Origin of the sequence: Streptosporangium sandarakinum (genome assembly GCF_013409935.1) — a bacterium.
Classification (GTDB): domain Bacteria; phylum Actinomycetota; class Actinomycetes; order Streptosporangiales; family Streptosporangiaceae; genus Streptosporangium; species Streptosporangium nondiastaticum.
The window spans coordinates 459587-690272 of record NZ_JACCCO010000003.1 but is presented as its reverse complement, the minus strand read 5'-3'; the positions used below and the strand labels follow the sequence as shown (position 1 = coordinate 690272).

The 230686-nt window shown below is 73.5% G+C and carries 192 protein-coding genes and 1 pseudogene (2 of these 193 cut by a window edge); 91 read left to right on the top strand and 102 right to left on the bottom strand.

Features of this window, described 5'->3' with window-relative positions; translation table 11 throughout:
• From HDA43_RS36145 to HDA43_RS29435, 3 genes are all read right to left on the bottom strand, one after another.
• On the bottom strand, nt 1-25 hold the start of the coding sequence (locus HDA43_RS36145) for a DUF3618 domain-containing protein (protein ID WP_179827442.1). The gene continues 704 nt to the left of window position 1, outside the view; 25 of the gene's 729 nt are visible here — the first part of the coding sequence; its start codon is at nt 23-25; its stop codon lies off the left edge, out of view.
• The gene (locus HDA43_RS29440; protein WP_179827441.1) at nt 22-423 is read right to left on the bottom strand and encodes a phage holin family protein; all 402 of its coding nucleotides are present in this window, start codon (nt 421-423) and stop codon (nt 22-24) included. The genes HDA43_RS36145 and HDA43_RS29440 overlap by 4 nt, the downstream gene beginning before the upstream one ends.
• Before the next feature lie 430 nt (nt 424-853).
• A complete protein-coding gene (locus tag HDA43_RS29435; protein ID WP_179827439.1) occupies nt 854-1375 on the bottom strand; it encodes a winged helix-turn-helix transcriptional regulator in 522 nt (173 codons plus the stop codon).
• 120 nt (nt 1376-1495) lie between these two features.
• Between HDA43_RS29435 and HDA43_RS29430 the strand changes: the two genes are divergently transcribed.
• Entirely contained in the window at nt 1496-2908 is a 1413-nt protein-coding gene (locus HDA43_RS29430) for an MFS transporter (protein ID WP_179827437.1), read from the top strand.
• Here the strand turns inward: HDA43_RS29430 and HDA43_RS29425 are convergent.
• Nucleotides 2853-4793, bottom strand: a complete 1941-nt coding sequence (locus HDA43_RS29425) for an ABC1 kinase family protein (RefSeq protein WP_179827435.1) — start codon at nt 4791-4793, stop codon at nt 2853-2855. The genes HDA43_RS29430 and HDA43_RS29425 overlap by 56 nt on opposite strands.
• Before the next feature lie 290 nt (nt 4794-5083).
• Between HDA43_RS29425 and mads6 the strand changes: the two genes are divergently transcribed.
• Entirely contained in the window at nt 5084-6517 is a 1434-nt protein-coding gene (gene mads6 / locus HDA43_RS29420; RefSeq protein WP_179827433.1) for a methylation-associated defense system protein kinase MAD6, read from the top strand.
• A 60-nt stretch (nt 6518-6577) separates the two neighbouring features.
• Here mads6 and HDA43_RS29415 read toward each other — a convergent pair whose 3' ends face one another.
• The 4 genes from HDA43_RS29415 to ctaD form a co-directional block, all read right to left on the bottom strand.
• On the bottom strand, nt 6578-6733 hold the full coding sequence (locus HDA43_RS29415; protein WP_179827431.1) for a hypothetical protein: 156 nt from the start codon (nt 6731-6733) through the stop codon (nt 6578-6580).
• 209 nt (nt 6734-6942) lie between these two features.
• Entirely contained in the window at nt 6943-7881 is a 939-nt protein-coding gene (locus tag HDA43_RS29410; RefSeq protein ID WP_179827429.1) for a diacylglycerol/lipid kinase family protein, read from the bottom strand.
• 160 nt (nt 7882-8041) lie between these two features.
• Nucleotides 8042-10813 (bottom strand): immune inhibitor A domain-containing protein, encoded by a 2772-nt coding sequence (locus HDA43_RS29405; RefSeq protein ID WP_246424748.1) that lies wholly within the window; start codon nt 10811-10813, stop codon nt 8042-8044.
• Nucleotides 10814-11268: 455 nt separating this feature from the next.
• A complete protein-coding gene (gene ctaD, locus HDA43_RS29400; protein WP_179827418.1) occupies nt 11269-12942 on the bottom strand; it encodes an aa3-type cytochrome oxidase subunit I in 1674 nt (557 codons plus the stop codon).
• A 395-nt stretch (nt 12943-13337) separates the two neighbouring features.
• Here ctaD and HDA43_RS29395 point away from each other — a divergent pair, with 395 nt between their 5' ends.
• From HDA43_RS29395 to HDA43_RS29355, 10 genes are all read left to right on the top strand, one after another.
• Nucleotides 13338-14699: an FAD-binding oxidoreductase gene (locus tag HDA43_RS29395; RefSeq protein ID WP_179827417.1), complete on the top strand. Its 1362-nt coding sequence runs from the start codon at nt 13338-13340 to the stop codon at nt 14697-14699.
• A 205-nt stretch (nt 14700-14904) separates the two neighbouring features.
• The gene (locus HDA43_RS36140) at nt 14905-16821 is read left to right on the top strand and encodes a serine/threonine-protein kinase (protein WP_312873603.1); all 1917 of its coding nucleotides are present in this window, start codon (nt 14905-14907) and stop codon (nt 16819-16821) included.
• A 163-nt stretch (nt 16822-16984) separates the two neighbouring features.
• Nucleotides 16985-17110, top strand: a complete 126-nt coding sequence (locus HDA43_RS36135; RefSeq protein ID WP_281395631.1) for a hypothetical protein — start codon at nt 16985-16987, stop codon at nt 17108-17110.
• Nucleotides 17111-17157: 47 nt separating this feature from the next.
• A complete protein-coding gene (locus HDA43_RS29385; RefSeq protein WP_179828784.1) occupies nt 17158-18690 on the top strand; it encodes an acyl-CoA carboxylase subunit beta in 1533 nt (510 codons plus the stop codon).
• A 22-nt stretch (nt 18691-18712) separates the two neighbouring features.
• Nucleotides 18713-20731 (top strand): acetyl/propionyl/methylcrotonyl-CoA carboxylase subunit alpha, encoded by a 2019-nt coding sequence (locus HDA43_RS29380; RefSeq protein ID WP_179828783.1) that lies wholly within the window; start codon nt 18713-18715, stop codon nt 20729-20731.
• Complete coding sequence (locus HDA43_RS29375; RefSeq protein ID WP_179827415.1) at nt 20728-21534, top strand: enoyl-CoA hydratase family protein; 807 nt, start codon at nt 20728-20730, stop codon at nt 21532-21534. The genes HDA43_RS29380 and HDA43_RS29375 overlap by 4 nt, the downstream gene beginning before the upstream one ends.
• 87 nt (nt 21535-21621) lie before the next feature.
• Nucleotides 21622-23394 (top strand): acyclic terpene utilization AtuA family protein, encoded by a 1773-nt coding sequence (locus HDA43_RS29370; RefSeq protein ID WP_179827413.1) that lies wholly within the window; start codon nt 21622-21624, stop codon nt 23392-23394.
• 175 nt (nt 23395-23569) lie between these two features.
• Entirely contained in the window at nt 23570-23782 is a 213-nt protein-coding gene (locus HDA43_RS29365; RefSeq protein ID WP_179827411.1) for a hypothetical protein, read from the top strand.
• A gap of 145 nt (nt 23783-23927) precedes the next feature.
• Nucleotides 23928-24779 (top strand): Scr1 family TA system antitoxin-like transcriptional regulator, encoded by an 852-nt coding sequence (locus HDA43_RS29360; RefSeq protein WP_179827409.1) that lies wholly within the window; start codon nt 23928-23930, stop codon nt 24777-24779.
• Between the two features lie 69 nt (nt 24780-24848).
• On the top strand, nt 24849-25109 hold the full coding sequence (locus tag HDA43_RS29355; RefSeq protein ID WP_179827407.1) for a hypothetical protein: 261 nt from the start codon (nt 24849-24851) through the stop codon (nt 25107-25109).
• Between the two features lie 128 nt (nt 25110-25237).
• On the opposite strand, the gene HDA43_RS29350 is transcribed toward HDA43_RS29355, so the two are convergent.
• The 10 genes from HDA43_RS29350 to HDA43_RS29305 form a co-directional block, all read right to left on the bottom strand.
• Entirely contained in the window at nt 25238-25930 is a 693-nt protein-coding gene (locus HDA43_RS29350) for a TetR/AcrR family transcriptional regulator (RefSeq protein ID WP_179827404.1), read from the bottom strand.
• 111 nt (nt 25931-26041) lie between these two features.
• Entirely contained in the window at nt 26042-28270 is a 2229-nt protein-coding gene (locus HDA43_RS29345; protein ID WP_179827402.1) for a mannosyltransferase YkcB-related protein, read from the bottom strand.
• Nucleotides 28267-29454 (bottom strand): bifunctional glycosyltransferase family 2/GtrA family protein, encoded by a 1188-nt coding sequence (locus HDA43_RS29340; protein WP_179827400.1) that lies wholly within the window; start codon nt 29452-29454, stop codon nt 28267-28269. Before HDA43_RS29340 ends, HDA43_RS29345 begins: the two co-directional genes overlap by 4 nt.
• Nucleotides 29455-29677: 223 nt before the next feature.
• The gene (locus HDA43_RS29335) at nt 29678-30514 is read right to left on the bottom strand and encodes a PIG-L deacetylase family protein (protein WP_179827398.1); all 837 of its coding nucleotides are present in this window, start codon (nt 30512-30514) and stop codon (nt 29678-29680) included.
• A 31-nt stretch (nt 30515-30545) separates the two neighbouring features.
• Nucleotides 30546-31586: a sugar phosphate isomerase/epimerase family protein gene (locus HDA43_RS29330; protein ID WP_179827396.1), complete on the bottom strand. Its 1041-nt coding sequence runs from the start codon at nt 31584-31586 to the stop codon at nt 30546-30548.
• A complete protein-coding gene (locus HDA43_RS29325) occupies nt 31583-32545 on the bottom strand; it encodes an oligopeptide/dipeptide ABC transporter ATP-binding protein (RefSeq protein ID WP_179827394.1) in 963 nt (320 codons plus the stop codon). The genes HDA43_RS29330 and HDA43_RS29325 overlap by 4 nt, the downstream gene beginning before the upstream one ends.
• Nucleotides 32542-33564, bottom strand: coding sequence for an ABC transporter ATP-binding protein (locus tag HDA43_RS29320; RefSeq protein ID WP_312873602.1), 1023 nt, complete (start codon nt 33562-33564; stop codon nt 32542-32544). The genes HDA43_RS29325 and HDA43_RS29320 overlap by 4 nt, the downstream gene beginning before the upstream one ends.
• Nucleotides 33557-34453 (bottom strand): ABC transporter permease, encoded by an 897-nt coding sequence (locus tag HDA43_RS29315; RefSeq protein ID WP_179827392.1) that lies wholly within the window; start codon nt 34451-34453, stop codon nt 33557-33559. The genes HDA43_RS29320 and HDA43_RS29315 overlap by 8 nt, the downstream gene beginning before the upstream one ends.
• A 13-nt stretch (nt 34454-34466) precedes the next feature.
• Nucleotides 34467-35459 (bottom strand): ABC transporter permease, encoded by a 993-nt coding sequence (locus HDA43_RS29310; RefSeq protein ID WP_179827390.1) that lies wholly within the window; start codon nt 35457-35459, stop codon nt 34467-34469.
• A complete protein-coding gene (locus tag HDA43_RS29305) occupies nt 35456-37165 on the bottom strand; it encodes an ABC transporter substrate-binding protein (protein WP_179827388.1) in 1710 nt (569 codons plus the stop codon). Before HDA43_RS29305 ends, HDA43_RS29310 begins: the two co-directional genes overlap by 4 nt.
• A gap of 143 nt (nt 37166-37308) precedes the next feature.
• Here HDA43_RS29305 and HDA43_RS29300 point away from each other — a divergent pair, with 143 nt between their 5' ends.
• Nucleotides 37309-38523 carry an ROK family transcriptional regulator gene (locus HDA43_RS29300; protein ID WP_179827386.1) on the top strand — a complete coding sequence of 405 codons (1215 nt, stop codon included), beginning with the start codon at nt 37309-37311 and terminating at the stop codon, nt 38521-38523.
• Between the two features lie 81 nt (nt 38524-38604).
• Here the strand turns inward: HDA43_RS29300 and HDA43_RS29295 are convergent, their stop codons facing one another.
• The 3 genes from HDA43_RS29295 to HDA43_RS29285 form a co-directional block, all read right to left on the bottom strand.
• Nucleotides 38605-40032: a sensor histidine kinase gene (locus tag HDA43_RS29295; RefSeq protein WP_179827384.1), complete on the bottom strand. Its 1428-nt coding sequence runs from the start codon at nt 40030-40032 to the stop codon at nt 38605-38607.
• Nucleotides 40029-40778 (bottom strand): response regulator transcription factor, encoded by a 750-nt coding sequence (locus HDA43_RS29290; protein ID WP_179827381.1) that lies wholly within the window; start codon nt 40776-40778, stop codon nt 40029-40031. Before HDA43_RS29290 ends, HDA43_RS29295 begins: the two co-directional genes overlap by 4 nt.
• Before the next feature lie 161 nt (nt 40779-40939).
• Nucleotides 40940-42457, bottom strand: a complete 1518-nt coding sequence (locus HDA43_RS29285; protein WP_179827379.1) for a phytoene desaturase family protein — start codon at nt 42455-42457, stop codon at nt 40940-40942.
• A 464-nt stretch (nt 42458-42921) separates the two neighbouring features.
• Here HDA43_RS29285 and HDA43_RS29280 point away from each other — a divergent pair, with 464 nt between their 5' ends.
• The 3 genes from HDA43_RS29280 to HDA43_RS29270 all read left to right on the top strand — a co-directional run bounded on the left by HDA43_RS29280 (nt 42922) and on the right by HDA43_RS29270 (nt 46649).
• Nucleotides 42922-43860 (top strand): pseudouridine-5'-phosphate glycosidase, encoded by a 939-nt coding sequence (locus HDA43_RS29280; protein ID WP_179827378.1) that lies wholly within the window; start codon nt 42922-42924, stop codon nt 43858-43860.
• A 7-nt stretch (nt 43861-43867) separates the two neighbouring features.
• Complete coding sequence (locus HDA43_RS29275; RefSeq protein WP_179827376.1) at nt 43868-44818, top strand: carbohydrate kinase family protein; 951 nt, start codon at nt 43868-43870, stop codon at nt 44816-44818.
• Nucleotides 44819-44882: 64 nt separating this feature from the next.
• Nucleotides 44883-46649 carry a hypothetical protein gene (locus HDA43_RS29270; protein ID WP_179827374.1) on the top strand — a complete coding sequence of 589 codons (1767 nt, stop codon included), beginning with the start codon at nt 44883-44885 and terminating at the stop codon, nt 46647-46649.
• Nucleotides 46650-46912: 263 nt separating this feature from the next.
• Here the strand turns inward: HDA43_RS29270 and HDA43_RS29265 are convergent, their stop codons facing one another.
• A complete protein-coding gene (locus HDA43_RS29265; RefSeq protein ID WP_179827372.1) occupies nt 46913-47341 on the bottom strand; it encodes a DoxX family protein in 429 nt (142 codons plus the stop codon).
• A 77-nt stretch (nt 47342-47418) separates the two neighbouring features.
• Here HDA43_RS29265 and HDA43_RS29260 point away from each other — a divergent pair, with 77 nt between their 5' ends.
• Nucleotides 47419-47979 carry a MarR family winged helix-turn-helix transcriptional regulator gene (locus tag HDA43_RS29260; RefSeq protein WP_312873601.1) on the top strand — a complete coding sequence of 187 codons (561 nt, stop codon included), beginning with the start codon at nt 47419-47421 and terminating at the stop codon, nt 47977-47979.
• Between the two features lie 157 nt (nt 47980-48136).
• On the opposite strand, the gene HDA43_RS29255 is transcribed toward HDA43_RS29260, so the two are convergent.
• On the bottom strand, nt 48137-49528 hold the full coding sequence (locus HDA43_RS29255; RefSeq protein ID WP_179827370.1) for a glycoside hydrolase family 6 protein: 1392 nt from the start codon (nt 49526-49528) through the stop codon (nt 48137-48139).
• Between the two features lie 297 nt (nt 49529-49825).
• Between HDA43_RS29255 and HDA43_RS29250 the strand changes: the two genes are divergently transcribed.
• The gene (locus HDA43_RS29250; RefSeq protein ID WP_179827368.1) at nt 49826-50965 is read left to right on the top strand and encodes a DUF5685 family protein; all 1140 of its coding nucleotides are present in this window, start codon (nt 49826-49828) and stop codon (nt 50963-50965) included.
• Nucleotides 50966-51076: 111 nt separating this feature from the next.
• Here the strand turns inward: HDA43_RS29250 and HDA43_RS29245 are convergent, their stop codons facing one another.
• The 4 genes from HDA43_RS29245 to HDA43_RS29230 all read right to left on the bottom strand — a co-directional run bounded on the left by HDA43_RS29245 (nt 51077) and on the right by HDA43_RS29230 (nt 56930).
• Entirely contained in the window at nt 51077-52234 is a 1158-nt protein-coding gene (locus tag HDA43_RS29245; RefSeq protein ID WP_218912677.1) for an acyl-CoA dehydrogenase family protein, read from the bottom strand.
• 5 nt (nt 52235-52239) lie between these two features.
• Nucleotides 52240-53193, bottom strand: a complete 954-nt coding sequence (locus HDA43_RS29240; RefSeq protein ID WP_179827362.1) for a hydroxymethylglutaryl-CoA lyase — start codon at nt 53191-53193, stop codon at nt 52240-52242.
• Between the two features lie 79 nt (nt 53194-53272).
• Nucleotides 53273-55354: an acetyl/propionyl/methylcrotonyl-CoA carboxylase subunit alpha gene (locus HDA43_RS29235; RefSeq protein ID WP_376770529.1), complete on the bottom strand. Its 2082-nt coding sequence runs from the start codon at nt 55352-55354 to the stop codon at nt 53273-53275.
• Nucleotides 55355-55361: 7 nt separating this feature from the next.
• A complete protein-coding gene (locus tag HDA43_RS29230; protein WP_179827360.1) occupies nt 55362-56930 on the bottom strand; it encodes a carboxyl transferase domain-containing protein in 1569 nt (522 codons plus the stop codon).
• Nucleotides 56931-57031: 101 nt separating this feature from the next.
• On the opposite strand from HDA43_RS29230, the gene HDA43_RS29225 reads away from it, so the two are divergent.
• The gene (locus HDA43_RS29225) at nt 57032-57670 is read left to right on the top strand and encodes an SACE_7040 family transcriptional regulator (protein ID WP_179827358.1); all 639 of its coding nucleotides are present in this window, start codon (nt 57032-57034) and stop codon (nt 57668-57670) included.
• Between the two features lie 1026 nt (nt 57671-58696).
• On the opposite strand, the gene HDA43_RS29220 is transcribed toward HDA43_RS29225, so the two are convergent.
• Nucleotides 58697-59782 (bottom strand): hypothetical protein, encoded by a 1086-nt coding sequence (locus tag HDA43_RS29220; RefSeq protein ID WP_179827356.1) that lies wholly within the window; start codon nt 59780-59782, stop codon nt 58697-58699.
• A 197-nt stretch (nt 59783-59979) separates the two neighbouring features.
• Here HDA43_RS29220 and HDA43_RS29215 point away from each other — a divergent pair, with 197 nt between their 5' ends.
• Complete coding sequence (locus HDA43_RS29215; protein ID WP_179827353.1) at nt 59980-62199, top strand: thiamine pyrophosphate-dependent enzyme; 2220 nt, start codon at nt 59980-59982, stop codon at nt 62197-62199.
• 177 nt (nt 62200-62376) lie between these two features.
• Nucleotides 62377-62970 (top strand): hypothetical protein, encoded by a 594-nt coding sequence (locus HDA43_RS29210; protein WP_179827351.1) that lies wholly within the window; start codon nt 62377-62379, stop codon nt 62968-62970.
• Between the two features lie 51 nt (nt 62971-63021).
• Here HDA43_RS29210 and HDA43_RS29205 read toward each other — a convergent pair whose 3' ends face one another.
• Nucleotides 63022-64164 carry a magnesium and cobalt transport protein CorA gene (locus tag HDA43_RS29205; protein ID WP_312873599.1) on the bottom strand — a complete coding sequence of 381 codons (1143 nt, stop codon included), beginning with the start codon at nt 64162-64164 and terminating at the stop codon, nt 63022-63024.
• 224 nt (nt 64165-64388) lie between these two features.
• On the opposite strand from HDA43_RS29205, the gene HDA43_RS29200 reads away from it, so the two are divergent.
• From HDA43_RS29200 to HDA43_RS29165, 8 genes are all read left to right on the top strand, one after another.
• Nucleotides 64389-65099, top strand: coding sequence for a M50 family metallopeptidase (locus HDA43_RS29200; RefSeq protein ID WP_179827350.1), 711 nt, complete (start codon nt 64389-64391; stop codon nt 65097-65099).
• 485 nt (nt 65100-65584) lie between these two features.
• Complete coding sequence (lanKC, locus tag HDA43_RS29195) at nt 65585-68257, top strand: class III lanthionine synthetase LanKC (RefSeq protein ID WP_179827347.1); 2673 nt, start codon at nt 65585-65587, stop codon at nt 68255-68257.
• A 7-nt stretch (nt 68258-68264) separates the two neighbouring features.
• The gene (locus HDA43_RS29190; RefSeq protein ID WP_179827346.1) at nt 68265-68396 is read left to right on the top strand and encodes a SapB/AmfS family lanthipeptide; all 132 of its coding nucleotides are present in this window, start codon (nt 68265-68267) and stop codon (nt 68394-68396) included.
• Nucleotides 68397-68430: 34 nt separating this feature from the next.
• Nucleotides 68431-68562, top strand: a complete 132-nt coding sequence (locus HDA43_RS29185; protein WP_179827342.1) for a SapB/AmfS family lanthipeptide — start codon at nt 68431-68433, stop codon at nt 68560-68562.
• 32 nt (nt 68563-68594) lie between these two features.
• Nucleotides 68595-68726 (top strand): SapB/AmfS family lanthipeptide, encoded by a 132-nt coding sequence (locus HDA43_RS29180; protein WP_179827333.1) that lies wholly within the window; start codon nt 68595-68597, stop codon nt 68724-68726.
• A gap of 125 nt (nt 68727-68851) precedes the next feature.
• Nucleotides 68852-70636: an ABC transporter ATP-binding protein gene (locus tag HDA43_RS29175; protein ID WP_218912802.1), complete on the top strand. Its 1785-nt coding sequence runs from the start codon at nt 68852-68854 to the stop codon at nt 70634-70636.
• The gene (locus HDA43_RS29170) at nt 70633-72420 is read left to right on the top strand and encodes an ATP-binding cassette domain-containing protein (protein ID WP_179827324.1); all 1788 of its coding nucleotides are present in this window, start codon (nt 70633-70635) and stop codon (nt 72418-72420) included. The genes HDA43_RS29175 and HDA43_RS29170 overlap by 4 nt, the downstream gene beginning before the upstream one ends.
• Nucleotides 72417-74480, top strand: a complete 2064-nt coding sequence (locus HDA43_RS29165; protein ID WP_179827323.1) for a prolyl oligopeptidase family serine peptidase — start codon at nt 72417-72419, stop codon at nt 74478-74480. Before HDA43_RS29170 ends, HDA43_RS29165 begins: the two co-directional genes overlap by 4 nt.
• On the opposite strand, the gene HDA43_RS29160 is transcribed toward HDA43_RS29165, so the two are convergent.
• From HDA43_RS29160 to HDA43_RS29140, 5 genes are all read right to left on the bottom strand, one after another.
• On the bottom strand, nt 74468-75151 hold the full coding sequence (locus tag HDA43_RS29160; RefSeq protein ID WP_179827322.1) for a response regulator: 684 nt from the start codon (nt 75149-75151) through the stop codon (nt 74468-74470). The genes HDA43_RS29165 and HDA43_RS29160 overlap by 13 nt on opposite strands.
• Complete coding sequence (locus tag HDA43_RS29155; RefSeq protein ID WP_179827321.1) at nt 75148-75318, bottom strand: hypothetical protein; 171 nt, start codon at nt 75316-75318, stop codon at nt 75148-75150. Before HDA43_RS29155 ends, HDA43_RS29160 begins: the two co-directional genes overlap by 4 nt.
• Before the next feature lie 78 nt (nt 75319-75396).
• A complete protein-coding gene (locus tag HDA43_RS29150; RefSeq protein ID WP_218912676.1) occupies nt 75397-76296 on the bottom strand; it encodes an alpha/beta hydrolase in 900 nt (299 codons plus the stop codon).
• A 48-nt stretch (nt 76297-76344) separates the two neighbouring features.
• Nucleotides 76345-76737, bottom strand: a complete 393-nt coding sequence (locus HDA43_RS29145; RefSeq protein WP_179827320.1) for a cupin — start codon at nt 76735-76737, stop codon at nt 76345-76347.
• Nucleotides 76734-77279, bottom strand: a complete 546-nt coding sequence (locus HDA43_RS29140; RefSeq protein WP_312873598.1) for an MFS transporter — start codon at nt 77277-77279, stop codon at nt 76734-76736. The genes HDA43_RS29145 and HDA43_RS29140 overlap by 4 nt, the downstream gene beginning before the upstream one ends.
• A gap of 293 nt (nt 77280-77572) precedes the next feature.
• Here HDA43_RS29140 and HDA43_RS29135 point away from each other — a divergent pair, with 293 nt between their 5' ends.
• From HDA43_RS29135 to HDA43_RS29110, 6 genes are all read left to right on the top strand, one after another.
• On the top strand, nt 77573-78799 hold the full coding sequence (locus HDA43_RS29135) for a sensor histidine kinase (protein WP_179827319.1): 1227 nt from the start codon (nt 77573-77575) through the stop codon (nt 78797-78799).
• Nucleotides 78800-78998: 199 nt separating this feature from the next.
• Entirely contained in the window at nt 78999-79844 is an 846-nt protein-coding gene (locus HDA43_RS29130) for an SDR family oxidoreductase (RefSeq protein ID WP_218912675.1), read from the top strand.
• Nucleotides 79845-79933: 89 nt separating this feature from the next.
• A complete protein-coding gene (locus tag HDA43_RS29125; protein WP_312873597.1) occupies nt 79934-81271 on the top strand; it encodes a hypothetical protein in 1338 nt (445 codons plus the stop codon).
• Entirely contained in the window at nt 81261-82517 is a 1257-nt protein-coding gene (locus HDA43_RS34525; protein WP_218912674.1) for a helix-turn-helix domain-containing protein, read from the top strand. Before HDA43_RS29125 ends, HDA43_RS34525 begins: the two co-directional genes overlap by 11 nt.
• Nucleotides 82514-85651, top strand: coding sequence for a coiled-coil domain-containing protein (locus HDA43_RS29115; RefSeq protein WP_312873596.1), 3138 nt, complete (start codon nt 82514-82516; stop codon nt 85649-85651). Before HDA43_RS34525 ends, HDA43_RS29115 begins: the two co-directional genes overlap by 4 nt.
• Nucleotides 85652-85691: 40 nt before the next feature.
• Nucleotides 85692-87041: a threonine/serine exporter family protein gene (locus HDA43_RS29110; RefSeq protein WP_179827318.1), complete on the top strand. Its 1350-nt coding sequence runs from the start codon at nt 85692-85694 to the stop codon at nt 87039-87041.
• A 17-nt stretch (nt 87042-87058) separates the two neighbouring features.
• On the opposite strand, the gene HDA43_RS29105 is transcribed toward HDA43_RS29110, so the two are convergent.
• Genes HDA43_RS29105 through HDA43_RS29095 form a run of 3 tightly spaced genes read right to left on the bottom strand, consistent with a single transcriptional unit; the run spans nt 87059 to nt 92516 of the window.
• Nucleotides 87059-87307: a hypothetical protein gene (locus HDA43_RS29105; protein WP_179827316.1), complete on the bottom strand. Its 249-nt coding sequence runs from the start codon at nt 87305-87307 to the stop codon at nt 87059-87061.
• Nucleotides 87308-87344: 37 nt separating this feature from the next.
• Nucleotides 87345-91388: an AAA family ATPase gene (locus HDA43_RS29100; protein WP_179827315.1), complete on the bottom strand. Its 4044-nt coding sequence runs from the start codon at nt 91386-91388 to the stop codon at nt 87345-87347.
• Nucleotides 91389-92516 carry an exonuclease SbcCD subunit D gene (locus tag HDA43_RS29095; protein WP_179827314.1) on the bottom strand — a complete coding sequence of 376 codons (1128 nt, stop codon included), beginning with the start codon at nt 92514-92516 and terminating at the stop codon, nt 91389-91391.
• Nucleotides 92517-92669: 153 nt separating this feature from the next.
• On the opposite strand from HDA43_RS29095, the gene HDA43_RS29090 reads away from it, so the two are divergent.
• Nucleotides 92670-94184: an alpha/beta hydrolase family protein gene (locus HDA43_RS29090; RefSeq protein WP_312873595.1), complete on the top strand. Its 1515-nt coding sequence runs from the start codon at nt 92670-92672 to the stop codon at nt 94182-94184.
• A gap of 76 nt (nt 94185-94260) precedes the next feature.
• Here the strand turns inward: HDA43_RS29090 and HDA43_RS29085 are convergent, their stop codons facing one another.
• Nucleotides 94261-95280 carry an alpha/beta hydrolase gene (locus HDA43_RS29085; protein ID WP_179827313.1) on the bottom strand — a complete coding sequence of 340 codons (1020 nt, stop codon included), beginning with the start codon at nt 95278-95280 and terminating at the stop codon, nt 94261-94263.
• Between the two features lie 262 nt (nt 95281-95542).
• Between HDA43_RS29085 and HDA43_RS29080 the strand changes: the two genes are divergently transcribed.
• A complete protein-coding gene (locus HDA43_RS29080; RefSeq protein ID WP_179827312.1) occupies nt 95543-96142 on the top strand; it encodes an ElyC/SanA/YdcF family protein in 600 nt (199 codons plus the stop codon).
• A gap of 138 nt (nt 96143-96280) precedes the next feature.
• Here HDA43_RS29080 and HDA43_RS29075 read toward each other — a convergent pair whose 3' ends face one another.
• Nucleotides 96281-97294, bottom strand: a complete 1014-nt coding sequence (locus HDA43_RS29075; protein ID WP_179827311.1) for an enolase C-terminal domain-like protein — start codon at nt 97292-97294, stop codon at nt 96281-96283.
• Between the two features lie 898 nt (nt 97295-98192).
• On the opposite strand from HDA43_RS29075, the gene HDA43_RS35525 reads away from it, so the two are divergent.
• The gene (locus HDA43_RS35525; RefSeq protein ID WP_312873594.1) at nt 98193-98858 is read left to right on the top strand and encodes an RNA-guided endonuclease TnpB family protein; all 666 of its coding nucleotides are present in this window, start codon (nt 98193-98195) and stop codon (nt 98856-98858) included.
• A gap of 34 nt (nt 98859-98892) precedes the next feature.
• Here the strand turns inward: HDA43_RS35525 and HDA43_RS29065 are convergent, their stop codons facing one another.
• The 6 genes from HDA43_RS29065 to HDA43_RS29040 form a co-directional block, all read right to left on the bottom strand.
• Complete coding sequence (locus HDA43_RS29065) at nt 98893-100245, bottom strand: MFS transporter (protein ID WP_312873593.1); 1353 nt, start codon at nt 100243-100245, stop codon at nt 98893-98895.
• Nucleotides 100246-100425: 180 nt separating this feature from the next.
• Nucleotides 100426-101613, bottom strand: a complete 1188-nt coding sequence (locus HDA43_RS29060; RefSeq protein WP_179827309.1) for a VWA domain-containing protein — start codon at nt 101611-101613, stop codon at nt 100426-100428.
• Nucleotides 101610-103910 (bottom strand): DUF5682 family protein, encoded by a 2301-nt coding sequence (locus HDA43_RS29055; protein ID WP_179827307.1) that lies wholly within the window; start codon nt 103908-103910, stop codon nt 101610-101612. The genes HDA43_RS29060 and HDA43_RS29055 overlap by 4 nt, the downstream gene beginning before the upstream one ends.
• 33 nt (nt 103911-103943) lie before the next feature.
• Nucleotides 103944-105011, bottom strand: a complete 1068-nt coding sequence (locus HDA43_RS29050) for an ATP-binding protein (protein ID WP_179827306.1) — start codon at nt 105009-105011, stop codon at nt 103944-103946.
• Nucleotides 105008-106447, bottom strand: coding sequence for a DUF5691 domain-containing protein (locus HDA43_RS29045; protein WP_179827303.1), 1440 nt, complete (start codon nt 106445-106447; stop codon nt 105008-105010). Before HDA43_RS29045 ends, HDA43_RS29050 begins: the two co-directional genes overlap by 4 nt.
• A 91-nt stretch (nt 106448-106538) precedes the next feature.
• Complete coding sequence (locus tag HDA43_RS29040) at nt 106539-108038, bottom strand: SWIM zinc finger family protein (RefSeq protein WP_179827301.1); 1500 nt, start codon at nt 108036-108038, stop codon at nt 106539-106541.
• 194 nt (nt 108039-108232) lie between these two features.
• Here HDA43_RS29040 and HDA43_RS29035 point away from each other — a divergent pair, with 194 nt between their 5' ends.
• Nucleotides 108233-109768 carry an aldehyde dehydrogenase family protein gene (locus HDA43_RS29035; protein WP_179827300.1) on the top strand — a complete coding sequence of 512 codons (1536 nt, stop codon included), beginning with the start codon at nt 108233-108235 and terminating at the stop codon, nt 109766-109768.
• Nucleotides 109769-110081: 313 nt separating this feature from the next.
• Nucleotides 110082-110891 carry a class I SAM-dependent methyltransferase gene (locus HDA43_RS29030; RefSeq protein WP_218912673.1) on the top strand — a complete coding sequence of 270 codons (810 nt, stop codon included), beginning with the start codon at nt 110082-110084 and terminating at the stop codon, nt 110889-110891.
• 42 nt (nt 110892-110933) lie between these two features.
• Here HDA43_RS29030 and HDA43_RS29025 read toward each other — a convergent pair whose 3' ends face one another.
• Nucleotides 110934-111920: a M14 family metallopeptidase gene (locus HDA43_RS29025; RefSeq protein ID WP_312873592.1), complete on the bottom strand. Its 987-nt coding sequence runs from the start codon at nt 111918-111920 to the stop codon at nt 110934-110936.
• Nucleotides 111921-112412: 492 nt separating this feature from the next.
• Nucleotides 112413-112820, bottom strand: coding sequence for an ATP-binding protein (locus HDA43_RS29020; RefSeq protein WP_179827297.1), 408 nt, complete (start codon nt 112818-112820; stop codon nt 112413-112415).
• A 190-nt stretch (nt 112821-113010) separates the two neighbouring features.
• Here HDA43_RS29020 and HDA43_RS29015 point away from each other — a divergent pair, with 190 nt between their 5' ends.
• The 3 genes from HDA43_RS29015 (at nt 113011) to HDA43_RS29005 (ending at nt 114811) form a co-directional block, all read left to right on the top strand.
• Nucleotides 113011-113838, top strand: coding sequence for a helix-turn-helix domain-containing protein (locus HDA43_RS29015; RefSeq protein ID WP_229810954.1), 828 nt, complete (start codon nt 113011-113013; stop codon nt 113836-113838).
• A gap of 24 nt (nt 113839-113862) precedes the next feature.
• Nucleotides 113863-114090, top strand: a complete 228-nt coding sequence (locus tag HDA43_RS29010; protein WP_179828771.1) for a DUF397 domain-containing protein — start codon at nt 113863-113865, stop codon at nt 114088-114090.
• A 304-nt stretch (nt 114091-114394) separates the two neighbouring features.
• A complete protein-coding gene (locus HDA43_RS29005) occupies nt 114395-114811 on the top strand; it encodes a carboxymuconolactone decarboxylase family protein (protein ID WP_179827294.1) in 417 nt (138 codons plus the stop codon).
• A 100-nt stretch (nt 114812-114911) separates the two neighbouring features.
• On the opposite strand, the gene HDA43_RS29000 is transcribed toward HDA43_RS29005, so the two are convergent.
• The gene (locus HDA43_RS29000) at nt 114912-116171 is read right to left on the bottom strand and encodes a nucleotide sugar dehydrogenase (protein ID WP_179827293.1); all 1260 of its coding nucleotides are present in this window, start codon (nt 116169-116171) and stop codon (nt 114912-114914) included.
• 708 nt (nt 116172-116879) lie between these two features.
• On the opposite strand from HDA43_RS29000, the gene HDA43_RS28995 reads away from it, so the two are divergent.
• The 6 genes from HDA43_RS28995 to HDA43_RS28970 all read left to right on the top strand — a co-directional run bounded on the left by HDA43_RS28995 (nt 116880) and on the right by HDA43_RS28970 (nt 123773).
• Nucleotides 116880-118820, top strand: coding sequence for a DUF4082 domain-containing protein (locus HDA43_RS28995; RefSeq protein ID WP_179827288.1), 1941 nt, complete (start codon nt 116880-116882; stop codon nt 118818-118820).
• Nucleotides 118821-119075: 255 nt separating this feature from the next.
• Complete coding sequence (gene rffA / locus HDA43_RS28990; RefSeq protein ID WP_179827286.1) at nt 119076-120212, top strand: dTDP-4-amino-4,6-dideoxygalactose transaminase; 1137 nt, start codon at nt 119076-119078, stop codon at nt 120210-120212.
• A 43-nt stretch (nt 120213-120255) separates the two neighbouring features.
• A complete protein-coding gene (locus tag HDA43_RS28985; RefSeq protein WP_281395614.1) occupies nt 120256-120855 on the top strand; it encodes a GtrA family protein in 600 nt (199 codons plus the stop codon).
• Nucleotides 120852-121919 carry a glucose-1-phosphate thymidylyltransferase gene (locus tag HDA43_RS28980; protein WP_179827282.1) on the top strand — a complete coding sequence of 356 codons (1068 nt, stop codon included), beginning with the start codon at nt 120852-120854 and terminating at the stop codon, nt 121917-121919. The genes HDA43_RS28985 and HDA43_RS28980 overlap by 4 nt, the downstream gene beginning before the upstream one ends.
• On the top strand, nt 121916-122890 hold the full coding sequence (gene rfbB, locus HDA43_RS28975) for a dTDP-glucose 4,6-dehydratase (RefSeq protein ID WP_179827280.1): 975 nt from the start codon (nt 121916-121918) through the stop codon (nt 122888-122890). The genes HDA43_RS28980 and rfbB overlap by 4 nt, the downstream gene beginning before the upstream one ends.
• A gap of 151 nt (nt 122891-123041) precedes the next feature.
• A complete protein-coding gene (locus HDA43_RS28970; RefSeq protein ID WP_179827278.1) occupies nt 123042-123773 on the top strand; it encodes a class I SAM-dependent methyltransferase in 732 nt (243 codons plus the stop codon).
• A 72-nt stretch (nt 123774-123845) separates the two neighbouring features.
• Here the strand turns inward: HDA43_RS28970 and HDA43_RS28965 are convergent, their stop codons facing one another.
• The 3 genes from HDA43_RS28965 to HDA43_RS28955 are packed head-to-tail and all read right to left on the bottom strand — an operon-like array spanning nt 123846 to nt 126158.
• On the bottom strand, nt 123846-124358 hold the full coding sequence (locus HDA43_RS28965) for a GNAT family N-acetyltransferase (protein WP_179827276.1): 513 nt from the start codon (nt 124356-124358) through the stop codon (nt 123846-123848).
• A 10-nt stretch (nt 124359-124368) separates the two neighbouring features.
• Nucleotides 124369-125091, bottom strand: coding sequence for a WbqC family protein (locus HDA43_RS28960; RefSeq protein ID WP_179827274.1), 723 nt, complete (start codon nt 125089-125091; stop codon nt 124369-124371).
• 50 nt (nt 125092-125141) lie between these two features.
• A complete protein-coding gene (locus tag HDA43_RS28955) occupies nt 125142-126158 on the bottom strand; it encodes a glycosyltransferase family 2 protein (RefSeq protein WP_179827272.1) in 1017 nt (338 codons plus the stop codon).
• Between the two features lie 300 nt (nt 126159-126458).
• Between HDA43_RS28955 and HDA43_RS28950 the strand changes: the two genes are divergently transcribed.
• The gene (locus HDA43_RS28950; RefSeq protein WP_179827271.1) at nt 126459-129557 is read left to right on the top strand and encodes a DUF4082 domain-containing protein; all 3099 of its coding nucleotides are present in this window, start codon (nt 126459-126461) and stop codon (nt 129555-129557) included.
• Nucleotides 129558-129575: 18 nt separating this feature from the next.
• Complete coding sequence (locus tag HDA43_RS28945) at nt 129576-130688, top strand: glycosyltransferase family 4 protein (RefSeq protein ID WP_179827269.1); 1113 nt, start codon at nt 129576-129578, stop codon at nt 130686-130688.
• Between the two features lie 10 nt (nt 130689-130698).
• On the opposite strand, the gene HDA43_RS28940 is transcribed toward HDA43_RS28945, so the two are convergent.
• From HDA43_RS28940 to HDA43_RS28920, 5 genes are all read right to left on the bottom strand, one after another.
• The gene (locus HDA43_RS28940) at nt 130699-132003 is read right to left on the bottom strand and encodes a lipopolysaccharide biosynthesis protein (RefSeq protein WP_179827267.1); all 1305 of its coding nucleotides are present in this window, start codon (nt 132001-132003) and stop codon (nt 130699-130701) included.
• A 43-nt stretch (nt 132004-132046) separates the two neighbouring features.
• On the bottom strand, nt 132047-133186 hold the full coding sequence (locus HDA43_RS28935) for a glycosyltransferase (protein WP_179827265.1): 1140 nt from the start codon (nt 133184-133186) through the stop codon (nt 132047-132049).
• 86 nt (nt 133187-133272) lie between these two features.
• Nucleotides 133273-134526 (bottom strand): hypothetical protein, encoded by a 1254-nt coding sequence (locus tag HDA43_RS28930; protein ID WP_179827263.1) that lies wholly within the window; start codon nt 134524-134526, stop codon nt 133273-133275.
• A 149-nt stretch (nt 134527-134675) separates the two neighbouring features.
• Nucleotides 134676-135806 (bottom strand): glycosyltransferase, encoded by a 1131-nt coding sequence (locus HDA43_RS28925; protein ID WP_179827260.1) that lies wholly within the window; start codon nt 135804-135806, stop codon nt 134676-134678.
• 148 nt (nt 135807-135954) lie between these two features.
• Nucleotides 135955-138159 carry a hypothetical protein gene (locus tag HDA43_RS28920; RefSeq protein WP_179827258.1) on the bottom strand — a complete coding sequence of 735 codons (2205 nt, stop codon included), beginning with the start codon at nt 138157-138159 and terminating at the stop codon, nt 135955-135957.
• Between the two features lie 598 nt (nt 138160-138757).
• Here HDA43_RS28920 and HDA43_RS28915 point away from each other — a divergent pair.
• From HDA43_RS28915 to HDA43_RS28895, 5 genes are all read left to right on the top strand, one after another.
• Nucleotides 138758-139912 carry a glycosyltransferase family 4 protein gene (locus HDA43_RS28915; protein ID WP_246424746.1) on the top strand — a complete coding sequence of 385 codons (1155 nt, stop codon included), beginning with the start codon at nt 138758-138760 and terminating at the stop codon, nt 139910-139912.
• A complete protein-coding gene (locus tag HDA43_RS28910) occupies nt 139909-140856 on the top strand; it encodes an NAD-dependent epimerase/dehydratase family protein (protein ID WP_179827254.1) in 948 nt (315 codons plus the stop codon). The genes HDA43_RS28915 and HDA43_RS28910 overlap by 4 nt, the downstream gene beginning before the upstream one ends.
• Nucleotides 140857-140929: 73 nt before the next feature.
• A complete protein-coding gene (locus HDA43_RS28905; RefSeq protein WP_179827245.1) occupies nt 140930-141919 on the top strand; it encodes an NAD-dependent epimerase/dehydratase family protein in 990 nt (329 codons plus the stop codon).
• A complete protein-coding gene (locus tag HDA43_RS28900; RefSeq protein ID WP_179827244.1) occupies nt 141916-142956 on the top strand; it encodes a glycosyltransferase family 4 protein in 1041 nt (346 codons plus the stop codon). Before HDA43_RS28905 ends, HDA43_RS28900 begins: the two co-directional genes overlap by 4 nt.
• A 4-nt stretch (nt 142957-142960) precedes the next feature.
• The gene (locus tag HDA43_RS28895; protein WP_179827242.1) at nt 142961-144343 is read left to right on the top strand and encodes a tyrosine-protein kinase domain-containing protein; all 1383 of its coding nucleotides are present in this window, start codon (nt 142961-142963) and stop codon (nt 144341-144343) included.
• Here the strand turns inward: HDA43_RS28895 and HDA43_RS28890 are convergent.
• The 3 genes from HDA43_RS28890 to HDA43_RS28880 are packed head-to-tail and all read right to left on the bottom strand — an operon-like array spanning nt 144321 to nt 147249.
• The gene (locus tag HDA43_RS28890) at nt 144321-144917 is read right to left on the bottom strand and encodes an arsenate reductase/protein-tyrosine-phosphatase family protein (RefSeq protein ID WP_179827240.1); all 597 of its coding nucleotides are present in this window, start codon (nt 144915-144917) and stop codon (nt 144321-144323) included. The genes HDA43_RS28895 and HDA43_RS28890 overlap by 23 nt on opposite strands.
• 12 nt (nt 144918-144929) lie before the next feature.
• Nucleotides 144930-146663, bottom strand: a complete 1734-nt coding sequence (locus HDA43_RS28885; protein ID WP_179827238.1) for a DUF4012 domain-containing protein — start codon at nt 146661-146663, stop codon at nt 144930-144932.
• Nucleotides 146664-146685: 22 nt separating this feature from the next.
• Nucleotides 146686-147249, bottom strand: a complete 564-nt coding sequence (locus HDA43_RS28880) for an LPXTG cell wall anchor domain-containing protein (protein ID WP_179827236.1) — start codon at nt 147247-147249, stop codon at nt 146686-146688.
• A gap of 242 nt (nt 147250-147491) precedes the next feature.
• Between HDA43_RS28880 and HDA43_RS28875 the strand changes: the two genes are divergently transcribed.
• Nucleotides 147492-148244 (top strand): SDR family NAD(P)-dependent oxidoreductase, encoded by a 753-nt coding sequence (locus HDA43_RS28875; protein ID WP_179827234.1) that lies wholly within the window; start codon nt 147492-147494, stop codon nt 148242-148244.
• Nucleotides 148245-148436: 192 nt separating this feature from the next.
• On the opposite strand, the gene HDA43_RS28870 is transcribed toward HDA43_RS28875, so the two are convergent.
• Complete coding sequence (locus HDA43_RS28870; protein WP_179827231.1) at nt 148437-149657, bottom strand: ABC transporter ATP-binding protein; 1221 nt, start codon at nt 149655-149657, stop codon at nt 148437-148439.
• A 177-nt stretch (nt 149658-149834) separates the two neighbouring features.
• On the opposite strand from HDA43_RS28870, the gene HDA43_RS28865 reads away from it, so the two are divergent.
• Nucleotides 149835-150833: a LacI family DNA-binding transcriptional regulator gene (locus tag HDA43_RS28865; RefSeq protein ID WP_179827229.1), complete on the top strand. Its 999-nt coding sequence runs from the start codon at nt 149835-149837 to the stop codon at nt 150831-150833.
• On the opposite strand, the gene HDA43_RS28860 is transcribed toward HDA43_RS28865, so the two are convergent.
• Complete coding sequence (locus HDA43_RS28860; RefSeq protein WP_179827228.1) at nt 150805-151290, bottom strand: glutathione peroxidase; 486 nt, start codon at nt 151288-151290, stop codon at nt 150805-150807. The genes HDA43_RS28865 and HDA43_RS28860 overlap by 29 nt on opposite strands.
• A gap of 229 nt (nt 151291-151519) precedes the next feature.
• On the opposite strand from HDA43_RS28860, the gene HDA43_RS28855 reads away from it, so the two are divergent.
• Nucleotides 151520-151933 carry an aggregation-promoting factor C-terminal-like domain-containing protein gene (locus HDA43_RS28855; protein WP_376770528.1) on the top strand — a complete coding sequence of 138 codons (414 nt, stop codon included), beginning with the start codon at nt 151520-151522 and terminating at the stop codon, nt 151931-151933.
• A gap of 322 nt (nt 151934-152255) precedes the next feature.
• Nucleotides 152256-152750 (top strand): aggregation-promoting factor C-terminal-like domain-containing protein, encoded by a 495-nt coding sequence (locus HDA43_RS28850; protein ID WP_179827224.1) that lies wholly within the window; start codon nt 152256-152258, stop codon nt 152748-152750.
• A gap of 216 nt (nt 152751-152966) precedes the next feature.
• Here HDA43_RS28850 and HDA43_RS28845 read toward each other — a convergent pair whose 3' ends face one another.
• Nucleotides 152967-153611 (bottom strand): TetR/AcrR family transcriptional regulator C-terminal domain-containing protein, encoded by a 645-nt coding sequence (locus tag HDA43_RS28845; protein ID WP_179827222.1) that lies wholly within the window; start codon nt 153609-153611, stop codon nt 152967-152969.
• A gap of 123 nt (nt 153612-153734) precedes the next feature.
• On the opposite strand from HDA43_RS28845, the gene HDA43_RS28840 reads away from it, so the two are divergent.
• From HDA43_RS28840 to cydC, 6 genes and pseudogenes are all read left to right on the top strand, one after another.
• Nucleotides 153735-154847 carry a ferritin-like domain-containing protein gene (locus HDA43_RS28840; protein WP_179827220.1) on the top strand — a complete coding sequence of 371 codons (1113 nt, stop codon included), beginning with the start codon at nt 153735-153737 and terminating at the stop codon, nt 154845-154847.
• 560 nt (nt 154848-155407) lie between these two features.
• Nucleotides 155408-156427 (top strand): ABC transporter substrate-binding protein, encoded by a 1020-nt coding sequence (locus HDA43_RS28835; RefSeq protein ID WP_179827218.1) that lies wholly within the window; start codon nt 155408-155410, stop codon nt 156425-156427.
• On the top strand, nt 156424-157533 hold the full coding sequence (locus HDA43_RS28830) for a FecCD family ABC transporter permease (RefSeq protein WP_312873591.1): 1110 nt from the start codon (nt 156424-156426) through the stop codon (nt 157531-157533). Before HDA43_RS28835 ends, HDA43_RS28830 begins: the two co-directional genes overlap by 4 nt.
• Nucleotides 157530-158273, top strand: coding sequence for an ABC transporter ATP-binding protein (locus HDA43_RS28825; RefSeq protein WP_179827216.1), 744 nt, complete (start codon nt 157530-157532; stop codon nt 158271-158273). The genes HDA43_RS28830 and HDA43_RS28825 overlap by 4 nt, the downstream gene beginning before the upstream one ends.
• Nucleotides 158270-159748 (top strand): annotated as a pseudogene (locus tag HDA43_RS28820) (ABC transporter ATP-binding protein/permease); the annotation flags it as partial. The gene HDA43_RS28825 and the pseudogene HDA43_RS28820, both read left to right, overlap by 4 nt.
• A 236-nt stretch (nt 159749-159984) precedes the next feature.
• Nucleotides 159985-161745 carry a thiol reductant ABC exporter subunit CydC gene (gene cydC / locus HDA43_RS28815; RefSeq protein WP_179827212.1) on the top strand — a complete coding sequence of 587 codons (1761 nt, stop codon included), beginning with the start codon at nt 159985-159987 and terminating at the stop codon, nt 161743-161745.
• A 107-nt stretch (nt 161746-161852) separates the two neighbouring features.
• Here the strand turns inward: cydC and HDA43_RS28810 are convergent, their stop codons facing one another.
• The 3 genes from HDA43_RS28810 to HDA43_RS28800 all read right to left on the bottom strand — a co-directional run bounded on the left by HDA43_RS28810 (nt 161853) and on the right by HDA43_RS28800 (nt 163194).
• Nucleotides 161853-162176: a DUF202 domain-containing protein gene (locus HDA43_RS28810; protein ID WP_179827210.1), complete on the bottom strand. Its 324-nt coding sequence runs from the start codon at nt 162174-162176 to the stop codon at nt 161853-161855.
• A gap of 47 nt (nt 162177-162223) precedes the next feature.
• Nucleotides 162224-162565: a YidH family protein gene (locus HDA43_RS28805; protein ID WP_179827208.1), complete on the bottom strand. Its 342-nt coding sequence runs from the start codon at nt 162563-162565 to the stop codon at nt 162224-162226.
• A 227-nt stretch (nt 162566-162792) separates the two neighbouring features.
• A complete protein-coding gene (locus HDA43_RS28800; RefSeq protein ID WP_179827207.1) occupies nt 162793-163194 on the bottom strand; it encodes a DUF8711 family protein in 402 nt (133 codons plus the stop codon).
• A gap of 262 nt (nt 163195-163456) precedes the next feature.
• Here HDA43_RS28800 and HDA43_RS28795 point away from each other — a divergent pair, with 262 nt between their 5' ends.
• Nucleotides 163457-163714, top strand: a complete 258-nt coding sequence (locus tag HDA43_RS28795) for a ubiquitin carboxyl-terminal hydrolase 14 (protein WP_179827206.1) — start codon at nt 163457-163459, stop codon at nt 163712-163714.
• A gap of 109 nt (nt 163715-163823) precedes the next feature.
• On the opposite strand, the gene HDA43_RS28790 is transcribed toward HDA43_RS28795, so the two are convergent.
• From HDA43_RS28790 to HDA43_RS28780, 3 genes are all read right to left on the bottom strand, one after another.
• On the bottom strand, nt 163824-165461 hold the full coding sequence (locus HDA43_RS28790) for an ABC-F family ATP-binding cassette domain-containing protein (RefSeq protein ID WP_179827205.1): 1638 nt from the start codon (nt 165459-165461) through the stop codon (nt 163824-163826).
• 336 nt (nt 165462-165797) lie between these two features.
• On the bottom strand, nt 165798-167381 hold the full coding sequence (locus HDA43_RS28785) for a Na+/H+ antiporter (protein WP_179827204.1): 1584 nt from the start codon (nt 167379-167381) through the stop codon (nt 165798-165800).
• A gap of 42 nt (nt 167382-167423) precedes the next feature.
• Complete coding sequence (locus tag HDA43_RS28780; RefSeq protein ID WP_179827203.1) at nt 167424-168770, bottom strand: hypothetical protein; 1347 nt, start codon at nt 168768-168770, stop codon at nt 167424-167426.
• 264 nt (nt 168771-169034) lie between these two features.
• On the opposite strand from HDA43_RS28780, the gene HDA43_RS28775 reads away from it, so the two are divergent.
• Complete coding sequence (locus HDA43_RS28775; protein ID WP_312873590.1) at nt 169035-171146, top strand: ATP-dependent DNA helicase; 2112 nt, start codon at nt 169035-169037, stop codon at nt 171144-171146.
• Nucleotides 171147-171255: 109 nt separating this feature from the next.
• Here HDA43_RS28775 and HDA43_RS28770 read toward each other — a convergent pair whose 3' ends face one another.
• The 8 genes from HDA43_RS28770 to HDA43_RS28735 form a co-directional block, all read right to left on the bottom strand.
• A complete protein-coding gene (locus HDA43_RS28770) occupies nt 171256-172014 on the bottom strand; it encodes an SGNH/GDSL hydrolase family protein (RefSeq protein WP_179827201.1) in 759 nt (252 codons plus the stop codon).
• Nucleotides 172014-172445: a type II 3-dehydroquinate dehydratase gene (gene aroQ, locus HDA43_RS28765; protein WP_179827199.1), complete on the bottom strand. Its 432-nt coding sequence runs from the start codon at nt 172443-172445 to the stop codon at nt 172014-172016. Before aroQ ends, HDA43_RS28770 begins: the two co-directional genes overlap by 1 nt.
• A 91-nt stretch (nt 172446-172536) precedes the next feature.
• Nucleotides 172537-173613 carry a 3-dehydroquinate synthase gene (gene aroB / locus HDA43_RS28760; RefSeq protein ID WP_179827197.1) on the bottom strand — a complete coding sequence of 359 codons (1077 nt, stop codon included), beginning with the start codon at nt 173611-173613 and terminating at the stop codon, nt 172537-172539.
• The gene (locus tag HDA43_RS28755) at nt 173610-174113 is read right to left on the bottom strand and encodes a shikimate kinase (protein WP_179827195.1); all 504 of its coding nucleotides are present in this window, start codon (nt 174111-174113) and stop codon (nt 173610-173612) included. The genes aroB and HDA43_RS28755 overlap by 4 nt, the downstream gene beginning before the upstream one ends.
• Before the next feature lie 67 nt (nt 174114-174180).
• Nucleotides 174181-175359 (bottom strand): chorismate synthase, encoded by a 1179-nt coding sequence (aroC, locus tag HDA43_RS28750; protein ID WP_179827193.1) that lies wholly within the window; start codon nt 175357-175359, stop codon nt 174181-174183.
• A gap of 91 nt (nt 175360-175450) precedes the next feature.
• Nucleotides 175451-176146 (bottom strand): prepilin peptidase, encoded by a 696-nt coding sequence (locus tag HDA43_RS36550; RefSeq protein WP_179827191.1) that lies wholly within the window; start codon nt 176144-176146, stop codon nt 175451-175453.
• 129 nt (nt 176147-176275) lie between these two features.
• Nucleotides 176276-176875, bottom strand: a complete 600-nt coding sequence (locus HDA43_RS28740) for an SseB family protein (RefSeq protein WP_179827190.1) — start codon at nt 176873-176875, stop codon at nt 176276-176278.
• Between the two features lie 176 nt (nt 176876-177051).
• The gene (locus HDA43_RS28735; RefSeq protein WP_179827188.1) at nt 177052-177354 is read right to left on the bottom strand and encodes a hypothetical protein; all 303 of its coding nucleotides are present in this window, start codon (nt 177352-177354) and stop codon (nt 177052-177054) included.
• 352 nt (nt 177355-177706) lie between these two features.
• Between HDA43_RS28735 and HDA43_RS28730 the strand changes: the two genes are divergently transcribed.
• Complete coding sequence (locus HDA43_RS28730; RefSeq protein WP_179827186.1) at nt 177707-178585, top strand: helix-turn-helix transcriptional regulator; 879 nt, start codon at nt 177707-177709, stop codon at nt 178583-178585.
• Between the two features lie 44 nt (nt 178586-178629).
• Here HDA43_RS28730 and bar read toward each other — a convergent pair whose 3' ends face one another.
• The gene (bar, locus tag HDA43_RS28725; protein ID WP_179827184.1) at nt 178630-179721 is read right to left on the bottom strand and encodes a barbiturase; all 1092 of its coding nucleotides are present in this window, start codon (nt 179719-179721) and stop codon (nt 178630-178632) included.
• 441 nt (nt 179722-180162) lie between these two features.
• Between bar and HDA43_RS28720 the strand changes: the two genes are divergently transcribed.
• Nucleotides 180163-181146, top strand: coding sequence for a glucosyl-3-phosphoglycerate synthase (locus HDA43_RS28720; protein ID WP_179827182.1), 984 nt, complete (start codon nt 180163-180165; stop codon nt 181144-181146).
• A gap of 90 nt (nt 181147-181236) precedes the next feature.
• Here the strand turns inward: HDA43_RS28720 and HDA43_RS28715 are convergent, their stop codons facing one another.
• Nucleotides 181237-181797 carry a TetR/AcrR family transcriptional regulator gene (locus HDA43_RS28715; protein ID WP_179827180.1) on the bottom strand — a complete coding sequence of 187 codons (561 nt, stop codon included), beginning with the start codon at nt 181795-181797 and terminating at the stop codon, nt 181237-181239.
• Nucleotides 181798-181877: 80 nt separating this feature from the next.
• Between HDA43_RS28715 and HDA43_RS28710 the strand changes: the two genes are divergently transcribed.
• Nucleotides 181878-183458 carry an MDR family MFS transporter gene (locus HDA43_RS28710; RefSeq protein ID WP_179827178.1) on the top strand — a complete coding sequence of 527 codons (1581 nt, stop codon included), beginning with the start codon at nt 181878-181880 and terminating at the stop codon, nt 183456-183458.
• Between the two features lie 148 nt (nt 183459-183606).
• On the opposite strand, the gene ahpD is transcribed toward HDA43_RS28710, so the two are convergent.
• Together ahpD and HDA43_RS28700 are read right to left on the bottom strand one after the other, a co-directional pair.
• Nucleotides 183607-184143: an alkylhydroperoxidase, AhpD family gene (ahpD, locus tag HDA43_RS28705; RefSeq protein ID WP_179827176.1), complete on the bottom strand. Its 537-nt coding sequence runs from the start codon at nt 184141-184143 to the stop codon at nt 183607-183609.
• Nucleotides 184143-184697: a peroxiredoxin gene (locus HDA43_RS28700; protein WP_179827174.1), complete on the bottom strand. Its 555-nt coding sequence runs from the start codon at nt 184695-184697 to the stop codon at nt 184143-184145. Before HDA43_RS28700 ends, ahpD begins: the two co-directional genes overlap by 1 nt.
• 97 nt (nt 184698-184794) lie before the next feature.
• On the opposite strand from HDA43_RS28700, the gene HDA43_RS28695 reads away from it, so the two are divergent.
• Nucleotides 184795-185739, top strand: coding sequence for a hydrogen peroxide-inducible genes activator (locus HDA43_RS28695; RefSeq protein ID WP_179827172.1), 945 nt, complete (start codon nt 184795-184797; stop codon nt 185737-185739).
• An 18-nt stretch (nt 185740-185757) separates the two neighbouring features.
• Here the strand turns inward: HDA43_RS28695 and HDA43_RS28690 are convergent, their stop codons facing one another.
• The 3 genes from HDA43_RS28690 to HDA43_RS28680 all read right to left on the bottom strand — a co-directional run bounded on the left by HDA43_RS28690 (nt 185758) and on the right by HDA43_RS28680 (nt 187582).
• Nucleotides 185758-186135: a type II toxin-antitoxin system death-on-curing family toxin gene (locus HDA43_RS28690; RefSeq protein ID WP_179827170.1), complete on the bottom strand. Its 378-nt coding sequence runs from the start codon at nt 186133-186135 to the stop codon at nt 185758-185760.
• Complete coding sequence (locus HDA43_RS28685) at nt 186132-186335, bottom strand: YlcI/YnfO family protein (protein WP_179827168.1); 204 nt, start codon at nt 186333-186335, stop codon at nt 186132-186134. The genes HDA43_RS28690 and HDA43_RS28685 overlap by 4 nt, the downstream gene beginning before the upstream one ends.
• 62 nt (nt 186336-186397) lie before the next feature.
• The gene (locus tag HDA43_RS28680) at nt 186398-187582 is read right to left on the bottom strand and encodes a pyridoxal phosphate-dependent aminotransferase (protein ID WP_179827166.1); all 1185 of its coding nucleotides are present in this window, start codon (nt 187580-187582) and stop codon (nt 186398-186400) included.
• 72 nt (nt 187583-187654) lie between these two features.
• Between HDA43_RS28680 and HDA43_RS28675 the strand changes: the two genes are divergently transcribed.
• Nucleotides 187655-188176, top strand: a complete 522-nt coding sequence (locus HDA43_RS28675) for an AAA family ATPase (RefSeq protein WP_179827165.1) — start codon at nt 187655-187657, stop codon at nt 188174-188176.
• A 142-nt stretch (nt 188177-188318) separates the two neighbouring features.
• Here HDA43_RS28675 and HDA43_RS28670 read toward each other — a convergent pair whose 3' ends face one another.
• Entirely contained in the window at nt 188319-189695 is a 1377-nt protein-coding gene (locus tag HDA43_RS28670) for a GH1 family beta-glucosidase (protein ID WP_179827164.1), read from the bottom strand.
• Nucleotides 189696-190063: 368 nt separating this feature from the next.
• Between HDA43_RS28670 and HDA43_RS28665 the strand changes: the two genes are divergently transcribed.
• The 7 genes from HDA43_RS28665 (at nt 190064) to HDA43_RS28635 (ending at nt 195873) form a co-directional block, all read left to right on the top strand.
• Entirely contained in the window at nt 190064-191083 is a 1020-nt protein-coding gene (locus HDA43_RS28665) for a LacI family DNA-binding transcriptional regulator (protein WP_179827163.1), read from the top strand.
• A 192-nt stretch (nt 191084-191275) separates the two neighbouring features.
• On the top strand, nt 191276-192280 hold the full coding sequence (locus HDA43_RS28660) for a DUF418 domain-containing protein (RefSeq protein WP_312873589.1): 1005 nt from the start codon (nt 191276-191278) through the stop codon (nt 192278-192280).
• A gap of 70 nt (nt 192281-192350) precedes the next feature.
• Nucleotides 192351-193166, top strand: coding sequence for a carbon-nitrogen hydrolase family protein (locus HDA43_RS28655; RefSeq protein WP_179827162.1), 816 nt, complete (start codon nt 192351-192353; stop codon nt 193164-193166).
• A 9-nt stretch (nt 193167-193175) separates the two neighbouring features.
• Nucleotides 193176-193637 carry a hypothetical protein gene (locus HDA43_RS28650; RefSeq protein WP_312873588.1) on the top strand — a complete coding sequence of 154 codons (462 nt, stop codon included), beginning with the start codon at nt 193176-193178 and terminating at the stop codon, nt 193635-193637.
• Nucleotides 193634-194065 carry a hypothetical protein gene (locus HDA43_RS28645; RefSeq protein ID WP_179827161.1) on the top strand — a complete coding sequence of 144 codons (432 nt, stop codon included), beginning with the start codon at nt 193634-193636 and terminating at the stop codon, nt 194063-194065. Before HDA43_RS28650 ends, HDA43_RS28645 begins: the two co-directional genes overlap by 4 nt.
• Before the next feature lie 48 nt (nt 194066-194113).
• Entirely contained in the window at nt 194114-194632 is a 519-nt protein-coding gene (locus tag HDA43_RS28640) for a SigE family RNA polymerase sigma factor (protein WP_312873587.1), read from the top strand.
• Entirely contained in the window at nt 194629-195873 is a 1245-nt protein-coding gene (locus HDA43_RS28635) for a hypothetical protein (RefSeq protein WP_179827160.1), read from the top strand. The genes HDA43_RS28640 and HDA43_RS28635 overlap by 4 nt, the downstream gene beginning before the upstream one ends.
• Here the strand turns inward: HDA43_RS28635 and HDA43_RS28630 are convergent.
• Both HDA43_RS28630 and HDA43_RS28625 read right to left on the bottom strand, forming a co-directional pair.
• Nucleotides 195849-197345: a carboxyl transferase domain-containing protein gene (locus tag HDA43_RS28630; RefSeq protein ID WP_179827158.1), complete on the bottom strand. Its 1497-nt coding sequence runs from the start codon at nt 197343-197345 to the stop codon at nt 195849-195851. The genes HDA43_RS28635 and HDA43_RS28630 overlap by 25 nt on opposite strands.
• A gap of 33 nt (nt 197346-197378) precedes the next feature.
• Nucleotides 197379-198533, bottom strand: a complete 1155-nt coding sequence (locus tag HDA43_RS28625; protein WP_179827156.1) for a CaiB/BaiF CoA transferase family protein — start codon at nt 198531-198533, stop codon at nt 197379-197381.
• A gap of 204 nt (nt 198534-198737) precedes the next feature.
• Between HDA43_RS28625 and HDA43_RS28620 the strand changes: the two genes are divergently transcribed.
• Nucleotides 198738-199334, top strand: a complete 597-nt coding sequence (locus HDA43_RS28620) for a uridine kinase family protein (RefSeq protein ID WP_312873586.1) — start codon at nt 198738-198740, stop codon at nt 199332-199334.
• An 8-nt stretch (nt 199335-199342) separates the two neighbouring features.
• Here the strand turns inward: HDA43_RS28620 and HDA43_RS28615 are convergent, their stop codons facing one another.
• Complete coding sequence (locus HDA43_RS28615; RefSeq protein WP_218912671.1) at nt 199343-201541, bottom strand: hypothetical protein; 2199 nt, start codon at nt 201539-201541, stop codon at nt 199343-199345.
• Between the two features lie 220 nt (nt 201542-201761).
• On the opposite strand from HDA43_RS28615, the gene HDA43_RS28610 reads away from it, so the two are divergent.
• The 3 genes from HDA43_RS28610 to HDA43_RS28600 all read left to right on the top strand — a co-directional run bounded on the left by HDA43_RS28610 (nt 201762) and on the right by HDA43_RS28600 (nt 204129).
• On the top strand, nt 201762-202154 hold the full coding sequence (locus tag HDA43_RS28610) for a GntR family transcriptional regulator (RefSeq protein WP_179827152.1): 393 nt from the start codon (nt 201762-201764) through the stop codon (nt 202152-202154).
• Nucleotides 202155-202191: 37 nt separating this feature from the next.
• Nucleotides 202192-203073, top strand: a complete 882-nt coding sequence (locus tag HDA43_RS28605; protein ID WP_179827150.1) for an ABC transporter ATP-binding protein — start codon at nt 202192-202194, stop codon at nt 203071-203073.
• Nucleotides 203074-203160: 87 nt separating this feature from the next.
• Nucleotides 203161-204129: an ABC-2 membrane transporter-related protein gene (locus HDA43_RS28600; RefSeq protein ID WP_179827148.1), complete on the top strand. Its 969-nt coding sequence runs from the start codon at nt 203161-203163 to the stop codon at nt 204127-204129.
• 36 nt (nt 204130-204165) lie between these two features.
• On the opposite strand, the gene HDA43_RS28595 is transcribed toward HDA43_RS28600, so the two are convergent.
• Entirely contained in the window at nt 204166-206070 is a 1905-nt protein-coding gene (locus HDA43_RS28595) for a hydantoinase B/oxoprolinase family protein (protein WP_179827147.1), read from the bottom strand.
• Between the two features lie 60 nt (nt 206071-206130).
• Nucleotides 206131-208212 (bottom strand): hydantoinase/oxoprolinase family protein, encoded by a 2082-nt coding sequence (locus HDA43_RS28590; RefSeq protein ID WP_179827146.1) that lies wholly within the window; start codon nt 208210-208212, stop codon nt 206131-206133.
• A 152-nt stretch (nt 208213-208364) separates the two neighbouring features.
• Between HDA43_RS28590 and HDA43_RS28585 the strand changes: the two genes are divergently transcribed.
• Nucleotides 208365-209060, top strand: coding sequence for a class I SAM-dependent methyltransferase (locus HDA43_RS28585; protein WP_179827145.1), 696 nt, complete (start codon nt 208365-208367; stop codon nt 209058-209060).
• A gap of 202 nt (nt 209061-209262) precedes the next feature.
• Here the strand turns inward: HDA43_RS28585 and HDA43_RS28580 are convergent, their stop codons facing one another.
• The gene (locus tag HDA43_RS28580) at nt 209263-209871 is read right to left on the bottom strand and encodes a hypothetical protein (RefSeq protein ID WP_179827144.1); all 609 of its coding nucleotides are present in this window, start codon (nt 209869-209871) and stop codon (nt 209263-209265) included.
• Between the two features lie 144 nt (nt 209872-210015).
• Between HDA43_RS28580 and HDA43_RS28575 the strand changes: the two genes are divergently transcribed.
• The gene (locus HDA43_RS28575; protein WP_179827143.1) at nt 210016-210681 is read left to right on the top strand and encodes an AIM24 family protein; all 666 of its coding nucleotides are present in this window, start codon (nt 210016-210018) and stop codon (nt 210679-210681) included.
• Nucleotides 210682-210862: 181 nt separating this feature from the next.
• Here HDA43_RS28575 and HDA43_RS28570 read toward each other — a convergent pair whose 3' ends face one another.
• Nucleotides 210863-211351, bottom strand: a complete 489-nt coding sequence (locus HDA43_RS28570) for a hypothetical protein (RefSeq protein ID WP_179827142.1) — start codon at nt 211349-211351, stop codon at nt 210863-210865.
• 159 nt (nt 211352-211510) lie between these two features.
• Here HDA43_RS28570 and HDA43_RS28565 point away from each other — a divergent pair, with 159 nt between their 5' ends.
• Complete coding sequence (locus HDA43_RS28565) at nt 211511-212140, top strand: thymidine kinase (RefSeq protein WP_312873585.1); 630 nt, start codon at nt 211511-211513, stop codon at nt 212138-212140.
• A gap of 103 nt (nt 212141-212243) precedes the next feature.
• Here the strand turns inward: HDA43_RS28565 and HDA43_RS28560 are convergent, their stop codons facing one another.
• From HDA43_RS28560 to HDA43_RS28510, 10 genes are all read right to left on the bottom strand, one after another.
• Nucleotides 212244-213146, bottom strand: coding sequence for a hypothetical protein (locus HDA43_RS28560; protein WP_179827141.1), 903 nt, complete (start codon nt 213144-213146; stop codon nt 212244-212246).
• A gap of 26 nt (nt 213147-213172) precedes the next feature.
• Nucleotides 213173-213499: a monovalent cation/H(+) antiporter subunit G gene (gene mnhG / locus HDA43_RS28555; RefSeq protein WP_179827139.1), complete on the bottom strand. Its 327-nt coding sequence runs from the start codon at nt 213497-213499 to the stop codon at nt 213173-213175.
• Nucleotides 213496-213759 (bottom strand): MrpF/PhaF family protein, encoded by a 264-nt coding sequence (locus tag HDA43_RS28550; protein WP_179827137.1) that lies wholly within the window; start codon nt 213757-213759, stop codon nt 213496-213498. The genes mnhG and HDA43_RS28550 overlap by 4 nt, the downstream gene beginning before the upstream one ends.
• Nucleotides 213756-214304 carry a Na+/H+ antiporter subunit E gene (locus tag HDA43_RS28545; RefSeq protein ID WP_179827136.1) on the bottom strand — a complete coding sequence of 183 codons (549 nt, stop codon included), beginning with the start codon at nt 214302-214304 and terminating at the stop codon, nt 213756-213758. Before HDA43_RS28545 ends, HDA43_RS28550 begins: the two co-directional genes overlap by 4 nt.
• Nucleotides 214301-216061: a Na+/H+ antiporter subunit D gene (locus HDA43_RS28535; RefSeq protein ID WP_218912669.1), complete on the bottom strand. Its 1761-nt coding sequence runs from the start codon at nt 216059-216061 to the stop codon at nt 214301-214303. Before HDA43_RS28535 ends, HDA43_RS28545 begins: the two co-directional genes overlap by 4 nt.
• A complete protein-coding gene (locus tag HDA43_RS28530; protein ID WP_179827134.1) occupies nt 216061-216876 on the bottom strand; it encodes a Na(+)/H(+) antiporter subunit C in 816 nt (271 codons plus the stop codon). The genes HDA43_RS28535 and HDA43_RS28530 overlap by 1 nt, the downstream gene beginning before the upstream one ends.
• A complete protein-coding gene (locus HDA43_RS28525) occupies nt 216873-219665 on the bottom strand; it encodes a Na+/H+ antiporter subunit A (protein ID WP_179827133.1) in 2793 nt (930 codons plus the stop codon). The genes HDA43_RS28530 and HDA43_RS28525 overlap by 4 nt, the downstream gene beginning before the upstream one ends.
• 134 nt (nt 219666-219799) lie before the next feature.
• Entirely contained in the window at nt 219800-220534 is a 735-nt protein-coding gene (locus tag HDA43_RS28520; protein ID WP_179827132.1) for an SRPBCC family protein, read from the bottom strand.
• A gap of 233 nt (nt 220535-220767) precedes the next feature.
• The gene (locus tag HDA43_RS28515; RefSeq protein WP_179827131.1) at nt 220768-221937 is read right to left on the bottom strand and encodes a zinc-dependent alcohol dehydrogenase; all 1170 of its coding nucleotides are present in this window, start codon (nt 221935-221937) and stop codon (nt 220768-220770) included.
• A 9-nt stretch (nt 221938-221946) separates the two neighbouring features.
• A complete protein-coding gene (locus HDA43_RS28510; RefSeq protein ID WP_246424745.1) occupies nt 221947-223224 on the bottom strand; it encodes an SRPBCC family protein in 1278 nt (425 codons plus the stop codon).
• 367 nt (nt 223225-223591) lie between these two features.
• On the opposite strand from HDA43_RS28510, the gene HDA43_RS28505 reads away from it, so the two are divergent.
• The 4 genes from HDA43_RS28505 to HDA43_RS28490 all read left to right on the top strand — a co-directional run bounded on the left by HDA43_RS28505 (nt 223592) and on the right by HDA43_RS28490 (nt 228926).
• The gene (locus tag HDA43_RS28505; protein ID WP_179827129.1) at nt 223592-224449 is read left to right on the top strand and encodes a polysaccharide deacetylase family protein; all 858 of its coding nucleotides are present in this window, start codon (nt 223592-223594) and stop codon (nt 224447-224449) included.
• 368 nt (nt 224450-224817) lie between these two features.
• Nucleotides 224818-226254, top strand: a complete 1437-nt coding sequence (locus HDA43_RS28500) for a cytochrome ubiquinol oxidase subunit I (protein WP_179827127.1) — start codon at nt 224818-224820, stop codon at nt 226252-226254.
• A gap of 13 nt (nt 226255-226267) precedes the next feature.
• Entirely contained in the window at nt 226268-227224 is a 957-nt protein-coding gene (cydB, locus tag HDA43_RS28495; protein ID WP_179827125.1) for a cytochrome d ubiquinol oxidase subunit II, read from the top strand.
• Between the two features lie 253 nt (nt 227225-227477).
• Nucleotides 227478-228926, top strand: a complete 1449-nt coding sequence (locus tag HDA43_RS28490; RefSeq protein ID WP_312873584.1) for an MFS transporter — start codon at nt 227478-227480, stop codon at nt 228924-228926.
• A gap of 106 nt (nt 228927-229032) precedes the next feature.
• On the opposite strand, the gene cutA is transcribed toward HDA43_RS28490, so the two are convergent.
• Nucleotides 229033-230686 carry the 3' portion of an aerobic carbon-monoxide dehydrogenase large subunit gene (cutA, locus tag HDA43_RS28485; RefSeq protein WP_179827123.1) on the bottom strand. 734 nt of this gene lie beyond the right edge of the window, so the window shows 1654 of its 2388 coding nt (coding positions 735-2388); the start codon falls outside the window, past its right edge; it ends in the stop codon at nt 229033-229035.

Genomic DNA, 230686 nt, shown 5'->3' with positions numbered 1-230686 from the left:
CCCTGCCCGGATCGGTTTCGGTCATCGGTGCGCCCTCTCCCTCACCGTGTCGATGTCGTTCCTGACGCTCTCGATGGTGTGCCGCGGGGCCGGCGGGCCGGCCTCGGACACATGATGCTTGCCCAGCAGGCCGAAGATCGCGGCCATCACCAGCAGCACCACACCGATGATCAGCGCGGACAGCCAGCCCGGCAGGACCAGCGTGAGTGCCAGGATCGCCGCGGCGACCAGGGCTCCGCCCCCGTACAGCGCCATGACGCCCGCTCCGCCGAACAACCCGGCACCGAGCCCGGCGTGTTTGCCCTTCTCCGCCAGCTCGAGCTTGGCCAGGCGTAACTCGTCCCGGACCAGGCGTGAGACGTCCTGTGAGAGCCGACGGACCAGCTCCGCCGTGGACAGGGTCTCCCTCTGAGTGTCGGTCATGGCATGCCTCTCCTCCCTGCAGGAGAAGCGCCTACCCCCTCCTGCCATGGCAAACATCCCCGGCGGCGGCCGGTCGCGAGCCGCCGCGCGGCCTCGCGCCCGGCGCTCGCGGCGGTCGTGCCGTCACCGCGGGGAGGAGCGCGCCTGCGCCGGTGACGGTTCGTGCGCCGCCGGGAAGGGAGCGGCGGACCGCCCCTCCCCACCCGTCCACGCGTCCCGTGGACCGGGACCACGCGGATTCGTGATCGATGTACCGGCGTGAATACCGGTTCGATTCTGGCCATACCCACCTGCCGTTCGACGGCAACCGGTTACCCGCCGTCATTCGGCGGAGCGGCCCGGGGCACGTCCGGCCCGAGGTGGGGCCGGTCCGGGCCCGCTCGACGGCCACGCCCGCCGGCGGCGGGAATGGCGAGGGCGGCGGGGCCGGTCAGCCCGGCAGCGGGCCGAGCATCCGGTGGGGGCGGCGCAGGGCCACGCTGACCGGGTCGTCGCGGAAGGGGTCGGCGCCGGGGCCGGGCCGTACCTCGGTCTCCTCCAGCGGGGGACGCCCGCCGCACGAGGGGCAGAGCCCGTGGGGGTCGATGCGGGCGCCGCAGGTGACGTGGTGGAAGACCCGGCGGGGGCCGGCCTTCGAGAGGTTCCGCTCGCCCCACTGGGCGAGCAGGTACACCGGGCCCCACAGCTCGCGGCCCATCGCGGTCAGGACGTACTCGTCGCGCGGGGGTGACTGCGAGTAGCGCACCCGCTCCAGCACCCCGGCGTCCACCAGCGTCTGGAGTCGCTGCGACAGGACGGCCCGCGGGATGCCGAGGTGGGCGAGGAAGTCGCCGTAGCGGCGCACGCCGTACAGCGCGTCGCGGACCACCAGCAGCGTCCAGCGCTCCCCGACGAGCTCCAGGGCACGGGCGAGGGAGCAGTCCTGCCCTTCGTAGTTCTTGCCGAGCGCCATGACCCCATGCTAGTTCGCTCACCGAACCCACGCGCCGCGCGACCGATGCAGGTTCATTCACCGAACCGACGCGTGCTACGGTCTCCATCAGTTCATTGAATGAACCTTGGAGGCTTCCCCATGACGATCGCCGCGCCCGGGCGCGCCCCGGACACCGCCCCGGCCCCCGGTCCGACCCTCGCGCTCGCCTGCGCCGCGCCACTGCTGGCGCTGGTCAACTACACCGTCCCGGCGGCGACGCTGCCCCAGATGGTCCGGGACCTCGACTCGGGTCCCACGGGACCGGCCTGGCTGCTGAACGGCATCTCGCTGGGCCTGGCGGCGGCGCTGCTGGTCACCGGGGACGCGGCCGACGCCTACGGACGGCGGCGCGTCTACCTCGCCGGGCTGTGGACGCTGGCCGCCACCGCCGTGGCGGCGGCCCTGGCGCCCGGGACCGGGATGTTCGTCGCCGCCCGGGTGGCGCAGGGAGCCGCCAGCGCGGCGGTGCTCACCGCCGGCCTGGGCGTCCTCGGGCACGCCTTCCCCGGCGGTCCCGGGCGCCTGCGCGCCACCGGCCGCTACGGGGCCATGATCGGCCTGGGCATCGCCGTCGGGCCGCTGCTCTCCGGCGCGCTGGCCACCGCGGTGAGCTGGCGGGCGGTCCACTGGGTGGTCGCCGCGGCCTCGGCGGCTCTGGCGCTGACGGCGGCCGGCCGGCTGCCGGAGTCGCGGGCCGCGACGCGCCGGCCGCCGGACGTGCCGGGTGCGCTCCTGCTGGCCTCGGGCCTCGCCGCACTGGTCACCGCCGTCACCGAGGGACGCGCCGGCTGGGACCGGCCGGTCGTGGCCGTCGCCTTCGCCGCCGCGGCGCTGCTGCTGGGCTTCTTCGTCGCGGTCGAACGGCGCCGCCGGCTCCCCCTGCTCGACCCGGGGCTGTTCCGGCATCCCCTGTTCGTCGTCTCCACCGGCGGGGCGCTCGTCGTCGGGACGGTCGTGGTCGGGCTGATGAGCTTCCTGCCGGCGGTGCTGCAGCTCTCCCGGGGCCTGACCTCACTGGGCGGCGCCGTGCTGCTGGCCGCCTGGTCGGGGGTCTCGTTCCTGACCGCCCTGCAGGCCCGCCGCCTGCCGCTGACCGGCGGCGGCGGCCTGGCGCTGGGGCTGCTGCTGTCGGCCGCGGGCACGCTCGCGATGCTGGGCGCCGCCGCCCACGCCCCCTGGGCCCGGGTGGCGGTCGGGCTGGTCGTCGCCGGGACGGGCAGCGGCCTGATCAACGCGGCGCTCACCCGGCTGGCCATCGAGAGCGTGCCCGCCCACCGGGCCGGGATGGGGTCGGGGGCGGGCAACACCGCCCGCTACGTCGGCTCGACGCTGGGCGTGGCGCTGGTGGCCGCGGTGGTCGGCGCGGCGGGCCCGCGGGCGGGCACCGACGTCGCCCTGCTGGCCTGCGCCCTGGTGGCGGCCGCGGCCGGCGCCGGGATCGCGGCCGCCGCGCGGCTCACCGGTCGCGGCGGAACACGACCACCAGCACCCGCAGCGCGAGGATCGCGCTGATCACCAGCAGGTTGTAGCCGATGAGCTGGTGGAGCCCGACGCCGGCGGTGACCGGCGGGCCCGGGTCGGCGCCGAGCAGCAGCGCCGCCATCAGGCCCGTGGTGGCCGCCAGCACGGTGACCAGCACCTGGTGGAGCAGACCGGTGACGTGCCTCCGGTCGCGCTCGTCGGCGAACAGCCGCACGTTCAGGCTGAAGCGGCCGTTCTCGGCCGCGCCGACGATCCGCTCCACCCGGCGGGGCAGGCGCCGCAGCATGGGCAGCAGGTCGAGCGCCTCCGCGGCGACGGCCTGCCGCACCCGCCCGGGATCCGCCTGCTCGGCCAGGTGGCGGGCGGAGAACGCGCGGGCCTCGGCGACGACGTCGAAGCCCGGCGCGAGCCTGGCCAGCGTGCCCTCGATCGTCGCCAGCGCCCGGAACACCGCGGCCACCTCCGGTGGGACGGACAGTCCGTGGGCGAAGGCGATCCGGAACAGCTCGCCGAACATCCGCGCGTCCGGCACGACGCCGCCGGACAGGTGGCGGGCCATGAACCGGCCCAGCTCGCGTTCCAGCTCCCGTTCGTCGATCTCGTCGGGCCGCGGCACGACCTCCAGCAGCGCGTCGCTCACCCCGAGCGGGTCACCCCGGTCCAGCGCGCCGAGCAGCCGCTGCAGGGCACCGCGCAGCGAGGCGTCGAGCCGTCCCACCGAGCCGAAGTCCAGCAGCGCCAGCCGCCCGTCGTCGAGCAGCATGAGGTTGCCCGGGTGCGGGTCGGCGTGGAAGACGCCGTGCAGCATCACCTGGCGCAGCAGCGTCTCGAAGAGGATCCTGGCCAGCTCCTCGCCCCGCTCCGGGGCGGCCGAGCCGAGCGGCACGCCCTCCAGCCGCTCCATGACGAGCACCCGCCGTCCCGACAGCGCCGGGTACGGCACGGGCACCCGTACCGGCTCCCCGGCGGAGGCGGCGGCCACCGCGGCCATGTTCGCCGTCTCGATGCGGAAGTCCAGCTCCTCCCGGAGCGCCTCGGCGAATCCGCGGGACAGGTCGCCGACGCCGAAGGCGCGGCCCCACCGGGTGCGCCGCTCCAGTGTCCGGGCCAGGCGGTCGACGATGTCGAGGTCCTGCTCGACCACGGCGGCGATTCCCGGGCGCTGGACCTTGACCACCACCTCCTCGCCGGTGCGCAGCCGGGCGCGGTGGACCTGCGCGATCGAGGCCGCGGCCAGCGGTTCGCGGTCGAAGTGGGCGAAGGTCTCCTCCACCGGCCCGCCCAGCTCGGCGGTCAGCACCGGCTCGATCTCCGCCCAGGGCGTCCGGGCCGCCCGGTCCTGCAGCAGCCGCAGCTCCTCGACGAACTCCTCCGGCAGCAGGTCGGCGCGGGTGGACAGGATCTGCCCGAGCTTGACGAAGGTGACCCCGGCGTCGTCCAGAGCCTCGCGCAGCGACCGGGCCAGGCCCGCCCGGCTGGAGGGCGCGCCGAGGTCGGGGTCCCTGCCGCGCAGGTAGGGGCCGAGGCCGTGCCGCATCAGGATCCGGGTGATCCGCAGGTAGCGGCGCGAGCGGGCGGCGCGGCGGCGCAGCCCCCGGACGAGCTCCAGCGGCCCGGGCAGCGCCCCCCGCGGCACCAGCGCCTCGGCGACCACCAGGAACACCATCCCGGCCAGCAGCGCGCAGACCACGCCGAGCAGCAGGAACCACAGCGGCGTGACGCCCTGGTCGTTCATGTCCACCGCGCCGGAGAACGTCTTCATCAGCGGCCCGAGGACCAGGGCCACCAGTCCCCCGGCCAGGAGCGTGCGGACGACCCCGAACCGCAGGTCGAGCAGCCGCCGGGTGACCACTGCGAACCCGCCCACCAGCAGCAGGGCGGTGACCGCGAAGGCCGCCGCCGTCAGAACACCCATGACCGCCCGCCGTTCCGATCACCGTAAGAGCAACGGCCGACAGACTAGGTCATTCCCGGGCGAGGGTATGAAAGTGGAGTTCGACGCCGCTCTCCGCGGCTCTCCGCGCCGGCCCGTTCCCACCCCGGTGGAACCGGCGGCGGAACCGGTGGCCGGTCCTCGGCTCTCGGGACACGGGACACGGGACACGGGACACGGGGCGTGTCGGGTCGCGTGGAAAGTCTGTTACGCCAGATCATGAGACCCTTGCTCTACTTGCCTAACGCGATGGGAAGGGCGGCACGCTAGAAATGGCACAGATCGTCGGCGGCGGACGCCCGGTCAACGACGCCGAGCGACGGGTGATCGCCCATCTGCGGGACAACGCCCCCGACGACTGGCTGCTACTGCACAACATCGAGGTGCCGCGCGACGGCGACGTCTTCGAGGTGGACCTGGTGGTCCTGACCGGCCACTCCCTGTGCGTGATCGACGTCAAGGGGACGCGCGGGCGGATCGAGGTCGCCGGCTCGCGGTGGTTCCCGGCGCGGCGGGAGGCGTTCGGCTCCCCCGTGACCAAGCTGCGCGGCACCGGGCGGGCGCTGAAGGGCCTGCTGGTCCGGCAGCGGCGGGAACTGGAGCGGGTGTACGTCGACAGCCTCGTCGTGCTGACCGGGCCCGACGCCGAACTGGTCGACCCGGCCGGCCGCGACCTGCGGCACGTCACCGACCTCGACGGGCTGATCCCCACGTTGCGCGACGTCTCCCGGATCAGGCGGGGCTGCACCCCCGACGCCGTGCCGTACCGGACCGCGATCCTGGAGGCGCTGAACGGCTCCGTGCGGCGGTCCACCGCGCCGCCGCGGTTCGGCAACTGGGAGGTGGAGGAGGAGCTCGGCGGGGACGCCCGGGTCACCGAGTACCGCGCGTTCAACGCCACGGTCCCGGGCAGCGAGACGGTGCTGCTGCGGGTGTACCGGGCCGACCCGCTGGCCGAGGAGGAGCCGCGCGCGGCCGAGCGGCGGCTGATCACCAACGCCTACCAGGCCCTCACCAGGATCCCGCCGCACCCGTGCGTCGTCCGCGCGCGGGACTTCTTCGCCGTCGACGACGAGAGCCGGTTCGTGCTGGTCCTCGACGACGTGCACGGCCAGGCCCTGCACCTGCGCCTGAGCGCGTCCCGGCGGGCGCTGCCCACCGCCGCCCGGCTCGACGTGCTGGAGGACATGCTGGCGGGCCTGGCCCACGTCCACGCCAACAACGTCATCCACCGGGCGCTCAGCCCCGCGTGGGTGCTGGTGACCGAGGAGGGCCGGGCGATGCTGACCGGGTTCGACTACGCCAAGCCCGGCCCCCGGCCGTACACGGTGGCCAGCGAACTGCCCAACGTCCTCGACACCCCCTACGTCGCCCCCGAGTGCCACGCCGGGCCCGAGCGGATGACGGCCGCCTCCGACGTGTACGCGGCGGGGGTCATCGGCTTCCACCTGCTCGCCGGACGGCTGCCGTCGGGGAGCCCGGACGCCGAGGCCCCGCTGGACGACGTCCCGCCGCAGGTGACGGACCTGCTGCGGCGGATGCGCGACCACTCCCCGGACAAGCGGCCGGGCGCCGCCGAGGCCCTTGAGGACCTGCGGCGGGCACGGGCGGGGCTGCCGCCCGGGGAGCGGGCGACGGAACGCGACACCGTGCTGCTCGACCGGATCCGCGGCAGGTTCCGCCGCCTGTCCGGCCGCCGCGCGTAACGGCGGCCGGGTTCCGCTCGGTGGACCGCCTCGCCACGGCGGCGATCCACGGAACGGAACCTAACGCCGGGGCCCTGCGGCCCGGTTCCCCCGGATGCGGGCCATCAGCTCGCGTGCCCGCTGCTGGTTGCGCGGGTCCCGGGCCATCACCTTGACCCGCTCGACGGTCCTGCGGCCCTGCGGGCTGGCCAGGTATCGCCGGATACGGTCGATCATGGTCGCCATCGTGTCCTCCCATCGCTTTCCGAAGGGAGCTTCCCCGGCGATCCCCGTCCAATCCGGAGTGCCCGTCCCGGGAGCCCGGAACGGGGCGCGGGAGCGGCGCGGAAAGGGTACGGAGAACGGCGCGGGGAGCGGCGGAGCGGGCGGCTCGGCGCTCCCGGGCCACCTGGAGCCGGGCCACCGGGCGGCCCGGGAGCGGACGCTCAGGAGTCGACGAACTCCTCGGGGACCATCACCCGCAGGCCGTTCGGGATGGTCCGGATGGTGATCGGCGTCATCAGACGGACCTCGCCGTCGACGTCGGCGGCCATCGGCGGGTCGGTCTCCAGGAGCATCTCCCGGCCGACGACGAAGGGGCCGCCCGCGAGGCTGCGCCAGCGGCCGGTGGCGGCGCGGATCAGGGTCTCCACGACCAGCCGGAGGCGCTTGCCCGAGCCGAGCTGGTAGGCGACGAGCAGGCCGTTGTCGATGCTGATGTCCCTGGCCACCTGCCAGCCGCCGTGGAAGCGGCCGTTGGCGATGTTGAGCTGGTGGGTGAGCAGCTCGTGGCGGTGGCCGTCCACCGTGATGGCGGCGCGGAAGGGCCGGTGCCCGGGGAGGATCGTCAGGGCGGTCAGGGGATAGGCCGGGCGCCCGAGGACGCGCTTGAGCCAGGGCCGCACCTTGCCGGCCACCTCGACGGAGACGCCGAAGCTGGCGAGGTTGGCGAACTCCCGGTCACCCGCGACGCCCAGGTCGATGTCGGCGACCTTGCCGGTGCGGAACACCCGGACCGCCCCGGGCAGGTCCAGCGGGAGGCCGAGGCTGCGGGCGAAGTTGTTGGTGGTGCCCAGCGGCAGCAGGCCGAGGGCGACGTCGCGGTGGGCGACGTGCTTGACCGCGGCGCTGAGCGTGCCGTCGCCGCCACCGACGGCCAGCAGGTCGGGGCGTTCGTCCAGCGCCGCGTCCAGCGTGGCCCGCAGGGCGCGGGGATCGTCGACGGTGAAGGTGCGGACCGGTTTGAAACCCTCCGCGTGCAGCGCGCGGACGACCTCGGGGAAGAGGCGGCGGCCGCGGCGCGAACGCGTGTTGACGACCAGGCAGACCCTGCCCTTCGTCCGGATGGCCTCGGTGTGCTCGGCCTTGCTTCGGAGCTCTGCCACGTGTCCCTCTCCGCCTCGGCGTTCCTGCCGCTCAAATGGTATGGCCCCGCCGTCGGTGACGGCGGGGCCATACACGGTTCTCCGGCCGGTGATCCGGGCCGTCCGGGTGGTCCGGACGGCCCGGGACCGGGCGGTCAGGCGGTCAGGCGGATCTTCCGGGTCACTTGGACGGCGGGGTCACCTGGATGATCGCCCCGAGGTTGCCGGGCAGCGGGGTGATCAGCTTGAGCTTCACACCCAGCGCCTTGCCCTCGTCGCCGGGGTTGCCGGAGCCGAGGACGTGGCCGTCGCCCAGGTCACTGCCGTACAGGTCGGTGGCCGGGGTGCCGTCGGGGTTGACGACCCGGGTGCTGTAGCGCTGGTCGCCCTTGGACGGGACGACCACCGAGGCGTCGAAGTCGCGGTAGTAGAGGCCACCGTCACGGAACTCGAAGCCCGGGTACCAGGTCTTGGCGTCGGTGAACTCGCTCACCCCGTTCTGGGCCGGCAGCTTGCTGCAGTAGGCGCTGAACGGCTCGTTCGCACCCTCGATGCACTCGGTGAAGGGGTAGGTCTTACCGAAGGAGAACGCCGCGTTCGAGGTCTGCATACGGCCGGGCAGGTTCTTCAGCACGGTCGGGTCCTTCTGCGCCCCCTCGCCGTTCCGGCGGAGCGGGTCGAAGTGGGAGTCGACCAGGAGGAGGCTGCCCTTGGAGCCGATGCTCGGCGCCAGGTCCAGGTTGTTGACGATGGAGTTGTTGGTGTAGGTCGAGTCGCGGTACCACACCAGCATGCCGGGCGCGTTGTACTTGACCTTCTCCACCTTCCACGCGCCGTCACGGGAGTAGTTGGTGGTGTAGGTGTACTGCAGGCCCTTGTCGAAGCCGTCGAAGTTGCGCCACTCCGCGAGGTAGAAGCGGGAGATCTCGCGGTAGCCGTCGTTGACGATCCAGCCCTGGCCGTGGGTGTTGGTGAAGGTGCCGCCGCTGGTGGTCCAGCCGTTGTTGCCGCCCTCGACGTCGTCGCTCCAGACGGTCTGGCCGCCGTTGGTGAGCGCGAAGTCGTCCACGTGCCAGCTGCGCGGGGTGAAGGCCGCGTCGGTGTTGTAGACCAGGCGCAGCTTGATGTTCTTGCCCGCGAACGGAGCCAGGTCGACGTAGTCGTGCCGCCAGCCGTCGGTGTTGCCGGTGAGGCCGTACTTGCGGTTGTTGAACTTGGCGAGGTTCTTGTTCGGGTCGGGGTAGTCGTCGCCGGTCGAGACCAGGGCGCCGCCCTCGGTGTAGACCTTCAGCTGGCTCCAGGTGGAGCCGCCGTCGGTGGACGCCTCGACGAAGCCGAAGTCCCAGTCCTGCTCGATCTCGTAGTTGTTCCAGAGCCAGAACTTCACGTCGGAGCCGGCCGGGACCTGGACGTCGCGGGCGAGCTTGACGTCGCCCCACTCCTGGTCGAGGTTGGACCACCACATCTTGGTGCCGCTGTGCGGCTCGATCATCTTCAGCGGCGCGCTGGGCACGTTCACCCGGACGCCGTCCTGGGTGAGCTTGGGCGTGCGCGAGGCCTGGCCGATCGTCACGAGACGGGAGGAGTCACCGGCGTTGAAAACCTTGGGGTTGGCCCAGCCGAGTACCCACTTGTCCCAGATGCCCATGTGGGTGGGCATGGACTGGAAGATCGGGCCGCTGTGCGAGCCGCTGGACATCAGGTCCCAGAAGTCGACCGCGGAGGATCCCTGACCGGTGGTGTCGTACAGGTCCGGCAGGCCCAGGTCGTGGCCGTACTCGTGGGCGAAGACGCCGACTCCGGAGTCCTCCGGCTGGACGATGTAGTTGGAGATCTTCACGTCCTTGCCGGGCACCTTGTAGCCGCCGGCCACCGCGCTGGAGTGCGCCCAGATCGCGTAGGGACCCTCGGCGCCGCCGTCGGAGGACTTGTCCTTGCCGGCGTGGACCAGCACCAGGTGGTCCACCACGCCGTCGGGCTCGGCGAAGTTGCCGTCACCGTCGGCGTCGGCGACGTCCTCGACGTCGTAGTCGGCCCAGGGGAAGTTCGGGTCGGCGGCGGCGAGGGAGTTGACCGCGTCGATGGCGAGCTGGCCCGGGCCGAGCGGGTTGCTCGGGTGACCGCTCATGTCCTGGGGCTCCTGGCCGCAGGCGCGGGCGCCGTAGTAGGCCTCCGAGTGCGGAACCTTGATCCACGGGCTCGCCTGACCGCTGACGGTGTAGGCGCCCTTGGACATCTCCTCGTACATGTTCTTCATGGTGTAGCCGGAGATGTCGATGCCCTTGCGGCCGTCCCGGGGGTCGGTCAGGTCGGGGCGGACCCGCTCGGTGATGCCCTTGGAGCTGTAAAGCATCTTGTTGAAGTGCTCGGGGCTGAAGTCCGGCACCCAGAAGCTGTTGTTGTCCTTGTTCGCCAGCTTCGCCGGGTCGGGGATCTTGTTGTGCAGCGGGCCGTTGAGCAGGGTGCCCGGCGGCTCGGTCACGCACGTGTCGTCGGTCACGCTCTTGGGACGGCTGAAGCCCGAGAAGTCGTCGTTGGCCTTGTCGTCGAACTCCACCAGAAGGGTGAGGAGTTTCGCCTCCTTGGCGACCTTCGACTTCTTGAACAGGAACTCGGCCGGGTTGAGCCCGGTCTTGATCGCCTGGGCCTCGCGGGCGGCCAGCACCCGGGCCGCGGCGGGGTTGCCCTCGGAATACTTGCGGTTGACCTTCTTCGCCGCGGTGGCCTGACGCGCCTTGGCGCGCGAGCCGGGAACGGCCGGGTCGGCCACCTCCGGCTCTTCCCTGGGCGGCGCGTAGTTGATGTAGTAATCGGCCGCGGTCGGCTGGTACCGGGCGACCGAAGTGTCGGCCTGCGCCGACTGGCCGCCGACGGCCAGTCCCGCGGCGGCCAGGCCGACGACAGGCACCAGCGCGAGAACGCGCCTGCGGATGCCTCTGCCTCTGCTGGACAACGCATACCCTCCCTGCCCGGGTTCGCCGGGCGCGGACATCCCTGCGTGCCGTGTGCACGCGCCGACGGGGACGTTAGACGAGAAGGTAAAGCAGGAGTAAAGACGTCGGCTTTATGTTGCGAAACTGTAATTGAGAGCCTTTTGTCGCGTAAATACGTTATGTCGGTCCTTGATCTTTTATCGAAGACCAATCGGCAGGTCGAAGACGGTGAACCGTACGGCGGGCGGGGCACGGGGCGGGCCGTACGGGGGACGGACCGGGCCCCGGACACGGCGATGCCCCGGCACCGGAGTGCCGGGGCATCGGGGCGTCGGGACGGCGTCAGCGCGACGTCATGACAGGAGGGGCGAGAGGGGCGCGAGAGGCGGAAGGGACGGGAGGGACCGGGCGGTCCCGGGTCTCCCCGTGCGGGACGGCCGGGACCGGCCCTCCGGGCACCCGGCCGCGCGGACGGTCAGATCTCCTCCTGCGGGGCCGTCGGGTCGAGCTGGCGCGGCTGGGTCTTCGCCCTGGGATGGCTCAGGTCGAAGGCCGGACGCTCGGAGCGGATGCGCGGCAGCGAGGTGAAGTTGTGCCGCGGCGGCGGGCAGGAGGTCGCCCACTCCAGGGAGTTGCCGTACCCCCACGGGTCGTTCACGGTGACCCGCTCCCCGTGGCGGTAGGACCACCAGATGTTGTAGAAGAACGGCAGCGTGGAGGCGCCGAGGATGAACGCGCCGATCGAGGAGATCATGTTCAGGCCGGTGAAGCCGTCGACCGCGCTGTAGTCGGCGTAGCGGCGCGGGAAACCGGCCACGCCCAGCAGGTGCTGGACGAAGAAGGTGGTGTGGAAGCCGATGAACAGCAGCCAGAACTGGATCTTGCCGATCGTCTCGTTCATCATCCGCCCGGTCAGCTTGGGCCACCAGAAGTAGAAGCCGGAGAACATCGCGAACACCACGGTGCCGAAGACGACGTAGTGGAAGTGCGCCACCACGAAGTAGGAGTCGGTCACGTGGAAGTCCAGCGGCGGGGAGGCGAGGATGACGCCGGTCAGGCCGCCGAGCAGGAAGGTAACCAGGAACCCCACGGCGTACAGCATGGGTGTGGCGAAGACCAGGTGGCCGCGCCACATGGTGCCGGTCCAGTTGAAGAACTTCACCCCGGTCGGGACCGCGATCAGGAAGGACATGAACGAGAAGAACGGCAGCAGCACCTGGCCGGTCGGGAACATGTGGTGCGCCCACACGGTCATCGACAGCCCCGCGATGGCCATGGTCGCGCCGACCAGGCCGATGTAGCCGAAGATGGGCTTGCGGCTGAAGACCGGGATGACCTCGGTGATGATGCCGAAGAACGGCAGCGCGATGATGTAGACCTCGGGATGGCCGAAGAACCAGAACAGGTGCTGCCACAGGATCGGCCCGCCGGTGGCCGGGGCGTAGACCTGGGCGCCGAACTTCCGCTCGGCCAGCAGGGCCAGCAGGGCGGCGGCGAGCACCGGGAAGGCCATCAGCACCATCATCGAGGTGAGCAGCGTGTTCCAGGTGAACAGCGGCATCCGGAACATGGTCATGCCGGGGGCGCGCATGCAGATGATCGTGGTGATGAAGTTGACCGCGCCGAGGATCGTGCCCAGACCGCTGGTGACCAGGCCGACGATCCACAGGTCGCCGCCGACGCCGGGTGAGCTGATCGCGCTCGACAGCGGGGTGTAGGCGAACCAGCCGAAGCTGGCCGCGCCGCCCGGGGTGAGGAACCCCGAGACGGCGATGATCCCGCCGAAGGCGAACAGCCAGTAGCTCACCATGTTCAGCCGGGGGAAGGCCACGTCCGGCGCGCCGATCTGCAGCGGCATGATCGCGTTGGCGAAGCCGGCGAACAGCGGCGTGGCGAACAGCAGCAGCATCACCGCGCCGTGCATGGTGAACATCTGGTTGTACTGCTCCTGGGTGACGAACTGCATGCCGGGCTGGAGCAGCTCCGCGCGGATGACCATCGCCATGATCCCGGCGAGCACGAAGAACACGAACGACGTGATCAGGTAGAGGTTCCCGATGATCTTGTGGTCGGTCGTGGTCAGCCACGACACGATCAGCGACCCCCTGGCGGTGGGCGCGAGCGCGGGCCGCTGCTGCACAGATGTCACAGCCGGCTCCTTCCGGTTGGCGACAGCCGGATACGGCGGAACTCCCCGTTCGTTCACCAGCCATCTGCCCGGTCCGGACAATCAGAACACGCGACACGAGGAGCTACATAGTCAACTAATCCTCTTAGTAAGGCAATCAATTCCGAAAATGGCATTTATGGGGATAATTCACCCTTGTTTCTGGAATTCTCGCACCGGGCCGGACCGCGTCCGCACCCGGGTCGCCCGCTCCCGCTCCCCGCCCTCTCCCCGCCCTCTCCCCGCCCTCTCTGGGCCTCTCCCCGCCTCCGCGCCCGGCGCCTCTCCCCGTCCCCGCGCCCGCTCCGCGCCCCTCCCCCGCCGCCGTGCCCGGCACCCGGTCCGGGCGGCCCGGTCCGAGGGCTTAAAGTCCCCTTGTGACTGCTATCACCGAACTCGCCGCCGCGCTCGCACCCGGAAAGATCCTGACCGACCCCGACGTGACCGATTCCTACGCCCGGGACCGGACCTTCCTGGAGCCGGGCAAGCCCCTGGCCGTCGTGCTCGCCGAGACCCGCGACGACGTGGTGGCCGTCATGCGCTGGGCGACCCGGCACCGGGTGCCGGTGGTGCCGAGGGGCGCCGGGACCGGCCTGGCGGGCGGAGCCACCTCGGTGGACGGCGGCGTGGTGCTGGCGCTGCACAAGATGACCGCGATCCGGGAGCTTTCCCCGGCCGACGAGATCGCCGTGGTGGAGCCCGGCGTCATCACCGCCGACCTGGACAGGGCGGCCCGCGAGCACGGGCTGATGTACGCGCCCGACCCCTCCTCCTACGAGATCTCCACGATCGGCGGCAATCTCGCCACCAACGCGGGCGGGCTGCGGTGCGTGAAGTACGGCGTGACCCGTGACTCGGCGCTGGGCCTGGAGGTCGTCCTGGCCGACGGGCGGGTCATCGACACCGGCAGGCGCACGGTCAAGGGCGTGACGGGCTACGACCTGACCGGCCTGTTCATCGGCTCGGAGGGGACGCTCGGGGTCATCACGGCGGCCACCGTACGGCTGCGCCGCGCCCCGGCCTCCTACCCGGCGACGATCGCCGCCGAGTTCACCTCCCTGCGGGACGCCGCCGCCGCGGTCTCGGCGATCATCGCGGCCGGGTGCCAGCCGTCGCTACTGGAGATGCTCGACCGGACCACACTGGAGGCCGTCGAGGCCTGGCGGAGCATCGGGCTGGAGCCCGCCACCAAGGCGATGCTGATCGGGCAGGCGGACTCCGCCGACGCCGACGCCGTCTCCGCGCGGATGGTGGAGCTGTGCGAGGCCAACGGGGCGTCCTTCGTGGCGGCCTCCTCCAGCCCCGAGGAGGCCCAGGAGCTGATCTGGGTCCGCCGGATGGCCTACCAGGCCAAGGAAAAGCTGGGGAAGTGCCTGGTGGAGGACGTGTGCGTGCCGCGCTCGGCGCTGCCGTTCATGATCGAGAAGATCGAGGCCATCGCGGCGCGGCATGACGCCCTGATCGCCACGGTCGCCCACGCCGGCGACGGCAACCTGCACCCGGTCTTCATCTTCGACCACGCCCTGCCCGAGCCGCCGCCGAACGTGTGGGCCGCGGCCGACGAGGTCTTCCGGGAGGCGCTGGCCATGGGCGGCACGCTCACCGGCGAGCACGGCGTCGGGCTGCTGAAGCGGCGCTGGCTGGCGTTGGAGACCGGGCCGGTCACCGAGGAGCTGCACCACGGGATCAAGGGGCTCTTCGACCCGCTCGGCATCCTCAACCCCGGCAAGGCCATCTGAGCCGCGCTCCCGGCGGCCCTCCCGCTGGTCCGGGCGGGTCGCCGGGAGGGTCCCGGTACGGCGGAGCGCCCGCTCACCGAGGTCGCGGAATTTCCGGCGGTCCGCCCGAATTTGCGGTGTCCGGCGGAAAACATCCGCCCCGGCGCTCACGCTGGTAGCGTGCTGCCCCACATAAACCTGTTTTTCGTTTTTGTCGGGGGTCGTCGTGGTAGAGCCGCTCTCAGCGGGGGATCCCCCGCGGCTGGGCCAGTACGAGCTGACCGGCCGCCTGGGGGAGGGCGGTCAGGGGGTCGTCTTCCTCGGGCGCGGGCCGGCGGGCGAGCAGGTCGCCGTCAAGCTCCTGCACCACGGCCTGGCGTCCGACCCCGAGGCCCGGTCGCGGTTCCTGCGGGAGGTCTCGGTCGCCCAGCGGGTCGCCCGGTTCTGCACCGCCTCGGTGCTCCACGCCGACCTGGCGGGCAGCCAGCCGTACGTCGTCAGCGAGTACGTGCCGGGGCCGTCGCTGCGGCAGCTGGTCCTCACCGAGGGCCCGCGCCGGGGCGCCGCGCTCGACCGCCTCGCGATGAGCACGGCCACCGCGCTGTCGGCGATCCACCGGGCCGGGATCCTGCACCGGGACTTCAAGCCCGCCAACGTGCTGATGGGGCCGGAGGGTCCCGTCGTGATCGACTTCGGCATCGCCAGGGCGCTGGACTCCCCCGGCCTGACCTCCACCGGGACGGCCGTGGGCACGCCGTCCTACCTCGCCCCCGAGCAGCTCGGCGACGGCGAGGTGACGGCCGCGGCCGACGTGTTCGCCTGGGGCGTCACGATGGTCTTCGCCGCGACCGGCAAGCCCGCGTTCGGCGCGGACTCCATCCCGGTGGTGATGAACCGGATCCTCACCGCCGCACCCGACCTCGGCGCGCTGGAGGGGCAGCTGCGCTCCCTGGTGACCGCGTGCCTGTCCAAGGACCCGGCGGCCCGGCCCACCGCCGAGGAGCTGGTGGGCCACCTGATGGGCGCGACGATCCCCTCCCCCGCCCACCTGGGGGACCAGCCCCCGCGGGCACGGCCCGCATCGCCGCCTCCGGCGGGTCCCGCCCCGGCCGCCGCCGGTCCCCCGCGCCCCGGCGCCGTTCCCGGCCCCCCGTACTCCGGGGGCGGCCCCGGCCCGGTCCCCCCCGGCGGCTCGCACCCCGGCGGCGCTCCCGCCCCGGCCGTCCCCGGCGATCCGGCCCGGCCGGGCAGGCCCGCGCCGAAACCACGCCGGCCGAGCGGCCTCCTGCTCGCGAGCGTGGCGGGCGTGGCCGCGCTGGCGGTCGCCACGGGCACCGTGGTGATCCTCAACGGCGACGAGCGGACCTCGGCCGCCGAGGCCGCCAGGACCGCGGAGCCGCCGAACCCCACGCGGCAGACCGGAGAGCCCGAGGAGCCCGAGGCGGAGCTCACCCCCGACGAGCCGCCCGCGCCGTGGGAGTCGCCCCTGCCGAAGGCGAGCCCCTCACCCACCGCCCAGGCCGGCCGGGGACGGACGGTCACGCCCCAGCCGCCCGGGCCGGCCGAGCCGACGGCCACCAGGGCGGGCGGCGGCTCCGGTGACCGCGAGCGTCCGCGGAAGACCGCGGCCCCGGACACGGACGCGGACACGGACGCGGACACGGACACGGACACGGTGGAGCCGGGCGACCCGCCGTCCGATTCCACCGAGAAGCCGGCCACCGCGCCGCCGCGGGCCACCGCCAAGCCGACGACCGGCTCCCCCCCGAAGCCGGCGCCCACGACCGCGAAGCCGACGGCCAAGCCCTCGCCGAAGCCGAACCCCTACACCGCGACCGGCGTCTGCGGCTCCGGCTACAAGGTGATCGACTCCCACGCCCTGTCGTCCTCGGCGACCGTCTACCTGCTCTACAGCTCCGGCGCGGGCCGCAACTGCGTGGTGACCATGTCGAAGTACGTGGTCCCGGGGAAGATCTCCATGAACGCGATCCTCCAGGTGAAGGGCGGCTCCTCCGGCGGCAATCCGGGAAGTTTCACCGCCTACGCCGGGCCGGTGCGGCTCCCCGGCGCCGGCAAGTGCGTCATCTGGGGCGGCACGTACGGCTCGGCGACGTGGAAGAGCGGCTGGAGCCACTGCGGCTGAGCCCCGAAGAAACCGGACCGGGCCCGCGGCGGCATGCCGCGGGCCGGGCCGGCGGGAGGTCCGGTCGATCCCTTCCGCCGTCCCACGTGCGCCTTCTCCGCTTTCGCGTCGACACGCGTCATCGCCCCTGTCGGAGCGCCCGAGCGTCGGCTACCTTGCTGGGGTGATCGTCAACTCTGGGACGGCGGCCGGGCGGGACCACCCGGCGCGCGGCGGGCGGGGCAGGCGGGGCGGGCGGACGGACGCCGTACGGCGCGGGCGGACGGACGCCGGGCGGGGCACCCGGTGAGCCGGCTGGACACCTCCGGGGACGACTACCGGGCGCGGCGCGCGGCGATGCTCGCCAAACTGGCCGAACTCGACGCCGAGCACGCCAGGGCGGTCGCCGGGGGCGGCCCGAAGTACGTCGAACGGCACCGCGCGCGGGGCGGGCTGCTCGCCCGGGAGCGGATCGAGCTGCTCGTCGACCCAGACTCGGCCTTCCTGGAGCTCTCGCCGCTGGCGGGCTGGGGCACCGAGTTCCCCGTCGGGGCGAGCGTGGTCACCGGGATCGGCGTGGTCGAGGGCGTCGAGTGCGTGATCGTCGCCAACGACCCCACCGTGCGGGGCGGCTCCACCAACCCCTGGACGCTGCGCAAGACGCTGCGCGCCGCCGACATCGCCCTGGCCAACCGGCTGCCGCTGATCAACCTGGTGGAGTCGGGCGGGGCCGACCTGCCCACCCAGAAGGAGATCTTCATCCCCGGCGGGCGGGTCTTCCGGAACCTGACCCGGCTGTCGGCCGCCGGGATCCCGACCGTCGCCCTGGTGTTCGGCAGCTCGACCGCCGGCGGCGCCTACGTCCCCGGGCTGAGCGACCACGTGGTGATGGTCCGCGAGCGGGCGAAGGTCTTCCTGGGCGGGCCGCCGCTGGTGAAGATGGCCACCGGGGAGGAGGCCGAGGAGGAGGCGCTGGGCGGCGCCGAGATGCACGCCCGGGTCAGCGGCCTCGCCGACCACCTCGCCGCCGACGAGCACGACGCGCTGCGCATCGGGCGGCGGATCGTGCGCAACCTCAACCACCGCAGGGCGGGCCCGGCTCCCGGGCCGGTGCGCGAGCCCCGTCACGACGCCGACGAGCTGCTCGGCATCGTTCCCGAGGACCTGCGGGTCCCCTTCGACCCGCGCGAGGTGATCGTGCGGATCGTGGACGGCGGCGAGTTCGACGAGTTCAAGCCGCTGTACGGCACGAGCCTGGTGACCGGCTGGGCGCGGCTGCACGGCCACCCGATCGGGATCCTGGCCAACGCCCGGGGCGTGCTGTTCAGCGAGGAGTCCCAGAAGGCCGCCCAGTTCATCCAGCTCGCGAACCAGGCCCGCACGCCGCTGGTCTTCCTGCAGAACACCACGGGCTACATGGTCGGCACGGACTACGAGCAGGGCGGGATCATCAAGCACGGCTCCATGATGATCAACGCGGTGGCCAACTCGACGGTCCCGCACCTCACGGTCGTCATGGGCGCCTCCTACGGCGCCGGCAACTACGGCATGTGCGGCCGGGCCTACGACCCCCGGTTCCTGTTCACCTGGCCGAGCGCGAAGTCGGCCGTCATGGGACCGGCGCAGCTCGCCGGGGTGCTGTCCATCGTGGGCCGCGCCGCGGCGCGGGCCCGGGGACAGGACTACGACGAGGCGGGCGACGCGGCCATGCGCGAGATGGTCGAGCGGCAGATCGAGGCCGAGTCGCTGCCGTTCTTCCTGTCCGGCCGCCTGTACGACGACGGGGTCATCGACCCCCGCGACACCCGCACCGTCCTCGGCCTGTGCCTGTCGGCCGTCGGCAACGCCCCCGTCCCGGAGCCCGCGGGCTTCGGCGTCTTCCGGATGTGAGCCCGTGACCCTGACCCCTCCGGTGATCGGACGCCTCCTCGTCGCCAACCGCGGTGAGATCGCCCGCCGTGTCCTCCGTACCTGCCGTGACCTCGGCATCGAGACCGTCGCGGTGTTCTCCGACGCCGACGCCGACGCCCCCCACGCCGCCGAGGCCGACCACGCCGTGCGGCTGCCGGGCGCCGAGCCCGCCGCCACGTACCTGTCCGCGGCGAAGATCGTCGAGGCGGCCCTGCGGGCCGGGGCCGACGCGGTCCACCCCGGCTACGGCTTCCTGTCGGAGAACGCCGCGTTCGCGCGGGCCGTGCTGGACGCCGGCCTGACGTGGATCGGCCCGCCCCCGGAGGCCGTGGCCGCCATGGGCTCCAAGATCCGGGCCAAGGCGCTGATGGCCGCGGCCGGGGTCCCCGTGCTCCCCGGCTTCACCGCCGGGCCGGACCGCTCCGCCGACGACCTCGAACGCGACGTGCGGGCCCTCATCGAGCGCGGACCGGCCCCCGCCGGCCGAAGGGCGCTGCTGGTGAAGGCGTCGGCCGGGGGCGGCGGGCGCGGAATGCGGGTCGTGGAGCCGGGCGGCGACCTCGCCGCCGCGATCGAGTCGGCCCGGAGGGAGGCCGAGGCGGCGTTCGGGGACGGGACGGTCTTCGTCGAGCCCCTCCTGGAGCGGGCCCGGCACGTCGAGGTCCAGATCATGGCCGACCGCCACGGGACGGTGTGGGCGCTGGGCGAGCGGGAGTGCTCGATCCAGCGGCGGCACCAGAAGGTGATCGAGGAGGCCCCGTCCCCGGCGATCTCCCCCGCGGCGCGGGTGCGGCTGTGCCACGCGGCGGTCACCGCGGCCAGGGCCGTCGGGTACGTCGGGGCGGGCACGGTGGAGTTCCTCGTCGCGGACGACACCGTCGCGTTCCTGGAGATGAACACCCGCCTGCAGGTCGAGCACCCCGTCACCGAGTGCGTGCACGGCGTCGACCTGGTGGAGCTGCAGATCCGGGTGGCCGAGGGCGCGCGGCTGCCCGAGACGCCCCCGCGGGCGACGGGCCACGCCGTCGAGGCGCGGCTGTACGCCGAGGACCCCGGGCGCGACTGGCTGCCGCAGGCCGGCGTCCTGCATCTCCTGGACGTCCCCGGGGTGGACGTCCGCTTCGCCCCGCCGCCGCCCGGCGCGTCCCGCTGCCTGCGCCTGGACTCCGGCGTCGGGAACGGCTGCGAGATCGGCGTCCACTACGACCCGATGCTCGCCAAGGTCGTCTCCTACGCCCCCGACCGGGACGAGGCCGTACGCCGGCTCGCCGCGGCCCTGGCGGGCGCGCGGATCCACGGCCTCGTCACCAATCGCGACCTGCTGGTGCGGGTCCTGCGGCACGAGGCGTTCCGCGCCGGGAACACCCACACCGGCTTCCTCACCGAGCACGACCTGGCCGCCGCACCCGCCGCACCCGCCGGGTCCGCCGGGTCCGCCGTTCCCCTGTCGGCCCTGGCCGCGGCCCTGGCGCAGGCGGCGGCCAACCGGGCCGCCGCCCCCGTGCAGGCCGGGCTGCCCGCCGGGTGGCGCAACGTGGTCTCCCAGCCCCGCCGTACGGACTTCGCCGAGGCGCGGGTCTCCTACCTGCTCACCCGGGACGGGCTGCGGGCCGAGGGCCTGCCGGACACGAGCCTGGTCTCCGCCGCCCCGGACCTGGTGGTCCTGGAGACCTCCGGCGTACGGCACCGCTTCGCCGTCGCCCGCTACGACGGCGTGACGCACGTGGACTCCCCCCTCGGCCCGGTACGGCTCACACCGCTGCCCCGGCTCCCCGAGCCTGCCGGGCACACGGCCCCGGGCTCCCTGCTCGCGCCCATGCCCGGTACGGTGCTGCGCGTCGAGGTCAAGCCCGCCGGCCTCGTCACCGCGGGACAGACGGTCCTGGTGCTGGAGGCGATGAAGATGGAGCACCGGATCGCCGCCCCGGCGACCGGCACGGTCTCCGCGGTGAACGTCGCCCCGGGCGACCGGGTCGAGGCGGGCGCCGTGCTGGCAGTGATCGAGGAGAGTGACGGATGAACGCCGTTGACGAGCCGCCGGTGGAGCGTCTGGTGCGAGGGGAGGTGTCCGGCGGGATCGCGACGATCACGCTCGACTCGCCGCGCAACCGCAACGCGCTGTCGGTGCGGCTGCTGGGCGAGCTGCGGGACCACCTCGACCGGGCGCTCGCCGACGACGGCGTGCGGGTGATCGTGCTGACCGGGACCGGCCCGGTGTTCTGCGCGGGCGCGGACCTCAAGGAGCAGCGGCTCGGGCCGGGGGCGGCCAAGGACGCCCCGGTGACCGCGTCCTTCCCGGAGATCATGCGGGTGATCTGGGAGAGCCCCAAGCCGGTGATCTGCCGGCTGAACGGCACCGCCCGCGCCGGCGGGCTGGGCCTGGTGGCCGCCTGCGACTTCGCGGTCGCGCCGGACACGGCGTCGTTCGCGTTCACCGAGGTGCGGCTCGGCGTGGTCCCGGCGATGATCTCGGTGACCGTGCTGCGGCGGCTGGACCCGCGGGCCGCGGCCGAGTACCTCATGACCGGGGAGACCTTCGACGCCGCCCGCGCCCAGGAGATCGGCCTGCTCACCCGCGCCGTGCCCGAGGCCGATCTGGACCGCACGGTCGCCCACTACGCCGGCATGCTGCTGCGCGGCGGCCCCGAGGCGCTCGCGCTGACCAAGCGGCTGGTGCGGACCGTGCCGGCGATGCCGCTGGAGGAGGGCATGCGCCGCATGGCCGAGCTGTCGGCCGAACGGTTCACCTCCGCCGAGGGCCAGGAGGGCATCGCCGCGTTCATGGAGAAGCGCCCGGCGTCCTGGGTGCCGCGGGAGGCCTGACGGCCTTCCGCCCGCCGTACGGTGCCCCGCCAGCGTCCCGTTCCGTCCCGTCCCGTCCCGTCCGCCGCGGTCTTCGCAGGAGGTCCGATGCTGCGCGTCGCGAACTGCTCCGGTTTCTACGGCGACCGCCTGTCGGCCGCCCGGGAGATGGTGGAGGGCGGCCCGATCGACGTCCTCACCGGCGACTGGCTCGCCGAGCTGACCATGCTGATCCTGGCCGGGAACCGCGCGAAGGGCCGCCCCGGGTACGCGACCACCTTCCTGCGGCAGCTGGAGGAGGTCCTCGGCACGTGCGTGGAGCGGGGCGTCAGGATCGTCTCCAACGCGGGCGGCCTCGACCCGGCCGGGTGCGCCGGGGCGGTGGCCGGGCTGGCGGACCGGCTCGGGCTGCGGGTGCGGGTCGCCCATGTCACCGGGGACGACCTGTCCGGCCGTGACCTGCGCGGCGCGCGTGACCCGGACACCGGGGAGCGGCCGGCCGCGACCCCGCTGACCGCCAACGCCTACCTGGGCGGCCGGCCGATCGCGGCCGCCCTGTCGGCCGGCGCGGACGTGGTGGTGACCGGCCGCGTCACCGACGCCGCGCTGGTCACCGGCCCGGGGATCTGGCGGTACGGCTGGCGCCCCGACGACCACGACGCACTCGCCGGGTCGGTGGTCGCCGGGCACGTCATCGAGTGCGGCTGCCAGGCGACCGGCGGGAACTACGCCTTCTTCCGGGAGGTGCCCGACCCGGCGCGCTGCGGGTTCCCGCTGGTGGAGCTCGCGGCCGACGGCTCCTGCGTGGTCACCAAGCACCCCGGGACCGGGGGCCTGGTGTCGGTCGGGACCGTCACGGCGCAGCTGCTGTACGAGATCGGCTCCCCGCGCTACCTCGGCCCCGACGCGGTGGCGCGGTTCGACACGATCGAGCTGGAGCAGCAGGGGCCGGACCGGGTCCGGATCTCCGGGGTGCGCGGCGAGGCCCCGCCGCCGGACCTGAAGGTGGCGCTCACCTACCCGGCCGGATACCGCAACACCATGACCCTGGTCCTGACCGGCCTGGACATCGAGGCCAAGGCCCGGCTCGCCGAGGAGGCCGTCTGGGCCCGCGTGCCGAGGGAGACCTTCGACGAGGTCCACGTCGAACTCGTCCCGCTCGGCGCCGGCCTCTCCCCCGCCGGGGGAACGGCCCTGCTCCGTATCACGGTGCTGGACGCCGACCCCGGGAAGGCCGGGCGCGTCTTCTCCTCGGCCGTCGTGGAGACGGCCCTGGCGGGCTACCCGGGTTGCTACGCCCTGACCCCGCCGGGGAACGCCACGCCGTACGGCGTCTACCGGCCCGCCCTGATCCCGGCGGAGACCGTACGGCCCCGGGTCTGGCTCGACGGCGAGGAGGTGGGCGGGGACGGCGCCGGGCCGTACGGCCCCGGCGCACCGGGACGGCCGGACGGCCCGGAGACGCCCGAGCGGCCCGAACCGGCCCCTCCGGGCGTGGGAGACGACCTCGTGACGGAACGGGTCCCGCCGGGCGTGGGAGACGGTCTGGAGACGGTGCGGATGCCGCTGGGGACGATCGTGGGCGCCCGGTCGGGTGACAAGGGCGGTGACGCCAACCTGGGGGTGTGGGTGAGCACGCCCGAGCGGTTCGGGTGGCTGACCGTCCACCTGACGGCGGAGCGCCTGGCCCGGCTCCTCCCGGCCGTCGCGGGTCTGCGGATCGAGCGATTCGAGCTGCCGAACCTCCTGGCGCTCAACTTCGTCGTCCACGGCCTGCTGGGCCGGGGCGTCTCGGCCGGCACCCGCCTGGACGCCCAGGCCAAGGCGCTCGGCGAGGAGTTGCGCGCCGCGCTCACGGACGTCCCCCGAGCCCTGCTGTGAGGTCCCCGCGGAGCCGTGTCACGCGCGGACCCGCCCCTGTCCGGTCCCGGTCCGTCACCGGATACGGACCGACAACAATTCGGCTTTTCGGCATTCAGAACCCCGAAAGGCGCGCTCGCAACCCTAGGATTGCTCGCAATTGCGACATGGTCGTTGCCTAGGGAAGGATCGAGTCATGCGTTTGCGGTTCCTCGGCTCCACGTCGGAGGCGGGCGCCTGCCCCTCCCTCTACGAGACCGACCGCGGCACCATCGTCGTCCAGGGCCTCCATGTCACCGACCCCGTGACGCTGGCCGACCTTCGGCACGTCCTCGACGGCGAGACCGCGGTCGAGGTGCCGAGGGAGCTGCTCGTGGACATCGCCCGCCGGGTGCTCCCCTCGGATTGATCACGATTGCGGCACGCGCTATGGCATGATCGGTTCTTTCGGGTCTAACCTCGTGCGGTCATGTGACGGCCGCGCCCGAAACGAGGGACCGGCCCCGGTGCGAGCGGTGGTGTCCGGCCCGTACGGCCGACGGAGGAGACGACGGGTGAACGGGTTCCAGGAGGGCCGGACCGAGCTCGGCATGCAGCTGCGGCGGCTTCGCGAGTCGGCCGGACTGTCCGGCAAGGATCTCGCCGAGCGGCTCAGGTGGCAGGCGTCGAAGGTCTCCCGCCTGGAGAACGCCCGCCAGACCCCCACCGAGGAGGACGTCACCCAGTGGGGGTGCGCCCTCCAGGTCGCCCCCGGCACGGTCGAGGAGCTGGTCGAGCAGGTCAAGGCGCTGCTGGAGCGGCAGGATTCCTGGCGGCAGCGGCACCGCAGCGGCCTGGCCACGTTCCAGGAGGACATCCGCGACCGGGAGATGCGGACCTCGCTGTTCCGGGTGTTCGAGCCGGGCATCGTCATCGGCCTGCTGCAGACCACCGAGTACGCCCGGGGTGTCTTCACCCGGCTCAAGCGCATCTACCGGGCGCCTGACGAGATCGACGCCGCCATCCGGGTGCGGATGAAGCGCCAGGAGATCCTCTACGACCAGAGCAAGACGTTCCGTTTCGTCATGCCCGAGGCCGCCCTGCGCTACCGGCTGGCGTCGCCGGAGGTGATGCGGGGCCAGATCGACCGGCTGCTGGCGGTGACCACGCTGCCCAACGTGGAGTTCGGCGTCATCCCCTTCGAGGCGCCCCTGCCCTCGGCGCTGCTCAACGGCTTCTGGATCTACGACAGGGAGCTGGCTGCGGTGCCGACGAGGACCCGCGAGCTCCTCCTGCGTGACCCCGAGGACGTCGAGTTCTACGAGACGACGTTCGACGAGCTCCACGAGGTCGCGGCCTTCGGGGAGCAGGCCAGGGCGGTGATGGCCCGGGTGCTGGATGATTTGTCCGGGCAATCAGCGGATTAATCCCCGCAATTGCTTGATCAGAGTGCCAAGATCGTGCAATTCTCTGTTCGACGACGGAGGTGACGCACGATGCTCGACACGCTGTCCTGCCTGGAGCAGTTCGCCACGGCCACCCGGCGACACGCCGACCTGTCGGTACAGAAGATGTCATTCGGAGACCCGGCGTACGTATGCGTGCGCAACCGCTTCAGCGCCACCCTCTCCGAGACCGTGACGTGCTCGTCCGACGGGGGTTTCATCACCTCGTGGGGATACCGGCTCGGCGACACCGGCAACGTCGAGGGCGCCGCCGCCCGCCTGGCCTTCCTGCTCGCGGCAATGCCCGCCTGATCCGCGCGGCCGGGCCGTCCGAACCGTACGGCCCGGTTCCGCCCGGCCCTCCGTACGGGCCCGGGCCGGCGTCGCCCGCCCGGCTCACGTACCCGGGCGGCCCGGGTCCGGGCCCAGGCCGTCCGGACTCAGAGCGGTACGGGCCCGGCGGTCGCCTCGGGGCCGTCGGGGCCCTCCGGGACGTCGGAGGCGGGGAAGACCGAGGGGTCCAGCCCGACCTCGCGGGCCGCGGCGACCCGGGCGTGGTGCAGGAGCCGGCCGCGCGACATGTTCCCGGTGTGCAGGGTGTAGCGGACCACCAGGCCGTCGAGCATGCCGTCGAGCCGCTCCGCCGCCCCCTGGGGGTCGTCGCAGACGAACTCGCCCCGCTCCACCCCTTCGGCGATCACCTGGGCGAGGGTCTCGATCCAGCCGCTCTCCAGCTCCAGCAGGATGTCGCGGACGTGCGGCTCTCGCACCCCGACGGCCCAGGCGTCGAGCCAGAGGATCCAGCTCTGGTCGGACCGGGAGGCGGGGATGTAGAAGCGCAGGATCCGGTCGAGCTTCTCGACGGAGCCGCCGGGCCCGGCGCCGATCTCCCTCAGCCGCTGGACCTCCGCCTCGCTGGTGCTGCGGAGCATCTCGGTGATGAGGTCGTTCTTGGTGGCGAAGTGATAGTGGATCAGGCCGCCGCTCACGTTCGTCGCCCGGGCGATGTCGGCGACCCGGGTGCTGGCCAGGCCCCGTTCGAGCACGACCCGCCGGGCGGCTTCGAGCAGCTCCGCCCTCCGCTGGTCGGCCTGGTCGGCGCGGCTGCCCCGCGCTCCCTCTCCGCTCTGCACTGCGCAAGAGTAACAGGAGCGCGGGACACCGGTCCGAACGCTGTTGACTGAGTGTTCAGTCAATGATATCCGGACCGGTTCCGCGCGGAATTCCGGCTCGTCCCCGGCGGTTCAGCCGCAGCGGTAGAGGGGCCGGTCGTCTCCGGTCCCGCCGTACTCGGCCGCGGGGACGACGGCGCAGTTCGCCTGGACCCAGGCGAACGCCTCGGAGTTCCCCCGCCCGCCTGGGCCGCCGAAACCGCCGGGACCGCCGGGACCGCCGGGACCGCCGCCGGGCAGCACGTACCGGAGCCGCCCCGTGGAGACGAGTTCCTTGATCCTGGTCACGCTCATGGCCGGGTCCGAGCCGCTGAAGCCGCCCATCGCGATGACGGGCCGGCCGGTGGACAGGATGGCCGACGCGGCGCTCTGCGCGCTGTCCACGGCCACCAGCCAGGTCGCGCTTCCCTGGTTCCGTTCCAGGTAGTCGAGCAGCTTCCGGTCGATCCCTCCGCCGGGGCCGCCCATGATCAGGCGCGGCCGGGGCTCGCCGGAGCCGTCGCCGGTCCCCTCGCCGGAGGAGCGCTCCCCCGTCTCGCCGGGCGGGGCGTTCCCGGAGCCGTCCGCGCCGGTCCCCTCAAGGAAGCGGCCGGGCATGCCCCGTCCGCCGCCCCCCGGCATGCCGGGCATGCCGCTTCCGGCCGGGCCGGCCGTGGGGTTGGTGCCCATGACGGGTGAGCCCAGCGGGGTCAGCGCGTACGCGGCGGGACCGGCGAGGCCGGCGAACAGGCCGGTGACCAGTACGGTCGCCGCGACCAGCCGCCGGGCGCGCGCGCCGAGGCGGGCCAGGAGCAGCGCCGCCGCCGCGACCGCCGCCGCCGCGATGACCGCCCACGCCAGCCACGGCGCGAAGTCCGGGCTGCGGCGCAGCACCGCGAAGGACCACGCCCCGGTGACCACGATGCCGCCCGCGAGCACCACGGTCCAGGCCCGCGAGCGCCGGGCCGCCCGCCACATCAGCACCCCGCCGATGCCGGTCAGCGCGGCGACCGCCGGGGCCATCGCGGTGGTGTAGTACGGGTGGAAGATGCCCTCGGCGAAGCTGAAGACCACGTAGTGGACGGCCAGCCAGCCGCCCCACAGCGGCAGGGCCGCGCGGGCGTCGCGCAGGGAGCCGCGGAAGGCCAGGACGAGCCCGGCGACCAGGGCGAGCGCGGCGAACGGCAGGAGCCAGGAGATCTGCCCGGCCAGGATGTCGTTGAACAGGCGCCCGGCGCCCGGCGCGCCGCCGAACCCGCCACCCCCGCCCAGCACATACCGGGGAAGGTCCTCCGGCAGGTCCGCGGGCACGCCCGTGGGCGGGTTCCCCGCCGCGCCGCGTCCCGGCGGCCCTCCCTCGCCGCCGAAGATCCGGCCCAGGCCGTTGTAGCCGACGACCAGGTCCCGGACGGAGTTGTCGGAGCTGCCGCCGACGTAGGGGCGGCTTCCGGCCGGCCACAGGTCCACGATCGCCATCCACCACGCGCTGGAGGCGACCAGCGCCGCCCCGGCGGCCGGCAGCCGGCCCAGGCGGCGGGCCACCGTACCGGGGGCCAGGAACAGATGGACCGCGGCGAAGGCCGGGACCGCCAGGTACGCCTGGAGCATCTTGGTGTTGAAGGCCAGGCCGACGGCGACGGCGGACAGCACGAGGGTGCGCGTCCGGCCGGTGCGGACCGACTCCTGGCAGAGCCACGCGGCGGCCACCAGCAGCAGGACGAGGACGGTGTCGGGGTTGTTGTCCCGGTTGATCGCCACCGTGATCGGGGTCAGCGTCATCACCAGGGCGGCGAGCAGGGCGGCCGCGTGGCCCTCCTTACCGGGCAGCGCGCGCCGCACCGCGGAGTGCAGGATCCCCACGGCCGCGACGCCGGCCAGCGCCTGGGGCAGGAGCATGCTCCACGTCCCGAACCCGAAGATCCTCGCCGGCAGCCCCATCACCCACAGCGCGAGGGGCGGCTTGTCCACGGTGATGAACGACCCGGCGTCCAGCGCGCCGAAGAAGAACGCCTTCCAGCTCCGGGTGCCCGACAGGATCGCGGCGGCGTAGTAGTCGTTGGCGTACCCGTTGCGGCCGAGCGCCCAGGTGTACAGGACGGCGGCCAGCGCGAGCACCGCCCACAGGCCGGGCCGCGCCCAGCGGGGGTCGCCGGGGGCGCCGAAGGCCGCCCGCCGTACGGCGACGCGGAATCGCCCGCCGCCCGGACCGGCGGGACCCGGCGGTGCGGCAGGCCCGGAGGGAGGGGCGGCCGGGACGCCGGGGGGCGCGGCACCGGGACGTGGGGGCCCGGCGGGGCCCCCCGGGGCGGCGGGGCGGCTCATCGAACGGTCTCCTTCGCACGGCGGGGATTGAAGACCCAGGCCCGCAGCAGCAGGAACCGGACGAGGGTGGCGAGGGCGTTGGTCACGACGACCGCGGTGACCTCCGCCGCGGTGGAGGCGTCCGGGACGAGTCGGCCGAGCAGGGCCAGGCCGCCGGTGCTCAGCAGGAGGCCGACGGCCAGCGCGAGTCCGCCTTCGAGCTGGTGGCGCAGGGCCCCGGCGCGGCCGGTGACGCCGAAGGTGAAGCGGCGGTTGGCCGCGGTGTTGGCGACGGCGGTGACGACCAGGGCCACCGCGTTGGCGACGACGGCGGGCGTCACCAGCCGCAGGGCGACGAACAGCGCCAGGTGCGCCGCGGTGCTGATCGCGCCGATGACGGCGAAGCGGGGAAGCTGGCGGGCCATGCCGCCCGGGAGCCGTGCCGCGCGGACACGGGACGGCACCGGGGTCCGGACCGGGCCGGACAGGGCCCTGCGGGCCACCCGGGCCATCCCGCGCAGGTCCTCCAGGGTGGTGCGCAGGATGTCCACCCGGCTGTCGGGGTCGTCGACCCAGTCGACCGGCACCTCGTGGATGCGCAGGCCGTGCCCCTCGGCCAGGAGCAGCAGTTCGGTGTCGAAGAACCACTCCTCGTCCTCGACCGCCGGCAGCAGCGCCTGGACGACCTCCGTACGGCCCGCCTTGAACCCGCACTGGGCGTCGGAGAAGCCGGCCCCCATCGCCGAGCGCAGCAGCAGGTTGTAGGCGCGGGAGATCAGCTCCCGCTTCGGGCCGCGGACCACGTTGGCGTTCCTGGCGAGGCGGGTGCCGATGGCCAGGTCGCTGTGGCCCGACAGCAGCGGGGCCACCAGCGGCAGGAAGGCGTCCAGGCCGGTGGACAGGTCGACGTCCATGTAGGCGACGACGTCGGCGTCGCTGGCCGCCCACACCCGCCGCAGCGCCCGGCCGCGGCCCTTGGCCTCCAGGCGGACGGCCCGCACGTGGGGCAGCTCGCGCTCCAGGCGCTCGGCGATCTCCCAGGTGGCGTCGGTGCTGGCGTTGTCGGCGATCGTGATGCGGAAGCCGTAGGGGAAGGTGTCGGTCAGGTACGCGTGCAGCCGCCTGATGCTCACCGGCAGGGCGCGCTGCTCGTTGTACACCGGGACGACCACCTCGACCAGGCGCGTCTTGAGTGCTGTCTGCATGCGCCCACCATCGTGGCCTGGGCTTGGAACCGGCTGAGCCACCGATGAACGCCGGATGAGAAGCCCGCCGCCCGCCCCGGGGGGAGTGCGGAGGGCCGGTACTCCAGCGCGCCGACCACGCCGGTCACCACGGCATCGCCCTCGTCGCCCGACGCGTTGACGCGCATCGCCTCCGTCACCCCCCGTTCTCCCCCGTCTCCGTCCCGGGCGGCGCCCCGGACCGCTACGCGGATTCCCGGCCGCCCGGCAGGGGCAACAGGGCGCGCAGCTCGTCGTCGGAGTGGGGCCGGTTGTACGGGGAGACGGTGAACGTCTCGGCGTACTCGACGCCCTCGGCGTGCTTGTCGCCGTACCAGCGGGCCAGGGCGGGGCGCATGTCCTCGGCGGCGTGCAGGTACGCCGACCAGTGCTCCAGCAGGAACGCCCGGCGCCCGGCCCAGTCGGTCGGAACGGTGTCGAGCAGCCCGTTGCAGTGGGGGGTGAACTCGTAGAACTGCGAGACGTGCGCGTCGCAGCCGAGCAGCTTCTCCTCGATCACGGGCGTGGTGTCGATCGCGATGTCGTGGCGGTGCTGCGGGTGCGTGCCGTAGTCGACCGTCAGCAGGTAGAGCGGACGGCGGGCGAGCGGCGGCACGGCCGGCAGGATGTTCCGCAGCCCGACGAACGGCATGGCGTCGCGAACGATCTGGCCGGCTGCGCGGTTGTCGGGGTGGCCCGCGCCGTCGGGGTGGAAGGAGATGACGACGTCGGCCCGCCACTCACGGATCGCGCGGATGACGGCCTGCCGCGCCTCCAGGGTCGGGATGAGGGAGCCGTCGTCGATCGGCAGGATCTCGTACTGCAGCACCCCGAGCCGCTCGGCCGCCTCGGCCCCCTCGGCGGCGCGGCGGGCGACGAGCGGGCCCGCGTCGACCTGCCAGTGGCCCGCGGACCCGTTGGTGAGGGTCATGAACTTCACGGCGTGCCCGGCTTTCGCGTAGAGCGCGGCGGTGCCGCCGACGTACTCCTCCGGCTCGTCGGGGTGGGCCAGGATGACGATGACGCGGAGCTTGCGGTGCATGTGATGCCTTTCGGACGGGCTTCGGTGAGCCTCAGGTGAGCCGGGACAGCAGGGTGGTCAGGTGGTCGGCGCTGCGGCGCAGGAACGCGCGTTCCCACTCCGCCCCCAGGGGAGGCGCGTAGTAGGAGTCGACGGGGGTCAGTTCGCCCGCCGCCATGCGGCGCTCGGCGACGCTCGCCAGGCGGACGAGCCCGGCCAGGTCGGCCAGTGGCAGGTCGGGGTGGAGGTCCTGCCAGCGCCGGTCGAAGATCTGGATGCCGTTGCGGTCGCGCCCCTTGGTGTTCTCTATGGTGAGGTTGACCTGGGGCGCGTGTTCGAGCAGCAGGGACAGGACGGCGGCGAGGTCGACGACGCCGTCGCCGCAGGCGCGGTTCTGGCGTTCGAGCCCGTCGCCGGTGAAGGTCACCACGAGGTCGCGCATGTGCGTCTGGCGCGTGTACGGCGCGACGCGGCGGGTGGCCTCGACGGGGTCCTCGCCGCGGACGACCACGTTGGCCAGGTCCAGGGTCACGCCGACGGCGTCGGGTCCGACGTCCTCGACGAGCCTGACCAGCTCGAACGTGGTGATCTCCTCGTGGGTCTCCAGGTTGATCCGGGCGCCGTGGCCGCGCAGCACCGGGGCGAGCCGGTGCAGGAGGCGGCGGGTGGCCTCCAGTTGCTCCTCCCAGGTGACGTCGGTGCGGAAGCGGTCGATGGCGTGCAGGCCCCAGCGGAAGTGCTGGTAGTTGGCCGTGTCACCCCACAGGTCGGCGCAACCGATCGCGGCCGCCGCCTCGATCACGCGGCGCGCGCCGAGCAGGTAGTCGCCGTCGCCGAGCTCGCGGATCGACGGGTCCTCGGCCGTGTTGAACGGGTTGACCTTGCCGAGCCCCGTCTCCAGGTAGAGGTCCAGGTCGTCGGCCTGCTGCCGCAGGGCCGCCAGCCGTCCGGGATCGAGTTCGGGGCTCATGTGCAGGATCGTGCGGAAGAAGACGCCGTGGTGGCCCAGTTCGGCCGCCGCCGACAGCACGCCCTCGGGGCCGAGTTCGGCCGCCTCGGGGAACTTCAGCCCGCACACGCCGATACGCGTCATCCGGTCCTTCCTTCCTCGGTCGCGTGACAGCGCGCCCAGTGGCCGCCGCCGAGGTCGGTCCTGGCGGGCCGTTCGGCGGCGCAGCGGGCGGCGGCGAGCGGGCAGCGGGCGGTGAACGGGCAGCCCGCCGGCGCCGGAGCGGCCGCCGCGCCCGCCGGAGCGGCCGGGGGCGCCGCGCCGCGGCGCTCGCGGCGCGGGTCGGGCACGGCCGACAGCAGCAGGCGCGTGTACGGGTGGGCGGGCCGTTCCACCAGGGTGGCGGCGTCGGCGCCCTCGACGGCGTGCCCGGCGTACATGACGAGGATCCGGCCACCGAGGTAGCGGGCGGAGGCGAGGTCGTGGGTGATGTACAGGTAGGCCGTGCCCCGGGTGGCGCGCAGCCGTTCCATGAGGTTGAGCACGCCGGCGCGCACGCTGACGTCGAGCATCGACACCGGTTCGTCGGCCACGATGAGCCGGGGGCGGACGGCGAGCGCCCTGGCGATCGCCACCCGCTGCCGCTGCCCGCCGGACAGCTCGTGCGGGTGGCGTCGCGCCAGGGAGGGGTCCAGTCCGACGGTGGTGAGCAGATCGGCGACGTCGCCGGGGTCGTGGCCGTGCAGGATGAGGGGCCGCCGCAGGTGGTGTCCGACGGTGTGGACAGGGTTGAGCGAGCCGAACGGGTCCTGGAAGACCATCTGCACGGCGCGGCGGTAGGCCGGGGAGGCCCGGCGTGGCTCTCCGGTCAGGCCATCGGCGCCGTCGAGCCGGATCGTGCCGCCGGTCGGCCGGTCCAGGCGGGCGACGAGCCGCGCCGTCGTGGACTTGCCGCTGCCGGACTCGCCGACCAGCGCGACGATCTCGCCGGCGCCGACCTCGAACGACACGTCGTGCACCGCCCGCAGCACTCGGGCACGCCGGCCCCGGCCGATGGTGAAGTGCCTGGTCAGGCCCTCGACCTGGAGGAGTGGGGATGTCACGGGGTCACCTCCGCCGGGCCGTACAGGTGGCAGGCCACGTCGCGGTCGCCCACGGTGACCCGGACGGGGCGCTCGGCGCGGCAGCGGTCGTGCGCCGAGGGGCAGCGCGGCGCGAACCGGCAGCCCGGGGGCGGGTCGACGAGGTCGGGCGGGGCGCCGGGGATGCCGGTGAGCCGCGTGTCGTCGCCGTGCAGCGTCGGGAACGATGCGAGCAGGCCCCGGGTGTAGGGGTGGGCGGGGTCGTCGAGGATCGTCCGGGCGTCGGCCAGCTCGACCACCTCACCCGCGTACATGATCGCGATGCGGTCGCTGATCTCGACGAGCAGGGAGATGTCGTGCGTGATGAACAGGACGGCGAAGCCGAGCCGCTCCTGCAGCCTGCGCACCTCGGCGATGATCTCCCGCTGGACGACGACGTCGAGGGCCGTCGTCGGCTCGTCCATGATGAGGAGTCTGGGCCGCAGGGCCAGGGCGATCGCGATGGCGATCCGCTGCCGCATGCCGCCGGACAGTTCGTGCGGGTAGGCGCGCAGCCGGTCGGCGCCGATGCCGACGAGCCCGCACAGCCGGGCGGCGCGCTCGCGGGCCTCGCGCCGGCCGGTCCGCTCGTGGGTGCGGATGACGTCGACGAGCTGGGCCTCGACGCGGAGGACCGGGTTGAGGGCGTTCATCGCGTTCTGGAACACGACGGCGATGTCGCGCCAGCGGACGCGCCGCAGTTCCTCGTCGGACAGGCCGAGCAGATCGACGCCGTCGCCGTCACCGTCGCCGAGGCGGACGCGGCCGCCGGTGATGACGGCGGGGTCGCGCAGCAGCCTCGGTACGGCCATGGCCAGCGTCGACTTGCCGCAGCCCGATTCCCCGGCCAGCCCGAGGATCTCGCCGGGGAACAGGCCGAGGCTCACCCCGTCGACGGCGCGGGCGGTGCCGCGCGGGGTGTGGAAGTCGACGGTCAGATTCTCGATGGACAGCAGGCCGGTCGGCGGCGCGGTCGTCCCGGCGGTCAGCGGTTCAGCCACGCCGCACCGCCGTGGCTCGGCGGAAGCCGCGGGGGCGGCGGGCGGCCGCGCCGCGCGCGACCCGCAGCCGGGGGTTGGTGGCGGCGTCGATGGCGAAGTTGACCAGCGCGAGCGCCGAGGCGGTCAGCGCGATGCCGAGACCGGGGGCGACGAACGTCCACCAGGCGCCCTGCAGCAGCGCGGAGTCGTTCTGCGCCCAGAACAGCATCGTCCCCCACGACGGCTGGTCGGCGTCGCCGAGGCCGAGGAACTCCAGCGCCGAGCCGGCGGTCAGCGCGAAGACGACCTGGCCGCAGAAGTAGGCGGCGATGACGGAGGCCATGTTCGGCATGATCTCCACGAAGATGGTCCGCCGGCGGTGTTCGCCCGCGACCGTGGCGGCGGCGACGAAGTCGCGCCGGCGCAGGGTCAGCGCCTGCGAGCGGACCACCCGGGCGCCGAACGCCCAGCCGGTCGCCACGAGGACGAGGACGATGGTGCCCGTGCCGGGTGGCAGGAACGCCGCCAGGACGATGATCAGCGGCAGGCTCGGGATCGTCAGGACCACGTTGACCACCAGCGAGATCGCCTCGTCGGCCACGCCGCCGAGGAAGGCCGTGACGAGGCCCGCGACGACGCTGATCACCGTGGTGCCGGTGCCGACGACGAGGGCCATGCCGAGAGAGGTGCGGCCGCCGTACAGGACGTGGCTGAGGACGTCCTGACCCTGGCCGTTGGTGCCGAGCGGGTGGTCGGCCGACGGCGGGCTGAACGGCCCGCCGTCGGACCAGGTGGTGGTGTGGGGTGCCAGTACGGGTGCCAGGAGCACGGCGCAGGCGATGAGGGTGAAGACGGCGGCGCCGGCGACGGCACGGCGGTCGCCGCGCAGGAACGCTGTCACCTTCCGCATGGGGAACACCTCCTTAGGAGCTCGCGGTGGCCGCGCCGCGCACCCGCGGGTCGAGCGCCGCGTAGAGCGCGTCGACCGCGAAGTTCACGGCGAGGACGGAAATGGTGATCATGAGGAAGAGGGCCTGCATCAGCGGGTAGTCGTGGGTGGTGACCGCCGCGTAGAGCTGGTTGCCGAGGCCGGGGTAGGTGAAGACGACCTCGGTGAGCAGCTGCCCGGAGAAGACGTGGCCGACGGCCAGGCCGAGAGAGGTGACGGTGGGCAGGATCGCGTTGCGTGCGGCGTAGTGGCCCATCACCCGCCAGGTCCGCAGGCCCTTGGCCTCGGCCATGGTCAGGTAGTCCTCGTCGAGGACGCCGATCATCGTGTTGCGGATCGACAGCACCCACGCGCCGACGGAGACCAGCGCGACCGTGGTGGCGGGCAGCAGCAGGTGGGTCGCGACGCTGCCGAGGAACTCCGGGGTGAGGCCGGGTGCGACGTCCATGCCGTAGGCGTGGCCCTGCGGGAGCGCCTGCCAGCGGACCGCGAACAGGTAGAGCACGAGCAGCGCCAGGAAGAAGTAGGGGAACGAGCCGACGAACATCGTCAGCGGCGGCACGAGGGTGTCGAACCGGCTCCCCCGCCGCCAGGCCGCGAAGGAGCCGAGCAGCGTGCCGGCGGTGAAGCCGATCAGCACGCTGACGGTGCCGAGCAGCAGCGACCAGCCGAGGCCGTCCCGGATGAGGTCGGTGACGGGGGTGGGGAACTGCGACAGGGAGGTGCCGAGGTCTCCGCCGAGGAGGCTGCGCAGGTAGTCGGCGTACTGCGCGAGGAGCGGCGCGTCCGACAGGCCGTACGCCTCCTTGAGCGAGGCCAGGTCGTCGGGGCCGAGCTGGTCGGCGTAGCCGGCGAACAGCGTCGTCGCCGGGTCGCCCGGCATCAGGCGGGGCAGCAGGAAGTTGAGGGTGACGGCGACGAACCCCGCGACCGCGTAGAACGCCGCCCTGCGCAGCAGGAAGCTCATGCGACGGGCTTCAGCTTCGGGTAGACGAGGAGCGGCGTCGGGAAGCGCGGGGAGTTGCGCAGCGGCGCGTAGGGGGCGCCGGCGTCGGGCCAGCCGGTGAAGCGCCGGGAGCTGTAGGCCCCCCACTCGGGTTGCTCGTACAGGGGGACGGCGGGGAAGACCTCGACGAACAGCTTCTGCAGCCCGCGTCCGATCTTCCGCTGCTCAGCGGCGTCGGAGACGGTGGCGAACCTCTCCAGCAGCTCGTCTGCCTCGGGTACGGCCAGGCGGTGGAAGTTGAGGTTGCTGGTCTCCCCGACGGGCCGCCGGGTGAAGCTCGACATCATCGCGCGGAAGTAGCCGAAGGGGGACGCGCCGCGCTCGCCGGGTCCGAGGGTGATGTCGAAGCGCCCGTTGTAGACGGCCGAGGTCCACTGGTCGAACCCGATCGTGCGCAGCTTGACCGTGACGCCCACCTCAGCGAGGTTCTGGGTGACGATCTGGGCCACGGCGACGAAGTCGGTCCAGCCGCTCGGGACGACCAGGTCGAAGGAGGCGGGCTCGCCGTCCTTGCCGGTGCGCCTGCCGCCGGCGCCCCTGGCGAGCCCGGCGGTGTCGAGCGCGGCGTTGGCCGCGGCGACGTCGCGGGTGACGAGCCCGGCGTGGGCGCTCGTCAGGGACTCGTCGATCCAGCCGGGGTAGGCGTCGCGGGCGATGCCGACCGCGTTGGCGGGCTCGCTCTTGCCCCACACGGCGATGTCGACCATCTTGCGCCGGTCGAGGGCCATGCTGAGGGCCTTGCGGACCGCGGGGTCGTCGAACGGCGCCTTGGTGGTGTTGACGAACAGGAAGATGTCGGAGATCCGCGGCCACCAGTAGTGGTTGTTGCGCCTGTCCTTCGCGACGAACGTCCGGTCGGGGTCGGGCACCAGGCCGCCCCAGTCGACCTGCCCGCTCACCAGCGCGGAGTTGATCTGGTCGTTGCCGGCGTAGGTCGGCACCCGCAGGCCGGGGATCGCGATCGGCTGCCAGTAGCCGTCGCGTCTGCGCAGCTCGTACATCTGCGGGCGGAAGGCGGTGAGCGTGAACGGGCCGGTGCCCACGGGGTCGGGGTTGGTGTGGGTGACGGGGTCGGCGACGGCCGACCAGATGTGCCGGGGAACGAGGAGTTGCTGCGCGATGTCGTGCAGCGCGGGGGTGTAGGCCTTCTTGAAAGTGAACTCCACGGTCCCGGCGTCGGGGGCCCGGACGGCTTCGACGTAGTTCGCGACGGCTCCCGTGGCGTACCCGATGAGTCCCTTGTGCCGCTTCAGCAGGTCGAAGGTGAACGTGACGTCCTCGGCCGTGAACGGCCTGCCGTCGGACCAGGTGACCTTGTCGCGGAGCTTCATGGTGAGCACCGTGTTCTCCTGCGACCAGGTGAAGCCGGTGGCGAGCCAGGGCTCCAGCGCGCCCGTCACGTGGTTGAAGATCATGAGTGGCTCGTAGACGCAGAACCGCGCCGCCCAGCGCGAGCTGGCGGCGAACGGGTTGAAGTTCCTGGCGAGCGTCGATCCCTGCTCGGAGGCGACGGTGAGCAGTGGCGCGGTGCCCGCGCCGGACTTCGCGCCCTGGCCCGCACCGGTTTCGGTGCAGCCGGTGAGCGAGGCGGTGAACGCGGCGGCGCCCAGGGCGCCCGCGCCGCGCAGGAGAGTCCGGCGGCCGAACCGCCGAGGATCGACGACCATGTCGCACCTCCGTTGAGGGCTCCCGCCCTTACTAGAACACACTGTTCGTATTAGTTGGTGGACGCTAATGTCCCTATCCCTGTGAGGTCAATGGTTTTCCGCAGAAAGTGCTAACAGTATGTTCGAGATATATGATCGTGGTCATGTCCCGTCAACCACAGGCGGCGGCGCTGCCGTCGGGGGCGTCCACCGTGCTGCGCAACCTCAACGAGCGCTCCGTCGTCGTACAGCTCCTGCACGACACCCCGCTGACCCGTGTCGACCTGGCCGAGCGCACCGGCCTGGCACTGCCGACGATCAGCCGTGCCGTGGCGAACCTCGAACGGTCGGGGATCGTGCGCGCCACCGGCCGCGACACCTCCCGCAAGGGGCCCGCCGCCGCGCTCTACGAGGTCCGCCCGGTCGGCGGCGGCCTCGCGGCGGCCGTGTCCGTCACCTCGGTCGGTCTCGCGGTGTCGCTGCTCGGCCTGCGCGGCGAGCGGGTGGCCCTGGCGGAGGCCCCCGCCGAGCGGGTGCCCGGCGGCGCCCCGCTCCACCTCCAGGTGCGGGGGCTGCTGGAGCGCGCCCTCGCCCACGCGGGGGCGTCCCGCCCGGAGGTCTGGCACGGTGTCGTCTCGGTGCCGACCGTCGTCGACGCGGGCGGCGTCCTGCACCGCGACCTCCCCTCGGCGCTGCCCGCCTTCGACCAGGTGTCCATCGACGCGATCGTCGAGCTGTTCGGGGGCGCCGCCACCGTGGAGAACGACGTCAACCTCTCCGCCCTGGGCGAGCGGGCCGCGGGCGTCGCCCGCGACGTCGACGACTTCGTCTACGTCTCCGTGGGGCGCGGACTCGGCATGGGCGTCGTCATGCACGGCGAGATCCACCGGGGGGCCACCGGAGCGGCCGGGGAGATCTCCCGCATGCCGCTCGGACACCGCTCCCTCGACGATCCCGGCATCCGCGACTCCGGACGGCTGCACCACTCGGTCACCGAACAGGCCCTCGCCGAGTACGCCACGGCGGAGGGGCTGCCGGAGACCGGCCCCGACGCGGTGTTCGGCGCCGCCGCGCGCGGCGACGAGCGGGCCGTCCGGGCCGTCCGCCAGGTCGCGCGGCACCTCGCCGGCGCCGTCGCGGTGACCGCCGCCGTCCTCGACCCGGCCCTGGTCGTGCTGGGCGGGACCGTCGGAGGCAGGCACGCCCTGCTCGACCCGGTCCGCGCCGAACTCGCCCGGCTCGTCAAGACCGCGACACCGGTGATGTCGTCCGCGCTGGGGGCGGACGCGGCGCTGCGCGGCGCCGAGGCGGTCGCGTCGGGCCGGGTGCGCGACGAGCTGCTGCGCCGGGTCAGCCCGGCGGGCGCCGCGGAGCGGTGATCCCCGCCGGTGACGCACCGGCGCCGGGTCCGGCGGGCGCCGCGCGACGATCCCCGCGCACGGCGGCTCCGCCGGTCCGGATCAGCGCGGCGACGCCGGAGCGGGGCTCCGGGGACGAGCGGTGCCCGGCAGGCTGAGAGCCGCCACCACGCCCCCGTCCCGGGCGTTGCCGAGCCGTACCGTCCCGCCCGCCTCCGCGACCGCCTGGGCCACGATCGCCAGCCCGAGGCCGGAGCCCGGCAGGCCGCGCGCCGCCGGCGAGCGCCAGAAGCGCTCGAACACGTGCGGCAGCTCGTCGGCGGGGATGCCGGGACCGTGGTCGCGCACGGTCAGCTCGCCGCCGCGCAGGCGAACCTCGACCCGGCCGGGACCGAACTTGGCGGCGTTGTCCAGGAGGTTGAGCACGGCCCGCTCCATCAGGGCCGCGTTGCCCTCGGCGTACCACGGGCCGAGCTCGGCGATGATCTCCGCACCGCGCAGCCCGGCCCGCTCGACGGCGGTCCGGACGACCTCGTGGAAGGCGAACTCCACGTGCGGCTCGTGGTCCCCCTCCCCCCGGGAGAGCTGGAGCAGGTCCCCCACCAGGGTCGACATCTCCTCGAACTGGGCCTTGAGACCGGCCAGCAATCTGCGCTTCGGCTCGGCCTCCAGCGGCCGGCCGATGTTCTCGCTGCGCAGCAGCAGGTCGATGTTGGCGCGCAGGCTGGTGAGGGGGGTGCGCAGCTCGTGCCCGGCGTCGGCGACCAGCCGCCGCTGCCGCTCGCGGGAACCGGCCAGCGCCGCGGTCATCGCGTTGAACGAGGCGCCGAGACGGGCGATCTCGTCGGTGCCCTCCACGGGGATGCGGGTGCCGAGGTCCTCGGTCCTGGCGACGTGCTCGACGGCCTCGGCCAGCCGGCCGACCGGACGCAGCGCCGTACGGGAGACCAGCAGCCCGGCCCAGGCGGCGCCGACCACGCCGAGGGCGGCCACCCCGGCGAGGACCCAGGCGAGCGTGGTCAGCGTGGACTGGAACTCGGCCAGCGACCGCGACTCCATCACCGCCAGGCCCGATCCGGCGCTCGTGGTGAGCACCCGCACCGGGGTGCCGTCCTCGGCGGCGCCGTCCCGCAGCGCCCACGTTCCCACGGGGGCCGCGGCCAGGGCGCGGTCGGCCGGGGTCGCCGTGACGGCGAGCCCGCCGACGACGCACCTGCCTCCCTGCGCGTCGATCACCTGCACCGGGAGGACCCGCGGCGGCCTGGGCCGGTCCGGGAACGTGCGCTGGGGGGACCCGGGCAGATCGGGCAGCGGGGGGAGGGCGGGCAGGTGGCCCGCGCAGTAGTCCTGCATCCACTGGGCGCCGGCCGACGTTCCCTTGGGCTTCTCCAGCAGGGAACGGTCCACCTGGTTCAGCAGCGCGCCGCGGACGATGAACCAGCAGGCGCCCGCGCACACCGCGATCGCCAGCGCGACGGCCGCCGCGACCAGCAGGGTCAGTCGCGAGCGCAGAGAGCGGCGGCGTCTCACGGCGCGGCCCGCAGGACGTAGCCGACGCCGCGGACGGTGTGGATCAGGCGGGGACGGCCGCCCGCCTCGGTCTTGCGGCGCAGGTACATGATGTAGACGTCGAGGGAGTTGGACGACGGCTCGAAGTCGAAGCCCCACACCTCGCCGAGGATCTGCTCGCGGGTGAGCACCTGGCGCGGGTGCAGCATGAACAGCTCCAGCAGCAGATACTCGGTGCGGGTCAGCTCCAGCCGCTCGCCCGCCCGGGTGACCTCCCGGCCCGCGGTGTCCATCCGCAGGTCGCCGCATGCCAGCACGGCGTCGCCGAAACCACCGGGGCCGCCCGGGCCGCCGGGACCGCCGCCACCGGGCGCGGCGGAGGCGGCGAGGGCGCCGCGGCGCAGCAGCGCCCTGACCCGGGCCAGCAGCTCGTCCAGCTCGAACGGTTTCACCAGGTAGTCGTCGGCCCCGGCGTCCAGCCCGGACACCCGGTCGCCGACCGCGTCGCGGGCGGTGAGCATGAGCACCGGCACGTGGTTGCCGGCCGCCCGGAGCCGCCGGCACGCGGTCAGGCCGTCCAGGCGGGGCATCATCACGTCCAGCAGCACCAGCTCGTACGGTTCCCGGGCGAGGACGGCCAGGGCCTCCTGCCCGTCGGGGGCGACGCCGACCCGGTAGCCCTCGAACTCCAGGCTGCTCTGCAGCGCCTCCCTGAGCGCGGGCTCGTCGTCCACGACCAGCACCCGCGCCGCACCACCGTCACCCATGGCCCCCACGCTAGACGCCCGACATGAGAGCCCGATGAACGCCCGCTCCCCCTCCCCGTTCCGCCCCCGCAGGCCCGGACCGCCGGTCATCGGGGCAGGCGGGGCCGCACGGCCGCGCTCAGGACGGGACGGCGCTCGGGGGGCAGGGCTCAGGACAGAGCTCAGGACAGGACGGCCATGGCGGCGTTGTGGCCGGGGATGCCGCTGACGCCGCCGCCGCGCCGGGCGCCCGCGCCGCAGAGCAGGACGCGCTCGAAGGCGGTCTCCACCCCCCACTTGCCCGGCTCGCCGTACGGCCACGACAGGTCCCGGTGGAAGATGTGCCCGCCGGGCAGTCCCGCCTCGTCCTCCAGGTCCACCGGGGTCTTGACCTCCAGGCACGGGCTCCCGTCGGGGGCCCTCAGCAGGCAGTCCCCGATCGGCTCGGCGAGCACGGAGTCGACGGAGGCGAGGGTGGCCCGCAGCGCGGCCTCGCGCGCCCCGGCCGGGTCCTCGCGGAACAGCCGGGCCGGCATGTGCAGGCCGAACAGGGTCATCGTCTGCGCCCCGGCGGCGCGCAGGTCCGCGCCGAGGATGGACGGGTCGGTCAGCGAGTGGCAGTAGACCTCGGCCGGGGGCAGGGCGGGGATCCGCCCGGCGGACGCCTCGGCGTACGCGCGGGCGAGCTGCTCGCGGCCCTCGTTGATGTGGAAGGTGCCGCTGAAGGCCGCCACCGGGTCGACCTCGGCGTCCCTGAGCCGCGGCAGCCGGGAGAGCACCATGTTGACCTTCAGCTGCGACCCCTCCGGCGCGGACCCGTCGCCGCCGAGCAGCCGGGCGAGCACGGCGGGCGGCACGTTCGCCAGGACCCGCGCGCCGCGCACCGCGTGCTCGCCGCCGGCGTCGCGGAAGGTCACCTCGCCCGAGGAGGGGTCGACGGCGAGCGCCTCGGCGCCGGTCAGGATCTCGGCGCCGGCCGAGCGCGCGGCGTCGGCGAGACCTCCGGAGACCGCGCCCATGCCGCCGACCGGGACGTTCCAGTCGCCGGTGCCGTCGCCGATCACGTGGTAGAGCAGGCAGCGGTTGGCCAGCAGGCCGTCGTCGCCGGGGTCGGCGAAGGTGCCGATCAGGGCGTCGGTGAGCACCACCCCCCGTACGGTGTCGTCGGCGAAGCGCTCGTCCACGACCTCGCCGATCGGCCGCTCGAACAGCTCCCGCCACGCCTCCTCGCCGACGAGGTCGCGCATGGCCCGGCGGTCCATGAGGGGGTGCAGCAGGGTCGGCGCGACGCGTCCGGCGACGTGCCCGGTCAGCGCGTAGAAGCGCCGCCAGGCCGCGAGGTCGGCCTCTCCCCCGGTCACCCGGGCGAATGAGGCCGCGGTGCGGGCCTCGTCGCCGTGGTCGACCAGCAGGCCGGTGTCCCCGGCGGGGGTGTAGGAGGCGTAGCGGCGGCGGCGCAGCTCCAGCCGGAGCCCGAGGTCGGAGACGATCTTCGAGGGCAGCAGGCTGACAAGGTAGGAGTAGCGCGACAGGCGGGCGTCCACGCCGGGGAAGGCCCGCGCCGAGACCGCGAGGCCGCCCACGTGGTCCAGGCGTTCCAGCACCAGGACCCGGCGGCCCGCGCGGGCGAGGTAGGCGGCGGCGACCAGGCCGTTGTGGCCGCCTCCCACGATCACTGTGTCGTAGCGGGAACGGAACACGCGTCACCCCTTGGGAGGTTCCGGGACCGGGTTGGGACCGGTGGATCGGGCCGGGTGTGGCCGCGGGTCAGAGGCCCGTCTGCCGGTGCGGTTCCGGACGGAGCGCGTTCGCCACCTCGATGAGCGCCATGCCCGGCACCATATAGCGAAGGCGACAAAACGGTCTATAGGTCATTCCTCTTTACCGCTCAGGCGGTAAGGCGGGTACTCCTCCGGAGAGAGGGAGGTGTCACCGGCCGCCGCGCTCCCGCCGCCGGTGGGAGGCGTCAACCCCGGGAAGGGGCCGGGACCCCGCCGCGCCCCGCGCCGCGCGACCGGCGCGCGGGCGCGGCGTTCCCGGCGGCTCTACGGGTGGACGTCCCCCCGGGACGGCCGTAACGTGATCACCCCGGAAGCAGCAATCCCGGTTACACCGTTCCAAAAGGGCGACGAGCCGGCCCGCACAGGGAGACAAGAGACCGCTCATGCGTACCACCCACCAGCCCATCGAAAGCGTGCTCCGACCGTCCGGCGAGGTGGCCGAGGCACTGGATCGGGGCGCCCCGGTCGTGGCCCTGGAGTCCACGATCATCTCCCACGGCCTGCCCCAGCCCCGCAACCTCGAGGTCGCGGCCGAGCTGGAGCGGATCGTCCGGGACGCCGGGGCGGTGCCCGCGACGATCGCGGTGCTGGACGGGGTGGCGCGCATCGGCCTGGACGAGGGCGAGCTGGAGCGGATCGCCACCGAGCCGGGGCTGCGCAAGCTCGGCTTCCGCGACCTGCCCGCCGCCGCCGCGCTGCGGGCCAGCGGCGCGACGACGGTGTCGGCGACCTCGTTCCTGGCCGCCCGCGCGGGCATCCGGGTCTTCGCCACCGGCGGCCTGGGCGGCGTGCACCGCGGCTGGGTCGAGACCCAGGACGAGTCGGCCGACATCGACATGCTGAGCCGTACCCGCATCACCGTCGTCTGCGCGGGGGTGAAGTCGATCCTGGACGTCCCGGCGACCCTGCAGCGGCTGGAGACGCGCGGGGTCACCGTCGCCGGTTTCGGCACCGACGAGTTCCCCGGCTTCTACCTGCACACCTCCGGCGAGCGCGTGGACTGGCGGATCGAGACCCCGGAGGAGGCGGCGGGCGCCATGCGGGCCCAGGACGCGCTCGGCGGGCCGGAGACCGCGCTGATCGTCGCCAACCCGGTGCCGCGCGACCGGCAGCTCGACCCGGCCCTGCACGACCGGGTGCTCGCCGAGGCGCTGGAGGCGGCCGAACGGCAGGGCGTCAGCGGTCAGGCCATCACCCCGTTCCTGCTGGCCTACCTGGTCAAGGGCACCGACGGCGCCTCCCTGGAGGCCAACCTGGCGGCCGTGCGGGGCAACGCCCGCGTCGCCGGGCTGATCGCGGCGGCGTGGAGCAGGGGAAACTGAGGAAACCGTGAGCACAGCCGGTCTGCTGGTCATCGGTGACGTGGTCACCGACGTCGTCGCGCTCCACGGCGGCACCGCCCTGGCCCACCTGGCCGTCGGGACCGACACGGCCGCCGACATCGTGCTGCGCCCGGGCGGCTCGGGGGCCAACACGGCCTCCTGGGCCGCCCACCTGGGCGCCGACGCGCGGATCCTGACCCGGGTCGGCTTCGACACGGGCGAGTGGCACGCCGCCGAGCTGCGGCGCCGGGGGGTGCGCCCGCACCTGCGGGTGGACCCCGAGCGGCCGACCGCGGTGGTGATCGCCATGGTCGACGTGACCGGCGAGCGCTCCATGCTCACCAACCGGGGCGCGGGCGGGCACATCGGCGTCGACGACTGGGACGAGAGCCTGCTCGACGGGGTCGGCCACCTGCACCTCTCGGGCTACACCCTGTTCGCCGAGCCGGGGCTCCAGCTCTCCCGGGTGGCCCTGGCGGAGGCTGCCCGGCGCGGCGTCACGGCCAGCGTCGATCCGGCCTCGACGGGGTTCCTGCGGTCCTTCGGCGCCGGGCGGTTCGTCGAGGAGACCCTGTCCGCCCGGCTGATCGTCCCGAACCTCGACGAGGCGCGCCTGCTCACCGGTGAATCCTCCCCCGAGCGCGCCGCCGAGCGGCTGAGCCTGCGGTACGGCGCGGCCGCCGTGAAGCTCGGCTCCCGGGGGGCGCTGATGGCCCGCGGCGGAAAGTTGACCGCCCGGGTTCCCGGACTGCCCGCGGAAGTGGTTGACTCGACCGGGGCCGGTGACGCGTTCGCCGCGGGCCTGTTGACCGCCCTGCTGAGAGGGGCGGACGACGAGGCCGCACTGGACGCGGGGCGCCGCGCCGGGGCCGAGGCGGTGGCCGCCGTCGGCGGTCGGCCGCGCGTCGCCGGGTCCGAAGTGGGTACCAACCAGCTTTATCCTCTTATCACCAATTGATAGCTTGCGGCGTAAGCTGCACCATCAGCCACATGCGTCACTTTGGGGAGGTTGCGGTCCACCGATGGATGCCGATTCATCGATCTGCCTGAGTGATCTGGTACCGGCCCTGCGCTGGAGCAGGCCCCAGCAGGTCGCCGAAGCCCTCTCCGATCCCCGCCTGCCCGCCGGGTGGTGGTCCTCGGTCACCCTCACCAAGGCCCTCGGCACCGCCGGGCTCGACTGGATCTGCGACCGGCTCGCCCGGCTCTCCGTGTCGCGCTGGGATCACCTGCCGCTGAGCGACGTGCTGCCCGCCCTGCACGTCCACACCGTCGACCCCACCCTGCCCGGATGGCCGGAGCCGGCCCGCGCGGCCATCTCCGCGCTGGGCGGCTGGGCCCGGCTGCGCCGGCTGACCTCCGCCGACCTGGGCGGCGCGCCCGGTCAGGCCGCCCCCGAGGTCGTGGTGACGGCCGTGTTCCAGGAGGTGCTGGGCCGGGTTCCCGGGATCTCCGGGGTCGCCGAGCAGGCCGGGACGGCCGCCGGAACGGCCGTGGAGAACCGCCCGGCCACCGGACAGGCGCCCGCCCCGGCGACGGCTCCGGCGGCCCCGGAACGGCAGGCCCCGGCCGCGCCGCCCGCGCCGCCCGCGGTCTCGGTGCCCGCGCAGTCCCCCGCGCCCGCCGCGCCGCAGCCCGCCACGCCGGCCGTACCGCAGGCCGCGCCCGCCGCGGCGCAGGCGCCGGCGCGGCCGCAGGTGGATCTCGGCGACTACCCGCTGGTCCGCCTGGTGGACAACATGTTCCGCGGCTGGAATCGGCTGGAGCTCGCGGTCGCCGTGGAGCGGCTGTTCGCCGTCGATCCGATCAGCCTGCGCGCGCTCGCCCACAGGCTCGACGCCGGCCGCGACGCCCTGTCGGCGGCCCAGCGCACCGCCGAGGAGCGCATCCTGCTGTGGCTGCGCTCACCGGAGTCGGCCCCGCTCACCGGCCACATGTTCGGGCTCACCGAGTGGCTGGGCGCGGCGGCGACCGAGGAGCAGCTCATCGCGGCCGACCCGGCGCACCCGGTCGAGGTCCCCACGCTCCGCACGCCGCTGTGGCGGGTGCTGGTCACGCTCATGCCCGACCGGCGGCTCCAGGACGGCTGGCTGGTCGTCGGCGACCTCGGCGGCCTGCGCGACCGGACCCGCAAGTTGCTGGCCGGGCAGCCGTCCGACGCCGACGTGGTCGCGCTCATGGAGCGCCAGCTCGGCATCCGCGCCCACTCCGCCCCGGCGTGGCTGGTCGCCCTCAACAACTCCCCGGCCGGGAGCGAGGGCGTCCCGCAGGGCGGCGCCGGCTCCCCCGGCCAGGGCGGGCAGCTCCCGCGCCGCACCCCGGGCGCCAACGCCCACCACCACCATCGCGGCGGCCAGCCGATCCCGCAGGTCAGCCCCGACTCCATCGACCCGCGTGCCGCGCTGGCGACCCTGTCGGCCCTGTCCGGCAACGGCCGCCCGCATCTGGTCTCCAGCCGGCGGGCCCCGCTGCACCCGCCGGCCGGTCCGCCGAGCTCCTCCGGTCCGGTCACCGATCCGAGCCGCTGGCAGCGGATCGAGGTGACCAGCGAGCATCTGCGGGGCGGCCCGGTGGCGGTTCCCGAGGGGTACGCCACCAGGCTCGGCATGCGCCCGGGCACGCTCCTGTCGGTGACCGGCCCCGGCGACAACGCGGTGGTGCTGGTCTGGCGCGACCAGCCGGTCTTCGACTCGCTCCAGCCGGTGCTCATGCGCCTGAACGCCCGGCCGGGCGACCAGGTGTACGTCACCGTGGACGGCTACCGCCTGGAGGCCCAGCTTCCCGGCTGAGCCGCCCGGCCGTCCCCTGCGGCCCCGCCCGGAGGGCGGGGCCGTTCCCTTCGTCCCGTGGGCCCGCCGCGGTGCGGCATCGCACCGCGGCGGTCCCGTGCGGCGTCCGCCCCCCGTGGCACGGGCTCTCCCGTGCCGGGCGTTCTCCGTCCGCGCCCCGCGCCGGGCGCTCCCCGCCCGCGTTCCCGCACCGGGAGTTCCCCGCCCGCGCCTCACACGTCCGGTGTCCGGCCGCCCACGCTCCCGTGCCGGGCGGGTCCGTCTCAGACGGCCACGGCCTCGGTCCGGCGGCCACGCCGCCACAGGCCGTCCGCGGCCAGCGCCCCGCCGCCGCTGAAGCCGATGGCCAGGGCCGCCGCGGCGAGGGCCAGGACGAACTCGTAGCCCCCCTTGTCGACCGCGAACCCGTTGGCCCCGTGGACGAAGACGATCGCGCCGACCATGTCCAGGGCGAGCAGGACGCCGAACACCGGCAGCGCCGCGCCGACGATGAACGCGATCCCGCCGACGACCTCCAGCACGGCCACCGCCGGGGCCGCCAGGCCCGGCAGCGGAATCCCGATCTGCTCGAAGAACGCCGTCGTCCCGGAGATCCCCATGGTGGTGAACTTCTGCCACCCGTGGACGAGGAAGATCACTCCGATGCCGATCCGCCCCAGCAGCAGGGCGAAGGGCCGAATCCGGTCGAGCATTGCCGCTCCTTTGTTAGTTCGAATTTGAATCAAACCTAGCCGGTAGTTCAAATTCGAACAACCCATACACTGGATCCGTGACGGACACCCCATGGCTGAGCGAGGCCGAGATGAGCGCCTGGATGGCCTATCTCACCGCCTCCCACCTGCTTGAACGGCGCATCGAGGAGCAGCTGAAGGCCGACTCGGGGCTGACCCACGCCCAGTACGAGATCCTCGCCAAGCTCTCGGCCGCCCCCGGGCGCCGCATGCGCATGACCGAGCTCGCACGCAGCGCCGTGGTCTCCAAGAGCGGGCTCACCTACCAGATCGGCCGGCTGGAGAAACGCGGCCTCGTCGCGCGGGTGGCCTGCCCCTCCGACGAGCGGGGCGTCCTCGCCGTGCTGACCGACCGGGGCATGAGCTGCCTGGAGAAGACCGCCCCCGGCCACGTGGCCGTCGTCCGGGCGTTCCTGATCGACCAGCTCACCCCCGAGGAGCTGGCCGGCATGACGCGGATCATGTCCAAGGCCGCGGCGGTGATGGCGTCCCCCTACGGGGACGACCCCACGGGCATGACGGGCACGAGGGGCACGAGGGGCACGACGAACACGACCGGCATGACGAGTACGGCCGGCACCGGCGTGGCCGGCGTCTGAACGCCGCCGGCGTCCGGGCGGCGGGAACGGGGCGGGCACCCACGAGACCGCCCCGCGGCGCCGTGAGGGCCGCGGGGCGGGACGAGAGCCGGTACGGCCCGCGCGCGGGGGCGCTCGGTCCGCGCGAGCCGTACCGTGCCGGGACCGCGCCGCCGGGTCAGGCGGCGGCGCAGCCGACCGAGGCCGGCACGCCGGATGCTCCGGGCGCGTTGCCGGTGAAGCCGAAGGACGTGGTGGTCCCGGACGAGAGGGCGCCGTTGTAGTCGGTGTTCCGCACCGTGACGGCGGCGCCGCTCTGGGTGTACTTCCCGTTCCAGAGCTGGGTGACGGTCTGGCCGCCGGAGAAGGTCCAGCTCACCGTCCAGCCGCTGATGCCCTGGGCGCCGGTGTTCCGTACCGTCACCTCGGCCTGGAAGCCGCCCTGCCAGGAGTTGACGATCTTGTAGTCGGCCGCGCAGGACCGGTCGCCGGGCGGGGGCGTGGAGGTGTGGGTCGGGGTGGAGCTGGGCGACACCGTGGGGGTCGCCGTCGGGGTCGCCGTGGGCGTGACGGTCGGGGTCGGCGAGGAGGTGGGCTGCGGTGCCGCCATGGCCAGGTCGTAGGCCCGCTGCGGCACGAACTGCCCGGCCGGGCCGATGCAGCCGTCCGACTCGCCGGGAAGCTTGATCCAGAGGAACGCGTCGATCATCGGGTCGCCGGTGCCGGTCGTGCTCGGCGTGCCGATCGCCCGGCCCGCCGGGTCACACCACTCGCTGCCCTGTGGTCCGTTGCCGTTGCGGCTGGTGTCGATCACGGCGCGCAGCCGGGAGACGCCGGTGGCGGAGATGATGTTCTTCGCATACGCGACCTCGGTGGAGGTCCAGCGGTAGTTGGAAACGTTGAGGGAGAAGCCGTCACCGCTGTCTGCGATGCCGGCCGCCTTCAGCCGGGCCGCGGCGTCGGAGGCGGACAGCCAGGCCGAGTGGCCGATGTCGAAGTAGACCTTCGCCGCCGACGAGGCGGCCTTGAGCTTCTTCCCGGCGTACGCCATGGAGGCGTTGGTCTCCTGCTGCTGGGCCGAGCTCATGCAGCTCGTCATGATCGGCAGGACGTCGGGCTCCAGGATGATCGACGCCGGGCGTCCCTGCAGGCCCGCCGCGAGCTCGTCGATCCACTGCCGGTAGGCCGTGTGGTTCGGCGCACCGCCGGTGCTGGCGCCGCTGCAGTCGCGGTTGGGGATGTTGTAGACCACCAGGATGGGCGTCTTGCCGGCGCTCGCGGCGGCGCCGACGAACTCCGACACCTGGCCTCGCACGGTGGAGGTGTTGGTCGTGGTGAACCACCGGGCCTGCGGGACGGCGGCGATCCGGTCGCGGATGACCGGCGCGCGGTAGTCGCCGAGGTTGGCCGCGACCCACTTGGCCGCGCCGGTGGCCGGGTCGACGTAGAAGGAGGAGTCGGCCGCGGCGGCGCCGGAGGCCACTGAGGCCATGGAGGCCACGGACGCCGCGACGCCGGTCGCCACGGCGAGGGCCGCGCCGAGCGCGGCCAGGATCGGCCTTCTTCGCATGGGGGGACTCCTTGGGCGGGGGAAGTGGGAGCGCTCCCAAACTAACGAGTCCACCTCCCCCGCCTCCAGCGAAGGCCGCCCGTCCCTGCCGCTCCACATCCGCGACCTGCGACTACGTCTCCCGGAACCGGTGAAAGTTTCACCTCGCGCAGGGGACGGAGATCATGGGTCGACGGCCGGCGGCCGAGGCCGGGCACGGCCCGGTGCCCGGGGAGGAGATCCGGGCCAAGCGCGATCTTTGCAGGCGGTGCGACCGATAGATGGCACCATTTATCCCACTCGCACCAAGGAGCTCATGTGTTTGGGATCGTTCGGCCGTGCCGGCACGGGATGTGCGGCGGGCTGTTCAAGGAGTGGATGGCCCACCTGTGCGGGCTCTGCCTGGCCCTGCGGGACGAGCACGGCCAGGCCGCCCGGTTGGTGACCAACTACGACGGCCTGCTCGTCTCGGTCCTCACGGAGGCGCAGACGACCACCCCCGCCGCGCGCCGCCGGGCCGGGGCGTGCGCCCTGCGCGGCTTCAGGGGCGCCGACGTCGCCGAGGCCGAAGGGGTCCGGCTGGCCGCGGCGGTCTCGCTGATCCTGGCGGCCGGCAAGGTCGCCGACCACGTCGCCGACGGCGACGGCGCCTACGCCCGCCGCCCCGTGGCCCTCGTCGCCGGGAAGGTCGCCGCCCGCTGGTCCGCCGCGGGCACCCGTACGGCCGGCGACCTGGGATTCGTCCCCGAGCCGCTGCTGCGCGCGGCCGAGGCGCAGGCACGGCTGGAGGGCACCCCGGGCCTGGGGCTGCCGGCGCTCACCGCGCCCACCGAGGAGGCGGTCGCCGCCGCCTTCGGGCACACGGCGCTCCTCGCCGGCAAACCGCACAACCGCGAGACGCTCATGGAGGCGGGACGCCACTTCGGCCGCCTGGCCCACCTGCTCGACGCGGTGGAGGACCTGGCCGCCGACCGGGCGACGGGCGCCTACAACCCGCTGACGGCCTCCGGCACCGACCTCGCCGCCGCCCGGCGGCACGCCGACGACGCGCTGCTCGGCCTGGAGCTGGCCGTGGCCGACCTCGACCTGGAGCGGCGCACGCTGGTGCGGGCGCTGCTGGTGAAGGAGACCCGGCGCTCGGCCGACCGCGTCTTCGCCCTGGCGGGCCGGGAACGGCGGGAGGCCCCCGGGGTGCCGGGACCTCCCGAGGCACCGCCGCGCGACCCGCGCCTCAAGCCCGACCCGGGGGGCCTGCTGTCGATGGCGTGCGCCGCGATGGCCTGCTGCACCTGCGGGCTGTACCGGCCGCCGTGGGACGAGGAGCGCTACAGGTCGTGCTGGGACCGCTGCGACTGCAGCGGCTGCGACGCGTGCTCGAACTGCGGGGACTGCTGTAACTGCTGTAGCTGCTGCGGCGAGGACGGATGCGGCTGCGACGGCTGCGGCTGCGACTGCTAGCCGTACGGAAAGGCCGCCGTCGCCTCAAGCGCCCGGCCGCGTCCGTCAAGGGCCGGGCCGAGGTCCTTCCCGCGGTGGCCGGGCCGGCGCTCCGGCCACCGTACCGGCGGGTCAGAGGTCGGCGAGGCCGAGTTCGCGGGCGATGAGCATGCGCTGGACCTCGCTCGTGCCCTCGCCGATCTCCAGGATCTTGGCGTCGCGGTAGAAGCGGCCGACCGGGTACTCGTTCATGAAGCCGTACCCGCCGAAGATCTGCGTGGCGTCGCGGGCGTTGTCCATCGCGGCGTTGCTGGAGACGAGCTTGGCGATGGCCGCCTCCTTCTTGAAGGGCTCCCCGGCCAGCATCCGCTCGGCGGCGTGGTAGTAGGCCAGGCGGGCGGTGTGGGTCCGGGTCTCCATGTCGGCGATCTTGAACTGGATGGCCTGGTAGTGGCCGATCGGGTGGCCGAACGCCTGGCGCTCGCGGACGTAGCGCAGGCACTCGTCCACGCAGCCCTGGGCCAGGCCGACCGAGAGGGCGGCGATGGCGACGCGGCCCTCGTCGAGGGTCTGCAGGAACTGGGCGTAGCCCCTGCCCCGCTCGCCGAGCAGGTTGGCCGACGGGACCCGGCAGTCGGAGAAGGACAGCTCGCGGGTGTCGGAGGCGTTCCAGCCGACCTTGGAGTACTTCTTGGAGACGGTGAAGCCGGGCGTGCCCGACGGCACCAGGATCGTGGAGATCTCCGGCCTGCCGTCCGCGCGGCTGCCGGTGATGGCGGCCACCCCGACGACGCCGGTGATGTCGGTGCCGGAGTTGGTGATGAACGCCTTGGAACCGTTGATCACCCACTCGTCGCCGTCCAGCACGGCGGTGGTGCGCATGCCGCCGGGCACGTCGGAGCCACCGCCCGGCTCGGTGAGGCCGAAGGCGCCGAGCGCCTCGCCCGCCGCCAGCCGGGGCAGCCACTCGGCGCGCTGGGCGTCGGTGCCGAACCGGTAGATCGGCATCGCGCCCAGCGACACCGCGGCCTCCAGGGTGATGGCCACGCTGGAGTCGACCCGGGCCAGCTCCTCCAGGGCGAGGCACAGGGCGAAGTAGTCGCCGCCCATGCCGCCGTGCTCCTCGGGGATCGGCAGGCCGAACAGGCCCATCGCGCCCATCTGCCGCACGATGTCGTAGGGGAACTCCTCGCGCTCGTAGAAGTCCCCGATCACCGGGGCGACCACGTCGCGGGCGAACGCCTCGACGGTCTTGCGCAGGTCCTCGTACTCGTCACCGAGCTTGGGCATCGTCACTACTCCTTGACGTCGTGGTCGGCCGTACCGCCGGTGGGGGTCTCCCCCAGCGCCTGGACGACCCGGGAGGGGCTGGGACGGCCGAGCCTCGCGGCCAGCCAGGTACTGGTCTCCACCAGCGAGGCGAGGTCGAGACCCGTCTCGACGCCGAGGCCGTGCAGCATCCACACCAGGTCCTCGGTGGCGAGGTTGCCGGTGGCGCTGTCGGCGTAGGGGCAGCCGCCGATGCCGCCGGTGGAGGCGTCGACCACGGTCACGCCCGCCCGCAGCGCGGCCAGGGTGTTGGCCAGGGCCTGACCGTAGGTGTCGTGGAAGTGCACCGCCAGCCGCGAGGGCCCGCCGAACGCGCCGATCAGCGCGGTGACGTGCCCGGGGGTGCCGACGCCGATCGTGTCGCCGAGCGACAGCTCGAAGCAGCCCATGTCGAGCAGCCTGCGGCCTACCTCGACCACCTGACCGACCGGGGTGGGGCCCTCCCAGGGGTCGCCGAAGCACATCGACACGTACGCCCTGACCCGCAGGCCGTTCTCCAGCGCCCGCGCCACGACCGGCTCGAACATCTCGAACTGCGAGGCGAGCGTGCGGTTGAGGTTGCGGCGGGCGAAGGTCTCGGTGGCGCTGGCGAAGACCGCGATCTCCTCGACGCCGTGCTCCAGCGCCCGGTCCAGGCCGCGCTCGTTGGGGACGAGCACCGGGTAGCGCACGCCGGGGACCTTCTCGACGAGGCCCAGCAGTTCGGCGGCGTCGGCGAGCTGGGGCACCCACTTGGGGTGCACGAAGCTGGTCGTCTCGATCACGCGGTGCCCGGCCGCGGCCAGCCGGGCGACGAACTCGGCCTTGACCTCGACGGGAACGACCGCCTTCTCGTTCTGCAGCCCGTCGCGCGGCCCGACCTCGTAGACCGTGACCCGGTCGGGCAGCCCGGCCTCCCGGACCGCGTACGGCTCGCGCATCACGCCTCCCGTCCCGGCGCGGCGGCGATGTGCCGTCCGCGCGCCGTGTCCCGTCCCGCGACCGTGTACGGCTCGCGCGTCACCGCTCCCCCTCGTCGTGCGGCCGGACGACCGCCAGGACGGCGTCCATGTCGACCGCCTGGCCGGCCCGCGCCGGCAGCTCGGTGACGACTCCGGCGATCGGCGCGGTCACGGTGTGCTCCATCTTCATCGCCTCGACGATGACCAGCGGCTGGCCCTCCGCGACGCCCTCCCCGATCCCGGCCTTGACCACCAGGACCGTGCCGGGCATGGGGCTGCGGACCACGCCGTCGGCGGCGCCGGCCGCGCCCGCGCGGTCCCCGGGGTCGCCCAGGTGGTGGCGGGTCAGGGCCCAGGCGGCGCCGTCGCGGCCCAGCCAGACGGTGTCGCCGTCGCGGGCGACGGCGTAGCGCCTGCGGACGCCGTCCAGGGTGACGAGCAGGTCGTCGCCGTCCAGGGCCAGCGTCGCCCGTACGGCACCGGCCGTCCCCGCGGCCTCTGTGTCCCCGGCGTCCCCGGCGCCCCGGTCCTCACCGGCCCCGCCGGCGGCCGGACGCACCTCGGCTCCGGCGGGAGACCCGGGGAGCCCGCGCACCCGCACCTCGGACACGCCGTCGCGGCTCTCCAGCCGCCACGCGGTCCACGCCGCGTCCCCGAGCCGCCAGCCGTCGGGCACGTCCCACGGGTCGGCCGGCGCGGCGGGCACCCGCTCGTGGTGCAGGAGCAGGGCGGCGGCGACCGGCACGTCGGCGGGGACGGCCCCGCCCGCGGCGAGCTCGCCGAGGTGGCGCTCGACCAGGCCGGTGTCGAGGGCTCCGGAGACCACCTCGGGATGGGTGAGCAGGGCGCGCAGGAAGGAGACGTTGGTCGGCACGCCGAGCACGACCGTCCCGGCGAGCGCCCCGTCCAGCCGCCGCAGCGCGCTCACCCGGTCGGGGCCCCAGGCGATCACCTTGGACAGCATCGGGTCGTAGTCGCTGCCGACGGTCCCGCCGATCATCAGGCCGGAGTCGACCCGGACGCCCTCGGGCTCGCGCAGCGCCAGGACCCGGCCGCCGGTCGGCAGGAAGCCCCGGGAGGGGTCCTCGGCGTAGACGCGGGCCTCCACGGCGTGGCCGCGCAGCCGTACCTCCTCCTGGGTGAGCGGCAGCGGCTCGCCGGCGGCGGCCCGCAGCTGCAGCTCGACCAGGTCCAGGCCGGTGACCAGCTCGGTGACCGGGTGCTCGACCTGCAGGCGGGTGTTCATCTCCATGAAGTAGTAGTCGCCGGTGGCGCCCTGGACGATGAACTCGACGGTGCCGGCGCCGACGTAGCCGACGGCCCTGGCCGCCTCGACCGCCGCCGCGCCCATGCGGGCCCGGGCGGCGTCGTCGAGCAGCGGGGACGGCGCCTCCTCGATGATCTTCTGGTGGCGGCGCTGGAGGCTGCACTCGCGCTCGCCGAGGTGGACGACGTTGCCGTGCGCGTCGGCCATCACCTGGATCTCGATGTGGCGGGGGTTGTCCACGAACCGCTCGATCAGCAGGGTCGCGTCGCCGAACGCGGCGGCGGCCGTACGGCGGGCCGACGCCAGCGCCTCGGGCAGTTCCCCGGCGGAGCGCACCAGCACCATGCCCTTGCCGCCGCCGCCCGCGGACGGCTTGATCAGCGCGGGGAAGCCGACCCGCTCGGCCGCCGCGACGAGGTCGTCGCCGGGTTCGGCGCCGCCGGGCACGACGGGGACCCCGGCGGCGGCCACGGTCTCCTTGGCCCGGATCTTGTCGCCCATGGCCTCGATGGCCTCGGGCGGCGGGCCGACGAACACCAGGCCGGCCTCGGCGCAGCGCCGGGCGAAGGCGGCGTTCTCCGCCAGGAAGCCGTATCCGGGGTGCACGGCCTGGGCGCCGGTCGCCGCGGCGGCGGCCAGGATCCGGTCGATGTCGAGGTAGCCGCCACCGAGCCGGACCGCGACGTCGGCCTCGCGGACGTGCCGGGCGCCGGCGTCGGCGTCGCTGTACACGGCGACGGAGCGGATTCCGAGCCTCCGGAGCGTCCGGATGACGCGCAGGGCGATCTCGCCGCGGTTGGCGATCAGGACGGTGTCGAACATCCCGGACCGGGCGGGGGCCGGGGCCGGGTCGTTCGCTGTGGGGTTCGTCATGGGGCACTCACATCCGGAAGACGCCGTAGCCGACGGGGTCGAGGGGGGCGTTGGCCGCGGCGGACAGGGCCAGGCCCAGGACGGTGCGGGTGTCGAGGGGGTCGATGACGCCGTCGTCCCAGAGGCGGGCGGTGGAGTAGTAGGGGTTGCCCTGGTCCTCGTACTGCCTGCGGATGGCGTCGGGGTCGGCGTCGCCGACCGTGGACAGCACGTTGGCGGCCTGCTCGCCGCCCATCACGGAGATGCGGGCGTTCGGCCACATCCACAGGAACCGGGGCGAGTAGGCCCGCCCGGCCATGGCGTAGTTGCCCGCGCCGAACGAGCCGCCGACGACCACGGTGAGCTTGGGCACCCGGGCGCAGGCGACCGCGGTGACCATCTTGGCGCCGTGCTTGGCGATGCCGCCGGCCTCGTAGGCCCGGCCGACCATGAACCCGCTGATGTTCTGCAGGAAGACCAGGGGGATGGCGCGGCGGTCGCACAGCTCGATGAAGTGCGCGCCCTTGAGGGCGGACTCGGCGAACAGGATGCCGTTGTTGGCGATGATCCCCACCGGGTGGCCGTGGATGCGGGCGAAGCCGGTGACGAGGGTGGCGCCGTACTCGGCCTTGAACTCGCCGAACCGGCTGCCGTCCACGATCCGGGCGATGACCTCGCGCACGTCGTAGGGGACGCGGGTGTCGGCCGGGACGATCCCGTACAGGTCGCGGGGGTCGTGCGCGGGCTCCTCCGAGGCGGCGCGCTCCCACGGCGGGGGGGTGCGCGGGGCGAGGGTGGAGATGATGTCGCGGACGATCCGCAGCGCGTGGGAGTCGTCCTCGGCCAGGTGGTCGGTGACGCCGCTGACCCGCGAGTGCAGGTCGCCGCCGCCGAGCTCCTCGGCGGTGACCTCCTCGCCGGTGGCGGCCTTCACCAGCGGCGGCCCGCCCAGGAAGATCGTGCCCTGGTCGCGCACGATGACCGCCTCGTCGCTCATCGCCGGGACGTAGGCGCCGCCGGCCGTGCAGGAGCCGAGGACGGCGGCGATCTGCGGGATGCCGCGCGCCGACATGGTGGCCTGGTTGTAGAAGATCCGGCCGAAGTGCTCGCGGTCGGGGAAGACCTCGTCCTGGCGGGGCAGGAACGCGCCGCCGGAGTCGACGAGGTAGACGCACGGCAGGTGGTTGTGGAGGGCGACCTCCTGTGCCCGCAGGTGCTTCTTGACCGTCATCGGGTAGTAGGTGCCGCCCTTGACGGTGGCGTCGTTGGCGACGACCACGCACTCGCGGCCGGAGACGCGGCCGACGCCGGTGATGATCCCGGCCGCCGGGGCGTCGTCGCCGTACATCCCGTTCGCGGCGAGCTGGGACAGCTCCAGGAAGCGCGAGCCCGGGTCCAGGAGGGCGTCGACCCGGTCGCGGGGCAGCAGTTTGCCGCGCGAGACGTGCCTGGCCCGCGACCGCTCCGGGCCGCCCAGGGCGGCGACGGCGACACGTTCGCGCAGCTCGGCCACCAGCCGCTCGTTGACCTCGGCGTTGGCCTTGAAGGCGTCGCCGCCCGGATCGCAGGTGCTTCGCAGCACCGGCCAGCCACTCATGCGCTCTCCTCTTCGGCGCGGCGGCCCGGCCGTCACGACCGCGACCGCCGCCCGGCCGCGTCGCCGCGGACCGGTGGGTGACAACGTCGTCTTCACCGCAGATGTTAGTCATCGTTAACGTCAGCGTCTACCATGCGGGGGTGACGACCGCTCCGGCCTCCGCTCGCGCCCGCGGCTCGCGACGCGTGGAGATACTCGACGCCGCCGCCGCGCTGTTCGCCGCGCGCGGCTTCCACGGCGTGTCCATCGAGGACATCGGCGGCGCGGTCGGCGTCTCGGGCCCCGCCCTCTACCGGCACTTCAGCGGCAAGGAGGCCCTGCTGGCCGAGATGCTGCTGGACGTCAGCGAGCGCCTGCACGCCTCGGCGGGAAGGTGCGTCACCGAGGCCCCGGACGCCGAACACGCCCTGGACGCCCTGCTCAACGGGCAGATCGAATTCGCGCTCAGCCATCCGGCGCTGATCACCGTGCACGACCGCGAGCTCGGCAACGTCCCCGAGCCCGCCCGGCGCCGGATCAGGCGCCTGCAGCGGCTGTACGTGGAGGAGTGGGTGACCGTGCTGAGCGAGATCTACCCCTCGTGCCCCGCGGCGCGGCTGCGCGCCGCCACCCACGCCGTCTTCGGACTGCTCAACTCCACGCCGCACAGCGCGGGCGACCTCGCGCCCGAGCTGATGGCCGGCCTGCTGCGCGGGATGGCCCGCGCGGCGCTCGCCACGGTCGTGGTTAAGGAACGCTAACGGCGGCGGACCCATGGGTCCGCCGCCGTCAACGACTCAGGCGGGGCCGCCGAGCCGGAAGAGGTGTCAGGCGCCCGGAGCCTCCATCGGACGCGGCAGCGGGTGCGGGGGCGGGTACGGAGGCGGATACGAGGGCGGGTACGGCGGCCGCGGGTACGGAGGACGCACCACCGGCGGGTACGGCGGCCTCGGGTAGGGCGGGTAGTACACCGGCGGCCGTGGATACGGGTACGGCGGGTAGTAGACCGGCGGCCTCGGGTACGGGTACGGCGGGTAGTAGACCGGCGGCCTCGGGTAGCTCGCGGGCACGCAGTCGTACTGCGGGCACGGCATCGTAAAGCACTGCCTGGGATGGGGCACGCAGACCTGGCCGGGACCGCAGTTGGCGTACGCGCACGGCGACCCCGGCTGGCAGGCGGCCTCCTTGGCCGCCCCCCGCGCCGCGGCCGCCCCCTCGGCCCCGGCGACCGCCGCGTGATCGGCGGGCGCCGACGCGGCCTCGGCCGCCACCGCCGAGGTGGCCGCCATCGATCCGGCCACGGTGATCGCGGCCAGAAGCGGAATAAGTTTTCGGAGCATTCCTCCCCCTTGTCATGATCGGTGCTGCTCTGAATAGATGCTCGCACCGGCCGCGTTTGCTGACGGCAAAACGACCTTCAGAAAGGCGGATGGCTTCCCCGATAAATGTGGCCGATCATCTCGATCCGCGCATGAGCGATGGGGGGAGGAATATCTCATTATTCACCTATAAGGCCAGGCCATCGCGGCTGTAGGGGTGAGTTCTGATATATGGATATTTAGATCGCGAAAATACCGGGCCGATGGCCGGGGGCGCCCCCGAAAACCTGCCATCGCGTGGGATTCACCCGGGGATCATGAAAAACGGCCCGGACGCGTCCTCCCGGACCGCGGCCCGTACCGGATACGCATGGAACCGGACACGAGGACGGCCCGGGCGCCGAAACGCCCGGGCCGCTTCCCCATCGGCCGGCGCCGCCCCTCCGGGGGACGGCGCCGGAGCGGGCGTCAGCGCCTGATCACCTTGACGTAGTCGCTGCCGCTGGAGTCGGAGCGGAAGTCGTCGTCACCGGCGAAGACGAACTTCCAGTGACCCGACCGGTACGCCTTGGCCTTGGTGTAGAGGTGGCCTGCCCCGTTGGACCACGCGTTCTTGACGCGCTGCCACTTGCTCGACCCCGCGGGCTTGAAGTACAGGCCCACCTTGGCGCGGTAGCCCTCCCAGCCGGAGTCGTCGACCTGGAGCCTGCCGGTGAAGGTCAGGTACCGGCCGTGGCGGACGGGCTCCGGCGAGGCGTTGAACCGGATGACACGGCTGGCGCCGCGCTCCGGCTCCGGCTCCGGCTCCGGCTCCAGGACCCGCACGTGGTCGGTGCCGCTGGAGGCCCCGTCGACGTAACGGCCGCCGTCGAACACGGCCCGCCAGGTCCCGGACCGCTCGGCGGTCCCGCTCTCGGAGAACCTGCCGAACCGGTCGGTCCGGTCGGAGCCGACCTTCTCCCACCGCGAGGAGCCGTCGGCGCGGAACAGGATGTCGACCGTACGGCCCGCGTAGCCGTCCCAGCCGTGCCGGCCGTAGGCGAGCAGGCGCCCGTTGACGCTGAGCCTGGCGCCCTTGCGCACCGGCTCGGGCCAGGCGTTGAACTCGGCGATCCTGGTGTCGAGGACCCGCCTCACGACGTCGACGGTGAACCGGCCGCTCTCGGTGTCCTCCTTGCCGTCCTCACCGTGGGCGACGGCGATGTAGCTCCACCGTCCCTCCCTGTCCTTGGTGTCGAAGGTCTTGGTCGCGGTCCACTTCGACTCCAGGCCGTGCGGAGCGGGCTTGACCTCCAGGGGCGTCCAGTCCCCGCCGGGCGCCTTGATCTTGAAGTCGACCTTGCCGGCCCCCGAGGTGGTGAAGGTGAACTCCGCCCCGACCGGCGATCCGGTGACCAGGATCGGGTTGGGGTCGATCTTCACGCTGGAGACGACGGGGTCCGCCGCGGTCGCCGCGACCGCCGAGACCGTTGTGGCCGCCACGGCGGAGGGGGCCAGGGCGAGTGCCCCGACGCCCACGGTCAGCGCGACGGCGGCTCTGGTGCGTTGCAACATTCGGGTTTCCTCCCGTTGGTTGAACGCGGCATGAGGGTGCCACGTCGTACTTCAAGTAGACGTACTAGACAGGTCATGCGTTGTTAAACATGACAAACTGTTAAGAATCGCCGTCAGTTACACCGTTCCACCGTTGTCCGGCAGGTCAAAGAGGCCAAGGACGGGACGGCGACCGGCGCGAAGGACATAATCGAACTGTGGCGCGCGACACTGTTGAGACACACTTCGCCGAGGCCGTGACCGCTCTCACCGCGGGGACGCCGCGGGATCCCCTGCTTCCCGTACGGGAGGGCACCACCCTGACCGGTGCCCGCTGCCGGGAGCTGTTCGAGTTCCAGCTCGGCAGCAGGCTCCTCGACGTCACCGCACGCCGGCTCCGCGAGCAGGGCGAGGGCTTCTACACCATCGGCTCCGCCGGACACGAGGGCAACGCCGCGGTCGCCGCGGCGCTGCGCCCCACCGACCCCGCGCTGCTGCACTACCGCTCCGGGGCCTTCTACCTCGCCAGGTCGGCGATGGCCGGGCGCCTGCCCGAGGAGGGGCTGCGCGACGTGCTGCTCGGCCTGACCGCCGCCGCCGAGGAGCCGATCGCGGGGGGCCGCCACAAGGTCTTCGGCCACCCCGAACTGGCCGTGATCCCGCAGACCTCCACGATCGCCAGCCACCTGCCGCGCGCGGTCGGCGTGGCGTTCGCCATCGAGCGCGCCCGGGCGCTCGGCGTACCGGGCGCCTGGCCGCAGGACGCCGTCGCGGTGTGCAGCCTCGGTGACGCCTCGGTCAACCACGCCAGCGCCCTGTCCGGCCTGAACACCGCCGCCTACGCCGCCTACCAGCGGCTGGGACTGCCCCTGCTGTTCGTCTGCGAGGACAACGGCCTGGGCATCAGCGTGCGCACCCCCGCGGGGTGGGTGGAGGCCGCCCACCACCCGCTGCTGCCGTACTTCGCGGCCGACGGCTGCGACCTGGCCGACGTCCATGACGTCGCCGCCGCGGCCGCCGAGCACGTCCGGACCCGCCGCTCCCCGGCCCTGCTGCACCTGCGCACCGTGCGGCTGATGGGCCACGCCGGGTCCGACGTGGAGATGTCCTACCGGACCAAGCGCGAGATCGACGCCGACCTGGGGCGCGACCCGCTCGTCGCCACGGCCCGGCTGCTGGTCGAGGCGGGCCTGACCACGCCCGACGAGATCCTGGCGCACTACGAGACGATGCGCGAGCACCTGCTCAAGATGGCCCTGGAGAGCTCGCGGCGGCCCAGGCTCGCCTCCGCCGCCGAGGTCGTCGAACCGCTGGCCCCCCGCTCACCCGAGCGGGTCGCCGCGGCCGTCTCGGCCGCCTCGGCGGCCGCGTCCTCCCGGGAGAAGGCGTTCGGCGGCCGGCTCCCGGAGCGGGAGGGAGGGCTGACCCTCTCCCAGGCGATCAACCGGACCCTGGCCGACGCCCTGGCCGCCGACCCCGGCATGCTGGTGTTCGGCGAGGACGTCGCCCGCAAGGGCGGCGTCTACGGCGTCACCCGGGGGCTTCAGCGGCGCTTCGGCGCCGGCCAGGTGTTCGACACCCTCCTCGACGAGCAGACCGTCCTCGGCCTCGCGCTCGGCGCGGGCGTCTCCGGGCTGCTGCCGGTGCCCGAGATCCAGTATCTCGCCTACCTGCACAACGCCCTCGACCAGATCAGGGGCGAGGCGGCGACGCTGTCGTTCTTCTCCCGCGGCGCCTTCCGCAACCCGATGGTGGTCCGCGTCGCCTCCTACGCCTACCAGAAGGGCTTCGGCGGCCACTTCCACAACGACAACTCCGTCGCCGCGCTGCGCGACATCCCCGGCCTGGTCGTGGCCTCCCCCGCCCGGCCCGACGACGCGGCCTCGATGCTGCGCACCTGCCTGGCCGCCGCCCGCGCCGACGGCGGCGTCTGCGTCTTCCTGGAGCCGATCGCCCTGTACAACACCCGCGACCTGTTCGACGACGGCGACAACGGCTGGCTCTCGCCGTACGCCCCGCCGTCGCGCTGGGCCGAGACGCACGTCCCGATCGGGCGGGCCCGCAGCTACGGCGAGGGCCGCGACCTGACCATCGTGACGTTCGGCAACGGCGTGCGGATGAGCCTGCGCGCCGCGGTACGGCTCACCGCCGAGGGCTACGGCTGCCGGGTCGTGGACCTGCGCTGGCTGTCCCCGCTCCCGGTGGACGACCTGATGCGCGCGGCCGAGCTGACCGGCAACGTGCTGATCGCAGACGAGACCCGCCGCACCGGCGGGGTCTCCGAGGGCGTCGTCACCGAACTGCTCGACGCGGGCTTCACCGGCAGGATCGCCCGGGTGACCTCCTCCGACAGCTTCGTCCCGCTGGGGGACGCCTCGCGGCACGTGCTGCTGTCGGAGGACGACATCGAGGCCGCCGCCCGCAAACTGCTCGGCTGATCCCCCGCCGCGACCCGCGCGAGAATCGGTCACCCGGCCGCACCCCGGAAATCACCGAACACACCCGCGGGCCACTCCGGAGCGTGTTCAATTAGCTCCACACCGTTTCGGATTTTCGGCCCGCCCCCCGGTCAGGCGGCCCTCCGCTGAGGAAAACCAGGAGGTACCATGCCCGACGTGGCACTGAAGAGCACCCGCAGGCGCGTCTCGGACCTCGAGGCCTGGGCGTTCAGGACGAGCTCGGATCTGGCCGACATCAAGGAGACGCTGAACGATCTCCCCAAGGTCATCCGGGAGGAGGTCATGACGTACACCGTCCCGATGTTCGAGGAAGTCCTCAACAGGATGGCCACCAAGGAGGACCTCTCCGCGCTCTCGACGAAGGTCGACGGCCTGGAGAAGAGGTTCGACGGGCTGGAGCAGAAGGTCGACGGGCTGGAGCAGAGGTTCGACGGGCTGGAGCAGAAGGTCGACGGCCTGGAGCAGAGGTTCGACGGCCTGGAGAAGAGGTTCGACGGGCTGGAGCAGAAGGTCGACGGCCTGGAGCAGAGGTTCGACGGCCTGGAGAAGAGGTTCGACGGGCTGGAGCAGAAGGTCGACGGCCTGGACAAGAAGACCGACGAGCTGGCCGACCGGGTGGGTTCCATGGAGAGCCGCATGGACTCCCTCGAAAACCATATGACCGCCCTCAACGGCCGCATGGGTGCCATGGAGAACCGCATGGACTCCATGGACGGCAAGCTGGAGTTGATCCTCGCCAAGCTGAACTGATGTCTCGTGGCGGGGGTACGGGACCACGGTCCGGGCCCCCGCCGAGCGGTTCTACAGCCAGTCGCGGCGTTTGAAGACAAGGTAGAGCGTGACGCAGACGGCCGCCATCAGCAGCACGGCGAACGGGTAGCCGAAGGCCCAGTGCAGCTCCGGTATGTGGTCGAAGTTCATGCCGTAGATGGTGCCGACGAGGGTGGGGGCGAACAGGATCGCGGCCCAGGCGGAGATCTTCTTGACCTCCTCGTTCTGCGCGTTGCTGGCCTCGGTGAGCCGGGTCATGTGCTCGTTCTGGGCCTGGGCGACCATGGTGGAGTTGACCACGAGGATGTCGTGGAGCATCTGGCGGAAGCCGCTGACCCGCTCCGACACGGTGATGGCGTGGTCGGCGACGTCGCGCAGGTAGCGCTGCAGCTCCTGGTCCATTCCGTACTTGTCGGCGCCCGCGATGAACCCCTCGATCATGCCGAGCAACGGCCGGGTGGCCCGCTGGAACTCGATGACCTCCCGGGACAGCTCGTAGATGCGGCGGGAGACGCCGGGTTCGTTGCCGAAGACCTGCACCTCTATCTCGTCGATGTCGTTCTGCAGGCCGGCCACCACCGGCGCGTAGCCGTCCACGACCGCGTCCACGACGGCGTAGAGCACCGCCTGGGGTCCCTGGCGGAGCAGGTCGGGGTCGGCCTCCATGCGCCTGCGGACCTGGGACAGGTCGGGGGCCTCGCTGTGCCGTACGGTGATCACGAAATTGCGGCCGACGAACAGGTGCAGCTCGCCGAAGTCGACCTCCTCGGTCTCGTCGACGTAGCGGGCCGGGCGCAGCACCACGAAGAGGGTCTCCTCGTAGCGGTCGGCCTTGGGACGCTGGTGGGCGACGATGGCGTCCTCGACGGCCAGCTCGTGCAGGTCGAACTCCTCGGCGACGTTGTAGATCACCCCGTCCTCGGGGCGGTAGAAGCCGATCCAGGCCATGCTGCCGGGGGTGTTCTTCAGGCACTCGAACGCCTCGGGCAGCGATCCCGGCGTGGCGGCCCGTCGCCCGTCGACGTAGATCGCGTTGTCGATGACGTGCGACCGGGTCGAGGCCGGCTCGGCCTCGGCGGAACGGGGGTCCATCGACCGTTCGGGGGAGTCGCGCTCGACGCCGGGGCGGCCGCGCATCCGGCTCCGCATGCCCAGTATCCGCCGGTCAGCCACTTGCTCCTCCTCGTCCGCCCCGCCGGGCACCCCGATCCTGTGCGTGCCCGCGCCGTCTACCCGGGCGGTCACCGGGAAACCCACGGGGCGCGGTCCGCCCCGTCGGCCGGATTCCGTCTCCCCCGCGGCGCCCCGGACCCCGCTTCGTCTCCTTACGACCTTATCGCCGGTAGACCAAGCGTCATGGGACGCTTTGCTCCGGCGACGTTGAGGAGAGGCGAACGTTGAACGAGGTCTGGGAGTCCTTGACCGCGGCCCAGGCGGGGCCGCCCCCGTGGGCCGTGCTGCTGTCGGCGGCGGTCGCGCTGGCGACGGTGGCGTGGTCCGGGTCGTGGCACCTGTCCAGGGGGCTGATCACCATCGCGCACGAGGGCGGCCACGCGCTGGCGGCGCTGCTCACCCGGCGCAAGCTGCAGGGCATCCGGCTGCACTCGGACACTTCGGGGGTCACCCTGACCCGGGGCAGGCCGCGCGGACCGGGGATGATCCTGACCGCCGCCGCCGGCTACGTCACCCCATCGCTGCTGGGCGTGGGCGGGGCCTGGCTGACCGCCACCGGCCACGTGGCGATCCTGATCGCGGTGGTGATCGGGCTGCTCGCCGCCATGCTGCTGCTGATCCGCAACCTGTTCGGCGCGGTGAGCCTGCTGGCGACCGGCGGGGCGGTCTTCGCCGTCACGTGGTACTCCCCACCCGACGTGGACGCGGTCCTCGCCTGCCTGGCCGTGTGGTTCCTGCTGTTCGGCGGCGTCCGGCCGATCCTGGAGCTGCGCCGCAAGCGGAGCCGCGGCCACGCCCCCGACTCCGACGCCGACCAGCTCGCCCGGCTGACCTTCCTGCCCGGCGGGTTCTGGGTGCTGCTGTTCCTGCTGGTGGCCTGCGCCTGCCTGGCGGGCGGGGCCTGGCTGCTGAACCCGCTGCCCTGGCCCGCCTAGGTTCTGCCGACCGTCCCGCCCGCCACGGAGATCCACGGAGCAGAGCCGGGCCTTTGGCGAGCCTCTCCGCGACCGCCTCCCGGCCGGCTCCGGCCCTGTGGGCCGTCCCCGGTTCGCAGGCCGCCGCGGGTCCGTCCCCGCGAGCCCCGCCGCGCCGCCGCGCCGGGGGCGGCCGGACCGGTTCCGTGACCCGTCACGCTCGGTGACGACCCGAGAAGGCAAACCAACCCTGTTACCCGATATATACCTACATACTCGCATTGAACGTGTTAATTTCGGTCGAGAAGAGAAACCTCTTCGGTCCTCGACAGAGCGGCGCAGAGAATTTCTCCGAACAACTTTCATATATCTCACATAAGCGCAGGTCAAACCAAATATCATGACTTGACTTGTGAGATTTACACGTGTTGGTCGTGCAACTTGTAACTGGTGATTTCTCGGGTTATCCGGAATTCTCTCCCCTGGAAGACAGCAGGGAGATTGCCGTGAATGACCACTATGAGCTTTATTGCCTAGCGGACCCGACCTTCTACGACACTCTCGACAGTGACCGGAGCGAGCACCCGGACTTCCCGCTCGCCGGCCGGGAGGTGCCGGGCGGTTGGGCGCACCAGGCGACGGACACGTGGATGCACTACGCGCCCCTCGACGCCAGGACGCCGAGGCAGGGCTGGAAGATCCACGTGTCGGCGTGCCTGGACGACGCCGAGCGGGCGATGGAGCTGGTTTGGGACTACTGCGTGCCCCGCGGGATCGCGTTCAAGTTCCTGCGCAGCCGGCCGGTCGTGACGATGCTGAACTCCAAGGCGGCCCCCCGCGGGTCCAGCGGCAAGCTGGTGACGATCTATCCCGTGGACGAGGCGCAGCTGGAGCTCACGCTGAAGGAGCTGCACGAGCTGCTCCACGGCGTCCACGGCCCCTACATCCTCAGTGACCTGCGCTACGGCGAGGGCCCGCTCTTCGTGCGCTACGGCGGTTTCGCCTCCCGGCACTGCCTGGACGCCAAGGGCGAGGCGGTGCTCGCGATCGAGGACGCCGACGGCCGGCTGGTGCCCGACGTGCGCGGGCCGTCCTTCTCCGTGCCGTCCTGGGTGACGCTGCCGGAGTTCCTGGAGCCGCACCTCGCGGCCCGCAACGCGGTCACCACCGGCGGCCTGCCGTACGAGGTCGAGAGCGTCATGCACTTCTCCAACGGCGGAGGGGTCTACCTCGGGCGGGAGCGACGCGGCGGCAGGCCCGTGGTGCTGAAGGAGGCCCGCCCGCACGCCGGCCTCGACGCCGCGGGCCGCGACGCGGTGGCGCGCCTGGGACACGAACGCGACATGCTGGAGCGCCTGTCCGGGCTGGACTGCGTGCCCGAGCTGATCGACTACTTCGTCCTCGGCGAGCACCACTTCCTGGTGCAGGAGTTCGTCGACGGCAATCCCCTGCAGCGGCAGCTGGTGCAGCGCTACCCCCTCACCCGGGCCGGCTGCGACGCCGGGACCCTCGCCGAGTACACCGCGTGGGTCATGGAGACGCTCCCCAAGGTCCGGCGGGCCGTCGAGGCGCTGCACGAGCGCGGCGTGGTCTTCGGCGACCTGCATCCCAACAACATCCTCATCACCGCCGAGGGCCGCCTGGTCATGATCGACTACGAGGTGGCGACCCTCGCCGAGGACCGCGGCCGCGCCGCCCTGGGCCATCCCGCCTTCAACGCGCCGCCCGGCCGCCAGGGCGTCGAGATCGACGACTACGCGCTGGCCTGCCTGTGCTTCGGCCTGTTCGCGCCGCAGCTCACCGTCACCCAGTCACTCGACCGGGCCAAGGTGTTCCAGCTCGCCGAGCTCGTCACCGAGACCTTCCCGGTGCCGCCGGAGGTGGTTCAGGAGGCGGTCCGCACCATCGTCGGCGACGACCCGGTGACGGCGCGGCCCCTCCCCCGGCTCGCCCCGGACGACTGGCCCGCGCTGCGGGACGCCATGTGCCGGGCGATCCTGGCGAGCGCCACCCCCGGGCGTGACGACCGTCTCTTCCCCGGCGACGTGGCCCAGTTCAGGCCCGGCGGCGGCCTGAACCTCGCGTACGGCGCGGCCGGCGTGCTCTACGCGCTGGACGCCGCCGGCACCGAGGTCCGCCCCGAGCACGTGGAGTGGCTGCGCCGCCGCGCCGCGTCCCCCGCCCCCGGGACCGGCGTCGGGTTCTACGACGGGCTGCACGGCGTCGCCTACGTCCTCGACCGGCTCGGGCACCGCCAGGACGCGCTCGACGCGGTCGAGGTGGCCATGCGGGAGAAGTGGGAGGGGCTGGAACCCGGCCTGTTCGGGGGCCTCGCGGGTGTCGGGCTGAACCTCCTGCACCTGGCCGGCACGACCGGTGAGCAGACGCTCGCCGACCTGGCGCTGCGCGCCGTCGGCGTCTGCGCCGACCGGCTCGGCGGGGTGGAGGACGTGCCGGAGACCAGCGGCGGCGGCAACCCGCGGGCCGGGCTGATGTACGGCTCGTCCGGGCCCGCCCTCCTCTTCCTGCACGCCTACGAGCGGACCGGCGACGCCGGGCTGCTCGACCTGGCGGCCGTGGCGCTCCGGCAGGACCTGCGGCGCTGCGTCACCGTCCAGGACGACTCGCTGCAGGTCACACAGGGGTGGCGCACGCTGCCCTACCTGGACGAGGGATCGGCCGGCATCGGCCTGGTCCTCGCCCGCTATCTGGCCCACCGCGACGACGACGGCTTCCGGACCGCGCTGCGGGGCTGCATGCGCGCCGCCCGGAGCCGCTACTACGTCCAGCCGGGGCTGTTCACCGGCCGGGCGGGCATGATCGCGGCCCTGGCCGCGGTCCCGGAGCCCGCGCCGGGCGACCCCGCCCGCACCGGCGCGAGCTCCGCCGGCTCCGGGGCCGCCACCGACCTCGCCGAGCAGATCCGGGGACTGGGCTGGCACGCGCTGTCATACGGCGACGGCCTGGCCTTCCCCGGCGACCAGCTGCTCAGGCTTTCGATGGACTTCGCGACCGGCACGGCCGGAGTCCTGTTCGCGATGAGCTCCGCGCTGGGCGACCGGCGGGTGCTCCTCCCCTTTGTCGAGCCGCCCGGCGGCGCGGGTGCCCTGTCCACGGCACTACCCGCGCATGGATCCGCCGAGCGGCTTTCCCCCCGCGAGCCTTCGAAGGAGGTGTGACAACAGCATGGTACTTCTCGACCTCCAGAGCCTGGAAGCCCCCAACGGGGGTGGCGGTGGCGGCGGCGGCAGCTCGCTGACCGTTCTCGGTTGCGAGTCCTGCACGCCGAGCAACCTGAGCCTGCTCCTGTGCCACTGATCCTCTTCCCGATCGCCAGAAACGGAGTAACACCATGGTTCTTCTCGACCTCCAGGCTCTCGAGGCTCCCGGCGGCGGCCACGGCGGTGGCGGCGGCAGCACGCTGACCGTCCTGGGCTGCGAGTCCCAGACGCCGAGCAACCTGAGCGCCCTGCTCTGCCACTAGTCGTCTCCGATCACAAGGAAGAGGTAAGGAAAATGGTTCTTCTCGACCTCCAGGCTCTTGAGGCTCCCGGCGGCGGCCACGGCGGTGGCGGCGGCAGCTCGCTGACCGTCCTGGGCTGCGAGTCCTACACGCCGAGCAACCTGAGCCTGCTGCTCTGCCACTAGTGACACCCCGTGCCCGGGGCGGCCGATGACGGCGGCCGTCCCGGGCACGGCCTGTTCCGGGGACTTCTTCCGAGCCCCGTCGAGCGGGCCCCAGAACCTTTCGAGCGAAGGAGGGACCGGTGCGGATGGCGGACCGGCTGCTCGCCCAGACCGTACGGCGCGGCGGCCCCTGGCTGGGCGTCCTCGCCGTCTCCTCCGTCGCCGGGGCGCTGGCCGAACTGGCGCTCCCCTACGCGCTGGGCCGGGCCGTCGACGCCCTGGTCGCGGCCGGCCCGGCGGGCGGGGCCTGGACCTGGGCGGGCGTCTGCGCGGCGCTCGTGGCCGGGGCGGTCGCCTGCGACGCCCTGGGCGTCTGGGGCGCCGGGGTGAGCGGCGCCCAGGCCACGGCGTGGCTCCGCCTGCGGGCCCTGCGGCACGTCCTCGGCGCCGGGCCCGCGCTGACCCGCCGCCTCCCCGAAGGGGACCTCGTCACCCGGATGGGGGTGAACGCCGAGGAGGCCGGTCGGGCGCCGGAGGCGCTCGTCACCGCGGCGGCGCTGGTGATCCCCTCGGCGGGCGGCATCGTGGCGCTCACCCTCATCGACGTCCGGCTGGCCCTGACCCTGGTCTGCGGCCTCGTCCTGATCACCTTCGTGCTGCGGGCGTTCCTGCGGGCCGGCACCTCGATCGCCGGCGGCTACCAGGAGGCCCAGGGCGACATCGCCGCCCGCCTGGTCGACGCCCTCGCCGGGGCCCGGACGATCGCCGCCGCGGGCACCGGGGCGGCGGAGAAGGCCCGGGTGCTGGCCGCGCTGCCCCGGCTGCGCGGGCACGCCATGGACATGTGGCGGGCCAACGCGAGCGCCGGCGTGCGGGCGGGCGCCGTGGTGCCGCTGCTGGAGGTGGCCGTGCTGGCGGTGGGCGGGCTGCGACTGGCGGACGGCGGGCTGACCGCGGGCGAGCTGTACTCCGCCGCCCGCTACGTCGTGCTCGGCGCGGGCATCGGCTCGGCGCTCGGCCAGGTCGCCCGGCTGGCCCGGGCGCGCGCCGCGGCCGTCCGGATCACCGAGCTGACCGCCGGGACTCCGCGGGCCTACGGCGAGAGCCCGCTGCCGGCCGGCCCCGGAACGCTGGAGCTGCGCGGCGTGCGCGCCGAAGGGCTCGGCGAGATCGACCTGGTCGTCCCGGGCGGCTGCTCGGTGGCGGTGGTCGGGCGCTCCGGCAGCGGCAAGTCGGCCCTGGCCGCGCTCGCCGGGCGGCTGGCCGACCCCGCCGCCGGGACGGTCCTGCTGGACGGGGTGCCGCTGCCCCGGCTGTCGCCCGGGGCGCTGCGCCGGGCGGTGGGCTACGCCTTCGAACGTCCGGTGCTGGTCGGCGACACCGTCGAGGAGGCCGTCGGCCTGGGGCTGGACGAGCCGGACCCGCGGGCCGTGCGCCGGGCCGCCCGGGAGGCGTGCGCCGACGCGTTCGTCCGGCGGCTCCCCCTGGGGTACGGCACGCGCCTGGACGACGCCCCGATGTCGGGCGGGGAGCGGCAGCGCCTGGGGCTGGCGCGGGCGTTCGCGCACGGGCGGCGGCTGCTCGTCCTGGACGACGCCACCTCCAGCCTCGACACCGTCACCGAGCGGCAGGTCGCCGCGGCGCTGGCCGGGCGGCTGGGCGGCCGTACCCGGCTGGTCGTGACGCACCGCGCCGCGACCGCGGCGGCGGCGGACCGGGTGATCTGGCTGGACGGCGGGCGGGTGCGCGGCTACGGCACGCACCGGGCGCTGTGGAGGGACCCGGCGTACCGCGCCGTCTTCCAGGCGGACGGCCCGCCTCCCGGGCCTCCCGGATCCGCCTCCGGCCCGCCCGGCCCGCCCGGTCCCGTCGTGGCCACTGCGTCGCCGGCCGCGTCACCGCGGACGCCGTCCGCGCAGGGGACGCCGTGAACCGCCCGGTCCGCCGGGCGCTCCGCCGCGACCCGCGCCTGCTGGTCAGGCTCGCCGCGTGGTCGGTGGCGGAGACGGCGCCCGCCCTCGTCGTGGGCCTGGCCGTGGCGCGGGCGATCGACGACGGTTTCGCCGCGGGCCGGCCCGGCACCGGTTTCGCCTGGCTGGCGGTCCTCGCCGCCGCCTGGCTGGTGGGCGCGGCGGGCGCGCGGCAGGTCGTGCTGGCCGTCGCCGCGATCGTGGAGCCGTTCCGGGAGGACCTGCTCGGCCACGTCGTGGAGAGCGCGCTGGACCGCGCGTCCGCCGCCGGGCACGGGCCGGGCTCCGCGGCCGTGGCCCGGTCCAACCTCCAGGTGGAGCTGGCCCGTGACGCCTTCGCCTCGGTCATCACGGTGGTCAGGTCGTTCGCCTTCACCGTGGTGAGCGTGGTGCTGGGGCTGGGCGCGCTGGTCCCCGAGGTGCTGGTGCTGGTGCTGCCGCCGTTCGCGGCCGGCGTCGGGCTGTTCCTGCTGTCGCTGCCGGCCATGGCCCGGCGGCAGCGGGAGTTCCTGCTGGCCGACGAGCGCACCGCCGGGTCGCTGGCCGCCGCGGTGGGCGCCCTGCGGGACGTCACCGCCTGCGCGGCGGAGGACAGGGTGGCCGCCTCCGTCGGCGCGCGGGTGGCGGAGCAGGCCGCCGCGGGGCGGTCGCTGGCCCGGGTGACCGCCCTGCGCACGCTGTCGCTGGCGGTGGGCGGCCGGCTTCCGGTCCTGCTGATACTGGCCGGCACCCCCTGGCTGCTGTCGCGGGGGGCCGGGGCCGGGGTGGTCCTCGGCGCCCTGGCGTACGTGACGCAGTCGCTGGCCCCGGCGCTGGGCAACCTCGTGCAGGGGCTGGGGATCAGCGGTGTGCGGCTGCGGGTGTCGCTGGACCGCATCCTGCGGCCGGACGTCCCGCCCGGTCCCGCCTCCCCCGCCCTCCCGGCCGCCGCCGAGCGCCCTACGCTCTCCCCCGAGGGCCATGCCCCCTCCCCCGGTCCCGTGGCTCCGCCGTACGGTCCGGCCGCCGGGCGGGTCGCGGCCCGGAACGTGCGCGCCGAGCTGCGCGGGGTCGTCTTCGCGTACGGCCCGCACGCCGAGCCGGTGATCTCCGGCCTGGACCTGTCGATCCCCGAGGGCGACCACCTCGCCGTGGTGGGGCCCAGCGGCATCGGCAAATCGACGCTGGGCGCGCTGCTGGCCGGGGTGCTGCGGCCCGGCGCGGGCCGCGTCGAGGTCGGCGGCGTCCCCGCCGACCGGCTCGATCCGGCCTGCCGGGTGCTGATCCCCCAGGAGGCGTACGTCTTCCGGGGCACGCTGTGGGACAACCTCACCTACCTGGCGCCGGCGTCGCGCGAGGAGGTGGACGCCGCCGCCCGCGAGGTGGGCCTGACCGCGCTGGCGGAGCGGCTGGGCGGCTACGACGCCGAGGTGTCCTCCGGCGCGCTGTCCCCGGCCGAGCGGCAGCTCGTCGCCCTGACCCGCGCCCATCTCTCCCCGGCCCGCCTGGTGATCCTCGACGAGGCGACGTGCCACCTGGACCCGGCGGCCGAGGCCCGCGCGGAGGGGGCGTTCGCCCGCCGCGGCGGCACCCTCGTCGTCATCGCGCACCGGCTGACGTCGGCGACGCGGGCGCGGCGGATCCTCGTCATGGACGGCACCAGCGTCCGGCTCGGCGGGCACTCGGAGCTGCTCGCCGCCTCTCCCCTCTACGCCGACCTGGTCGGCCACTGGAACCCCGCGACCCCACAGGAGCCGGTGCTGTGATCCGTCCCCCCGCCGAACGGCAGCCGATCGTCGACCACCTGCACGGGCACGCGGTGGCCGACCCCTACCGGTGGCTGGAGGACGCCGATGATCCCCGGACGCGGGAGTGGCTGGCCGCGCAGGAGAGGCTGTGGCGCGGCCACGCGGACGCGCTCGCCGGGCGCGCGGCGTGGCACGGGCGGGTGGCCCGGCTCATGTCCGCCGGGATGGCGGGGCCGCCGCTGTGGCGGGGCGGTCGCCGGTTCTTCCTGCGCCGCGAGGCCGGCCAGGAGCACGCCGTGCTGTACACCGCCGGACCGGACGGGGCCGAGCGGGCGCTGGTCGACCCGGCGGAGCTCGACCCGTCGGGGCTGACCACCCTCGACTCCTGGCAGCCCGACCTGGACGGCCGGCTGCTGGCCTACCAGGTCTCCAGGAACGGCGACGAGCGTTCGGAGCTGCGGGTCCTCGACGTCGCCACCGGGCGGCAGGTGGACGGCCCGATCGACCGCTGCCGCTACGCACCCGTGGTCTGGCTGCCCGGCGGGAAGGCGTTCTTCTACGTGCGCGCGCGGCGGGTGTGCCTGCACCGGCTGGGCGTCCCCGCCGGCGACGACGCGGTGATCCGCGGCGACGAGCGGTCCTACGGCCTGGGGATGAGCGCCGACGGCCGCTGGCTGACGGTCTCGGCGGCCTCCGGCGGCGGCAACGACCTGTGGCTGGCCGACCTGTCGTCCGGGCCGCCGGAACGCCCCGGGCTGCGGGTGGTCCAGGAGGGGACGGCCGCGGCGACGGTGCCCGCGGTGGGCCCGGACGGGCGGCTGTACCTGCTGACCACCCTGGACGCCCCTCGGGGGCGGCTGTGCGTCGCCGACCCGGCTCGGCCCGGCGTGGCGGGCTGGCGGGAGCTGGTCGGCCCCGATCCGGAGGCGGTGACCGGCGACTTCGCGTTCGCCGGGGAGCCCGGCGCGCCGGTGCTGCTCGTCGGCCGTACCCGGCACGCGATCAGCGAGATCGCCGTGCACGACCCGGCCACCGGCGAAGGGCTGGGCGAGGTGCCGCTGCCCGGCCTCGGCGCGGCCGGGCGGATGTTCACCCGTCCCGAGGGCGGCCCCGAGGTGTGGTTCACCTACACCGACGGCGTCACGCCGACGAGCGTGCACCGCTACGACACCCGCACCGGGCGGACCACGCCGTGGGCCGCCGCGCCCGGCGCCGTCGAGGTGCCCGGGATCGTCTCCCGCCGGCTCGTCTGCGCCTCCCGGGACGGCACGCCCGTGCGGATGGTGGTGCTCGCCCGGCCCGGCTCCGGTCCGCGGCCGGCGGTCCTGTACGGCTACGGCGGGTTCGGCCGGCCGATGACGCCTTCGTACTCGGCCTACATCCTGCCCTGGGTCGAGGCCGGGGGCGTGTTCGTCCTGGCCCAGCTGCGCGGCGGCGGCGAGGAGGGCGCGGGGTGGCACCGCGACGGGGCGCTCGACCGCAAGCAGAACGCCGTCGACGACCTGGTGGCGGTGGCCGGGCATCTCGTCGCCGAGGGCTGGACCGTCCCGGACCGGCTGGGCCTGTGCGGTGAGTCCAACGGCGGGCTGGTGGCCGCGGCGGCGCTGACGCAGCGTCCCGACCTGTTCGCCGCCGCGGTCTGCTCGGCCCCGCTGACGGACATGGTCCGCTACGAGCGGTCCGGCCTGGGCCCGGCCTGGCGGGCGGAGTACGGCTCGGCCGACGACCCCGAGCAGCTCGGATGGCTGCTGGGCTACTCCCCCTACCACCGGGTGCGCGAGGGCGTGGACTACCCGGCGACGCTGCTGGCCGCCTTCGGCGGCGACTCCCGCGTGGACCCCATGCACGCGCGCAAGCTGTGCGCGGCGCTGCAGTGGGCGACCTCGGGGACACGACCGGTCCTGCTGCGCCACGAGGAGGGCGTCGGGCACGCGGCGCGGTCGGCGAGCCGGTCGGTGGGGCTGGCGGGCGACCTGCTGGCCTTCCTCGCCGAGCACACCGGCCTGCGACTCGCCCAGGACCCGGGTCCGCCGCCGTACGGGCCACCGGTCCTGGACGGGGCCGGTCAGGCGCCCTGACCGGGGAGCGTGCCCGGCCGTCCCGGTGTGACCAGGCCGCACTGGTAGGCGAGGACGACGAGCTGGGCGCGGTCGCGGGCCCCCAGCTTGGTCATCGCCCGGCTGACGTGGGTCTTGGCGGTGGCCGGGCTGATCACCATGTGCGCGGCGATCTCGTCGTTGGACAGGCCGTGCGCCACCAGGGCCATCACCTCGCGTTCCCGGTTGGTCAGGACGTCCAGCCCGGTGGCGGAGAGCAGCGGGCGGCGGGCGACGAACTCGCCGATCAGGCGGCGGGTGACGGCCGGGGCGAGCAGCGCGTCGCCCCGCGCCGCGACGCGGACGCCGTGCAGCAGGTCGGCCGGCTCGGTGTCCTTGACCAGGAACCCGGTGGCGCCGGCGCGCAGCGCGTCGAAGACGTACTCGTCGAGGCCGTAGTTGGTGAGGATCACCACGTGCACCCCGGCCAGGGCGGGGTCGGCGGCGATCCGCCGGGTCGCCTCGATGCCGTCCATCACCGGCATCTGCACGTCGACGAGCGCGACGTCGGGCAGGTGCTCGCGGACCAGGGCGAGGCCCCTCGCCCCGTCCCCCGCCTCGCCGACCACCTGGAGGTCGTCCTCGGCCTCCAGCAGGGCGCGGAACCCCGCGCGGATGAGCGGCTGGTCGTCGACCAGGAGCACCCGGATCACGACGCGCCTCCCGCGGTGGCGGCGTCCCCGCCGATCTGTACGGCCTGCCCGCCGGGGCGGCGGGCGACGCGCGTCCCCGCCTGCCCGCCGGGACGGCGGGTGACGCTCACCCTCGCCGCGGGAGCCGCGTCCGTCACCGCCGGGCGGCGCTCGGGCATGATCCTCATACCGTCACAGTAGAGCCCGGCCGGACGCCTTTCGTCCGCTCCCGGTCGCGGTCCCGCCGTCGTGGACGGCCGCATCGTTCACCGGGTCCAGCGCGCAGCAGGCGGACGTCCTGGAAGACGAAGGAGACCAGCCGGTGCAGCTCCCGGCCGTCGATCTCGCGCAGATCGGCGCCGCCCAGGGTGACCGAGCCGCGGCCCAGCTCGACGACCGCCGGCAGCGGCGCCAGACCCGCGACGGCGCCGATCACCTGCCGGATCACCACGGCGGCGAAACCCCACCCGTAGGGGCGCAACAGCTCCGCCGTACTCCGTCCCGCCGCGCCACTCGGACAGCGAGAACCCGGGGTTGCCGGCGTTCGCGGCGATCGAGGGGTAGTCGGCCATGGTGTCGGGCCAGTCCGTGCCCGGGTAGGCCAGCACCTGGGCGTGCAGCGGCGGGCCGTCCTCGCGGGCGCGCAACGCGACGAGCGCGGCGAGTGTTCCGCCGGCGCTCTCGCCGAGGACCGCGACGGCCGCCGGGTCGACGCCCCAGCCGGCGGGGTCCTCGAGAATCCGGGCGAGCGTGTCGTAGCCGTCCTCGATCGGCTCCGGCAGCGGGTGCTCGGGGGCGAGGCGGTAGTCCACCGACACGACCACCGCCGGGCAGTGGGCCGCGAGGTGACTGTTGAGCCAGTCGTTCTGCGCGGGGACTCCCACGATGAAGCCACCGCCGTGGAACGAGAGGATCAACGGCAGCCTCGGACCGGCGTTCTTCGGACGATGCACCCGCAGCTTCAGGCGACGGCCCGGAAGGGCGATCGTGCGCTCCTCGATGCCGGCACGGCGGTCGGGCAGGCCGGTGATGATCCGTGCCGCCCGGGACGATCGGATGCGGTTGACCTTCCGCCTCGCGGCGATCACCTGGTCGTCGGTGAGCGACTCCCAGTCCAGGGTGTCCCTGAGCATGATGCGGGCGCCCAGTGGGGCCTTTTCTTTCAAGATCGTCCTTCCGGATGAAGACGTCAGGGGGTGGGCCCGGGGTCCCGCCTAGGGTTCGATCCGCTTCTCCAGCCGGCTGCCGTGGGGCAGGGTGACGGTCATGATGTTGCTGGGGATGTCCAGCTCGATGCGGTGCCACCGCCCGCGCGGGACGATGGCGGCGGTTCCGGCCAGGAGCCTGATCTCTTCCTCCTCCTGATCCGGCCGCTCCGGGCGGAGGTAGAGGCGCATCTTCCCGATGAGGCAGGACACGATCTCCTCGGCCTCGGGGTGCACCTCCCAGTGGTCGGCGTGGACGTCGGCGCCGGTCTTCGCGTGGAAGGCCGTCAGCCGCCAGCCGTCCCGGCCGGGGTCCGCCGCTCTCCTCCCGGCGTGGATCTCACCGCCCCGGTGAAGGTGGACGACGGACGCGAAGAGGTCGATCGGGGCGGTGGTGGTCATACGAGGATTTCCTTCCGGTGACCGTCGGCCTGTCCGGTCCGTGACGGCGGGCCGGTCCGGGGCAGGACGACGAGGGCGCCCCCGGCGGCGTTCGTCGCGCTCCACACCCCGAAGGCCCGGACGCGGGCCCTGCCCGCGGGGAACGTCGCGGTCAGCAGCGCCAGCGCGGCCGGGGCCAGCGCGGCGGCCCCGATGCCCTGCGCGGCGCGGGCGGCGACCAGATGGCCGGGTTCCTGGGCGAAGCCGCCGGCGAGCGAGGCGAGGCCGAACAGGCCGAGTCCGAACAGCAGGACGCGCCTGCGGCCGTACCGGTCGGCGGCCTTGCCGCCCAGGAGGAGCAGCCCGCCGAAGGTGAGCGCGTAGGCGTGGATCACCCAGGTCAGGCCCGCCGCGCTGAAGCCGAGGCCGGCGGCGATCCGCGGAAGTCCGACGTTCACCACCGACAGGTCCAGTGACACCATGAACTGCACGACGGCCACCGCGGCGAGGGTGGCCCCCGGCCGGGTGGCCCGTCCCGCCGCCGCTTCCCCGCCTCTCAGCACGGCTCGGTCCTCCGCGCCGTTCCCGTGGCCGCGGACCCGCCCGTACGGGGTCCGGGTGCGAGGGGTGACGGCCGGCGGCTCCCCGGGCTCACGTGGCGGAGCCCGCTCTTTGCTCGGATCGTGTGCATGCCGGACATCGTGCTGTCCGGGCCGGTCTGCGGTCGTCATGCCCGGGAAGGCTCCTCCGCCTGACACCGGGGAAGCAGGGCCGGCCCCACTACATCCCGGGGAGTAGGGATTCGTTACGACGTACCGGGGACGACCTCCGGCGGGAAAGATCGTAATCTGCACGGATGAGGTCTGTGGAGGGATGGCGGCCGCTCGCCCAGGACGGCCTGCTCGCCGCGGTGATGGCCGCCCTGCTGTCGGTCGTCGTGCTCGGCACGCCGGGCACGGGCGCGGCGGATCTCGCGGCCGCCCTCGCCGGCTCGCTCGCGCTCGTCGCCTGGCGGCGGGCGCCCCTGGTGGCGCTGCTCGTCGGCACGGCCTGCATGCTCGTCGTCACGGCGCGCGTCCAGCCGGGCCCGCCGGCATCCTTCCCCGTCCTGGTGTCGGTGTTCGCCACGGTACGGGCCGGCCACCGGCTGGCTCCGGCGCTGGCGAGCGTGGTCTTCCTGGGCGTGAACCTCGCGGCGAACCTCCCCGGGTCCGACGGGCCCGTGCAGGTTCTCCAGGACGCCTCGCTGCTGGTCGGCTGGTTCGTGGCGGCCGGGGTGGCGGCGACGGTGACCCGGCACCGGCAGGCGTACCTGGAGGAGGCCGAGCGGCGGGCCGCCGAGGCCGAGCGCACCCGCGAGGAGGCGGCCCTGCGCCGTGCGGGTGAGGAGCGGCTGCGCATCGCCAGGGAACTGCACGACTCGCTCACCCACAGCATCTCGATCATCAAGGTCCAGGCCGGGGTGGCCGTCCACCTGGCGCGCAAGCGCAGCGAGGACGTGCCGCCCGCGCTGCTGGCCATCCAGGAGGCCGGCGGTGACGCCATGCGCGAGCTGCGCGCCACCCTGGAGGTGCTGCGCGACCCCGGCCACTCGGGCGACCCCGACCATCCCGGCGGCTCCGGCGGCTCCGAAGGCTCCGGCGGCTCCGGCGGCGAGGTCGCGGCCAGCGGTCTCGACCGGCTCGGCGGCCTGGTGGAGCGGGCCCGCTCGGCCGGGCTGCCGGTCACGGTGACGATCTCCGGCACGCGGCGGGAACTGCCGCCCGAGGTGGACCGGGCCGCGTACCGGATCGTCCAGGAGGCGCTCACCAACGTCTCCAGGCACGCCGGCGGGGCGGCCGCGGCGGTACGCGTCGGCTACGCCGACGAGGAGCTGGTCGTGCAGATCGACGACGACGGCGGGGCCGACCCGGCCGCGCCGCCCGTGCCCGGCACGGGCCTGCTCGGCATGCGCGAGCGCGTCGCGGCGCTCGGCGGCCGGCTGCGGGCCGCGCCCCGCCCCGGGGGCGGCTTCACCGTACGCGCCGAGCTTCCCCTCGGGGAGCCCGTACGCGCCGGGCTCCCCCTGGGAGGGGCGTCGTGATCCACGAGCGGCCCCGGCCCCGGGGGTGCACCGGTTCGCCCCGGACGACCGGATCCGGCGGGCCGATTCGATCACCCGGATGATTCCGCAGAGGTGGAGACGTCACCGGCCGGTGTCCCGCCGTCAACGGATGGACGTTTTCGTGATCTTGATGTGATGATGGGCCGCCATGCCGTTCGCAGCGAAAGACGAGAGAACGATGACCTCTGCTCCGATGAGGACCGCGATCGTCACGGGGGTGAGCCGGCGCGTCGGCATCGGCTACGCCATCGCCCGCGAGCTGGCCTCCGTGCCGATGAACGTCCTCGCCTGCTCGTGGTCGCCGCACGACGCCGGCCAGCCCTGGGGCGCCGACCCGCTGGGCGCGGAGGGGGTCGTCGCGGCGCTGCGGGAGGAACTGCCCGAGGGCGCCGGGACGGTGGGGCACCTGGCGATCGACCTGGCCGACCCGGCGGCGCCCGGTGAGATCGTCGCCGCCGCCCGCGAGCGGTTCGGCCGGGTGGACGTCCTGGTCGCCAACCACGCCCGCAGCTCCGAGGCCGGGATCGGCGCGCTGACCGCCGAGGAGCTCGACCTGTGCTGGGCGGTCAACGTCCGGGCGACCCTGCTGCTGGTGCAGGAGTTCGCCGCCCAGCCCGACCTGGACGGCGGGCGGATCATCACGTTCACCTCCGGACAGCATCTGGAGCCGATGCCCACCGAGCTGCCCTACATCGCCACCAAGGGCGCGGTGCAGCAGTTGACGATGAGCCTCGCCGCCCCGCTGAGCGCCCGCGGCGTCACCGTCAACTGTGTCAACCCGGGGCCCGTCGACACGGGATACGCCTCGCCCGAGGACCGGGAGTGGCTGTCCGGCCGGCATCCGCGGGGCCGGTGGGGCACGGCGGAGGAGACCGCCGGGCTGGTGCGGTGGCTGGCCGGCGACGAAGGTTCCTGGATCACCGGCCAGACGATCGTCAGCGACGGCGGCTGGTCGCTCCGCAACGGGGTGCCGCCCCGCGCCGGTGCCCCCGTCCAGCCGCCGGATCCGTCCGGCGGCCGGTGAACGGGCGGTCGCCGGACCACTGAACCGGGAAGGCGCCCGCCCCGCCCGGCGGGACGGGGATGTCGGGGGAAGGCCCTACGGTATTGGGCGTGCCAGAGACCGACCAGGAGATCACTCTCGACGCGGCCCTCACCGAGGAGGCCGTGCTGTCGACCTACCGGCGGATGTTCGCCGCGCTCGCCCGCGACAGCGGCGCGGTGGTGGACGACCCCGTGCTGGTCGACATCGCCGAGACGCTGTTCGCGGCGTTCGCCGAGGCCGGCGAGGAGTGGCTCACCCACGAGCAGATGCGCCACGTCTGCCGGGCCTACCCGCTGGAGATGTTCGAGAACCGCCTGCGGGTGCTCAGGGGCCTCGGCGCGATCCGCGAGGTGTTCCCCAAGCCCAACCAGCTCCGCTACCGGGCGTCGTTCACCAGCGTGGTGGGGCTGATGTTCGTCCGGCGGATGATGGCCGACGGCGGCCAGTCGGAGATGCACCGGCTGCTGGCACTGGAGGACCTCAACGTCGCCGACCCCCGTACGACCATGGAGGAGGCGCGCCTCAGCGCGCGGAACCTGTCACGGGCCTTCCGGCTGTGGGCGCTGGAGCTGATCACGCTGGTCGGCGGCACCATCGAGGAGCTGCGCGAGCAGGCGCCCAAGCTGTGGGGCACCGAGGAGATCGCCCGCCGGGCGCAGAGCCTGCACGCGACCATCCTGACCCGCTGGCCCGAGCTCGACCGCACCTGCACCGAGCTGCGCGCGGCGATCTACGCCTACAGTGACGCCTCCCGCCGCGCCGCCGGCCGCCTGGCCGACTCGGCCGGCACGACGCGGAACCTCACGCTGCTGCCCGCCGAGACCTGGCGGACGTTCGCGCAGACCGCCGACAAGGAGCGGCTCGCGGCCGTGCTGGACGACTTCGCCTTCGACGCCCCGGCGCCCTGGCACGACCCGGCGGCGATCGTCCGGGCGGTGGACGAGAGCCCCCGCCCGGCTCCGGCGCAGCCCACTCCCCCGCGTTCGATCGTGCCCGACCCCGGCCCGGCCGGCTCCCACGACGCCGAGGCCGGCGACGGCGTCCTCGGCCGCCTGGCCGCCGTCTCCGAGTCGGTCCTCGCCGGGCGGCCGTCCGCCCCGCTGGAGGAGGCGCTCGCCGCGGGCGGCGAGTGGGTCTCGGCGCGCCGCCTGCTGGCCGACCTCGTCTCGGCCGACCTGCGCCCGGAGTCGCCCTACCGGCTGCGCTGGTCCGACGGCCTGACGGCGGTCCCGGGCGCGGAGCCCGCGTGGCTGTCGCACGGCCACCTGGAGCGGACGGACGCGGGGGCGGAGAGGGCACCCGAGCCGGCGCGCGGCCATCCGGGGAGAACGGCCGGGGCGCCCGAGCCGGGGCGTGGCCGTCCGGAGGGTTCGGAAGGTCCGGGAAGGACGGATGATGACGCCTGAGCTGATGCACGCGCGTGCCCGGTCCGCCGGGCCGCTACCGCTGGGCCCCGGCGAGCCCGCCCCGGCCGGCATGCTCCGGGCGGGCCTCGGCGACGGCACGGGTACGGCGCTGCCGGCCTGGCCCGACGGCGCGACGCCGTCGCTGCTGGAGGAGTACCAGGTCGCGCCGGTGGCGGTGGAACGCTCCGGGGAGACCCGGCGGGTGCTGGCGGCGGCGCTGAAGTGCTGCTGGACCGACCTCGCCGCCGACCCGTGGCCGGGCTCGCCCGCGCCGGTGGACGAGGTGCTGGCGGCCTACCGCGCCCTCATCGGGCGCGGCGACGACCTGATGCGCAACTGGGCCGTCGGCGCGCTGCGCCGCCTGCACGACTCGGCCTGGCTGACGGTGGAGGCCGGCGTGGTACGGCTCGGCCCGCGCTGCGCGTCCTGGCCCGCCGAGTCGCACGCGCAGCTCCGGGAGCTGCTGCGCCGCCTGCCCTCCGGCGCGGAGGGCGCCGTCCGGCCCGCCGTGCTCCCGGTCCTCGCCGAGGACGGCGAGGGGGCCCGGGAGACGGCGGCCGGCCCGGACGGGGACGCCGGGGAGCCCGGGGAGGTCACGGCGGCCTCGGAGGTCACCGCCGCCGCGGATCTGGACGCCGACCTGCTGGAGGCGTTCGACGAGCGGCGCCGGGCCGAGATCGTCGCGGCGTTCATGGCGGTCGAGCACGCCGCCGAGCCGGTCCACGAGGCCCGCTTCCCGGCGCTGCGCGACCCGGCGCCGCGCCGTACGGTCGCCGAGATGCTGCGGCGGCGCGGCCGGGTGCTCGTCCAGGGCCGCGAGACGTGGATCTCGGGATACGCCGACGAGGTGGGCGCCGCGGTGAGCGGGACGGTCGGCGAGGCCGAGCGGGCGGTGCTGACGCTGGTGCTGGTCCACTCGGTGGCGATCCCCCGGGCCGAGGGCGTGCTGCCCGCCGACAGCTGGCTGTCGCCGTTCCCCGCCCCGGTGGAGGAGCTGCGGCGGCACACCCGGCTGCCGGTCGGCGCGCTGGACGCGGCGCTGCGGACGCTGCGTCACGCGGGCCTGGTGACGCAGGTCAAGGCCGGGGAGGAGGCGGGCGGCTATGTTCCCGGCCCGCAGTTCCACCGGCTGACCCCGGCGGCCAGGCGCCGCCTGCAGGAGGAGCTCATCCTGGCCGCGGGGCCGCACACCCCGCTGGCCACCGCCATTCGGGCGAACCGTCGAGGAAGGGAAACACAGGGGTGACCACCGGACAGCCGGATCGGGCCGCGCGGGCGGGACGGGGCGCGAGGGGCCGCCGCGCGGCCGGCGCCGCCGAGGACGCCGCGGGAAGCACCGCCGGAAGCACGGCCGCGGAACCGTCCAGAACGGCGGAGGAGGCGGAGGCCGCGGCGGCGCGGGCGCGCGGCAGCCAGATCGGCCTGGTGCCGGTGGAGGTCAGGCCCGCCGCGCCCGACCACGACGTGGTCGGCGACCGCGTGCTGATCGCCGTGCAGGCGGTCAACATCTCGCGGCTGTCGACCCACCCGGTGCCGATCGTGCCCGGCACGCTGATCGTGGTGGCCGGGGCCGGCCCGAAGGACTCCAACGGCGCGGGCAAGTCGTCGTTCATCGCGATGATCACCGCGTTGCTCGGCGACGAGCAGTGGCGCTTCGCCTCCGGCGCCAAGGCGGTGGCGGAGCTGCTGTTCAACGCCGAGCTGGCGGCGGGCGGCGGCGCCGGGACGTGGGCCAGCGCCGACCACGGCTACATCGTGGGCGTCTTCGCCCCGCCCGGCTCGGTGGACGACGCGGTCACGGTGTGGCTGCGGGTCAACCAGGAGGCCCCGCACCTGGAGATCCGGGTGGTCCCGGGCATCAGGCCGGCCTCGGCGCCCTCGGAGGCGGAGCGGGTGGCATTGGCCGACGAGGTGTGGGCGTCGCTGCCGCGCTCGGCGGGCCGCCGCGACGTGGTGGCGCGCGACCTGACGAGGTTCCTGTACGGCGACCGCGTCAGGTGCGTGTCGTTCCTGTCCACCTCGGTGCGCAGCAAGGTCGCCACGAACCTGCTGTCCCAGCCGTTGAACGAGATCTCCCCGGAGCGGGTGTTCGAGGCGATCGCCGCGCTGACCGGCCTGGACGCCGAGCTGGACCAGGAGCGGGAGGCCCGGCGCGACGAGCACGCCAGGCGGGTGCGGGCGACGCGGGCCGCGGAGCTGCTGACGGACTTCGAGGAGGAGTCCCGGGAGCTGCTTTCGACCTTCGACCGGCGCGACCGGGCCCGGGTGCGGCTGGCCGGGGCGATGCGTTCCTGGCGGGGTCGGCTGGCGCGCAGGCTCGCCGACGCGGCCCGCCGGGACGAGGCGCTCGCCGCCGAGCTGGAGCGGCTGCGCGAGACGGGCGGCCGCGCGGCCGAGGCGATCGAGACGGTGAAGGCGGAGATCGCCACGCTCCGGGACGACTCGCTGGAGCGCTCCCTGGCCGGGGCCCGCCGGGAGCTGGCCGCGTTGCAGGCCCGCGCGGCCAAGCTGGACGCCGACCGGGCGGTGGCGGAGAACGCGGCCGACGAGCTGCGCGCCCGCGTCCCCGGGCTGGAGGAGCAGCGGCGGCTGGCCGACGGCCGCGACGTGGCGACGGCCGAGGCCGAGCTGGAGCGGGCCAGGGTCGTTCTCAACGAGGCGCTGAAGGCGCTGGGCGTGGCCGACCGCGAGGTGGACGAGGCGAAGGCCGCGCTGGACGACGCCGAGGGCGGTCCGGCGGCGGCGCAGCTCGACGCGCTCGCCGCGGCCGGGGTCCGGGCGACCGGCCTGCTCGACGCGATCGACGTCGCCGAGCAGGCCCGCGACGACGAGGCCGCGGCGGACCACGTGGGACGGGCGCTCCTGGCCGCCCGGGGCTGGCCGCAGGAGCACGCCGTGATCGTGGACGCCGCCGATCTTCCCGAGGCGGCGCGGACGCTGACCGCGCTGCCCGGGTCGGTGCTGGTCAGCGCGGCGGGCATCACGGTCGTGGGGTCGTTCGAGGCGGTCGCCACCGGCCGCGAGGCCCGGATCAAGGCCGCCGAGCAGCGGCTGCACCGGGCGCGGGACGTGCAGGAGGCCGCCGCCGAGGCCGTACGGACCGCCGAGGACGGCATGGCGGAGGCGGCCCGGCGGCTGGAGGGGGCGCGCGCCGCGGTGCGGCTGGCCGACGTCGAGCGGCGGCTCACCGAGCGGCGCGAGGTCCTCACCGGCCTCGTCGCGGCCCTGGCCGAGGCCGCGCCGCGGGTGGCCGAGGCCGAGCGGGAGGTCGCCGCGCTCGATTTCCGCGCCCGCACCAGGAGCATGGAGATCGAGCGCCTGGAGGGCCGCCGGGCGCGGCACGAGTCCGAACGCGACCAGGCCGCCGAGCAGGCGGCGAAGGTGCAGTCCGACCGTGACGCGCTCGCGCTGGACGCGATGGCCGCCGACTGGGGCGGCACGGTCGCCGGGGCCGGCGAGTGGCTGGAGGCGCTGGGCGAGGACGAGCGCCCGCTGACGGCCGAGGAGTGGTGGCGGGCGGCCGAGCGCCACCTCGACGAGGCGCTGCGCGACACCTTCCCCGGCGAGGACGAGGAGATGCCCGAGGAGCTGCGGTTCCTGATCAGGGAGCGGACCGAGCCGGGGGCCGGGCGCACCGCGCGCGAGCAGGCCACGTTCCCCGGCGTCTGCGCGGCGCTGGCGTCCTACCTGCGCGGCCAGGAGGAGTACGAGCGCCACCAGCGCCGCCAGATCGAGACCCAGCTGGAGACCCGCCGCCGCGACCTGTCCGCCGCCGCCAAGGGGGCGGAGGAGGCGGCGCAGTCCACCGCCGTGCACCGGGCCGCGCTGACCGCGGCGGTCAAGGCGCGGCTGGCGCGGGTCGCCGAGGAGTTCGAACGGCTCGACCTGGCCTACGGCGGCTACGGCGCGACGCTGGACTTCCCGGTGCCGCCCGCGCCCGCCGACCCCGAGCAGCGCTGGGCGTGGCGGGTGACGCCCCGCTGGCGGCGCGGCGAGGGGCAGGGCTACGTGCCGTACAACCGGCGGGCCAACACCGCGCTGATGGACGAGAAGGCGGTGAAGCTGGTCTGCGCGGCGGCGATCGCCTCCTCCGGCGGCGGCCACCTGTGCCTGGTCCTGGACGAGCTGGGCCGCAACCTCGGCAAGGAGCACCGCAGGGAGGCCGTGGCGCTGTTCCGCCGGATCGGCGAGACGTACGGGATCACGGTGATCGGCGCGCTGCAGGACGACATGGAGCCCTACGCGGTCGACGCCTGCGGCCAGTACGTCAAGCTGCGCCGGTCCTCCGACGCGATGCCGTACAACGAGCCGCCGGTGATCATCGGTCATGATCGCCACGCCGAGCGGGTGCGTGCCCTGGCGGCTGCGGTGAGCAGATAACCTCTGCGCAGGTTCTATTTCGGAAGTATCGGGGGAAACGGTGTCGGCGACACCGCTGGAACAGGCACCTCCGCGGCGTGACCTGTATCTGACCATGGCGCTGGCGCTGCGCGTGGGCGAGTTGCTGCTCGGCAGCGGCGAGTCCAACGAGACGGTCTCCGGCGCCATGCGCCGCATCACCGACGCGTACGGCGTGCCGCACAGCGAGGCCGACGTCAACCTGTCGGCCATCACTCTGTCGCACGTCCCGGCGGACGGCGGCGTGCCGGTCACCGTCGAGCGGCGGGTCCGCCGCCGGCTGCCCGACTACGACCGGCTGATCGCGGTGCACGCCCTGGTCGCCGAGGCCGCCGCGGGGGCGCTGCCGCTGGAGGAGGCGCAGGCGCGGCTGCGGCGGATCACCCGGCGGGTGCGGGTGTACCCCGCCTGGTTCCTGGTGACGGCGGTCGCGACGGTGGCCGCCTCGGCGAGCATCCTGGTCGGCGGCGGCCTGCGGGTCGCGCTCGCCGCGTTCGCCGCCACCGTGCTGGGCGATCGGGCCAGCGCGTGGCTGGCGGGCCGGGGCGTGGCCGAGTTCTTCCAGATCGCGGTGGCGGCCATGCTGGGCTCGCTGGCGGCGGTGCTGCTGATCGCGCTCGGCGTGCAGGTGCGGGCCGAGGCGGTGGTGGTCGGCGCGGTCGTCGCGCTGCTGCCGGGACGGCTGATGGTGGCCTGCGTGCAGGACGGCATCGCCGGCGAGTACGTCACGGCGACGGGCCGGCTGTTCGAGGTCTTCTTCGTCCTCGCCGCGGTCGTCTCCGGGATCGGCGTCACCCTGTACACCGCGGTCCGCCTGGGCGTGCCGCTGAGCGTGGAGAACGTGCCGGCCGCGCCGCTGCTGCTGGAGCCGGCGCAGCTTCTGGGGTCGGCCGGGGTGACGCTGTCGTTCGCGGTGGCGCTGCTCGTGCCGCCCCGGCACCTGGTGGCCGCGGTGATCGGCGGCACGCTGGCGTGGGTGGTCTTCGTGCTGCTGTGCGGCGGGGACGTGCCGGTCGTGCTGGCCACGGCCGTCGCCGCGGCGGCCGTGGGCCTGTTCGGCTCGGCGTACGCCAGGGCGGCCAAGGTTCCGTCGCTGGTGATCACGATCCCGGCGATCGGCACACTGCTGCCGGGAACGGCCCTGTACCGCGGCATGCTGGAGACCAACCTCGGCCACCCCGACGCGGGCATGTCCAGCCTGCTGCAGGCCCTGTCGACCGCCCTCGCCCTGGGCGCCGGGGTCATGCTCGGCGCGGAGATCATGCGGGCGGTCACCGGGTCCGACCTGGCCCGGCGGGTACGGCCGGCCGCCCGGCGGGCGCGCAGGCCGTTCATCCCGCGCCCGGCGGCCCGCCGCACCCGCGGCTCCTGACCGCCCGCGGCGGGCGGTCAGGAGAGCTCGTACACCGTCACGGTCACCGCGCCGTCCGGCGGGCCGGCGGGATCGTCGCGACGCCTGGTCTGGACCCACACCCGCTTCGTGCCCGGCACCGGCTCGACGCCCGTGATGTACGCCCCCGGACCGCCCTGCCGCAAGGTGATCCTGGTCCACCTGCCGTCGCGCAGGTTGAGCACGTAAGGGGAACCGGAGGCGGGGACGGCGACGGTCCACGGGCCGCCCGCCGGGACGGCGCGCACCGCGAGGCGGCCGGCCGTACCCCCTGACCGGCGGGGATCAGACGCCGGTCACGGAGAGGGTGGAGCCGCGGCGTTCCTTACGGACCCGCAGCTGCGCCGGGACGCGGGTGCGCAGCTCGGCGACGTGGCTGACGATGCCCACGGCCCGGCCGCCGTCGCGCAGGCCGTCGAGGATGTCGAGGACGCCGTCGAGGGTGTCCTCGTCGAGCGTGCCGAAGCCCTCGTCGACGAAGAGCGTGCCGATCTCCACTCCGCCGGCCTCGGCGGTCACCACGTCGGCCAGGCCCAGCGCGAGCGCCAGCGAGGTGATGAAGCTCTCCCCGCCGGACAGCGTCGCCGGGTCGCGGTCCACGCCGGTCCAGCCGTCCAGGATCCGCAGGCCCAGCCCGCCGCCGGATCTGCTGCGGTCCCCGGCGGAGCGGCCGAGGTTGTGCTCCAGCAGGTAACGCCCGCCGGACATGTGGTCGAGCCGTTCGTTGGCCGCCGCGACCACCTGGCGCAGCCGCTCGCCGAGGACGTAGGACGACAGCCGCATGTTCCACCGGTTGTCGGTGGAGTTGCCGCCGGTGAGGGCGGCCATCCGCTCGGTCAGGCGGTGCCGTTCGGCGGCGGGCAGCCAGCGGTCCAGGCACCCCTCCAGCTCGGCGCGGAGCACGGCCAGCCGCTCCCGGCGGGCCTCGGCGCCGTGCAGGGCGGACCGCAGGCCGGCGTGGGCCTCGTCGGCGGTGTCGTGGTCCCGCCGCAACCCGTCGAGGTCGGGCTCGGGCTCCGCGGCGGCGGCGACCAGCTCCGGGTCGGCCAGCATCGCGGTGACGGCGGCGCGCTCCTCGTCGAGTTCGCGCAGCCGCGCGGCCTTCTCCTCCTGTTCGGCGGGCGGGCGGACCGCCGAACGGGCGTCGTCGGCGGATCGGAAGCCCGCCTCGGCGACGGCGGCCAGGGCGCGGGTCCGCGCCGCCTCCAGCTCGGCGGCGGTGACCCGCTCCTCCCTGGCGGCCTCGGCCGCCTCCCTGAGCAGCTCCGCCTCGTCGGCCAGCCGGTCCAGCCGGTGGGTCAGGCTCGGGTCGTCACCGCGGGCCTCGTCGAGGCGCGCGGCCAGCCGCTCCGCCTCGGCGGCGAGCTTGTCGGCGTGCGTACGGCGGGCGGCCAGGGTGACCGCCAGCTCGCGCGAACGCTCCCGCGCCGCCTCCAGCTCGGCCGCGGCCCGGCCGGCCTCCCCGGCCACCGCAGGTTCGGCCGCCGCGGACTCCCGTAGCCGGGCCAGGGCCCGCTCGGCCTCCTCCAGCCCGGCCACGGCGTCCGCCACGGTCAGGTCGGCGGCGGCGCACGCGTCGCGGTGGGCGGCCTCGACGTCGGCGGCGCGGACGGCGGCGGCGAGCGCGGCGGCCAGCAGCGCGGCCTCCCCGGCGAGCCGGTCGCGGCGGTCCTGGACCGTGGGGTCGGCGCCGCGGGCGTCGTCCAGCCGGGTGGTCAGCCGGTCGTGCTCGGCCCGCCAGCCGGACCGGCGGGCGCCGCCCTCGGCCAGCGCGCGGGCGGCCTCGGCGGCCCGCCGCCGCGTGTCGTCCAGCTCCGCCGTGAGGCGGCCGGCCTCCGCGGTGAGCGCGGCCTCGGTCCCGGCCGCGGCGGACAGGTCCGCCAGCTCGCGGCGGGCCTCACCGAGGGCCTCCTCGGCGGCGGCCACCGTGAGGTCCCCGGCGACCGTGAGGGCCTCGCCGAGCCGGGAGTCCAGGGCGGTGACGGCGACCTCGGCGGCCCGCCGCCGTTCGGCCGCGGCGTCGTAGGCGCCCTGGGCGGCGCGTTCGTCCTCGGCGGTGGGGGCCTCGGCGGCGGGCGCGGCCGGGGCGGGGTGGTCGGGCGAGCCGCAGACGGCGCAGGGCTCGCCGGGCAGGAGCTTGGCCGCCAGTTCGGCCGCCATGCCGTCGATCCGGGCCTGGCGGAGGTCGAGGTGGCGGTCGCGGAGCCGCTGCGCGTGGTCGGTGGCCCCGGCCAGGGCCGTACGGGCCTCGGCCAGCTCCGCGTGGAGCCCGTCGCGGCGGCGGGCGGCGTCGAGCCGGGCGGTGGCGGCGTCGACGACGGCCCGCGCGGCGGGCATCCGGGCCGCCCGCGATCTGACCTCGGTCAGCTGGGCGGTCACGTCGTCCAGCGCGGCGGGGAGGTCCCGCTGGGCCTCCTGGAGCGCGGCCTCCCGCGCCCCGGCGTCGGCCAGCTCGGCGTCCAGGGCGGCCAGCAGGCCCTCCAGCTCGGCGAGGCGCTCCTCGTCGGCCCGCAGGCCCTCCAGGGCGGCCAGTTCCTCGCCGCGTTCGCGCTCGCGGGCGGCGAGCGCCTCGCGCGGCCCGGCGGGGTCCGCGGCCGGGCGGAGGGCGCCCGGGAGGGCGGCGAGCCGGGCGGCGACGTCCCGGCGGGCCTCCGCCAGCTCGGCGGCGAGGCGGTCGCGGTGCTCGGCCGCCGCCAGGCGGGCGACGGCGGTCTGCCGGACGGCCTCGGCGGCCGGGACGCGCGCCGCGTCGAGGCGGACCGCGGCCAGGCGGGCCTCGGCGTCCTCGCGCAGGCCGGGCAGGACCGCGAGGCGGGCGTCGGTCTCGGCCTGGGCCGCGCCCAGGGCGGTGATCTCGGCGTCGGCGCGCTCGCGCTCCTCGCGGATCCGCGCCAGGCGCGCCTCCTCGGCGCGCAGCTCCGCCAGCCGGCTGATCTCGGCGCGGCGGTCGCCTTCCAGGCCGGCCAGGCGGTCGGGGGTGACGTCCGCGGCGATCGCGACGTCCACGGCGTCCGCACCGTCGGCGGCGATCGCACCGGCCGCGGTGATCGCAGCGTTCACGGCGTCGCCGGAGACGCCGAGCAGGGGCAGGGCGCGGGCGAGGGCGTCGGCGGCCATGTCATGGGCCTTGCCGGCGGCCTCGGCGCGCTGCTCGACGGCCTGCAGGAGGGGCAGCACCCGGTCGGCGCGGGCCGCCTCCGCGAGGATGATCTCCAGGTCGGCCCGCTCCTCGGCGGTCTCCTCCAGGGCGTGGCCGCGCGCCAGCGCGTCGGCGTGGCGCCGCCGCCGGTCGGCCAGGGCCATGCCCCGCTCCAGGTCCGCGCGGGCCCGCCGTACCGCCGCCTCGCTGTCGGCGCGGGCCAGGCCCGCCCGGGCGGCCTCCCGCGCGGCGAGCGTCTCCAGGGCCGCGGCCCAGCCCCGCGGGTCGTCCTCGGGGTCCGGCGCCGGGGCGGGGACGGCGGTGGTGCGCCCGGCGTCCCCGGCACCCTGTGCGTCGGCGGTGGCGTCTCCGTTCGCCGTATCCCCGGTGTTCCCGGTGTCTCCAGCGTCCCCGGTGTCCCGTGCGTGCCCGGCGGTGGCGTCTCCGTTCGCCGCGTCCCCGGCGGCGCCGGGCGTCCCGGACGCCTCGGAGCCGGCGGCCAGGGCGGCGAGGAGGGCCGGGCCCGCGGCCTCCTCCAGGCGCTGGACGGCGAAGTCGACCTCCCTGCGCATCGTCTGCTGCTCGCGGTGGGCCTCGGTCCGCCGTTCGGCCAGCCAGGTCTCGGCGGCGGCGTAGAGCCGTACGGAGAACAGGCGCTCCAGGACCCGGCGGCGGTCCTCCCCGTCGGCGCGCAGGAACCGGGCGAAGTCGCCCTGGGGCAGCATCGCCACCTGGAAGAACTGGTCGGCGTTCATGCCCAGCAGGTTGCCGATCAGCTCCCCGGCCTCGTCGACCCGGGTGGTCAGCCCGAGCCACTCCCCCGAGGGGAGGAGCTCCTGCAGCACGGCCTTCTCGTTCTCGCGCGTGGTGCCGGTCCCCCTGAGCTTGGGGCGCTGCCAGGCGGGCGAGCGGGTGATCCGCAGCCGCCGCCCCCGGACGGTGACCTCCAGGGCGACGCTCGGCCCCCGGCCGGGCGGGGCGTGGTCGCAGCGCAGGCTCTTGGCGCTGTCGCGCCTGCCCGGCACCCTGCCGTACAGGGCGTAGCAGAGCGCGTCCAGCACCGTGGTCTTGCCCGCGCCGGTGGGGCCCTGGATCAGGAACAGCCCGGCCTCGGTGAGGGCGTCGAAGTCGATCTCCTCCTCACCCGGGAAGGAGCCGAAGGCGCTGATCCACAGACGGTGCGGGCGCATCTACGCCATCGCCTCCTTGGCGCGGCAGGCCTCGACGGCCTCCTGGAGCAACCGGGTCTCGTCGTCGTCGGCGGCCTCGCCGCGCACCTCGCGGACGAAGTCGAGCGCCACCTCGATCTCGGGGCGGCCGGCCAGCCGCGGCCGCGCCACGGTCTCGCGGACGCCGCCCTCCGGTTCGAAGGAGAGCGCCAGGGTGTGCTCGAAGCGGGCCCGGAGCCGTTCCATGGCACCCTTCGGCCGGATCGGGTCGGTCAGCGTCACGTGGAGCCAGTGGTCCTCGTGGCGGGCGTGCTCGGCCGCGGTGAGCAGGTCGTCGAGGCGGCCCCTGAGCGTGGCGACCGGGCGGGGCACCGGCGCCTCGGCGAACTCGGCGCTCACCTCGCCGCCGGGCGCCAGGTCCACCAGCCAGGAGCCCTTGACCTGGCCCTCCTCGGAGAAGGAGTAGGCGATCGGGGAGCCGGAGTAGCGCACGGTCTCACTCATCCGCTGGCGGCCGTGCAGGTGGCCCAGCGCGACGTAGTCGACGCCGTCGAAGGCCGAGACCGGGACGTGGGCGACGCCGCCGACGCTGATGTCGCGCTCGCTGTCGCTGGCCCGGCCGCCGGTCACGAAGGCGTGGGCCAGGACGACCGACCGGCCACCCCGGCGCGCCAGGTCGGCGCGGACCAGGGACATGGCGTGCCCGAGCGCCGCGGTGTGGGTGCGCTCGGGCAGCTCCCACGGGCCGCGCACCAGCTCCGGCTCCAGGTACGGGATGCCGTAGAACGCCACGTCGTCGATCACCACGGGCTCGCCGGCCCGGTCGGGGTCGGTGCGCAGGTGGACCCCGGCGGCGTCCATCAGGCCGGCGCCGAACCCGAGGCGGCGCGCGGAGTCGTGGTTGCCGCTGATCAGCACCGTGCGGACGCCCTCGGCGGCCAGCCGCCGCAGCGCCTCGTCGCACAGCCGCACCGCGTCGACCGAGGGCAGCGCACGGTCGTAGACGTCACCGGAGACCACGACCACGTCCACTTTTTCGGACCGGACCGTCTCGACCAGGTGGTCGACGAAGACCCCCTGGGCTGCCAGGAGGCTCTCGCGGTGGAACGAACGGCCCAGGTGCCAGTCCGAGGTGTGCAGCAGGCGCATGTCACCTCAAGCTAACAGGCCACGGCGGCAAATGTGGCTACTTGCGTCACATGGGAAACGCCCCATGTCCTGTGGGCACTGGGCTGGGTACTCTGGATGATCAGGGGGACCGTACCGGTCGCGTACCGGTGGTGGGGTCCTACCGCGAGGCGGGTGACGATCGGGAAGCGGGTCGGCATGCGGGTTGGCCGGGGCGCGGTGGGTGCCGCCGCGGGCGTATCCATGATCATTCTCGCGCTGGTGGGCCACGTCCTGCCACCGCCGTTCGACCCCGCGCCGCTGAGCGCCGGGCCCGTCTTCCGGTCGCTGCCCGCCCAGCCCACGGCCGAGCTGCGGCCGGTGTCCGCGACCGCCCCGATCACCACGCGGGACATCGTCGTCGACGTCGGGGACGTGACCCTGGAGGCCACCGTACGGGCGCCCCTGACACCCGGCCGGCACCCGGCCATGGTGTTCGTCCAGGGGGCCGGTCCCGGCCTGCGCGAGGAGTTCGCCACCCAGGCCGAGTGGCTGGCCAGGGCGGGGATCGTCACGCTGACCTACGACAAGCGCACGGCCGGCTACGACTTCCGCGACCGCGACTTCGGCCTGCTCGCCGGCGACGCGCTGCGCATGCTGTCCCGGCTGCGCGAGCGCCCCGACGTCGATCCGGCCCGGACGGGCCTGTGGGGGGTGAGCGAGGGCAGCTGGGTGGTCCCGATCGCGGCGGCCGGGAGCGACGACGTCTCCTTCGCCGTGCTGGTGTCGGCGCCCAACGTCTCACCATTGCGGCAGGTCACGTGGGCGATGGGCGAGCAGCTCGACCGGCTGCACGCGCCCGGCGGGGTACGCGACCTCATCATCAGGGCGATGAGCGCGGTCCACATGAACTTCCTGCGCTACGACGGGACGCCCGTGCTGCGCCGGGTCCGTCAGCCGGTCCTCGCCCTGTACGGCACGCGCGACCCGTCGATACCGTTCGTGGAGAGCAGCCGGGCGCTCACCGACGCGCTCACCGCGGGCGGCAACGCCGACTACACGATCCGCTACCTGGACGGCGCCGACCACGGGATGCGGATCCACGGCGGCCCGTTCGTCCGGGCCTACCTGCCGACCCTGGCGAACTGGGTCAACGGCCTGCCCGGCACCGCGCGGCCGGGCGTGCGCGTCGCCGGAGCCACCCCCGTCCAGCGGTTCGAGGCCAGCGACCCGCCCAGCGCCCCCTGGTACGCCGGAGGCGCGGTCCTGACGTTCGCGCTCTGCCTGACCCTCGCCGGATACGTCGCCGGGCCGGTGGCGGAGATGGTGGTGCGGCGGCGCGGCCGGCGGCCGCACGCCGAGACCTGCGCGCTGGTGTGGCCGCCGATCCGCCGACGGCTGCGCCGGATGGCGTGGACCGGCGCGGGGCTGCTGGCCGCGGTGGCGGCGTTCCTCACGCTGCTGGTGCTGTTCTCGGTCAACCAGGCGGGGGCGTGGCCGGCGGTGCTCTCCGGCTGGCTCGTCATCCGGATCCTCGCGGTGCTCATGCTGGTGCAGGAGATCACCGCCGTCGCGGCGGTCGCCTCCGGGATCGGGCAGGGCTGGCGGCCGAGCCGCGCGCAGCGTGTGGCGATGGCGGGGGTGCTGGGCGGCACCGGCGTGCTGCTGGTGGCCGGCGCCTACTACAGCCTTTACGCCTTCCCCTGGTAGCGGCCGGCCGGGGCGGCGCGCCGTACGGCCGGGCGGGTCCGGCGAACTCGTGAGAGCGGCCGGACGTGCGGGCCGGTCAAACGTAGCAGGAGAGCCAGCGGTCCATCTCGGCGAACACCTGCTTGCGGACCGGCTCGGCCGACAGCGCCAGGTCGTGCACGCCGCCGGCCATCCGCACGCACGTCACGTGGGGCCCGATCCGGGTCGCCCAGCGGGCGATCTGCTCCGGGTCGAGCACGACGTCGGCGGCCTGGGCCTCCGGCGCGAAGTCGCGCAACCGCAGCCCCCGGGCGGCGCAGAGCACCAGGACCGGGACGTCCACCCGCAGGCCGGCGTGCAGGCGCCGCTGGGCCCGGCGGATCGCGGCCAGCCAGGCCGCGTGCACCGGGAAGCCGCCGATCGGCTTCCACTCCAGGTCGAAGTCCCACTCGCCGTGATGGTCGCGGTGCAGGCTGGCGCCGTAGGCGGTGGCGATGCCGAGGGGCAGTACGGCGCGCCGCGGCATCCTCGCCATCGGCCCCTTCAACAGATCGGCCGCGATCCGCAGCGGGGCGGGGACGTTGAGGTCGAGGAAGGGGCTGTTCAGCATCAGCCCCTGGACGAGGCCGCGGCCGCGGACCCGGTCGGCCCACAGCGCGGTCACCAGGCCGCCGGTGGAGTGGGCGTTGAGGACGACCGTGCGGTGACCGTCCCGCTCGCGGACGATCCGGACCGCCTCGTCGATCTCCGGGAAGTACTCGGTGACGCTGCGCACGAACCCGCGGGTCTGGTGCGGCAGCAGCGAGCGGCCGTACTTGCGCAGGTCGAGGGCGTAGAAGTCGAGTCCTCTGGCGGCGAAGTGCTCGGCCAGGTGGGTCTGGAAGAAATAGTCGGTGAACCCGTGGACGTACAGCACGGCGCCGCGCGCCGATGCGGCGGCGCGGCGGCGCACCAGCGTGGCGACGACCTTCCCCTCCTCGTCGTCGGCCATGGGCAGGACGGTGAGCTCGTAGCCGGGGCCGAGGACGTCGGTCGCGGGGCCGGCGTCCCCGCCGGCCTGGTCTCCGGCGAGGGGGTCGGGGGCGGCGGTGCCGTGCTCGGTCTCGGGGGAGGACATGGGCGGCATCCTATTTCAGGACGATCCGCTTCAGGACGATCGGCGGGACGACCGCCCACGGATCATGAGCCGATCTCCTGCCATCGCCCGGCGAGTACCAGAGGCTCACACGGCGATGCGTCTGTCCTGTGCCGTGCCGTGGAGGCGTCCCGGCGGGGGTTTCCGGCCGCGGGCGACCGGCAGGAGGTCCTGACAGGATGCGTCGTTCGCGGCGCGGCTCGTACCTCCGCTGCCCGAAGCCGGGGTGCCCTAGAGTCGCCGCATGCGACGAAGGACAGGACTGGCGATGGCCGGGGCCGCGGCCCTGGTCTGGGGCGAGTGGTTGAACTGGCGCTGGTCTCGGGCTCTTGTGGGAAGCGGTGAGGGCGATTCCGAGGCCGTGGTCGTGCTGGGCTACCGGAACCCCCAGGCGACGGCGAACTTCGTCAACCGCTGGCGGGTTCGTGCCGGCATTCGCTCCATCGCCGCCGACCGCCCGCATGGCACTCGTGTGATCTTCAGCGGCGGTGCGGCCGGCGGCGCCGCCGCGGAGGCCCGGCTGATGGCCGACTACGCGAAGTCGGTGCTCAGGTTCGACGGCACAGTGCTCCTTGAGGACCGAAGCGCGACGACATGGGAGAACATCGCGAACGTGATCCCACTGCTTGAGGACGTCGACCGCATCAAGATCGCCTCTCAGCCGGCTCACGCGCTCAAGGCCCGCGCGTACTTACGGCGACGGCGCCCTGATCTGGCCAGGAGGCTCGTGCGTGCGGATGACTACCGCCCTGGCGAGTGGATGGTCGTCAAGCCGCTGCTGGCTCTGTACGGACTCTGGACGCTTCGGGGTCTCAAGGCCGACGAACGGAAGGTCTCGCCGTAGGCGGCCGCTGTCGCGCCGGCGCACTAATGGTGGTTCTTGAGGGCCGCTGTCGCGTCGGCGTCACGAACGGTGGTTCTTGAGCCCACGTTCGATCGGCCCACGGATCATGGGTCCGCTCGCTCCTCCCCCGGTCGTCCGTCAGGCCGCGTACGACTCCTTGGCCAGGCGGCGGACGCGGGACTCGTCGACGTTGTGGCCGAGGCCCGGCTGGGTGAGCGGCACCGCCACCACCCCACCGGAGGCGCCGACCGGCGGCGTCACGATCTGGGCGCTGCGCGGCGGCTCGGCCACGTCGCACGGCAGGCCGCAGCCCGGCAGGCTGGCCGCGGCGACCGTGGCCGCCCGCGCGAGCCCGCCGCCCTGCCCGCCGGCGCAGGAGATCTCCCAGCCCGCGGCGACGGCGTGGTCGTGGGCCTGGCGCACCTCACGCAGCGACCCCATCGCCGCGGGGCGCAGCAGCAGCGCCCGCCCGGCCCCGGCGGCGATCGCCTCGCACAGCCCGGCCACCGAGGGGACCTCCAGCAGGACCGGCGCGGCGACGCGCTCCTGCAGGTCGGCGTGGTCGGCGAAGCCGGCGGGCCCGGTGAAGGGGCGCTCGATGGCGGAGAGCGTGTAGCCGTCCAGCGCCTCCAGCGCGCCGACGTCGGTGTAGGCGCCGTGGGCGTCGACGCCGATGCCCAGCGCCGGGTACGCCTGGCGGACGGCGCGCAGCGGCTCGATGTCCCAGCCGGGATGGACGTCCAGGGTGACGTGGGTGTACCCCGCGCAGACGTGGCGGTTCACCCGGGCGACCAGGCTGTCCAGGTCGCGTTCGGCGGCGATCCGGACGGTCGCGGTCAGGTAGGTGCGGTTGCCGCCCAGCGCGTGGGCCAGCGGCACGCCGCGCATCCGGGCCCACAGGTCCCAGCAGGCCATGTCGGAGGCGGAGCCCCCGGGGACCACGCCCAGCTCGTCGGGGTGCTCCCAGTCGACGCCGATCAGCGCCCTGCTGAGCCCCTCCTCCATCGCCGCCCACGTCTTGGCGTCGGGATCGACGACCTCGCCCCATCCGGTCATGCCCCCGTAGTCGGTGAGCCGGACCATGAGGCTCTCGGGCCGCCTGCCGTACGGCAGGACCACCCGGAACACTTCGAGCTCACGTACCCGCGGCATGCACTCCCCCTGATCTCCCCGAGGCGCTGAGACACGAATCCCGCCCGAAGGCGGGACTCCGTCTCAACACGGAGGAGAGCGGCGTTCTTCCCACGCTTCAACGGTAGTCGCCGAGAAATCGGATTCCTCCCCGGCCTTCAGGCCGGGGAGGAATCCGGCCTCCCGTGTAGCGGGGCAGAGAAAGACGATTCGCCGTCAGGCGGATCGTCGTCTGCCCCGGGACCACCCGGGCGTGGTCTCGGGGCAGGCAGACGGTCTCAGCGTCGGTTGAGGGCCCCGCGCTCCGCCGCGGCCCGCGTGGCCATGCGTTCACCAAGGTGGGAAAACAGGTCCGCCTGCCAGGCGTCCCTCTAGAAATGGGCCATGACGACGCTCGGTGCTCCGGGGGCCGGGTACGCCCGGTACACCTACCGGCTGCGTCTGTCGTCTGCGGCGCCGGCCGCGTCGATGGCCGAGTGGGATCGGTGCCGGTGGGTGTGGAATGCGTGCGCGGCCGCCTCCCGCGCCGCGCACACGGCCAAGGAGCCCTGCGGCCCGGCCATGCTGGACAAGATGCTCACCGGCTGGCGCGCTGAGTACGCATGGCTGTGTGAGGGCGGATCGGTGCCGCAGCAGCAGATCATCCGCGACTTCGCCAGGTCGCGCGCCAAGGCGCTCAAGGACATCGCAGACCGGCTGCCGATGCGGCGGCGGGCGGGCATGCCGCGGTTCAAGAAGAAGCACCTCGCGGCCCCGACGCTGAACTACACCCGCCGGGGCTTTCGCCTGAAGGAGGGCCGCCTGCACCTGGCCGGAGGCATCGCGGTGACGGTGGTGTGGTCGCGGGACCTGCCCGCCGAGCCGTCCAGCGTGCGGATCCACCGCGACCCCCCTCGGCCACTGGTACGCCTCCTTCGTCGTGCCCGCGCAGACCGGGGAGCTGCCTGCCACCGGCCGGGCGATCGGCATCGACTGGGGCATCAGGGAGATCGCCACCACCACCAGCGACGCCCACGACCTGCCGCACCCCCAGCACGGGCGGACGGCGGCGGCGAAGCTGGCGCGCTATCAGAAGGTGATGGCCCGCCGCAGGCCGCCGAAGGGAAGACCCGCCTCCACCGGCTACCGCAAGGCTGCCCGCCAAGCCGCCAAGGCCCACAGGAAGGTCGCCCGGCAGCGGCAGGACACCGCCCGCAAGTGGGCCAGGAAGGTCGTGCGCGACCACGACGTGCTGGCGGTGGAGGACTTCACCCCGAGGTTCCTGGCGCGCTCCACCATGGCCCGCAAGGCCGCCGACGGCGCGATCGGCGCCACCAGGAAAGCCCTGATCGAGATGGCCCGCAAACACGGCCGGGCCGTTCATCTGATCGACCCCGCGCACACCACCATGGACTGCGCAGGCTGCGGAGCGGGAACCAAGCACGCCCTGCCGCTGTCGGAACGCACCTGCACCTGTACCGCGTGCGGAGCCGTTTCTCCGAGGGACAAGGACTCCGCCCGCGCGATGCTTCTCCGGGCTGGTCTGGACCCGGCCGGCGTCGAGGGCGTAAGACCTGACGGGCCGCCGGCCCGTCAGGCGGCCTGAGCCGGGAATCCCCTCCCTTCAGGGAGGGGAGCAGTCAAGTTCTGACCCTGCCCGCGACGAGTGCCCCGGCCGCCGCCATCAGGGCCACGAGGGCGAAGCAGAGCACGTAGGTGAGGGCCGCGGCGCCGAGGACGGCCTGCACCGCGCCGGCGACCGCGATCGAGACGACGGTGTAGACCGACTCCGCCACGCCCATCGACGCGCTGTTCTCCCCCTCCTCCCCCGGCCGCGACAGCTCCAGGACCAGCACCGACAGCGTCGGGTACACGATCCCGATGCCGAGGCCCGCGATGATCTCGGCGAGGAACGCGAGGGCGACCGGGACCGCCGTGAAGACGGTGACGGCCATCAGCGCGAGGCCCACGGTGATGAGCACCATGCCGGACCGCAGGACGAGCACCCGGTCCATCCGCTTGCGTCCCACCAGCCACGATCCGAACGACCAGCTCAGCGCGCCGCCGGTCAGCGTGAGACCGGCCATGGTGAGCGTCAGGCCGCGCTGCTGGTTGAGCATCAGCGGCAGGAACGCCTCGCCGCCCATGACCGCGCCCGCCGCGATCCCGCGCAACCCGACCACCGCGGGCAGGCCGCGGGCGGCGCGCACCGCGCCGGCGGGCAGCAGCCGGGGCAGCGATCCGGCCAGCAGCGCAAGGCCGGCGAGGAGCAGGAGCAGGCCGGCGCCGCGGGCCGCGCCGCCGTACTGCATGAGCGCCGCACCGGTCGCCGCCAGCATCGCCCAGCCCAGCCGCCGCCCGATCGGGGTCCGCTCCCCCTGCGGCGGCTGCTCCGACATCGGCATGGTGGTCAGGCCCCGCAGGAGCAGCAGCGCGGCCGGGAGGACGAGCACGGCCACGCCGGCGAAGATCCAGCGCCAGCCGGCGCTCTCCACGACGAATCCGGCGACGGCCGGGCCGACCATGGACGGCACCACCCAGGCGGTGGCGAAGACGGAGAACACCCGGGGGTGCAGCTCGGCCGGGTAGACCCGGGAGACCAGCACGTACATCGAGACCTGGAAGACGCCGCCGCCGAACCCCTGGACGAACCGGCCGGCGATGAACACGTCCATCGTCGGTGCGGCCCCCGCCACCACCAGCCCCACGACGAAGGTCGCCACGCCGGTCCACAGCGGCGCGACCGGCCCGGAGACGTCGCTCCACCGCCCGCCCAGCACCGTGGCGACCACCCCGGCCGCCAGCGCCCCGCTGAACGCCAGCGCGTACAGCCCCTGCCCGTGCAGTTCGTCCGCCACGACCGGCATGGCGGTCGCCACCGCCAGGTACTCGAACGCGACAAGGGTGATGATCGCCACCATGCCCACGGTCAGGGCTCGGTGGCGTCTGGCGAAGATCCCCTCCGCCGGAACGGTGGTCGTTACAGAAGTCACAAAAGGGAGATTACGGCGGGCATTCCCGCGCGGCATCGGCCGTACGACCGGACCTTGGTCCTAGGTCCGGTCCTGTCCGCGGGCCGGGACCGGCCGTGGCCTGAGACCGGATTCCGCGGCGCGAAGGCGGTGCGAGGCGCCCGGCGGGGACGGGGCCGCCGTGCCCGTCCCCGCCGGTGGTCAGGTGGCCGCGCGGCCCAGCTCCCGCTCGGCCCACCCGCCGATGTCGCGCCGCTCGATCGCGGCGGCCATCAGGCCGGGGAAGGCGTCGGGGGTGCAGGCGAACGCGGGAACGCCCAGCGCGGCCAGCGCGGCGGCGTTGTCACGGTCGTAGAAGGGCGCGCCCTCGTCCGACAGCGCGAGCAGCACGATCACCTGGACCCCGGCCGCCGTCATCTGCGCGACCCGGCGCAGCATCTCCTCCCGCACGCCGCCCTCGTACAGGTCGCTGATCAGGATGAAGATGGAGTCGGTGGGCCGGGTGATGAGACTCTGGCCGTAGGCGATGGCGCGGTTGATGTCGGTGCCGCCGCCGAGCTGGGTGCCGAACAGCAGCTCCACCGGGTCGTGGAGCTGGTCGGTGAGGTCGACGACCGAGGTGTCGAAGACCACCAGCGACGTCCGCAGCGAGCGCATCGAGGCGAGGACCGCGCCGAAGACGCTGGAATAGACGACGGAGGCCGCCATCGACCCGCTCTGGTCGATGCACAGCACGACCTCGCGCTGGACGGCGCGCTGCCGCCTGCCGTACCCGACCAGCCTGGAGGGCACCACGGTGCCGCGCTCGGGCAGGTAGTTCTTGAGGTTCGCCCGGATCGTACGGTCCCAGTCGATGTCGGCGACCCGCCTGGGGCGGTGGGTCCGCGCCGAGCGGTCCAGCGCCCCGGTGACGGCCGCCCTGGTCTTCTGGGTGAGCCGCCGTTCCAGCTCCGCGACGACCTTGCGGACCACCGCCCGGGCCGACTCGCGCGCCCGCTCCGGCATCACCCGGTTCAGCGACAGGAGGGTGCCGACCAGGTGCACGTCCGGCTCGACGGCCTCCAGCATCTCCGGCTCCAGCAGCAGCCGGGTGAGGTTCAGCCGCTCGACGGCGTCCTTCTGCATGACCTGGACGACGGTCGAGGGGAAGTAGGAGCGGATGTCGCCCAGCCAGCGCGCCACCTTGGGCGCCGAGGCGCCCAGACCGCCGCTCCGCTCCCCCTGGCCCTCGCCGCCGTCGTGGTTGTAAAGAGCGGCCAGGGCGCCGTCCATCCGGGCGTCGGCGCCGGACAGCGCGCACCCGGTGCCGTCGGCGTCCCCGCCGAGCACGAGCCGCCAGCGGCGCAGCCTCTCGTCGGCCGCCGGATCGACGTCTCCGCGGGCGGTCATGGGGTCTCCGTTCTTCCCAGCAGCGCCAGCACGGTCCGCACCGCGGCGGCCGCGCGTGCCTCGTCGATCTCGTCGGCCGCGGCGGCGGCCGTCTCCCGGGTGCCGAGCGCTCGGACCCGGGAGCCGATCGAGCGCCGTTCCGGCGCGGCGAAAGCGCCGAACGTCCTGCGCAGCAGCGGCAGTACGTCCACGAACGTCTCCGGGGCGAGGCCGGCCAGCCACCCGTCGACCAGCCCGAGCAACCGGGCGTCGTGGACGAGCAGCAGGCCGCCGCCGGACAGGAAGCCCTCGATCCAGGCCGCCGCGCGGGCCGGCGGGTGCCCCGCCGACATGGACAGCGCCATCCGCCGGCCCGCCTCCGCGTCGTCGAGGTCGCCGGCGTCCAGCAGGATCCTGGTGAGCCGTCCCTCGATCAGCCCGTGCAGGCCGGAACGGCCGGACAGGCCGCGCAGCGCGGCCGTCCACCGGCCGCGCGGCGTCTCGTCACCGGAGACGCCGCCGGCGGGGCCGTCGTCGAGGAGGGCGACGGCCGCGTGCACCTCGTCGATGTGGCGCAGCAGGTCACGGGCGGCGTCGTCGTCCAGGCCGGTGACCGCCGCGCCCAGCCCGACGCAGATCCGGGTGAGCAGGGCGTCGACGATCGCGGTCAGGCCCTCGGCGGGCGTGCCGCGCACGTCGCCGTAGCGCCGGGCGCGCACCATCGCCGGGAGCGCGGCCATCAGGTGCGTGACGTCGTTGTCGAGCGCCGCCCGCGCCGCCAGCGCGTCGAGGACGTACGGCAGCGCGTCCGGCAGGTCGGCCAGCAGGCACCGCTCGACGAGCCCGGTGAGGTCGGCCAGCGACCCCCGGCCGGACCCCGGCCCGCCGTCCGCCAGGTCGCGGGCCCGCGCGGAGGCCGCGGCCGGGACGGTGGTGCCCCAGGCGCCCGCCCCGATCAGGTCGACGTCGAACTCCGGCCGCCAGGCGAGCGTCCACGACTCGCGGAAGGTGCCCTTGCCGCGGCTGCGCGCCGGGACGCCCCAGTCGACGCCGAGCAGCCGCAGCCGGTGCAGCAGTCCGCTGCGGTCGAGGTCGAGGGGTTTGCGCAGGTCGAGGTCCAGCTCACGGTCCAGGGCCTCCGGCTTGAGCCGGAGACGCCGCTGCTCCTCGCGCAGGTGGCGCTGGAGCGGCACCATCGGCGTCGAGTCGGGGACGTGGCCGAGCCGCTCCCCCACGGCCATGCGCCGCCGGATCAGCTCCACCGGCAGGTCGTCGCCCTCGCACAGCACGGCCCGGGCCGCCTCGGTGACCTCCGCGAGCCCGGCCAGGGGCCGGCCGCGCAGCACGGCCAGGCTCCCGGCCAGCCGTACCGCCTCGATGACGTGCGCCGAGGAGACCGGCAGGCCCTCGTCGCGCAGCACGCCCGCGGCGGCGGCCAGCCACCGCTCCACCGGGCGGTCGGCGGAGGCGAACAGGTGGTGGTACCAGCCCGGTGACGTCACCCCGGCGCCGTAGCCGCTCCAGGAGGCCAGCCTGCCGTACGTCCACGGCACCCAGGTGATCTCGGCCTTGACCTTGGGCAGCCCCCGCAACAGGGCGTCGTCGGCCTTGACCGGGGGCAGCCCGGCGCCCCAGGCGCCGCCCCCGCCGGGGACGCCGGTCAGGGCGGGGACGTGCCAGGCGCCGCAGACGACGGCGATCCGCTCGAACCCCTCCTTGACGGCCCTGCGGATCGTGCGCCGCATGTACGCCTCACGGCGGGCCTCGCGGGCGTCGGGGACGTGCCCGTCGCGGACCGCCGCCATCGCCTCGGCGATCACCTCGAACGGCGTGTCGCCCCGGTGCTCGACCGCGTCCTCCCACCAGCGTTCCGGATCGTCGTATCCGGCGGCGCGGGCGAGGGCCGCGATCGGGTCGACCGGTACGGCCGGCGCGACCGCTCCGGGCCCGCCCTCGCCGGGGTCTCCGTCGGCGGGGCCGTCCGGTGAGCCGTCCCGGTCGAGGGCGAGGCCGTGGGCGGCGGGCAGGTCGCAGAAGCGGACCGGGACGCCCGTCCGCACGGCGTGCCGGATCGCCTGCCATTCGGGGGAGAACTCCGCGAACGGCCAGAACGCCGCCCTGGCCGGCTCTCCGGGCACGTGGGCCAGCAGCGCGACCGGGGGCCGGAGGTCCGGGTCGGCGGCCAGCCCGGCCAGCGCGTCCGCCTCGGGCGGCCCCTCGATGAGCACGATGTCCGGCTTGAGGCGTTCGAGCTCGTCTCTCAGGGATCGCGCGGACCCCGGCCCGTGATGCCGGATCCCCAGCACCGAAACGCTCATCGGCCGCCCCCGGCCCCGGCGGGCGGCGCCGCCTCAGTCCGCATCGCGGCAGGCCCGGTAGAAGTCGCGCCAGTCCTCGCGTTCACGGACGACGGTCTCGAGGTATTCGCGCCAGACGACGCGGTCGGAGACCGGGTCCTGGACGACGGCGCCGACGATCCCGGCGGCGACGTCGGAGGGGCGCAGCACCCCGTCGCCGAAGTGCGCGGCCAGGGCGATGCCGTTGGTGAGGACGGAGATCGCCTCGGCGGTGCTGAGCGTGCCGCTGGGCGACTTGACCTTGGTGCGGCCGTCCTCGGTGACGCCGGCGCGCAGCTCGCGGAAGACCGTGACGACGCGGCGGATCTCGGCGAGGCCGGTCAGGGTCTCGGGCAGCTCCAGGGAGCGGCCGAGCTGCTCGACGCGGCGCGAGACGATGTCCACCTCCTCCTCGGCGGTGGCCGGGACCGGCAGCACGACGGTGTTGAACCTGCGGCGCAGCGCGCTGGACAGCTCGTTGACGCCCCGGTCGCGGTCGTTGGCGGTGGCGATGACGTTGAAACCGCGCGCGGCCTGCACCTCCTCGTTGAGCTCGGGGATCGGCAGCGTCTTCTCCGACAGCACGGTGATCAGCGCGTCCTGGACGTCGGAGGGCATGCGGGTCAGCTCCTCCACCCGGGCGATACGGCCCTCGGCCATCGCACGCATCACCGGGCTCGGGGTGATCGCCTCGCGGGACGGCCCCTCGGCGAGCAGCCGGGCGTAGTTCCAGCCGTAGCGGACGGCCTCCTCGGCGGTGCCGGCCGTGCCCTGCACCAGGAGCGTCGAGTCGCCGCTGATCGCGGCGGCCAGGTGCTCCGACAGCCAGGTCTTGGCGGTGCCGGGCACGCCGAGCAGCAGCAGCGCGCGGTCGGTGGCGAGGGTGGCCACGGCGACCTCCACGATGCGCCGGGGGCCGATGTACTTGGGGGTGACCGCCTCGCCGTCGCCCATGACGTACGTCGTCACCGCCCACGGCGACAGCTTCCAGCCCGGCGGCCGGGGCCGGTCGTCGTCCTTCGCGAGGATCTCCAGCTCGTCCGCGAACTGGTCTTCGGCGTGGGCCCGCAGAACCGTTGTCAAGAAAGCTCCTTCACCATGTCGTAGCGGAAACGCAGGAGGGCGGCGACCTCCTGGACGGGCGGTTCGGGCGAGAGCCGCTCGGCCTCGCCGTACAGGGCCGGGTCGACGCGCTCGCCGGCGAGCCTGGTCAGCTCGCCGAGGTTCCAGGGCTGCGTGCCGGAGACCTCGATGATCTTCTCCAGCACGGCGGACGCCAGCTCGGGCCCCCAGGGCGCGGCGGCGCCCCCGAGGACCATGATCAGCTGCCCGTCGAGGCCGTGCCGCCGGACGAAGCCGGCGGCGACGCGCTCCCGCTCGGCGGCGGGCAGTACGGCCAGCAGGTCGGCGAGCGGGTCGTGGGCGAACAGCTCCCGCGCCCACTCGGGGTCGCCCTGCAGGACGGCGGCCCGCACCCATCCCGCCATGACCTCGCGCCCCCAGTCGGTGATCCTCATGCGGACGAGCTCGCCGGGCGGGCGGCCGAGCAGCCGCGGCCACACCCCGAGCGGGGTGCGCGCCACCGCCTGCTGGAGCCACCAGCTCCGCTCGCCGGTGCCGTGCGGCGGCCTGGCGCGGATGCCGTCGCGTTCCGTCGCGGCGTCGCAGGCGGTGGGCGGGGTGACGCGGATCCGGCCGTCCTCGACGGCGAACCACCCCGTGACCCGCTCGGCCATCCGCGCGGCCAGCCGCGAGCCGGGCAACCGGGTGAGCAGGTCGGCGGCCAGCTGGCGGACCTCCCGGCGGCGGTCGTCGAGGGCGGCCTCCAGGAACGGCTCGTCGTCCGGCGAGAGCCGGTCGGCGAGGATCTCCAGGAACGCCGCGCGGTCGTCGGGGGTCTCCTTCGCCCACCCCCGGGCGAGCAGGCTCCTGGCCGCCGCCGGGTCGGCCGCCCGCAGCGCGGCCAGGAAGGCGCGGCGGTCGCCGGGGGCGCCCAGCTCCCAGACGTCCGGCGCGCCGCCGGAGCCGCCGGGGACGACGCCGGCCCCGGCCGGGACGGTGGGGACGGGGGCGGTGGGCTCATTCAGCAGGAAGCCCCAGGCGGGGTTGAGACCGGCCAGCCACCGGCCCCGGTTTCCGGCGAGGACGCCGAGATGGGGCCGGATCGACCGGTCGCGGGCGGCCTGGTCGAGGAGCTCGGGCAGCAGGTGCGGCGGGACACGGCGGCCGTGCCCGGCCGCGACGCGCAGCCACTCGGGAAGCAGCCTCGGCTGCTCGCCGCCGAGGATCCGGGCGAGCCGGTCGGCCGCCGGGCGGGAGACCACCGGCCGGTCCTCGGGCGGGGCGGCGGCCACCGGCTCGGCGGCCAGGGGGCGGCGGCCCGCCCGCATCCGCACGGTCTGCACGGCGGCGCGTTCGAGCAGTTCGGCCTCCGGGGCAGCCGTACCGGCCAGGGGACGGCGGTCGGTGCCGACCAGCGCGGTGGAGACCAGCTCCTCCCATTCGGGCGGGGCGTTCACCAGGACCTCCCGGGGATCGTCCCGGCCCGCGAGCCGGGACGGGCGGAACGGACAGGACGGACGGAACAAACAGAATGGGCGGGGCGGGCGGTCACAGGACGATCACCCGTCCTTCCTCGTCCCAGGCGGTGAGGGGGCGCAGTCCCTCCGGGGTCCATTCGGCGGCGACGGTCAGCGGGTGGCCGCCGGAGGCGGCGATCAGCCGCCAGGGCGTGCCGCAGGCGGGGTGCAGCGCCAGCGCGCCGTCCGGGCCGGTCAGCGCCCGCAGGCCGCTCCCGGCGGGGACCACCGCGTCGAGCACCACGGGCCAGGAGTCGGTCCAGGGGTCCGCGGCGAGGGCGCGGGCCACCTCGTCCAGCGCCCCGTCCACCGTGGAGCCCGGCGGGGGGCCGGCGGAGACACCGGGGGCATGGTCGTGGCGGGCGGCGACCAGGGCGCGCAGCGGGCACGAGCCGGGGTAGAACGCCAGGTCGGCGTCCAGGGTCGTGCCGGTGACGAGGGAGGCGTCGAGGGCCTGGCCGACCGGGGCGAACGACAGGACGAGCGCGGCCCGGCCGGTGGACCGGCCGCGCAGCCAGACCCGGCGGGCGGTGATCCGGTCGTGCTCGGTGTCGCGGCGCCCGAGGACGTCCCACCGGTCGCGGACCGGCTCGCCGGCCAGGACCTCCTCCTTGGCGACGGGGAAGCCGACCCGCTCGCGGACCGTCCGCAGCAGCGCGGCGTCGAGCCCGCCCCCCGCGTCCGCCGGACCGACAGCCGTGCCCGCCGGGCCGACGGACGGGTCCACCGAACCGACGGTCGCGTCCGCCGGACCGACAGCCGTGCCCGCCGGATCGGCGGCCGGGGTGAGGCGCCGGTGGGCCACGGCCAGCAGGTGCAGCAGGGCGTACTCGCCGAGGAGGCGGGCGGGCCAGTCGTCGCCGGTCAGCACCGCGCCCAGGCGGGAGACGGCTCCGGCGACGGCCGGGGCCTGGGCGTCGACGAGGCGTTTGGCGAGGTCGTCCCACTGGTCGTGCCGCCGGGAGGTGGCGAGACCCTGCCTGACCCGGTCGGCGAGCCAGCGCTCCAGCTCCGCGAGGCCCGCCGCCACGCGCCGCTCGCGCTGCGCGGCCCGCCGGGCGTCGGCGGGGCCCGGCCCGGCCGCCACGGCCGCGCCGCCCGCCCGGCCCGCGCCGGCCTCGCCGCCCGTCACCGCCTCGCCGTCGCCCGCGTCATCGCCGCCCGCCGGGGCGGACGCCCGGACCGCCGTCCTGGCCGCGCGGTCGCGCCGCCGGTCGAGCCACTCCGCGGCCCAGTCGGCGGGCTCGGCGGCGTCCGGGACGCCGCCGGCCGACCACAGCAGGAGCAGGCCGAGGGCGTGCTTGCAGGGGAACTTCCGGCTCGGGCAGCTGCAGCGGTAGGCGGGCTCGGACAGGTCCACGCACGCCAGGTAGGGCTTGGAGCCGCTGCCCCTGCACTCTCCCCACAGCGCGTCCGCCGTGACCCCGGCGCCCGACCACTTGCCAGGGGAGGAGACCCCCTGGGCCGCCTTCTGAGACGACGCGTCGGGCGCGAGGGCCAGCACCTGGTCCCGGTTCCACCGTTCGGTCACGTCCCGAACGCTAGCCAGCCCCACCGACAAATCCCCACCCCGCCGGCGCCGTCCCTCCCCCGCGCATCCGGTTCCCCTGGAGCGTCGTCCTCCCCCGTCCCTCCCACCCCCGGCACGGCGCGTCGGCCGGGGTGTGACGGCGCGGCCCGCTACGGGGACAATGCCGTCAGAGAACCCACACGAGGAGGTCGACGGTGACCGGCGAGATCAGCTCCGTGATCGGTGGCAAGCAGGCGGCGGGCGGCACGGACTACGACTCGATCAACCCCTCCCGCGTCGACGAGGTGGTCGCGCGGATCCGGCTGGCCGACGCGGAGACGTTCTCCTCCGCCTGCCGTACGGCGGCCGCGGCGCAGCGGGAGTGGGCGCGCGTCCCCGCGCCCGTCCGGGGGCGGGTGATCGCGTCGATCGGGCGGCTGGTGGAGGCCAACGCCGAGTCCCTGGCCCGGCTGGTGACGCGCGAGATCGGCAAGCCGTACGCCGAGGCGCTGGGCGAGGTCCGCGAGATCGTCGACACCTGCGACTTCTTCCTCGGCGAGGGGCGGCGCCTCTACGGGCAGACGGTGCCCTCGGAGATGCCGGACAAGAACCTGTTCACCTTCCGGGTCCCGGTCGGGGTGGCCGCGGTGATCACGGCGGGCAACTTCCCGGTCGCGGTGCCGTCGTGGTACCTGGTGCCCGCGCTGCTGGCCGGGAACGCGGTCGTGTGGAAACCGGCCGAGTACGCCGCGGCGTCCGCCGAGGCGCTGTACCGGCTGTTCGCCGCCTCGGGGCTGCCCGACGGCGTGCTGAACCTGGTGTTCGCCGACGGCGCCGCGACGTTCGAGGGCCTTGAGGCGGCGCTGGACGAGGGCACGGTGCACAAGGTCGGGTTCACCGGCTCCACCGAGGTGGGCCGGAGGATCGGCGAGCTGTGCGGACGCCACCTGCAGTCGCCCTGCCTCGAACTCGGCGGCAAGAACCCGATGGTGGTGGCGGCCGACGCCGACCTCGACCTGGCGGTGGAGGGGGCGCTGTTCTCCGGGTTCGGCACGGCCGGGCAGCGCTGCACCTCCCTGGGCACGGCCATCGTGCACGAGAGCGTCCACGACGAGTTCCTCGGCCGCCTCACGCGCGCGCTGGCCGCCGCCGGGATCGGCGACCCGGCGGGCGACGTGCTGTGCGGGCCGCTCCTCGACCACAGGTTCGCCTCCCGCTACGAGGAGTATCTCGGCTGGATCCAGCCGCACCACAGGGTCGTCTCCGGCCCGACCGGGCGGATCACCGCCGGCAACCCGCGCGGGGACTTCACCGGTGAGGGCGGCCTGTACTACCACCCGGTGATCGTGGACGGCGTGCGCCCCGGCGATCGGCTGTTCCTGGAGGAGACCTTCGGTCCGATCATCGGCGTGACCTCCTTCTCGACCCTGGGGGAGGCGCTGGAGCTGGCCAACCGTCCCGGGTACGGGCTCTCCTCCTCCGTCTACACCACCGACCCCGCGACGGCCTTCCGGTTCCGCGAGGGCATCGGGGCGGGCATGGTCAGCGTGAACAACTCCACCTCCGGGGCCGAGGCGCACCTGCCCTTCGGCGGGAACGGCAGGTCCGGCAACGGCAGCCGTCAGTCGGGGATGTGGGTGCTGGACCAGTTCACCCGCTGGCAGGCGATGAACTGGGACCACTCCGGCAGGTTGCAGAAGGCCCAGATGGACGTGGTGGAGATCGTGCCGGACGTGAACTTCCGCCTTTGAATTTGCCGTTCCGGGGGGTTCTCCCCATCGGAAGCGCGGCATCCCCTTTGCGAGGGGCACGACGGCCCGCGCCGTACTCCGGGAGCTCCGGGGAACGGCCGGGCCGTCGCGCGCCCGGCGGCCGTCAGGCGTGCCGGGGCACGTGGGAGGCCGTGAGCTGCGGCGCGGCCTCTCACGGTCTGCACGGCGCGGCCTGCGGGCCCGCCCGGATCAGTCATGGGTTTCACCATTCGAGACGTTCTCTCTTGGTATATGAGATTGCTGTTACGGTCGATCCGTCCGGCACCCGGCCGACCGAGGAAGTGATCTCCCCATGACAGCTGAGCACGCGGTGTACACCCACGGCCATCACGAGTCCGTGCTGCGGTCCCACAGGTGGCGGACCGCGGAGAACTCCGCCGCCCATCTCCTGCCGCACCTGAGGCCGGGGATGTCCCTGCTGGACGTCGGCTGCGGCCCCGGGACCATCACCGTGGACCTGGCCGGGCGGGTCGCGCCGGGGACGACCACCGCGGTGGAGGTCACCGCGGAGGCGCTGGCGCTGGGCCGCGCGGAGGCCGGGCGGCGGGGCGCCTCCGGTGTCGAGTTCGCCGTCTCCGACGTGCACGCGCTGGACTTCCCCGACGACACCTTCGACGTCGTCCACGCCCATCAGGTCCTGCAGCACGTCGGCGACCCCGTACGGGCGCTGCGGGAGATGCGCAGGGTGTGCCGGCCGGGCGGGATCGTGGCGGTGCGCGACAGTGACTACGCCGCGTTCGCCTGGTTCCCCCGGCTGCCCGAGCTGGACGAGTGGATGGACCTCTACCGGCGGGTGGCCAGGGCGTGCGGCGGCGAGCCGGACGCGGGGCGGCGGCTGCTGTCGTGGGCGCGCGCGGCCGGTTTCACCGACATCACCGCCACCTCCTCGACCTGGTGCTTCGCCACGCCCGAGGACCGCGCCTGGTGGGGCGGGATGTGGGCCGAACGGGTCCTGCGTTCGGACATGGCCCGTCATGCCCTGTCCTCGGGAGCCGCCACCGAGGACGACCTGCGCCGCCTGTCCGAGGGCTGGCTGAGGTGGGCGGGCGACGAGGACGGCTGGCTGTCGCTGCTCCACGGCGAGCTGGTCTGCCGCGCCTGAGCGCCGGCCCCCCGCCGGCCGGCGGGGGGCCGGCCGGGGACGTCAGGCGGGAGCGGGGCGCCGGCCCGGGGCGGCGGCCGGGCCCTCCCCCGCGCCGCAGTACCGCGCCGCCCGGCCGATGATCCGGTAGACGCAGCCGGAGTACTCCAGGAAGCGGAGCACGGCCTCCCGGTTGCGGGCGGTCTGCGCGGCGATCCGCCGGCCGGGCGGGTAGAAGCCGGGGGCGCCGCGGGCCGGGTACATCTCGAAGGTGTAGCTGAAGATCTTGAAGGTGCCCCACATCCAGTCGCCGAGCGTGCCGTCCATGACGTAGCGGTCGCCGGCCTGGCGGGGGGTGTAGCCGTTGACGGCGGCCATGCTCCGGCCGAGCGCGGCGTACGCCGCGCGGTCGTCCCGGGTCAGACCCGGGGCGGTGTCGGCGCGGGTGTGGCCGTACGGCCACATGATCATCTCGCCGTAGGAGTGCCAGTCGATGTGCGCCCTGATCTGCTGGACGCCGTCCACCACGCGGCCGCGCACCCAGTCGGCGACCGCCCTGACCTCGGGGGCCGACTCGCTCGCCGGACCCCGGTAGGTCTGGGCGGCGGGCGAGCCCGAGGAGCCGCCGCAGCAGCCCCACCGGTAGGGCCAGTTGCGGTTCAGGTCGGTGCCCACGGCGGAGGAGCCCGGGGCGGGCTGGCGGTTCTTGCGCCAGCCGCGGCGGGAGCCGCCCGCGAGGTCGTACTCGCCGCCGTCGGGGTTGAGGTCCGGCATGATCCAGATCTCGTGCCCGTCGACCAGTCCGGTGATCCGCTCGTCCCGGCCGTAGCCCTCGGTGAGCAGGTGGAGGAGGTGGAGCGCCATCTCGACGGTGAGGTGCTCCCGGGCGTGCTGGTGGTGGGTGAACAGGACCTCGGGCTCGTCCTCGTCCACGGCGACGTTGTCACTGATCTTGACGACGATCAGGTCGCGGCCCTCGTAGGAGGTGCCGTAGACGGCGCTGCGGGCGATGCCGGGGTGCGCCGCGACGATCCGGCCCGCCTCCGCCACCGTCTCGGCGTAGGAGTGGTACCCGGAGCCGCCCGCCGGGGAGCCGGGGAGCGAGGCGCGGGAGACCGGGGCCCGGGAGGCCTGGGCGCGGGGAGCCGGGGCATGAAGGACCGGGGCATGGAGGGCAGGGACACGGAGCGCCGGACCAGGGAGGGCCGGGACATGAAGGACCGGAGTATGAAGGGCAGGGTCACGGAGCGCCGGGCCAGGGAGGGCCAGGGCATGGAGGGCCGGGGCGTGGAGGGCGGTCCCGCCCAGGCACGTCAGGGCCAGGAGTGTGCGCGCCACGGTCGGCCGGCGTCTCATCGGTGTCCTCCGGACACCGATCCAAGCGGCCGCCGCGCGTCCGCGCCGGGAGACGGGCGGAGCCGTTGACGGATGATGACCCGCATTTCGGCTCCGGCGCACCCGGCCCGGGGGGAGCGGTCCCGATCCGCCCGGCGCCGGCCGGGAGGGCCGGGGCACGGGCCGGTCGCGGAACCGTGGCCGTCGTCAGAAGTCGACCTCGAACCAGAGGGTACGGGGGCCGCCGTGGCAGCCGTCGTCGACGCCCCAGCGGCCGGCGAGCAGGTCGACCAGGAACATCCCGCGGCCGCTCTCCGCGTCGGGGTCGTTGCGCACGTGCGGCGCCGAGGCGCCCGAGCCGGCGTCGGAGACCTCGACGAGGACGACCCCGGCCCCGAGCTCCACGGTCATCGTGACCGCGCCGCCGCCGCCCGACCCGGAGTGCACGACCGAGTTGGTGACCACCTCGCTGACGAGGAGGACGACGTCCTCGTACGCGGGGTGGCACTCCCCCAGGAGCTCCCGGACCCGGCGCCGGGCCACCGACACCGATTCCGGGACGCCCCGCAGGGTGAGTGCTAATCGAGGTTGAACCGTCTGCTGCCGCGTTGTCATGATCGGCCTCGCTCCCCGGACCCGCACATTCCCATGCGCGTCGCGCTCTGAGATGGCACACTCACTCACGGTGAACTGTTCTACCAGGGACTTCAATAGCTCATATTGAAATTCCACAGTTTTCTTGTCCAAGGACGGAGATACGTGCATGGCTACCCGGCGCAGCCCGACAGCTCGGCATCGCCGTCTCATGGCCGAGTTGACGCGGTTGAGGGAGGACAGCGGGCTGTCACGGGCGGAGGTGGCGGAGCGGATCGGCTCCACCGACACCACCGTCTGGAGATACGAGACGGGTCTCACCCGTCCCAAACCCTCCGACGTGGCGGCCCTCACCGATGTGTACGGCGTGACGGGCGCGGCCCGGGAGACCCTGGTGCAGATGGCCAGGGAGGCCCGGCAGCGTGGCTGGTGGCATCGCCACCGGCAGACTCTGAAACCCGGCTTCGACTCGTACATCGGGCTGGAGGCGGAGGCGTCGGTGGTGCGCTCCTACGAGCCACTGGTCGTCCCCGGCCTGATGCAGACCGAGGCCTACGCGCGTGCCGTCATCGAGGTGACCACCGTGACCCACGCCCCTCCTGAAGTCGATGAGAAGGTCACCGTACGCATCTCGCGCCAGCAGTTGCTGCACGGCCCCGGCGAGCCGATCCAGCTCGTCTCCGTGCTCGACGAGGCGGTGCTCCGCCGCCAGGTCGGCGGGCCGAAGGTGATGCGCGAGCAACTGGAGCACCTCGTCGATCTCGGCAAACTGCCCAACGTGGAGATCCGGGTCATCCCGTTCTCCGCGGGGGCGCACGCCGCGATGGACGGCCCGTTCTGCCTGCTGGGCTTTCCCGAGCCCGGCGATCTCGACCTGGTCTATCTGGAGCAGGCGGCGAGCGGGCTCGTCCTGGAGGATCCGGACGAGGTGCGCCGGTACACGCTCATGTTCGGGAGCCTCACCGCGATGGCTCTCAGGGCGGACGCCTCGGCCGCCTTCATCGCGGAGCTGGCGAAGAAATGTTCCAACCAGCGATAGGAAGAAAGAGTGCAGAGGTCCACCATGGATCTGTCCAGCGTCGCGTGGCGCAAGAGCAGCCGCAGTACCGGAGGGAACTGCGTCGAAGTGGCGATCGTGCCCGGTGACCCGGCTGTGGCGGCCCACAAGGCCCAGGCGGACGAGCTCTACCTCGTCCGTGACTCCAAGGATCCGGACGGCCCGGCCCTGGCCTTCACCCAGGGCGAGTGGGACGCCTTCGTCGGCGGGGTCAAGGACGGCGAGTTCGGCTGACAGATCTCCCCCCGGGGGGCCGGTCCGCCGGCTCCCCGGTCCGGCCGGAGGCTCCCGCCTCCGGCACCGACAACAGGGCCGGGAGCCCCCTCGGGGGCTCCCGGCCCTTCCCGTTCCTCCCCCGCCGGCACCCGACCGTCGTGTAACGTCAGCCGCCCATTCATACGACATAGTGATAAATATCCGGGCCGAAGGTCGGCTGTGGCTTTCCCCGAAGCGGGAAATGACCAACGATGGACGGGGTGAGACGCCACCCATCGTGCTCGTCCCCGGCCGACCGGCCGGCGACGAACCTGGAGTTCCCATGAACCAGCGTTCGGACGACAGCACCCGCGACCGCCAGGCGCGCGGATTGGAGATCATGAGACGGGTCCACGGCGGGGACGACGCCGGAGACGGTTCCGCGGCGGCCGGCGTGGGGCGGGGCGAGGGCTCCGGCGACTTCTTCGGCATGACCGTGGAGCACCTGTTCGGCGAGGTGTGGTCCCGGGAGGGGCTGAGCATGCGCGACCGCAGGCTCCTCCTGCTCGGTCTCCTCGTCGGCCAGGGCATGGACGACCTGGTGGAGATCCAGCTCGACGCGGCGCTGCGGACCGGCGAGCTCACCCCGGACGAGCTCCGCGAGATCGTCATCTTCCTCACCCACTACGCCGGGTGGCCCCGCGGCTCCCGGCTCAACACCCAGGTCGAGGAGCTGATCGCCCGCGTCATGCGCGCGTAGCGGACCGCGCGGCGGCCTGCCGTACGGCCGGCCGCGCGAGACGGCGGAGCCGGGCCGCCCGTGCCCGCGCCGGCCGTACGGGGGGGACGGCCGGGACGGCTCAGAGGTGCTCGACGTTGGACCCCCGGCAGCGGCGGCGCGTGTCGAAGACGAACGGGCTCACCCGCTGGACCTGCTCGTAGTCGAAGCGGTCGTGGTCGGTGAGGACGACCACCGCGTCCGCCTCCGACAGCTCCCGTTCGGTCGCCTCGACCAACTCGATCCCGGGCGGCGCGAGGTGGGCGTCCACGTGGGGGTCGGCGGCCCGCACGTCCGCGCCCAGCTTGACCAGGGACCTGGCCACCTCGATCGCGGGCGACTCGCGGCAGTCCCCGGCGTTGGCCTTGTAGGCCAGGCCGAGCAGGAGCACCCGGCTGCCCCGCAGCGGCCGGCCCTGCCGGTTCAGCGCGAGGATGAGCCGGTGCACGACATGGTCGGGCATGTGGTCGTTGATGTCGTTGGCCAGCTCCACGAATCGGAAGTTGTGCCCCAGGGCGCGCTTGACCTTCCACGACAGGTAGGAGGGGTCGATCGGCAGGCAGTGCCCGCCGACGCCGGGGCCGGGGGTGAAGCGCAGGTAGCCGAACGGCTTGGTGGAGGCGGCGTCGATGGCCTCCCAGACGTCGATCCCGAGTTGCTGCGCGAAGATGGAGAGCTCGTTCACCAGGGCGATGTTGACGTGCCTGAAGGTGTTCTCCAGGAGCTTGCACAGCTCGGCCACCTGGAGCGAGGAGACGCAGACGACGTCCCGCACGATGCGCCCGTAGAACTCGGCGACCTTCCGCAGGGACGCCTGGTCGATCCCGGACACGACCTTCGGGGTGTTCTCCAGGTGCCAGTGCGGGTTGCCGGGATCGATGCGCTCGGGGCTGTAGCCGAGGAAGAAGTCCTCCGGCGTGCACAGTCCCGACCCCTCCTCCAGCAGCGGCCTCAGGTACTCCTCCGTGGTCCCGGGGTAGGTGGTGGACTCCAGGATCACCGTGGCGCCGGGCCGCAGGAGCGGGGCGATCGACTCGCCGGCCGAGCCGATGTGCGCGAGGTCTGGAACTCCCTCGCGCAGGGGCGTCGGCACGGTGATCACACAGACGTCGAAGCCCTCGGCGTCGGCGTAGTCCGTGCTGGCGAGGTAGCGGCCTGAGCGATGGGCCGCCGACAGCGTCTCCTCACTGACGTCCTCGACGTACGACTCGGCGGCGTTCAGTCGCTTGACCCGCCATTCGTCGACGTCGACGCCCACCACGTCGAACCCCGCTTCGACGGCCCGCATCGCCAGCGGCAGCCCTACGTATCCCTGGCCGACAACGACCAGCTTCTCCCCCATATCCGCACCCCCGTCACTTAGAGCGATATACCCCCGACTGTAAGAGTCCGGTGCGCTTGCGATGCCGTTTCGGCCGCGGACTGGGCGTGTCGTTCCCCGGCGGGGTCGTCACGGCGCCGGAGACGCGACGGAAAGACCACCACTCATAACGCATAAGTCGAATAATGAGCGAAATAGCAGGTGAGTAAATTATATTTCATCGACGCGCTAAAAGACGTCTTTTGTGCTTTTCCGAAGACCCGGACGCACCCGCACCGAGGCACAGTCGTCAGCGTACGGCGCGGCGCCCTCCGCCGGCACGGCGTATCCGCGCGTTCTCCCGCACCGCCTGCCGTGGGCGCACCGGACCGCGGACGCGGCGAACGGCACACGAGCCGGGCGGGCGCCGCGAGATCTCACAGCCGGTCTCAGGCCACGGGGCACACCGGACGCCTGACCCGGCACGAAGCCAGCGAGGAGTTGTGTCGTATGTCCGATCCCTATCGCGATGCCGTCGGCCCGCGGACCGAGATGACCCCCGTGCCACAGGATCCGAGGCGCGGGAGGACCCGCCGATGGCTTCCGGCGCGCCCAGGCCGGACGGCCGGCCGCGCCGCGCGGCCCGCGCGGCGGGTCGCCACCGCGCCCGGAGGGAGAGCCGGCCGGTCGAGGGTCCTGCCGCGGAACGGTCCCCGTGCCTGGCTGAGGACGTCCGTCACCGCCGCTCTCGTGCTGGGCGTGGTCGCCGGGACGCAGTGCGACGCGGCGGCGACACCGCCCCTGAGCATCGGCAGCGCCATGCCCTTCGCGGCGCTGGCCGGAACCGCGGTCGTCAACACCAACCTCACCTCGATCACCGGGGACCTCGGGGTGAGCCCGGGTTCGTCGGTGGTCGGCTTCCCCCCGGGCACCGTGTCGGGCACCGTCCACGGCGCCGACGCCGTCGCGGCCCAGGCCAAGGCCGATCTGGTCGCCGCCTACAACAACGCGGCCGGGCGGACGCCCGACGCCACCCTGGCCCCGCAGCTGGGCGGGACGACCGTGAACCCGGGCGTCTACAACTCCACCGACGGGACCTTCGCGATCAACGGCACGCTCACCCTCGACGCGCAGGGCGACCCGGACGCCGTCTTCATCTTCCAGGCGTCCAGCCTCACCACGGCGAACGTCAGCAACGTCAGCCTCCTTCGCGGCGCGCAGGCGAACAACCTCTTCTGGCAGGTCAGCGGCAACGCGACCCTGGGCACGTACTCCACCTTCCGGGGGAACCTCCTGGACCGGAACTCGGTCACGGTGACCGGTGGCGCGGCCGTCTTCGGCCGCGTCTTCGCCCTCAACGGCACGATCAGCACCCAGGGCACCACCAGCCTGCCGGCCACCCGCATCACCGTGCCGAACGACCCGCCGACCACCACGACCCTGTCCTCGTCCCCCAACCCCGTCTGGGTGGACCGGCCGGTCACCTTCACCGCCACGGTGGCGGCGACCAGCGGCACGGTCGTCCCCGCCGGCGAGGTGGTCTTCAAGGACGGCCCGACCATCATCGGCTCGGCCTACCACAGCAGTCTGGCGCCGGCCACGTTCACGACCTCGGGCCTCTCGGCGGGAGACCATCACATCACCGCCGTCTACCTGGGCGGGGACACCTTCGACCACGAGGCCGTGATCCACTTCGCCCCGAGCACGTCGCCCGAACTGATCCAGTCCGTGTCGGACAGCCTGTGGGACAAGAAGGCCACACCGGCGGTCCCGGCCCAGCCCGACTCCCAGGACGTCACGATCGGGGTGAAGTTCAAGCCCGCCACGGACGGCGTCATCACCGGCGTGCGCTTCTACAAGGCGCCGCAGAACAACGGAACCCACTTCGGAAGCCTGTGGACCAGCGGCGGCACCCTGCTCGCGAACGCGACCTTCACCAACGAGACCGCCTCCGGCTGGCAGCAGGTGAACTTCGCCGCACCGGTCCCGGTCACCGCGGGCACCACCTACGTCGCCTCCTACTACACCGGCGGCCGCTACTCGGTGACCAGGCCCTACTTCACCGCGCCGTACACCAACGGCCCGCTCACCGCGCTGGCGGACGGCGCCGAGGGCGGCAACGGCGTGTACACCTACAGTTCGACGAACACCTTCCCGACGAGCACCTTCCAGGCCTCCAACTACTGGGTCGACGTGGTGTTCAGACCGTCGAACAGCCTGTGGGACGCCACGGCCACACCGGCGGTCGCGGCCCAGCCCGACTCCCAGGACGTCTCGGTCGGGGTGAAGTTCAAGCCCGCCACGAACGGCGTCATCACCGGCATCCGCTTCTACAAGGCGCCGCAGAACAACGGAACCCACATCGGGGGCCTGTGGACCAGCGGCGGCACCCTGCTCTCCAGCGCGACCTTCACCAACGAGACCGCCTCCGGCTGGCAGCAGGTGAACCTCCCGGCACCGGTCCCGGTCACCGCCGGCACCACCTACGTCGCCTCCTACCACACCGGCGGCCGCTACTCGCTGAACAGGCCCTACTTCACCGCGCCGTACACCAACGGCCCGCTCACCGCGCTGGCGGACGGCACCGAGGGCGGCAACGGCGTGTACACCTACAGCCCGGCCAACGCCTTCCCGACGAGCACCGTCCAGGCCTCCAACTACTGGGTCGACGTGGTGTTCGAAAGCACCTGACGCCGCACCCGCCGCGGCCGGTCGCGGCGCGGGAGGCGCCTTCCGGCGTCCCCGCGACGCGGCCCCGGGCCTTCCGGCTCCTCACGAAAGTGGAATCCCAAAAGCCATGGAATATCGCTGATACCGGTATAGGCGGCTTGGAGAGCACCGAACGGCAAAAGTAAAAACTGTGTGATCCTTCCCCAGGAAATGGGGTGTGATGTGTGGCGACAGCCCGGTTTGTTGTTCACTGCGGCAGTGAGCCCAACCCAAGTGATGACAGTCCCCTTCAACCGGACGCATATCTCAGAAAACGAGTTCGGCTATCTCGCGGAGGCCGTGCGCGGGGGATCGACCTCCGGAGACGGGCCGTTCACCCGCCGGGCCGCCGACCTCCTGGAGAAGCTGACCGGGTCGGGCCGTGCGCTGCTGACCACCTCCTGCACTCACGCGCTGGAGCTGTCGGCGCTCCTGCTGGACCTGCGGCCCGGTGACGAGGTGATCATGCCGTCGTTCACCTTCGTCTCGACGGCCAACGCCTACGCCCTGCGCGGGGCCGTACCGGTGTTCGTCGACTGCAGGCCCGACACCCTGAACCTCGACGAACGCCTGGTCGAGGCCGCGATCACCGATCGCACGCGGGCCGTGGTGGCCGTCCACTACGCGGGTGTCGGCTGCGCGATGGACGTCATCTGCGGACTCGCGGAACGCCACGGCCTGGCTCTCATCGAGGACAACGCCCACGGGCTGGGCGGGTCCTACCGGGGCCGGCCCCTCGGGTCGTTCGGAAGCATGTCGGCGCAGAGCTTCCACGAGACGAAGAACGTCCAGTGCGGGGAGGGCGGCGCGCTGCTCCTGAACGACGCCGGCCTCGTCGCGCGGGCCGAGATCGTCCGGGAGAAGGGGACGGATCGCAGCCGGTTCTTCCGCGGCCAGGTGGACAGGTACCGGTGGGTCGACATCGGTTCGAGCTATCTGTCGTCCGACGTCCTCGCCGCGCTGCTGACCTCCCAGCTGGAGTCCTTCGAGGAGATCCAGGCCCGGCGGCACTCCGTGTGGCGGAGGTACCACGAGGAGCTGGCGGACTGGGCGGCGGAGAACGGGGTCTCCCAGCCGATGGTCCCGGACGGCTGCGCGCATCCCGCGCACCTGTACTACCTGCTGCTGCCGGGCCTGGACGACCGCCAGGCGTTCATCGCCCACCTTTCGGGCAGGGGGGTGCAGGCGGCGTTCCACTACCAGCCGCTGCACACCGCCCCCGCGGGCGTGCGGTACGGGCGGGTGGCGCCGGGCGGCTGCCCGGTCACCGAGGACGTCGCGGACCGCCTGGTACGGCTGCCGCTGTTCGCCGACCTGGACGAGGCCGGCGTGACCTACGTGATCGACGCCGTCCGGGCCCACCGGGTGGGCTGATCCCCGCTCCCGTCTCCCGACCACCGTTCGGAGTGACCGCCGTATGGTCGAAACCGCAAGTCAGCAAGCCCGCGACGGGACCGCGCGTCCCGGACGGCGGGTTCCGGTCCCCGTGCTCGGGGGACGTCGCGCCGGATACCTGGCGGCCGGCGCGATGACGGCCGTGATCTATCACGTCCTCCTCGGCCTGGGGCTGCTCGCCACCGACGGCGCGGTTCCCTACGTGGTCCTGCTCGTGGCCGGTCACCTGGCCACCTCGTTGATCGTCTATCCCTGGTACAGGCTGGTGGTCTTCCGGACCTCCGGAGGCTCGTGGGTCATCGGTTACCTGCGGTTCTACACGGTGGGGCTGGGTTTCCTGGCGACATCCGTCGCCGGCGTCCTGCTCCTGGTCGAGCTCACCGGCGCACCGGTCCTGGTGGCGCAGGGCCTGATCGTGGTCGTGAGCCCGCCGCTGGGCTACGTCGTCCACCGGACCTGGACCTTCTCCGGCGGCGGGGAGACCCGGCTCTGGAAACGCATCCCGTGCTCTTCGACGGAACGCAGGGCGTCGTCGAGCCGTCTGCCGGAACCGCACGGACATCCGGACGGGCGGACCGTCCTGCGCCCAGGAATCCCTCACGGAAGGACCCAAGGATCATGAAGGCGCTCGTTCTGGCGGGCGGCAAGGGATCGAGGCTGCGTCCGCTGACCTACACCTCGGCGAAGCAGCTGGTCCCCGTCGCCAACAAACCGGTGCTCTACTACGGGCTCGAAGCGATACGGGACGCGGGCATCCACAGCGTCGGCATCGTCGTCGGCGACACGGCTCACGAGATCCGGGAGGCGGTCGGGGACGGCTCGCGGTTCGGCCTCGACGTGACCTACATCCCCCAGGAGGCCCCCCTGGGTCTCGCCCACTGCGTCCTGATCGCCCGGGAGTTCCTCGGCGACGAGCCGTTCGTGATGTATCTGGGGGACAATTTCCTGGTGGACGGCATCGCCGGTCTGGTGGAAGCCTTCCGCGGGTCCGGCAACGACGCCCAGATCCTGCTCACCAGGGTCGCCGAACCGCAGTTCTACGGGGTCGCGGAGCTCGGGCCGGACGGTGAGATCATCGGACTGGAGGAGAAGCCGGAGCACCCGCGCAGCGACCTCGCGATCGTGGGGGTCTACACCTTCTCCCCCGCCGTCCACGAGGCGGTCCGGGCGATCACGCCCTCCGCCCGCGGCGAGCTGGAGATCACGGACGCGATCAAGTGGCTCATGGACAACGGCGGCCGCGTCCGCTCGCACTTCGTCAGCGGATACTGGAAGGACATCGGGCGTCTGCAGGACATGCTGGAGTGCAACCGCATCGTCCTGGAGGCGATCGAGCCGAACGTCCGGGGAACCGTGGACGGGTTCTCGGAGATATCGGGACGCGTCCTCATCGAGCCGGGGGCGCTGGTGGAGAACTCGGTGATCCGGGGGCCCGCGGTCGTCGGGGCCGACAGCAAGATCAGCAGCTCGTACATCGGCCCCTACACCTCGATCGGCGCGAGGTGCGTGCTGGAGAACGCCGACGTGCAGTACAGCATAGTTCTGGAGGACTCCGCCATCAGAGGCGTCCCGGGGCTCACCTACTCCCTGATCGGCCGGAACGTCGAGGTCAGCCGGGCCAGGGGGGTTCCCAACACACATCAGCTCATGGTCGGCGACCACAGCAGAATCCAGGTGCGGGCATGAAGATCCTCGTTACGGGCGGCGCCGGGTTCATCGGCTCCCACTACGTGCGCTCGCTGCTGTCCGGTGAATACCCCGGCTACGAGAACGTCCAGGTGACGGTACTGGACAAGCTCACGTACGCGGGCAACCCGGCGAATCTGCGCCCGGTCGCCGAACATCCGCGCTTCACGTTCGTCAGGGGGGACATCACCGACGTCGGGCTGCTCGCCGACGTGGTGCCCGGCCACCACGTGATCGTCAACTTCGCGGCCGAGACGCACGTCGACCGCTCGATAACCGGCCCCGAGGACTTCGTGGTCACCAACGTCCACGGCACGCAGCGGCTCCTGCAGGCGGCGCTCGACACCGGCGTGCGCACGGTCGTCCAGGTCTCCACCGACGAGGTGTACGGGTCCATCGCCGAGGGGTCCTGGACCGAGTCCGAGCCCGTGCTGCCCAACTCCCCCTACGCGGCCTCGAAGGCGGGAGCCGACCTGCTGTGCCGCGCCTACCACCGGACCTACGGGCTCGACGTACGGGTGACCCGCTGTTGCAACAACTACGGCCCCCACCAGTACCCGGAGAAGCTCATCCCGCTCTTCGTCACCAACCTGATCGACGGGCGGCGGGTGCCCCTGTACGGCGACGGCCGGAACGTCCGTGAATGGCTGCACGTCGACGACCACTGCCGGGGCATCCAGCTCGTGCTGGACAAGGGTTCGGGCGGCGAGATCTACAACATCGGCGGCGGCGCCGAGCTGACCAACCGCGAGCTCACGGAGCGCCTGCTGACCGCCTTCGGCGTGGGCTGGGAGATGGTCGAGCCGGTGCCGGACAGGCTCGGGCACGACCGGCGCTACGCCCTGGACAGCGGCAAGATCGAGCAGATCGGCTACGCGCCCCTCGTCGGCTTCGACGAGGGACTCGCCCGGACCGTGCGGTGGTACCGCGACCACCAGGAGTGGTGGCGCCCGCTGAAGAGGGCCGGCTGACGGCCGCCGGGCGCCGTGGCCCGCCGGGCACCCCCGGCGGCCCCGGCGCCCCGGCCACGCCTCCCGGGTCCGCCGCGCCCCGGGTACCCAGGCTCGCCTGACAAGGCCGCGGCTACCTGTCGTGTGTACGGTTCCCGGAAAGGTGTGGGCCATGGAGGCCACTCAGATTCGCCGCACGGTCGAGGTGGAGGACCGGCACTGGTGGTATCGTGAGCGACGCGCCATCCTCGCGCGCGAGCTCCGTGAACTCCGCCGGTTCGGCGTGCCCGGCAGGGCGCTCGACATCGGCGCGGCCGGGGGCGGCAACACCCGCGTGCTCGTCGGGCACGGGTGGGACGCGCTGGCCGCGGACTACTCGGAGACCGCGGTGGAGCTGGCCCGCGCGCGCGGCCTGCAGGCGGTCCACGCCGACGCCCGGGATCTGCCGCTGCCCGACACGCGGTTCGATCTCGTCCTGGCGTTCGACGTGCTGGAGCACATCAGGGAGGACCGTGAGGCCGTCCGCGAGATCGTGCGCGTGCTCCGGCCGGGAGGGACCGCGCTGGTCACGGTTCCGTGCGACATGGCCCTGTGGTCGGCGCACGACGTCGCCTCCTCCCACGTCCGCCGGTACACCCGGGAGGGCCTGAACGCCCTGCTGACCGGGGAGGGCCTGGTCATCGACCGTCTGTGGAGCTGGAACGTCCTGCTGAGACCGGTCGTCGCCTGGCGCAGGAAGCGCCTCACCGGATCCGACGTCACGGAGATGCCGCACCTGGTCAACATGGGTCTCGGCGCCATCGTCATGGCCGAGAGGTACCTGCCGGTCAAGTCGCTTCCCGGGGTCTCCCTCATCGCGAGGGCGCACCGTCCCGGGCCGGCCGCGGGGCACCCGTCCCGCTGACGTCTCCCCGGCCGGCTCCGCGTCACCGGGTGCCGCCGCGCGGCGGCACCCGGTGACGCGGAGCCCCCGGGCTCACCGGGCCGGGCGCAGCACCGAGTAGAGGGCCTGGTCGTGCCAGCGGCCGTCCCGCCACTGGGCGCGGCGCAGGATTCCCTCGCACTCGAAGCCCGCCTTCTCCAGAGCGCGCCGCTCGCCGTGGTTGGCGACGTCGGTGAACGCCTGGACGCGCTCGGCCCGGGTGTGGGCGAACAGGTAGTCCACGAGCTGGCCCTGGGCCCGGGTGCCGACCCCCTTGCCGCGGAAGCCGGAGAAGACGCAGATGCCCAGCGCCCAGCACCAGCAGGTGGCGTCGGGCCCCCAGCTCGTCATCCACCACACCACCCAGCCGGCCGGGTCGCCGTTGACGTCGATGGTGAGGCGCCCGGAGCCGGGGGCGAGGAATCCGTTCTCGGCGAACTCCCGGCGCAGCGCGTGCGGGGAACGGTGCCCGTACCACTGGAACTCGCCCCTGAGCTCCGGGGTGGCCCGTTCCGTTTCGAAGGCGTCCAGGTCCTCCTCGCGGACCGGCCGCAACATGATCTCCATGACCTTCCTCTCAGGGATGAGCCGGTGCCCGCCGTGGCGCGCCCGGCGGAGTGGTCTTCAGGTGCTCGGCGGCCTTCGGCCCGGTGTTGAGGATGAGGTCGAGGACGCTCACCCGGTGGTCGAACGGCGGATGGAGCTGCGGGTACTCGGGATAGCCCGAGTAGTCGAACCACCGGACGCCGATTCCCGCTCTCCGGAAGAGGTCCTCGTCGAGGTAGGCCCGCGCGGCCGGGCCGGTGACGTACTCGGTGGCGCCCGCCTTGCGGCACAGGTCGACGAGGCGCTCCGTCTTCGTCCCCGCCGCGCGGTAGTCGGCGGAGGGGCGCAGTTCGGTCCCGATGCCGAGGATCGAGCAGATCCCCTCGAGGAAGTGCCGGTTCACCTCGGACAACCGGTCGCTTCCGCATTCGAGGTAGAGCCTTTCCAGGGCCGGTGCGGACTCGTCGAAGCAGGGGGCCCTCCGGTAGGTCTGCGTGAGGATCCGCCAGTGCGCGATGTTCCAGCCCGGGTCGGCGACCGTCATCTCGCTGATCAGCCGGCTGCGGGGGCCGCTCCGGAGCGGGATCGAGAGCCACCTGGGGCCCGTCGCCGTCTTTATGCGGTTACGGTTGCGCCAGTCCCTGTCGGTGTACTGCACATCGTCGAGAAGGATGAACTCGTCGACGCCGGCGATCAGATCGAAGTACCCCTTCCACGGGATGTAGTTCGACTGCACTATCGCGACGCGTTTCACGCGCTCCACTCCTCCTGCCGGTTCGGGTGCCGCGTTCGTCCCCGCCGGGGTCACCGGGCGGGTCCCAGCGTCCGTGAATGCCGGCCCCCGGGCGGACTGAGGTGCCCCCCGTCGGCGTCGGAGGTCATCGACAGGCCGGGGCCGTGACTTTCGGACCGTTCGCGGATGATGTACGTCGGGCGTCCCATCCGCTCCGCGTGGATCCGGCCGAGGTACTCCCCGATCACGCCGAGGGCGACCATCTGGGCGGAGGCGAACAGCGAGATCATGGTCGCCGTCGAGGTGAACCCCTTGACCGTGGTGTCCCCGCACCAGTAGCTCCAGAGGAAGACCGCGAGGAGGACGGTGCCGAGCGCCCCCGTCAGCAGCCCGCAGTAGGTGACCAGGCGGAGCGGGATGCTGCTGTAGGCGACCAGGACACCGATCGCGTGCCGGACGAGCATCGGGACGGTGTAGTTGGAGTGTCCGACGGACCGGTGCTCCATGTTCACCCGGACGGTCCCGATCCGGGTGGTCGCCCACGAGAACGCGATGTCGATCTGGGTGTACGGTCCCGTGACCCCGTCCAGCGCCTCCCGGAGAAAGCTGCGGAAGGCGCGGAAGGAGCAGATGTCCCCGCTGTTCTCCCCGCCGAACCGCCCGGAGAGCCCGATCTTGAGGGATCTGGAGGCGAGGTCGCGCAGTAGTCCGTGGGTCCCGGAGCGCGGGACCGCGTAGACGAGGTCGAGGTCGGGCCGGAGGGCCGCCAGGAGCCGGGGAACCTCCTCCGGCGGATGCTGGAGATCGTCGTCCATGGTCACCACGACGTCGTAACGGACGCAGCGGATACCGGCGACAAGGGCGTTGTGCTGCCCGTAATTCCGGGCCAGCAGCAGCGCACGGACCGTTTCGTGCCGGTCGGCGAGCTCTTGGGCCGCTTCCCACGTGTCGTCCGGCGAGCCGTCGACGACGAGCACCACCTCGAACGCGGAGGCCACGTCCGGCAGAACGGCGAGGAGGCGGCCGACCAGTGCCGGAAGCGTCTGCGCCGATCGATAACACGGGATCACGACGGATACGCGGGTCATGGCAGCAGTCTCACGAATAACGGACCCATTCACCGGGAGCGCAGGTTCGGATTTACCCTATATTGGCGAAGCCCGGGACGAATCCGAGTTGTTTCACATCACCGGAAAGACGAGCCGGGGGCCACGGCGAACCGTGCTCTTCCGCTGATCGCCGCTCCAGAGGAATTTCACGTCAGATGTCCGTCGAATATGGGAATCGCCGCTTCTACCAGTAATACCGGTCAGAGGGTGATCTCGTTATTTTTCGCTTACCGGCCTCACCGGTGAAGGCCCATCCAGGTACGCGAGCGGGGGTTGCACATGCGGGACGACGAGAAGAGACGCGGTGCGAGACGGCGGCGAGCGGTTCCGATCGCCGTACTGATCCTCGGCGTCTGCGTCGCGGTCGCGGTCGGCCTGCCCCAGGCCGTCTGGGCGCAGTCCCGCACCCCGGGCGCCGACCGGAGCGCCGACCGGTTCGCGGCGCGGGCCGACTGCCCCCCGACCTCCGAGATCTGCCTGGAGAACAGCCTCCCCGGCAACCCCTACAGCGAGTGGAACGTGCCCGGGGCCGGCAGCAGCCACATCCAGGGCTACCCGGTCCAGATGAGCGTCAACAAGGGGGAGACCGCGCAGTTCAAGGTGAGCACCCCCGCGACCGCCTACCGCATGGACATCTACCGCGTCGGATACTACGGCGGCATGGGGGCGCGGAAGATCACCACGATCAGGCCGTCCGTGCCGCTGCCCCAGCAGCAGCCGGCCTGCCTGAGCGACGCGGCGACCGGACTGATCGACTGCGGCAACTGGAGCGTGTCCGCCTCCTGGGCGGTGCCGGGTGACGCCGTCTCCGGGGTCTACCTCGCCAACATGGTCAGGGAGGACGGGGTGAGCGGCGTCAGCCAGCTCATATTCGTCGTCCGGGACGACTCGGGCGGCTCGGACCTGCTGGTCCAGACCGCCGACGCGACCTGGCAGGCGTACAACACCTACGGCGGGAACAGCCTGTACGTGGGCAGTCCCGCCGGACGCGCCTTCAAGGTCAGCTACAACCGCCCGGTCATCACCCGCGCGAAGTGGCCGGAGACCTACTTCTTCGACTCCGAGTACCCGATGGTGCGGTGGCTTGAGGCCAACGGCTACGACGTGAGCTACACCTCCAGCATCGACACCGCCTCACGGGGCGCGGAGCTGCTGGAGCACAAGGTGTTCTTCGCCATGGGCCACGCCGAGTACTGGTCCAACGAGATGCGGGACAACGTGCAGAACGCCCGGGACGCGGGCGTCAACCTCGCCTTCTTCACCGGAAACGACATCTTCTGGAAGACGAGGTGGGAGAACAGCATCGACAGCGCCGGCGTCCCGTTCCGCACGCTCGTCTGCTACAAGGAGACGCTGGCCAACGCCAAGATCGACCCGAGCCCCCAGTGGACCGGCACGTGGCGGGACCCCCGTTTCTCCCCGCCCTCGAACGGCGGCAGACCGGAGAACGCCGTCACCGGCACCCTGTACCGGGTCAACGGCAACGTCAGCGACTCGATAGTCGTCCCGGCGGAGTACGGCCCCATGCGCCTCTGGCGCAACACGTCGATCGCGACCCTCCAGCCCGGCGAGCAGGCGGTCTTCCCCGCCGGAACGCTGGGGTACGAGTGGAACGAGACACCGGAGGACGCGTTCACCCCGCAGGGGCCGGTGAAGCTCTCCGAGACGACGCTGGCCTACCCCACCCAGATACTGCTCGACTTCGGCGGCACGTACGGCGCCGGAGTGGCCACGCACCACCTGACGCTCTACAGGGTCACGAGCGGCGCGCTCGTCTTCGGCGCGGGGACCGTCCAGTGGTCGTGGGGCCTGGACGCCAACCACGACCGGGGGGCCGGAACCCCCACGGACATCCGGATGCAGCAGGCGACGGTCAACCTCCTCGCCGACATGCGGGTCCAGCCGGCGTCCCTCCAGGCGGGCCTGGTCCCGGCGACCCCGTCGACGGACGTCACCCCCCCGACGTCGGTCATCACCTCCCCGTCGAGCGGCGCCTCGGTGGCGGGGCAGACGCCCGTCTCGATCCAGGGGACCGCGGTCGACGCCGGAGGCGGCGTCGTGGCGGGCGTCGAGGTCTCGGTCGACGGCGGCGGCACGTGGCAGCAGGCGACGGGCCGCGCGAACTGGAGGTTCGACTGGACGGCCGGCGCCCCCGGCCCGGTGACGATCCTGTCCCGGGCGGTCGACGACATCGGCAACGTGCAGAAGACCCCGACCGTCCTGAACGTCACCGTCAACGCGGGGTGCCCCTGCACCATCTGGCCGCCGGACGCCACGCCCGCCGAAGCCTCGAAGAACGACCCCAGCGGAATCGAGGTCGGGGTCAGGTTCCGCTCGGCGAGCGAGGGCTTCATCACGGGGATCAGGTTCTACAAGGGCCCGGCCAACACCGGAACGCACATCGGCAACCTCTGGACCAATACGGGGACGCTCCTGGCGACCGCGACGTTCACCGACGAGACGGCGGGCGGCTGGCAGCAGGTGACCTTCTCGACGCCCGTCCCGGTGCGCGCCGACACCACCTACGTCGCCTCCTACTTCGCGCCCGCGGGGAACTACGCGGTGACGAGGGACTACTTCAACAAGGCCTACTCGAACGGCCTGCTCACCGCGCTCGCGAACGGCACGGACGGCGGTAACGGCCTGTACACCTACAGCAAGGTGAGCACCTTCCCGACCAGCACCTACAGGGCGACCAACGCGTGGGTCGACGTGGTGTTCACGGCGTCGAGCAGCCTCTGGGACGACACGGCTCTGCCGGCCGTCCCGACCCAGCCCGACTCCAAGGCGGTCGCCCTCGGCCTGAAATTCCAGGCGTCGGTGCCGGGCTTCATCAGGGGGATCAGGTTCTACAAGGGCCCGCAGAACACCGGGGCCCACACCGGAAGCCTGTGGACCCTCGACGGCCAGCTGCTCGGGAGCGTCACCTTCACCGGCGAGACCGCGTCCGGATGGCAGCGGGCGATCTTCCCCACGCCCATCCCGATCAACGCGAGCACCACCTATGTGATCTCCTACCACACGACGTCGGGGTACTACTCGGTCACGAGACCGTACTTCACCGCGCAGTACTCGCGCGGCCGGCTCACCGCCCTCGCCGACGGCGCGGCCGGAGGAAACGGCGTGTACACCTACAGCGGGACGAACGTCTTCCCGACCAGCACCTACAAGGCCGCCAACTACTGGGTCGACGTGCTCTTCGACGGCACCCAGACCCCGGCCGCCGCCGCGGCGGCGGCCGCGGCCCCGCGCCGGGGTTCCGCCCCGGACGCCGCGGGGCCGTCCGCGGCGGGCGCCGACGGCTCCCGTGACGCCGCGCCGGACAGAAGCCGGCCCTCTCCGCGGGAGGCCGGCGGACCGGCCGCCCGCCTCGCGTGACCGGATCGGGGTGCGCGCATGAGAATAGTCCGAGTGAGCTACCGGGTGCCGCCCGAGCGGGGCGGCAAGGAGCGGCACGTCGACTGCCTCACCCGGGAGCAGCTGGGCCGCGGCCACGAGGTGGCGCTCGCCTTCCGGCGCGGGAGCACCGTGCCGGAGGGGGCGGCCGTGCTGCCGCTCCGGCCGACCGTGCCGTCCCGGATGCTCGCGGCGAGGTCCGACGTCCTCGCGTTCGCGGCGGAGGTGGCGCACACGCTGCGGCACACGAGCCGGGCGGATCTGGTGCACCTGCACGGGGACCACGTCGAGGCGGCCGTCCTGGGACCGTTCTGCCGGCGACGCGGCGTGCCGCTGGTGCTCACCGTGCACGGCGCCCTCTCCCGGCGCCATCACCGGGTGGCGCGCAGGGCGCTGGGCGCGGTCGACGCGTTCATCGCCCTGGGGTCCCGGCCGGCGCGCGACCTGGTGGAGCTCGGCGCCGACCCGCGCCGCGTCCTGACCATGTCGAGCGGGCTGGACCTCGCCGGCATGCCGTGTCCCGGGCCCCCGGCGGACCGGGAGCCGGGCTTGGTCGTCAGCGTCGGTTCCCTGGACCCGGTGAAGAACCACGATCTCGTGATCGAGGCGGTGCGCCTCGTCCGCCGCACCAGGCCGGAGGTCCGCCTGGTCATCGCCGGTGACGGCCCGGAGCGGAGCCGGCTGTCGCGGCTCCCGGAGGCGGGCGGCCCGATCGAGCTGGCCGGCCCGCTCTCCCGGGACGAGGTGTACGGGCTGCTCCGGCGGGCGCAGGTCTTCGTCCTCGCCTCGCGCCGCCTTCCCGGCAAGGGAGAGGGGGTGCCGACCGCGGCGCTGGAGGCGCTGGCCCTCGGCACCCCTGTGGTCCTCTCCTCCGAGGCCTCCCTCGACCCGGTCGTCCGGGACGGCGGGGCCTACCGCACGTTCGAATCCGGCTCGCTGGACGGGCTGGTCTCGGCCCTCGGCGCGGTGCTCGACGACGAGGAGGCACGCGACCGGATGAGCGCGCGCGGGCCGCGGGCGGTGGCGGACCTGGGCTGGCCGGCGGTCGCGGGCCGGGTCGAGGAGTGGTACCGCGTCGCCCTGGACGCGGCACGGCCCGGCGGCGGGCGGTGAGACCCGCCGGTCACGGCCGCCGTGCGAGCACCGTCCGGGCGCCGCGCCCGGCGCAGGAGAGCAACGAGACCACGGAACGCAGGTCGGAGTGCCGGGGCAGCAGGTCCCGCGCACCGACTCCGGCCGTCCGGGCGAACCACAGCACCTCGACCACCGCCATGGCGGTGTAGCTCACGCTGGAGGCCAGCGCGGCCCCGGCGGCGCCGTACCGCGGTATCAGCACGGCGTTCATGCCGAGGTTCGCCGCGAGGGCGCCCACGGCGACGGAGGCCATCGTCATGGGGCGGCGCAGCCGTACCAGGTACTGCTCGACCGGCCGGAGAAGCGACCACGCGACCATCCCGGGGGCGAGGAGGAGCAGCGGCGTCACGCTCCCCGCGAAGGGGGCGCCGTACAGCAGGGGGATCAGCGTCGGCGAGGCGACCGCCAGCGCGCCGACGCTGATCGAGGAGAGCAGCAGGTTGAGGCGGACCGTGCGCAGGGTGGCCCCCTGGGCGGACGACTCGTCCTCGACCGCCTGGTGGGGCAGCGTGACCTGTGCCATCGCGTCCGTCGGGATCCTCGCGAGGGACAGGAACGCCATCGCGGTGGTGTACAGGCCCACCTCGGCCGGTGACACGAAGGCGTTCAGCAGCAGGACGTCGACGGTCAGCAGCAGGTGGAAGGCGACCGGCCCTATGTGGTAGCGGCCGGACAGCGAGAGCTGCTCGCGGGCGAGCGCCGCCTCCCCGCGTACGGCGGAGCGGCCGAGCGACCGGACGAACAGCGCGAAGGGCACGACCGTGGAAATCGACCAGCAGACGACCACGATCGGAAGGGTGAGCCGCCCGAGGACCGCGAGCGTCAGGATCGGGAGGTACAGGACGAGCGCCGCCATTACCACCGATCGGTTGACCAGCCCGTTCTGGGACCGGAGGAGCAGGATCCCCTTGAGGTTGACCGCCGCGACCCCGAACGGCACCGTGGCGAGGGCCATGATCATGAGATGCGGCGCCGGGAGGGGGATGAGGGCGAGCACGGCCCCGAGGGCGATCAGGCCGGCCGCGAGGCCGAGGGCCAGCCCGAGGATCAGGGCGTTGCCCGCGAGGAACCGGCGGCGTTCGCGGACCGGCCAGAACACCATCTGCGACCTTCCCACCGAGAGGTGGCCCAGGGCGATCGCCATCCCGGCGGTGGTCGTGATCGTCGCGTAGACGCCCCGGCCCTCGGGCTGCAGGGCGCGTGCCAGGAAGACCCCCGCCATCGCCGCCAGGGCGAGCGGCAGCGCCTGGCTGACCATGGTCTGGACGACCCTCGCGAGGTGGTCCTCGTTCATGACCGGGGCGGGGAGGACGGGCCGCCCGGGGTCGCGTGTCCGGCTACCGCGCACGGCGGGCCCTCAGGAGCCTGCGGTACAGGACGAGGTGCTCCTCGGCGACGACGTCCATGTCGAGGTTCTTCCGCGCCCAGGCGCGTGCCGCGTTCCCCAGCGACAGGGCGAGGCCGGGGTCGTCGAGCAGCCGGACGACGCCCTCGGCCAGGGCCGCCGGGTCCGCGGGGGGCACGAGGACACCGCGGCCCTCCAGCAGTTCGGGGGTGCCGCCCACCGCGGTGGCGACGATCGGCCGGCCCGCGGCCATCGCCTCCATGACCGCGTTGCTCAGCCCCTCGGAGATCGACGGGAGGACCACCAGGTCGGCGCGGGCCAGGAGTCCCCCGGTGTCCACGCGGAATCCCAGGAACCGGACGTCCACCCCGAGCGCGCTCGCCTGCTCCTCAAGACGCGGGCGCTCGGCGCCGTCCCCGACGAGCACGAACGTGCACGGGCGGCCGCTCCGGGAGAGCAGCGCGGCGGCCTCGATGAGGAACCGGTGGCCCTTGTTCTCGCTGAGACGCGCCACGCACACGATCAGGGGCAGCGCCGTGTCGACGTGTTCCGGCTCGACCGGGTCGAACGCCGGGGCCGGAAGCCCGTTGTAGATCACGCTCACCTTGCGGGCCGGTACGCCCTCGACCTCCCGGGTGCCCTTCGCGATGGCCACCGCGTTGGCGACGACCTGGTCGGTGATGGCCGTCACGGCTCTTTCGAGGGCGACGTACCCCGGGTTCCGCGGCTTGAGGTAACCCTGCGTGCGCCGTCCCGTGACCACGACCGGAACCCGCGCCAGCCGCGCGGCGACGGCCCCCAGGACGTAACCCTCGTAGAGGAACCCGTGCAGGACGTCGGGCCGGAGCCGTCTCAGCAGCCCGACGAGACGGAGGAACGCCCGCAGGTTCCGGGCGAGAGCCACCGGGCCGGGCGACCGGCGGGAGAAGCCGAGACGGTGCACCGCGATCCCCTCGGCGAGGAGGTCCGCCTCACGCGGCCCGCCCTTCGACAGGACGAACACGTGCGTCTCGACGCCCCTGCGGTGCAGCTCCCCCGCGAGCAGGACCAGCTGCTTCTCCGCGCCTCCCAGCCCCAGGTGCCCCGTGACGAGTACGACACGCTGGACATCGGCTTCGTCTTCCACCGCCATGACAGGCCCTTCGCTCGGAACGACATCGATCTTCACTTCTTTCACGGGGGGCGCCGTCGCACCCCGCGACGGGCCCCGGGAGGAGCTCATGTCCGTGAACCCGGGACGGCGGACGCCGCCGCGTCCGCGGCCGGGGCGGGAGGACCGTCCTCCCGGGACGGCGTCCTGGTCCACGCGATCGCGGACAGCAGGCTCGTGACCATCACGATGGGCATGCGCTGGCGGAAGATGAGGCCGATGTTCGACATGGTGGTCGCGTACGCGACCGTGCCCGGAACGACGAAGAGCATGATGATCAGCAGCATTCTCCGGTCGTAGCGCCACAGCCGGCGGAATCCCTCGGCCGCGCAGTAGAGGAGGTAGTACCAGAGCACGGTGTCCGCCTTCCCGAGCTGCAGCGCCAGGCTGCCGGACATCCAGGGGAACGGGGCCAGGACCGTGTAGACGATCTTCGGGCCGAGCGCGTTCCAGGCGTTGCCGTCGTCTTCGAAGACCACCCCCGAGCCGCCCTCCGCGTTGGCGAACCGGACCTGTGCCGACTGGCCGCGCTCCAGTTGCTCCTGCAGGATCCCGGCGGGGGTGAACTCGGCGGCGCTCTGGACGACGACCAGGGCGGGTATGGCGAGTGCGGCCACGACGAGAAGGGTCCGCGGGGAGACGGCGCGCCTGATCCGGGTGACGCCGAAGAGCAGCGGCAGGACGCACATGAACACCATGTACGGGCGCACATGCCAGAGCGCCCACAGCAGCGGGGCGAGCAGCAGCAGCTTGCGCATGCCGAAACGCTGCATGTTCGAGGCGGCGAGGGCGAGGCAGGCCAGGACGAGGAACGCGTTGAGACCGTCCTTGAACGTGTCGGACGTGTGCAGCAGGAATCCCGGGACGAAGGCCATGATGACGAGCAGCCGGAACGCCGCGCGCTCGTCGGCGCCGACGAGCCGCGCGAACCTGTACATGACGACGCACAGCCCGCAGGCGATGAGCGCGACGACGGCCGTGCACGCCAGCGGTGCCCGCCCGCCGCACAGGTACACGACGATCGCGAAGAGGTGGCAGGGCACCGAGATGGAATAGATGGGGCCGACCTGCTCGGAACTGACGAACTGCACCCCGTGGTGTCTCCAGTACTCGGCGATCTCCACGGCCTTGGCCTCGTAGTAGAGGTTGTCCCCGCCGTAGTCGATGAAGCCGGACCGCGTCACCAGGACGTTGACGGCCAGCCGGACGACGAAGGCGGCCATCAGCACGGAGAGGATCCTCCCTGCCAGCCGCGCCTCGAAGCTCGCGTGGACCATGAGAATGAGCGTCACCGCGACGACGGCGACGACGATGTACTCCATGACGGATCACCTGGTATTCGTCGGCTCGCTGCGCGCGGTCCCGGCCGGGGACGTCCGGCTCCGGGACCCGAAGCGATTCGGGTGGCGGACCGGGAGGGTCGCGGAAGGCTCACGACGGGCGCCGCGGCGTCCCGGCGCGTGGCCGGCGGTCATGAGCAGACCTCGTCGTACAGCCTGTCGAACCATTCCGCTGCCCGGCCGATGTCCATGAGGCCGGCGCTGTCGCGGGCGCCCTCGCGAAGACGCGCGTGGACTTCGGGGCGCATCGCCCGCAGGATGCCCGCGGCGAGGGCGTCCGGGTCCCCGGGCCGGGTGAGCAGGCCGTTCCGCTCGTGCTCCACCAGGTCGGGCACTCCGCCGACGGCGGTGGACACCACGGGCACCCCCGCGGCGAGGGCCTCCATGACGACGACCGGGAGGCCCTCGTAGTCGGAGCTGAGCACGAGGAGGTCGGCGGCGGCGACCAGGTGACCGGCCTCCGCCACGTGTCCCACGAGTCGCACGCCGTCCAGCCCGAGCTCGGCGACGCGCCGGGCCACCGGCGCGTGCAGCGGGCCGGACCCGGCGAGCAGGAACATCGCGCGCGGCTCCCGGGCGATCACCTTCGCCGCGGCCTCGACGAGCAGCGCGTGGTTCTTCTGCGGGCGGAGATTGGCCGCGTGCACGATGAGGAAGGCCCCCTCGGGAACGTCCCACTCCCTCCTGGTCCGTTCCGCCTGCAGCGCCCGGCGGCGCTGTTCCTCGACCCGGACGCCGTGCACGCGGACGGACAGGTTCCGCGCGCGGGCGCTGGTGCGCGCCGCGGCGACCTGCGGGGAGACCGCCACGGTCCGGCTGTCCAGCCAGGCGGTCGCCTGGTCGAGCGCCATCGTCAGGGGCCGGTACCGGACGTTGTGGACGGTCGAGATCAGAACCGGGCGGGTCCTCCACAGCCGGGACGCCGGCCGGAGCAGCGACGCCGGAAGGGGGGAGTGGATGTTGAGCACGTCGGGCTCCAGCCGTCTGATCTCCCGTACGAGGTGAACGGGGCGGAGCGGGCGGGGGCGGGAGGTGAGGTCGACGACGCGGATGCCCGCCGCCCGCAGCCGCCCGGTCAGCTCCGCGGTGGCCGCCGTCATGCACACGACGGTGTAGCGCCTGCCCGAGGGAGGCGTGGCGAGCAGCCGCTCCACGAGCAGGACCTCGGCGCCGCCCACATCGAGTGTTTTGATCACCTCGCAGACGTGTGCGCCGCTCACCGCGCCGCCCCGGGCAGGCGGGTCCTCTCTCTGCTCTTTCATGTCTCGAAAAACCTCTCCGTGTGGCCGCGGTCTCGGGCCGAAGGTCTCCTGGTCAGGTTTCACGCCGTCCCGCGGCCGCGGAGGGGTGGCGCACCGCCCCGGGCGCCGTCCATGTCCCCCGCCGAGTCCCCCGCGGACGCCGGGACGGTCACGCGCCGGAGCCGTCCGGCAGCGAGTAGACGGCGTAGCCGCCGGAACGGAACCGGAGCCGCGCGAAGTCCCCGATCCGGGACCCCGGGTCCAGGCGGCTCTCGTCCGCGAAGAGCCAGCGCACTCCGTAACGGTCGCGCAGTGACCGGATCGCGGCCTCCGACGGGGTCCGGAAGGCCGCGTCGTTCGACCGGATCCGGTCGGCGTCCCAGAACGGGAGGTTCTGGAAGCGCTGCCCCGGGTGCCAGCGGCTCAGGTTCGTCGTCGTGTACGCCCATCCCTCGACCAGCACGCGCCGTTCGGTCAGCGCGCTCACCCAGAAGTGGCGGCTGTCGCACGGACTCTCGTACCCCCAGCGGCAGTGCGCGTTGGTGGCGACCAGGTCGTCCGGGTCCGAGTGGTCGCGCAGCCACCGCCCCGCGGTCAGGGCGCCCGGCGGGACCGCGCTGACCGGCACCCAGCGGCCCGCCTGCCGGTCGACGCCCTCCGCGCCGCCGGCGGTGGAGAGCGCGCGGGTGCCCCAGGCGGCGGGCATGCCCGCGGCGGAGACCGCGAAGATCACGAAAGCCCAGATGTGGACTCCGCGCCGTCCCATGGCGAACAGGACCGCCACCGCGAGGGCGGCGGCGACCAGCAGCGCGAGGTAGGGCCGGTACAGGGCGGTGTCCGGCTGGCCGGAGGCCAGGGGAACCCGGACGCCGCAGAGGACGCGGATCAGCCAGGCGGCCGACAGCCCGGCGGCGACCGCGACGGCCACCCGCCAGGGGGACGTCCGCGCCCGTCTCCCGATCACGACGAGACCGTAGGCGGCGACGGCCGTCAGGTAGGGGTAGGCCCCGCCGAGGAAGTAGACCTGGCTCATGGAGCAGTGCCCGAACACGAACAGCACGCCGAGCCCGGCGGCGCCCATGCCGAGCATGAGGGCCACTCCCGGCTCGGCGAGCGTGCGCCGCCTGCCCAGCAGCCCCAGGACCCCGCACCAGATGACGGCCCAGCACATCAGGTACAGGAGCGCGACGCCCAGCACCGAGGTCCACGCCGGCTCGGCGGTCTCCTCCATGCCGGTCAGCTCGCGCCAGGTGACGCGCATCAGGGCGAAGGGGTCGACCACCATTCCCTGCCGTGCCTGGCCGAACAGCACGAAGCCGGCGTAGAGGGAGCACACCGCGGTCATCCCCAGCGCGGCGAGCGTGGGCCAGGGCGGCCGGCGCCGCCTGATCGCCTCGACCGTGCCCGCCGCCACCAGTCCCGCGGCGAGCAGGGGAAGGTATACGGCCTTGGCCCCCATGACGGCCACGAGGAAGAGGCCCAGCAGCAGCCACCTGCCGGCGCCCCGCCGCCGACGTCCCAGGAGGTCGAGCAGGAGAAGGACGACCGGGGCGAACAGCAGCGCCCCGAACGTCTGGGACGGGCTCGTCCACGACTGGACCTTCCAGGTGAACACCCCGACGCTCGGGCCGAGGTAGAGGTCGGGGGCCGTCACGAAGAACGTTCCCGTGACGGTCAGCAGGGCCCCGGCCCACGACCCCGTGACACGCCTGCCGATCATCCCCAGGATGACCGCGAGCGCGGCCAGCATGGGCAGCATGGCCAGCCGGAACAGCAGCACCAGCGGCTCCGTCCCGGTCACCCAGCTCGCCGCCGCCAGGTGGGCGTAGACGAACCAGTGGTAGAGGAGGGGTTCCCCGGCGACCATCGGCGCCGTGGGCGGCATGTGGTGCTTCGCCTCGCCGACGAGGGCCAGGTGGAACGGCAGGTCGGTGTTGGACCCGCCGATCCGCGGCCAGGTGAGGCCGTACTTGAAGAAGGTGAGGGCGCTCCAGGCGAGCAGGGACGCGAGGATCAGCGAGAGGGACCACGACCACCAGAGCGGCGTACGGATCCGGGGCGCGCCGGTCCAGTGCCTCCGCAGCCGGGGGACCGCGAGGAAGACCGCGTAGGTGGCGATCGGCCACGCCAGGACGAGCAGCGGCACGCCCAGGGAGCGGGCGGCGATGTAGGCGGGCACCTCCACGGCGTAGCCGAGCGTCACGCCCAGGGCGATCTCCTCCGCCGCCGTACGGCGGCCTCTGTACAGCGCCCGGAGCAGCAGCACCCCGGGAAGCGCGAGACACAGCGCGATATAGATCCCGAAAAACACGATGTCCCGTACGGAGACTCCGTAAATCCACAGCACGGCCACCGTGCAGGCGGTCAGCGGCACGACCGGCAGAAACGCCGGAACCCGCCCCGGCGTCCGGCGCCATGGAGAACGCCGCTTTTCCGGAGGAGTCCCGCTCGTTCGGGCCTCTTCCAGCGGTTCGCGCGGCGCGGACGTGAAACCCTGAGGCGGCGAAGCGTTGACCATGGGGGCAATCCTCGCGGTCCGCCCTTGTCCGGAGCGTCGGGAACACTCGCGCACGGAATGTCCTTGCCACTCCTTTATGCGGAGCCGCCGGTCCGGCCCTCGCCAGGGGCGGGGCCGTCGAACCGGCCGGCCACCTGCCGGAAAGACCGGGGTGCGGCCTCCGCGGCGGGCCCGTGCCCGATCGGCCGGGACGGACAGGGCAATGCACATGAAGCGCAAGAAAGACCCGGAAAGAATCAATAAATAGCCATGCCCCTTTTTTCGCCCTTCGCATGCTTTGCAGGGAAAGGCTAAGAGCTAACCGTCCTGATCATGCACAGGTAGGGAATGTGGAAACTTTTCGTCGCCAGCGCGACACGAGCGGCGAACGGATCAAACATCGAGCTAGCTTCTTCGGGTGACCCAGGTCCATCACCGAGGAGCCCGCATGAAGCCGGACGCTCGAATTCGTGTCATGGAAATCATCGCGCGCATGAATGTCGGCGGCCCGGCCACCCAGGTCGTGGGACTTTGCGAGCGGCTGAACTCCGAGGAGTTCGACCACCGCCTCTACACCGGCCACACCGACGGCGGCGAGAGCGACCATCTCCGGCTGCGGGACGTGGCGGTGCCGGTACACCAGGTTCCGGGCCTGGGCCGGTCCATCAGGCCGTCCGACGACTACCATGCGCTCGTTCACCTGGTCAGGGCCATGCGGGAGTTCCGCCCGCACATCGTGCACACCCGGACGGCCAAGGCCGGCGCCCTCGGGCGCGCCGCCGCCGGCCTGGCACGCGTCGGCTCGGCCCGGGTGCACGTGTTCCACGGTCACCTCCTGCACGGCTACTTCTCCCCCGCCCGGCGCCGCCTCTACGTGCAGGCGGAACGGTTCCTGGCGCCCATGTCCGACCGGCTGGTGACCGTCGGGGACCGGGTCCGCGACGACCTGCTCGCCGCCGGGATCGGCCGGCCGGAGCAGTACACCGTGATCCCGCCGGGAGTACGGCTGGGGCCGGTCCCCACCCGCGAGGCCGCCCGCGACGCCCTGGGGCTCCCGCCGGACGCGCCCGTCGTCGCGTACGTGGGCCGGCTCACCCGGGTGAAACGGCCCGACCGCTTCCTCGCCGTGGCCGGCGAGGTGCTCCGGAGCCTCCCCGACTGCCGGTTCGTCGTCTGCGGGGGCGGTGAGCTCAGGAAGGACGTCGAGCAGGACATCGGGCCCATGCGGGACTCCGTCCGCCTCCTGGGATGGAGGAGGGACGTGGAGACGGTCTACGCCGCGGCCGACGTGGTCCTGCTGACCTCCGACAACGAGGGCACACCGCTGAGCCTCATCGAGGCGGGGATGGCGGCGACCCCCGTCGTCTCCACCCGCGTGGGGAGCGTCGACGAGGTCGTCCGGGACGGGCACACCGGCCTGCTGGCCACGACCGACACCGGCGAACTGGCCTCGCACACCGTCCGGCTGCTCTCCGACCAGGCGCTCGCGCACCGGATGGGCGAGTCGGCCCGCCGGTGGACGACGGCCTCGTTCGGGGTGGAACGCCTGGTCGCGGACACCGAAGCCCTTTACCGGTCGCTGCGCGGCGCGTCCCGGTACCGCCACACCTCGAAGGGGACGAACAGATGAGAATCCTGGTCACGGGCGGCGCCGGCTTCATCGGCGCGAACACATGCCGGGCGTTCACCGCCCGGCCGGAGGTCGAACGCGTCACGGTGCTGGACGACCTGAGCAGCGGAGACCTCGCCAACCTGGACGGCGTCGGGGTGGAGTTCGTGAAGGGCAGCATCCTGGACCGGGACCTCCTGGCCGACCTCGCCGCCGACGCCACCACGGTGATCCATCTGGCCGCGCGGCCCTCGGTGCCCCGGTCCCTGACCGATCCCGTGGCCTCGCACACCGTCAACGCCACGGGCACCCTCAACGTCCTGGAGGCGTGCCGGGAGACGGCGCCGCAGGTGATCCTCGCCTCGTCGTCCTCGGTCTACGGGAACCGGCCGGAGCCGTACAAGCACGAGGACCTCCCCACCCGGCCGCTCAGCCCGTACGGCGCGAGCAAGCTCGCCGCCGAGGCCTACGCCCTGGCGTACGCGGAAAGCTACGGCCTGCCGGTCCTGCCGTTCCGGTTCTTCAACGTCTACGGCCCCATGCAGGCCGCGGACCACGCCTACGCGGCCGTCATCCCGGCGTTCGTCTCCGCGGCCCTGCGCGGCCGTCCGGTGCCGATCCACGGTGACGGGAACCAGGCGCGGGACTTCACCTACGTGGGGTCGGTGACCGACGTCCTCGTCGACGCGGCAGTCCGCCGGGTCACGAGCCGGAGGCCGGTGAACCTCGCCTTCGGGACCCGGGTCTCCCTGCTGTACCTGAGGCGGCTCCTCTCCGAGGTCCTGGACAGGCCGATCGAGGCGGACTTCCTGCCGCCCAGGACGGGCGACATCCGGGAGTCCCAGGCCTCCCCCGACCTGCTGCGCGACCTGTTCCCCGAGGTGCGGCCGGTGCCGCTCGAAGACGGGCTCCGCATGACGGCGGCCTGGTTCGATCCGGCGGCGGTCCCGCCCACCGGGGCATGACCCGGCGCACGCACCCGATCCACCCTTCTCCCCCCGCCCATAGAAACATCTCCAGCGCGTAATAGGGGAAGCCGTGAGCAAGCTAACAGGGAGCACCTATCTGATAACGGGCGGCAGCGGGTTCGTGGGATCGCATCTCACCGACGCGCTGCTCGCCCGCGGTGACTCCGTCATGATCCTGGACAACCTGTCGACCGGACGGCTGGACAACCTCCGGGCGCATCCCCGCCTGCACTTCGTGCAGGGGTCGGTGCTGGACGAACTCGTGGTCGACGAGCTGGTCCACCGCTGCGACGTCGTGGTCCACCTGGCGGCCGCGGTCGGCGTCAAGCTGATCGTCGAGCAGCCGCTGAGATGCCTGACGACGAACATCCGCGGCTCGGAGAACGTCATCGAGGCCGCGCACCGGTACCGGAAAAAGATCATGATCACCAGCACGAGCGAGATCTACGGCAAGAACTCCGGCGGGCCGCTCCACGAGCTCTCCGACCGCATCCTGGGCAGCCCGGCGGTGGTCAGATGGGCCTACAGCACGGCCAAGGCCGTCGACGAGATCCTGGCCAACGCCTACCACAGGGAGCGCGACCTCCCGACGGTCGTCGTCAGGCTGTTCAACACGGTGGGGCCGCGGCAGAGCCCGGCCTACGGCATGGTCATCCCCCGCCTCGTCAGGCAGGCGCTCAGCGGCGCGCCGCTCACGGTCTTCGGCGACGGCACCCAGACCAGGTGCTTCGCCCACGTCAAGGACGTGGTCGACGCGCTGCTCCGGCTCCTCGACCACGAGGACGCGATCGGCCAGACCTTCAACGTCGGCGCCAGCGACGAGGTGAGCATCCTGGAACTCGCCAAGCTGATCATCGAGCTCACCGGGACCACGTCCGGGATCGACCTCATCCCGTACGCCGAGGCGTACGAGGCGGGCTTCGAGGACATGGCACGCCGGGTCCCCGACACCACGAAGCTCCGCGCGCTCACCGGGTGGGTGCCCCGGCTGTCGCTGGACGACATCCTCGCGGACACCGTCGCCGAGGCCCGCGCCGATCTGGCGACGTCGCCGCGGTGAACGGCGTCACCGTCCTCGGCGCCGGGGTTGCGGCCCTCCTGCTGACCGCCGTGTCCACCCGGCCGCTGGGGCGTCTCGCACTGCGCTGGGGCATCACCGACCACCCGGGGGGCTACAAGACGCACGAGCGGCCGATCCCCTACCTGGGCGGCGTGGCGATCATGCTGGGCACGATCGTCCCGTTCGCCGCCGTGGTGGGCCTGGACGACGTCCGGGTCACCGCTATCGTGCTCGCGGCCGCCGCCGTGGCGTTCCTGGGCCTGGTCGACGACTTCTCGCCGCTCTCCCTGCTCATCCGGCTGGCCGTCGAGGTGGTGGCCGCCACCGGGGTCGTGGTGGGCGGGGTCCAGGCGTCGCTGACCGAGTCGTGGGCGGACGGGCCGCTCACCGTGCTGTGGATCGTCGTGATCACCAACTCGTTCAACCTGCTCGACAACATGGACGGCGCCCTCGGCGCCATCTCGGCGGCCGGTGCGGCCTGCCTGGCGGGGACGGCCTTCGTGTGCGCCCAACCGGCGGCCGGGGTGCTGCTGGTGACCCTGGCCCTGGCCAGCCTGGGATTCCTGCCGCACAACTGGGCGCCGGCGAAGGTGTTCATGGGGGACTCCGGATCGTTGTTCATCGGATTCGTCTTCGCCTGCTCATCCACCCTGCTGGTCACCGGGAAGGGGACGGGCGCGGTGATAGCGGGCCTGCTGCTGTCGACCTTCGTCGCGACCGTCGACACCGGGGTCGTGCTCCTGTCACGCCAGCTGGCCGGCCGCCCGCTACTCCAGGGCGGCAACGACCACATGTCCCACCGCCTGCGCCGGATCGGCCTCGGCACGAGGGCGACGGCCGCCGTCCTCGCCCTCATGGCGGCTCTCACCGGCGTGCTCGGCCTGGCGACGGCCCTGAACTGGATCTCGCCGCTCACCGTGGCCGTCGCCGCCGTCGGGGCCGTCCTCATCCTCATCGGCCTGCCGCAACGAGTGCGGGTCTACTCCTCCGACCGGGCGCGCAGCCGCCCGGCGACCATCCTGGAAAGGCGGCGATAGACCGGTGGAACTGCTCTACTACGTACGGCTCGCACGCAGGAACTGGCTGCTCATCCTGCTGGCACTGGTCATCGCGGTCCCCGCGGCGCTCGCCGTGACCGCGAACACCCCGCCCAAGTACACGGCGACGATCTCCATGATGGTCTACAGCGAGGACCGGGAGGGCAGCCTCTCCACCGCCTACCAGGCGGGGATGCTGTCCCAGCAGCGGGTGCAGTCGTACGCCCGGTTGCTGACCAGCCGCCGCATGCTCGACAGGATCGCCGAAGGCGGTGACGTCCGGCGCCTCCAGGAGAACATCACCGCGGAGGCCATCCCCGCCACGGTGCTCATCCGGGCCACGGTCGCCGACACCGACCCCGTGCGCGCCGCGCGGCTGGCCAACGCCCTGGGAACCGGCTTCCCCAAGCTGATCAGCGAGATCGAGCGGCCGATCTCCCCCGGGCGTTCCGTCGTCAGGGTGACCATGGTGGACCCGGCGGACGTCCCCACGGAGCCGGTCAGCCCCAGGCCGCTGGTCAACCTGGCGCTCGCCCTGGTGGCCGCGCTGTTCCTCTCCGTCGGCTCGATCATCCTGCGTGACCGCCTGGACACGACCGTCAAGACACACGAGGTGCTGCGGCTGACGTCGAAGAGCTCGATCCTCGGGACCATCGGCTACGAGCGGAACGCGCGGCGCCAGCCGCTCATCGTCCGCGACCGCGGCCGCTCGTCCAGGGCCGAGGCGTTCCGCTCGTTGCGCACCAACCTGCAGTTCATCGGCGTCGACCGGCAGCCCCGGTCACTGGTGGTCACCAGTTGCCTGCCGGGCGAGGGGAAGTCCTCGATCGCCACCAACCTGTCGATCACACTCGCGCAGGCCGGCTGGCGGGTGATCCTGGTGGACGGCGACCTGCGCCGCCCGCGCATCCCGCACTACCTCGGCATCGAGGGCGCGGCCGGCCTCACGGACGTGCTGATCGGGAAGATGGCGCTGCGGGACGTCGTCCAGACCTGGGGGGAGCCGGGCCTGTCGGTCCTGCCGAGCGGTCAGGTCCCGCCCAACCCGAGCGAGCTGCTCGCCTCGCAGGCGATGCGCACGCTGCTCGGCCAGCTCATGGAGAGCCACGACATGGTGATCATCGACGCGCCGCCGCTGCTGCCCGTGACCGACGCCGCGGCGCTCGCGGCGATCTGTGACGGCGCGCTGCTCATCGCGCGGTACGGCAGGACCCGGCGGGAGCACCTCGTCCGCGCCGTGGAACTGCTGTCGTCGATCAACGCCCGCCTGGTGGGGGCCGTCCTGAACTTCGTCCCGGTCAGGAGGAGCAACTACCACGGCTACGGCTACGGCTACGGCTACGAACCCGGGGCGAACACCGAGGTCAAGACTCCCGTGGGTGTGTGAGCAACCGGAGCGGGACGGCGAGCGCCTCGGCGATCCTCCGGCTCGCCGTCCTGTGGGCCCGCCGGGAGCCGCCGTGGGGGTCGGGGATGTCGGGCCGCTCCACCGGGACCAGGCCGCGCAGGGCCCGCGCCTCGGCGACCAGTGTGTGCGCCCGCCGTACGAGGTCCCGGTGGCGGAGGACCGTCTCGGGCGGCACGGCCCGGGACAGGGCGCCGAACTCGGCGATGGTGAAGACCCGCGTGGCGGCCGCGGGCAGCAGCTGCACCGCGCGGGCGCGGTGCTCGGAGGCGGCCGTCAGCACGAGATCGGCGGCGGCCACCAGCTCGGGAGTGAGCGGCCGGGAGGCGAAGCCGCCGGGATCACCGCCGAGCCGGACCAGCGACTCCCGCGCGCGTTCGGCCATCCGGCCCCCCGGCACGGCGTGGGTTCCCGCGCTGCTCACCCGGACCGGTGAGGCGGGCCCCAGGGCCGACCTGGCCAGCCGCTCCGCCACCGGGGAGCGGCAGATGTTGCCCGTGCACACGAACAGGATGTGAAATCCGGCGTCGTCCCGCGACATCGTCACCGCTCGCACGTCCCTTCACCGTCATGAGGCGCAGCCTCGCCGGTCCTCGGTGATCCGGGTGCGCTGCGGATGGACCAGCGGCTGCACCGGGACCACGGGAGTCTCGGCGGAGACGGGTTCGGCCAGCTCGAACTCCAGCGTCCTCGTCTGCCGGGGGGCGAACTCCACCAGGGTGGAGTAAACCGGGTGGGACCGCTCCTCGTTCCGGGTGACCGGTACGCGCTCGCCGTCGAGCCACACCGCCCTGACCTTCGTGCCGACCGCCGCGTAGAGCGACACCCATGACAGGTTGGCCCCGGGGGCGTGCCGGTCCCGCGTGGAGTCCAGGCGGTTGGTGACGTAGGAGGGCAGCTCTCCCCTCGGCACGTCGTTGGTGAGCCGGATCCGCACCTCGCTGAGGCGCAGCCCGATCCCGCCCAGGCAGCGTCCCAGCTCGTAGCCGACGGAACGCTTCAGGTAGTAGTCGAGCTTGCCGCCGGCCGAGTTGTTGACCACCAGTCCGGCGAAGGGCCCCGGCCGCTGCGGCAGCACGCCGCCGACCGGCGTCGCGGCCAGGAGCCGCTGCTCGTCGTCCCGGCGGCTCCACACCTGGATCCTCCGCTCCCGGACCATCCGGGTCATGACCGGCAGCAGTCTCACCGGGTCGGTGAACGCGGCGGGCAGTCTCCGGCTGACGGCGGCGGCGATCCCGATGAGGAACCTCTTGCGCGCCGCGGGGTCGGGATAGCGGGCGTAGGCCTGCCGCTCGGTGAGGTCGACGACGTTGGCGGCGGTCACCGCCTCGCCGCCGGGCAGGGTGACCGGGCCGATGAGTTCCAGCAGGTAGGACAGGCCGACCGGGTCGGTCGCGATGGCGCCGTCCAGCCGCAGGTGATGCCGCCGTTCCCACAGGCCGGTCCAGGCGGCCGCGGCGTAGGGGAAGTGGGGGGAGAGGTTGGAGACGGACAGCAGCCTCGTCGCGTACGGCCCGTAGTGCTCCCGGAACCGCGCTCCGTGGTCGACGACGGGGACGGGGCTCGCGATGGTTCCCGTCCGGGCGGAGAACCGGCCGGCGCGGATCTCGCCCGCGTCGGCCGTCAGGATCCCGAACGCGCCGACCATGCCTCCGGTGCCCCGCGCCTCGGCGTTGGTCTGAAAGGCCAGGAAGTAACGCCGCGGGCCGTGGCCGCCCAGCAGCGGGGGCAGCAGGGCGGCCGCCGTCGCCGCGTCGCCGAGGCCGTCACGCAGCCGGTCGATCTCCCGCAGGGCGGTGCTCCGCGCCCGGTCCAGTTCGTCGACTCCGGTGCCGGCCGGGGTCGCCGCCAGGCGGGCGCCTGCCCGCCCGAGCCGGGTGACCGAGTCGTTCAGAACCGGCGCCGCCCCGTCGAGCGCCGTCAGCAGGCGTCCCGTGTCACCCGTGCGGGTCCCGGCCGTGAGGACCGCGGCGCCCGCCTGCCGCACGTCCGCCAGGACGTCGGTCAGCTCCACCGCGCTCTCGGCCAGTCCCCGCACGGTCGTCGCGATCCCCCCCACCACCGGGGCGTGCGCGATCAGCGACCAGTCCGGGCCGCCGGTGAGCCTGCCCGCCTCGGCGGCGTGCCATCGGGCCTCCCGCAGCGGCCCGGCCGTCAGCTCCAGGTCGCCCGAGGCCGCCACCGTGCGCAACCGGAGAAGCGCGTTCCTCGTCGCCTCCAGATGATCCCGGGCACCCAGGCCGAGATGAGCCGCCCAGCCCCCGGCGGGCACGGTGACGGCGGTGAGAGCCAGCAGGCTCATCACTGCTGTCCGGCGATGTCTCCTATCCGGCATCGGAGGATCGGCGACGCCTCACGGAGAGCAGGATGCCCGTCGCTCCCACGGCCAGCAGGCCGCCGCCCGCAGCGGCGATGAGCCCCACGGGCGCCCCGGTGAACGGCAGTTCCGCGGCCTGGCTGCTCACCTGTTTCCGCGCCTCGCATCCCGGGCCGCACCCGCCGCCCCCGCAGCCCCCGCCGCAGTCGTCGTCATCGTCATCGTCGTCGCCGTCGCCGCCGCCGAGACCACGGGTGGGATCGAATCCGTCTCCCGGCGGGACGTCGTCCGCGGCCTTCGTCGGCCTGACCAGCAGGTCCAACGGATCCTCGTCCTCGTCCTCCGCGTCCGGGTCCCTTTCGTTGGCGTTCGCCAGCGCTTCCAGCAGCGCCGCGTCCGCCAGGTCGTCGAAGAAGTCCCCCGGCCCGAAAGGACGCGGCGGGTAAGGCTGCATCTCATGACTGGGCGGCTGCGCCGCCGAGGCGGCGGCCACCGCGCCGGCGGTCCCTAAGACGGGCGCGCCCGCGAGGGCGGCCGCCAGCAGGATTGGCACGGCGTGTCTTCTGGTCATTCCGAATTCCCCCGTATCGTCGATCCAGGCCCCGGTTCCACCGTCGGAACACGAGCGACATGTCCCCGCAACCCGTTATATTCGCCCAGACATCACACGAACGGCGCGGCCCGCGGCGCTTGCCGAACGATCGGCGGTTGTTCTCCGTTATTTGACGGTCGGCGGGACCACGCGCCGGCTCCGGGAGGCGGCGCGCTCCGGCGGGACGGGACGCGCGGCGGCGTGATCTCTAGACTGCGTGCATGCCCACCGCACTGATCACTGGCGCGACGGCCGGCATCGGCGCCGCGTTCGCCCGCCGCCTGGCCGCCGACGGCTTCTCACTCGTCCTGGTCGCCCGCGACGAGGAGCGTCTGCGCTCCTCCGCCGAGACCCTCCACCGCCGCTACGGCGTCAAGACCGAGGCGCTGCCCGCCGACCTCGCCCTCGACGAGGACATCGCGAAGGTCGAGGAACGGCTGCGCGAGGGGGTGGACCTGCTCGTCAACAACGCCGGCTTCGGCCACCCCGGCTCCTTCCTCGACGTGCCGGTGGCCGACGAGGTGCGGATGCTGAAGGTGCACTGCGAGGCGGTGCTGCGGCTGACGCTGGCGGCGCTGCCGGGGATGCGCGAGCGCGACCGCGGCGCGGTGGTCAACGTGGCGTCGGTGGCGGCGTTCTTCACCCGCGGCACCTACAGCGCCTCCAAGGCGTGGGTGGTGAACTTCAGCGAGTCCACCGCCGCCGAGCTGACCGGAACCCGGGTGCGGGTGATGGCGCTGTGCCCGGGGTTCGTGCGCACCGAGTTCCACGACCGCGCCTCGATGGACACCTCCGGCATCCCCGGCTTCCTGTGGCTGTCGGCGGACAAGGTGGTGGCCGCGGCCATGCGCGACCTGGCCCTGGGGGCGCGGGTGAGCGTGCCCGACATCCGTTACAAGGTGATCGTCGGGGTCGGCAGGCTGATCCCCCGTGGCCTGACCGGCCAGGTCTCCCGCCGCCTCGGGCGCCGCTAGGTTCTGTTCCCCGGGGTCGCGGGGCCGCCGCAGACCGACTCCGTGACCCCGGCTTCGGCTCCGTGACCCCGGCTCCGGGCTCCGGCCCGGAGCCGGCCGGCGGACACGGAAGGGCCCGTGCCACGGGAGGGGGTCGTGGCACGGGCCCTTTCGGTTCACCGGGGGTGGACGGGAGCGACCCGCCGGGGGCGGTCAGACGCGGGCGTTGGCCGGGTGCCCGATCGCCAGGCCGGAGGACGGGTCGAAGAAGTGCAGGTTGTGGGTGTCGACGACCAGCTCGATGTTCTGGCCGGGGCGGACGTGGCTGCGGGAGTTGACCCGGGCGGTCCACAGCGACTTGTCGCCCACCAGCGGCAGCGTCGCCTCCTCGTCCTCGCCCGCGTCGGCGGCGGCGACGGTGTCCTGGTGCTGGACCGGCGGGGCGTCGATGAGGAACAGCACGTTGATCTCGGAGCCCAGTTCCTCGGTGACCTCGGCGCGGACCGGCAGCCGGGCCCAGCCGCCGGCGTGGCCGTTGGCGATGACGGCGTCGTCGAAGTCCGAGGGGCGGATGCCCAGGATGAGCGTCTTGCCGATGTACTGGTCCAGACCCGGCTTCTCGGTGAAGGTCTCCTGCGGCACCGGGAGATTGAAGCCGGCGAAGGCGACCGAGGCTCCGCCGTCGCCGCGCACCAGCTCGGCGTTGACGAAGTTCATCGACGGGGAGCCCATGAAGCCCGCGACGAACAGGTTGACCGGGTTGTCGAAGAGGTTCTGCGGGGTGTCGACCTGCTGGAGCAGGCCGTCGCGCAGGACGCAGACGCGGTCGCCGAGGGTCATGGCCTCGACCTGGTCGTGGGTGACGTAGACGGTGGTCACGCCGAGCCGCTCGTGCAGGGTGTTGAGGGAGGCGCGCATGGAGACGCGGAGCTTGGCGTCCAGGTTGGACAGCGGCTCGTCCATGAGGAAGGCCTGCGGCTCGCGCACGATGGCGCGGCCCATCGCGACACGCTGGCGCTGACCGCCGGACAGGGCGGCCGGCTTGCGCTTGAGGTACTGCTCCAGGCCGAGCATCTTGGCGGCCTCGTTGACCCGCTTGGAGATCTCCGCCTTGGGCATCTTGCGGAGCTTCAGACCGAAGGCGAGGTTCTCCTCGACGGTCATGTGCGGGTAGAGCGCGTAGTTCTGGAAGACCATGGCGATGTCGCGGTCCTTCGGCGGCAGGTGGTTGACCACCCGGTCGCCGATGATGATCTCGCCGCCGCTGATGTCCTCGAGTCCGGCGATCATGCGAAGCGCGGTGGATTTGCCGCAGCCGGAGGGGCCGACCAGCACCATGAACTCGCCGTCCTTGATCTCAAGGTTGAGGCTGTTCACGGCTTTCACGCCACCCGCGTAGATCTTGTCGACGTTCCTGAGAACGATGGATGCCATCACAGTCCTTCGCGCCTCGGGCCAACCCCGCGTTCACCCGATGTGGATACGTTTTCATGCATCTCATCGGAACCGGGAATCCCTGTCAAGGGTTTGTCCCGATTTCAGCTTGTCCGGAGCCCCGAAGACGCCGCTCCGCACTGGATCGAATACGGAAAACATGATGGAATCGTTTCCATGAGCATGCGTCGTACGACCATCAAGGACGTCGCCGAGGCGGCGGGGGTCGGGGTGGCCACCGTGTCGCGGGTCCTGTCCGGCGGCTCGGCCAGCCCGGAGACCAGGGAGCGGGTGCTGACGGTCGCGACCCAGCTCGACTACCGGCCCAGCGCGCTCGGCCGCAACCTGCGCCAGCGGCGCTCCGGCGGGATCGGCCTGCTGGTGCCCGACGTCACCGACAGCTTCTACGGCCGCCTGGCCGACGGCGTGCTGGCCTGCGCCCGCTCGGCCGGCGAGCCGGTGATCCTGGGCGCCACCGGCGACGACCCCGAGCGCGAGGCCGAGATGGTCGGCATGCTGCTGGAGCAGGGCGTGGACCGGATGATCGCGATCCCCTCCGGGAGCGGGGAGATCTGGGAGCCCACCCTGCGCACCGGACTGACGGCGGTGTTCGCGCACCGGGTTCCGGCCGGGCGCGGCGACGTGCCCGCCGTCCTGGCCGACGACCGGGCGGGTGTGCGGACGGCGGTGGACTACCTGACGGGGCTGGGCCACCGCCGCATCGCCTACCTGGGCGGGCCGGGGCAGGAGCAGCGCGTGGCGGCCTTCCGCGAGACGCTCGGCCCCCTGGTGGACGAGGAGCTCCTCGTCTTCGCCCGCGGCAGCCGCGACTCCGCCTACGCCGCCGCTGCCGGGCTCCTCCAGCACCGCCCCGACCTCACCGCCGTTCTCGCCGGGGGCAACCTGCTGGGCGAGGCGGCCGTGCTCGCCGCCCGGGAGCTGGACCTGCGGGTGCCCAGGGACCTGTCGCTGATCATGTTCGATGACGTCCCCTGGGCCGAGCTGTGCGCTCCCCCGCTGACCGTGATCGCCCAGCCGGCCCAGGACATCGGGTACCGGGCGGCCGAGCTGGTGCTGCGCGGGGGCGCCCGGCGCCCCCGCGGCGTGCTGCTGCCGACCGAGCTGGTCGTGCGGGGCAGCTGCGCCCCTAGAGGGACTTCTCGATCGCCGCGATGACGGCGGGGTCGCCGGGCTCGACGCGGGGCCGGAACCTCGCCAGCACCTCCCCCTCCCTGGAGACCAGGAACTTCTCGAAGTTCCACTGCACGTCCCCGGCCTCGCCGTCGGCGTCGACGGCCGTGGTCAGCGCGGCGTAGAGCGGGTGCCGGTCCTCGCCGTTGACGTCGGTCTTGGCCAGCAGCGGGAAGTCCACGCCGTAGGTGGCCGAGCAGAACTCCCGGATCTCCTCCGGTCCGCCGGGCTCCTGGCCCATGAACTGGTTGCACGGCACCCCGACGACGGTCAGGCCCCGCTCGCGGTAGGCGCGCTGGAGCTCGACGAGGCCGGCGTACTGGGGGGTGAGCCCGCACCGGGAGGCCACGTTCACGACGAGCACGGGCCCGTCACCGGCCAGCTCACCGAGCGTGGTGGGGGCGTCATCGAGCGTGCGAACGGAAATATCACGAATTCTCATGATCTGCAGCTTATTCCTGCTGTCACATTCAAGAGTTATGACGCCCGCTTTGGGAAATGTGACACAGCTCATAGGCGATGCGCTCAGCCCCTCGCCGATATCTTGATCGAACTCTAACGGATCTTTGACATGGATCTTGACTTTCCCTGTCGGCTTGGCCGGCCCCGGGGGCGCTGCGGCATCGTGTCGACGTCCCCAGCCAGACGAACCAGACGAAAGGGATATGCCTATGCCGACGCTCCGCCGTACCGGTGTCCTGCTGGCCTCCTCGGCGCTGGCCCTCAGCGCCGGGGTCGCCACCCAGTCCTCCCCCGCCCTCGCCTCGGCCACCCACACCTCGGCGCAGGCCAACAAGGCCATCGGCGCGTCCATGGTCGCGGCGCGGGGATGGAGCAGGGCGCAGTTCGGCTGCCTGAGCCTGCTCTGGGCGAGGGAGAGCGGCTGGAACCACCGGGCCAGCAACCGCTACTCCGGCGCCTACGGAATCCCCCAGGCCCTGCCCGGAGGGAAGATGGCCAGCTCCGGGCGCGACTGGCGAACCAACCCCAGGACCCAGATCAAATGGGGTCTTTCGTACATCAAGCAGCGCTATGGCACGCCGTGCGGAGCATGGACGCACTTCCGCTCCCACGGTTGGTATTGATCCAAACCCCATCCCGGGCTGATCTTCATCCCTTCCCCCCGCATAGCGGAACGGCGGCCGGCAAGAAAGCCGTCGCCGAACCGCCCGGGTACCGACAAGAACCCGCAAACATCCTTCCTCCGCGCGCCGCAGTCGGCGACCGGCGCTCTCCGCGCGTACTAGAAAGCGCCGTAGAGAGATCGCCGCGGGCCTCATGCCGGAATCGGGCCGGCGAGACCGCGCGGGCCTCCGCATCCGAGCCACGGGTGCCGGAACGTCGAGCGGCGGGGGAGCACCGTCTCCCCCGCCGCCTCCCGCACGCGGCCGGCGAAGAAGGACTGATGTGGACAGTTATCGCGTTCTGCGTAACGCAGTTGTGACCATGCTCGCCACCTCCACCATGGTGGGCCCGGCGGCTATCGGGTGGGCCGAGGAGCTCGCGGAACCCGTCCTGCGGAAGCAGGCCGGGGCGATGATGCACCGCGGCACCTGGTTCACCCGGGCCAGGCCCGTCAGGGTCGCCGCGAGGACCGCCAGCAGCAGGAACAGGGCCATCGCCTTCCGCCTGCTGGCCCGGCGCGCGTGGTCCTACGACCAGTTCCGATGTCTCGACAGCCTGTGGACCCGGGAGAGCGGCTGGAACCACCAGGCCCACAACCCCTCCTCGGGCGCCTACGGCATTCCCCAGGCCCTGCCGGGCTCGAAGATGAGCGGCAGCGGCGGGGACTGGCGGTCGAACCCCGCCACCCAGATCCACTGGGGGCTGCACTACATCAAGAGCCGTTACGGGACGCCGTGCGGCGCGTGGGGTCACTTCCAGGCGAGCAACTGGTACTGACGCACGGCGCGGAGTGCCCAGGGGAAGGGAGCACTCCCGCCGGCGACGGACCGGAGGACCGCGGAAAGGACCGTCCGGCCCGGCGGACCCACCCGAACCGCCGGAGCCGTCCGGACCACCGGGACCGTACGGACCGCCGGAACCACCCGGACCGGCGGGACCGTACGGACACCTGAGCCGGACCACCGGCGCCCGGGGCTCACGAGGCCCCGGGCGTCACCCCGTGCCGTACGGCTTCAGCTGCACGGCGATGGCCTGGATGAGCATCTCCAGGCCGAACTCGAACTCCGCCTCGTGGTCGCAGTCGGCCAGTGGCCCGGCCAACCCGCTGACCTGTGGGAACAGCAGCGGATCGGCGTCGGCCACCGCGATGTCGGGGCGGTGGACCGGGGCGAACGTCGGGGTCACGCCGACCTCGCGCAGCAGCGAGCCCACGATGTAGGCGATGAACACCCGCAGGACGCGCACGGCCTCCCGCCCGCCGAATCCGGCGTCGCGCAGCGTGGACAGAGCCCGCTCCACCGGCAGCAGCCCGGCGGTCGAGCTCAGCTGGCGGCTGACCACCACCATGGTGCAGCGCGGGTAGTGGTGGGCGATCTGCCGGAACGCCCGCGCCTGCATCCGCACCCGGTCGGTCCACTCGGCGTCGGGGTCGTCGGTGAACTCGATCTGCGAGAGCACGGCCTCGGCCACGCCGTCCAGCAGGGCCGACTTGCTGGGCACGTGGTTGTAGAGCGACATGACGCCCACGCCCAGGTCCGCGGCGATCCTGCGCATGGACACGGCGTCGGCGCCCTCGCGCTCGATCAGGTCGATGGCGGCGGCGACGATGCGCGGGCGGGACAGCGGCTCGGCGGGCATGGCGTCATTGTCTCCTCTCCTGGCGCGCGTCCGTCTCCTGGCACGCGCGTCCGTCTCTTGACGCGCGCGCGGCACGGGTGCCAGTCTCGCAGTGTACGTACGGTGTACGTCCCTGGAGGCCAGATGTCGACGCACGACCTGTACGCGATCCCCGCCGAGCTTTCCACGTGGGACGTCGAGGCGGCCGGAGCCGCCCGCTTCACGTGGGAGTACGACGAGGGCCGGGACCGCATGCTCGCCCTCTACCAGAAGGGCAAGGACAAGCAGTGGGACTCCGTCAAGCGCATCGACTGGGACCTTGAGGTCGATCCGTACGACGTGCTCGGCGTCCCCGACAACACCATCGCCATCTACGGCACGCCGCTGTGGGACAGGATGGACGAGAAGCAGCGCAAGGACGTCCGCCTGCACAACGCCTCCTGGCAGTTCTCCCAGTTCCTGCACGGCGAGCAGGGCGCGATGATCTGCTCGGCGCGGATCGTGGAGTCGGTCCCCGACCTCGACTCCAAGTTCTACGCCGCCACCCAGACCATGGACGAGGCCCGGCACGCCGAGACCTACGCCCGCTTCCTGCAGGAGAAGGTCGGGCACGCCTACCCCATCAACCCCCACCTGAAGGCGCTGCTGGACAGCACGCTGAGCGACTCGCGCTGGGACATGCCCTACCTCGGCATGCAGGTGCTCATCGAGGGCCTGGCGCTGGCGGCCTTCGGGGTGATGCGCGACATCACCACCAAGCCGCTGCCCAAGCAGATCCTCGCCTACGTGATGCAGGATGAGGCCCGGCACGTGGCCTTCGGCCGGATGGCGCTGCGCGACTACTACCGCCAGCTCAGCGAGACCGAGCTGCGCGAGCGCGAGGACTTCGTCATCGAGGGCTGCTACCTCATGCGCGACCGGCTGCGCGGCCGGGAGACGTGGGAGACCATCGGCCTGAACAAGGCCGAGGTCGCCCAGGCCATGGAGGCCGTCGACCAGTCGGAGTACATGAGGCTGTTCCGCTCCCTGCTGTTCAGCCGCATCGTCCCCTGCGTCAAGGACATCGGCCTGTGGAGCCCGCGCCTGCAGCAGGCCTACGCCGACATGGGGGTGCTGGACATGGCGGGCCAGAACCTGGACGCGCTCATGAGGCAGGACGAGGACATCGCCGAGCGGCTCGACGCCGAACGGTTCGCCGCCGAGGAGACCGAGCGCCGCGACGAGGTGGCCGAGACGGTGGCCCTCGGCGGCTCCTGACCGCCACTCCCCGCCGGCCGGCGCCCTCCTGCCCGGCCGGCGTCCTCCCCGCCCGGCGGCGCCGTACGGCGGGCGGAACCCGGGCGGCGCCGTACGGCGCCGCCCGGGTTATGTTCCGTGATCATTGAACGCTGAGCGCGGCTCGCGCACGGGCCTTCGATCCCCGCGCCGCGCGCGGACCGACCACTGAGATCCACCTTGCCATCGACGGGCGCGGCCCGCCGATGGCCTTTGTGCCCGGCGGCGGAGACACCAACGACCGCACCCGGTTCACCGCCGTGCTGGAGGCCGTCCCGGCGCCGCGAGCCGGCCAGGATCTGCGAGCCGGCATCGAGGATCCCAAGGAGTGTCCCGCCCGCGCCGAGTGGGCCGAGGCTCGCCTCCAGCCATCGCCTCCCTATTGCCACTTGCTGGCAATTGCAACTTATGTGCAGAATGTGGTGCTTTCACGCATGTTGATCGTTCGACCTTGAACCTCCGGAGACTCACCACATGAGCCGCCCGCCCCGCATCACCCCGACCGTTGGCGACGACGCGCCGCTGAAGGCGGTATCCCGATCATGAGAAGGCTGCTCGTCCTGGTGGCGGCTCTGACACTGACCGCCTGCTCATCGGCTCCCGCCACTCGGGAGACCGGCCGGGAGGCCGGGCAGGCGGCGGCGCCGCAGGCCGGTTTCCCGGTCACGGTGGAGAACTGCGGACGCAAGCTCACGTTCGACAAGCCACCCGCCAAGGTGGTGACCGGCTACCACCCCGCCCTGGAGACCCTGCTCGCCCTCGGCCTGGGCGACCGGATCGCCGGGCGCACGAACTTCTCCGAGAGCCCGTTCCTGCCGGGGCAGAAGGAGCAGTACGTCAAGATCCCGGAGATCTCCGACACGATCATGCTGCCGCAGAAGGAGGTCATGCTCGCCCAGGGCGCGGACTTCGTCCTGGACAACGCGATGGCCGGCTTCGACGCCGCCGGCGGTTACGCCACCGTAGAGGAGCTGGACGCGGCCGGCTCCCCGGTGTACATCCTGGGCGGCTGGTGCAGCCCCGAGGAGGTGCTCGAGTTCACCATCGACGACACCTACGCCGACCTGCGCAATCTCGGCTCGATCTTCGGTGTCCCCGACCGTGCCGACGCGCTGATCAGCGAACTTCGGGGCAGGCTCGCCGACGTCACGAAGCGCGTCGCCGGCCGCACCCCGGTCAAGGTGCTGGCCGCCGACGGCGGCAGGGGCCCGGTCAACGCCTACGGCGGCGCGGGCATCACCAACCAGATGATCACCGCCGCCGGCGGGACGAACGTGCTGGCCGACGTCAAAGGCGACTACACCGAGGTCAGCGCCGAGAAAGTCAGCGCGGCCCAACCCGAGGCCGTCCTGATCAGCGACTACGCCACCCTGCGCGGCGAGGACATGCCGAGCTCGCCGGCCAAGGCCGCCGAGGTCTTCGCCATCGCCAGGAACAGCCCGGCCGCCAAGGACCAGCGCTACCTCGCGCTTCCGGTGGCGGCCCAGCACCCCGGCTACCGCAACATCCTGGCCATCGCCGACATCGCCCGCTTCCTGCACCCCGACGCGTTCACCCGGTGACCAGCGCAACCCGGCAGAGCCCGGCACAGACCGGGCTCGTGCCGAAGAACCGCCGCGCGAGCGGGTTCCTCCTGCTCATCGCCGCGCTCGCCGTCGCCGTCGTCGCCTCGACCTGGCTGGCGGTGAGCATCGGCGCGGTGCACGTCGCTCTGCCCCAAGCCTGGGGCATCGTCGCCGACCGTCTCCTCCCCGGCGTCCTGACCGACGGGGCGCCGCGCACCTGGACCCCGGCGCAGGAGCAGATCGTGTGGGAGTTCCGGCTGCCACGCGCGCTACTGGCGCTCCTGGTCGGGGCCGGGCTGGCGGTGGTCGGGGCGGCGCTGCAGGCCCTGGTACGCAACCCGCTGGCCGACCCGTTCCTGCTCGGCATCTCCTCCGGCGCCTCGTTCGGCGCGGTGCTCGTGCTGATCCTGGGCGCCTCGGCGCTGGGCGGGCTCTCACTGTCGGCCGCGGCCTTCGCCGGATCCCTGCTGTCGCTCGCCCTGGTGTACGTGCTGGCGCAGCGGTCCGGCCGCCTGTCCCCGTCCCGGCTCGTGCTGGCCGGGGTGGCGCTGGCGTACCTGTTCCAGGCCGCCTACAGCTTCGTCCTGCAACTGGCGCAGAGCGGCCGGGCCGCCCAGCAGGTGCTGTTCTGGCTGATGGGCAGCCTCGGCGGTGCCCGCTGGCACATGCTGCCGCTGCCGGCCGTCGTCCTCGCCGCCGGGGTGACGTACCTGCTGCTGCAGCACCGCCCACTGAACGCGCTCGCCGCCGGAGAGGAGACGGCCGTCTCGCTCGGCGTGAACGTGCACCGCTTCCGCCTGACCCTGTTCGTGCTGACCTCGCTGCTGGTCGGCGTGCTGGTGGCCACCAGCGGCGCGATCGCGTTCGTCGGCCTGATCGTGCCGCACGCCGCCCGGCTGCTCGTGGGCGCCGACCACCGCCGCGTGCTGCCCGTCGCCGCTCTGCTCGGAGCCGTGTTCCTACAGCTCGTGGACATCGCCGCGCGCACCGTCAACGCGCCGCAGGAACTGGCGCTCAGCATCGTCACCGCCCTGTTCGGCGTGCCGTTCTTCCTGTGGCTGCTGCGCCGCCGCTCCGTGGACCGGGCGGTGAGCGTCACGTGAAGCTCGACCTGCGCGGCGTGTCCGTCGCGCTCGACGGCCACCCGATCGTGCACGAGGCCGACCTGCTGGTGGACGACGGCGAGTTCGTCGGCCTGGTCGGGCCGAACGGCTGCGGCAAGTCCACCCTGCTCCGTTCGATCTACCGGGCGCTGCGCCCTGCCGCCGGGCTCATCGCCGTGGACGGTGACGACGTGCACCGGCTGCCCGCCCGCCAGGCCGCCCGGCGCACCGCCGTGGTCGCCCAGGAGACCCCGGCCGACCTTGACTTCACGGTGGCCGAGATCGTCTTCATGGGCCGCACCCCGTACAAGGCCGACGCCGCCGCCGACGAGGAGCTGTGCGCGCGGGCTCTGGAACGCGTCGGCCTGGCCGGCGCCGCCGAACGGATCTTCGCCACCCTGTCCGGCGGGGAGAAACAACGCGTCCTCCTCGCCCGCGCCCTGGCCCAGCAGACCCGTCTGCTCCTGCTGGACGAGCCCACCTCCCACCTCGACATCCGCCACCAGCTGGAGATCTTGCATTTGGTGCGCGAGCTGGGCATCGCCACCCTGGCCGTGCTGCACGACCTCAACCAGGCCGCCGCCTTCTGCGACCGCCTCTATGTGATGAACGCCGGCCGCATCGTGGTCGGCGGACCACCCGACCGGGTCCTCACCCCGGAGCTGGTCTGTCAGGTGTACGGCGTGCGCGCCGTACACCGCACCCAGCTCGTCTTCGAGCGAATCAAGGAGGAGCGGTGATCCCCCGGCTGCTGGCCCTGTCGCCGTCCATCCGGTGGCGCCTGGCAGGGCTCGTGCTGTTACTGCTGTCCATCACGGCCACCTACGTCGGCCAGGGCGTGCTCGTCGCCCAGGCCCTGTCCCGCATCTTCGCCGGGCACGGCGCAGGCTCGATCGCCTGGCTCGTCGCCGTGGTCGTCGCCCTGCAGCTCGTCCGCAGCGCCGCGCTGGCCGTGCGCGAGCCCGTCGCGCTGCGGGCCTCGGGCGCCGTCAAGGCCGAACTGCGCCACCGCCTGACCGCCAAGCTGCTGCGGCTCGGCCCCGCCCACGCCCAGCGCGGACGCACCGGCTCCGCGCAGACCGCTCTTGTGGACGGCATCGAGACCGCCGACGCCTACATCAGCAGATTCCTGCCCCAGGTGATCGCCGCCGTCCTCGGCGCGGTCGCGGTGACCGCGTATCTGTTCGTCCTGGACCCGCTGGTCGGCGCCGTCGTCTTGGCCTGCGCGCTGCTCATGCCGGTGCTGCCACTGGTGTCGGACCGCGTGCTGCGGGACCGCAACGCGGCCTGGTTCCGCGGCTACAAGGACCTGTACGCCGAGAACCTGGACGCGCTGCAGGGCATGGCCACTCTCAAGGCGTTCAACGCCAGTGGCCGCCGCGGTGCCGAGCTGGCCCGCCTGGCCGAGCGGTTCTGCCGCGACTCGATCCGGCTCATGGCCATCGTCGTCGGCTACGTCGGCGGTGTGGCGTTCATCATCGGCCTGGGCACCGCCGTGGCGCTCGGCACCGGGGCACTGCGGCTGGCCGCCGGCGAGCTGACCGTCACCGAACTGCTGCTCATTCTGCTGCTCACCGCCGAGAGCTTCCGGCCGCTGAAGGAACTGGAGGCGGCCTACCACTCCGGCCACAGCGCCGTCCCCTCGCTCAAGGCCGTCTTCGAGATCCTCGACACCCCCGAACCCGCGCAGGGCACCACCCCTCTCGACCTGACGGGACCACCCTCGCTGACCTTCGACGACGTCCTGTTCAGCTACCCCGGCCGCGACCGCCCCGCCCTCGACCGTTTCACCCTCGACATCGCCCCGGGCGAACGCGTCGCCCTCGTCGGCCGCTCGGGAGCAGGCAAGACCACCGTCGCCTCCCTGCTGCTGCGCTTCTTCGACCCCGACGCAGGGCGCGTGAGCGTCAACGGCGTCGACCTCCGCGACCTGCCCCTCGACCGGCTGCGCGCCCTGGTCGCCGTGGTGTCCCAGGACACCTACCTCTTCCACGGCACCGTCCGCCGCAACCTCGCCCTCACCCGCCCCGACGCCACCGCCGGCCAGCTCGAAGCCGCCGCCCGCGCCGCCCAGGCGCACGACTTCATCGCCGCCCTGCCCGACGGTTACGACACCGTCGTGGGAGAGCGCGGCCTGAAGCTGTCCGGCGGCGAACGTCAGCGCATCGCCATCGCCCGCGCCCTGCTCAAGGACGCCCCCATCCTCGTCCTCGACGAAGCCACCTCCGCCGTGGACGCCGCCAACGAGGCCGCCATCCAGCACGCGCTGGACACCCTGTCCGGCGGCCGGACCACGCTGATGATCGCCCACCGGCTGTCCACCGTCCAAGGCGCCGACCGGGTCGTCGTCATGGCCGACGGCCGCATCCAAGAGGCCGGGCCACCTGGCGAGCTCCTGGCCGGTCAGGGCGCCTACGCCCACCTGGTCGCCGCGCAGAACGGAGCCACCCGATGACAGCCGCCACCGCCGTCGCGCCCGGCCGTCCCGGCGGGTCCCGGTTTCGGCCCATCCTGGCCCTGCTCGGTCCGCACCGGCCCCTGCTGCTGACCGCGATCGTCAGCGGCGTCGCCCACCATCTGGTCGTCCTTGCCTCCGCCGGTGTCGGCGCGTGGGTCGTCAGCCGCGCCATCACCGGAGCCGCACCCGACGACCTGCGTGGCGGCCTGATCGTTCTCGGCCTCCTCCTGCCCTTCCTGGCCCTCACCCCGTGGCTGGAGTCCCACCTCGCGCACATGGCCGCCTTCCGCGTGCTGGCCGACGTCCGCGGCCGCGTCTACGCCGCCTTCGAACGCCTCGCCCCCGGCTACCTCCTCCAACGCCGCTCCGGCGACCTCGGCGCCGCCGCCATCTCCGACGTCGAGCAGCTGGAGCTCTGGTTCGCCCACACCCTCAGCCCGCTGATCAGCGCCGTCACCGTCCCCGTCGCCGCGCTGAGTGCCCTGGCCGTCTTCCATCCCGCCCTCGCCGCAGCCCTCGCGCCCGCTCTGATCCTGCTCGCCCTCCTACCCGCCTGGCTGCGCAAACGGGCCGCCGCCCAAGGCGCGAAGCTGCGCGCCGAACTCGGCGAGTTCAACGCCGAAGCCGTCGACACCCTTCAGGGCCTGCGGGAGCTGCTCACCTCCGGCGCCGGAGCCCGCCAGCTCGACCGCCTCGGCGAACAGAACCGGCGGCTCCTGGAGGCCAAGCTCGCCCACGGCCGCCGCTCCGGCCTCGAACACGCCGCCACCAACGCCGCCACCACGCTCGGCATGCTCGCCGTGCTCGTCACCGCCGCCCTGCTGACCTCGGCGGGCAGCCTGCAACCGGCGTTGTTCCCCGTCGCCGTCGTCCTGGCCGCCACCACCTTCGCCCCGGTCATCGCCGTCACCGACGTGGCCCGCGACCTCAACCTCGTCATCGCCGCCGGGGACCGCATCATGACCATCCTGAACACCCCCGCCCCGGTCACCGACCGCGTCACCACCCCACCCTCCGGCCCCGTCGAGCCGCACGTCCGCTTCGAGGCGGTCCGTTTCCGCTACGCCCCCGACCTGCCCGAAGCGCTCGCCGGCGGCACCTTCGACATCGCCCCCGGCGAGACCGTCGCCCTGGTCGGCCACTCCGGAGCGGGCAAATCCACCTGCGCCAGCCTTCTCATGCGCATGTGGGACGTCACCGCCGGCACGATCACCATCGGCGGCCACGACATCCGCGACTTCCCCCAGGACGATCTACGCCGCCTGATCACCCTCGTCCCCCAGGACGTCTACCTGTTCAACATCCCGCTGCGTGACAACATCCGCCTCGGCCGCCCCGAGGCCACCGACGAAGAGGTGGAGACCGCCGCCCGCGCCGCCCACGCCCACACGTTCATCGCCGGCCTGCCCGACGGCTACGGCACCCTGCCCGGCGAACTCGGCGCACGCCTGTCCGGCGGCCAGCGCCAGCGCATCGCCATCGCCCGCGCCCTCCTCAAGGACGCCCCCATCCTGATCATGGATGAGGCCGTCTCCAACCTCGACGCCGAGAGCGAGCAAGAGGTCGCCGCCATGACCGCGGCCCGCCGCGACCGCACCACCCTGGTCATCGCCCACCGTCTGTCCACCATCCGCACCGCCGACCGCATCGTCGTCCTGGACGACGGCCGGGTCGCCGAGATCGGCACGCACGCCGAACTCCTCGTCACCCGTGGCGCCTATACGCGGCTCCTCGCCACCCAACTCGCCGGCTGATCGCATCAGGCGTCACCACCCGCTACGGCAAGCTCGCTTGCCGTCACCACCTGGCCGTGACCATCGCCTGCCTGCCGCCATGGCTCAGATGATCCACGAAACGGGTCCTAGCGGGTGAGGACGAAACCGATCGCGCCGGCGGCGACGGCCATCGTGCCGAGCCAGGCGATGACGGCGTCGGCGCGGTCGTCGAGGGGCAGGCCCTCGTGCAGGGCCCGCTGAACACGCCGGTAGCGGACGCCGATGCGGGACAGCAGCAGCGCCCCGCAGAGGGCGGCCAGGACGAAGGGGACCGCGACGACCGGCTGGACGCCGGCGCGCAGGACGATCCCCCCGGCGCCCAGGCCGCCGACGGCGAGCGTGGCGGCGGTGCGCATCCAGGCCAGCCGGGTGCGCTCGTTCTGCAGTCCCTCGTCCCACAGGTTGTCCATCGGGTCACCTCCGGCGCGGGCTCCGGCCTCCGGCGCGGCGGGCACCGTCAGCGGCCCAGCAGGATGAGGATCAGGGCGAGCACCGCCACGACGGCCACGCCGTACCCCAGGATGGAGGCGAGGGCCGGAGGCGGGAGCGGGGCGGCGTTGCGCAGCGCGTGCTGCACGCGGCGCCAGCGCGGGTAGGCCATCGCGGCCGACACCGCCGACAGGAACACCAGGACGACGGCGAGGGTCGTCCGCATCCAGGGCACGAAGACGTCCTCGGGGACCGCCGCCATGGCGACGCCGCCCGCGCTCAGCGCCAGCGAGGTGCTGAGCCAGGTCAGAAAGGTACGTTCGTTCGCGAGCGTGAACCGGGGATCCGGTTCGTGACCAGGGGCCTTCATAGAATCGACGGTATTTCCCCGATATTTCCCATAGAGAACTCGGGATCCCGTTGTGGCCCCGCCGGGAGGTCTCCGCCGCGGGAACGGCGGGTTCCCGGGCGACCCGCAGGCCCCCGGGAGGCGGCCCCGCAGGCCCTCGGGAGAGTGGCCCGGCTGGTTCCCAGGCGGTCCGGCGGGCCCTCGGGAGGCGGCCCGGCGGGTCCCCCGCGGTGGGCGGGGCGGACGGGTCAGGAGCAGGCGGAGCTCAGCTGCTCGACCCAGCGCGCCGAGTCGGCCGCGGTCTTCTGCGCCGCGTCGACGGCGCTGTTGACGTCGGTGACGTTCACCTTCCGCAGGTCGGCGGCCACCCCGTCGGCGGCCTCCTTCAGCGTGGTGTTGGCGGCCTGGTCCGCGAGGTCGCCCAGCTTGGCGGCGCCGTCGTTCAGCGCCTTCTCCAGCGCGGCGGGGTCGTCGGTCAGGCCGGAGACCTTGCGCACCGTGTCGGTGACGATGCCGGTGGCCTGCAGGCACTGCTGCGCCTTGTCGACGCCCTGGCTCACCTCCTGCAGTTCGGAACATCCCGTGGTGACCAGAACGGCGGCCAGCGCGGCGGCGGCGAGAGCGGGGACGCGTCGCGTAGGGGGTCGCATGCCCAGACCCTACCCGGCGGATCCGCACGGCGAGCGGCACCGCGCGGACACATGTCCCACCGGACCGGCGGGGAGGGCCGACCGGCGGGGACCACGACCGGCGGAGACGGCCGACCTGCGGAGGCCGCCGACCTGCGGGGACGGCCGACCTGCGGGGACCGTACGATCGTCCCTCGGCGGGGCCGCCCGGCCGCCGCCGGACGCCCCGGGCGGGGGTCGTACGATCTCCGTGAGGCGTCCTGAACTGGACCAAGGGGGGAAAATGACCGACTGCGAACACCTGACCGGGGCCGGGGACCCGTCCCCTCGCACCACCGAGGGGTGCGAGGAGTGCCTGAGGACCGGCATGCGCTGGGTCCACCTGCGCAGGTGCCTGGACTGCGGGCACATCGGCTGCTGCGACTCCTCGCCCGGCCGGCACTCCACCGCCCACTTCCGGGAGACGGGCCACCCGGTCATCGCCTCGTTCGAGCCGGGCGAGACCTGGCGGTGGTGCTTCGTCGACGAGATGCTCGGCTAGGTTCCGTTCCGTGGATCGTCCCGTCCGCCGCGGCCGCGCGGGCGGAGGTCCACGGAACGGAACCCGGAGCGCGCCCCGGTCCCGGGTTCCCGGGACCGGGGCGCACCCGTCAGGCGTCCTCCGGGGCCCCCGCCTCCAGCAGACGGCCCTCGGAGAGCCGCAGCCGGCGGTTCACCCCGATCTCGGCGAGGAACCGCTCGTCGTGGCTGACCACCACGAACGCCCCCCGGTACGCCTGAAGCGCGCTCTCCAGCCGGCCGACGCTCACCAGGTCGAGGTTGTTGGTGGGCTCGTCCAGCAGCAGGAGCTGGGGCGCCGGCTCGGCGTACAGGACGCAGGCCAGCGTGGCGCGCAGCCGCTCGCCGCCGGAGAGCGCCCCGACCGGGAGGTGGGCGCGGGAACCGCGGAACAGGAAGCGGGCCAGCAGGTTCATCCGGTCGGCCTGTGGCATCCCGGGCGCGAACGCGGCGAGGTTCTCCGCCACGGTGCGGTCCAGGTCGAGCAGGTCCAGCCGCTGGGACAGGTAGGCGACGCGGCCGGCGGCCCTCCTGACCGGGCCGCCCTCCGGCTCCACGTCACCGCCGAGCACGCGGAGCAGGGTGGTCTTGCCGGCGCCGTTGGGCCCGGTCAGCGAGATGCGCTCCGGACCGCGGACGGTCAGGTCGATCCCCTGCCCGGCGAAGAGCGGCCGGTCGCCGCGGCGGACCTGGATGCCCTCGCCGTGGAAGACCGTGCGCCCGGCCGGGACCTCGGTCCCCGGCAGGTCCAGCGCGATCCTCTGGTCGTCGCGCAGGGCCCGGCTCGCCTCGTCGAGACGCGCCCTGGCGTCCTCGACCCGCGCGGAGTGCGCCTGGCCCGCCCGGCCCGCCGACTCCTGGGCGCCGCGCTTCATGTTCCCGGCGAAGATGCGCGGCAGGCCGGCGTTCTTCAGGTTGCGGGCGGCGTTGCCCGCCCGGCGCTCGGCCCGCTCGCGGGCCTGCTGCATCTCCCGCTTCTCCCGCTTCAGCTCCTGCTCGGCGCTGCGGACGGTCCGCTCGGCGGCCTCCTGCTCCGCGCGCACCGCCTCCTCGTAGGCGGTGAAGTTCCCCCCGTAGGAGCGCAGCTCTCCCCGGTCGAGCTCGGCGATGCGGTCCATCCGGTCGAGCAGCGCCCGGTCGTGGCTGACCAGCAGCAGGCAGCCGGTCCAGTCGTCGAGCACGTCGTGCAGTCCGCGGCGGGCGTCGAGGTCGAGGTTGTTGGTCGGCTCGTCGAGCAGCAGCACGTCGGGCCGCTTCAGCAGCTGCGCGGCGAGCCCGAGGGAGACGGCCTGGCCGCCGCTGAGCGTGCGCAGGCGGCGGTCGAAGTCGAGGTCCGCGAGGCCGAGCCGGTCGAGCTGGGCGCGGGTGCGCTCCTCGACGTCCCAGTCGTCGCCGATCACGGTGAAGTGCTCCTCGGCGGCGTCCCCGGACTCGATGGCGTCCAGGGCCGCGATCACCGGGGCGATCCCGAGGACCTCGGCCACGGTCAGGTCGCCGGACAGGGGCAGGCTCTGCGGCAGGTAGCCGAGCACGCCCCCGACGGTGACACCGCCGCCGGTCGGCCGGTACTCACCGGCGATCAGTTTGAGCAGGGTGGTCTTACCCGCGCCGTTGGGGGCGACCAGGCCGGTGCGGCCGGGGCCCACGGTGAAGGACAGCTCCTGGAAGACGGGGGTGCCGTCGGGCCAGGAGAAGGACAGGTTGGAACAGACGACGAAGGCGTCGGACATGAAAGAAAGACCTCGTACGGAAGCGGGCGCGTCAGGGACGCCCGGCGGACGGCAGGGATCGATGAAACGTCGACATGGCCCCGACGGCGGCGATCACGCGCCTGCCGTGGGCCGGCCACTTCCGGTGTCACCCGGAGATGTCGAGGTCCCCTGCCATTCCTGGTCTCCCATCGCTCACGGTCATAGGTCCCGTCCACGATAGCACCGGCGTCCGGACCACCGGTCCCGCGGCCGGGACCGGAACGTCGCACACGGCGCGCGGACGGGCCCGGGAGCCGCCCGTGGCACACGCCGGGAACCGCGTACGGCGCGCGGGCGGGGCCTCCGGGAACGGGCCTACTCCCGCTCCAGGTTGGCCTCCTCGAAGTCGAGCTCCCGGATGACCCGGCGCAGCACCTCGTCGTCGATGCGGCCCTCGTCGCGGAGCCGTACGAGCACGTCGCGCTCGACCGCCAGCATCTCCCGGCGCAGCCGCCGGTAGAGGCCGCTGGGCGTCTCCTCGCCCTCGGGGCCGGTCCCGCCGCCGAGCCGCTCCCAGGCGGCGAGCGGCTGGTGCTCGGTCCGCTTCCTGAGCAGCCGCACCACGTGCTCGCCGGACTCGGGGATCCCCTCGGCGGCCAGTTCCTCCAGCCGGGCGAGCGAGGCGGTGGCGGCCTGCTGCTTGGCGCCGGCCTCGGCGAGGTTGTCGGCGAAGATCTCCTGCTCGTTGGACACCCGCAGCCGGCTGATGAGCGCCGGGAACGACAGGCCCTGGATCAGCAGCGTGCCGATCACCACCGCGAACGTGAGGAAGAGGATCGTGGGCCGGCCCGGGAAGTCCTCGGGCAGCGCGAAGGCCGCGGCGAGCGAGACCACCCCGCGCATGCCGGCCCAGCTCACGATGAGCGTCCCCGGCCAGGACGGCGGTTTCGGCTCGTTCCGCCGGACCCGGGCCGACAGCCTCCTCGGCAGGTGGATGCTGGGCACGACCCACACGGCCCTGGCCAGCACCGTGGCCGCGAAGACGGCCAGCGCCATCCCGGCGAGCCTCCACGGGTCCTCCCCGCCCAGCGCGCTCATGATCGGCCACAGCTGCAGGCCGATCAGCATGAACACGATCGTCTCCAGGAAGAACCCCATGACCCGCCACACGGCGCCGGACAGCAGCCTGGTGCCGAAGCCCGCCGAGGGCATCCTGTGCCCGACGGACAGTCCGACGATCACCACGGCGACCACCCCGGAGGTGTGGGCGATCTCGGCCGTCAGGTAGGCCCCGAACGGGATGAGCAGCATGACGGTGTTCTCGGTGAGCGGGTCGCGCAGCAGCCGCAGCAGCCGGGTCAGCAGCCAGGAGAGCGCGACGCCGATCGCGACGCCGCCCGCCGCGGCGTACAGGAACCTGCCCGCCGCCTCCGGCCAGGTGATCCCGGCGCCCAGCGCGGCGGAGACGGCCACCCGGTAGACGGTGAGCGCGGTGGCGTCGTTGAACAGGCTCTCCCCCACCAGGATGGAGACCACCCGGCGGGGCAGCCCGAGCCGCCGGGCCACCGCGACCGCGGCGACCGCGTCGGGCGGCGCCACGATGGCGCCCAGCGCGAAGGCCGCGGCCACCGGCAGCTCAGGCAGCAGCAGGTGGGTCACCCAGCCGACGACCAGGGTGGTGAACAGCACCAGCCCGATCGACAGCAGCGCGACCGGCCTGCGGACGGCCTTGAGCCTGGTGTAGGAGCTGTCGATCGCGGCGGAGTAGAGCAGCGGGGGCAGGAACACCAGCAGGATCAGCTCGGGGTCAAGCTGGTAGCCGGGCACCAGCGGCGAGAGCACCAGCCCGGCCAGCACCAGCAGCAGCGGCGCCGACCACTCGCGCCGTCTGGCGACGGCGGCCACCGCGATGGCGATGACCGGAACGAGCAGCAGCTGGAGTACGGACTCCTGACTCATCGGCTCCCCCGAGCGCGGTGATCCCGGGCGTCTGCCCCGGGATCACCAGTCGTGACGGTCGTCCCGCTCGTCGCGGCGGCGCTCCTCATAACCCTGGTCGGGGCGGAGCCGCTCACCGGTGGAGTGCGGCGGGTCCGGGACGTACGGGCGCGACACCCGCGAATCCTGCCGGCCGTGCAACCCCAGCGGGTCGGGGTCGGGCTGCCTGCCGCGCAGGCCGAGCGGGTCGGACGGGTCCACCCCCTGCTGGTAGCCGGCGGGCGGCGAGCCGTACAGGTCGCGCAGGTCCGCGGGGTGGCCGGCCGTACCCGGCTGCGGGGCGCCCGGGGCGCCGCCGAGGTACGGGTCGGCCTGGGGGGCGGGGTAGCCGTAGGGGTCGGACCGCTCGGACGGGCCGGCGTCGTAGGCCGACTGGCGCTGCTGCGCCGCGAAGCCGAACGGGTCGGTGGAGTGCTGCTGCCCCTGGGGCGCCGCGCCCGGGGAGGCGTAGTGGTCGGGGTGCGCGGAGTGGGACGGGTACCGCTCGGCGGGCGGGGCGTAGGGGTCGGGCTGCCGGTGGGCGGCCGGGGAGTCGTACGGGCCGGGCTGGGTGGGCGGCCCGCCGTAGGGGTCGGACGGGTCGGGCGCCGCGCCGTAGGCGTCGGGACCGGAGGGCGGGGCGGCGAAGGGGTCCGGCTGCCGGGACCCGTAGCGGTCGCCGCCGGGCATCTGGTAGGCGGGCTCGCCGGAGGCCGGGCCCAGCGGCTCGGCGGGGTACGGCCGGCCGTACGACAGCGAGTCGCCCACGATCATGTTCTCCCGGGGCACCGCGTCGCCGGAGCCGTAGTCGGCGGCGCGGGCCGGGGAACGGTCCGGGGGCGGCGGCACGGCCCCCCGGGCCACCAGCACGTCGTTGGGGCCGTGGGCGGGCACCGGGCGGTCGTCCGGCGGCTCGGACTGGGCGGCGACGTCGGGATACTGCCGGTCCGGATCGGGATACTGCCGGTCATCGGGATACGGCTGCGGCTGGGCGTACTCCTCGGGGCGGGGGCGGGCGTACTGCCCGGTGCCGGGCAGCTCGCCGGCCGCCGGGAACTCCCCGGAGACGGGGAAGCCCGTGGGCCCGCCGGGCCCGGCCTGGGCCGCCTGTCCCCCCGGCGGCACGGCCTGCGGCTGGTCGTCCACCTCGTCGGGGTACTGGCCCCCGGCCTGGATGAACCCCTCGTCGAGGGCGTCCACCAGGCGGCCGACGTCGTTCAGCGGCATGCGGAAACTGGCGGTGCACATCTCCCCGCGCCACAGGCTCAGGACCAGCGTGCCTTCGTGCCAGGTGACCCGTAGAACCCGCTCCTGGCCACGCTCGTCAAAGAACACCTCGCCGAACGACGGCAACGGGACAACTTCCGACATGGAGGACATCGTGCTTCAACCAGCCTTTATTCGTCCACTCGACCCCGGGAAACTCTACCGAACCGGTCCTTTCGTCCCCATCTTTCACCCCGGTGACACCGAAACGGACGATCTCCTTTCGACCGAGGGCGTTCCGGCGGCCGGGTGCCGGAGCCAGTCTGCCACGCGACATGGGACATGGCTTCCGGAATGCCGGGACGCGTCCGCGCACTCACCGGCCGGAGCGGCGGCGATCGTCGTGGGGACCGAGTACGGTTGGCTGTCGTGCCGACCGACTCCATCACCCACGCCGAAGCCGACGACGCCTCCTCGCAGGAGCTCCTGCCCCCCGTCGAGGAGTTGCTGAGCACCGCCGTCAAGGCGGTCGGAGGGGTCGAGCGGCCCGGTCAGCTCACGATGGCGCGGGCCGTCCAGCGGGCCATCGACAAGGGCGAGCACCTGGCCGTCCAGGCCGGCACCGGCACCGGCAAGTCCCTCGCCTACCTGATCCCCTCGGTCCGGCACGCGATGACCTCCGATGGCGCCGTGGTGGTCTCCACCGCCACCATCGCGCTCCAGCGCCAGCTCGTCGACCGCGACCTGCCCCGGCTGGCCGACGCGCTCGCCCCGCACCTGCCGCACGAGCCCACGTTCGCGATCCTCAAGGGCCGCCGCAACTACCTGTGCCGCTACAAGGCCACCGCGGGGTGGCCCGAGGACGAGCAGGACCAGCTCTTCGACCCGCGCGAGGTGAGCGCGACCGGGCGGATGGTCCAGCGCATCCAGGAGTGGGCCGAGGAGACCGAGACCGGCGACCGCGACGAGCTGGTGCCCGGCGTCAACGAGCAGGCCTGGCGGCAGTTCTCGGTGAGCGCCAGGGAGTGCCTGGGCGCCACCCGCTGCCCCAGCGGGGCCGAGTGCTTCGCCGAGCTGGCCCGCGCCCGCGCCGGGGAGTCCGACATCGTCGTCACCAACCACGCGCTGCTGGCGATCGACGCGATGGAGGACTTCCCGCTGCTGCCCGAGCACGAGGTGGTCGTGGTGGACGAGGCCCACGAGCTGGTCGACCGGGTCACCTCCGTGGTCAGCGGCGAGCTGTCGGAGACCATGGTCATGGCGGCCGTGCGGCGGGTGGGGCGGCTGATCGACCAGCCGACCTCCGACCGCCTCATGGAGGCGGGCGAGGACCTCAAGGCCCTGCTGGCCGCCGCGCCGCCCGGCCGGCTCGACGAGCTGCCCCAGGTGCTCGGCCTGACCCTCGCCCTGATCCGCGACGCGGCGTGGGCGTGCATCACCTCCCTGGGCCCGCGCCAGGGCGGCGACAAGGACGACCCCGAGGGCGCCGGGCTGCGCAAGGCGGCCTTCACCGCCCTGGACGAGGTCCACGACACCGCCCAGCGGATCCTCGACGCCTTCGGCCACGCCGAGGAGATCGACCGGGCCGAGGTCGTCTGGCTGGACGCCGGCACCGACCGACGTCCGCCCGTGCTGCGGATCGCCCCGCTGACCGTGGCGGGGATGCTGCGCGACAAGCTCTTCGGCGACCGTACGGTGGTCCTGACCTCCGCGACGCTCGCCCTGGGCGGCGCCTTCGACGGCCTGGCCCGCCAGTGGGGCCTCGGCACCGGTGACCGTTCCAGGGACGCCGCCGAGGGCGACTCCGGGGAGGGCGTCGGCGGCGCGGACAAGACCACTGGCAAGTCGGACAAGAAGAGCGGAAAGCGCGCGAAGAACTGGACCGGCCTCGACGTCGGCTCACCGTTCGACCACCCGCGCAGCGGCATCCTCTACGTCGCCAGGCACCTGCCCCAGCCGGGCCGCGACGGCCTGCCCGAGGCGTACCTGGAGGAGATCACCGAGCTGATCGAGGCGGCCGGCGGCCGGACCCTCGGCCTGTTCTCCTCGATGCGCGCCGCCAAGGCCGCCACCGAGGCCCTGCGCGACCGGCTGAGCGTGCCGCTGCTGTGCCAGGGCGACGACTCCACCATGCTGCTGGTCAAGCAGTTCGCCGAGGACGAGCCGACCTGCCTGTTCGGCACCCTGTCGCTGTGGCAGGGGGTGGACGTGCCGGGGCCGTCGCTGCGGCTGGTCATCATCGACCGCATCCCGTTCCCCCGGCCCGACGACCCGCTGACCTCCGCCCGCCAGCGGCACGTGGCGGCCAAGGGCGGCAACGGCTTCATGGCGGTCGCCGCCACCCACGCCGCCCTGCTGCTCGCGCAGGGGGCGGGCCGCCTGCTGCGCAGCCAGCACGACAAGGGCGTGGTCGCGGTCCTCGACCCCCGGCTGTCCACCGCCCGCTACGCCGGCTTCCTGCGCGACTCCCTGCCGCCGTTCTGGCCCACCAACGACCCGGAGAAGGTCCGCCAGGCGCTGCGGCGGCTCGCGGACTCCTGACGGCCCCGCGCCCGGCCCCGGTACGGCGCCGGGCTCCGGTCCGGTACGGCGCGCGCCGGGGCCGGGCCGTACGGGGCCGCTCCGGCGGCTCTCCCTCCCTCGCGGGGGATCAGCGGAACAGCTCCAGGTCGGGGCGCTTGGGGTCGAGGCCGTCGCCGGAGGAGCGCCTGCGGATCCGGCGGACCACCCACGGGCCGAAGTGCTCGCGCAGCCACTGGATGTCCTCGCGGCGCTTGGCCGCCGGATCGACGCGGTCGAGCGGCGGCCAGGTCTTCCGCCAGTCGTCGTCGGCGTCGATCCCGAGCACCTCGCACACCTTGGCGGCCACCATCCGGTGGCCCTCCTCGTTCATGTGCAGGCGGTCCTCGCTCCAGGCCCGCCAGTCGCGCAGCCCCTGCATCGACCACTGGTCCACCAGATGGCAGCCGTGCAGGTCGGCGATGGACCGGAGGTGCATGAAGAAGATCGCGAAGGTGCCGCGGGCGCGGCGCATGATCGGGGTGTCGCGCGGGTCCACGCCGGTGAACAGCAGCACCTCGGCGCCGGTGGCCCGCAGCTCGCGCACGGCCGTCGCGATCTTCTTGGCCATCCGGTCGGGGTCGCTGCCGGGCCGCAGCAGGTCGTTGCCGCCGGCGCAGAAGCTGACCAGGTCGGGGCGCATCTCGATCGCCCGCGGCAGCTGCTCGGCGATGATCTGGTCGATGAGCTTGCCGCGCACGGCCAGGTTGGCGTAGCGGAACTCCGGGTCGAGCGCGGCCAGCCGCTCGGCCACCCGGTCGGCCCAGCCGCGGAAGGCCCCGCCGGTCCCGGGGTCGTTCATGCCCTCGGTGAAGCTGTCGCCGACGGCGACGAAGGAACGGTAACCCATCACGCCTCCTCCGCGATGGCGCGCAGCGCGAGCGCGTAGGACCGGAGGCCGAAGCCCGCGACGGTGCCGGTGGCCACCCCCGCGACGACCGAGTTGTGGCGGAACTCCTCCCGCGCGGCCGGGTTGGAGATGTGCACCTCGACGAGGGGCGCGGTGCGCTGGGCGATGGCGTCGCGCAGCGCGTAGGAGTAGTGGGTGAACGCCGCCGGGTTCAGCACCACCGGGGTCCGCGAGTCGGCCGCCTCGTGCAGCCAGCCCACCAGCTCGGCCTCGTCGTCGGTCTGCCGGACGTCCACCGACAGGCCCAGCTCCCTGCCGGCCTCCCGGCAGAGCTCCACCAGGTCCTCGAAGGTCTCCGCGCCGTAGACGTCGGGCTCTCTCGTGCCGAGCCGCGACAGGTTGGGGCCGTTGAACACGTAGACGGGTCTCATTCCACCGATCTTCCTCGTCACCGCGCGGCCCGCCGGGGCCGTGCCTTCCGTGCTGCGGTCCGCCGGGCCGCGGGGACGGGCCGGCCGGGGGCTACCGGGCGATCTCGTGGTAGGCGGCCTCGAGCAGCTCCTCGGGCGGATCCTCCAGCGGAGACACCTTAGCCAGGTCGTCCAGGACGACGAAACGCAGCCTGGCCCCGCGGCTCTTCTTGTCCAGGCGCATGTGGTCGCGCAGCTCCGGCCAGGCCTCGCGGCGGTAGGCCGTGGGCAGCCCGACCGACGTCAGGATCGAGCGGGTCCGCTCCACGATCGCCGTGCCGATCCGGCCGTCCAGCCGGGACAGCTCGGCGGCGTAGACCATGCCGATGGCCACGGCCTCGCCGTGGCGCATCCGGTAGTCCTCGGCCCGCTCGATGGCGTGGGCGAGGGTGTGGCCGTAGTTGAGGATCTCCCGCAGGCCGCTCTCGCGCAGGTCGGCGCCGACGACGTCGGCCTTGACCCGCACCTTGCGCTCGATCAGCTCGCGGGTGTGCCGTCCCTCGGGGTGCCGGGCGCCCTCGGGGTCGTCCTCGATGAGCGCCAGGATCTCCGGGTCGGCGATGAAGCCGCCCTTGATGACCTCGGCCAGGCCCGCGACGTAGTCGTCGCGGGGCACCGAGACCAGCGTGGCGAGGTCGCACAGGACGCCGGCCGGCGGGTGGAAGGAGCCGACGAGGTTCTTGCCCTCCGGGGTGTTGATCCCGGTCTTGCCGCCGACCGCCGCGTCGACCATGCCGAGCAGGGTGGTCGGCACCTGCACGACCTTGACGCCGCGCAGCCAGGTCGCGGCGGCGAACCCGGCGAGGTCGGTGGTCGCTCCCCCGCCGACGCCGACCACGGCGTCGGAGCGGGTCATGCCGTGCCGGCCGAACTCCGACCACAGGCCGGCGGCCACCTCGGCCGTCTTGGCCCGCTCGCCGTCGGGCACCGGCAGCGCGACGACCTCGTACCCGGCCGACTCCAGGGCGCCGTGGACCGGGCGCGCGATCTCCGGCAGGCTCACGGGGTGGACCACCGCGACGGTGCGGACCCCCTCGCCGAGCAGGCCGCCCAGCTCGCCGAGCACGCCGGCGCCGACGACGACGTCGTAGGGGGCCGCCCCGCCGACCCTGATCCTGGAGACGGTCACGGCCGCAGCCCCTTCGCGATCTCGTCGGCGACCTCGCCCGGCTCGCGGTCGTCGGTGGCCACGACGACGGTGGCCAGGCCCTCGTAGACCGGGCGGCGCTCGTCCATGAGCTTCTTCAGCCGGCTGCGCGGGTTCAGCACGAGCAGCGGCCGCGCCGAGGCCAGGCCCACCCGCTGGACCGCCTGCGACAGGCCGACCTCCAGGTAGACCACCGGGTGGCCGGCCAGCAGTTCCCGCGTCTCCTCGGAGAGGACCGCGCCGCCGCCGAGGGCCAGCACGCCGTCGTGCTCGGTCAGCGCCCGCCGTACGGCCTCGGCCTCCAGCTCGCGGAAGCGCTCCTCGCCGTCCTCGACGAAGATGTCGCTGACGGGCTTGCCCGCCACGGCCTCGACGTCGGCGTCGGTGTCGCGGAAGGCGGTGCCGAGCCGTCCGGCGAGCAGCCTGCCGACGGTCGACTTGCCCGCTCCGGGGGGGCCGATCAGAACTGCGCGGGGACTCACCGTGTCTCCTTCTCCGTGGCCTTCTCGGTGGCTTTCTCCATGGTCCTCCGCCCGGCGGCGCGCCCGGTCACTTGATCACCATCGAGGACAGGTAGCCGGCGAGGTTGCGGGCGACCTCCTCGACCGAGTCGCCGCCGAACTTCTCCAGCGCGGCGTCGGCCAGGACGAGCGCGACCATCGCCTCGGCGACGATCGCGGCGGCCGGTACGGCGCACACGTCGGAACGCTCGTGGTGGGCCTTGGCCGCCTCACCGGTCAGCACGTCGATCGTGGCCAGCGCCCGGGGGACGGTGGAGATCGGTTTCATCGCCGCGCTCACCCGCAGCGGCTCGCCGTTGGTCATGCCGCCCTCCACGCCGCCGGCGCGGTTGGTGATCCGGCGGACCCCCTCGGAGGTGTTCTCGATCTCGTCGTGGGCCCGGGAGCCGGGGCGGCGGGCGGTCTCGAAGCCGTCGCCGAGGGCGACGCCCTTGATCGCCTGGATGCCCATCAGGGCCGCGGCGAGGCGGGCGTCGAGGCGGCGGTCCCAGTGGGTGTAGCTGCCCAGGCCCGGCGGCAGGCCGTAGGCGACGACCTCGACGACGCCGCCGAGGGTGTCGCCGTCCTTGTGCGCCCGGTCGATCTCGGCGACCATGGCGGCGCTGCCGGCCGGGTCGGCGCAGCGCACCGGGTCGGCGTCGATCCTCGCCAGGTCGTCAGGTCCGGGCAGCGTCTCGGAGGTCGTGCCGGCCCCGCCGATCGACAGGACGTGGCTGACGATGTCGACGCCGAGGGCCTGCTTGAGGAACTTCTTCGCGACCTGGCCGAGGGCGACCCGGGCGGCGGTCTCGCGGGCGCTGGCGCGGTCCAGGACCGGGCGGGCGTCGTCGAAGCCGTACTTCTGCATGCCCGCCAGGTCGGCGTGGCCGGGGCGCGGGCGCGAGCGCGGCGCGTTGCGGGCCTGGCCCTCCAGCAGCGCCGGGTCCACCGGGTCGGCCGCCATGACCGTCTCCCACTTGGGCCACTCGGTGTTGCCCACGCGGACGGCGACGGGGCTGCCGAGCGTGCGGCCGTGCCGTACGCCGCCGGCGATGGTCACCACGTCCTGCTCGAACTTCATCCGGGCGCCGCGGCCGTAGCCGAGGCGGCGCCTGGCCAGCGCCTCGTCGATGTCGGCCGTGGTCACCTCCACCCCGGCGGGCAGGCCTTCGAGGATCGCGACGAGCTCGGGGCCGTGGGACTCTCCTGCGGTCAACCAGCGCAACATGATGACAAGTCTTCCATGTGCCGCCCACTGGAATGGCCGCAGCTCACCTGGTGAGACACCGGCCCGTACGGCGGGCCGCGCCGGGCGGGGATCAGAGGAGCGGGGCGGCGAGGACCGCCGCGAACGCGCCGAAGACCATGAACGGGCCGAACGGGATCTCGCTGCGGCGGCCGGCGCGGCGCGTGGCCAGCAGGGCGACGCCGTAGACGCCTCCCGCCAGGAAGCCCAGGAACGCGCCGGCGACGAGGACGCCCCAGCCGAGCCAGCCGAGCGCGGTGCCGAGGCTCGCGGCGAGCTTGACGTCGCCCAGCCCCATCCCCGCCGGGTTGACCAGGAAGAGCAGCAGGTAGAAGGCCGCCAGCGCGAGCCCGCCGAGCCCGGCCCGCGGCAGGTCGCCCCACCGTCCCCCGGCCGCGGCGGACACCGTCAGCAGGACGCCGGTGCCGAGGTAGGCGGCGAGCGTGAGCCGGTCGGGCAGCCGGCGGACGGCCGCGTCGACGAAGGCCAGCACGACGCAGACCCCGGCCAGCCAGCAGAGGGCGAGGAGGCCGGCGGCCCGCGCGGCGACGGCCCGCGCGGCGCCGTCCCAGAGGCCGCCCGGCCAGGCCGGGTCGAGGCCGGGGGTGACGGCCCGCCAGGTGAGCGCGGCGAGGACCAGTCCGGTGACGGCCTCCACGGTGAACGGCGGCGGTTCCCCCCCGGGCAGGGAGTGCCGCACGACCAGGACGCGCGACCACAGCCCGATCAGCACTCCGGCGAGGGCCGCCGCGGCGGGGAGGAGGACCACCGCTCGACCATAGTCCGGGCGGGCCGGTCGCGCCCGCCGTACGGCCGCGGCCGGGTGGCCCGCCGCGGCCACCGGGCGGTCACGGCCCGCTGCACGCCGCGGCCGGGGGCCCGGTGTGCGGCCGGAGGGTCAGGCTCGCCTGCGCCAGGGCAGGCCGAACCGCCTGCGCCCGGACGTCCCGGCGGCCCGCGCGGGCTCTTGGGCCCCGGCCGCCTCGGGGGCGGAGGGGACGTCCGCCATCCGGGCCACGGTGACCTCCGGGCCCAGTCCGCCGACGTCGCCCGACGCGACCGCGGCGAGGGCCCGCAGGACGGCCCCCTCGATCACGAACGGCACGGGTCCCGCCACGTCGAGCACCACCGCGGCGGCCTCCTCGTGGACCGCGGCCTGGCAGACCAGCGGCACGGTGGTCTGGATGGGCCGGGCGTCCGGGCGCCAGAGGCGGAGCGACTCGGCCCCGGTGAAGGCCGGCACGGCCTCCCGCCCGTCCTTGCCGACGAGCTTCGGCAGGGCCATCTCGCTCTCCTTCTCCTGGCGCAGCCCGTGCTCGCCGACCTCGGAGGAGGTCAGCAGGGCCACCACCGGGACGAGCAGCCGCGCACCGGACAGCGCCGCCACCACGGCGCCGGCGTCGGCCGTACCGGACGAGAACGCGGCGAGCGCGGACGCCAGGGCGGCGTCGGCGGAACCGTCGTCGTCGGGGACCAGGGGCTGCGGAATGCTCGGCACGAATCCGGAGCCTACCGGCGCCCCCGGCCGGTCCGGACGGGGGGCGGCGCCGGACCGGGCGGCGGCCCCGGCCACCCGCGCCCCCGCCGGACGGGACGGGCACGACGCGGCCGTGGCCGGCCTCGCGGACCCGCGGCCCTGCCGGGCGGGACGGGGATCCGTTCCGCCCACGGCGGTCACAGGCCGTTGTCGCCGTTGATCCCCCCGTGGCTGCTGCCGCCGCCGTTGGCCGCCCCGTCGGCGCTCCCGGCGAGGACGTGCACGACGGCGACGCCGTCGGACAGGGTCCTCCCCACGCGACGAGGCCCGACACCGTTGGCCGCCCCGTCGGCGCTGCCGGCGAAGACGGGCGCGACGGCGACGGCGACGGCTCCGGACGCGGTGGCCGCCACCGCGGACCGGATCGGCACCGCGGTGGGGGCGGCGATGATGGAAAGCACCGTCGTCCCGGCCGCGAAGGTGTTCCTGAATCCGATCATCTCAGCTCACCTCCGATCGGATCGGCCACGTTCCCGGGCGACGCCCGTGAGAGCGGGACCGGCGTCGCCCGGACGGCGGCTCCGCTCCCGGCCCCGGGGCCCGGTCACGCGGTTCCCGGTCGCGGCGCGGAGCCCTCGGAACGGCCGCGCCGGGCGGAGTTGACCCCTCATGAGTAAAGCTAGGCGGGATGCCGCCGGGGAGGGTAGGAACATCTCCCCCAGGCCGGAGCGTGGGGGCGTCACTCCCAGGATCGTCGCTCCCACCTGCGGGAACAGGTCGTCCGGCCGGTTGGTTGACGTGAGAGAACCAGTAGGGAGCGCCGGCAGGCGAAGAACCGGATCTGGTGAGGAGATGGGCAGGAAAAACATCCTCGGCGAGTTCCTGCGTGCTCGCCGCGAGGCTTTGAACCCCGTAGAGGTGGGACTTCTGCACTCCGGTCCCCGCCGCACCCCGGGACTGCGCCGCGAAGAGGTGGCGATGTTCGCCGGGATGAGCACCGACTACTACATCCGCCTGGAACAGGGGCGCGAACGCCACCCGTCGGAGCAGGTGATCGGCGCCCTGGTGCGGGCGCTGCGCCTCGACCCCGACGCCGCCGCCTACCTGCACGAGCTGGCGCACCCCGGACCGAGGCGGGGTGACGGGGACGGTCAGGTACGGCAGGTCAGCCCCGAGGTGCTGCGGCTGATCGACGGCTGGCCGTACACCCCGGCGCTGGTGATCGACCGCTGCATGGACGTGCTGGCGGCGAACCGGCTGGCCGTCGCCCTCTTCGCGGGTCAGGAGCACGCCGGCAACCTCATGCGCATGGTCTTCCTGGACTCCGCCACGCGGAGCCTGTCCCGGGAGTTCGGCCTGGACTGGGAGGCGGTCGCCCACGCCAAGGTGGCCCGCCTGCGCACCGCCGCGGGGTCGGACCTCGACGACCCCAGGCTCGTCGAGCTGGTCGGCGAGCTGTCCCGGAGGAGCCCGGAGTTCCGCCGGCTGTGGGCGCGCCAGGACGTCTCCCACGGTCCCCCCGCGGTCACCCCGCTGCGCCACCGCGTCGTCGGGGACATGCAGCTGAGCTGCGAGGTGTTCGACATCACCAGCTCCCCGGGGCAGCAGCTCGTCATCGTCCACGCCGAGCCGTCCAGTCCTTCGGAGCAGGCCCTGATCATGCTCGGCGGCGAGGTCATGGCGTCCGGCCGCGACGCGGCCGGCGCCCTGCTACCGATGGTCCGCTGCTGAGCCCCGGGGGGCCGCAGGCTCGGCCGGGTCCCTCGGGCCGGGAGTCATCCCAGGTCGGCGATGGCGGCCACCGGACCGCCCCCGCTCGGGCCCTGGTGGACCGCGGCGACCGAGACGAAGACGGCGGGATCGCCGGTGACGGAGGCCGCGACGCCGCCGACCGCCGCCTTGATCTGGCGGTGCCAGTGGACGTCGGAGTCGTCCAGCATGATGTTGCGGCGTCCCCGTACCCTGCCCGACGGGTCGGCCTCGCACTTCATGAACACGTTGACCAGCCTGCCGCCCAGGTCGGACGGGTGCGGGCGCTCGGGCAGCTCGATGCCGCTGGAACGGATGGCCGCCCAGATGCCGTCGGCGTCCAGGGCGTCCCGCATGACGGAGTGTCCGACGCGGTAGCGGCCGCCGATGCCGCGCACGTTGCCGACGACCACGATCTGCGCGCGGTCCAGCTCGACGCCCGAGGAGCAGGACGCGACGGAGGAGTACAGCGACAGGTCGCGGTGGATCCGGTCGGCGGAGGGCGTCTCGATCTCGCCGAGCGCGACCGCCACGCCGAGCGCGGTGGTGGAGTTGGAGACGTCCATCGACGCGCCGGTGTCGTCGGTGATCACCTCCTTGCCGCGCGACCGGGCGTCCTCGATGGTGGCCAGGGTCAGCAGGGGGGTCTTGGTCTGCACGTAGTGGACGTCGGCCGGGTCGTCGATCCCGGCGGTCTTCATCGCCTCCCGCACACCGGCGGCGACCTTCTCGATCATGGCCGGGCGGCCGATGTCCTCGGGGAGGATGACGTCGCTCATCGCGATGCCGACGCTGAGGCGCGGCTCGTCGCTCGGCTCGGCGTTCGCCGTGGTGGCGAAGACGGTGGCGTGCGGGCTGAGCACGCCGTCGGTGCCGCCGGACCACACCAGCGGCACGCTCTCGGGTGAGGGGTGGCCCTTGGCGGCCAGGACCTCGCGGAAGGCGCGGTCGGCCAGGATGCGGGTGTAGTCGTTCACCCCTCCGTTGCCCTCGGTCTTGCCGATCACCGCGAGCACCCGGTGCGCCTCGATCACCCCGTCGTCGATGAGCCGGGCCAGCCCGGAGGCGTCGGTGACGCTCTCGATGGCGACCTTCCGCACTTCGATGGGTTCCGGCATCCCTGCCCCTTTCCGTCGGGTCGTGTCCGTGTCCATGTCCGTGCTCGGTGGCGAGGGTTCCATGGTGCCCCCGGCGGCCCGGCCGCGGTGCGCGCCACGCGCGGCCGGGCGCGGCGGGGATCGCCCGGCCGGGACCCGCGAGGGTTCGCCGGCCGGACCGGCCGCCCCACACCGCGACGCTAACGGCCGGTACGGCCCGGCTCATGGGCACTCCTTGCCCAAGGAGGGACCGCTCTTCGACAGAACTCGCCGACACCCACCGGCGCTCACCGGAACCGTCCGGGGTCCGGCCGGGTTCTCCTCCCCGGCCGCCCCCATCTCCGTAAAAGCCCATATATCGGGTTAAACGCCTCATACAAGGGCAAACCCGTGGAAGACAGTCACACAGCGGAGGGGAGCCAGGAGCGATGACGACACCGGGGCCCACCCCCGCGACGGGTGATGTTCGCTGAGGTCGGCCGCTGGCTGGAGGCTCGTACGAGCCTGTCGGGCGACTGGCCCCCCGAGGCGGTGACGGCGGCCAAGGGAGACCACCGGGTGAGCGTCGTGCTGCCCGCCCGGAACGAGGAGAGCACCGTCGGGAAGATCGTCGGGCGGATCCGGCGTGACCTGCAGGAGCGCCTTCCGCTGGTCGACGAGCTCGTGGTGGTGGACTCCCACTCGCACGACGCGACCGCCCGGAGGGCCGCGGACGCGGGGGCCCGCGTCGTCTTCCAGAACGCCCCGCTGCCCGGGTACGGCGCCATGACCGGCAAGGGCGACGCCCTCTGGAAGGCGCTTGCCGTCACGACCGGCGACGTGGTCGTCTTCGTGGACGCCGACCTGCGCGACTTCTCCTCGCGCTTCGTCACCGGGCTGCTCGGCCCGCTCCTGTCGGACCCCTCGGTGGCCTACGTCAAGGGCTGCTACGACCGGCCGCTCACCGAGGGCGCGGTCTCCCGGCCGCACGCGGGCGGGAGGGTGACCGAGCTGGTCGCCCGGCCGCTGATCAACCTGCACTGGCCCGAGCTCGCCGGTTTCCGCCAGCCGCTGGCGGGCGAGTACGCGGGCCGCCGCGCCACGCTGGAGCGGATCCCCTTCGTCACCGGGTACGGCGTCGAACTGGGCCTGCTCATCGACCTGCTCGGCCTGGTGGGGCTGGACGCCCTCGCGCAGGTCGATCTCGGCGTGCGGGCCCACTCCCACCAGACGCTCGACGCGCTCGGGCAGATGGCCGCGCACATCATGCTCACCGCCTGGACGCGGCTGGAACGCCAGGGGCGCGTGCCCGCCTCCGCCCTGCCGTACCACGAGATCCTGCAGTTCCCCACGGCGGGCGACGACCGGCGGCCGCGGGTGAGCGACGTGAGCGTGCACGAGCGTCCGCCGCTGATCACCGTGCCCGAGTACGTCGAGGGCCTCCGCCCGGGCCCGGAGCCGGAGTGAGGGCGGCGCACGGCGCCGGGGCGGGAAGCGCGTCCGTGGCGGGGGCGGCACCGGACGCGGGGCGGGCCGTAGCGGACCGGCGGGCCGGGGTCAGGGCGCCAGGCACGCCTGGAAGACGGCGGTGAGCCGCCCGACCACGGCCTCCCGGTCCGGCGCCTCCAGCTCGCCCTTGCCGTAGAGCTGGCTCAGCATGCCCACCCCGGTGATCACCGCGGTGGCGGCGGTCGCCCGGAAGGCCGCGTCGCCGCCGGGCAGGCGCGCGGCCAGCGGCTCCAGGATCGCCGACCTGACCCGGTCGCGGATGATCTCGTGGGTCTCGGCGCAGCCCGACGACCTGACGAGCGCCGACATGATCAGGCTGCCCTGGTCCGACCTGAGCCGGTCGGCGACGTACTCCGCCAGGCGGCGGGGCAGCTCCTCGGACGGGGCCTCCAGCAGGCCGGGAAAGCGCCCCTGTACGGCCAGCACCTCGGCGAACAGCTCCCGCTTGCTGCCGAAATAGCGGTTGATCAACGCGATGTTGGCATCGGCCTCGGCGGCGATCAGCCGCATCGTCACCTGGTCGTAGCCGAGTTCGGTGAACAGCCGGCGGGCGGCGTCGAGGATGCGCCGCCGGGTGCCCTCCCGGTCTCGCTGCCGTGTCTCGTCCACCTCATGGTCCTTCCGGATTTGACCAGTAAACAAGCGTCTACTAACTTCATATGTATCGTACATACATTGGGGGCTGCTTCATGCTGACTGGACAACGGGTCCAGGCCGAGACCGCGCCGCACTTCACGCACAAACAGGTGCTGGAGATCCTGGTCGGGCTGATGCTCGCCATGCTGACGTCGATGATCTCGACCTCCGTGGTGGGAACCGCGCTGCCGACCATCGTCGGCAAGCTCGGCGGTCAGGAGCAGCTCTCCTGGGTCGCCAGCGCGACCCTGCTGACCATGACGGCCTCCACCCCGCTGTGGGGCAAGCTGTCCGACCTGTACGGGCGCAAGTTCATGTTCCAGGCCGCCCTGCTGGTCTTCCTGTTCTCCTCGGTGGCCGCGGGCTTCTCCCAGAACATGGGACAGCTCATCGCGGCCCGTGCCGTACAGGGTATCGGCGCCGGCGGCCTGGCCGCACTGCCGCAGATCATCCTCGGCGACGTGGTGGAGCCCCGCGAGCGGGGCCGCTACTCCGGCTACATCGGCGCCGTCTTCGGCGTCTCCACCGTGGCCGGGCCGCTGCTCGGCGGCTTCATCGTCGACAACATGTCCTGGCGCTGGACGTTCTGGATCTGCGTGCCGCTGGCCGTGGTGGCGTTCGTCGTCATCCAGAAGGTGCTCAAGCTGCCGTTCGTCCGCCGCGACACCAAGGTCGACTGGTGGGGCGCCACCTTCATCACCGGCGGCACCACCGCGCTGATGCTGCTGCTGTCCCTCGGCGGCAAGGAGTTCGCCTGGAACTCCGGCTGGACCTACGCCCTGGGCGGGCTCAGCGTGGTCATGTTCGTGGTCGCCGTCTTCGCCGAGCGCCGGGCCGCCGACCCGATCCTGCCGCCGCACCTGTTCCGCAACCACACCTTCGTGCTCACCAGCGTCACCTCCCTGCTGGTCGGCGCCGCGATGTTCGGCGCGCTGATGTTCCTGCCGCAGTACCTGCAGATCGTCAAGGGCATGAGCCCCACCGGCTCGGGTCTGATGACCCTGCCCATGGTGCTCGGCCTGCTGACCGCCTCGATCTCGACCGGCCGGGTCGTCAGCCGGACCGGCAAATGGAAGATCTTCCCGGTCCTCGGCATGCTGCTGGTCGCGGCCGGCCTGTTCCTGCTCTCCCGCCTGCACGTGGACAGCTCGCTGGTGGTCGTCGGCGTCGACGTGGCGGTGCTCGGCGTCGGCCTGGGCGCCACGATGCAGATCCTGATCCTGGCCGCGCAGAACTCCGTCACCCGCCGCGACATGGCCTCCACCACCTCGGGCGTGACGTTCTTCCGTTCCCTCGGCGGCGCGGTCGGCGTGGCGGCCTTCGGCGCCATCCTGACGAACCGGCTCAGCGCCGAGATCGTCTCCCTCGCGCGGGAGGCGCACCTGCGCCTCACCGGCGGCGGCACGCCCAGCCTCGGCGCGCCCGACGACATCCGCAAGCTGCCCGCCCCCGTGCTGGACATCGTCCTGGAGGCCTTCACCCGGGCCATGCAGATGGTCTTCCTGGTCGGCGTGCCGATCGCCCTGGTCGCCGTGGTGACCGCCCTGATGCTGAAGGAGGTGCCGCTGCGCTCGGCCCGGGGCCCCCGCCCCGAGACCGCCGACCCCTCGGCTCCCCCGGTCACGGTCGACTGACCTTCCCACCCGGCATCCCCGGCCTCTCCGGAACCTTCCCGGAACCTTTCCGGAACCTTCCCGGAACCTTTCCGGAACCTTTCCGGAACGCGAACGGGCGGGCGTCCTTTCAAGGACGCCCGCCCGTTCTCCGTGCGGGAGGAGAACCTCAGACGGCGGCCAGGGCCGTCTCGGCCTCCAGCGTCGCGGCGACGGCGTTGACCACCGCGGCGATCCGGACGGCCTCCTGAACCTGCTCGCGGGGCATGCCGGCCTGGCGCAGCACCTGCTCGTGCGACTCCAGGCACCGGCCACAGCCGCCGATCGCGGAGACCGCGAGCGACCACAGCTCGAAGTCGACCTTCTCGACGCCGGGGTTGCCGATGATCGTCATCCGGAGCTTGGCCGGCATGGTGGCGTACGTCTCGTCACCGATCAGGTGCATCGACCGGTAGTAGACGTTGTTCATCGCCATGATCGCGGCGGCGCCCTTGGCGGCGGTGAACGCCTCGGCCGACAGGGCGTCGGCCGCCTCGGAGGCGATCTCGGCGATCACCCGCTGGGACCTGGTGGCCACCGCGCAGGCGAGCAGCGTCCCCCAGAGCTGCTGCTCGGTCAGCGAGGAGGTGGTGACCAGCGACCCGAGGTTGAGCTTGACGTCCTTGGCGTAGGCCGGCAGGGCGTCCTTCAGGCTGTCGACCGACATCAGGCGCCGGCCATCAGCTTCTGGGCGTCCAGACCGGCCTCGCCCTTGTTCCAGTTGCAGGGGCACAGCTCGTCCGACTGCAGCGCGTCGAGGACCCGCAGGACCTCCTTGACGTTGCGGCCGACCGAACCGGCGGTCACCATGACGAACTGGATCTCGTTGTTCGGGTCCACGATGAAGGTGGCGCGCTGGGCGACGCCGTCCTCGCCCAGGATGCCCAGGGCCTCGGACAGCTCCCGCTTGATGTCGGACATCATCGGGAAGGGCAGCTCACGCAGGTCCGGGTGGTCCTTGCGCCAGGCGTGGTGGACGTACTCGGAGTCGACGGAGAAGCCCAGGACCTGGGCGTCCCGGTCGGCGAACTCACCCTCGAGGCGGCCGAACTCGGCGATCTCGGTCGGGCAGACGAAGGTGAAGTCCTTCGGCCACGCGAAGTAGACCTTCCACTTGCCCTCGTAGGACTTGTGGGTGATGTCGGCGAAGGCGTTGTCGGCGTCCAGCGAGACGCACGCGGTCAGCTCGAACTCAGGGAAGTGGTCACCGATGGTGAGCAAGTCCGGATCTCCTTTGAAGAGGACTTCGTTGTCGGTGCCCTACCCTGCCGCATCTAGCATTGATCTGTGAAATCGAACGACCGGACCAATCCGAGAGGTGTTTCCTATCAGTGATCCAGTCCCCACCCTGGCCCAGCTGCGCGCCTTCCTCGCCGTGGCCGATCACCTGCACTTCAGGGAGGCGGCCGCGTCGCTCCGGATGAGCCAGCCCGCTTTGTCGGGGGCCGTCTCGGCCCTGGAGGAGACTTTGCAGGCCCGGCTGCTGGAGCGCACCACCAGGAAGGTGATGCTGACCCCGGCCGGCGAGCGGGTGGCCGAGCACGCCGCGCGGGTCATGGCCGCGGTGGAGGACCTGGTGGAGGAGGTGGCGCAGACCCGGGAACCGTTCCGCGGCCCGGCGCACCTCGGGGTGATCCCCACGGTCGCGCCGTACGTGCTGCCCGTGCTGCTGCCGATGTTCGCCCGCGAGTTCCCCCGGCTCAAGCTGACCGTGCACGAGGCCAAGACCGAGACCATCCTGGAGGAGGTGCGCGAGGGCCGCCTCGACATGGTGCTGCTCGCGCTGCCGACCGACGCCGCGGGGCTGGTCGAGGAGCCCCTCTACGAGGAGGACTTCCTGCTCGCCGTACCCGCGGACCATCCCCTGGCCGCCGGGTCGGGGCCGGTGGACCGCGAGACGCTCAAGGGGCTGGACATCGTGCTGCTCAACCAGGGCCACTGCCTGCGCGAGCAGGCCATCGACGTCTGCCGCGAGGTCGGCGCCCGCGCCACCGCCACGACGTACGCGACCAGCCTGCCGACGCTGGTGCAGCTCGTGACGGGCGGGCTCGGGGTGACCCTGCTGCCGGAGTCGGCGGTCGCGGTGGAGACGGGCAGGCGCTCGCGGCCGGCGCTGCGCCGCTTCCGCGACCCGGTCCCGGGCCGCACCATCGGCCTGGCCTACCGCGCCAGCTCCGCCCGCACCGCCGAGTACGCCCAGATCGCCACCGCCATCCGCGCGGCCCTGCGCGCCAGACGCCTGCCGATCCGGATCGTCTCCTGACCGCCCCAGCCAGGTGAGCTACCTCACGAAGCCCCGGATCACCTCGGCGATCTCATTGATCTCGGTGAGCTTGCCTGAGGCGACCTCGATCACGAAATCATAGGCGGCGTTGTCGTCCTCCGGGTCAACCTCGACGCCGTTCTTGGCACAGAAGGCATACATGGTGAGCCATGCCGCGCGCTTGTTCCCGTCGACGAACGGATGATTGGTGACGATCGAGTGGAGCAACGCCGCCGCTTTGGAGAACAGGTCGGGATACGCGTCCCGACCGAACAGGGAGGTCCGCGGACGAAGCAACGCCGCTTCAAGAAGACCGATATCACGGACCTGGATCGGCCCCCCGACCGACCGGCGCGCGATCCGCAGCCCTTGCTCCAGGGTGATGAAGACCGTCATTCTCCGAGCCTGCGCAACAGGTCCGCGAAGCGGCGAGCCCCCCGCTCGGCGATTTCGTCGGTGAGATCGTCATCGGCCGCCCGCGCGAGGTACTCCTCGATGGCGTGCAATGCCACCTGCTGCATGCTCCGCCCTTCCTTGTCCGCTCGCCGCCGGAGAGCTTCAGCCTGGTCGTCCGAGAGTCGCAAGGTCATAGCCATGCTCCCATCGTAGAACGCGCCTGGTATCAATGCGATACCAGGCACGGAAAGCATAGTCGTGATTACTCAGTGTCGCCTTCAGTTTCGCCGAGGCGGGTCAGGCGGTGGACGGCCTCGTCGATGACCTCGTCCTTCTTGCAGAAGGCGAAGCGGACGAAGTGGGCGCCCCGTTCCGGGCGGGCGTAGAAGACCTGGGTGGGGATGGCCACCACGCCCGCCAGCGACGGCAGGTCGCGGGTGAGGACCAGACCGTCGGCGAGGCCGAGCGGGCGGATGTCGGCCTGGACGAAGTAGGTCCCGGCCGGGCGGTAGACGTCGAACCCGGCCGCGGCGAGCCCGGCGCCCAGCCGGTCGCGCTTGGCCTGAAGGCCGTCGCGCAGCGCGGCGACCCACTCCATCTCGTGGCGCAGGCCGTGGGCCACGGCGAGCTGCCAGGGGGCGGCGGCGGTGAAGGTGAGGAACTGCTTGACGGTCTGCACGGCCCGGACCAGCTCCGGCGGCGCGCACACCCAGCCGGTCTTCCAGCCGGTCACCGAGAAGGTCTTGCCCGCGGAGGAGATCGTCACGGTGCGCTCGCGCATGCCGGGGAGGGTGGCGAGGGGGACGTGCTCGACGCCGTCGAAGGTGAGGTGCTCGTAGACCTCGTCGGTGACGGCGACCAGGTCGCGCTCCCGGCACAGGTCGGCGATCTCCGAAAGTTCCGCGCGGGTGAGGACCGTGCCGGTCGGGTTGTGCGGGGAGTTGACCAGGATCGCCCGGGTGCGCGGACCCGCCGCGGCGCGCAGCTCGGCCGGGTCGAAGGTGAAGCGGCCGCCGTCCGGGCGCAGGGTGACCGGCCTGAGCACGGCCCCGGCCAGGGCGATCGCGGCGGCGTAGGAGTCGTAGTAGGGCTCGAAGGCGATCACCTCGTCGCCGGGCTCGCACAGCGCCAGGACCGACGCGGCGACCGCCTCGGTCGCCCCGACGGTCACCAGGATCTCCCCGTCGGGGTCGTAGGCGAGGCCGTAGTGCTCCTTGCGGTGCTCGGAGACGGCCTGGCGCAGCTCGGGGACGCCCGGTCCCGGCGGGTACTGGTTGTGCCCCTCCCGGACCGCCGACGCCGCCCGTTCCAGCATCGCCGCCGGGCCGTCGGTGTCGGGGAAGCCCTGCCCGAGATTGATCGAACCGGTCCGTACGGCCAGCGCCGACATCTCCGCGAAGATCGTCGTGCCGAACCCGCGCATCCGCGCCACCAGGGGATCGTTCACCCGCCCAGGGTAACCGGCCCCGTATCCGCCGATCGAGCGCGAACCGGCCCCCGCCTCCGGTACTTTCACCGCATGATCATCTGGCTGAACGGCACCTTCGGCGTGGGCAAGACGACCACCGCGGGGGAGCTCGTCAAGCTCGTGCCGGACGCGCGGCTCTTCGACCCCGAAGTGGTCGGCTTCATGCTCCGCTACCTCAAGGTCCTGCCGGAGGTGCCGGACTTCCAGCAGTGGCCCGCCTGGCGCGACCTGGTCGTGGAGACCGCCGTCCGGCTGCTCGACCACGTCGGCGGGGTGCTCGTCGCCCCGCAGACGGTCCTGGTCAAGGGGTACTGGGCGGAGATCCGCGACGGCCTGGGGAGGGCCGGCGTCCCCGTCCGCCACTTCCTGCTCCACACCGACGAGGACACGCTCACCCACCGGATCGAGACCGACACCGTGGAGACCGGGGCCCGGCAGTGGCGCCTGGACCATCTCCCCCGCTACCGCGACGCCCTGCCCTGGCTGCGGCGGGCGGCGGAGGTCGTCGACACGACCGGGGTCGCGCCGGAGCGGGTGGCCCGCCTGGTCGCCTCCGCCGCGGGGTACAGGTGACCGGCGCCGGCCGTACCCGGGCGTGCGGCTCCCGCCCCGGCACGGGGCCCCGCGGGCGCTCCCGCCGGGACGCGGGCCCCGCCCGGACCCGGGAGGTTCGGACCCGGGCGGTTCAGATCCAGGCGGTTCAGATCCAGGCGGTTCAGATCCGGCCGGCGATGACGTCGCGGTACCAGCGGTAGCTGGCCTTGGGCGTGCGGGCCTGGGTGGCGTAGTCGACGTGCGCCAGGCCGAACCGGGCGGCGTATCCCCGGGCCCACTCGAAGTTGTCCAGCAGCGACCAGCAGAAGTAGCCGCGCACGTCCACCCCGTCGTCGAGGGCGGCGCGGGTGGCGGCCAGGTGCGCGGCGAGGTAGGCGACGCGGCCGGTGTCGTCGAGGTCGCCGTCGTCGCCGTAGCCGTTCTCGGTGACGAAGACCGGCGGCAGGCGGGAGAAGCGGGCGGCGAGGCCGGTGAGGGTGTCGCGCAGGCCGTCCGGCTCGATCCGCCAGCCCAGCCCGGTGACCGGCGGACCGTCCGGCGCGACCGTGCGGACGCCGATGTCGAAGGCCGAGCGCAGCGCCGGGTCGGGCTGGGCGTACGGCGCGGCGGCGGCGTGGATCGGGTAGTAGTAGTTGACCCCGAGGAAGTCCAGCGGCTCCGAGATCACCGCGAGGTCGCCGTCGCGGCGGAAGGAGAAGTCGCTGATCTCCCCGTAGACCTCGGCCATGTCCCCGGGATAGGCGCCGCCGAGCAGCGGCTCGGTGAACTGCCGGTTGACCATCAGGTCCATCCGGCGGGCTGCGGCCGCGTCCTCGGCCGACGGGCTCGCCGGCACGGCGGGCGACATGTTGAGCGTGACGCCGATCCGCTCCCCCGGGCGGGCCCGCTCCCGCAGCCGGGCGACCGCCAGGCCGTGCCCGACCAGCAGGTGGTGCGCCGCAGCCAGGGCGCCGTGCCCCTCACGGGCGCCGGGCGCGTGGCGGCCCTCGGCGTATCCGGTGACGGCGGAGCAGTAGGGCTCGTTCAGCGTGGTCCAGTACGGCACGCCCTCCAGGGCCTCGTGCACGACGGCGGCGTAGTCGGCGAACCGCTCGGCGGTGTCGCGGACCCGCCAGCCGCCCCGCTCCTCCAGCGCCTGGGGCAGGCCCCAGTGGTAGAGGGTGACGAACGGCGTGATGTCGCGCTCGCGGAGCGCGTCGACGAGGCGACGGTAGAAGTCGAGGCCGCGCCGCTCGGGACGGCCGCCGCCCTCGGGGAGGATCCTCGGCCAGGCCACCGACAGCCGGTAGGCGCCGACGCCGAGACCGGCGAGGAGCTCCACGTCCTCGGGCCAGCGGCGGTAGTGGTCGCAGGCGGGGTCGCCCGACTCCCCCGCCGCCGTCGCGCCGGGCACCCGGCAGAAGGCGTCCCAGATCGACGGGCCCCGGCCGTCGGCGTCGACGGCCCCCTCGATCTGGTAGGCCGAGGTGGCCGCACCCCAGACGAACCCGGCCGGGAAGCCCCCGGCCACCGGGGCGCGCTCTTCGGTCGCCGTCATCGGAGAACCCCCTGGAAGGCCGGTCGCGGAAAGGGCCGGAAGAGGAGGGGGCCGGCGGCCCTGACCGCCCCCGGCTCCCCCCGGCTCATCCCGGCTCGCCCGGCGACGGGGCCCGCGCCCCCTCGGGAAGAGGACGCGGCCGTCCCCGGCGGACGGGGCGTTCCGGGGAACGCGGGCCCGCCCGCCGGGAAAACGAGCGACTCGTCGAATTTCATATGGGAAATGCCTCCGTGTCAACCCGTTGAATCATTCCGGACCGGCCTCCCGCACCCGTGATGAGCAGCGGAACCGTCTCTGAGATCCGTAGAGGTGATTTATCTGTAACCGGTTACATGAAACCGGTTACAAATATGCGGTAGCGTGCGGCCGTGGCAACGATCCGAGACCTGGCCCGCCGGTGCGGCGTGTCGGTGGCGACCGTCTCCCGTGTCTTCAACAACCCCGACGCGGTGACCCGCGAGACGCGCGAGGCCGTCCTGCGCGCCGCCGCGCTCCTGGGCTACACCCCGAGCGCGCCGGCGCGGACCCTCGCCACCAAGCGGTCGCGCATGGTCGGCCTCGCGTGGGACACCGGTCACCGCGGCCCCGGATGGCGCCACCCCTTCCTCCAGGAGCTCCTCGTCGGATTGAAGACCGCGCTGAGCGAGCGGGGGTACCACCTGCTGATGCTCGCCACCGGCGAGGACGCCGACGGCCACCTGCGGGCCGTGCGGCGGCACAGCCTCGACGGCGTGGTGTTCATCGACGACGGCACCGCCGATCCCGCCCTCACCCGGCTGGCCGAGTCCGGCGTGCCCTGCGTCTCGCTGGACCGCCCGGTCACCGGCCGCCGGGCGACGTACGTCACCTCCGACAACGCGGGGGGCGCCGGCGCCGCCGTACGGCACCTGTACGAGCGGGGCCGGCGGCGGATCGCCACGATCGCCGGGCCCGGCCGCACGCACCCGGGGGCCGAGCGGCTGGCCGGCTACCGCGCCGCGCTCGCCGCCCTCGGCCTGCCGCTGCGCGACGAGTACGTCGTGGAGGGCGACTTCTACCTCGGCGGCGGGCACGCCGCCATGCGGCGCCTGCTGGCGCTGGACGAGTGCCCCGACGCCGTCTTCGCCGCGGGCGACGAGATGGCGGTCGGCGCCGTCCGGGCCGCCCTGGAGGCGGGGCTGGACGTCCCCGGCGACGTCGCGGTGGCGGGGTTCGACGACATCGAGCCGGCCTCGCTGGTCCGGCCCGCCCTGACGACCGTCGCCCAGGACAGGGCGGGGTTCGGCGCGGCCGTCGCCGCCGCGCTCATCTCCATGATCGACGACCCGGACGCCGCGGCGCCGCCGCCCACGGTGCTGCCCGTCCGGCTGGTCGTCCGCGAGACGAGCGGGCCGCCCCGCGCCGGTTGACCACGCGGCCCGCCGGATCCGGCCGCACGGCGGGCCGGGCGTACGGCGGGACCGGCCGTACGACGGGTCCCGCCGTACGGCGGATTCGGGCGACCACGCGACGGGTCCGGCCACGCGGCGGTTCCGGCGACCGGGACGCGCACCGCCCGGGTGGCCTCCCCGTCCGGCGGCCGGTCTGGTTGTCTGGACTGCGTGAGCGAGACCCGACCCGCCGGGACGCCCCCGGCCACCGCGGCGCGCAGGCTGCACGAGCTGGACGTCCTGCGCGGCTTCGCGGTGTGCGGGATCATGGTGGTCAACGCCTGGCAGCACACCCGCGCGCACCTGCCGTCCCCGGACCGCGACGCGGTCGACTGGGGCGTCGAGAACCTCCTGCAGGGCAGGTTCTACCCGATCTTCTCGTTCCTGTTCGGGCTGAGCTTCGTGCTGTTCCTGCGGTCGGCGGCCGGGCGGTCGCGGCGCCCGCGGGCGGTGCTGCTGCGCAGGCTGGCGGTGCTGGCCTGCTTCGGCGCGCTCCACCGGCTGGTCAACCCGGACGAGGTGCTGCTGCCGTACGCGGCCTTCGGGGCGGCCGTCCTGCTGCCCGCCTCCTTCCTCCCCCGGGCGGCCGTGGCGGTGCTGGGCACGGCGGCCACCGCCTGGGCGGTGAACGAGGGCGGCGGGCTGATCCTGGTGCCGGGGCTGTTCCTGCTGGGCGCGGCGCTGATGCGGTACGCCCCGCCGGAGCGGCTGCTGCCGCCCGCCTTCGCCGCCTCCGCGGTCCTGGCGGTGGCGCTCACCGTCCTGTGGTTCCGCACCGCCGCCGACCCGGCCCTGTTCCACCGGGGCACCTACCCGGCGGCCGGGCTGGCCACGGCGGCGGCCTGCTGCACCGGGCTGCCGCTGCTCCTGCTGACCCGGGCCCGCCGCCCCCTGCTGGCGGCCCTGGCGCCGCTCGGCCGGATGGCGCTGACGAACTACCTGCTCAGCACCGTGGCGATCCTCGCGGCGCTGCCGCTGCTGCTGGCCGTCCCCACCAGGGCCGGCGTGCTCGCGCTGTCGGCGGCCGTGCTGGCGGCGCAGATCGTCCTCAGCCGCCTGTGGCTGCGGCGGTTCCGCTACGGCCCCGCCGAGTGGCTGTGGCGGTGCCTGACGTGGCTGGAGCGGGTGCCGAACCGCCGGGTAATGTCACAGACATCGACGGCCCCCTCCCCCTAGGACCCGTCAGGCGGATCTCCGCCGCGGCGGGTTCCGGCGGGCGGGGGCCATACCGCTCAGGAGGCAACCGGTGACGCGCATCGCCCTGTGCCAGATCCCCGTCGATGAGGAGCCCGCCGTCAACCTGCGCCGCGCGCGCGAGGCGCTGGAGCGGGCCGCCGCCGACGGCGCCGAGCTGGCGATCTTCCCCGAGGCCACCCTCACCCGGTACGGCAAGCGGATCACCGACCTGGCCGAGCCGCTGGACGGCCCCTTCGTCACCGGGCTGGCCGAGGCGGCCCGCGCGCACCGCATGGCGGTGATCGCGGGCGTGTTCGAACCCGGCGAGCAGCCGGGCGGGCCGGGGGGCGGCCGGGTGCACAACACCGCGGTGGCGCTCGGCCCGTCCGGCGAGATCGCCGCGGCCTACCGGAAGATCCACCTGTTCGACTCCTTCGGGGCCCGCGAGTCGGAGCTGGTCGCACCGGGCGACACGCCGGCGGTGGTGGAGCTGGCCGGCCTGCGGGTCGGCCTCGTCACCTGCTACGACGTCCGCTTCCCCGAGCTGGGACGGGCCCTGGTGGACCGGGGGGCCGAGGTGCTGGCGGTGATCGCGGCGTGGGGGTCCGGCCCGATGAAGGAGGAGCACTGGGCGACCCTGGTGCGAGCCCGGGCGATCGAGAACACGGTCTGGGTGGCGGCCGTGGGCCAGGCCCCCAACCCCGCGTCCCGCGACGGCTTCGGCGTCGGCCGCAGCATGCTGGTCGACCCGATGGGCGTCGTCCGCGCCGACCTGGGCCCGGCCCCCGGGGTGCTGACGTCCGTACTCGACCCTCAGATCACGATTGACACCCGGAATGCCCTGCCGTGCCTGGAACACCGGCGGCTCGGAGCCGGCGGATCGTAAAATGCGACCGTGAGTGATCCACCTGGGCGCAGAACGCAGATGCAGAAGGTCATCCCGCCTCGGCTGCTCGTGCCCTACCTGTCAGGCAGGCGGACCGTCATCTCGGGATACGTCTACCGGGTGCAGGACTGCGCCCGCCTGACCACCCCCGCCCAGCTCTTCATGGGCCTCGACCTGGGTTTCGAGGGCTCGGAGCTGACCGTCACGACCCCGGAGATCTACCTCATGCGCTGGTTCGCCCGCGACATCGACAGCTACGTCGTGCCGTACGGTCCGCACATGGGTGGCGACTGGAACGATGCACCGCCGTTCACCGGGAACGGCTTCACGACCTCGCGCGAGCACGTCGTACCGCAGTTCCACACCATGCCCGTGCCGATCCCGGCCGGGGCGGAGATCGTCCACGTGACCGCGGACGGCGAGAGCCCGTTCGGCGTCTACGACGGCCTGACCTGGCGGCCGGCGGCATGAGCGACGAGATCGAGCCGGTGGCGTCGGGTTTCGTCGCCCACTACGGCGGGCGGACCCACGTCGCGGCCCTCGGCCCGGGCGCCTCGGAGGTCACCCTGTTCGACGAGGAGGCCCGGGAGGGCTTCGAGCCCGCCTCCGGGTACTGGCGGGCCGTGGTGGAGCGCGAGGACCTCGACCGGCTGGTGCTGGTCCGCACGACGGGCTCGTTCGGCGGCGAGCCGTGCCTCGTCCTCGACGTCTCCGAGGAGAACGGCGAGGAGAGCCTGCACATCGCCTACACCGGCCACAGCGGCCTCAAGGCCGAGGCGCTGGGCTACTGGATGGTCGACCACGGCGCCTACGAGGTCGTCGTGCCGCGCGAGGAGGTCTTCTCCGTCCGCGTCGAGCGCGTCCCCGTCCCCCTCACCCTTCCCGCCACCGAGGAGTGACCCGGGAGGGCCCTGTCAACCGGTGGGCCCGCCGGGTGTCTCGGTAGCGTGATCGACATTTCCGACATCCCAGGCGTCTCGTCCGGGACGCCGCCCTCGTTCGCCGAGCTGTTCGCGGCGCACCATCCCTCGATGGTGCGCCTGGCCGGGCTGCTCGGCGCCGACGACCCCGAGGACATCGCCCAGGAGGCGTTCGCCCGCCTCCACGCGCGGCGGGCCCGGCTGCGCGACGACGGCGCGGCCGTCGCCTATGTCCGGTCCATCGTGTGCAATCTGACCCGCAACCGGCTGCGTCACCTGCGGCTGGCACGGCTGCGCCGTCCCGAGCCGCCGCCGGACGCGCACAGCGGCGAGCACCACGCCCTCGTCGCCGAGCGGCACCGGGAGCTCCTCGCGGCCGTCGACCGGCTCCCCCGCCGCCAGCGTGAGGCCGTCGTCCTGCGCTACTGGCTGGATCTCTCCGAACGGGAGATCGCCGACGCCATGGGCGTCTCCCCCGGTTCCGTCAAGACGCACACCAGCCGGGGCCTCGCCGCCCTCGGCAGGGCCCTCGGGGAGGAATCATGAACGATCTGGAGGAGCGGCTGCGCGCCGCGCTCGACGCCCGCGCCGGAACCTACGGCACCGCCCCCGACGCCTACGCCAGGACGGTCTCCCGCGCCCGCCGGACACGGCGCCGCAGGCTCGCGCTGATCCCGGTGGCCGCCGCCGTGGCGGCGGTGACCGCCGTGACGGTGCTCCTGAACGCGGGCGGCGGTTCCGGGGCGGGCATCGCCACCGGAGCCGTCGAGGAGCCGGGCCCCTACCGGCGGTCAATCGCCGAGAACCCGCCGGTCGGCGAACCGGTGACGGTCAGGGATCCGGCGGAGAACAGGCCGGTGATCATGTGGTTCTCCGGTGGGGCCGCTCCCGGCGGCCACCGGTTCTGCGACCTCGTCCAGCAGGCGACCGGCGGGACGTCGAGCGGCTGCTCGAAGGTGCCTCCGGCGGGTCACGAGCGCGAGAACGCCTGGCGGCTGGACCCCTTCCACTCGCGCTGGCCGCGCCGGCCGGTCGAACTGGGCTACGGCGCCGCCCGCACGAGCGTGACGAGGGTCGAGGCCGTCACCGGGGACGGCGCCCGGATCCCCGGCACCGTTCACCGTCCCGGCGGCGCGCCGCTGGCGGTGTGGACCGTGTCCTTCCCGGCCGACGCCGGGGTGACGCGCTTCGAGTTCCTCGACGGCGACGGCCGGGTCGTGCAGCGGATCAGGCAGGACGCCCCCATGCCTCCCCCGGAGCTGGCGAAACCGCCCGTCGGGCCCGCAGCCGACCTGCCCGGCGGCCTCACCGCACGCCTCTACACCGACCCCGAGCGGACGGTCGTCTGGTGGCGCGGCGGCGAGGCCGTAGGGATGAACCTGGTCGAGCCCGGACACCTCCTGACCGACCTCGGGGGCAAGGAGACACCGGTCGACCTGCGGTTGCACGACGGTCTCTGGTACGGCGTCGCCCGCGCCGGAACCGCCCGGATCGCGCTGGTCTTCCGGGACGGCACGTCGGCCGACGCCGTCGCGGTCGCCGACCCGTGGGACAGCGGCGTCGCGCTGTTCTCCGGCACGTACCGGCGTCCCGACCCCTATCTGGAGGGCTTCCAGCTCGTCGGCTACGACGCGGCGGGAGCCGAGATCTGGCACGACACGGTGCGGGCCGTCACCCCGGTCCGGCCGGAGCCCGCTCCCGGGGCTTCCGGAACTTCCGAGGCCTCCGGGGCCCCGGAGGCGTCCCGGCCGGCGGGGTCTCCTCAGCCCACCCCGAGCCGCCGGTAGCGGGCCAGGCGGGCGGTGAGGCGGTCGGCGGGCGGGACGGCCAGCAGGCCGGCGATCTCGTGTTCGAGGGCGGCGGACACCCGGCGGCAGAACGCCTCCGGCTCGTAGGCGGCGTCGGGGAGCTCGGGGATGACCCGGTCCACGATGCCGTCGCGCCGCAGGTCGGTGGACTTCACGCCCTGGGCGGCGGCGATCTCGGGGGCGAAGTCCACGCTGCGGTACAGCAGCGCCGAGGCGCCCTCGGGGGGCAGCGGGGACAGCCAGGCGTGCTGGGCGCACAGCACCCGGTCGGCCGGGAGCAGGGAGAGCGCGGCGCCCCCGGCCCCCTCGCCGAGCAGCAGGCAGACGGTCGGGGCGTCGAGCGTCACCAGGTCGGCCAGCGACCGGGCGATCTCGGCGGCGAGACCGCCCTCCTCGGCGGCCTTCGACAGCGCCGCCCCGGAGGTGTCGACCACGGTGACCAGCGGCAGGCCCAGCTCCGAGGCCAGGCGCATGCCGCGCCGGGCGACCCGCAGCCCGGCCGGGCCGAGCGGGGCCCCGGACCGCCGCCGCCCGCGGTCCTGGCCGAGCACGACGGCGGGGGCCTCACCGAAACGGGCCAGGGCGATGAGCAGGCCGGGGTCGTTCTCCCCCTCGCCGGTGCCGTTGAGGGGGGTGACGTCGGAGGCGCCGTGGCGCAGCAGGGCCCGCACCCCGGGGCGGTCGTCGCGGCGGGAGCGGATGACCGCCTCCCACGCATCGACCGGCTGGGCCGGCTCGTCCGCCTCGGGCTCCTTGACCCGCACCTCGCGCGGCGCGCACAGCACGGCCAGCACGCCGGCGGCGATCCGCCGGACGTCCTCGGCGGAGACGACCGCGTCGATCAGGCCGTGGGCGAAGAGGTTCTCGGCGACCTGGACGCCCTCGGGGAACGGGTAGCCGTGCAGCGACTCGAACACCCGGGGCCCGAGGAACCCGATGAGCGCGCCCGGCTCGGCCGCGGTGACGTGCCCGAGCGAGCCCCAGGAGGCGAAGACCCCGCCGGTGGTGGGGTGGCGCAGGTAGACGATGTACGGCAGGCCCGCGGCGCGGTGCGCGGCGACCGCGGCGGTGATCTTCACCATCTGGGTGAAGGCCAGCGCGCCCTCCTGCATGCGGGTGCCGCCGGAGGCGGGCGCGGCCAGCAGCGGGAGCCGCTCGGCGGTGGCCCGCTCGACGGCGGCGGTGAGCCGTTCGGCCGCGGCCACCCCGATCGATCCGGCGAGGAAGGAGAACTCGCAGGCGACGACCGCGACCCGGCGGCCGTCCAGCAGCCCCTCGCCGGTGACGACCGACTCGTCGTATCCGCTCCGGGCGCGGGCCGCGGCCAGCTCCTCGGCGTAGTCGGACCCGTTCGGGGCCGGTTCGGCGGGCGGGGCGTCCCAGGACCGCCACGTCCCCGGGTCGAGGACGATGTCGATCATGGTGCGGGCGTCGGGACGGGTCGGGCTCATCGAGATCCTCCGGTTCCGGCCGGGAGGAGGGCGTCAGCCTTCACGCTCCTCCAGCCACGCGAGGACCTCGTCGTTGTGCTGGCCCAGGACCGGTGGGGCGGTGTGCCGGGCGGGCGGCTCGCCGTCGAAACGCAGTGGCGGGCCGGGCAGTTCGATGGCGCCGAGCACGGGGTGGTCCACCTCGATGAGGAGCCCCTGCGAGCGGGTCTGCTCCCAGGCGTAGACCTCGTCGATGGACCTGACCGTCCCGGCGGACACGCCGGCCGCCTCCAGCGCGGCCAGCCAGTGGGCGCGGCCGTGCCCGGCCAGCGTCCGCTCGATGTCGGCGACGAGCTCGTCGCGGTGCTCGCACCTGTCGCGGTTCGTCGCGTATCCGGGGACGGCGGGGTCGAGGCCCAGCAGCGCGGCCACCTTCCGCCACTGCGCGTCGTTGCCCGCGGCGATCTGGATCATGCCGTCGGCGCAGCGGAACGCGCCGTAGGGGGCGATGGAGGGGTGGTGGTTGCCGACGCCCACGGGGACCTGGCCCGCGACGGTCCAGGCCGTGCCGTGGTAGGCGTGCACGGCGGCCACCGAGGCCAGCAGGGAGGTGCGCACGACCTTGCCGCGCCCGGTCCGTTCCCGTTCGTAGAGGGCGGCGGCCACGCCGTAGGCGCCGTGGATGCCGGCCAGCAGGTCGGCGATGGGAGAGCCGACCCGGTACGGCTCGCCGGGCGGACCGGTGACGCTCATCAGCCCGGCCTCGCCCTGGGCGATCTGGTCGTACCCGGGACGGCCGCCCTCGGGGCCGTCGTGGCCGAACCCGGTGATCGACAGGATGACCAGGCGGGGGTTGAGCTCGTGCAGCCGCTCGACGGAGAAGCCCAGGCGGTCCAGGACGCCGGTGCGGAAGTTCTCGACCAGCACGTCGCTCCGCCGTACCAGGCGTTCGACGAGGGCTCTGCCGCCGGGTGTCTTGAGGTCGGCGGTGACCGAGCGTTTGTTGCGGTTGGCGGCGAGGAAATAGGTGGAGACGTCGGCGTCGGGACCGACGAAGGGCGGGCCCCAGCCTCTCGACTCGTCGCCGCCGACGGGGTGCTCGACCTTGATCACCAGGGCGCCCAGGTCGCCGAGCATCTGCGCGGCGTGCGGCCCCGCGAGCGCACGCGACAGGTCGAGGACGACGATGTCTCCGAGGGCTCCATGCAAGATCAACCTCCGTCGGTGGTGGTCGAGCCTAGTCGAACCTGGGCGGGGAAATCATTCTCCGCCATCGGCGGGGCCGTTCCGTACCCCGGACCGCCACGGCTTCCCACTAAACCATGACAGAAGTGAAAAATGTTGTCAGAAACCGCGGTCTCCCTGGGTATCCGCGGGTTTTTCCCCGGCTTTCCCATGGTTTCTAATGGAAAGGTGGATGTCATCTCCTTCGAGAATCTCGCCCGGACGGTTCTGGAACTGCCGCCGTCATGCGGCCCGGTCCGCGTCGTCGCGGTGGACGGGCCCGGCGGCTCTGGCAAGACGACCTTCGCCGGGCGGCTGGCGCGGACCCTGAACGCCCAGGTGGTCCACAGCGACGACTTTCCGGTGCCGTGGAACGAGCCGCCGGTGGCCTGGTTCCGGCACGTGGAGGAGGGGGTGCTCACCCCCCTGGCGGCCGGCCGGCCCGGCGGGTACCGCCGCTACGACTGGGTCCGGGAGACCCACACCGACTGGGTGGAGGTGCCGATCGCGCCGGTGCTGCTGCTGGAGGGGGTGAGCACGGCCCGGCGCGACACCCCGGCCGCCCTCACCGTCTGGGTGGAGGCGCCCGGCGACCTGCGGCTGGCACGCGCCCTGGCCCGGGACGGCGCCGAGTTCGCGCCGCAGTGGAGCCGGTGGACGCGGTCCGAGCGGGAGTGGTTCGCCACCGACGGCACCCGCGACCGGGCCGACCTCCTCGTCGACGGCGCCGCCGTACCGGGCGAGTTCGTCCTGCTGGACCGGGCCGGCGAGGACACCCCCGGCTGACCCCCGGCTCAGTCCTGCGCCGGCAGGGTCGCGCAGGGGGCGTCGCCGCAGACGTCGACCACCAGGCCGTCCCGCAGGAAGTGGGCCTTCTGCACCCGCGCCCGGACGTCGTTGCGCGGATCCTCGTGCGGGTCGTGCCCGTACTGCGGGCCGAGCGGGGGGACGTTCCCCGTCGGCGGGGCGGGCGTGCCGCTGTCCCAGACGACCAGCGCCGACCCCTCGTACGGCGCGCGGGGCAGCGCCCGCAGCCCCCAGAACGGCGCCACGTCCGGGCTGCGGCCCTCGGCGAGCGCGGGCCGGTGGACCCGGGCCCCGATCGTGCGGGCCTCCACCTCGGCGGTCACCGTGGCGACCTGGTGGTCGCCGAAGGCGGCGTGCAGCAGCACGCGGTGGCGGGGCGAGCCGGGCAGCGGGTCGTCGGTCAGGTGCTGGGCGTAGCCGTTCGTCTCGGCCCGGTCCCACAGCATCTGCATCAGCGCGAAGCAGACCTGCTGGGTGAGCCTGTCCGGGTAGGCGGCGTCCATGAGCCGCTGGAACGGCTGGAAGTCGACGCTGCGGTTGAGCAGCGTGCTGTAGTTCATCCCCGGCACGCCCAGCACGGCGTTGCGCACGTCGGGCGAGACGGCGACCAGCGCGCCGCCCGCGATGGCCCCCTGGCTGTTGCCGTCGTAGGCGAGACCGGCCCGCCGGTCGATCAGCGCCCTGCCGTGCCCGTCCTGGAAGGCTTCGTGGCCCGCGAAGCCGTCTTTGGCGGTCATCGCCCGGCCGAGGAGGACGAAGTTCAGCAGGCTCTGCTGGAGGCGGTCGGTGACCGTGCCGAACCGGGAGAGGTCCGCGAACACGCCCGCCACGTGCTGGACGTCCTCCTCCGCCATGCCGATCCACTTGGTCGCGCAGAAGACGAAGCCGTGCTCGGCGGCCATCGCCCGCACGTTGGCCGCGCGCACCTCGGTGGCCCGGCCCAGCAGGCCGTGGCCGTACAGGGCGGCGCGGGCGGGCCGCCGGAACGCCGAGCGCGGGATCTCGCACTGGTACTGCGCCTTCAGCGTGTCGCCGAGCGGGCGGGGCAGCCCGTCGGGGCCCCGGTTGAGGCTCGACCCGGGCGGGCCGCCGGGCTTGTCGAGGTGGTTGGGGACGGAGATCTCGCCGCTGACCTCGCGGGCGATGCCCGGGTCCTGCTCCGGCGTGAGGTCGGTGACGGAGCCGACCGTGAACTCCGGCGAGCGGCCGCGCAGCGAGCGCAGCGTCCGGTCGCGCATGGCGAGCACCGGCCCGGCGATGCCCTGATCGCTGGCGACGGTGAAGTCCCAGGCCAGGTAGAGGCCCTCGGCGTCCACCCCGGCCCGGCCGAGGTCCTCGACCGTACGGCGCAGCGCCCGCTGCCGGGTGGCGAGCGGGTCCCGCGCGGGCAGGTCGTCGCCGAGGAGCCGGGCGAAGGTCTCCGGCGCCGGGATGTCGCGCCCGGTGGCGTCCTTGAGCCCGCGCAGGGCGACGGCGTAGCGGTGGCCCTCCCGGAAGTTGCGCGCCGGCCGGACGATCAGCGCCCGGCGGGCGGGGTCGGCGGCGTTCGCGTCCAGCTCCGCCCAGTACGGCCAGCGCTCCCCGGTACGGGTGTCCACGATCACGACGGGGGCGTCGCGGCGCAGCGACCACCCGATGTCGGTGACCGGTGCGGCACCCGTCCTGCCCAGGTCGATCCCGGGGACGTGGGCCAGCAGCATGGACCCGGGTGAGAAGCCGTCGGCGGCGTTCCACTGCGCGGGGTCGACGGGAACGCCCGCCGCGTTGCGCGGCATCGCCTCGGCCGCGAGGTTCACCCGCAGCCCGGTGCGGGTGCGCGCCCGGGTGGTGAACCAGTCGTTGGGGAACGGCAGCAGGCATTCGGCGCCGGCGACGGGATCGCATCCGGCGGTGCCCGGGGCGGGCGGCACGGGCTGGACGGGCTCGGCATGCGCGGCGGTCTTCGAGAGCGTCGTCGCGACGGCCTCGGAGAGGGACTTCGCGGCGGCCCTGGAGAGGGTCTGCGCGGCGGCCCCGGAAAGGGTCTCGGCGGCGGCCTTCGCCGGAGCCTTCGCGGCGGTCTCCGAGAGGGACTCCGCGGCGGTCTTCGCGGGAAGGGGACCGGTCTCCGCGGGGGCGGGCGCGGCCGTGATCGATAAGAAAGCCGCGGCCAGCGCGAGGCTGGCCACCACCGATCGAAGGCGCATGCGCGTCCCATCCCGTCTCCCGGATCGCCCCGGGTACGGCGACGATCACGAATGCCCAACCGAAGCAGAACCCAGGACGATCCACTCGTCAATGGGAGATCACAGGATGACGTCAAAGTGTGTCGAACCCGTTGTAAGAGTCCGTACGGCGGAGGCGCGGCTTGACACGCGCCGGGGAGATCTCCACCATTCCACTAATCCAATAGTGAAAGGTGGCTGCGTGATCGAATTCCGCCTCGACCGGGGGTCGGGGGTGGCGACCTACCTCCAGCTCGTCCAGCAGGTACGCCACGCCCTCCGCCTCGGCGTGCTGCAACCCGGTGACCGGCTGCCCACCGCCAAGGAGGTCGTGGCCCGGCTCGCGATCAACCCCAACACCGTGCTCAAGGCCTACCGCGAGCTGGAACGGGAGGGCCTGGTCGCCGGGCGGCCCGGCCTCGGCACGTTCGTGCAGCGGTCGCTGGGCCAGACCTCCATGGACGACCGCGCCCGGCTGCGCGCCGAGCTGGTCCGCTGGGTGCGCGACGGCCGTCAGGCCGGCCTGACGCTGGAGGACCTGGAGGCGCTCATCGCCTCGGTCCTGACCGACTCCTTCCGGCAGGAGATCGCATGAACACGCTGAAGACCCCCTCTTCCCGGCGGGGGATCGCATGAACGCGCTGGAGACCACCGGCCTGGGCATGCGCCACCGGCGCACCTGGGCGCTGCGCGACTGCTCGGTGGCGGTCCCGGCCGGCCGGGTCGCCGCCCTGGTCGGGCCGAACGGCGCGGGCAAGACCACCCTGCTCCGGCTCGCCGTGGGCCTGCTCACCCCGACCACGGGACAGGTGCGGATCTTCGGCCGCCCGGCCCGCGAGAGCGGGGAGCGGACGGCGTTCGTGGCCCAGAACAAACCGCTCTACACCGGGTTCCGGGTGTCGGAGATGCTCCGGTTCGGACGCGGACTCAACCCCCGCTGGGACGACGCGGCGGCCCGGCGGCGGTTGACCGAACTGGGCATCCCGCTCGACCGCAGGATCGGCCGGCTCTCCGGCGGCCAGCGGACACAGGTGGCGCTGACCGTCGCGTTGGCCAAGCGCCCCGACCTGCTGATGCTGGACGAGCCGCTGGCCGACCTGGACCCGCTGGCCCGCGACGACGTGGCACGCGGCCTGATGGGCGCGGTGGCCGAGACCGGGCTGACGGTGCTGCTGTCCTCGCACGTCGTCTCCGAACTGGAGGGCGTCTGCGACTGGCTGGTCGTGGTCAACGGGGGCCGGGTCCAGGTCAGCGGCGACATCGACGAACTGATGGCCCGGCACAGCCTGCTGACCGGACCGGCCGAGACCGCCGACGCGCTCGCCGCCCGGCTGCCGGTGGTCTCCCGGAGCGGCGCCGGACGGCAGGCCACCCTGCTCGTCCGCGACGACGCGCCGCCGCCCGACCCGCGCTGGAGCGCCCGCCCCGTGACGCTGGAGGAGATGGTGCTGGCCTACCTCCGCACCCCCGACGCAGCGGCGCTCCCCCGACCCGCCCTGTCCCCCGCGCACTGACCCCCGCACCCGGGCCCGCCGCACCGGCCGGGCCTCTCGCGGCTCCTTCGACGAGCCCTCCGCGAGTCCCTTCGAGAGGAACCCTCCTTGTTCTGGCTGACCTGGCGGCAGCACCGCGTGCAGATCCTGGTGACCGGCGGGCTGCTGCTCGCTCTGGGCGTGCTGATGCTCGTCTCGGCCCTGCGCGCCACCGCCTATCTCGCCGAGTACGCGCCGCCCGGCTGCCCCGGCCCGGCGGTCTCCTGCTCGGCTGTGAACCAGGTGGTCTACACCGACCACTACCGGCCCGTCTTCCTCGTCTTCGGCCTGCTGCCCATATTCGGCGCCGCGCTGATAGGCGTGTTCTGGGGGGCGCCACTGCTGGCCGCGGAGTTCGAACGCGGCACCAACGCCCTGGCCTGGACGCAGGCGGTGCCGATCCGGCGCTGGCTGACGGTCAAGCTCGGCATGCTCGGCGCACTGGTGGCCGGTGCCGCCCTGGCGCTGTCGGCGATGGTCGGCGCGTGGCGGAACATCTTCTCCGGCGTGACGGGCGACGTCACGATGGAACCAGGGAACTTCACCATCACCGGAATCGTCCCGGCCGCTTGGTGGCTGTTCGCGTTCGCGGTCGGCGCCGCCGCCGGAACGGTGACGCGCCGCACCCTCGCCGCGATGGCGGTGACCGTCGCGGTGATCTGCCTGGCTCTGCCCGTCGTCTTCTCCAGCCGCCCCTCCTACGCCGAACCGGTGCGGGTCGTCACCGCCGACCGGTCGTCGGTCGCCCGCGGCGGGGGCGCCCTCGTCCGGGAGTCCTGGGTGGACCCCTCGGGCCGGGAGCTGACGGCCCCGCCCCCGCCCCCCTGCCCGCTGCCGGCCGGCGTGGACACCCGGTCCGACCGGGCCCAGTTGCTCGGGGAGGAGTGCCTGGTCGGCTCCGGCTACCGGTACGCCGTCTACTACCATCCCGTTGACCGGTTCTGGCGCTTCCAGTTGACCGAGACGGCCATCCTGCTCACCGGTGCCCTCGCCTTCGGCGCCCTCGCCGTCGTCCGCACCCTCCGCCACCGCGGCTGAACCGCACCGCCCCGGCCCCCGGGTCATCCGAAGCCGTCACATGAAGTCGACATCGGCGTACGGCAGGTCGCCGGACAGCGACGGGAAGCCGGGGCCGCGGTCGAAGAAGGGCGTGGTGCCGGGGAGCGCGGCGCGAAGCCTCGCGCGGCGCAGGGCGGTGGCCTCGGCGTCGACCAGCGGCCCGTCCGCGGACTCCGCGAGGCCCACGAGCTCCGCGCGGCCGGAGCCGCCTGGGATGTCCGGCCCTCCGGACCCGCCGGAAGGGCGCAGGACCACCCCGTAGTCGTCGCGGGCGCTCTCCGGCGAGACCTTGCCGTCGCGGACGTCGGCGGCCACCGCCTCCGGGTCGCGGTCCAGCGGGCAGCCCCAGCCGCCGCCCCCGGTGGTGCGCACCCGGATGACCTCCCCGGCGCGGACCGGGGCGTCGTCCACCAGGCCCTCCATCACCCGGCCCTCGATCTCCACGGAGAACGGCCGCCCGGCCCGCCCGCCGTTCACCCCCCAGCACGACAGGATCGACCGGTCCGCGATGGACATGAACGAGGCGTCGCGCAGCATCCGCACATGCTTGTCGTAGCCGAGGCCGCCCCGGTGCAGCCCGGGGCCGCCGGAGTCGCGCGCCAGGCCCAGCCGCTCGACCCGCAGCGGCCAGCGGGACTCGGCGAACTCCACCGGGATGTTGCGCGAGTCGGGCACGACGTGGATGGTGTCCTCGCCGTCGGCGTACCACCGGCCGCCCGAGCCGCCGCCGAGGACCTCCCGCATCAGGTACGGCGCGCCGTCCGCGCCGGTCCCGTGGACGCCGGTGTAGCGGATGGTCTCCTGGTCGGCCGGCATCCGCCCGCCGGTGGCCTTGGCCAGCACCCCGGCCAGCACGCCGAGCAGCCGCAGGATCACGAACGTGCGGGCGTTGGTGGGGGCCGGGAAGATCGGGGTGAGCAGCGTGCCCTTCTCCGGGAAGCGCATCCCGATCAGCGGGACGACGCCCTCGTTGACGTCCAGCTCGGCCATCCGATCGGGGGTGTCGGCGAGGTTGCGCAGGATCGGCGCGAGCCACTTCTTCAGGAACACCCCGTCGGCGTAGTCACCCGCGTGGTTGATCGGCCCCCTGGCCTGCGGCGAGGTGCCGGTGAAGTCGACGACCAGCGGCGGGGTGGCGGAGTGGTCGACGGTGAGAGTGATCCGCTGGGCGTGCAGCCGGGGCGGGTCGACGCCGTCGTGCTCGGCGTAGTCCTCCCAGACGTGGACCCCTTCGGGGATCTTCGCCAGCAGCTCCCTGCGGAACGTCTCGGCGGTGTTCGCGATGATCGCGTCGAAGCACGCCTCGACCGCCTCACGCCCGTAGCGGGCGAACAGCTCCGCCAGCCGCCGGGCGCCCATCAGGCAGGCCGAGCACTCGGCGTCCAGATCGCCGGCCAGCGAGTCCGGCATGCGCGAGTTGCGGGTCATGATGGTGAGCGCCGCCCGGTTGGGCACGCCCCGGTCCCACAGCCTGATCGGCGGGACCATGAGGCCCTCCTCGAACACGCTGCGCGCGTGCGAGGGCATCGACCCCGGAACCGCCCCGCCGATGTCGTCGTGGTGCCCGAACGCCTGCACGAAGGCCACCACGGCGCCGTCGTGGAAGACCGGGACCGTCACGCACAGGTCGGGCAGGTGACCGATGCCGCCCTCGGACAGGTAGACGTCGTTGTGGAAGAACACGTCGCCGGGGCTCATCTCCGCGATCGGGAAGTCGCGGACCACGGGCTGGACCAGCGCCGAGTACGACCTGCCGGTGAGCTTGCGCAGCCGCGCGTCGTGGATGCCGGCGCGGAAGTCGTGGGCGTCGCGGATCATCGGCGAGCGGGCGGTGCGCGCGATGGCGGTCTCGACCTCCCGTTCAACCGAGGCGAGCGTGCCCTCGACGATCTCCACCAGCACCGGATCGGCCGTGCTCATCGGTCGCTCACCGCCCCTCGCCCACTCCTGCTCACCGGCTGTTCCCCGCTTCTCCCCCGCTCAGGGTTCACGGCGCACCTCCAGGTTCCCGTACTCGTCCATCCGCGCCGTGAAGCCCGGGTGCAGCGGCAGCGTGGAGCCGTACTCCTCGATGACCGCCGGGCCGCGGACGGTCATCCCGGGGGCCAGCGCGGCGCGGCGGTGAATCGGCACCCGCGCCCACCCGTCGTGGAAGACCTCCCGGACCGCCGCCGGCGGCGGGGGTTCCGCCGCGCCGTACGGCCTGCGCCGGACGGCCGGGCGGGTGATGGGGCCGATGCCGGAGACACGGAGGTTGACCCACTCGACGCCGTGGCGGGGGTCGTCGCGGTAGCCGTACCCGTACAGCCGCCGGTGGGCCTCGTGGAAGCGGTCGAGCACCTCGGCCCGCCACGCCTCGTCCGGCGGCCCGGCCGGGACGGGCACCCGCACCTCGTACGCCTGGCCGTAGTAGCGCAGGTCGGCGCTGCGGGCGTAGACGTGCCGGTCGGCGGGGAAGCCCTCGCGGGTCAGGGCCTCGGCGGCCCGTCCCTCCAGCTCGCCGAAGACGTCGGCGGCGTCCGCGAGGGAGAGGTCCCGGGTGACGAAGGTGCGCACGTGGTCGTCCTTGACGTCCACGGTGAGCAGGCCGAACGCCGACACGTTGCCCGGGTCGGGCGGCACCAGCACCGACGGCAGGCCGAGGATGTCGATCAGGCGGCACGCCGGCAGCGGTCCCGAGCCGCCGAACGCCACCATGGGGAAGTCGCGCACGTCCAGGCCCCTGCCGACGGTGATCCGGCGAATCGCGTTGGACTGGTTGAAGGCGCTGATCTCCAGGATGCCGACGGCGGTCCGCTCGGCGCTCAGCCCGAGCTTGCCCGCCAGCTCCTCGACGCCCCGCCGCGCGGCGTCGGCGTCGAGCGGGATCTCCCCGCCCAGCAGGTACGGCGGCACCCGGCCGAGGAAGACGTGCGCGTCGGTGACGGTGACGTCGGTGCCGCCGCGGCCGTAGCAGAGCGGCCCGGGGTCGGCCCCGGCAGACCGGGGGCCGGCCTTGAGCGTGCCCTCGGGCGAGATCCACGCGATGGAGCCCCCGCCCGCGCCGACGGTCACGATGTCGATCATCGGGATCTTGCACGGGTAGCGGCCGACGGAGCCCTCCGTGGTCAGCGACGGCTCGCCGTCGACCACCACCGCGACGTCGGTGGAGGTGCCGCCGCCGTCCAGGGTGATCACCGAAGGGTGACCGGCGGTGGAGGCGATCAGCGCGGCGCCGAGCGCGCCCGCCGCCGGGCCGGAGAGCACCGTGGTGACGGGCCGGTGCACGACCTCGGCCGCCGACAGCACGCCGCCGTTGCTCTTCATGACCGAGAACGGCATGCCGAGCCGGTCGGCGAGCCCGGCGATGTAGCGGCGCACGGTCGGCTTGACGGCGGCGTCCACCAGGGTCGTGACGGACCTCTCGTACTCGCGGTACTCGCGCAGCACGTCGCTGGAGATCGAGACGACCGCCTCGGGGTGCTCCCGCGCCAGGACCTCACGCATGCGCAGCTCGTGCGCGGGATTGGCGTAGGAGTGCAGGAAGCACACGCCGATCGCGGTGATCCCCCGCTCCCGGAACCACCTGGCCGCCGCCACGGCCTGCTCGACGTCGAACGGCCGGACCTCGGCGCCGGTGTGGTCCAGGCGCCCGCCGACGGTCCTGACCCGATGCACCGGGACGATCCGCGGCGGCTTGACCCAGAAGTAGGAGTTGCCGTAGCCGTCCGGGACGCTCTGCCGGGCGATCTCCAGGATGAACTCGAACCCCTCGGTGGTGACGAACCCGAGGCCGGAGACGCGGTCCTCCAGGAGCTGGTTGGTGGCGACGGTCGTACCGTGGACGACCGCGGTCACGCTCTCCAGACCCCCGGCCCCGGCTGCGGCTGCGGCCTCGGTTCCTGCTCCGGCTGCGGCTGCGGCTGCGGTGAGGACCTTGCGCACCCCCTCCATGAACCCGTCCGCCGGGTCGGCGGGCGTGGAGGGGGTCTTGACGGTGGTGATCTCCCCGGTCCGCTCGTCCACCGCGACCACGTCGGTGAACGTGCCGCCGGTGTCGACCCCGATACGGACGCTGCGCATGCTCCCGTGTCTACCCAGTACGGCGGGCCCTGCGAATCGGCGGACCCTGCCGAAGCCACGCGGAGCCGTTGGGCAGTCTTCGGCCAACCGGCGGAGAAACCCCGGGCGGCCTTCAATGGCGATCCACCTGTGCCCACCGCCATGATGTCCCGATGCACAAGGCGACCGCTTACCATGGCGCGCTCGGCGACTTCTTCGCCGAGCATTCGGATACGAGCCCGTACAACGCCTACACCGACAGACCCGCGATGCTGCGACTCGCAGGCGATGTCTCCGGGGCCAGAATCCTGGATGTCGGCTGTGGGGCAGGCCACTACGCGGCCGAACTCTCGGCCCGCGGCGCCCAGGTGGTCGGAATCGAGGGCAGCGCCACGCTGCTGCGCCACGCACGAGCACGCGTGAACGGTCACGCGGAACTGCTCCTCCACGATCTGGAGGAGCCACTCGGCTTCGCCGCTGACGCATCGTTCGACGGTGCGGTCTGTGCCCTCGTATACGAGCACATCAGAAACCGGGTGCGACTACTGGGCGAACTGCGCCGCATCCTGCGGCCAGATGGATGGCTTCTGGTATCGACCACTCACCCCACAGCCGACTGGTGCCACTTCGGAGGCTCGTACTTCAGCCACGACTGGAGGGACCTGCCTCTTGGAGACGGTGAGCTCTCCATCCACTACCAGCGCATACCGTTGGAGACCTTCCTGGGCGAGCTACTGGCCGCAGGATTCGTGCTGGAGCAACTGGTCGAACCCCGCCCGGCAGCCGGCCTGCGGGAGATCGATGAAACCGCCTACGAAAAGCTTCACCAAGCGCCGTCCTTCCTCGCGGTGAAACTGCGGCGTCCCTGATCACAGTCAGTGGGACTTCACCTCCGCGGTACAGGAAAAACCGCCTCCGGCCGGGGCGCTGGAAATTAGGCCCATGGCCAGGGAGGACCGGCCCTCTGCTCGGCTCAGCGCCTCAGTCGGACTGCAGTCGATGCGGAAGTGTCAGGTGCAGTTCAGCATGTCCCGGGAGCAAGAGGCGGCCGCCTTCTTCTGATTCGCAGGTTCAGAGTTCGAGGTCGACAGAGAAGCGCGTGAGGCGGTCTCGAACCAGTCGTCGGCGTTCCACGGGAAGGCGGTGAGCATTCATCGCCGTCCGCAGAAGGCCAGGATCGAATCCGTGGGCGCCCATGTGATCGAGGAGAGGCTCATAGCGATCAGGCCGATCCCGTAGAAGCTCCGTGGCCAACCGGAGCTCCAGACGGACCACAGGGACACGATGAGAGCCGCACGTGACCATGACATAGTGCCGCCATGGGCCGGGGCCGACGCATTCCAGCCCGTCCGAGTCGACCTGCCGTTCGACGGTGCTGATCTCCATCTTCACTCCGTCGATCTCGTACCTGGCGAAGTACTGCGAAGCCGCTGGGAGCCAGGCCGCCGGGTGAAGGCACGGGAACGACGAGAGGGCCGTGGCGAACGTGTCCACATCCTCTCGCCGGGCCACCAGGAGGTCGACGTCCCCGGCCGGGAGACGGACACCCTGCAGGAGAGCGGCACCGGTGCCGCCCACCCGGTAGTCGAAGTCGGCGTCCACGGCTCTCAGGGCCGTGAGCGCCGTGTCCAACGTGGTCACGATGTCCGTCAGCCGCAGAGATGGTCCACCGTCGCCCATGGAGGCCAGAGTATTGGTCACGGCGCGAGACCAGAAGCCCCGCGGGGACTTCCGGGCACCGGTCTCCGGAGGCCGGCGGGAACTCTCGGGCCCCTACGATCGCTGAACACATGACCGTCATCCCCGACGCGGAAGGCATCGCCCGTGCGCAGCTCGTTCTTCGGCAACATGGACCAGGGGCAGGTCCCCGGTCACTTCGTCCTGCAGAACGCCAAGATGCTGCGGGTGCAGCTCAACGGTGAGGTGCTGGCGCGGCAGGGGTCGATGGTCGCCTTCCAGGGGAAGATGGACTTCGACTACGAGGGCGGCGGGGTCGGCAAGCTGCTGAAGAAGATGGTCACCGGCGAGGGCGCGCCGCTGATGCGGGTCCGCGGGCAGGGCATGCTCTTCCTCGCCGACAACGCCCAGGACGTGCACCTGTTCTACCTGGAGAACGAGGCGATCACCGTCAACGGGACGAACCTGCTGGCCTTCGACCCGCAGCTCACCTGGGACATCCGCCGGGTGCAGGGCGCGGGCGTCGCGGCCGGGGGCCTGTTCAACACGACGCTCACCGGCACCGGCTGGGTCGCGGTCACCGCGCACGGCACGCCGGCGCTGCTCGACACCTCCTGGGGCCCGACGTTCGCCGACAGCCAGTCGGCGGTGTGCTGGAGCGCAGGGCTGGGCGTGGGGATCAACCGCACCTTCAAGGCGGGGGCGCTCATCGGGCGCGGAAGCGGCGAGGCCGTACAGCTCGCCTTCCAGGGGCAGGGGTTCGTCCTGGTCCAGGCCAGTGAGGGCCCGATCGTGCCGCAGTCGCGCGGCTGACCCGCCGGAAGGCGGGAGACGCCGGAAGGCCGCGGGAAGCGCCGGAAGACAACAGAAGGCACCAGGAAGCGCCGGAGAGCGGCAGGAAACGGGCCGCCCGGCGGGAGGGTTCTCCCGCCGGGCGGCCCGGCGTGCGAGGGTCCGTACGGGGCGGGTCGCGACCCGCCCCGTACGGGGACGGTCAGCGGCGGCGCGGCCCCATGATGGAGCTGATCACCGCGTCCGCGTCGTGCGCGTGGACCTTCGCGGCCAGCCGGATGGCCATCTCGTTGGTACGGCGCAGCTCGGCCTCGGCCCGGTCCTTGCCGGACTGGCCGACCTGGACGCCGAAGTAGGCGCCGATGATCGCGCCCGACACCCCGACCAGGCCGGCGAACGGCGCGGCGCTCTCGCCGGCGCGCATGCTGATCACGACGAACGCGACGAGGATGACCAGCAGTCCGGTGAGGACGACGTAGAACCCGTAGCGCCAGCGGGCCGCCTCGGCCTTGGCCGCGACGACCTCGTCCTCGGTCATCATCGCGGTGAGCGCGGGGATCTCCGCGGTCTCGGCTGAGCCGGCCGGACCGGCGCCCGAGGGCTGCGCCGGTGCGGTCGCCGCGGGTTTCCGGCCCACGGAGTTCCGCTCGACACCGTCGACGGGGGGCATGGAGGGTTTGGTGGTGGTCACGGGCGCTCCCACTCTCTCAAGGTCAAAAGGGGATCTCCCTCTCTGTTCACATGGTGCCGGATCCGGCCGAACTCGGCGGTACCGGCAAAGGACCTGTTAATTCCTACCAGCGCACCGTCCGCCCAAACACCCCGCCCTGACCCACTAGGCTGGCGGCCCGTGACCGAATCGTCCGCGCTTTCGACTGTTCCCCCCAGGACCCGGGACGGGGTGCTGCGCTTCTACTTCGGCCCGATGGACTGCGGCAAGTCCACGCTGGCCCTGCAGATGAACTACAACCACGGCCGTCAGGGCAGGCGCGGTCTCGTGCTGACCAAGCACGACCGCTCGGGCGGGCCGAAGGTCACCAGCCGGATCGGGCTGGACAGCGAGGCCATCGAGGTGGTGGACGACCTCGACCTGGTGGACCTGGTCCGGCGGCACGAGCCCGTCGACTACGTCATCTGCGACGAGGCGTGCTTCTACACCGTGGACCAGATCGAGCAGCTCGCCGACCTCGCCGACCACCACGGTGTCGACGTCTACGCCTTCGGGCTGGCCTCCGACTTCCGTTCGCAGATGTTCCCCGCCGCCCAGCGCCTGTTCGAGCTGGCCGACGAGATCAGCCGCCTGCAGGTCGAGGTCCTGTGCTGGTGCGGGCGTCCCGGTCTGCTGAACGCCCGCGTGGTCGGCGACAGGATGGTCCGCACCGGCGAGCAGGTCGTCATCGGCGACACCGACGCCGCCCTGATCCGCTACCGGGTGCTGTGCCGGCGGCACCACCGCGCGGGCGACCTCGGCGAGGGCTGAGCGCGCCGGGCCGAAACCGCCCGAGCCGCCGGATCGGACGCGGCCCCGGGCCGGCCGTACCCCGCGTGACCCCGGACCGCCGGACGGACGGGAGCGGCGAACGCTACCCGGAGTCCTCGGCGATGTCCTCCAGGCGGGCGGCGAGCCGGTCGGCGTCGCCGTCGACCAGCGCGGACACCGCACGCCACCAGGCGAACCACTCGCCGCTGCGCCACATCCAGTCGACCCGGTCGACCGCGGCCACCACGTCGCCCCTGGTCCGCCACGGCTCGCCGGCCTGCCCGGCGGAGGCGCCGTTGTCCAGGGCCCAGGCGCGCAGGGTCCGGGCGGCGTCGCCGTCGACGGGCTCGGCGTAGGGGTCGGGGTCCTCCTCCAGCCGGTGCGGGCCGAGGCCGGCCGCCACGCCCCAGCTCCACTGGGCCTCGGCGGGGCGGGAGTAGCGCAGGGAGGCGAAGTCGAGGTTGGAGCCCAGCTCGCCGTCGGGGCGCCTGACCACCAGCGCGTCGAGCCGGCCGCCCGCGTCGAAGGCGACGACGAGGCGCCTGCCGGGTTCGGCGTCCGGCGGCAGGCCGACGCGGTCCTCGGCCTGCCAGGAGTTCAGGTCGGCCGACGCCGCGGGCGGGCCCCACACCTCGTCGGCGGCGTCGTCGGCGATCCAGGCGGCGAGCATCTCCAGCACGGTCAGGTCTGTCCACGGGTCGATGGCGGTCGCGGCCGCCAGCGCCTCGTCGGGCGCGGGCAGCTTGTCGCCGCGGGGCCGCCGCCACCACTCCTCCCCCAGGTCGCGGGTGCCGACCAGCAGGGCGGCCACCGCCGATAGCTCGGTGGAGCGGCGGGTGAGCGGCGCTCCACGCGCCAGCTCCACGCAGTGTTCGACACGACCGGCCCCCAGCGCCGCCTCCGCCTCGCGGAGCAGGGCGCCGGCCTGGGGTCGCTCCGTGCCCAGCAGGCTCGTGACGAGCCTTCTGGCCTCGGTCCGGGCATCCTCCGCACGTGCCTCCCGCATACCCGCCACGTTACGCCCGGGGATCCTCAGGCGCGAGGCTCACCGGCCGGGATGGCCGTGCCGTCCTCGGGTTCGCCGCCGCGGTAGACGGCGCGGCCGACCATGTAGGCGGCCACCGCGGCGGTGATGACCTGGAAGATCGCGGCCAGCAGCAGCGGCCCGGCGGTCGCCCAGGTGGGGCGGCGCAGCCACATGGCCAGCAGCACCAGGTGCAGGCTGAGCACCTGGGGTTTGGTCGCGGCGTGCATGCGGGCGAGGGTGGCCGGGAAGCGGACCATCCCCACCCCGGCGACGAACGCCAGCGCGGCGCCCAGCAGCAGGCACGCCGCGGCGGCGATGTCCAGGGCGGTCACCGCGCCCGCCCGGCGAAGAACCTGGCCAGCGAGACCGATCCGACGAACCCCAGCAGGGTCAGCACCGGCAGCAGCGGCAGCGCCGAGTACTGGCCGCGCGCGACCGCCGCCGCGCCGATCACGCACATCACCACGGCGGTCAGCACGTCCAGGGCGATCGCGCGGTCCAGCATGGACGGGCCGCGCACCAGCCGGTACAGCGTCAGCGCCGCCGCGCCGCCGAGCAGCGCCAGCACCACCGGGTACACCATCGCCGTCATCGCAGCTCCTCCCTGTCGGCGGTGGTGCCGAAGGCCGCCACGATGCGCGCCTCCAGCTTCGCCACGTCCGCCCGCGTCGTCCCCTGCACGTCACCGGTGAGCCCGAGGACGTGCAGGACCAGTTCCCCGTCCGCCAGGCGGGCCTCCAGCACGAGGCTGCCGGGCAGCGCCGACAGCGCCACCACGGCCAGCACCGCCATCACCTCCGAGGAGGTGCGCAGCCGTACCTCGACGATCTCCATCGGCGGCACCGTGCCGAAGCGCAGCGCCCAGAACGCGACCCGGACGCTGGAGATCACCAGGTCGGTGGCGAAGACGGCCAGGAAGACCAGCAGCCGGGCCGGGTGGATGCGCAGCGCGGGCTTACGGGCCGGCAGCGGCAGCAGCCAGACGACGGCCAGCGCGGCGAGCAGCCCGCCCAGGACGTTGGCGACGCTCAGCTCGCCCCACAGCAGCAGCCAGACCACCGTCAGCCAGGCCACCGTGCGGGGCGGGACGGGCCTGCCGAACAGCAGGGGCGCGCGGTCGCCGTCCGGCCTGCTCACCGGCCGCTCCCCAGGACGGCCGAGATGTACGGCCGGCGGGCCAGCAGTTCCGCGGCGGTCCGTACGGTGAACGCGCTCAGCGGCCCGGCCAGCACGGTGTAGGAGAGGCCCAGCGCCACCAGCGCGGCCGTGGCGCCGATCATCGGGGGCGGCATCCGCACGCTGGTGACGATCTCCCGGCCGGTGATCCCCTCGGTGCCCCGCGCCCGGCCCGCGCCGGGCTCACCGGGGCCGCGAATCTCACCGGGGCCGCGGGGCTCATCGGGGCCACCCGGGCCGCCGGGCCCGCCGCGCTCCCCGGAGCCCTCCGCCCCCTCGGAGCCCCCCGCGCCTTCCGGGGACTCCGCGCCCTCGGGACCCTCCGCGCCCTCGGGACCCTCCTCGTCTTCGGTGGACTCCTCCCCCTCCAGTACGGTGCCCGCCCCGGGCACGTCCGGCGGCGGCGTCCGCCAGAACGCCCTGTTCCACGTCATGGCCACCGCGTACAGGGTCAGCAGGCTGGTCACCAGCCCCCCTGCGACCAGGGTCAGCGCCATCGGGCTCCCGTCGGCCACCCCCGCCCGGACCAGTGCCAGCTTGCCCAGGAAGCCCGACATCGGGGGGATTCCGGCGAGGTTCATCGCGGGGATGAAGAAGAGCACCGAGATCAGCGGCGCGAGGCCCAGCAGTCCGCCCAGGCGGTCCACCGAGGTGGTGCCGGTGCGGCGCTCGATCATCCCGGCCACCAGGAACAGGCTGGTCTGCACGGTGATGTGGTGGACGGTGTAGAGGACCGCGCCGGCCACCCCGCCGACGGAGAAGAGCGCGACGCCGAAGACCATGTAGCCGATGTGGCTGACCAGGGTGAAGGAGAGCATCCGCTTGATGTCGGTCTGGGCGGCCGCCCCGAGCACCCCCAGCAGCATGGTGGCCAGCGCCGCCCACATCAGCAGGCCGCCCACCGGGCCGCCGGGGAACAGCAGCGCCTCCAGCCGGATGATCGAGTAGACGCCGACCTTGGTCAGCAGCCCGGCGAACAGCGCCGTCGCCGGTGCGGGCGCGGTCGGGTAGGAGTCGGGCAGCCATCCCGACATCGGGAAGACCGCGGCCTTGACCACGAAGACCAGCAGCAGCGTCAGCTCCACCAGCAGCCTCACCGAGCCCGGGAGCGGCGTGAACCGCTCGGCGAGCTGGGCCATGGAGACGGTGCCGGTCGCGCCGTAGGTCACCGCGATGGCGACCAGGAACAGCATCGACGACACCAGGGCCACCACCGCGTAGGTGGCGCCCGCCCGGACCCGCGACTCCGTCCCGCCGAAGGTGAGCAGCACGTACGATCCGCTGAGCAGCATCTCGAAGGCGACGAAGAGGTTGAACAGGTCCCCGGTCAGGAACGCGTCGGACACGCCGGCGGACATGATCAGGTAGGCCGGGTGGAAGATCGCCAGCGGGGCGGCCTGCTCCTGGTCGGCGTACGCCTGCGCCTGCGAGAAGACCATCACGCACAGCGTCACCGCCGAGGAGACCGTCAGCATGACGGTGGCGAGCCGGTCGGCGACCAGCGAGATGCCGAACGGCGCCGGCCAGCCCCCGGCGTTCGTCACCAGCGGCCCCTGCCGGTCGGCCGCCACCAGCAGGACCAGCGACACCGCCAGCACGACCGCGAGGGTGCCCACGCTGATGAACGCCTGGGTCCGGCGCAGCCGGCCGCCGATGGCCAGCTTCAGGGCGGCGGCCAGCAGCGGCAGCACCACGGGCACCGGGATCAGCGACTCCATCAGTCGTCGCCCTCCAGGTCCGGGTCCTCGGCCCTGGCCTGCCGGGCCCGGTCGGCCCGGATGGCGGCCCGCATCCGCTCCCGGGCCTCGCGGCGGCGGGCCTTCAGCCGCTCGCGGACCTCCCGCTCGTGTTCGGCGAGCTCCCGCTCCCTGCGGGCGAAGTCCTCGCGGATCCGGCGGACCCGCTCGTGGCGTTCGCGCCGGGACTCCTCCTCGGCGCGCCGGGCCTCGGCGCGCCGTTCGGCGATCCGCTCGGGGGGCAGTGCCTCCCCGTGCTCGCGGACCCAGCGGTCGAGCTCGGCGCCGACCTCGTCGATCCGCCGCCGCATCTCCCGGGCCTCCCGGTGTTCGCGCTCGTGCCGGGCGGCGTTCAGGCGGGCCAGCTCGGCGCGCTGCCCGGCGACCAGCCTGCGGTAGGCCCTCCGCCGTTCGCGCACCGCCTCGGCGATCTCGTCGTGCTGGGAGCGCAGCCGCACCCGGCGGTCCTCGGTGTCGTCCTGCACCTCGTCGCCGCCGGTGAGCTGCCAGGACCGGTGGACCATGGACAGCAGGAACGCGGTGACGCCCATGGTGATCACGATGGAGGTGAGCACCATCGCCTGCGGCAGCGGGTCGGCCATCCGGCCGGGAGCGGACCTGCCGAGGATCGGCGGGTCCCCCGGCGGGCCGGAGACCGTGACGATCAGCAGGTTCACCCCGTTGCCGAGGAGGATGACGCCGGCCAGCAGCCGCACCAGGCTGCGTTCCAGGAGGAGCGACGCCCCGGCCGCGACCAGCGTCGCGGAGGCGGCGATCGGCAGCAGCGGGACGCTCACCGGGCCTCCTCCTCGATCTGCCGGTCCAGTTCGGCGCCCAGGCCGCGCAGGATGTCCTGCACCATGCCGAGCACCGTCAGGTAGATCCCGAGGTCGAACAGCAGCACGGTGGACAGGTGGACCTTCCCGGCCAGCGGGACGGCCAGGTCGGCGGAGAACGCGCGCAGCGGCGCGCCGCCGAACGCCAGGCCCAGGGCCGCGGTCGCCACCGACAGCAGCAGGCCCAGCCCCATCAGCACCCCGGCGCCGGTCGGCGCGGCGACGGCCAGCTCGTAACGGCCTCCGGCGAGGTAGCGGACGACCAGGGAGAGCCCGGCCACGATGCCGCCGGCGAACCCGCCGCCCACCGAGCCGTGCCCGGTGAACAGCAGGAAGACCGAGACGAGCAGCAGGGTGTGGAAGATCATCCTCGCCACGATCTCCAGGACGGCGGCCCGTTCGCCGGGCGGCAGGGTCGCCGTCAGCCAGTAGGTCCGGCCCGGCGGCCTGCGGTGCCCGGCCGGTGGCCGCTCCAGCGCGTACGTGCGGCGGCGCAGGAAGACCAGGCTGGTCACCCCCAGGGTGAGGACGACGAGGACGGCGGTCTCCCCGAGGGTGTCCCAGGCCCTGATGTCCACCAGCAGCGCGCTGACGATGTTGGCGGCCCCCGATCGTTCCGCCGGACCGGCCAGCAGCGTCCCGATCGGCGTCTCCGACCGCGCGTTGACCGCCAGCGCCCCCGCGCCGGCCGCCACGAGGCCGGTGACCAGCCCGAGCACGGCGCGTACGGCCGGCGGCACCCGGGGCCGCTGCTCCTCCTCCGGGACGATCGGGAGCCTGCGCAGCACCAGCACGAACGCCACCAGGCTCAGCGTCTCGACGAGGAGCTGGGTCATCGCCAGGTCGGGTGAGCCGTGGGCGAGGAACAGCAGCGCGGTGCCGTACCCGGTCAGCCCGACCAGCAGCGCGAGCACGACGTGTGAGCGGGCGAGCGGCGCCAGGACGGCCGTGGCGGCGAGGAGGGCCCCGACGACGGGCTGCTCGGCGCGCTTCCACAGGACGACGACCGGTCCCGCGGTGGTGACCGGCCCGTGCAGCAGCGCGAAGGCCGCGATGCCCGCCAGGGTGGCGAACGCGATCATGAGGTAGTCGGGGAGGGAGCCGCGCTGGACGACGCCGGTGAGCTGCCCGGCGAAGCGGTTCGTGCCCCGCACGAGCGCCCAGTAGACCCGGCCGGAGTCGATCGTGCGCAGCAGCCGCCCGGCCCGCGCCCCCCTGTCCCCGGCGGCGAAGAGCAGCGCGCCCGCGGCCAGGGCGACGGCGGACAGCAGCAGCGGGACGGGCGCGCCGCTCCACAGCGCGAGGTGGGCGTCGTGGCCGGGGGTGGCGAAGGTGGCGGTGTAGGGGTCCATGGCCCGGCCGTACCAGGAGGCGAAGGGGGCGGCGGCCAGTCCGAGCACGGCGAGCAGGGCGGGCGGCAGGAACGTCGCGGCGCCGTAGGGGGCGAGCGGGGTCGGGTCCCTGCCCGGCGGGCTCCCGAAGGCCCCGGTGAGGAAGCGCAGGCTGTAGGCGGCGGTCAGCGCCGAGCCGAGCACCACCCCGGCCAGCGTCGCCGACCGGCCGAGTCCGCCGCCGAGCAGCGACTCGAAGGCCGCCTCCTTGGCGGAGAACCCGAAGAAGGGCGGCAGGCCCGCCATGGAGGCCGCGGCGGCCGTCGCGACCGCGCACAGCCAGGGCGCCGAGCGCCGCAGGCCGCTCAGCTCGCGCAGGTCGCGGGTGCCGGCGGCGTGGTCGACGACCCCGACGACCAGGAACAGCGACGCCTTGAACAGGGCGTGCGCGCCCAGCATGGCGGCGCCCGCGAGCGCGGCGCCACGGGTGGCGGTGTCGAACAGCACGGTCAGGAAGCCGAGCTGGCTCACCGTGCCGTAGGCGAGCAGCCGTTTGAGGTCGTTCTCGCGCAGGGCCCGCCAGCCGCCCAGCACCATCGTGAGCAGGCCGAGCGACACGGCCGCCGCCCGCCACGGGACCGCTTCACCGAAGGCCGGGCTGAGCCTGGCCAGCAGGTAGACGCCGGCCTTGACCATCGCCGCGGCGTGCAGGTAGGCCGAGACCGGGGTCGGCGCGGCCATCGCGGCGGGCAGCCACATGCTGAACGGGAAGATCGCCGACTTCGACAGCGCGCCGGTCATGACGAGCGCCAGCGCGGCGGGCACCGTCCCGCCGGCCGGGGGGTGCGCGACGAGCTGCGAGATCCGGTAGGTGCCGGCCGCCTCGCCCAGCATGACGAACCCGGCGAGCATGGCCAGCCCGCCGAAGGTGGTGACGGTGAGCGCCTGCAGCGCGGCCCGGCGCCCGGCCCGGCTCGCCGGGTCCTGGCCGATCAGCAGGTAGGAGAAGAGGGTGGTCAGCTCCCAGAACACGTACAGCAGGAGCAGGTCGTCGGCGGCCACCAGGCCGAGCATGGCCCCGGCGAAGGCCACCAGCGCCCCGCCGAACCTGCCGAGCCCGTCCTCGCCGGCGGAGAAGTAGCGGGAGCAGTACAGCAGCACCAGCGCGCCGACCCCGGTGACCAGCGTCATCATCAGCAGGCTCAGCGCGTCGGCGCGGAAGGTCAGGCCGAGTCCCAGCGCGGGCGCCCAGTCGTGGTGCGAGGCGACGGGCGTGCCCGTGACGACGGCCCACAGGGTGTAGGCGAACCCGCACGCGGGCGGCAGGGCGAGCACGAGGAAGGCGTCGCGGCCGAACCGGCGCGCCATGGCCGGGGCGCACACCGCCGCGACGGCGTGCAGGATCAGCAGCGGCTCCATGGTCTCCCCGGGCCCGTCGTCGGCCGACAGCCCGACGGTGCCACCGGATCCGCCGCGCCGCCGTACGGGCGCGCGGCCCTTGACGGGAAAAGCCCCGGCCCTTCACCGGGACATGAGGCCCCGCCGGGCACGGCTCAGCGGCGGCCGGCGCGGCCCAGCAGCCAGCCGATCACCGCGCTGCCGAGCGCCACCCCGGCGCCCATCCCGAAGGCGGCGAGGACCGGCCAGGCGGGGCCGGCCGCGGCGGATCGCGGGGCGGGCCGGACGGCGGGACGCTCGTAGACCCGCGGCCCGGCCGAAGCCGCCTCTTCGGTGAGGGTCGCCGGGCCGGCCTGGGCGGGGACCGCGACGGTCCCCGGGACGGCCGCCACAGCCCCGGTGGCCCCGGCGGCTCCGGCGGCCCCGGTCGCGGGAGCGGCGGGGACCTCCGCGGCGGCGGAGAGGTGGCCTTCGACGGCGGAGAAGAACTCGCCCGCGGTCTTCTTCGCCACCGAGCCGAGCATGCGCTGGCCGACGCCCCCGATCATGCCGCCGACCACCGCCTCGGCGTCGTAGTCGACCCTGGTGCCGTCCCCGGCGTCGCTGAGGCGGATCTCGACGGTGGCGTCGACCGTGCCGGGGGCGCCCTGCCCCCGGGCCCGGAGCACGAACCGCTTCGGCGCGTCGGGCTCGGTCAGCGTCACCTCCCCCTGGTAGACGCCCTTGATCGAGGCGACCCCGGCGGTGACCGTCATCCGGTAGGCGCCGGGCCCCGTCTCCTCCAGGCGCTCGCAGCCCGGGATCGTGCGCACGAGCACGGCCGGGTCCTGGAGCGCGGACCACACGCGGTCCCTGTCGATGCCGAGCACGGCACTGCCTGCGACCTTCATCAGGTTCCTTCCGGCGCGGAGACCCCGGGCCTCAGCCGTGGGGAGGACGTCAACCCAGCACTGTAGGCATCCGCCCGCCGCGCCGGTAGGGCGACATGTGCCGTCGGCGTGGCGGGCGATCGGCGGCGGTCCGCCGGCCCGGCGCGCGCCGGCAGGCGGGGGCCCACCGGCCGGGAGCGCCCGGCGTCGTGGCCGGGACCTTCTCGCCGGGCCGGTGGGCCCAGGTCAGAGCGTTAGGTGGTCAGGACGACCTTGTTGCACTCGTTCTCCTTGTTCTTGAACATCTCGTAGGCGTGCGGGGCGTCCTCCAGCCGCATGCGGTGGCTGATCACGAAGCTGGGATCGATGTCGCCGTGGCGGATCCGGTCCATCAGCGGCCTCATGTACCGCTGCACGTGGCACTGGCCGGCCCTCAGGGTCAGCGACCGGTTCATGATCGCGCCCATCGGGAACTTGTCGACGAAGCCGCCGTAGACGCCGATCACCGAGACGGTCCCGCCGTTGCGGCAGGCCAGGATCGCCTGGCGCAGGGCGTACGGCCGGTCGGTCTCCAGGCGGGTCGCCTGCTTGGTGCGGTCGTAGGCGTACATGGCCGGGTTGCCGTGGTGGGCCTCCATGCCGACGGCGTCGATGCAGGCGTCCGGGCCGCGGCCGGCGGTCATGTCCTGCAGCGCCTCCAGGACGTCGACCTCCTCGTAGTTGAGCGTCTCGGCGCCCGCGCGCTCGGCGTGGTGCAGCCGGTAGGGGAGGCGGTCGATGCAGATGACCCGCTCGGCGCCCATCAGGCGGGCGCTGACGGCCGCGAGCTGGCCGACCGGGCCGGCCCCCCAGATGGCGATGACGTCGCCGGGCTTGATGTCGCACATCTCCGCGCCCATCCAGCCGGTGGGCAGGATGTCGGACAGGAACAGCACCTTCTCGTCCGGCAGGCCGTCCTCGACCTTGATCGGCCCCACGTCGGCGAAGGGCACCCGGGCGTACTCCGCCTGGCCCCCGGCGTAGCCGCCGAGCATGTGCGAGTAGCCGAAGATCCCCGCCGGGGAGTGGCCCATGAGCCTCTCCGCCACGCCCGCGTTGGGGTTGGAGTTCTCGCACACCGAGTACATGCCGTTCTGGCAGGACAGGCAGTTGCCGCAGGCGATCGGGAAGGGGACGACCACCCGGTCGCCGACCCTCAGGTTCCGCACCTGCGGGCCCACCTCCACCACCTCGCCCATGAACTCGTGGCCGAGGATGTCGCCCTTCTTCATCGTCGGCACGTACCCGTCGTACAGGTGCAGGTCCGAGCCGCAGATCGCGGTCGAGGTGACGCGGACGACGGCGTCGCGGGCGTTGACGATCCCCGGGTCCGGGACGTTCCGGACCTCGACGGTGTTTCGGCCCATCCAGCATGTGGCTTTCATGTCTCCCCCTCACCCCACCGGCTGGGCGGGACGCTGTACGGCCTGCCGGAGCGCGCGGGTGCCCTCCGGGCTGCCTTCGGACCGCACCACCTCCCCGGTCTCCATGACCTGCTTGAACCGGCGCAGGTCGTCGCGGACCTGCTGCTCGGGGTGCTCACCCAGCAGCCGGGCAAGCGCGAGTCCCGCCTTGCCGCCCGGCGGGTCGTACCGCAGGCTCACCCGCACCTCGGTGCCCCGCCCGCCCGGGGCGTCGGCGAACCGCACCGTCCCGCTGTTGGGGACCGTCGCCCGTCCCGTGGACCGCCACGAGATCAGCTCGCCCGGGCGGTCCTCGGTGATCTCCGCGTCCCACTGCACGCTCTTGCCCGCCGGTCCCCGCGCCGTCCAGTGCGACCGCCCGTCCCCGGTCACCTCCACCGACTCCAGATGCGTCATGAACCGCGGAAGGTGCCCGAAGTCCCGCCAGTACCGGTACACCTCCTCGCGAGGTTGGTTGATCGTCACCGCCGCCCGCAGGTCCCGGACCCGTTCACCCAGTTCACGGCCCTGCTGCTCCCGGGTGATCGTGCCGCGCCGGCCGATCCGCGCCGCGGCGTACACGGCGGCGGCGAGCCCGGTGGCCGCCGTGAGGGCCCCGATGCGGCCGCCCGCGCCGCCGCGCCGGCCCCGGCCGGCCCTCATGCGGCCCGACGACATCAGCCGCGTCATGCCGCCCATGCCGCGGCCCGGCGCCATCATGCGCCTCATGCCGCCCATGCGGTGGTGGTCCCCCATCCCGTGGGCGTGCCCGCGGCCTCCCGGGTACGGGATCACGTGCAGGAACTCCCGCCGGCCGGTCGGCGCCAGCATCGTACGGATCCGGCCGGTGATGCCCCGGCCGGTGCCGGGCGGCGTCATGTGGAGCAGGTCCCGCGCCCCGGGCGTCGGGATCACGTGCAGGAACTCCCGCCCGCCGGTCGGAGCCAGCGCCCGCCGCAGCCCGCGGGGAAGCCCCCGGCCGCCCGCCATCGGCAGCCCGCGGAGCCTGCCTCCCGCTCCCGGTGACGGGATCGCGTACAGGAACTCCCGGCCGCCGGTGGGCATGAGCCTCCGCCGCAGGCCGCGGCCGGACGTTCCGCCCATCATCGGCATGGCCTGGATGAACTCCCGCCCACCCGTCGGCGCCAGCCTCCGGTAGACCCGGCCGGCGGTCTTCGGCGCGACGATGTGCGCCAGGCCGAGGCCGAGGCCGGCCCAGCCCAGCACGCGGGCGAGAGGGTCGGCGGTGTGCTGATCTTCATGGGTCATATGGTCCTCACATGGCTGGTCGCTTCTCCGATCCCGGTCCACCGGCGGCGCGGCCCCGCGGCCGCTTCCGGCGGCCGGACCGCTCCGGCACGGCCACCGTCCGGCGCGGCCCGGCAGGCGGGAACGGCCGGTGGCGAACCTCCCGGTAACCGCAGGTATTACCCCTCCTGACATGGGAAGACGCTGATGCCCCGGCCCGGAATGGGTCAGGAGATCCCAACATCGCCGGACTCTCCGCCGGCGCCGGCCGGCCCCTCCGGGAGACGTAATCCCTCATTTCCGATAAATGCCTCATATGGCCATTTCTGTGACGACCGGTCCCCGGCCCCTGGCAGGATGGTGCGCCATGGCATCGGGGAGATCATGGATGGCCGGGGCGGCGGTCGCGCTCGCGGTCGTGACGGCGAGCACGGGCTGCGGCCAGGAGAACACGGGCGCGGGCGGCGGCGCGTCGGGCGACCGGGAGAGCGCCGCCCGCGCCTCCTCCCCCGCCGAGTCCGCCTCGCCGTCCCCCTCCGGGCCGCCCGGGGCGCTGCCCGAGCCGGGCGAGGTGGACCGGATCCCCACGCCCGCCGACGGGCTGCCGCCCGTGATCAGCTCCATCCCGACCAAGCGGAAGGTCGTCTTCCTCACCATCGACGACGGCTGGGAGCAGGACCCCGGGTTCCTGGCGCAGGTCCGCGAGCAGCGCATCCCGATCGCGGCCTTCGTCACCCGCGACGCCGTCGAGGCCAGGGGCGCGACCGACCCGACCGCCCAGGGAGGCAGGTACCTCGGCGCCGGGAAGTGGGACTACGTGCGCGACCTGCGTGAGGCGGGGGCGACGATCGAGGACCACACGCTGACCCATCCCAACATGCCCACGCTCGGCTACGAGCGGCAGAAGGCGGAGATCTGCGACACCGCCAAGCTGGTCCGCCGGCACGTCGGCGAGGCGCCCAGGCTGTTCCGCCCGCCGTTCGGCAGCTTCAACACCCTGACGCGCAGGGCGGCCAAGGCGTGCGGCATGGACGCGCTGCTGCTCTGGACGGCGACCGTGCAGCCGGGCGGGAAGATCGCCTACCAGGTGCCGGACAAGAAGCTCCGCCCCGGCGACGTGCTGCTGCTGCACTTCCGGCCGAACCTGTCCCGCGACTTCCGCGTCCTGGTCAGGAAGATCCAGCGCCGGGGCTTCGAGCTCGGCAACCTCCACGCCTACCTGGAGGCCGCGGGCCGCCGGCCCTGATCCCCCGGGGTCCACCGACCGGTGTACCCGGAAGTCCCCCGGGCGGCTGACGCGCCGCCCGCCCCCGCGGCGCCAGCATGGACCCGGCGCGTCCTCGGGGCCCTGCGGCCCGGGGCGCGTCCGGCGAACGGGGCAGCGGTCCCGTCCCGCCGGGCCGCCGGGGAACGGTTCCCCGGCGTCACGCAGGGGACGACCGGCGCCGCGGGCCGGAGGGGGCGATCTCGGCCCGGTCCGGAGTGCGGTCCGGGCCGGGCCATGTGACGAAGATCGCACCAGCTCGCGGCGTCGGCGCCCTTCCTTGCTCTACAGCTTGTAGTACTACTAGGGGTAGCACTACGGCTTGTAGAGCTTTGACCCGTGAGGGGAAGATGGACGCACTGGACCTGGCGCGGTGGCAGTTCGGAATCACCACCGTCTACCACTTTCTTTTCGTACCCCTGACCATCGGCCTGGGTGTCTTCGTGGCCGGTCTGCAGACCGCCTGGCACCGCACCGGTCAGGAGCGCTACCTGACACTCACCAAGTTCTTCGGGAAGCTCTTCCTGATCAACTTCGCGATGGGCGTGGTGACCGGCATCGTGCAGGAGTTCCAGTTCGGGATGAACTGGAGTGAGTACTCCGTCTTCGTCGGCGACGTCTTCGGCGCCCCGCTGGCGCTGGAGGCGCTGCTGGCGTTCTTCCTGGAGTCGACGTTCCTGGGCCTGTGGATCTTCGGGTGGGACCGGCTTCCCAAGCGCGTCCATCTCGCCACCCTCTGGGCGGCGGTGATCGGCTCCAACCTCTCGGCCTACTTCATCCTCGCCGCCAACGCCTGGATGAAGCACCCGGTCGGCTACGAGGTGGTCGGCGGCCGGGCCCGCATGACGGACCTGTGGGCCGTGCTCACCAACCCCACCGCCCTCGCCCAGGTGCCCCACGTGGTCGGCGCCGCGTTCATCGTCGCCGGCGGGTTCGTGCTGGCCGTCTGCGGCTACCGCATCCTGCGCGAGCGGCGCCTCGACCCCGACCGCACCGTCCCCGTGCGGCGCGGCCAGGAGAGCATGTGGCGCACGCCGATGCGCGCCGCGCTGGTCATGACGGCGGTCGCCGGCGTCGTCGTCGCCTTCACCGGCGACACGTCCGCCAAGCTCCTGAACGAGCAGCAGCCGATGAAGCTGGCCGCCGCCGAAGGGCTCCGGCACAGCACGGCGGGCGCGCCGTTCTCCCCCGTGCCCGGAGTCGAACTGCCCAACGTGCTCAGCTTCCTGGCCACCGGCGACGTCGACGCCGTCATCCGGGGCACCGACGACCTGCAGGCCGCCTACGCCCAGCAGTTCGGCCCGGCCGACTACATCCCCAACCTGCCCGTCGTCTACTGGTCCTTCCGCGTCATGATCGTCTTCGGCATGGCGACCGTGGCCCTGTCGGTCCTCGGCCTGTGGCTGACCCGCCGGCGCCGCCGCGACCCGCGCCCGCGCCCGCTGCCCGCCTGGTTCGCCCGCGCCTGCCTGCTGGCCCTGCCGCTGCCGACCCTCGCGATGACCGCCGGCTGGCTGCTCGGCGAGATCGGCCGCCAGCCCTGGGTCGTCCAGGGCGAGCTGCTCACCGCCGCGAGCGTCTCCCCCGGCGTCAGCCTCACCGAGGTCGCCATCTCCCTGGCGGTCTTCACGGCCCTGTACGGCGCGCTCGCCCTGGCCGAGGCCGTACTGCTGGTCCGTCACATCAAGGCGGGGCCCGAGCCCGCCACCCCCGGCCCCCTCACGCCTCCCTCGCGCGACGGCGACGAGGACCGCACCGCCCTGCTCCAGCCGACCCTGATGTACTGAGCGGACAACGCACATGGAACTGACGACCTTCTGGTTCATCGTCATCGCCTTCCTGTGGACCGGCTTCTTCGTCCTGGAGGGCTTCGACTTCGGCGTCGGCATGCTGTCCCCGGCGCTGTCGCGGAACGAGGCCGAGCGCAGGCAGGTGCTCGGCACCATCGGCCCGGTCTGGGACGGCAACGAGGTGTGGCTGATCACCGCGGTCGGCGCGATGTTCGCCGCGTTCCCCGCCTGGTACGCCGGCCTGCTCAGCGAGTTCTACCTGCCGCTCATGCTGGTCCTGGTCGGGCTGATCGTGCGCGGCGTCGGCCTGGAGTGGCGGGGCAAGGTGCACCACGCCGCGGACCGCCGCTGGTGCGACCTGGGCATCGTGGCCGGCAGCGCGCTCCCCGCCTTCCTGTGGGGCGCCGTCTTCGCCGACCTGCTGCGGGGCAGCGCGATCGCCGCGCTGGTCGGCGGCGTCCTCTCGCTCTCGCTGTTCGCCCTGCACGGCGCGGTCTTCGTCGCCCTGAAGACCACCGGCCCGGTGCGGGCCCGCGCCCGCCGCGCCGCGATGGCCGCCTCGGCGGTGGCGCTGCCCGCCGCCGTGGTGGCACTGCCGGGCATCCCCCCGGCGGGCACCGGCTGGGCCGCGGCGCCGTGGCCGTGGGCGTGCGCGCTGGCCGCGGTCGCCGTCCTGGCCGCGGGGGTCGCACTGACCTGGCGGGGCAGGGACGGCTGGGCGTTCACCGCCACCGCCTCCGCCATCGTCCTGACCGGCGCCGCGCTGTTCACCACCCTGTCCGCGGCCCCCATGCCGGGCATGACCGTCGCCGAGGCCGCCTCGGGCCCCTACACGCTGGGCATGCTGACCTGGATCGGCCTGATCGCGCTGCCGTTCGTGCTCGGATACCAGGGGTGGACCTACTGGGTGTTCCGCAAGCGCCTGGTCGCCGAGGTCTCCCGTCCCGAGGCCCGGGCCGGAGTCTGAGACCCGGGCCTGAGCCCCCCGGCGGGGCCGCCCGGGCCCGGGCGTCCTGACAGCGGGCGGCGCGCCGTCCTCCCCGCCCGCCGTCCCACCGGCCCCGCGCCGGAACACCGTGACCACGGCCGCCACCGCGGCCGTGGTCGCTTCCGTGCCCGCGACGGCCGCCGTTATCACTGTGAGATCTGACATTCTCCGGCCGGTGGAGTTGGGAAACAGAGGCATTGACTTCCAGTGAAAAGATCGCAAACATGCCTCGGTGACCACCCCCAGTCTGTTCCGGCACCGGAACTTCTCGCTCCTGTTCGGAGCGGACACGATCAGCCAGGTCGGCACGCAGGTCAGCAACCTCGCACTGCCACTGGTCGCGGTGCTCGCGCTGCACGCGAGCGAGTTCGAGACCGGCTTGCTGGCCGCCGCGCAGACGGCGGCCTTCCTGCTTGTCGGGCTGCCGGCCGGGGTGTGGGTGGACCGGATGCCGCGCCGGCGGATCCTGGTCTCCGCCGACCTGGTCCGGGCCGTGCTGCTGGCCTCGGTGCCGCTCGCCTGGTGGTTCGGCGGGCTGAGCCTGCTCCAGCTGTACATCGTGGCGCTCGGCTCGGGCCTGGCCACGGTCTTCTTCGACGTCGCCTACCAGAGCTACCTGCCGAGCCTGGTCGGCAGGGACCGTCTGATGGACGGCAACGCCAAGCTGGAGATCGTCCGCAACTCGGCGCAGATCGCCGGCCCGGCCGTCGGCGGCGGACTGATCCAGCTGCTCACCGCGCCGATCGCGGTGGTGCTGGACGCCGTCAGCTTCCTGGGCTCGGCGCTGATGCTGGGGCGGATCGACGCCACCGAGCAGGTGCCGGACCGCAGCGAGCGGCGGGGGCTGCTGAAGGAGATCGGCGAGGGCCTGCGATACGTGGCCTCCCACCGCATCCTGCGGCTGATCGCCGCCTCCACCGCCCTGGCGAACCTCGCCAACGGCATGATGGCCGCCGTCGAGATGATCTTCCTGACCCGGGTGATCGGCCTGTCCCCCGGCGCGATCGGCGTGCTGTTCTCGGTGGTGTCCGTCGGCGGCCTGACCGGCGCGGCGCTCGTGGGACCGATGAGCCGCCGGGTCGGCTCGGCCCGGATCATCTGGCTGTCCATCATGGTGACGACGCCGTTCACCGCCCTGGTGCCGCTGACCGAGCCCGGCTGGCGGATCTCGCTGTTCGCGATCGGCGCGTTCGTCCAGTCGATCGGCGTGGTGCTCTACAACGTCGGCCAGGTCACCTTCCGCCAGAGCGTCACCCCCGAGCGCATGCTCGGCCGGATGAACGCCACCATGCGCTTCCTGGTGTGGGGCACGCTGCCCCTCGGCGGCCTGGCCGGCGGTCTGCTGGGCGAGCAGTTCGGCGCCCGCGCCACGCTGTGGGTGGTCGTGGGGATCACCGTGCTGGCGGTGGTGCCGCCGGTGCTCTCCCCGCTGCGCACCATGCGCGACCTGCCGCCGGCCCCCGACCCGGACGGGCCCGGGACGGAGGGCCAGGCGGCCGGGGAGGCGGCGGCGGAGGTTCCGCTGATCGGAGAGGCGGCGACCGGGATCCCGGTGACCGAGCGGCCCGTCCCGGCGGACGACCCCGCCTCCGGCCCCGCGCCGGACCCCGCGCCGGACGGCGACCCGGGCCCCGCCCGGGACGACGCCGGGCCCCGGCCGGGCCCCGCGGGCGACTCCTGACGCCGCTCCCCCGCTCCCGCGCCCCTGCCCGCGGCCCGTACGGCGCGAGGCGGGCGGCCCGGACGGCTCGGGCCGTACGGCGCGAGGCGGAACGGTACGGCGCGGCTCAGCCGGCCGCGCGGCGCAGGTCGAACAGCTCCGACGGGGAGATCGGCATCCGGTCGATCCGGATGCCCTCGGCGTCCTCCACCGCCGAGGCGATCACCGCCGACACCGGGATGACCCCGGCCTCCCCGGCGCCCTTGATGCCCAGGGGGTTCAGCGGGGACGGGGTCCGCAGGTGCGCGGTCTCGATCCGCGGCACCTCGGTGACGTAGGGCATCAGGAAGTCCATGAACGAGGCGTTCAGCAGTTGCCCGTGCTCGTCGTAGACCATGCGCTCGTACAGCGCGCCGCCCACTCCCTGGGCGACGCCGCCGTGGATCTGCCCCTCGACGATCATCGGGTTGACCAGGTTGCCGCAGTCGTGGACGACGGCGTAGCGCAGGACGCGGATCTCGGCGGTCAGCGGGTCGGTCTCGACGATCGCCGCGTGCATGCCGGAGGCGAAGGTCGAGCGGACCGGCGAGTAGTAGTCGCGTCCCTCCAGCCCCGGCTCCTCCCCCTCGGCCACCGGCGGCCGGTCCGGGGAGGGCGTCCCGGCGAACTGGGTGGCGCGGGCCGCCTCGGCGTCGAAGGCGTAGCGCAGCGGGTTGGCCAGCACCGCCACCGTGGCCAGCGGCACGGCCACGCCGGGCGTGCCGGCCACCCGGACCTCGCCGTCGACGATCTCCAGGTCGCCCGGGTCGGCCTCCAGCGCGTCGGCGGCGATCCGCAGCGCCTTCTCCCGCACCCTGCGGCAGGCCAGCGCGATCGCGTTGCCGCTCATCACCGCGGCCCGCGAGGCGAACGTGCCGACCGCGTAGCCGAACCTGCGGGTGTCGCCGGTGACCACCGAGACCCGCTCCAGCGGCACTCCCAGCTCGGCCGCGGCGATCTGGGCGAACGCGGTCTCGTGGCCCTGCCCCTGGGAGGTCAGGCCGGTGGAGACGTGCACCCGGCCGTCGGAGGTGATCTGGACGTGGCCGCCCTCGTAGGGGCCGACGCCGGTGCCCTCCACGTAGCAGCCGAGCCCGATGCCGAGCCGCCGCCCCTCGGCCGCGGCGCGGGCCCTGAGCTCGCCGAAGGAGTCCCAGCCGATGAGCTCCTTGAGCATCCGCAGCGACTCGGGGTAGTCGCCGCTGTCGTAGATCAGCGGGCGGCCGTCCTGGAAGGTCAGGCCCTGGTCGTAGGGGAACTCGTCCGGCTGGATGAAGTTCGCCTCGCGCACCGCCGTACGGTCCAGGCCGAGGTGGGCGGCGATGCGGTCCATGGTCCGCTCCATGCAGAAGGCCGCCTGGGGGCGGCCCGCCCCCCGGTACGGCGTGACCTGCACGGTGTTGGTGTAGACGGAGGAGAACTCGACCCGGTAGGCGCCGATCCGGTACGGGCCCGGAAGCTGGGTGGCGGTGATGATCGGCACGATGATCCCGTACGGCGTGTAGGCCCCGTGGTCGTGCAGGATCGTCACGTCCAGGCCCAGCACCCGGCCGGCGTCGTCGAAGCCGACCCGCACGTGCTGCACCTGGGCCCGCTCGTGGGCGGAGGAGACGAAGTGCTCGCGCCGGTCCTCGGTCCACTTGACCTCGCGGCCGAGCAGCATGGCGGCCCAGGGGACGAGGACCTCCTCCGGCCACGGATGGACGATCTTGACGCCGAACCCGCCGCCCACGTCGGGGGCG

What these genes read in the sequence shown, in the direction of transcription:
- HDA43_RS29280 (WP_179827378.1), top strand. Translation starts at nt 42,922, where the DNA reads ATGCGTACCACCCACCAGCCCATCGAAAGCGTGCTCCGACCGTCCGGC.
- HDA43_RS28730 (WP_179827186.1), top strand. Translation starts at nt 177,707, where the DNA reads ATGGGCAGGAAAAACATCCTCGGCGAGTTCCTGCGTGCTCGCCGCGAG.
- HDA43_RS29095 (WP_179827314.1), bottom strand. Translation starts at nt 92,516, where the DNA reads ATGCGCCTGCTGCACACCTCGGACTGGCACCTGGGCCGTTCGTTCCAC.
- rfbB (WP_179827280.1), top strand. Translation starts at nt 121,916, where the DNA reads ATGAAGATCCTCGTTACGGGCGGCGCCGGGTTCATCGGCTCCCACTAC.
- rffA (WP_179827286.1), top strand. Translation starts at nt 119,076, where the DNA reads ATGACAGTCCCCTTCAACCGGACGCATATCTCAGAAAACGAGTTCGGC.
- bar (WP_179827184.1), bottom strand. Translation starts at nt 179,721, where the DNA reads ATGCCGGAACCCATCGAAGTGCGGAAGGTCGCCATCGAGAGCGTCACC.
- HDA43_RS28630 (WP_179827158.1), bottom strand. Translation starts at nt 197,345, where the DNA reads ATGAGCCCGACCCGTCCCGACGCCCGCACCATGATCGACATCGTCCTC.
- HDA43_RS29030 (WP_218912673.1), top strand. Translation starts at nt 110,082, where the DNA reads ATGACAGCTGAGCACGCGGTGTACACCCACGGCCATCACGAGTCCGTG.
- mads6 (WP_179827433.1), top strand. Translation starts at nt 5,084, where the DNA reads ATGGCACAGATCGTCGGCGGCGGACGCCCGGTCAACGACGCCGAGCGA.
- HDA43_RS28805 (WP_179827208.1), bottom strand. Translation starts at nt 162,565, where the DNA reads ATGAAGGCCCCTGGTCACGAACCGGATCCCCGGTTCACGCTCGCGAAC.
- HDA43_RS29340 (WP_179827400.1), bottom strand. Translation starts at nt 29,454, where the DNA reads ATGCAGACAGCACTCAAGACGCGCCTGGTCGAGGTGGTCGTCCCGGTG.
- HDA43_RS28790 (WP_179827205.1), bottom strand. Translation starts at nt 165,461, where the DNA reads ATGTCCGACGCCTTCGTCGTCTGTTCCAACCTGTCCTTCTCCTGGCCC.
- HDA43_RS29085 (WP_179827313.1), bottom strand. Translation starts at nt 95,280, where the DNA reads ATGTCCTCCCCCGAGACCGAGCACGGCACCGCCGCCCCCGACCCCCTC.
- HDA43_RS29415 (WP_179827431.1), bottom strand. Translation starts at nt 6,733, where the DNA reads ATGATCGACCGTATCCGGCGATACCTGGCCAGCCCGCAGGGCCGCAGG.
- HDA43_RS28880 (WP_179827236.1), bottom strand. Translation starts at nt 147,249, where the DNA reads ATGACCAGAAGACACGCCGTGCCAATCCTGCTGGCGGCCGCCCTCGCG.
- HDA43_RS28720 (WP_179827182.1), top strand. Translation starts at nt 180,163, where the DNA reads ATGTTCGCTGAGGTCGGCCGCTGGCTGGAGGCTCGTACGAGCCTGTCG.
- HDA43_RS28935 (WP_179827265.1), bottom strand. Translation starts at nt 133,186, where the DNA reads ATGGCGGTGGAAGACGAAGCCGATGTCCAGCGTGTCGTACTCGTCACG.
- HDA43_RS29310 (WP_179827390.1), bottom strand. Translation starts at nt 35,459, where the DNA reads ATGAGCTTCCTGCTGCGCAGGGCGGCGTTCTACGCGGTCGCGGGGTTC.
- HDA43_RS29185 (WP_179827342.1), top strand. Translation starts at nt 68,431, where the DNA reads ATGGTTCTTCTCGACCTCCAGGCTCTCGAGGCTCCCGGCGGCGGCCAC.
- HDA43_RS28645 (WP_179827161.1), top strand. Translation starts at nt 193,634, where the DNA reads ATGAGCGACGAGATCGAGCCGGTGGCGTCGGGTTTCGTCGCCCACTAC.
- HDA43_RS29355 (WP_179827407.1), top strand. Translation starts at nt 24,849, where the DNA reads ATGCTCGACACGCTGTCCTGCCTGGAGCAGTTCGCCACGGCCACCCGG.
- HDA43_RS29315 (WP_179827392.1), bottom strand. Translation starts at nt 34,453, where the DNA reads ATGCGGAAGGTGACAGCGTTCCTGCGCGGCGACCGCCGTGCCGTCGCC.
- HDA43_RS28940 (WP_179827267.1), bottom strand. Translation starts at nt 132,003, where the DNA reads ATGAACGAGGACCACCTCGCGAGGGTCGTCCAGACCATGGTCAGCCAG.
- HDA43_RS34525 (WP_218912674.1), top strand. Translation starts at nt 81,261, where the DNA reads ATGACGCCTGAGCTGATGCACGCGCGTGCCCGGTCCGCCGGGCCGCTA.
- HDA43_RS28915 (WP_246424746.1), top strand. Translation starts at nt 138,758, where the DNA reads ATGGAAATCATCGCGCGCATGAATGTCGGCGGCCCGGCCACCCAGGTC.
- HDA43_RS28690 (WP_179827170.1), bottom strand. Translation starts at nt 186,135, where the DNA reads ATGACGGTCTTCATCACCCTGGAGCAAGGGCTGCGGATCGCGCGCCGG.
- aroQ (WP_179827199.1), bottom strand. Translation starts at nt 172,445, where the DNA reads ATGAGACCCGTCTACGTGTTCAACGGCCCCAACCTGTCGCGGCTCGGC.
- HDA43_RS29255 (WP_179827370.1), bottom strand. Translation starts at nt 49,528, where the DNA reads ATGCGAAGAAGGCCGATCCTGGCCGCGCTCGGCGCGGCCCTCGCCGTG.
- HDA43_RS28855 (WP_376770528.1), top strand. Translation starts at nt 151,520, where the DNA reads ATGCCGACGCTCCGCCGTACCGGTGTCCTGCTGGCCTCCTCGGCGCTG.
- HDA43_RS29240 (WP_179827362.1), bottom strand. Translation starts at nt 53,193, where the DNA reads ATGCGCGAGCCGTACGCGGTCCGGGAGGCCGGGCTGCCCGACCGGGTC.
- HDA43_RS28965 (WP_179827276.1), bottom strand. Translation starts at nt 124,358, where the DNA reads ATGGAGATCATGTTGCGGCCGGTCCGCGAGGAGGACCTGGACGCCTTC.
- HDA43_RS29335 (WP_179827398.1), bottom strand. Translation starts at nt 30,514, where the DNA reads ATGCACCGCAAGCTCCGCGTCATCGTCATCCTGGCCCACCCCGACGAG.
- HDA43_RS29180 (WP_179827333.1), top strand. Translation starts at nt 68,595, where the DNA reads ATGGTTCTTCTCGACCTCCAGGCTCTTGAGGCTCCCGGCGGCGGCCAC.
- HDA43_RS29290 (WP_179827381.1), bottom strand. Translation starts at nt 40,778, where the DNA reads ATGGGTGACGGTGGTGCGGCGCGGGTGCTGGTCGTGGACGACGAGCCC.
- HDA43_RS28875 (WP_179827234.1), top strand. Translation starts at nt 147,492, where the DNA reads ATGCCCACCGCACTGATCACTGGCGCGACGGCCGGCATCGGCGCCGCG.
- HDA43_RS28560 (WP_179827141.1), bottom strand. Translation starts at nt 213,146, where the DNA reads ATGCGGGAGGCACGTGCGGAGGATGCCCGGACCGAGGCCAGAAGGCTC.
- HDA43_RS29220 (WP_179827356.1), bottom strand. Translation starts at nt 59,782, where the DNA reads ATGTTGCAACGCACCAGAGCCGCCGTCGCGCTGACCGTGGGCGTCGGG.
- HDA43_RS29430 (WP_179827437.1), top strand. Translation starts at nt 1,496, where the DNA reads ATGACGATCGCCGCGCCCGGGCGCGCCCCGGACACCGCCCCGGCCCCC.
- HDA43_RS29330 (WP_179827396.1), bottom strand. Translation starts at nt 31,586, where the DNA reads ATGACGCGTATCGGCGTGTGCGGGCTGAAGTTCCCCGAGGCGGCCGAA.
- HDA43_RS29155 (WP_179827321.1), bottom strand. Translation starts at nt 75,318, where the DNA reads ATGAGGATCATGCCCGAGCGCCGCCCGGCGGTGACGGACGCGGCTCCC.
- cydB (WP_179827125.1), top strand. Translation starts at nt 226,268, where the DNA reads ATGGAACTGACGACCTTCTGGTTCATCGTCATCGCCTTCCTGTGGACC.
- HDA43_RS28985 (WP_281395614.1), top strand. Translation starts at nt 120,256, where the DNA reads ATGGTCGAAACCGCAAGTCAGCAAGCCCGCGACGGGACCGCGCGTCCC.
- HDA43_RS28785 (WP_179827204.1), bottom strand. Translation starts at nt 167,381, where the DNA reads ATGAGTCAGGAGTCCGTACTCCAGCTGCTGCTCGTTCCGGTCATCGCC.
- HDA43_RS28970 (WP_179827278.1), top strand. Translation starts at nt 123,042, where the DNA reads ATGGAGGCCACTCAGATTCGCCGCACGGTCGAGGTGGAGGACCGGCAC.
- ahpD (WP_179827176.1), bottom strand. Translation starts at nt 184,143, where the DNA reads ATGTCGGTCGACAGCCTGAAGGACGCCCTGCCGGCCTACGCCAAGGAC.
- HDA43_RS28980 (WP_179827282.1), top strand. Translation starts at nt 120,852, where the DNA reads ATGAAGGCGCTCGTTCTGGCGGGCGGCAAGGGATCGAGGCTGCGTCCG.
- HDA43_RS28510 (WP_246424745.1), bottom strand. Translation starts at nt 223,224, where the DNA reads ATGACCCATGAAGATCAGCACACCGCCGACCCTCTCGCCCGCGTGCTG.
- HDA43_RS29000 (WP_179827293.1), bottom strand. Translation starts at nt 116,171, where the DNA reads ATGGGGGAGAAGCTGGTCGTTGTCGGCCAGGGATACGTAGGGCTGCCG.
- HDA43_RS28580 (WP_179827144.1), bottom strand. Translation starts at nt 209,871, where the DNA reads ATGGGCGACGGTGGACCATCTCTGCGGCTGACGGACATCGTGACCACG.
- HDA43_RS28595 (WP_179827147.1), bottom strand. Translation starts at nt 206,070, where the DNA reads ATGAGCACGGCCGATCCGGTGCTGGTGGAGATCGTCGAGGGCACGCTC.
- HDA43_RS28865 (WP_179827229.1), top strand. Translation starts at nt 149,835, where the DNA reads ATGAGCATGCGTCGTACGACCATCAAGGACGTCGCCGAGGCGGCGGGG.
- HDA43_RS28635 (WP_179827160.1), top strand. Translation starts at nt 194,629, where the DNA reads ATGAACGATCTGGAGGAGCGGCTGCGCGCCGCGCTCGACGCCCGCGCC.
- HDA43_RS28710 (WP_179827178.1), top strand. Translation starts at nt 181,878, where the DNA reads ATGCTGACTGGACAACGGGTCCAGGCCGAGACCGCGCCGCACTTCACG.
- HDA43_RS29440 (WP_179827441.1), bottom strand. Translation starts at nt 423, where the DNA reads ATGACCGACACTCAGAGGGAGACCCTGTCCACGGCGGAGCTGGTCCGT.
- HDA43_RS28910 (WP_179827254.1), top strand. Translation starts at nt 139,909, where the DNA reads ATGAGAATCCTGGTCACGGGCGGCGCCGGCTTCATCGGCGCGAACACA.
- HDA43_RS28520 (WP_179827132.1), bottom strand. Translation starts at nt 220,534, where the DNA reads ATGAAGGTCGCAGGCAGTGCCGTGCTCGGCATCGACAGGGACCGCGTG.
- HDA43_RS29345 (WP_179827402.1), bottom strand. Translation starts at nt 28,270, where the DNA reads ATGAGCCGCCCCGCCGCCCCGGGGGGCCCCGCCGGGCCCCCACGTCCC.
- HDA43_RS29265 (WP_179827372.1), bottom strand. Translation starts at nt 47,341, where the DNA reads ATGCTCGACCGGATTCGGCCCTTCGCCCTGCTGCTGGGGCGGATCGGC.
- HDA43_RS28800 (WP_179827207.1), bottom strand. Translation starts at nt 163,194, where the DNA reads ATGCGACCCCCTACGCGACGCGTCCCCGCTCTCGCCGCCGCCGCGCTG.
- HDA43_RS28780 (WP_179827203.1), bottom strand. Translation starts at nt 168,770, where the DNA reads ATGTCGGAAGTTGTCCCGTTGCCGTCGTTCGGCGAGGTGTTCTTTGAC.
- HDA43_RS29235 (WP_376770529.1), bottom strand. Translation starts at nt 55,354, where the DNA reads ATGACGAACCCCACAGCGAACGACCCGGCCCCGGCCCCCGCCCGGTCC.
- HDA43_RS28870 (WP_179827231.1), bottom strand. Translation starts at nt 149,657, where the DNA reads ATGGCATCCATCGTTCTCAGGAACGTCGACAAGATCTACGCGGGTGGC.
- aroC (WP_179827193.1), bottom strand. Translation starts at nt 175,359, where the DNA reads ATGTTGCGCTGGTTGACCGCAGGAGAGTCCCACGGCCCCGAGCTCGTC.
- HDA43_RS28930 (WP_179827263.1), bottom strand. Translation starts at nt 134,526, where the DNA reads ATGGAGTACATCGTCGTCGCCGTCGTCGCGGTGACGCTCATTCTCATG.
- HDA43_RS28925 (WP_179827260.1), bottom strand. Translation starts at nt 135,806, where the DNA reads ATGAAAGAGCAGAGAGAGGACCCGCCTGCCCGGGGCGGCGCGGTGAGC.
- HDA43_RS28585 (WP_179827145.1), top strand. Translation starts at nt 208,365, where the DNA reads ATGCACAAGGCGACCGCTTACCATGGCGCGCTCGGCGACTTCTTCGCC.
- HDA43_RS28795 (WP_179827206.1), top strand. Translation starts at nt 163,457, where the DNA reads ATGACCGACTGCGAACACCTGACCGGGGCCGGGGACCCGTCCCCTCGC.
- HDA43_RS29130 (WP_218912675.1), top strand. Translation starts at nt 78,999, where the DNA reads ATGACCTCTGCTCCGATGAGGACCGCGATCGTCACGGGGGTGAGCCGG.
- HDA43_RS28615 (WP_218912671.1), bottom strand. Translation starts at nt 201,541, where the DNA reads ATGCGCCTTCGATCGGTGGTGGCCAGCCTCGCGCTGGCCGCGGCTTTC.
- HDA43_RS29425 (WP_179827435.1), bottom strand. Translation starts at nt 4,793, where the DNA reads ATGGGTGTTCTGACGGCGGCGGCCTTCGCGGTCACCGCCCTGCTGCTG.
- HDA43_RS28505 (WP_179827129.1), top strand. Translation starts at nt 223,592, where the DNA reads ATGGCCGGGGCGGCGGTCGCGCTCGCGGTCGTGACGGCGAGCACGGGC.
- HDA43_RS29010 (WP_179828771.1), top strand. Translation starts at nt 113,863, where the DNA reads ATGGATCTGTCCAGCGTCGCGTGGCGCAAGAGCAGCCGCAGTACCGGA.
- HDA43_RS28515 (WP_179827131.1), bottom strand. Translation starts at nt 221,937, where the DNA reads ATGAAAGCCACATGCTGGATGGGCCGAAACACCGTCGAGGTCCGGAAC.
- HDA43_RS29175 (WP_218912802.1), top strand. Translation starts at nt 68,852, where the DNA reads ATGGCGGACCGGCTGCTCGCCCAGACCGTACGGCGCGGCGGCCCCTGG.
- HDA43_RS29370 (WP_179827413.1), top strand. Translation starts at nt 21,622, where the DNA reads ATGCTGCGCGTCGCGAACTGCTCCGGTTTCTACGGCGACCGCCTGTCG.
- HDA43_RS29145 (WP_179827320.1), bottom strand. Translation starts at nt 76,737, where the DNA reads ATGACCACCACCGCCCCGATCGACCTCTTCGCGTCCGTCGTCCACCTT.
- HDA43_RS28675 (WP_179827165.1), top strand. Translation starts at nt 187,655, where the DNA reads ATGATCATCTGGCTGAACGGCACCTTCGGCGTGGGCAAGACGACCACC.
- HDA43_RS28500 (WP_179827127.1), top strand. Translation starts at nt 224,818, where the DNA reads ATGGACGCACTGGACCTGGCGCGGTGGCAGTTCGGAATCACCACCGTC.
- HDA43_RS28955 (WP_179827272.1), bottom strand. Translation starts at nt 126,158, where the DNA reads ATGACCCGCGTATCCGTCGTGATCCCGTGTTATCGATCGGCGCAGACG.
- HDA43_RS28835 (WP_179827218.1), top strand. Translation starts at nt 155,408, where the DNA reads ATGAGAAGGCTGCTCGTCCTGGTGGCGGCTCTGACACTGACCGCCTGC.
- HDA43_RS29080 (WP_179827312.1), top strand. Translation starts at nt 95,543, where the DNA reads ATGCGACGAAGGACAGGACTGGCGATGGCCGGGGCCGCGGCCCTGGTC.
- HDA43_RS29365 (WP_179827411.1), top strand. Translation starts at nt 23,570, where the DNA reads ATGCGTTTGCGGTTCCTCGGCTCCACGTCGGAGGCGGGCGCCTGCCCC.
- HDA43_RS29300 (WP_179827386.1), top strand. Translation starts at nt 37,309, where the DNA reads ATGTCCCGTCAACCACAGGCGGCGGCGCTGCCGTCGGGGGCGTCCACC.
- HDA43_RS29055 (WP_179827307.1), bottom strand. Translation starts at nt 103,910, where the DNA reads ATGAGCGTTTCGGTGCTGGGGATCCGGCATCACGGGCCGGGGTCCGCG.
- HDA43_RS29190 (WP_179827346.1), top strand. Translation starts at nt 68,265, where the DNA reads ATGGTACTTCTCGACCTCCAGAGCCTGGAAGCCCCCAACGGGGGTGGC.
- HDA43_RS28945 (WP_179827269.1), top strand. Translation starts at nt 129,576, where the DNA reads ATGAGAATAGTCCGAGTGAGCTACCGGGTGCCGCCCGAGCGGGGCGGC.
- HDA43_RS29225 (WP_179827358.1), top strand. Translation starts at nt 57,032, where the DNA reads ATGTTAGTCATCGTTAACGTCAGCGTCTACCATGCGGGGGTGACGACC.
- HDA43_RS29020 (WP_179827297.1), bottom strand. Translation starts at nt 112,820, where the DNA reads ATGACAACGCGGCAGCAGACGGTTCAACCTCGATTAGCACTCACCCTG.
- HDA43_RS28605 (WP_179827150.1), top strand. Translation starts at nt 202,192, where the DNA reads ATGAACGCGCTGGAGACCACCGGCCTGGGCATGCGCCACCGGCGCACC.
- HDA43_RS29385 (WP_179828784.1), top strand. Translation starts at nt 17,158, where the DNA reads ATGCTCGCCAAACTGGCCGAACTCGACGCCGAGCACGCCAGGGCGGTC.
- HDA43_RS28670 (WP_179827164.1), bottom strand. Translation starts at nt 189,695, where the DNA reads ATGACGGCGACCGAAGAGCGCGCCCCGGTGGCCGGGGGCTTCCCGGCC.
- HDA43_RS29305 (WP_179827388.1), bottom strand. Translation starts at nt 37,165, where the DNA reads ATGGTCGTCGATCCTCGGCGGTTCGGCCGCCGGACTCTCCTGCGCGGC.
- HDA43_RS28845 (WP_179827222.1), bottom strand. Translation starts at nt 153,611, where the DNA reads ATGCCCGCCGAGCCGCTGTCCCGCCCGCGCATCGTCGCCGCCGCCATC.
- HDA43_RS29100 (WP_179827315.1), bottom strand. Translation starts at nt 91,388, where the DNA reads ATGCGCCCGCACCGTCTGTGGATCAGCGCCTTCGGCTCCTTCCCGGGT.
- HDA43_RS28735 (WP_179827188.1), bottom strand. Translation starts at nt 177,354, where the DNA reads ATGATCGGATTCAGGAACACCTTCGCGGCCGGGACGACGGTGCTTTCC.
- HDA43_RS28860 (WP_179827228.1), bottom strand. Translation starts at nt 151,290, where the DNA reads ATGAGAATTCGTGATATTTCCGTTCGCACGCTCGATGACGCCCCCACC.
- HDA43_RS28685 (WP_179827168.1), bottom strand. Translation starts at nt 186,335, where the DNA reads ATGGCTATGACCTTGCGACTCTCGGACGACCAGGCTGAAGCTCTCCGG.
- HDA43_RS29135 (WP_179827319.1), top strand. Translation starts at nt 77,573, where the DNA reads ATGAGGTCTGTGGAGGGATGGCGGCCGCTCGCCCAGGACGGCCTGCTC.
- HDA43_RS29015 (WP_229810954.1), top strand. Translation starts at nt 113,011, where the DNA reads ATGGCCGAGTTGACGCGGTTGAGGGAGGACAGCGGGCTGTCACGGGCG.
- HDA43_RS29060 (WP_179827309.1), bottom strand. Translation starts at nt 101,613, where the DNA reads ATGACCGCCCGCGGAGACGTCGATCCGGCGGCCGACGAGAGGCTGCGC.
- HDA43_RS29270 (WP_179827374.1), top strand. Translation starts at nt 44,883, where the DNA reads ATGGATGCCGATTCATCGATCTGCCTGAGTGATCTGGTACCGGCCCTG.
- HDA43_RS28885 (WP_179827238.1), bottom strand. Translation starts at nt 146,663, where the DNA reads ATGAGCCTGCTGGCTCTCACCGCCGTCACCGTGCCCGCCGGGGGCTGG.
- HDA43_RS29435 (WP_179827439.1), bottom strand. Translation starts at nt 1,375, where the DNA reads ATGGCGCTCGGCAAGAACTACGAAGGGCAGGACTGCTCCCTCGCCCGT.
- HDA43_RS28950 (WP_179827271.1), top strand. Translation starts at nt 126,459, where the DNA reads ATGCGGGACGACGAGAAGAGACGCGGTGCGAGACGGCGGCGAGCGGTT.
- HDA43_RS29375 (WP_179827415.1), top strand. Translation starts at nt 20,728, where the DNA reads ATGAACGCCGTTGACGAGCCGCCGGTGGAGCGTCTGGTGCGAGGGGAG.
- HDA43_RS29075 (WP_179827311.1), bottom strand. Translation starts at nt 97,294, where the DNA reads ATGCCGCGGGTACGTGAGCTCGAAGTGTTCCGGGTGGTCCTGCCGTAC.
- cydC (WP_179827212.1), top strand. Translation starts at nt 159,985, where the DNA reads ATGACAGCCGCCACCGCCGTCGCGCCCGGCCGTCCCGGCGGGTCCCGG.
- HDA43_RS28550 (WP_179827137.1), bottom strand. Translation starts at nt 213,759, where the DNA reads ATGACGGCGATGGTGTACCCGGTGGTGCTGGCGCTGCTCGGCGGCGCG.
- HDA43_RS28840 (WP_179827220.1), top strand. Translation starts at nt 153,735, where the DNA reads ATGTCGACGCACGACCTGTACGCGATCCCCGCCGAGCTTTCCACGTGG.
- HDA43_RS28770 (WP_179827201.1), bottom strand. Translation starts at nt 172,014, where the DNA reads ATGGGTTACCGTTCCTTCGTCGCCGTCGGCGACAGCTTCACCGAGGGC.
- HDA43_RS29005 (WP_179827294.1), top strand. Translation starts at nt 114,395, where the DNA reads ATGAACCAGCGTTCGGACGACAGCACCCGCGACCGCCAGGCGCGCGGA.
- HDA43_RS28810 (WP_179827210.1), bottom strand. Translation starts at nt 162,176, where the DNA reads ATGGACAACCTGTGGGACGAGGGACTGCAGAACGAGCGCACCCGGCTG.
- HDA43_RS28535 (WP_218912669.1), bottom strand. Translation starts at nt 216,061, where the DNA reads ATGGAGTCGCTGATCCCGGTGCCCGTGGTGCTGCCGCTGCTGGCCGCC.
- HDA43_RS29230 (WP_179827360.1), bottom strand. Translation starts at nt 56,930, where the DNA reads ATGAGTGGCTGGCCGGTGCTGCGAAGCACCTGCGATCCGGGCGGCGAC.
- HDA43_RS29245 (WP_218912677.1), bottom strand. Translation starts at nt 52,234, where the DNA reads ATGCCCAAGCTCGGTGACGAGTACGAGGACCTGCGCAAGACCGTCGAG.
- HDA43_RS28590 (WP_179827146.1), bottom strand. Translation starts at nt 208,212, where the DNA reads ATGCGCAGCGTCCGTATCGGGGTCGACACCGGCGGCACGTTCACCGAC.
- HDA43_RS28525 (WP_179827133.1), bottom strand. Translation starts at nt 219,665, where the DNA reads ATGGAGCCGCTGCTGATCCTGCACGCCGTCGCGGCGGTGTGCGCCCCG.